Annotated in this window: 249 protein-coding genes, 1 tRNA gene, 2 pseudogenes, 1 riboswitch and 3 other annotated features (2 of these 256 only partly in view); of the genes and pseudogenes, 191 read left to right on the top strand and 61 right to left on the bottom strand. The window is 41.8% G+C overall.

Features of this window, described 5'->3' with window-relative positions:
* The 3 genes from M3593_RS02910 to M3593_RS02900 form a co-directional block, all read left to right on the top strand.
* Positions 1 to 388, top strand: the 3' portion of a protein-coding gene (locus M3593_RS02910) for a thymidylate synthase (RefSeq protein ID WP_251540614.1). It extends 407 nt beyond the left edge of the window; 388 of the gene's 795 nt are visible here — the last part of the coding sequence; its start codon lies off the left edge, out of view; it ends in the stop codon at positions 386 to 388.
* Positions 385 to 870 carry a dihydrofolate reductase gene (locus M3593_RS02905; RefSeq protein WP_144479915.1) on the top strand — a complete coding sequence of 162 codons (486 nt, stop codon included), beginning with the start codon at positions 385 to 387 and terminating at the stop codon, positions 868 to 870. The genes M3593_RS02910 and M3593_RS02905 overlap by 4 nt, the downstream gene beginning before the upstream one ends.
* A gap of 184 nt (positions 871 to 1054) precedes the next feature.
* Complete coding sequence (locus tag M3593_RS02900; RefSeq protein ID WP_251540613.1) at positions 1055 to 1786, top strand: lysophospholipid acyltransferase family protein; 732 nt, start codon at positions 1055 to 1057, stop codon at positions 1784 to 1786.
* Between the two features lie 93 nt (positions 1787 to 1879).
* Here the strand turns inward: M3593_RS02900 and M3593_RS02895 are convergent, their stop codons facing one another.
* On the bottom strand, positions 1880 to 2101 hold the full coding sequence (locus tag M3593_RS02895; RefSeq protein ID WP_144479911.1) for a hypothetical protein: 222 nt from the start codon (positions 2099 to 2101) through the stop codon (positions 1880 to 1882).
* Positions 2102 to 2266: 165 nt separating this feature from the next.
* Between M3593_RS02895 and ilvA the strand changes: the two genes are divergently transcribed.
* From ilvA to M3593_RS02845, 10 genes are all read left to right on the top strand, one after another.
* Positions 2267 to 3535, top strand: a complete 1269-nt coding sequence (gene ilvA, locus M3593_RS02890) for a threonine ammonia-lyase IlvA (protein ID WP_251540611.1) — start codon at positions 2267 to 2269, stop codon at positions 3533 to 3535.
* A gap of 172 nt (positions 3536 to 3707) precedes the next feature.
* Positions 3708 to 3911, top strand: coding sequence for a twin-arginine translocase TatA/TatE family subunit (locus tag M3593_RS02885; RefSeq protein ID WP_079509461.1), 204 nt, complete (start codon positions 3708 to 3710; stop codon positions 3909 to 3911).
* A gap of 105 nt (positions 3912 to 4016) precedes the next feature.
* Positions 4017 to 4781, top strand: coding sequence for a twin-arginine translocase subunit TatC (gene tatC, locus M3593_RS02880; RefSeq protein ID WP_144479907.1), 765 nt, complete (start codon positions 4017 to 4019; stop codon positions 4779 to 4781).
* 238 nt (positions 4782 to 5019) lie between these two features.
* Positions 5020 to 5271 carry a DUF2535 family protein gene (locus M3593_RS02875; RefSeq protein ID WP_144479905.1) on the top strand — a complete coding sequence of 84 codons (252 nt, stop codon included), beginning with the start codon at positions 5020 to 5022 and terminating at the stop codon, positions 5269 to 5271.
* Positions 5272 to 5475: 204 nt separating this feature from the next.
* Complete coding sequence (locus M3593_RS02870) at positions 5476 to 6318, top strand: DegV family protein (RefSeq protein WP_144479903.1); 843 nt, start codon at positions 5476 to 5478, stop codon at positions 6316 to 6318.
* A gap of 257 nt (positions 6319 to 6575) precedes the next feature.
* On the top strand, positions 6576 to 8144 hold the full coding sequence (locus M3593_RS02865) for a sensor histidine kinase (RefSeq protein ID WP_251540609.1): 1569 nt from the start codon (positions 6576 to 6578) through the stop codon (positions 8142 to 8144).
* A 73-nt stretch (positions 8145 to 8217) separates the two neighbouring features.
* The gene (locus M3593_RS02860; RefSeq protein ID WP_144479899.1) at positions 8218 to 9192 is read left to right on the top strand and encodes a nucleoside hydrolase; all 975 of its coding nucleotides are present in this window, start codon (positions 8218 to 8220) and stop codon (positions 9190 to 9192) included.
* A 96-nt stretch (positions 9193 to 9288) separates the two neighbouring features.
* Complete coding sequence (locus M3593_RS02855) at positions 9289 to 9873, top strand: SCO family protein (protein WP_483308909.1); 585 nt, start codon at positions 9289 to 9291, stop codon at positions 9871 to 9873.
* Positions 9874 to 10032: 159 nt separating this feature from the next.
* Positions 10033 to 10839, top strand: coding sequence for an SGNH/GDSL hydrolase family protein (locus M3593_RS02850; RefSeq protein WP_251540607.1), 807 nt, complete (start codon positions 10033 to 10035; stop codon positions 10837 to 10839).
* Positions 10840 to 10866: 27 nt separating this feature from the next.
* Positions 10867 to 11451 (top strand): YpmS family protein, encoded by a 585-nt coding sequence (locus M3593_RS02845; protein ID WP_144479897.1) that lies wholly within the window; start codon positions 10867 to 10869, stop codon positions 11449 to 11451.
* Positions 11452 to 11542: 91 nt separating this feature from the next.
* Here M3593_RS02845 and M3593_RS02840 read toward each other — a convergent pair whose 3' ends face one another.
* Positions 11543 to 12304 (bottom strand): DUF4397 domain-containing protein, encoded by a 762-nt coding sequence (locus M3593_RS02840; RefSeq protein WP_251540605.1) that lies wholly within the window; start codon positions 12302 to 12304, stop codon positions 11543 to 11545.
* A gap of 330 nt (positions 12305 to 12634) precedes the next feature.
* Between M3593_RS02840 and rsgA the strand changes: the two genes are divergently transcribed.
* The 4 genes from rsgA (at position 12635) to M3593_RS02820 (ending at position 15340) form a co-directional block, all read left to right on the top strand.
* The gene (gene rsgA / locus M3593_RS02835; protein ID WP_144479893.1) at positions 12635 to 13702 is read left to right on the top strand and encodes a ribosome small subunit-dependent GTPase A; all 1068 of its coding nucleotides are present in this window, start codon (positions 12635 to 12637) and stop codon (positions 13700 to 13702) included.
* A gap of 135 nt (positions 13703 to 13837) precedes the next feature.
* Positions 13838 to 14377, top strand: coding sequence for a peptide-methionine (S)-S-oxide reductase MsrA (gene msrA / locus M3593_RS02830; protein ID WP_144479891.1), 540 nt, complete (start codon positions 13838 to 13840; stop codon positions 14375 to 14377).
* Complete coding sequence (gene msrB, locus M3593_RS02825) at positions 14374 to 14808, top strand: peptide-methionine (R)-S-oxide reductase MsrB (RefSeq protein WP_144479889.1); 435 nt, start codon at positions 14374 to 14376, stop codon at positions 14806 to 14808. The genes msrA and msrB overlap by 4 nt, the downstream gene beginning before the upstream one ends.
* Before the next feature lie 31 nt (positions 14809 to 14839).
* On the top strand, positions 14840 to 15340 hold the full coding sequence (locus M3593_RS02820; RefSeq protein ID WP_144479887.1) for a PTS sugar transporter subunit IIA: 501 nt from the start codon (positions 14840 to 14842) through the stop codon (positions 15338 to 15340).
* 20 nt (positions 15341 to 15360) lie between these two features.
* On the opposite strand, the gene M3593_RS02815 is transcribed toward M3593_RS02820, so the two are convergent.
* On the bottom strand, positions 15361 to 15966 hold the full coding sequence (locus M3593_RS02815; protein WP_251540603.1) for a DUF502 domain-containing protein: 606 nt from the start codon (positions 15964 to 15966) through the stop codon (positions 15361 to 15363).
* A 126-nt stretch (positions 15967 to 16092) separates the two neighbouring features.
* Positions 16093 to 17187 carry an SGNH/GDSL hydrolase family protein gene (locus tag M3593_RS02810; RefSeq protein WP_144479884.1) on the bottom strand — a complete coding sequence of 365 codons (1095 nt, stop codon included), beginning with the start codon at positions 17185 to 17187 and terminating at the stop codon, positions 16093 to 16095.
* 237 nt (positions 17188 to 17424) lie between these two features.
* Between M3593_RS02810 and M3593_RS02805 the strand changes: the two genes are divergently transcribed.
* The 16 genes from M3593_RS02805 (at position 17425) to M3593_RS02730 (ending at position 33468) form a co-directional block, all read left to right on the top strand.
* Positions 17425 to 17586 (top strand): YjcZ family sporulation protein, encoded by a 162-nt coding sequence (locus tag M3593_RS02805; RefSeq protein ID WP_144480049.1) that lies wholly within the window; start codon positions 17425 to 17427, stop codon positions 17584 to 17586.
* 201 nt (positions 17587 to 17787) lie between these two features.
* Positions 17788 to 19254 (top strand): NAD(P)/FAD-dependent oxidoreductase, encoded by a 1467-nt coding sequence (locus tag M3593_RS02800; RefSeq protein WP_251540602.1) that lies wholly within the window; start codon positions 17788 to 17790, stop codon positions 19252 to 19254.
* A gap of 91 nt (positions 19255 to 19345) precedes the next feature.
* Positions 19346 to 20326, top strand: coding sequence for a S66 family peptidase (locus tag M3593_RS02795; RefSeq protein WP_251540601.1), 981 nt, complete (start codon positions 19346 to 19348; stop codon positions 20324 to 20326).
* Between the two features lie 513 nt (positions 20327 to 20839).
* The gene (locus M3593_RS02790) at positions 20840 to 22201 is read left to right on the top strand and encodes an aspartate aminotransferase family protein (protein ID WP_251540600.1); all 1362 of its coding nucleotides are present in this window, start codon (positions 20840 to 20842) and stop codon (positions 22199 to 22201) included.
* Positions 22202 to 22894, top strand: coding sequence for a CoA transferase subunit A (locus tag M3593_RS02785; protein WP_251540599.1), 693 nt, complete (start codon positions 22202 to 22204; stop codon positions 22892 to 22894).
* Entirely contained in the window at positions 22879 to 23544 is a 666-nt protein-coding gene (locus tag M3593_RS02780) for a 3-oxoacid CoA-transferase subunit B (RefSeq protein ID WP_144479874.1), read from the top strand. Before M3593_RS02785 ends, M3593_RS02780 begins: the two co-directional genes overlap by 16 nt.
* A 13-nt stretch (positions 23545 to 23557) precedes the next feature.
* On the top strand, positions 23558 to 24826 hold the full coding sequence (locus M3593_RS02775) for a peptidase (protein ID WP_144479872.1): 1269 nt from the start codon (positions 23558 to 23560) through the stop codon (positions 24824 to 24826).
* A 130-nt stretch (positions 24827 to 24956) separates the two neighbouring features.
* Positions 24957 to 26294 (top strand): 4-aminobutyrate--2-oxoglutarate transaminase, encoded by a 1338-nt coding sequence (gene gabT, locus M3593_RS02770; protein ID WP_251540598.1) that lies wholly within the window; start codon positions 24957 to 24959, stop codon positions 26292 to 26294.
* Between the two features lies 1 nt (position 26295).
* Positions 26296 to 27717, top strand: coding sequence for an aldehyde dehydrogenase family protein (locus M3593_RS02765; protein ID WP_251540597.1), 1422 nt, complete (start codon positions 26296 to 26298; stop codon positions 27715 to 27717).
* 68 nt (positions 27718 to 27785) lie between these two features.
* Positions 27786 to 28652, top strand: a complete 867-nt coding sequence (gene ablB / locus M3593_RS02760; RefSeq protein WP_251540596.1) for a putative beta-lysine N-acetyltransferase — start codon at positions 27786 to 27788, stop codon at positions 28650 to 28652.
* Positions 28653 to 28698: 46 nt separating this feature from the next.
* On the top strand, positions 28699 to 30096 hold the full coding sequence (locus tag M3593_RS02755; RefSeq protein WP_144479864.1) for a sigma-54 interaction domain-containing protein: 1398 nt from the start codon (positions 28699 to 28701) through the stop codon (positions 30094 to 30096).
* Positions 30097 to 30251: 155 nt separating this feature from the next.
* Complete coding sequence (gene kamA / locus M3593_RS02750; RefSeq protein ID WP_144479862.1) at positions 30252 to 31688, top strand: lysine 2,3-aminomutase; 1437 nt, start codon at positions 30252 to 30254, stop codon at positions 31686 to 31688.
* A complete protein-coding gene (locus M3593_RS02745; RefSeq protein ID WP_251540594.1) occupies positions 31688 to 31969 on the top strand; it encodes a YokU family protein in 282 nt (93 codons plus the stop codon). Before kamA ends, M3593_RS02745 begins: the two co-directional genes overlap by 1 nt.
* Positions 31970 to 32099: 130 nt before the next feature.
* Positions 32100 to 32291: a hypothetical protein gene (locus tag M3593_RS02740; RefSeq protein WP_144479858.1), complete on the top strand. Its 192-nt coding sequence runs from the start codon at positions 32100 to 32102 to the stop codon at positions 32289 to 32291.
* Positions 32292 to 32408: 117 nt separating this feature from the next.
* Complete coding sequence (locus tag M3593_RS02735; RefSeq protein WP_144479856.1) at positions 32409 to 32630, top strand: YozE family protein; 222 nt, start codon at positions 32409 to 32411, stop codon at positions 32628 to 32630.
* Positions 32631 to 32769: 139 nt separating this feature from the next.
* Positions 32770 to 33468 carry a hypothetical protein gene (locus M3593_RS02730; RefSeq protein WP_251540591.1) on the top strand — a complete coding sequence of 233 codons (699 nt, stop codon included), beginning with the start codon at positions 32770 to 32772 and terminating at the stop codon, positions 33466 to 33468.
* On the opposite strand, the gene M3593_RS02725 is transcribed toward M3593_RS02730, so the two are convergent.
* The gene (locus tag M3593_RS02725) at positions 33465 to 33635 is read right to left on the bottom strand and encodes a hypothetical protein (RefSeq protein WP_186326834.1); all 171 of its coding nucleotides are present in this window, start codon (positions 33633 to 33635) and stop codon (positions 33465 to 33467) included. The two genes, M3593_RS02730 and M3593_RS02725, sit on opposite strands and share 4 nt — an antisense overlap.
* Before the next feature lie 136 nt (positions 33636 to 33771).
* Between M3593_RS02725 and M3593_RS02720 the strand changes: the two genes are divergently transcribed.
* Both M3593_RS02720 and M3593_RS02715 read left to right on the top strand, forming a co-directional pair.
* On the top strand, positions 33772 to 33945 hold the full coding sequence (locus M3593_RS02720) for a YozD family protein (RefSeq protein ID WP_144479852.1): 174 nt from the start codon (positions 33772 to 33774) through the stop codon (positions 33943 to 33945).
* Positions 33946 to 34114: 169 nt separating this feature from the next.
* Positions 34115 to 34885: a sporulation protein gene (locus tag M3593_RS02715; protein WP_251540589.1), complete on the top strand. Its 771-nt coding sequence runs from the start codon at positions 34115 to 34117 to the stop codon at positions 34883 to 34885.
* A gap of 41 nt (positions 34886 to 34926) precedes the next feature.
* On the opposite strand, the gene M3593_RS23960 is transcribed toward M3593_RS02715, so the two are convergent.
* The gene (locus M3593_RS23960) at positions 34927 to 35058 is read right to left on the bottom strand and encodes a hypothetical protein (RefSeq protein WP_260983645.1); all 132 of its coding nucleotides are present in this window, start codon (positions 35056 to 35058) and stop codon (positions 34927 to 34929) included.
* A gap of 185 nt (positions 35059 to 35243) precedes the next feature.
* Here M3593_RS23960 and deoD point away from each other — a divergent pair, with 185 nt between their 5' ends.
* The 7 genes from deoD to M3593_RS02680 all read left to right on the top strand — a co-directional run bounded on the left by deoD (position 35244) and on the right by M3593_RS02680 (position 44136).
* Positions 35244 to 35948 (top strand): purine-nucleoside phosphorylase, encoded by a 705-nt coding sequence (gene deoD / locus M3593_RS02710; RefSeq protein ID WP_144479849.1) that lies wholly within the window; start codon positions 35244 to 35246, stop codon positions 35946 to 35948.
* A 737-nt stretch (positions 35949 to 36685) separates the two neighbouring features.
* Positions 36686 to 37558 (top strand): M15 family metallopeptidase, encoded by an 873-nt coding sequence (locus M3593_RS02705; protein WP_481825283.1) that lies wholly within the window; start codon positions 36686 to 36688, stop codon positions 37556 to 37558.
* Positions 37559 to 37777: 219 nt separating this feature from the next.
* Positions 37778 to 40174, top strand: a complete 2397-nt coding sequence (locus M3593_RS02700; protein WP_251540587.1) for a heavy metal translocating P-type ATPase — start codon at positions 37778 to 37780, stop codon at positions 40172 to 40174.
* Positions 40175 to 40201: 27 nt separating this feature from the next.
* Positions 40202 to 40408, top strand: coding sequence for a copper chaperone CopZ (gene copZ, locus M3593_RS02695; protein WP_144479845.1), 207 nt, complete (start codon positions 40202 to 40204; stop codon positions 40406 to 40408).
* Between the two features lie 208 nt (positions 40409 to 40616).
* Entirely contained in the window at positions 40617 to 42119 is a 1503-nt protein-coding gene (locus M3593_RS02690; RefSeq protein WP_285847897.1) for a lmo1851 family serine protease, read from the top strand.
* A gap of 111 nt (positions 42120 to 42230) precedes the next feature.
* Positions 42231 to 43145: a CobW family GTP-binding protein gene (locus M3593_RS02685; RefSeq protein ID WP_251540585.1), complete on the top strand. Its 915-nt coding sequence runs from the start codon at positions 42231 to 42233 to the stop codon at positions 43143 to 43145.
* A gap of 160 nt (positions 43146 to 43305) precedes the next feature.
* Positions 43306 to 44136 (top strand): hypothetical protein, encoded by an 831-nt coding sequence (locus M3593_RS02680; protein ID WP_251540583.1) that lies wholly within the window; start codon positions 43306 to 43308, stop codon positions 44134 to 44136.
* A 77-nt stretch (positions 44137 to 44213) separates the two neighbouring features.
* Here the strand turns inward: M3593_RS02680 and M3593_RS02675 are convergent, their stop codons facing one another.
* Positions 44214 to 44453: a DNA alkylation repair protein gene (locus M3593_RS02675; protein ID WP_144479840.1), complete on the bottom strand. Its 240-nt coding sequence runs from the start codon at positions 44451 to 44453 to the stop codon at positions 44214 to 44216.
* Positions 44454 to 44566: 113 nt separating this feature from the next.
* Between M3593_RS02675 and M3593_RS02670 the strand changes: the two genes are divergently transcribed.
* From M3593_RS02670 to M3593_RS02625, 10 genes are all read left to right on the top strand, one after another.
* Entirely contained in the window at positions 44567 to 44851 is a 285-nt protein-coding gene (locus tag M3593_RS02670; RefSeq protein ID WP_251540582.1) for a hypothetical protein, read from the top strand.
* A gap of 217 nt (positions 44852 to 45068) precedes the next feature.
* The gene (locus M3593_RS02665; protein ID WP_144479838.1) at positions 45069 to 45395 is read left to right on the top strand and encodes a rhodanese-like domain-containing protein; all 327 of its coding nucleotides are present in this window, start codon (positions 45069 to 45071) and stop codon (positions 45393 to 45395) included.
* A gap of 12 nt (positions 45396 to 45407) precedes the next feature.
* Positions 45408 to 45671, top strand: coding sequence for a metal-sensitive transcriptional regulator (locus M3593_RS02660; protein WP_144479836.1), 264 nt, complete (start codon positions 45408 to 45410; stop codon positions 45669 to 45671).
* 121 nt (positions 45672 to 45792) lie between these two features.
* Positions 45793 to 46158: a rhodanese-like domain-containing protein gene (locus M3593_RS02655; protein WP_144479834.1), complete on the top strand. Its 366-nt coding sequence runs from the start codon at positions 45793 to 45795 to the stop codon at positions 46156 to 46158.
* A 20-nt stretch (positions 46159 to 46178) separates the two neighbouring features.
* Positions 46179 to 46472 (top strand): rhodanese-like domain-containing protein, encoded by a 294-nt coding sequence (locus M3593_RS02650; RefSeq protein ID WP_144479832.1) that lies wholly within the window; start codon positions 46179 to 46181, stop codon positions 46470 to 46472.
* A gap of 274 nt (positions 46473 to 46746) precedes the next feature.
* A complete protein-coding gene (locus M3593_RS02645; RefSeq protein WP_251540580.1) occupies positions 46747 to 47712 on the top strand; it encodes a YncE family protein in 966 nt (321 codons plus the stop codon).
* A 4-nt stretch (positions 47713 to 47716) separates the two neighbouring features.
* The gene (locus M3593_RS02640) at positions 47717 to 48397 is read left to right on the top strand and encodes a response regulator transcription factor (protein WP_144479828.1); all 681 of its coding nucleotides are present in this window, start codon (positions 47717 to 47719) and stop codon (positions 48395 to 48397) included.
* On the top strand, positions 48394 to 49794 hold the full coding sequence (locus M3593_RS02635) for a sensor histidine kinase (protein ID WP_251540579.1): 1401 nt from the start codon (positions 48394 to 48396) through the stop codon (positions 49792 to 49794). The genes M3593_RS02640 and M3593_RS02635 overlap by 4 nt, the downstream gene beginning before the upstream one ends.
* Before the next feature lie 103 nt (positions 49795 to 49897).
* Positions 49898 to 50365 (top strand): FixH family protein, encoded by a 468-nt coding sequence (locus M3593_RS02630; RefSeq protein ID WP_251540577.1) that lies wholly within the window; start codon positions 49898 to 49900, stop codon positions 50363 to 50365.
* 364 nt (positions 50366 to 50729) lie between these two features.
* On the top strand, positions 50730 to 51473 hold the full coding sequence (locus tag M3593_RS02625) for a CAP domain-containing protein (protein WP_251540575.1): 744 nt from the start codon (positions 50730 to 50732) through the stop codon (positions 51471 to 51473).
* A 227-nt stretch (positions 51474 to 51700) separates the two neighbouring features.
* On the opposite strand, the gene M3593_RS02620 is transcribed toward M3593_RS02625, so the two are convergent.
* Positions 51701 to 52174 carry an Hsp20/alpha crystallin family protein gene (locus M3593_RS02620; RefSeq protein WP_144479820.1) on the bottom strand — a complete coding sequence of 158 codons (474 nt, stop codon included), beginning with the start codon at positions 52172 to 52174 and terminating at the stop codon, positions 51701 to 51703.
* 171 nt (positions 52175 to 52345) lie between these two features.
* On the opposite strand from M3593_RS02620, the gene M3593_RS02615 reads away from it, so the two are divergent.
* From M3593_RS02615 to M3593_RS02605, 3 genes are all read left to right on the top strand, one after another.
* Complete coding sequence (locus tag M3593_RS02615; protein WP_144479818.1) at positions 52346 to 53119, top strand: SDR family oxidoreductase; 774 nt, start codon at positions 52346 to 52348, stop codon at positions 53117 to 53119.
* 175 nt (positions 53120 to 53294) lie between these two features.
* Complete coding sequence (locus M3593_RS02610) at positions 53295 to 53558, top strand: hypothetical protein (protein ID WP_251540574.1); 264 nt, start codon at positions 53295 to 53297, stop codon at positions 53556 to 53558.
* A gap of 22 nt (positions 53559 to 53580) precedes the next feature.
* Positions 53581 to 53745, top strand: a complete 165-nt coding sequence (locus M3593_RS02605; protein WP_251540573.1) for a hypothetical protein — start codon at positions 53581 to 53583, stop codon at positions 53743 to 53745.
* 140 nt (positions 53746 to 53885) lie between these two features.
* Here M3593_RS02605 and M3593_RS02600 read toward each other — a convergent pair whose 3' ends face one another.
* Positions 53886 to 54446, bottom strand: coding sequence for a GNAT family N-acetyltransferase (locus M3593_RS02600; protein ID WP_251540572.1), 561 nt, complete (start codon positions 54444 to 54446; stop codon positions 53886 to 53888).
* A 272-nt stretch (positions 54447 to 54718) separates the two neighbouring features.
* Positions 54719 to 55843: an amidohydrolase gene (locus M3593_RS02595; protein ID WP_251540571.1), complete on the bottom strand. Its 1125-nt coding sequence runs from the start codon at positions 55841 to 55843 to the stop codon at positions 54719 to 54721.
* Positions 55844 to 56209: 366 nt separating this feature from the next.
* On the opposite strand from M3593_RS02595, the gene M3593_RS02590 reads away from it, so the two are divergent.
* From M3593_RS02590 to dapF, 8 genes are all read left to right on the top strand, one after another.
* The gene (locus tag M3593_RS02590; RefSeq protein ID WP_251540569.1) at positions 56210 to 56530 is read left to right on the top strand and encodes a DUF4870 domain-containing protein; all 321 of its coding nucleotides are present in this window, start codon (positions 56210 to 56212) and stop codon (positions 56528 to 56530) included.
* Between the two features lie 111 nt (positions 56531 to 56641).
* Complete coding sequence (locus M3593_RS02585; RefSeq protein ID WP_144479810.1) at positions 56642 to 56842, top strand: PLD nuclease N-terminal domain-containing protein; 201 nt, start codon at positions 56642 to 56644, stop codon at positions 56840 to 56842.
* Positions 56842 to 57750 (top strand): ABC transporter ATP-binding protein, encoded by a 909-nt coding sequence (locus M3593_RS02580; RefSeq protein WP_251540567.1) that lies wholly within the window; start codon positions 56842 to 56844, stop codon positions 57748 to 57750. The genes M3593_RS02585 and M3593_RS02580 overlap by 1 nt, the downstream gene beginning before the upstream one ends.
* Positions 57747 to 58526 carry an ABC transporter permease gene (locus tag M3593_RS02575; protein ID WP_251540565.1) on the top strand — a complete coding sequence of 260 codons (780 nt, stop codon included), beginning with the start codon at positions 57747 to 57749 and terminating at the stop codon, positions 58524 to 58526. The genes M3593_RS02580 and M3593_RS02575 overlap by 4 nt, the downstream gene beginning before the upstream one ends.
* Positions 58527 to 58799: 273 nt before the next feature.
* On the top strand, positions 58800 to 60188 hold the full coding sequence (locus M3593_RS02570; RefSeq protein ID WP_251540563.1) for a S8 family peptidase: 1389 nt from the start codon (positions 58800 to 58802) through the stop codon (positions 60186 to 60188).
* 188 nt (positions 60189 to 60376) lie between these two features.
* Positions 60377 to 61168 (top strand): hypothetical protein, encoded by a 792-nt coding sequence (locus M3593_RS02565; RefSeq protein ID WP_251540561.1) that lies wholly within the window; start codon positions 60377 to 60379, stop codon positions 61166 to 61168.
* A gap of 87 nt (positions 61169 to 61255) precedes the next feature.
* Positions 61256 to 61585 (top strand): four-helix bundle copper-binding protein, encoded by a 330-nt coding sequence (locus tag M3593_RS02560; protein WP_251540560.1) that lies wholly within the window; start codon positions 61256 to 61258, stop codon positions 61583 to 61585.
* Between the two features lie 165 nt (positions 61586 to 61750).
* Positions 61751 to 62731 (top strand): diaminopimelate epimerase, encoded by a 981-nt coding sequence (gene dapF / locus M3593_RS02555; protein ID WP_251540558.1) that lies wholly within the window; start codon positions 61751 to 61753, stop codon positions 62729 to 62731.
* A 46-nt stretch (positions 62732 to 62777) separates the two neighbouring features.
* Here dapF and M3593_RS02550 read toward each other — a convergent pair whose 3' ends face one another.
* Entirely contained in the window at positions 62778 to 64610 is a 1833-nt protein-coding gene (locus M3593_RS02550) for a DNA ligase D (protein WP_483308911.1), read from the bottom strand.
* 138 nt (positions 64611 to 64748) lie between these two features.
* Here M3593_RS02550 and ku point away from each other — a divergent pair, with 138 nt between their 5' ends.
* The 6 genes from ku (at position 64749) to M3593_RS02520 (ending at position 68841) form a co-directional block, all read left to right on the top strand.
* Complete coding sequence (ku, locus tag M3593_RS02545; protein WP_251540556.1) at positions 64749 to 65603, top strand: non-homologous end joining protein Ku; 855 nt, start codon at positions 64749 to 64751, stop codon at positions 65601 to 65603.
* 126 nt (positions 65604 to 65729) lie between these two features.
* A complete protein-coding gene (locus M3593_RS02540) occupies positions 65730 to 66632 on the top strand; it encodes an NAD-dependent epimerase/dehydratase family protein (RefSeq protein WP_251540551.1) in 903 nt (300 codons plus the stop codon).
* Positions 66633 to 66659: 27 nt separating this feature from the next.
* Positions 66660 to 67157: a GreA/GreB family elongation factor gene (locus tag M3593_RS02535; RefSeq protein ID WP_251540550.1), complete on the top strand. Its 498-nt coding sequence runs from the start codon at positions 66660 to 66662 to the stop codon at positions 67155 to 67157.
* 186 nt (positions 67158 to 67343) lie between these two features.
* On the top strand, positions 67344 to 67865 hold the full coding sequence (locus M3593_RS02530) for a hypothetical protein (RefSeq protein ID WP_251540549.1): 522 nt from the start codon (positions 67344 to 67346) through the stop codon (positions 67863 to 67865).
* Positions 67866 to 67923: 58 nt separating this feature from the next.
* Positions 67924 to 68421 carry a metallophosphoesterase family protein gene (locus M3593_RS02525; protein WP_144479789.1) on the top strand — a complete coding sequence of 166 codons (498 nt, stop codon included), beginning with the start codon at positions 67924 to 67926 and terminating at the stop codon, positions 68419 to 68421.
* A 24-nt stretch (positions 68422 to 68445) separates the two neighbouring features.
* Complete coding sequence (locus tag M3593_RS02520) at positions 68446 to 68841, top strand: cytosolic protein (protein WP_251540548.1); 396 nt, start codon at positions 68446 to 68448, stop codon at positions 68839 to 68841.
* Positions 68842 to 68877: 36 nt separating this feature from the next.
* Here M3593_RS02520 and M3593_RS02515 read toward each other — a convergent pair whose 3' ends face one another.
* Both M3593_RS02515 and M3593_RS02510 read right to left on the bottom strand, forming a co-directional pair.
* A complete protein-coding gene (locus tag M3593_RS02515) occupies positions 68878 to 69189 on the bottom strand; it encodes a DUF6509 family protein (protein ID WP_144479785.1) in 312 nt (103 codons plus the stop codon).
* A 98-nt stretch (positions 69190 to 69287) separates the two neighbouring features.
* On the bottom strand, positions 69288 to 69908 hold the full coding sequence (locus M3593_RS02510) for a LysE family transporter (protein ID WP_144479783.1): 621 nt from the start codon (positions 69906 to 69908) through the stop codon (positions 69288 to 69290).
* A gap of 405 nt (positions 69909 to 70313) precedes the next feature.
* Here M3593_RS02510 and M3593_RS02505 point away from each other — a divergent pair, with 405 nt between their 5' ends.
* Positions 70314 to 70520: a cold-shock protein gene (locus M3593_RS02505; RefSeq protein WP_144479781.1), complete on the top strand. Its 207-nt coding sequence runs from the start codon at positions 70314 to 70316 to the stop codon at positions 70518 to 70520.
* 966 nt (positions 70521 to 71486) lie between these two features.
* Here the strand turns inward: M3593_RS02505 and M3593_RS02500 are convergent.
* Positions 71487 to 71570: transfer RNA gene (locus M3593_RS02500), tRNA-Leu, on the bottom strand.
* 199 nt (positions 71571 to 71769) lie between these two features.
* On the opposite strand from M3593_RS02500, the gene M3593_RS02495 reads away from it, so the two are divergent.
* The 7 genes from M3593_RS02495 to M3593_RS02470 all read left to right on the top strand — a co-directional run bounded on the left by M3593_RS02495 (position 71770) and on the right by M3593_RS02470 (position 77962).
* Complete coding sequence (locus tag M3593_RS02495; protein WP_353056071.1) at positions 71770 to 72051, top strand: LysE family transporter; 282 nt, start codon at positions 71770 to 71772, stop codon at positions 72049 to 72051.
* Positions 72052 to 72226: 175 nt separating this feature from the next.
* On the top strand, positions 72227 to 72979 hold the full coding sequence (locus M3593_RS02490) for a DeoR/GlpR family DNA-binding transcription regulator (RefSeq protein WP_251540547.1): 753 nt from the start codon (positions 72227 to 72229) through the stop codon (positions 72977 to 72979).
* Positions 72976 to 73890, top strand: a complete 915-nt coding sequence (pfkB, locus tag M3593_RS02485) for a 1-phosphofructokinase (protein ID WP_251540546.1) — start codon at positions 72976 to 72978, stop codon at positions 73888 to 73890. The genes M3593_RS02490 and pfkB overlap by 4 nt, the downstream gene beginning before the upstream one ends.
* An 11-nt stretch (positions 73891 to 73901) precedes the next feature.
* Positions 73902 to 75761: a PTS fructose transporter subunit IIABC gene (locus tag M3593_RS02480; RefSeq protein ID WP_251540545.1), complete on the top strand. Its 1860-nt coding sequence runs from the start codon at positions 73902 to 73904 to the stop codon at positions 75759 to 75761.
* A 126-nt stretch (positions 75762 to 75887) separates the two neighbouring features.
* On the top strand, positions 75888 to 76688 hold the full coding sequence (locus tag M3593_RS02475; RefSeq protein ID WP_144479771.1) for a DUF2935 domain-containing protein: 801 nt from the start codon (positions 75888 to 75890) through the stop codon (positions 76686 to 76688).
* A gap of 102 nt (positions 76689 to 76790) precedes the next feature.
* The gene (locus M3593_RS24355; RefSeq protein ID WP_395883524.1) at positions 76791 to 76946 is read left to right on the top strand and encodes a putative holin-like toxin; all 156 of its coding nucleotides are present in this window, start codon (positions 76791 to 76793) and stop codon (positions 76944 to 76946) included.
* A 245-nt stretch (positions 76947 to 77191) separates the two neighbouring features.
* Positions 77192 to 77962, top strand: a complete 771-nt coding sequence (locus M3593_RS02470) for an alpha/beta fold hydrolase (protein ID WP_251540543.1) — start codon at positions 77192 to 77194, stop codon at positions 77960 to 77962.
* A 32-nt stretch (positions 77963 to 77994) separates the two neighbouring features.
* Here M3593_RS02470 and bcbE read toward each other — a convergent pair whose 3' ends face one another.
* Positions 77995 to 79266, bottom strand: a complete 1272-nt coding sequence (bcbE, locus tag M3593_RS02465; protein WP_144479767.1) for a bacillibactin exporter BcbE — start codon at positions 79264 to 79266, stop codon at positions 77995 to 77997.
* 179 nt (positions 79267 to 79445) lie between these two features.
* On the opposite strand from bcbE, the gene M3593_RS02460 reads away from it, so the two are divergent.
* The 8 genes from M3593_RS02460 to trpA all read left to right on the top strand — a co-directional run bounded on the left by M3593_RS02460 (position 79446) and on the right by trpA (position 87152).
* The gene (locus M3593_RS02460) at positions 79446 to 80087 is read left to right on the top strand and encodes an MOSC domain-containing protein (RefSeq protein ID WP_251540541.1); all 642 of its coding nucleotides are present in this window, start codon (positions 79446 to 79448) and stop codon (positions 80085 to 80087) included.
* A gap of 60 nt (positions 80088 to 80147) precedes the next feature.
* Positions 80148 to 80395: a binding site (T-box leader), on the top strand.
* A gap of 75 nt (positions 80396 to 80470) precedes the next feature.
* Positions 80471 to 80725 (top strand) — a binding site (T-box leader).
* Positions 80726 to 80782: 57 nt separating this feature from the next.
* Positions 80783 to 82177 carry an anthranilate synthase component I gene (gene trpE, locus M3593_RS02455; RefSeq protein ID WP_251540532.1) on the top strand — a complete coding sequence of 465 codons (1395 nt, stop codon included), beginning with the start codon at positions 80783 to 80785 and terminating at the stop codon, positions 82175 to 82177.
* A complete protein-coding gene (locus M3593_RS02450; protein WP_251540530.1) occupies positions 82161 to 82763 on the top strand; it encodes an anthranilate synthase component II in 603 nt (200 codons plus the stop codon). Before trpE ends, M3593_RS02450 begins: the two co-directional genes overlap by 17 nt.
* Positions 82747 to 83772: an anthranilate phosphoribosyltransferase gene (trpD, locus tag M3593_RS02445; RefSeq protein ID WP_144479747.1), complete on the top strand. Its 1026-nt coding sequence runs from the start codon at positions 82747 to 82749 to the stop codon at positions 83770 to 83772. Before M3593_RS02450 ends, trpD begins: the two co-directional genes overlap by 17 nt.
* 1 nt (position 83773) lies before the next feature.
* Positions 83774 to 84568, top strand: coding sequence for an indole-3-glycerol phosphate synthase TrpC (gene trpC, locus M3593_RS02440; protein ID WP_251540528.1), 795 nt, complete (start codon positions 83774 to 83776; stop codon positions 84566 to 84568).
* Positions 84558 to 85187, top strand: coding sequence for a phosphoribosylanthranilate isomerase (locus tag M3593_RS02435; RefSeq protein ID WP_251540526.1), 630 nt, complete (start codon positions 84558 to 84560; stop codon positions 85185 to 85187). Before trpC ends, M3593_RS02435 begins: the two co-directional genes overlap by 11 nt.
* The gene (gene trpB, locus M3593_RS02430; protein ID WP_251540525.1) at positions 85177 to 86382 is read left to right on the top strand and encodes a tryptophan synthase subunit beta; all 1206 of its coding nucleotides are present in this window, start codon (positions 85177 to 85179) and stop codon (positions 86380 to 86382) included. Before M3593_RS02435 ends, trpB begins: the two co-directional genes overlap by 11 nt.
* Positions 86382 to 87152, top strand: a complete 771-nt coding sequence (trpA, locus tag M3593_RS02425) for a tryptophan synthase subunit alpha (RefSeq protein WP_251540523.1) — start codon at positions 86382 to 86384, stop codon at positions 87150 to 87152. Before trpB ends, trpA begins: the two co-directional genes overlap by 1 nt.
* Before the next feature lie 111 nt (positions 87153 to 87263).
* Here trpA and M3593_RS02420 read toward each other — a convergent pair whose 3' ends face one another.
* Positions 87264 to 87863: an SAM-dependent methyltransferase gene (locus tag M3593_RS02420; RefSeq protein WP_251540521.1), complete on the bottom strand. Its 600-nt coding sequence runs from the start codon at positions 87861 to 87863 to the stop codon at positions 87264 to 87266.
* A gap of 400 nt (positions 87864 to 88263) precedes the next feature.
* On the opposite strand from M3593_RS02420, the gene M3593_RS02415 reads away from it, so the two are divergent.
* From M3593_RS02415 to odhB, 5 genes are all read left to right on the top strand, one after another.
* Entirely contained in the window at positions 88264 to 88842 is a 579-nt protein-coding gene (locus tag M3593_RS02415) for a hypothetical protein (protein WP_251540519.1), read from the top strand.
* Between the two features lie 142 nt (positions 88843 to 88984).
* Complete coding sequence (mnmH, locus tag M3593_RS02410) at positions 88985 to 90052, top strand: tRNA 2-selenouridine(34) synthase MnmH (protein ID WP_251540517.1); 1068 nt, start codon at positions 88985 to 88987, stop codon at positions 90050 to 90052.
* A 125-nt stretch (positions 90053 to 90177) separates the two neighbouring features.
* Positions 90178 to 90414 carry a hypothetical protein gene (locus M3593_RS02405; RefSeq protein WP_144479731.1) on the top strand — a complete coding sequence of 79 codons (237 nt, stop codon included), beginning with the start codon at positions 90178 to 90180 and terminating at the stop codon, positions 90412 to 90414.
* 274 nt (positions 90415 to 90688) lie between these two features.
* Positions 90689 to 93544 (top strand): 2-oxoglutarate dehydrogenase E1 component, encoded by a 2856-nt coding sequence (sucA, locus tag M3593_RS02400; RefSeq protein ID WP_251541244.1) that lies wholly within the window; start codon positions 90689 to 90691, stop codon positions 93542 to 93544.
* The gene (gene odhB / locus M3593_RS02395; RefSeq protein ID WP_144479729.1) at positions 93531 to 94820 is read left to right on the top strand and encodes a 2-oxoglutarate dehydrogenase complex dihydrolipoyllysine-residue succinyltransferase; all 1290 of its coding nucleotides are present in this window, start codon (positions 93531 to 93533) and stop codon (positions 94818 to 94820) included. The genes sucA and odhB overlap by 14 nt, the downstream gene beginning before the upstream one ends.
* Before the next feature lie 774 nt (positions 94821 to 95594).
* On the opposite strand, the gene M3593_RS02390 is transcribed toward odhB, so the two are convergent.
* Positions 95595 to 96503: an NERD domain-containing protein gene (locus M3593_RS02390; protein ID WP_251540516.1), complete on the bottom strand. Its 909-nt coding sequence runs from the start codon at positions 96501 to 96503 to the stop codon at positions 95595 to 95597.
* A 506-nt stretch (positions 96504 to 97009) separates the two neighbouring features.
* Positions 97010 to 97144: a sporulation histidine kinase inhibitor Sda gene (sda, locus tag M3593_RS02385; protein WP_144479725.1), complete on the bottom strand. Its 135-nt coding sequence runs from the start codon at positions 97142 to 97144 to the stop codon at positions 97010 to 97012.
* Positions 97145 to 97442: 298 nt separating this feature from the next.
* Between sda and M3593_RS02380 the strand changes: the two genes are divergently transcribed.
* The 9 genes from M3593_RS02380 (at position 97443) to M3593_RS02340 (ending at position 105227) form a co-directional block, all read left to right on the top strand.
* A complete protein-coding gene (locus M3593_RS02380; RefSeq protein ID WP_251540514.1) occupies positions 97443 to 98576 on the top strand; it encodes an MBL fold metallo-hydrolase in 1134 nt (377 codons plus the stop codon).
* Between the two features lie 497 nt (positions 98577 to 99073).
* Positions 99074 to 99643 (top strand): FAD-dependent oxidoreductase, encoded by a 570-nt coding sequence (locus tag M3593_RS02375; RefSeq protein ID WP_144479721.1) that lies wholly within the window; start codon positions 99074 to 99076, stop codon positions 99641 to 99643.
* Between the two features lie 148 nt (positions 99644 to 99791).
* Positions 99792 to 101432, top strand: coding sequence for an AMP-binding protein (locus M3593_RS02370; protein ID WP_251541242.1), 1641 nt, complete (start codon positions 99792 to 99794; stop codon positions 101430 to 101432).
* Positions 101433 to 101670: 238 nt separating this feature from the next.
* Entirely contained in the window at positions 101671 to 102222 is a 552-nt protein-coding gene (locus M3593_RS02365; protein ID WP_251540512.1) for a GNAT family N-acetyltransferase, read from the top strand.
* 173 nt (positions 102223 to 102395) lie between these two features.
* Positions 102396 to 102665, top strand: a complete 270-nt coding sequence (locus M3593_RS02360; protein ID WP_144479717.1) for a hypothetical protein — start codon at positions 102396 to 102398, stop codon at positions 102663 to 102665.
* A 115-nt stretch (positions 102666 to 102780) separates the two neighbouring features.
* A complete protein-coding gene (locus M3593_RS02355) occupies positions 102781 to 103449 on the top strand; it encodes an SOS response-associated peptidase (protein ID WP_251540510.1) in 669 nt (222 codons plus the stop codon).
* Between the two features lie 553 nt (positions 103450 to 104002).
* On the top strand, positions 104003 to 104206 hold the full coding sequence (locus tag M3593_RS02350; RefSeq protein ID WP_144479713.1) for a hypothetical protein: 204 nt from the start codon (positions 104003 to 104005) through the stop codon (positions 104204 to 104206).
* A gap of 70 nt (positions 104207 to 104276) precedes the next feature.
* A complete protein-coding gene (locus tag M3593_RS02345; protein WP_251540508.1) occupies positions 104277 to 104483 on the top strand; it encodes a DUF6501 family protein in 207 nt (68 codons plus the stop codon).
* A gap of 165 nt (positions 104484 to 104648) precedes the next feature.
* Positions 104649 to 105227 carry a GNAT family N-acetyltransferase gene (locus tag M3593_RS02340; RefSeq protein WP_251540506.1) on the top strand — a complete coding sequence of 193 codons (579 nt, stop codon included), beginning with the start codon at positions 104649 to 104651 and terminating at the stop codon, positions 105225 to 105227.
* Between the two features lie 95 nt (positions 105228 to 105322).
* Here M3593_RS02340 and abc-f read toward each other — a convergent pair whose 3' ends face one another.
* From abc-f to M3593_RS02325, 3 genes are all read right to left on the bottom strand, one after another.
* Complete coding sequence (abc-f, locus tag M3593_RS02335; protein ID WP_251540505.1) at positions 105323 to 107041, bottom strand: ribosomal protection-like ABC-F family protein; 1719 nt, start codon at positions 107039 to 107041, stop codon at positions 105323 to 105325.
* Between the two features lie 413 nt (positions 107042 to 107454).
* The gene (gene yidC, locus M3593_RS02330) at positions 107455 to 108225 is read right to left on the bottom strand and encodes a membrane protein insertase YidC (protein ID WP_251540503.1); all 771 of its coding nucleotides are present in this window, start codon (positions 108223 to 108225) and stop codon (positions 107455 to 107457) included.
* A 26-nt stretch (positions 108226 to 108251) separates the two neighbouring features.
* Positions 108252 to 108530 (bottom strand): hypothetical protein, encoded by a 279-nt coding sequence (locus M3593_RS02325; RefSeq protein ID WP_144479703.1) that lies wholly within the window; start codon positions 108528 to 108530, stop codon positions 108252 to 108254.
* A 177-nt stretch (positions 108531 to 108707) separates the two neighbouring features.
* Here M3593_RS02325 and M3593_RS02320 point away from each other — a divergent pair, with 177 nt between their 5' ends.
* Positions 108708 to 109025, top strand: a complete 318-nt coding sequence (locus M3593_RS02320) for a hypothetical protein (RefSeq protein WP_144479701.1) — start codon at positions 108708 to 108710, stop codon at positions 109023 to 109025.
* A gap of 119 nt (positions 109026 to 109144) precedes the next feature.
* On the top strand, positions 109145 to 110728 hold the full coding sequence (locus tag M3593_RS02315) for a cation:proton antiporter (RefSeq protein WP_251541240.1): 1584 nt from the start codon (positions 109145 to 109147) through the stop codon (positions 110726 to 110728).
* A gap of 29 nt (positions 110729 to 110757) precedes the next feature.
* On the opposite strand, the gene M3593_RS02310 is transcribed toward M3593_RS02315, so the two are convergent.
* The 4 genes from M3593_RS02310 to M3593_RS02295 form a co-directional block, all read right to left on the bottom strand.
* On the bottom strand, positions 110758 to 111489 hold the full coding sequence (locus tag M3593_RS02310; protein WP_144479699.1) for an urease accessory protein UreH domain-containing protein: 732 nt from the start codon (positions 111487 to 111489) through the stop codon (positions 110758 to 110760).
* Positions 111490 to 111581: 92 nt separating this feature from the next.
* Complete coding sequence (gene pflA / locus M3593_RS02305; protein WP_251540501.1) at positions 111582 to 112322, bottom strand: pyruvate formate-lyase-activating protein; 741 nt, start codon at positions 112320 to 112322, stop codon at positions 111582 to 111584.
* Positions 112323 to 112398: 76 nt separating this feature from the next.
* The gene (gene pflB / locus M3593_RS02300) at positions 112399 to 114624 is read right to left on the bottom strand and encodes a formate C-acetyltransferase (protein WP_251540499.1); all 2226 of its coding nucleotides are present in this window, start codon (positions 114622 to 114624) and stop codon (positions 112399 to 112401) included.
* A 343-nt stretch (positions 114625 to 114967) separates the two neighbouring features.
* Entirely contained in the window at positions 114968 to 115417 is a 450-nt protein-coding gene (locus M3593_RS02295) for a cupredoxin domain-containing protein (RefSeq protein ID WP_251540497.1), read from the bottom strand.
* 162 nt (positions 115418 to 115579) lie between these two features.
* Between M3593_RS02295 and M3593_RS02290 the strand changes: the two genes are divergently transcribed.
* From M3593_RS02290 to M3593_RS02275, 4 genes are all read left to right on the top strand, one after another.
* Entirely contained in the window at positions 115580 to 116779 is a 1200-nt protein-coding gene (locus M3593_RS02290) for a DHH family phosphoesterase (protein WP_144479692.1), read from the top strand.
* A gap of 565 nt (positions 116780 to 117344) precedes the next feature.
* Complete coding sequence (locus M3593_RS02285) at positions 117345 to 118508, top strand: D-alanyl-D-alanine carboxypeptidase family protein (RefSeq protein WP_251540496.1); 1164 nt, start codon at positions 117345 to 117347, stop codon at positions 118506 to 118508.
* 156 nt (positions 118509 to 118664) lie between these two features.
* Complete coding sequence (locus M3593_RS02280; RefSeq protein ID WP_251540494.1) at positions 118665 to 120050, top strand: alkaline phosphatase; 1386 nt, start codon at positions 118665 to 118667, stop codon at positions 120048 to 120050.
* A 66-nt stretch (positions 120051 to 120116) separates the two neighbouring features.
* Entirely contained in the window at positions 120117 to 120770 is a 654-nt protein-coding gene (locus tag M3593_RS02275; RefSeq protein ID WP_251540492.1) for a DUF4352 domain-containing protein, read from the top strand.
* Between the two features lie 127 nt (positions 120771 to 120897).
* On the opposite strand, the gene modB is transcribed toward M3593_RS02275, so the two are convergent.
* The 3 genes from modB to M3593_RS02260 form a co-directional block, all read right to left on the bottom strand.
* Entirely contained in the window at positions 120898 to 121554 is a 657-nt protein-coding gene (gene modB / locus M3593_RS02270; protein WP_251540490.1) for a molybdate ABC transporter permease subunit, read from the bottom strand.
* A gap of 6 nt (positions 121555 to 121560) precedes the next feature.
* On the bottom strand, positions 121561 to 122334 hold the full coding sequence (modA, locus tag M3593_RS02265) for a molybdate ABC transporter substrate-binding protein (protein WP_251540482.1): 774 nt from the start codon (positions 122332 to 122334) through the stop codon (positions 121561 to 121563).
* Positions 122335 to 122511: 177 nt separating this feature from the next.
* Positions 122512 to 122763, bottom strand: a complete 252-nt coding sequence (locus M3593_RS02260; protein ID WP_251540479.1) for a YkuS family protein — start codon at positions 122761 to 122763, stop codon at positions 122512 to 122514.
* Between the two features lie 95 nt (positions 122764 to 122858).
* Between M3593_RS02260 and M3593_RS02255 the strand changes: the two genes are divergently transcribed.
* Entirely contained in the window at positions 122859 to 122993 is a 135-nt protein-coding gene (locus M3593_RS02255; protein WP_251541238.1) for a YuzL family protein, read from the top strand.
* Between the two features lie 46 nt (positions 122994 to 123039).
* Here M3593_RS02255 and M3593_RS02250 read toward each other — a convergent pair whose 3' ends face one another.
* On the bottom strand, positions 123040 to 124659 hold the full coding sequence (locus tag M3593_RS02250; RefSeq protein ID WP_144479678.1) for an ABC-F family ATP-binding cassette domain-containing protein: 1620 nt from the start codon (positions 124657 to 124659) through the stop codon (positions 123040 to 123042).
* A 325-nt stretch (positions 124660 to 124984) separates the two neighbouring features.
* Here M3593_RS02250 and M3593_RS02245 point away from each other — a divergent pair, with 325 nt between their 5' ends.
* Entirely contained in the window at positions 124985 to 125122 is a 138-nt protein-coding gene (locus M3593_RS02245; protein ID WP_023627787.1) for a hypothetical protein, read from the top strand.
* Positions 125123 to 125253: 131 nt separating this feature from the next.
* Here M3593_RS02245 and M3593_RS02240 read toward each other — a convergent pair whose 3' ends face one another.
* Positions 125254 to 125853 carry an SCO family protein gene (locus tag M3593_RS02240; RefSeq protein WP_144479676.1) on the bottom strand — a complete coding sequence of 200 codons (600 nt, stop codon included), beginning with the start codon at positions 125851 to 125853 and terminating at the stop codon, positions 125254 to 125256.
* A gap of 231 nt (positions 125854 to 126084) precedes the next feature.
* Between M3593_RS02240 and M3593_RS02235 the strand changes: the two are divergent.
* Positions 126085 to 126654, top strand: a pseudogene (locus tag M3593_RS02235) (LrgB family protein).
* 88 nt (positions 126655 to 126742) lie between these two features.
* Here the strand turns inward: M3593_RS02235 and M3593_RS02230 are convergent.
* Entirely contained in the window at positions 126743 to 127417 is a 675-nt protein-coding gene (locus tag M3593_RS02230; RefSeq protein WP_144480031.1) for a Crp/Fnr family transcriptional regulator, read from the bottom strand.
* 484 nt (positions 127418 to 127901) lie between these two features.
* Between M3593_RS02230 and M3593_RS02225 the strand changes: the two genes are divergently transcribed.
* Together M3593_RS02225 and M3593_RS02220 are read left to right on the top strand one after the other, a co-directional pair.
* Positions 127902 to 129821: an endonuclease MutS2 gene (locus tag M3593_RS02225; RefSeq protein ID WP_251540477.1), complete on the top strand. Its 1920-nt coding sequence runs from the start codon at positions 127902 to 127904 to the stop codon at positions 129819 to 129821.
* Between the two features lie 350 nt (positions 129822 to 130171).
* Positions 130172 to 131011, top strand: a complete 840-nt coding sequence (locus M3593_RS02220) for a formate/nitrite transporter family protein (protein WP_251540475.1) — start codon at positions 130172 to 130174, stop codon at positions 131009 to 131011.
* Between the two features lie 61 nt (positions 131012 to 131072).
* Here M3593_RS02220 and M3593_RS02215 read toward each other — a convergent pair whose 3' ends face one another.
* On the bottom strand, positions 131073 to 131243 hold the full coding sequence (locus M3593_RS02215; RefSeq protein WP_144479672.1) for a XapX domain-containing protein: 171 nt from the start codon (positions 131241 to 131243) through the stop codon (positions 131073 to 131075).
* A 205-nt stretch (positions 131244 to 131448) separates the two neighbouring features.
* Between M3593_RS02215 and M3593_RS02210 the strand changes: the two genes are divergently transcribed.
* The 3 genes from M3593_RS02210 (at position 131449) to M3593_RS02200 (ending at position 133151) form a co-directional block, all read left to right on the top strand.
* Positions 131449 to 132624, top strand: a complete 1176-nt coding sequence (locus M3593_RS02210) for an MFS transporter (protein WP_144479670.1) — start codon at positions 131449 to 131451, stop codon at positions 132622 to 132624.
* A 139-nt stretch (positions 132625 to 132763) separates the two neighbouring features.
* Complete coding sequence (locus M3593_RS02205) at positions 132764 to 132973, top strand: YozQ family protein (protein ID WP_313959736.1); 210 nt, start codon at positions 132764 to 132766, stop codon at positions 132971 to 132973.
* A gap of 19 nt (positions 132974 to 132992) precedes the next feature.
* The gene (locus M3593_RS02200; RefSeq protein ID WP_186326833.1) at positions 132993 to 133151 is read left to right on the top strand and encodes a hypothetical protein; all 159 of its coding nucleotides are present in this window, start codon (positions 132993 to 132995) and stop codon (positions 133149 to 133151) included.
* A 266-nt stretch (positions 133152 to 133417) separates the two neighbouring features.
* Here M3593_RS02200 and M3593_RS02195 read toward each other — a convergent pair whose 3' ends face one another.
* The 3 genes from M3593_RS02195 to yhfH form a co-directional block, all read right to left on the bottom strand.
* Positions 133418 to 133669, bottom strand: coding sequence for a transcriptional regulator SplA domain-containing protein (locus tag M3593_RS02195; protein ID WP_144479666.1), 252 nt, complete (start codon positions 133667 to 133669; stop codon positions 133418 to 133420).
* 56 nt (positions 133670 to 133725) lie between these two features.
* The gene (locus tag M3593_RS02190; RefSeq protein WP_186326832.1) at positions 133726 to 133890 is read right to left on the bottom strand and encodes a hypothetical protein; all 165 of its coding nucleotides are present in this window, start codon (positions 133888 to 133890) and stop codon (positions 133726 to 133728) included.
* 860 nt (positions 133891 to 134750) lie between these two features.
* Positions 134751 to 134882 (bottom strand): protein YhfH, encoded by a 132-nt coding sequence (yhfH, locus tag M3593_RS02185; protein ID WP_285847893.1) that lies wholly within the window; start codon positions 134880 to 134882, stop codon positions 134751 to 134753.
* A 324-nt stretch (positions 134883 to 135206) separates the two neighbouring features.
* Between yhfH and M3593_RS02180 the strand changes: the two genes are divergently transcribed.
* The 3 genes from M3593_RS02180 to M3593_RS02170 all read left to right on the top strand — a co-directional run bounded on the left by M3593_RS02180 (position 135207) and on the right by M3593_RS02170 (position 140803).
* Positions 135207 to 137366, top strand: a complete 2160-nt coding sequence (locus M3593_RS02180; protein ID WP_251540471.1) for a PAS domain S-box protein — start codon at positions 135207 to 135209, stop codon at positions 137364 to 137366.
* A gap of 214 nt (positions 137367 to 137580) precedes the next feature.
* A complete protein-coding gene (gene fdhF / locus M3593_RS02175) occupies positions 137581 to 139641 on the top strand; it encodes a formate dehydrogenase subunit alpha (protein ID WP_251540469.1) in 2061 nt (686 codons plus the stop codon).
* 397 nt (positions 139642 to 140038) lie between these two features.
* Positions 140039 to 140803, top strand: a complete 765-nt coding sequence (locus M3593_RS02170; protein WP_251540466.1) for a 3D domain-containing protein — start codon at positions 140039 to 140041, stop codon at positions 140801 to 140803.
* A gap of 42 nt (positions 140804 to 140845) precedes the next feature.
* Here M3593_RS02170 and M3593_RS02165 read toward each other — a convergent pair whose 3' ends face one another.
* A complete protein-coding gene (locus M3593_RS02165) occupies positions 140846 to 141625 on the bottom strand; it encodes a hypothetical protein (protein WP_251540464.1) in 780 nt (259 codons plus the stop codon).
* Between the two features lie 150 nt (positions 141626 to 141775).
* Here M3593_RS02165 and M3593_RS02160 point away from each other — a divergent pair, with 150 nt between their 5' ends.
* Together M3593_RS02160 and M3593_RS02155 are read left to right on the top strand one after the other, a co-directional pair.
* Positions 141776 to 142531, top strand: a complete 756-nt coding sequence (locus tag M3593_RS02160; RefSeq protein WP_251540462.1) for a TraR/DksA C4-type zinc finger protein — start codon at positions 141776 to 141778, stop codon at positions 142529 to 142531.
* 118 nt (positions 142532 to 142649) lie between these two features.
* Positions 142650 to 143513: a YihY/virulence factor BrkB family protein gene (locus M3593_RS02155; RefSeq protein WP_251540460.1), complete on the top strand. Its 864-nt coding sequence runs from the start codon at positions 142650 to 142652 to the stop codon at positions 143511 to 143513.
* Positions 143514 to 143570: 57 nt separating this feature from the next.
* Here M3593_RS02155 and M3593_RS02150 read toward each other — a convergent pair whose 3' ends face one another.
* A complete protein-coding gene (locus M3593_RS02150) occupies positions 143571 to 143822 on the bottom strand; it encodes a sigma-G-dependent sporulation-specific acid-soluble spore protein CsgA (RefSeq protein WP_251541236.1) in 252 nt (83 codons plus the stop codon).
* 3 nt (positions 143823 to 143825) lie between these two features.
* Entirely contained in the window at positions 143826 to 144026 is a 201-nt protein-coding gene (locus M3593_RS02145) for a hypothetical protein (protein ID WP_144479647.1), read from the bottom strand.
* 147 nt (positions 144027 to 144173) lie between these two features.
* Between M3593_RS02145 and M3593_RS02140 the strand changes: the two genes are divergently transcribed.
* The 4 genes from M3593_RS02140 (at position 144174) to M3593_RS02125 (ending at position 147629) form a co-directional block, all read left to right on the top strand.
* Positions 144174 to 145307, top strand: a complete 1134-nt coding sequence (locus M3593_RS02140) for a zinc-dependent alcohol dehydrogenase (protein ID WP_251540458.1) — start codon at positions 144174 to 144176, stop codon at positions 145305 to 145307.
* Positions 145308 to 145469: 162 nt separating this feature from the next.
* Positions 145470 to 146063, top strand: coding sequence for a class I SAM-dependent methyltransferase (locus tag M3593_RS02135; RefSeq protein WP_251540457.1), 594 nt, complete (start codon positions 145470 to 145472; stop codon positions 146061 to 146063).
* A gap of 61 nt (positions 146064 to 146124) precedes the next feature.
* Positions 146125 to 146553, top strand: coding sequence for a ferritin-like domain-containing protein (locus M3593_RS02130; RefSeq protein WP_144479641.1), 429 nt, complete (start codon positions 146125 to 146127; stop codon positions 146551 to 146553).
* Between the two features lie 143 nt (positions 146554 to 146696).
* Positions 146697 to 147629, top strand: coding sequence for a c-type cytochrome (locus M3593_RS02125; RefSeq protein ID WP_251540454.1), 933 nt, complete (start codon positions 146697 to 146699; stop codon positions 147627 to 147629).
* Between the two features lie 43 nt (positions 147630 to 147672).
* Here the strand turns inward: M3593_RS02125 and M3593_RS02120 are convergent, their stop codons facing one another.
* From M3593_RS02120 to M3593_RS02100, 5 genes are all read right to left on the bottom strand, one after another.
* Positions 147673 to 148449, bottom strand: coding sequence for an energy-coupling factor transporter transmembrane component T family protein (locus M3593_RS02120; protein ID WP_251540452.1), 777 nt, complete (start codon positions 148447 to 148449; stop codon positions 147673 to 147675).
* Complete coding sequence (locus M3593_RS02115) at positions 148439 to 150109, bottom strand: ABC transporter ATP-binding protein (RefSeq protein WP_251540450.1); 1671 nt, start codon at positions 150107 to 150109, stop codon at positions 148439 to 148441. The genes M3593_RS02120 and M3593_RS02115 overlap by 11 nt, the downstream gene beginning before the upstream one ends.
* Positions 150093 to 150689, bottom strand: coding sequence for an ECF transporter S component (locus M3593_RS02110; RefSeq protein ID WP_251540449.1), 597 nt, complete (start codon positions 150687 to 150689; stop codon positions 150093 to 150095). The genes M3593_RS02115 and M3593_RS02110 overlap by 17 nt, the downstream gene beginning before the upstream one ends.
* Positions 150689 to 151291 carry a YkoF family thiamine/hydroxymethylpyrimidine-binding protein gene (locus tag M3593_RS02105; RefSeq protein WP_144479631.1) on the bottom strand — a complete coding sequence of 201 codons (603 nt, stop codon included), beginning with the start codon at positions 151289 to 151291 and terminating at the stop codon, positions 150689 to 150691. The genes M3593_RS02110 and M3593_RS02105 overlap by 1 nt, the downstream gene beginning before the upstream one ends.
* A gap of 100 nt (positions 151292 to 151391) precedes the next feature.
* A riboswitch (TPP riboswitch) is annotated at positions 151392 to 151490 on the bottom strand.
* Between the two features lie 77 nt (positions 151491 to 151567).
* Positions 151568 to 151816: a hypothetical protein gene (locus M3593_RS02100; RefSeq protein ID WP_144479629.1), complete on the bottom strand. Its 249-nt coding sequence runs from the start codon at positions 151814 to 151816 to the stop codon at positions 151568 to 151570.
* Between the two features lie 220 nt (positions 151817 to 152036).
* On the opposite strand from M3593_RS02100, the gene M3593_RS02095 reads away from it, so the two are divergent.
* Positions 152037 to 152225, top strand: coding sequence for a hypothetical protein (locus M3593_RS02095; RefSeq protein WP_144479627.1), 189 nt, complete (start codon positions 152037 to 152039; stop codon positions 152223 to 152225).
* A gap of 122 nt (positions 152226 to 152347) precedes the next feature.
* The gene (locus tag M3593_RS02090; protein ID WP_144479625.1) at positions 152348 to 152590 is read left to right on the top strand and encodes a hypothetical protein; all 243 of its coding nucleotides are present in this window, start codon (positions 152348 to 152350) and stop codon (positions 152588 to 152590) included.
* Positions 152591 to 152632: 42 nt separating this feature from the next.
* Here M3593_RS02090 and M3593_RS02085 read toward each other — a convergent pair whose 3' ends face one another.
* The gene (locus tag M3593_RS02085; RefSeq protein WP_186326830.1) at positions 152633 to 152791 is read right to left on the bottom strand and encodes a hypothetical protein; all 159 of its coding nucleotides are present in this window, start codon (positions 152789 to 152791) and stop codon (positions 152633 to 152635) included.
* Between the two features lie 178 nt (positions 152792 to 152969).
* Here M3593_RS02085 and M3593_RS02080 point away from each other — a divergent pair, with 178 nt between their 5' ends.
* The 6 genes from M3593_RS02080 to mug all read left to right on the top strand — a co-directional run bounded on the left by M3593_RS02080 (position 152970) and on the right by mug (position 158961).
* The gene (locus tag M3593_RS02080; RefSeq protein WP_251540447.1) at positions 152970 to 153392 is read left to right on the top strand and encodes a hypothetical protein; all 423 of its coding nucleotides are present in this window, start codon (positions 152970 to 152972) and stop codon (positions 153390 to 153392) included.
* Positions 153393 to 153582: 190 nt separating this feature from the next.
* Positions 153583 to 156540, top strand: a complete 2958-nt coding sequence (gene fdhF, locus M3593_RS02075) for a formate dehydrogenase subunit alpha (protein WP_251540445.1) — start codon at positions 153583 to 153585, stop codon at positions 156538 to 156540.
* On the top strand, positions 156533 to 157087 hold the full coding sequence (locus tag M3593_RS02070; RefSeq protein WP_144479619.1) for a helical membrane plugin domain-containing protein: 555 nt from the start codon (positions 156533 to 156535) through the stop codon (positions 157085 to 157087). The genes fdhF (M3593_RS02075) and M3593_RS02070 overlap by 8 nt, the downstream gene beginning before the upstream one ends.
* A gap of 130 nt (positions 157088 to 157217) precedes the next feature.
* Entirely contained in the window at positions 157218 to 158042 is an 825-nt protein-coding gene (gene fdhD, locus M3593_RS02065; protein ID WP_251540443.1) for a formate dehydrogenase accessory sulfurtransferase FdhD, read from the top strand.
* 119 nt (positions 158043 to 158161) lie between these two features.
* A complete protein-coding gene (locus M3593_RS02060) occupies positions 158162 to 158404 on the top strand; it encodes a hypothetical protein (protein WP_144479614.1) in 243 nt (80 codons plus the stop codon).
* A 38-nt stretch (positions 158405 to 158442) separates the two neighbouring features.
* Positions 158443 to 158961, top strand: coding sequence for a G/U mismatch-specific DNA glycosylase (mug, locus tag M3593_RS02055; RefSeq protein ID WP_144479612.1), 519 nt, complete (start codon positions 158443 to 158445; stop codon positions 158959 to 158961).
* Between the two features lie 125 nt (positions 158962 to 159086).
* On the opposite strand, the gene M3593_RS02050 is transcribed toward mug, so the two are convergent.
* Positions 159087 to 159560 (bottom strand): GNAT family N-acetyltransferase, encoded by a 474-nt coding sequence (locus M3593_RS02050; RefSeq protein WP_251540441.1) that lies wholly within the window; start codon positions 159558 to 159560, stop codon positions 159087 to 159089.
* Positions 159550 to 160041, bottom strand: a complete 492-nt coding sequence (locus tag M3593_RS02045; RefSeq protein ID WP_251540439.1) for a VanZ family protein — start codon at positions 160039 to 160041, stop codon at positions 159550 to 159552. Before M3593_RS02045 ends, M3593_RS02050 begins: the two co-directional genes overlap by 11 nt.
* 272 nt (positions 160042 to 160313) lie before the next feature.
* Between M3593_RS02045 and M3593_RS02040 the strand changes: the two genes are divergently transcribed.
* The 4 genes from M3593_RS02040 to M3593_RS02025 all read left to right on the top strand — a co-directional run bounded on the left by M3593_RS02040 (position 160314) and on the right by M3593_RS02025 (position 164075).
* Positions 160314 to 160751 (top strand): peptidylprolyl isomerase, encoded by a 438-nt coding sequence (locus M3593_RS02040; RefSeq protein WP_144479606.1) that lies wholly within the window; start codon positions 160314 to 160316, stop codon positions 160749 to 160751.
* A 184-nt stretch (positions 160752 to 160935) separates the two neighbouring features.
* Entirely contained in the window at positions 160936 to 161670 is a 735-nt protein-coding gene (locus M3593_RS02035) for a helix-turn-helix domain-containing protein (protein WP_144479605.1), read from the top strand.
* Between the two features lie 23 nt (positions 161671 to 161693).
* Positions 161694 to 162563: a DUF3307 domain-containing protein gene (locus tag M3593_RS02030; RefSeq protein ID WP_144479602.1), complete on the top strand. Its 870-nt coding sequence runs from the start codon at positions 161694 to 161696 to the stop codon at positions 162561 to 162563.
* Between the two features lie 123 nt (positions 162564 to 162686).
* The gene (locus M3593_RS02025; RefSeq protein ID WP_251540437.1) at positions 162687 to 164075 is read left to right on the top strand and encodes an FAD-binding domain-containing protein; all 1389 of its coding nucleotides are present in this window, start codon (positions 162687 to 162689) and stop codon (positions 164073 to 164075) included.
* Here the strand turns inward: M3593_RS02025 and M3593_RS02020 are convergent.
* On the bottom strand, positions 164058 to 164960 hold the full coding sequence (locus M3593_RS02020) for a DMT family transporter (RefSeq protein WP_251541234.1): 903 nt from the start codon (positions 164958 to 164960) through the stop codon (positions 164058 to 164060). The genes M3593_RS02025 and M3593_RS02020 overlap by 18 nt on opposite strands.
* A gap of 127 nt (positions 164961 to 165087) precedes the next feature.
* Here M3593_RS02020 and pdxR point away from each other — a divergent pair, with 127 nt between their 5' ends.
* The 12 genes from pdxR to M3593_RS01960 all read left to right on the top strand — a co-directional run bounded on the left by pdxR (position 165088) and on the right by M3593_RS01960 (position 181139).
* On the top strand, positions 165088 to 166497 hold the full coding sequence (gene pdxR / locus M3593_RS02015; RefSeq protein WP_144479596.1) for a MocR-like pyridoxine biosynthesis transcription factor PdxR: 1410 nt from the start codon (positions 165088 to 165090) through the stop codon (positions 166495 to 166497).
* A gap of 57 nt (positions 166498 to 166554) precedes the next feature.
* On the top strand, positions 166555 to 167310 hold the full coding sequence (locus tag M3593_RS02010) for an exodeoxyribonuclease III (protein ID WP_144479594.1): 756 nt from the start codon (positions 166555 to 166557) through the stop codon (positions 167308 to 167310).
* 284 nt (positions 167311 to 167594) lie between these two features.
* A complete protein-coding gene (gene ccpN, locus M3593_RS02005; protein ID WP_144479592.1) occupies positions 167595 to 168242 on the top strand; it encodes a transcriptional regulator CcpN in 648 nt (215 codons plus the stop codon).
* 14 nt (positions 168243 to 168256) lie between these two features.
* Positions 168257 to 169069, top strand: a complete 813-nt coding sequence (locus M3593_RS02000; RefSeq protein ID WP_144479590.1) for a pyruvate, water dikinase regulatory protein — start codon at positions 168257 to 168259, stop codon at positions 169067 to 169069.
* Between the two features lie 4 nt (positions 169070 to 169073).
* The gene (gene ppdK, locus M3593_RS01995; protein ID WP_251540436.1) at positions 169074 to 171746 is read left to right on the top strand and encodes a pyruvate, phosphate dikinase; all 2673 of its coding nucleotides are present in this window, start codon (positions 169074 to 169076) and stop codon (positions 171744 to 171746) included.
* 228 nt (positions 171747 to 171974) lie between these two features.
* Positions 171975 to 172355 (top strand): hypothetical protein, encoded by a 381-nt coding sequence (locus M3593_RS01990; RefSeq protein ID WP_144479586.1) that lies wholly within the window; start codon positions 171975 to 171977, stop codon positions 172353 to 172355.
* 105 nt (positions 172356 to 172460) lie between these two features.
* Entirely contained in the window at positions 172461 to 175037 is a 2577-nt protein-coding gene (locus tag M3593_RS01985) for a DEAD/DEAH box helicase (RefSeq protein WP_251540435.1), read from the top strand.
* 117 nt (positions 175038 to 175154) lie between these two features.
* The gene (locus M3593_RS01980; RefSeq protein WP_251540434.1) at positions 175155 to 176414 is read left to right on the top strand and encodes a LysM peptidoglycan-binding domain-containing protein; all 1260 of its coding nucleotides are present in this window, start codon (positions 175155 to 175157) and stop codon (positions 176412 to 176414) included.
* A gap of 880 nt (positions 176415 to 177294) precedes the next feature.
* The gene (locus tag M3593_RS01975; protein ID WP_144479580.1) at positions 177295 to 177678 is read left to right on the top strand and encodes a phasin family protein; all 384 of its coding nucleotides are present in this window, start codon (positions 177295 to 177297) and stop codon (positions 177676 to 177678) included.
* Between the two features lie 14 nt (positions 177679 to 177692).
* Positions 177693 to 179369, top strand: a complete 1677-nt coding sequence (locus M3593_RS01970; protein ID WP_251540433.1) for an ABC1 kinase family protein — start codon at positions 177693 to 177695, stop codon at positions 179367 to 179369.
* An 80-nt stretch (positions 179370 to 179449) separates the two neighbouring features.
* Positions 179450 to 180376 carry a glutaminase A gene (gene glsA, locus M3593_RS01965; protein ID WP_144479576.1) on the top strand — a complete coding sequence of 309 codons (927 nt, stop codon included), beginning with the start codon at positions 179450 to 179452 and terminating at the stop codon, positions 180374 to 180376.
* 106 nt (positions 180377 to 180482) lie between these two features.
* Positions 180483 to 181139 carry a hypothetical protein gene (locus M3593_RS01960; RefSeq protein ID WP_251540432.1) on the top strand — a complete coding sequence of 219 codons (657 nt, stop codon included), beginning with the start codon at positions 180483 to 180485 and terminating at the stop codon, positions 181137 to 181139.
* Positions 181140 to 181265: 126 nt separating this feature from the next.
* On the opposite strand, the gene M3593_RS01955 is transcribed toward M3593_RS01960, so the two are convergent.
* Both M3593_RS01955 and M3593_RS01950 read right to left on the bottom strand, forming a co-directional pair.
* Positions 181266 to 181640 carry a hypothetical protein gene (locus M3593_RS01955; protein WP_144479572.1) on the bottom strand — a complete coding sequence of 125 codons (375 nt, stop codon included), beginning with the start codon at positions 181638 to 181640 and terminating at the stop codon, positions 181266 to 181268.
* A gap of 5 nt (positions 181641 to 181645) precedes the next feature.
* Complete coding sequence (locus tag M3593_RS01950; protein WP_251540431.1) at positions 181646 to 182836, bottom strand: ParM/StbA family protein; 1191 nt, start codon at positions 182834 to 182836, stop codon at positions 181646 to 181648.
* A 201-nt stretch (positions 182837 to 183037) separates the two neighbouring features.
* On the opposite strand from M3593_RS01950, the gene M3593_RS01945 reads away from it, so the two are divergent.
* From M3593_RS01945 to M3593_RS01935, 3 genes are all read left to right on the top strand, one after another.
* A complete protein-coding gene (locus M3593_RS01945; protein WP_144479569.1) occupies positions 183038 to 183808 on the top strand; it encodes a CsxC family protein in 771 nt (256 codons plus the stop codon).
* Between the two features lie 297 nt (positions 183809 to 184105).
* Positions 184106 to 184885 (top strand): CsxC family protein, encoded by a 780-nt coding sequence (locus M3593_RS01940; RefSeq protein WP_144479567.1) that lies wholly within the window; start codon positions 184106 to 184108, stop codon positions 184883 to 184885.
* Between the two features lie 145 nt (positions 184886 to 185030).
* Positions 185031 to 186071 (top strand): hypothetical protein, encoded by a 1041-nt coding sequence (locus M3593_RS01935; protein ID WP_144479565.1) that lies wholly within the window; start codon positions 185031 to 185033, stop codon positions 186069 to 186071.
* Between the two features lie 122 nt (positions 186072 to 186193).
* On the opposite strand, the gene M3593_RS01930 is transcribed toward M3593_RS01935, so the two are convergent.
* Both M3593_RS01930 and M3593_RS01925 read right to left on the bottom strand, forming a co-directional pair.
* Positions 186194 to 186928: a CsxC family protein gene (locus M3593_RS01930; RefSeq protein ID WP_144479563.1), complete on the bottom strand. Its 735-nt coding sequence runs from the start codon at positions 186926 to 186928 to the stop codon at positions 186194 to 186196.
* A 228-nt stretch (positions 186929 to 187156) separates the two neighbouring features.
* A complete protein-coding gene (locus tag M3593_RS01925) occupies positions 187157 to 188197 on the bottom strand; it encodes a CotY/CotZ family spore coat protein (protein WP_251540430.1) in 1041 nt (346 codons plus the stop codon).
* A 193-nt stretch (positions 188198 to 188390) separates the two neighbouring features.
* On the opposite strand from M3593_RS01925, the gene M3593_RS01920 reads away from it, so the two are divergent.
* The 7 genes from M3593_RS01920 to selB all read left to right on the top strand — a co-directional run bounded on the left by M3593_RS01920 (position 188391) and on the right by selB (position 197326).
* A complete protein-coding gene (locus M3593_RS01920; RefSeq protein WP_144479559.1) occupies positions 188391 to 188966 on the top strand; it encodes a branched-chain amino acid aminotransferase in 576 nt (191 codons plus the stop codon).
* 163 nt (positions 188967 to 189129) lie between these two features.
* Positions 189130 to 189564, top strand: coding sequence for a histidine utilization transcription antiterminator HutP (hutP, locus tag M3593_RS01915; protein ID WP_144479557.1), 435 nt, complete (start codon positions 189130 to 189132; stop codon positions 189562 to 189564).
* Positions 189565 to 189665: 101 nt separating this feature from the next.
* Positions 189666 to 191186, top strand: coding sequence for a histidine ammonia-lyase (gene hutH / locus M3593_RS01910; protein ID WP_144479555.1), 1521 nt, complete (start codon positions 189666 to 189668; stop codon positions 191184 to 191186).
* Positions 191187 to 191216: 30 nt separating this feature from the next.
* Complete coding sequence (hutU, locus tag M3593_RS01905; RefSeq protein WP_144480023.1) at positions 191217 to 192878, top strand: urocanate hydratase; 1662 nt, start codon at positions 191217 to 191219, stop codon at positions 192876 to 192878.
* Positions 192879 to 193081: 203 nt separating this feature from the next.
* Complete coding sequence (gene hutI / locus M3593_RS01900; RefSeq protein WP_222125082.1) at positions 193082 to 194281, top strand: imidazolonepropionase; 1200 nt, start codon at positions 193082 to 193084, stop codon at positions 194279 to 194281.
* Complete coding sequence (gene hutG, locus M3593_RS01895; RefSeq protein ID WP_313959732.1) at positions 194253 to 195194, top strand: formimidoylglutamase; 942 nt, start codon at positions 194253 to 194255, stop codon at positions 195192 to 195194. Before hutI ends, hutG begins: the two co-directional genes overlap by 29 nt.
* Before the next feature lie 245 nt (positions 195195 to 195439).
* Positions 195440 to 197326 carry a selenocysteine-specific translation elongation factor gene (gene selB, locus M3593_RS01890; RefSeq protein WP_285847885.1) on the top strand — a complete coding sequence of 629 codons (1887 nt, stop codon included), beginning with the start codon at positions 195440 to 195442 and terminating at the stop codon, positions 197324 to 197326.
* Between the two features lie 74 nt (positions 197327 to 197400).
* Here selB and M3593_RS01885 read toward each other — a convergent pair whose 3' ends face one another.
* Both M3593_RS01885 and M3593_RS01880 read right to left on the bottom strand, forming a co-directional pair.
* On the bottom strand, positions 197401 to 197907 hold the full coding sequence (locus M3593_RS01885; RefSeq protein WP_144480019.1) for a DUF3231 family protein: 507 nt from the start codon (positions 197905 to 197907) through the stop codon (positions 197401 to 197403).
* 614 nt (positions 197908 to 198521) lie between these two features.
* A complete protein-coding gene (locus tag M3593_RS01880; protein ID WP_144479549.1) occupies positions 198522 to 198725 on the bottom strand; it encodes a thioredoxin in 204 nt (67 codons plus the stop codon).
* Between the two features lie 238 nt (positions 198726 to 198963).
* Between M3593_RS01880 and M3593_RS01875 the strand changes: the two genes are divergently transcribed.
* The 6 genes from M3593_RS01875 to M3593_RS01850 all read left to right on the top strand — a co-directional run bounded on the left by M3593_RS01875 (position 198964) and on the right by M3593_RS01850 (position 203078).
* Positions 198964 to 199569 carry a class I SAM-dependent methyltransferase gene (locus tag M3593_RS01875; RefSeq protein WP_251540429.1) on the top strand — a complete coding sequence of 202 codons (606 nt, stop codon included), beginning with the start codon at positions 198964 to 198966 and terminating at the stop codon, positions 199567 to 199569.
* A 105-nt stretch (positions 199570 to 199674) separates the two neighbouring features.
* The gene (gene dnaN, locus M3593_RS01870; RefSeq protein ID WP_144479545.1) at positions 199675 to 200784 is read left to right on the top strand and encodes a DNA polymerase III subunit beta; all 1110 of its coding nucleotides are present in this window, start codon (positions 199675 to 199677) and stop codon (positions 200782 to 200784) included.
* A gap of 21 nt (positions 200785 to 200805) precedes the next feature.
* Positions 200806 to 201519 (top strand): class I SAM-dependent methyltransferase, encoded by a 714-nt coding sequence (locus M3593_RS01865; RefSeq protein ID WP_251541229.1) that lies wholly within the window; start codon positions 200806 to 200808, stop codon positions 201517 to 201519.
* Between the two features lie 196 nt (positions 201520 to 201715).
* The gene (locus M3593_RS01860; RefSeq protein WP_251540428.1) at positions 201716 to 202171 is read left to right on the top strand and encodes an NUDIX hydrolase; all 456 of its coding nucleotides are present in this window, start codon (positions 201716 to 201718) and stop codon (positions 202169 to 202171) included.
* A 63-nt stretch (positions 202172 to 202234) separates the two neighbouring features.
* The gene (locus tag M3593_RS01855; RefSeq protein ID WP_251540427.1) at positions 202235 to 202615 is read left to right on the top strand and encodes an HIT family protein; all 381 of its coding nucleotides are present in this window, start codon (positions 202235 to 202237) and stop codon (positions 202613 to 202615) included.
* Positions 202596 to 203078, top strand: coding sequence for an NUDIX domain-containing protein (locus M3593_RS01850; RefSeq protein ID WP_251540425.1), 483 nt, complete (start codon positions 202596 to 202598; stop codon positions 203076 to 203078). Before M3593_RS01855 ends, M3593_RS01850 begins: the two co-directional genes overlap by 20 nt.
* A 217-nt stretch (positions 203079 to 203295) precedes the next feature.
* Here M3593_RS01850 and M3593_RS01845 read toward each other — a convergent pair.
* From M3593_RS01845 to M3593_RS01835, 3 genes and pseudogenes are all read right to left on the bottom strand, one after another.
* Positions 203296 to 204052 (bottom strand): annotated as a pseudogene (locus tag M3593_RS01845) (class I SAM-dependent methyltransferase).
* Between the two features lie 114 nt (positions 204053 to 204166).
* Positions 204167 to 204592 carry a hypothetical protein gene (locus tag M3593_RS01840; protein ID WP_251540423.1) on the bottom strand — a complete coding sequence of 142 codons (426 nt, stop codon included), beginning with the start codon at positions 204590 to 204592 and terminating at the stop codon, positions 204167 to 204169.
* Between the two features lie 97 nt (positions 204593 to 204689).
* Positions 204690 to 204827, bottom strand: coding sequence for a hypothetical protein (locus tag M3593_RS01835; protein WP_251540422.1), 138 nt, complete (start codon positions 204825 to 204827; stop codon positions 204690 to 204692).
* Positions 204828 to 205026: 199 nt separating this feature from the next.
* On the opposite strand from M3593_RS01835, the gene M3593_RS01830 reads away from it, so the two are divergent.
* The 7 genes from M3593_RS01830 to argS all read left to right on the top strand — a co-directional run bounded on the left by M3593_RS01830 (position 205027) and on the right by argS (position 209611).
* Positions 205027 to 205227, top strand: a complete 201-nt coding sequence (locus M3593_RS01830) for a hypothetical protein (protein WP_186326826.1) — start codon at positions 205027 to 205029, stop codon at positions 205225 to 205227.
* Positions 205228 to 205497, top strand: a complete 270-nt coding sequence (locus M3593_RS01825) for an OsmC family protein (RefSeq protein ID WP_144479536.1) — start codon at positions 205228 to 205230, stop codon at positions 205495 to 205497.
* A 115-nt stretch (positions 205498 to 205612) separates the two neighbouring features.
* The gene (locus tag M3593_RS01820) at positions 205613 to 206164 is read left to right on the top strand and encodes an RNA polymerase sigma factor (protein ID WP_251540421.1); all 552 of its coding nucleotides are present in this window, start codon (positions 205613 to 205615) and stop codon (positions 206162 to 206164) included.
* Positions 206148 to 206690, top strand: coding sequence for a hypothetical protein (locus M3593_RS01815; RefSeq protein WP_251665099.1), 543 nt, complete (start codon positions 206148 to 206150; stop codon positions 206688 to 206690). The genes M3593_RS01820 and M3593_RS01815 overlap by 17 nt, the downstream gene beginning before the upstream one ends.
* Positions 206626 to 207057, top strand: a complete 432-nt coding sequence (locus M3593_RS01810) for a hypothetical protein (protein WP_251665098.1) — start codon at positions 206626 to 206628, stop codon at positions 207055 to 207057. Before M3593_RS01815 ends, M3593_RS01810 begins: the two co-directional genes overlap by 65 nt.
* A gap of 86 nt (positions 207058 to 207143) precedes the next feature.
* Positions 207144 to 207620, top strand: a complete 477-nt coding sequence (locus M3593_RS01805; protein WP_144479530.1) for a GNAT family N-acetyltransferase — start codon at positions 207144 to 207146, stop codon at positions 207618 to 207620.
* Positions 207621 to 207659: 39 nt separating this feature from the next.
* Positions 207660 to 207873 (top strand) — a binding site (T-box leader).
* 40 nt (positions 207874 to 207913) lie between these two features.
* Positions 207914 to 209611: an arginine--tRNA ligase gene (gene argS / locus M3593_RS01800; RefSeq protein ID WP_251540419.1), complete on the top strand. Its 1698-nt coding sequence runs from the start codon at positions 207914 to 207916 to the stop codon at positions 209609 to 209611.
* Positions 209612 to 209682: 71 nt separating this feature from the next.
* Here the strand turns inward: argS and M3593_RS01795 are convergent, their stop codons facing one another.
* Positions 209683 to 209979: a HesB/YadR/YfhF family protein gene (locus M3593_RS01795; RefSeq protein WP_144479526.1), complete on the bottom strand. Its 297-nt coding sequence runs from the start codon at positions 209977 to 209979 to the stop codon at positions 209683 to 209685.
* Between the two features lie 208 nt (positions 209980 to 210187).
* Complete coding sequence (locus M3593_RS01790) at positions 210188 to 211354, bottom strand: TIGR04053 family radical SAM/SPASM domain-containing protein (protein ID WP_144479524.1); 1167 nt, start codon at positions 211352 to 211354, stop codon at positions 210188 to 210190.
* Between the two features lie 212 nt (positions 211355 to 211566).
* Here M3593_RS01790 and M3593_RS01785 point away from each other — a divergent pair, with 212 nt between their 5' ends.
* The 9 genes from M3593_RS01785 to gloA2 all read left to right on the top strand — a co-directional run bounded on the left by M3593_RS01785 (position 211567) and on the right by gloA2 (position 216825).
* Entirely contained in the window at positions 211567 to 212028 is a 462-nt protein-coding gene (locus M3593_RS01785) for a hypothetical protein (RefSeq protein ID WP_144479522.1), read from the top strand.
* A 150-nt stretch (positions 212029 to 212178) separates the two neighbouring features.
* Complete coding sequence (locus tag M3593_RS01780; protein ID WP_144479520.1) at positions 212179 to 212382, top strand: DUF1657 domain-containing protein; 204 nt, start codon at positions 212179 to 212181, stop codon at positions 212380 to 212382.
* A 57-nt stretch (positions 212383 to 212439) separates the two neighbouring features.
* A complete protein-coding gene (locus tag M3593_RS01775; RefSeq protein WP_144479518.1) occupies positions 212440 to 212643 on the top strand; it encodes a DUF1657 domain-containing protein in 204 nt (67 codons plus the stop codon).
* An 11-nt stretch (positions 212644 to 212654) separates the two neighbouring features.
* The gene (locus M3593_RS01770; protein ID WP_251540417.1) at positions 212655 to 213515 is read left to right on the top strand and encodes a DUF421 domain-containing protein; all 861 of its coding nucleotides are present in this window, start codon (positions 212655 to 212657) and stop codon (positions 213513 to 213515) included.
* 104 nt (positions 213516 to 213619) lie between these two features.
* Complete coding sequence (locus M3593_RS01765) at positions 213620 to 214054, top strand: hypothetical protein (RefSeq protein ID WP_144479514.1); 435 nt, start codon at positions 213620 to 213622, stop codon at positions 214052 to 214054.
* Between the two features lie 393 nt (positions 214055 to 214447).
* Entirely contained in the window at positions 214448 to 215458 is a 1011-nt protein-coding gene (locus tag M3593_RS01760) for a C40 family peptidase (protein WP_251540415.1), read from the top strand.
* A 205-nt stretch (positions 215459 to 215663) separates the two neighbouring features.
* Entirely contained in the window at positions 215664 to 216020 is a 357-nt protein-coding gene (locus M3593_RS01755) for an STAS domain-containing protein (protein ID WP_251540414.1), read from the top strand.
* A 4-nt stretch (positions 216021 to 216024) separates the two neighbouring features.
* A complete protein-coding gene (locus M3593_RS01750) occupies positions 216025 to 216426 on the top strand; it encodes an anti-sigma regulatory factor (protein ID WP_144479508.1) in 402 nt (133 codons plus the stop codon).
* Between the two features lie 12 nt (positions 216427 to 216438).
* Positions 216439 to 216825 (top strand): SMU1112c/YaeR family gloxylase I-like metalloprotein, encoded by a 387-nt coding sequence (gloA2, locus tag M3593_RS01745; RefSeq protein ID WP_144479506.1) that lies wholly within the window; start codon positions 216439 to 216441, stop codon positions 216823 to 216825.
* A 240-nt stretch (positions 216826 to 217065) separates the two neighbouring features.
* Here gloA2 and M3593_RS01740 read toward each other — a convergent pair whose 3' ends face one another.
* Entirely contained in the window at positions 217066 to 217206 is a 141-nt protein-coding gene (locus M3593_RS01740) for a BA3454 family stress response protein (RefSeq protein ID WP_144479504.1), read from the bottom strand.
* 270 nt (positions 217207 to 217476) lie between these two features.
* Between M3593_RS01740 and M3593_RS01735 the strand changes: the two genes are divergently transcribed.
* The 4 genes from M3593_RS01735 to M3593_RS01720 all read left to right on the top strand — a co-directional run bounded on the left by M3593_RS01735 (position 217477) and on the right by M3593_RS01720 (position 219927).
* Positions 217477 to 217626 (top strand): hypothetical protein, encoded by a 150-nt coding sequence (locus M3593_RS01735; RefSeq protein ID WP_186326825.1) that lies wholly within the window; start codon positions 217477 to 217479, stop codon positions 217624 to 217626.
* Between the two features lie 309 nt (positions 217627 to 217935).
* Positions 217936 to 218541 (top strand): hypothetical protein, encoded by a 606-nt coding sequence (locus tag M3593_RS01730; protein ID WP_251540412.1) that lies wholly within the window; start codon positions 217936 to 217938, stop codon positions 218539 to 218541.
* A gap of 645 nt (positions 218542 to 219186) precedes the next feature.
* Positions 219187 to 219324 (top strand): hypothetical protein, encoded by a 138-nt coding sequence (locus M3593_RS01725; protein ID WP_186326824.1) that lies wholly within the window; start codon positions 219187 to 219189, stop codon positions 219322 to 219324.
* Positions 219325 to 219444: 120 nt separating this feature from the next.
* On the top strand, positions 219445 to 219927 hold the full coding sequence (locus M3593_RS01720) for an STAS domain-containing protein (protein WP_144479500.1): 483 nt from the start codon (positions 219445 to 219447) through the stop codon (positions 219925 to 219927).
* A gap of 18 nt (positions 219928 to 219945) precedes the next feature.
* Here M3593_RS01720 and M3593_RS01715 read toward each other — a convergent pair whose 3' ends face one another.
* Positions 219946 to 220371 carry a CBS domain-containing protein gene (locus M3593_RS01715; protein ID WP_251540411.1) on the bottom strand — a complete coding sequence of 142 codons (426 nt, stop codon included), beginning with the start codon at positions 220369 to 220371 and terminating at the stop codon, positions 219946 to 219948.
* Positions 220372 to 220626: 255 nt separating this feature from the next.
* On the opposite strand from M3593_RS01715, the gene ltaE reads away from it, so the two are divergent.
* Positions 220627 to 221652, top strand: a complete 1026-nt coding sequence (gene ltaE / locus M3593_RS01710) for a low-specificity L-threonine aldolase (RefSeq protein WP_251540409.1) — start codon at positions 220627 to 220629, stop codon at positions 221650 to 221652.
* A gap of 36 nt (positions 221653 to 221688) precedes the next feature.
* Here ltaE and M3593_RS01705 read toward each other — a convergent pair whose 3' ends face one another.
* Entirely contained in the window at positions 221689 to 222471 is a 783-nt protein-coding gene (locus M3593_RS01705; RefSeq protein ID WP_251540407.1) for a GNAT family N-acetyltransferase, read from the bottom strand.
* Positions 222472 to 222636: 165 nt separating this feature from the next.
* On the opposite strand from M3593_RS01705, the gene M3593_RS01700 reads away from it, so the two are divergent.
* From M3593_RS01700 to M3593_RS01670, 8 genes are all read left to right on the top strand, one after another.
* Positions 222637 to 222942, top strand: coding sequence for an antibiotic biosynthesis monooxygenase family protein (locus tag M3593_RS01700; protein ID WP_144480509.1), 306 nt, complete (start codon positions 222637 to 222639; stop codon positions 222940 to 222942).
* Complete coding sequence (locus tag M3593_RS01695; protein WP_144480511.1) at positions 222939 to 223292, top strand: hypothetical protein; 354 nt, start codon at positions 222939 to 222941, stop codon at positions 223290 to 223292. The genes M3593_RS01700 and M3593_RS01695 overlap by 4 nt, the downstream gene beginning before the upstream one ends.
* 22 nt (positions 223293 to 223314) lie before the next feature.
* Positions 223315 to 223974 carry a cobalamin B12-binding domain-containing protein gene (locus tag M3593_RS01690; protein WP_251540405.1) on the top strand — a complete coding sequence of 220 codons (660 nt, stop codon included), beginning with the start codon at positions 223315 to 223317 and terminating at the stop codon, positions 223972 to 223974.
* Positions 223961 to 224707, top strand: a complete 747-nt coding sequence (locus M3593_RS01685) for an STAS domain-containing protein (protein ID WP_251540403.1) — start codon at positions 223961 to 223963, stop codon at positions 224705 to 224707. Before M3593_RS01690 ends, M3593_RS01685 begins: the two co-directional genes overlap by 14 nt.
* Positions 224708 to 225095: 388 nt before the next feature.
* Positions 225096 to 226370: a S8 family peptidase gene (locus tag M3593_RS01680; protein WP_251540401.1), complete on the top strand. Its 1275-nt coding sequence runs from the start codon at positions 225096 to 225098 to the stop codon at positions 226368 to 226370.
* A gap of 197 nt (positions 226371 to 226567) precedes the next feature.
* The gene (locus tag M3593_RS01675; RefSeq protein WP_144480518.1) at positions 226568 to 227788 is read left to right on the top strand and encodes a tetratricopeptide repeat protein; all 1221 of its coding nucleotides are present in this window, start codon (positions 226568 to 226570) and stop codon (positions 227786 to 227788) included.
* A 348-nt stretch (positions 227789 to 228136) separates the two neighbouring features.
* On the top strand, positions 228137 to 228265 hold the full coding sequence (locus M3593_RS23955) for a hypothetical protein (RefSeq protein ID WP_260983664.1): 129 nt from the start codon (positions 228137 to 228139) through the stop codon (positions 228263 to 228265).
* Positions 228266 to 228374: 109 nt separating this feature from the next.
* A protein-coding gene (locus M3593_RS01670) for an ATP-dependent DNA helicase (protein ID WP_251540399.1) crosses the window boundary here: on the top strand, positions 228375 to 229238 show its start. The gene runs 1425 nt beyond the window's last position; 864 of the gene's 2289 nt are visible here — the first part of the coding sequence; the start codon lies at positions 228375 to 228377; its stop codon lies off the right edge, out of view.

Here is a 229238-nt window from a genome sequence, read left to right as displayed (position 1 = left end):
GGAAATCAAGAATATGGCATTGCCGCCTTGCCACTGTATGTTCCAGTTTTATGTAGCTGATGGCAAGCTATCTTGCCAGCTGTACCAAAGATCGGCGGATGTATTCCTGGGGGTGCCATTTAATATTGCTTCATATGCGCTCCTGACAATGATGGTTGCTCATGTTTGCGATTTAGAGCCCGGAGATTTCGTGCATACCTTTGGTGATACGCATATTTACTCCAACCATGTTGAACAGGTTAAACTCCAGCTGACAAGGGATCCAAAACCTTTGCCGCAAATGAAACTGAATCCTGATGTCAAATCGATCTTTGATTTTAGATATGAAGATTTTGAATTAGTTAATTATGAAGCACATCCTCATATTAAAGGGGTTGTCAGTGTATGATTTCATTAATTTGGGCAATGGATGAAAATAGAGTAATTGGTTACCATAATCAGCTTCCTTGGAGGCTTCCCGAGGATTTAAAGTTCTTCAAGCGCGTAACGATGGGACATCCGATCATGATGGGAAGAAAAACATTTGAATCTATAGGGAAGCCGCTTCCTGGCAGAGAAAATATTGTCATAACACGGGACGAAAACTACAGGCCTGACGGCTGTACGGTCATGAACTCCATTGAAGAATTTAGGGAATATGCAAACCAAAAGGAACAGGAAATATTCGTCATCGGCGGTGCAGAGATTTTTAAGGAAGTTTTGCCGGAAGCGGACAGGCTTTATTTGACGTTGATCCATCATCAGTTTGAAGGAGATACCTTCTTCCCGGTCTTTGACATAGAAAAGTGGAACCTCCAGACAAGGGAAGTCGGTCCAAAGAATGAAAAGAATCCATACGATTATGAATTCTTAATTTTTAAACACAAATAGCATGTACGTTGAAGCAATCCTCAAAAAGGATTGCTTTTTTCCTTTTGAGAGCAATGGAGGGGATTGCAAATGATCATAATCAGTTAAAAAAGTTAAAACACTTTTCTCATTAATTTGTTTAATCATATAGTCTTGATAAAACAAATCCATTATAATGGCAAAAGAATGTACTTAGGAGGAAACAATGCTTCGTTTAATTGCGTGTTTTTTATATATGGGTGGCTATCTTGTCTGGAGCTTGCCAAAACTGTCAGGATTAAAAAGGTTGCCGGATGATATGGAGTTTGAGCAAAAGAAGCGGAGAATCCATGAAACGCCGAAAAACTGGTCAAAAACGTTCATGGCATTGACGGGTTCCCAGATTAAAGTACAGGGGCTGAACAATATTCCGTCAGGGCCTGTTCTGTTCGCCAGCAACCATGAAGGTAATTTCGATATACCGGTCCTGATTGGGGCCATTGATAAACCATTTGGCTTCATTTCCAAGATTGAAGTCAAGAAAGTTCCGATACTGTCTGCCTGGATGGAAGCGATTGATTGTGTGTTCATTGACAGGAAAAATCGCGAACGGGCGGCAGATTCCATTTTAACAGGAGTGGATTTGTTAAAGAAAGGTCATTCTCTTGTGATTTTTCCGGAAGGAACTAGAAGCAAGGGGGGACCGGTAGGCCGATTTAAAGCGGGTGGCTTCCGTCTTGCCAAAGATTCTGGTGTCCCAATCGTCCCGATTTCCATTACGGGTACGGCTGATGTCTTTGAAAAGAATGGCCGTCTAGTCAAACCCGCAAAAATAAATGTTATCATCAGTCAGCCAATTTACAGTCGGCAATACAAGGATAAGGATTTAATCGCAATTGCTGATGATGTTCGAGACAAAATCATACGGTCTAGAGATGAAAAAAGAATTGCTTCCTGATCTAATTCAAATTTCCACCAAGAAAGCCCCTGCTTTTCGCAGGGGCTTTGTCTTTTTATCTCGAAATCTGGCTGGACGAAGCAATGGATTTTATTATTCGAATTGTGAAAGGCTATTCATCATCCTGGTGAATTCTGAGGGAATGCAAAAATCCTCAGGCTTCAAATTATCGCGGATCCATTTCACCATTTCCATAGGACTGTTGAAAAACTCTCCACTAGTATCACTTTTGCGAATCATATAACGCCCGTTGTCTTCATCGAGAGTCACCTCTACTGGCAAAGCCCCGTCAAAACTGTTCAAAGAAAATTCCATTTTATAATTCCCTCCAGCGTATTTTCGTTATTATATGTTATTTTACTCTCATTTTATTCAATGTAAAGCCCGGAATTTCAAATATTTTAAAAATTCAATCGACAAATAATTTTTCTGTGATATAATGAACAAATTAATTATTTTGCAAAGTGAGGGTGACATGATATGGAACAGAAAACATTAAAAGGAAAATGGGTAAGTGTAGAGGATATTCTTATTGCCTATAGGCATCTTAAAGAGATTGTTGCCCATACTCCGCTGCAATTGAACCAACGATTATCAGAAAAATATGGAGCCGATATCTATCTGAAAAGAGAAGACCTTCAGCATGTACGTTCTTTCAAACTAAGAGGAGCGTATTATGCAGTCAGGTTGCTGTGGGAAGATGGATTGGAAAATGGAGTTGTCTGTGCAAGTGCAGGAAATCACGCCCAGGGTGTGGCGTACGCCTGCAGACAACTAGGTGTTAACGGGAAAATCTTCATGCCTGCGACCACACCGGGGCAAAAAATCAGCCAGGTGGAAATGTTCGGCCGTGAATTTATTGAAATCGTCCTCGTCGGGGACACTTTTGATGATTCATATCGGGAGGCACGGGAATGTGCCGAGAAAGAAGGCAGGGAGTTTATCCATCCATTTGATGATGAAAATGTAATTGCCGGACAGGGAACCGTTGCCGTGGAAATCCTTAATGACTGCCAGGATTCTGTGGATTATGTCCTGGCAAGTATTGGCGGCGGAGGCTTGATGGCTGGATTGAGCACATACATAAAAAGCGTGTCCCCTGCTACAAAATTGATTGGTGTTGAGCCAAGCGGTGCTGCGTCCATGAGTGCAGCGTTTGACAGGAATGGTGCAATTCCCCTTGATAATATTGATACATTTGTTGATGGTGCCGCTGTCAAATGTGTGGGCAGCAAAACCTATGAAATTTGCAAAGAGCATGTAGACGGGCTGGTCGCGGTTCCTGAAGGGAAGGTCTGCACTTCTATCTTGGAATTATATAATGAGCATGCCATTGTTACTGAGCCGGCAGGTGCTCTGCCAATTGCCGCCCTTGACCTTCTGAAGGAAGAAATCAAAGGCAAATCGGTCGTTTGTGTAGTGAGTGGCGGTAATAATGACATCGGCAGGATGCAGGAGATCAAAGAAAGGTCTTTGCTCCATGAAGGACTGCTTCATTATTTCATAGTCAATTTTCCTCAACGGGCTGGGGCGCTGCGTGAATTCCTTGATGATGTTCTTGGACCAGGAGATGACATTACGAGGTTCGAATATACGAAGAAAAATAATAAAGAAAGCGGGCCGGCGCTTGTCGGTATTGAATTGAAAAATAAACATGAATACAATAGGCTTATTTCCAGCATGGAGAAAAAGGGCTTTGCCTTCATGGAATTGAACAAGGAACATCAATTGTTTAATTTACTGGTATAACATTAATAATAGATAATTGAGGACAAATGTTATAGAATAGGAAATGTCACAATTAGTTGGCACACTGTGCCCTTTGTGAATTTCTTATGAACTTTCGCAGCATTCCTCCACTTTGTGGATGAAAAGTACTATAATCATAGTAGATTTACAATATGAAAAAGGAGATGTTGATATGTTATCAAACATCGGAGTTCCTGGATTGATTTTAATCCTTGTCTTAGCCCTCATTATCTTTGGACCAAAGAAACTTCCTGAGATTGGACGTGCATTTGGCCAGACACTTCGTGAATTCAAGAAATCAACTCGCGAATTGACAAGTGATGTTATGGAAGAATTCGAAGATGAAAAAAAGGAAATTACTAAAGTCACTAAATAGGGTGTAAGATGCTTTTGTCTTACCCCTTTTTCTTTCGGAGGCTGAAGTTTATAGTCTTAATTATGAAATTGGAAATGCAGCAAATGGAATTGGCAGGGGATTGGTATGGAAGATAAAGAATTAAATCTGGTGGATCATCTTGATGAGCTGAGGAACAGGCTGATTGTTTCTGCTGTTGCCTTCATTATTTTCTTTGGCTTAGGCTTTTATTTTGTCAAAGACATATATCATTTCTTTGTCCGGGATTTGGACGTAAAGTTAATAGTCCTGGGGCCCAGCGATATAATCTGGATTTATTTCATGATCGCTACGATCATCGCTATTGCTGGTACGATACCGGTACTGGCTGTACAAATATGGCTGTTCGTCAAACCGGCTCTCAGACCAATTGAACGGAAACTTTCCCTTTCGTACATCCCGGCGTTGTTCATCTTATTTATCGTTGGTCTTGCTTTTGGCTATTTCGTGATTTTTCCTACAGTACTTAGTTTCCTGGTCGAATTGAGCGGGGACATGCTGGTCACAAATTTTACAGCGGAAAAGTATTTCAAGTTCATCATGAATATGACAATCCCGTTCGGAGTGCTGTTCGAGCTGCCAGTTGTCGTAATGTTCCTGACCTCACTTGGGGTCATAAATCCCTATGTTTTAGTGAAAGTCAGAAAGTATGCATACTTTATATTAGTTGTCATCTCAGTAGTTATTTCACCTCCGGATTTCATGTCAGATATACTGGTGACGATTCCGCTGCTGTTATTGTATGAGGTCAGCATCAACTTGTCTAAAGTGGTATACAGACGGAAGCTTAAGAAGGAAAAAGAGTGGCAGGAGAAATATGGAGATATGGATGATGAGGAAACCTCCTTTTAACATATGAGCTAATAAGGATCAATAGAAAAATAGTCTTAAAAACGTGTGGGCATCCCCATACGTTTTTTTGTCTTTTGTATATGTGCTGCCTAACATGCCGGAAATATAACGGCTTTTAAGGTTGTGAATATTTAAAGGGAAATGTGTTAATTTTTTTTGAATTCAGCGCAAACAGACACATTTCGACCAGTATTTAAGGTATAATATAAACAAACGGGGATAAAAGAGGATTGATATTTTGTTATTCAAAAGCCTGGAGTTCAAAAATGTTGTTGGACAGAAGGTTAAAGTCGTGGAAATTCCTGTGTTGGAAGAAGAGAGTTCTTTTTATTTTATGATCCAAGTCCGTTTGCAAACTTTTATTACAGCAATCTATCAGGAAAGAAACGCAAAAAAGTTTTATTCGTTCAAAGAGTATTTAAAGAGAGTCATGAAATGGCCGGATTATGAGCAGCTGTTCAAATCTGCCGAATTGAAAAATAACGCCTGAAGATTTATTTTTGAAGCGCCTCCTCGAAGGGCGCTTTTGTTCTTTTTGCAGTTCTGCCTGCCGGTATGGGTGGAATACGAGAAATTTCACTCGGGGTGAACATATAAAAAGGGTGCAGAGTCATAGGAGAGCAAGCAAATATTTTAAATTGTTATGACGAATAGGTATAATAGTAATAGTGTTTTTTGATAGGGATGTGATATTATGGCTAAAATTAAAATAGTAACGGATTCTACTTGTGATTTGAATGATGAGACCATTAAGAAATGGGATATCATCGTAGTCCCGTTATCCATTTCAATTGATGGAGAAAATTATCTGGACCGGGTGGACATCAGTCCAGGTGAATTCATGGAGAAGATGAAGGCTTCTTCTGAGCTGCCAAAAAGTTCGCAGCCTCCTGCTGGCGAATTCCTCAAGTTGTATGACGAGCTTGCTGCGGATGGATATGAAATTATCTCGATCCATATGACAGGCGGGATGAGCGGTACAGTACGCTCGGCAGAAAGCGCTGCCCAGATGTCCAGTGCGAAAGTGAATGTGGTGGACTCCCGGTTCATTTCGAAAGGATTGGCTTTTCAGGTACTTGAGGCAGCTCGAATGGCAGCCGCCGGGAAGTCAGTAGATGAGATTTTGACAAGACTGGATACAGTAAGAAAACAGACTCGCTTATTTGTTGTCGTTGATACACTTGAAAACCTTGTAAAGGGCGGAAGGATCGGTAAAGGAAAAGCGATGATTGGGTCATTGTTGAATATAAAGCCGATTGCCTCACTGGAAGGTGGAGAATACACTCCTGTATCTAAAGCAAGAAGTCATTCCCAAGTCGTTAAATATCTAAAAAAACAATTTACTGAAGATACTGAAGGGAAAATCATAAAAGGGGTAGGGTTGGTCCATGCGGAGGGGTTAAGCCTCGCTGAAAAGATTAAGGAAGCTGTCTTCGAAAGTTCAGGCTATGACCATTTTACCATTGAAGACACAACGCCCATCGTCAGCACCCATACTGGCCCCGGCGCAATCGGCTTCATGTATTACTTCGAGTGAATTACATAAAGAATGTGATACGGCCTGGGACCCTGAATCACAGGCCTTTTTGCATTCCAGCTAAAACCAAACTCGACAAAGGCAGTTTTAATATTATAAATTCGGTCAGTAAAGTTATTGAAGCATACAGGAAATCATAAAAAAATGTCGAATGTTTTTAACTATTCACTCTTGATGGAACGGAAAGTGACCATGAAAATATGAAATTCAATCTAAAAAACCTTTCAATATTCAATAAAGTATGGATGTTTTCTTATATGATTACAACAGTTGTAGTCGTTTCGATTATGGGGACAAGTTTTTACCTCCAGTCTAAACAGTTGAAAGACCAAATGGCTGACAAGGTTGAGGGGGTTGCGGGGCTTTGGTCATCGACAATTGACCCGGATGATATAAAAAATGCAGAACCTCTCAGGAATGAGACAAACCAATCAAGCGAGCGGATTGAGAAAATATTGACCATGGTCGGAGAGAAAAGTGCTTCTTTCCTCGGAGCGTATGTCATACTGCCTGATGAATACCAGAACCAAAAAGTATACATCCTCGCCGCATCTGACATTTATCGCGATTATTCCTTTGGGTCTCAGATGTTTTACGACGCAGGTGATCAATTTCTAAGTGCTTTTCGCGCCAGCCGGGATCAGCATAAGGTGACAAGTACAGATATTTTCTCGGACCAGTATGGATCATGGGTTTCATCCTTTGCCCCTATCATGGATAATAGCGGGAAAGTAGTCGCGATTCTGGGGATAGATGCAGAGGCAACGATCATCAGGCAAAATCAGATGGAAATCCTTTTCCTGTTAATAGTCCAGATGTCCGCCATTTTAGTTGCGGTTTATATCATTTTGAATTGGGGCCTCAAAAAGGTGATGAAACCTGTAGATGACTTGTTTTATGGCATAAAGGAAATCAGTTCCGGCAATTTTACTGTACAGCTGCCTGTCCGCGACCAGTCTGAATTGAGTATATTGAGTGAACAGTTTAATGAGATGGCTTCCCAGCTTTCTCAGCTATTCAAAAGTGTATCAGCTGCATCAAGAGAACTGGGACAGTCTTCTCTCGAAGAGAATGAATCGATTTTGCTTGAGGAAGCAATTAACACAATAGAGGATATTTTTGAACGGACCAAGCTGCAGCAAGAGCTCCAGCGTGCTGAAAAGATGAACGCAATCGGCCAGCTTGCTGCTTCTGTTGCCCATGAAATCAGGAACCCCATGACGGTAGTGAAAGGATTCCTGCAAATTTTCCTCGCTAAGGACATGAGTGAAGAAGAGCATACATATTTAAAACTGATGATTGAAGAATTGAACAGGGCGGAAACGATCATCAATGATTATTTAAGCCTGGCAAAACCTGATGTAGGGAAGCTGGAAACCATCGAAGGAAAAGACTTGGCTGAGCAGGTAATGGATCTAATGAGCTCTTATGCGATGATGTCCAAGAATATATCCCTGCACACCGATATAAAGGAGCCCGTGAAAATCAAAGGTAACAAGAGCGAATTAAAACAGGTGCTGATCAATATCCTGAAAAATGGAATCGAGGCAATGGATGACGGAGGAAAGCTCAGTTTGACCGTTGAAAAACAGGGCGATTATGGTGTCTTCATAATCAAGGATACAGGGGTTGGGATGACGGCTGAGGAGCTCTCAAGGCTGGGAACGGCTTTTTATTCATTAAAGGAGCGGGGAACTGGCATGGGATTGATGGTATGTTACCAGATTGTAGAACGGATGAAAGGTCAAATTAAAGTGTCCAGTATCAAAGGAGAGGGAACCACTTTTGAGATATTGGTCCCGATCCTAACAGAAGGTCCTGAGTAAAATTCAGGGCTTTTTACTTTTTTGCCATTATTTTCAACCCTTTCAATATAATTTTACAAGGGGGTGCTTCGTTTTGGCGAAAAAGGTGCTGTTCTTTAGCGATTTTGGAGTTGATGATAATATTGCTGTATTATATGCTTTTTTCAACAAGGAAATTGATATGCTGGGCGTAGTGGCGGATTACGGGAATGTATCAAAACAGGATGCGCTCCGGAATGCCGCCTATTTGCAGGAGCTGACAGGAAGACATGATATTCCTGCCTTCGCTGGCGCAGAATTGCCATTAACAGGAGAGCCGCCTGAATATGTACCAGATGTGCATGGCGTTGAAGGGCTTGGCCCTATCATTCCTGATTTTGAAGTGGATGCTACACTTGAAAACTTTCATGGCATCCAGGAAATCATCGAAAAAAATCCAGATGAAATCGTGATTGTGAACGTCGGCAGGCTTTCATCACTGGCTGCTGCGTTCATCCTTTATCCTGAGACCATGAAAAAAGTAAAGGATTTTTACATCATGGGTGGTGCTTTCAATGAACCAGGGAATGTCACACCAGTCGCAGAAGCAAACTTCTATGGTGATCCTTACGCTGCAAATATTGTCCTGGCACAAGCAAAAAAACCAGTCAAAATCATCCCTCTCAATGTCACCAGCGGCGCCATTGTGACACCTGCGCTTATTGATGAGCTGGATGCATATTATCAATCAATCGGTAGTAAAGTAGGAAGCCTTGTAAAGCCCATGTACGATTACTACTATAAATTTTATAAGAAGCGGAATCCAGATTTGACAGGTGCGCCTCTCCACGATGTTCTTACTTTATGGGCATTATTGAATGAGGAGATGGTCGTTTACCGTAAAATCCCTGTCAAGATTGTCGTGAATCGCGGAGAGGCATTTGGACAGAGTATTGGAGATTTCAGGGACACGGTCAGCAAGGCTGAATTTAATGTCCATCAAGTCGCTGTTAACTTTAATTATACTGACTTCATCAAAGACTTTTTCACTACAATGAAAAATTCCCAAAGCCAAAATGGAACAAATTGAGTTTCGTCCTTTTCACAGTTTCCTCATATCTTTTTCTTTCTTCTCTCAAACTCGTCTGCTAGAATTGGATATGGACATTATAAGAAAATGCAGGTGATGAACGTGAAGAAGGGACTTTTGCTGATCATGATGGCTGCTGTTGCGGTTTTTGCAGCTGCCTGTGGAAACAGCGGATTAAAGGATGAGGTAAATTATCCGATTGAGGATTTTACATTTACGAATCAAGATGGTGAACAGCTTAGCAAAAAAGATTTAAAAGGGAAAGTATGGGTTGCGGATTTCGTTTTCACGAACTGTGCGGATGTTTGTCCGCCGATGACTGCTAATATGGCCAAACTTCAGGATATGATCAAGGAAGAAAAGCTGGAGAATGTAGAAATTGTATCATTCAGTGTCGATCCAACTGTCGATAAGCCCGAAGTTCTTAAAGAATATGGCCAGAAGTTCAATGTGGATTTCAGCAATTGGTCATTCCTGACTGGTTACAGCCAGGAAGAAATAGAAAAATTTGCGCTTGAAAGCTTTAAAGCCCTTGTTAAGAAACCTGAAGAAGGAGACCAGGTCATTCATGGAACTGACTTCTATCTGATTGACCAAGAAGGAGTAATGAGGAAGTATTATACAGGTCTGAAAGAAGTACCTTTTGATCAGATCATCGAAGATATTAAAACACTTCAATAGGCCGCTTATGTGGCCTGTTTTTTTGCGGTCGGGACTGCCACACCGGCTGATTGCACAGATTAAAATAAAAGGTTGGGCCTAATGCATGCTTCAGCAAATGAACAAACAAAGCTATTAAATGTTATAATGATTATACTTTTCATAGGTAGGTGATAAAAATTGCTCAAAAAATTCACCTTACTTAATGTCCTGATGATTTTCTTTTTAGGTGCCTGCAATCCGTTTGAAAACCTGCAAAAAGGGAATTTCAATAACGTGAAGAAAACAGGGATGGAAATAAAGGAAGCCTTGCCGGATTCTTTTTTTCCAAGGGAGCTGCATATTGTTGCTGCCGGGGACTCTCTGACACAGGGGGTCGGTGACAGTACGAATTCCGGTGGATATATACCATATCTTGCAGATGACCTTGAAAGCGAAAAATCAATCAGGAATGCTAATTTTGAGAATTTTGGAGTTCGTGGCAACAGGACGGACCAGCTGTTAAAAAGGCTGGAGAATAAAAACTTGCAATCATCTGTAGAGGAAGCCGACTTAATCATTTTAACCATCGGCGGTAATGATTTAATGAAGGTAGTCAAAGAGAATTTTTCCAATCTAAGACTTGATCAATTCCAAAACGGACAGAAGATGTTCGCTGAACAGCTACAGGAAATATTCGCATCAATCCGCGATTTAAATCCCAAAGCCCCTATTGTGTTGGTGGGACTTTATAATCCATTTTACAATTGGTTTGCAGATGTGGATGAAATGAATCTAATAGTGGATGAGTGGAATGGGGAAAGCACTTCTATAGTGGAGAGGGACGGGAATGCGTTCTTTGTGGACATCCATGATATTTTCCTGAACAATGAAGAGAATCTTTTGTACACAGATTATTTTCACCCTAATGACCGGGGTTACCAATTAATTGCCGATCGGATATATGGACTGCTGGATGAACAGGTCCTTGATTCGCTGAATGAATAGAATTGAACAGAGGAGTTATAAAGACTGATGGTGAAAAATAAGTGGAAGATAGGATTCTTTATCCTGCTGGGTCTCATTGCAGCTTCGATTTTACTCTTTTGGATTCTGATCTCAATGCCTGCTGAGGAATCGAAGATAGAGCCTGACAGAAATAATGCGGCAATGGATGATGTTGCCTTTCATGTATCGACGAACAAACGGGACTTGAACAGGGTCATCAATCATTATTTAGAAGAAGAAATGAAAAATAGCCAGTTTGAATATCAAGTATTGCTAACAGATGAAGTTGAATTATATGGGACAATCCCAATCTTCAGTCAGGAGTTGGAATTGAAGCTGACCTTCGAACCGCAGGCTTTGGAAAATGGAGATTTAATCCTGAAACAAAGGTCAATATCAGTTGGAAGATTGAACCTTCCCGTTTCAACTGTGTTAAAGTTCGTTCGGGACAGCTACCATTTGCCGGAAGCTGTTGAAATCCAGCCCAAGGAAGAAAGGGTATACGTATCGATGCAGCGGCTTAAGCTGAAAAGTGATATAAAGGTACGTGTCAATGAATTTGATTTAAAGAAAGACAATATTAAATTTACACTGCTGGTTCCTGCAGATTAGAAAGGTGCTCTTTATGAGCGCCTTTTTGCATGACTTTTGCTGAATTGCAGTATTCATAAGCAAATAAGAATGGCCGGTCTCCCGGCCAGGATCATCCCTGCAATAAAAGTACTTCAAGCGGTGGCTCTCCCTTTGCTGTCCCAACAGCAATAATTGTATAGGCGTTATTTGGCAGTAGTTTGACATCCGGGATTGTCAATACGGTGTTTTTGGTGCCTGCAATTTTTGCTTCCAGTGTGATGGTCATTGGGGTCAGTGCCAGGTATGTGGTAGCTTGCTTAAAGGATACATTCGGGAAAATGATATCCCCATTCATTCCGGCTATGTCTACTGCCGGGGCGTCTGGTGAAAGATGGATAAATCTTGCTTTCGTTTCTCCGACAGGTGTTTGCGGGTGATCCTCAAATGTCAGCAGCTGAAGTTTATTGGCAGGTCCGGCGATTGCGGCAGTGTAAATCCTTCCTGGTTCGACAGTTATTTTTTTGCTGATGACGGTGGAAACGCTATCTCCTGCAGGATAGATGTCAACCTGATACTTTCCAGGCTGCAGCTGCATATGGCTGCTATTGTTTTTATACTCAAAGTCACGCAGTACCCGGCTGCCATTTAAATAAATATCTACAGCCTTTAGCCCGGGGGAAGCGTGCAAGAAGCGCAGCATTGACGGTAAAGTGTTTGGTGTACTAACTGGTGCACTATAGGAACGCATCAACTGTACTGCTTTGTTCAGGTTACGCAAATGTTTATGGTAGTACTTGACATGCATATTCGGGTCAATATATTTATAGTAATTCGCCAATAAATCATACATGGAAGCTTTATGCAGGTACTCATTCTGATTTCTGGTGGACATACCCCTCACTCCTAAATAGAATACTCAAATGTAAAATATGCAAATTGGGCATGATCGGTGCGGAACTGTCGCTATGAACAGGGGGATTTATAAAAAAGGGTTTACATAGAGAAAATTTTTCCATATACTGAAGATAATTATACGAGAGGCAGGTGGAGTGCAATGAGCAGAATGTTAAATGTTTTTAAGATGGCCGTTACTTATTGCACGTCCCACTAACCTAAGCGGAACAATCGACTATTCGTCTTTTTTTCTACATGCTTATCAAACTGCGGGACTGTGCATTCCTGTGGTTTTTTTATTAATTAAGCATGATGGAGGAAAAATTGAATGAATAAACTTGAAAATATCGGAATGACTGCTGAAATAAAAAAGTTTTTCGAGGAAGGTCAATTCCAAGGTTACAAGCCTGGCAGGGTGGCGTTGGAGCACAAGCATAGTTACAGGGTATGGCTCGAAGATGGTGAATATCTCTGTACTCTTTCAGGCAAATTGACATATGAAGCAAATGGCAGGGATGAATTGCCGGCGGTTGGTGACTGGGTGGCCGTCAAGACCTCACCAGGTGAAATGCGAGGAACAATCCGGGGAATCCTGCCACGAAAAAGCAAGTTTTCCAGGAAGGCTGCAGGTCAGGTCACCGAGGAGCAGATTGTCGCTGCTAATATTGATACGGTGTTCATCGTAAATTCACTTAATGATGATCTGAATTTAAGGCGGATTGAAAGGTATCTTTTGCTTGCCTGGGAGAGCGGTTCGAATCCGGTCATCATATTGAGCAAAGCAGATTTGGAAAATGACCTTGAAACAAAGATGGAACTGGTGAGAGGGGTGGCCATTGGGGTTCCTGTCATACCAGTGAGTGTACTTTTAGGAACCGGCATGGAGGAAGTACAAAGATATCTAGGCCCGGGACGGACGGTCGCTTTAATCGGATCGTCAGGGGTCGGAAAATCAAGCCTGGTCAATTATTTCTCCGGATACGAAAAACAGCTGGTACAGGAAATTCGTGAAAGCGATGATAAGGGCAAGCATACGACAACACACCGGGAAATGGTCTTGCTGCCTTGTGGTGCAGTACTCATTGACACACCGGGTATGAGAGAGATTCAGCTATGGACAGGTGAAGAGGGTATCAGCGAAAGCTTTGCAGATGTCGATCAGTTCGCTGAAGAATGTAAATTTCGTGATTGTACCCATGGTAACGAGCCGGGTTGTGCAGTTCGTTCGGCGATTGATGAAGGTCTCCTGGATGTAAGCAGGCTGGCCAGCTATAAAAAGCTGCAAAAAGAACTGGCTTATATTGACCGGAAGGTGGATAAGAAAGCACAAGCTGAAGAAAAAAGGCACTGGAAAAATATCAATAAAGAAATTCGCAAAAAAACAAAATTCAAATAATCAAAAGCAAAAAGCCTCTTCTCCGGAAGGGGCTTTTACTGTTGAGTGTAATGAATGGGTTTTTTGCTTTAAAAGTTATACAATAGGGAATAAGTATTTAAGTGGAGTTATTTAGAAATTGGAAGAGGTGGAATCATGAATAAAGGAAATCGGGCGCTTGCGACATTTGCCGGAGGCTGTTTCTGGTGTATGGTGAAGCCATTTGATGAGCAGCCGGGAATCTACAGTGTTGTGTCGGGCTATACAGGAGGCACGAAGGAAAACCCTACATATGAAGAGGTCTGCAGTGAGACTACCGGCCATTATGAAGCTGTGCAAATTACATTTGATCCGGAGGTATTTCCTTACGAGGAGATTCTGAATTTATACTGGCAGCAAATCGATCCGACCGACCCGGGCGGACAGTTTTATGACAGGGGCCAATCATACCAGACCGCCATCTTCTATCATGATGAAGAACAGAGGCAGCTTGCTGAAGAGTCGAAAAGGAAGCTTGGTGAGAGCGGACAGTTCTCGAAGCCAATTGCGACAAAAATTCTGCCGGCGAAGACCTTCTATCCTGCTGAGACCTATCATCAGGGTTATTATAAAAAAAATCCGGAACGATATAATGCTTATCATAAAGGTTCAGGACGTGAAGCTTATATCCGGGAACATTGGGGGAGTAGAAAATGAAAAAGAATCAAGAAGATTTACAGAAAAGGCTGACGCCGATGCAATATGAAGTGACACAAAACAATGGGACAGAACCACCATTCCGGAATGAATATTGGAATGACCTGAGGGAAGGGATTTATGTAGATATCGTCTCAGGAAAACCGTTATTCAGCTCCCGGGATAAATATGATGCGGGCTGCGGCTGGCCGAGCTTTACAAAACCAATCCAAGAGGAAGAAATCATCGAAAAACAGGATTTGAGCCATTTCATGGTCAGGACCGAGGTGCGGAGCAAAAGTGCGGATTCCCATCTAGGACACGTATTCGATGATGGTCCGGGTGAAAATGGACTGAGGTATTGCATCAATTCAGCAGCGTTGAGGTTTGTTCCGAAAGAAAAGCTGGAAGAAGAAGGTTATGGTGAGTTACTAAAACTGTTCCAGGATTGAACATAAAAATACGCAGGAAGGAATGGTACCTATGTTTAAAAAGTTGTTTGGAAAAAAGGAGGAACCAATTAAAACAATCAAGCTTCTGGCACCAATTACCGGGAAAGCAGTCGATCTGAATGAAGTTCCTGATCCTGTTTTTTCTGAAAAAATGATGGGTGACGGTTTGGCGATTAAACCGGAAGATGGCATAGTTGTTGCGCCGGTAGACGGTGAAGTCATCCAAGTTTTCCCTACAAAACATGCGGTAGGGATCAGGGCTAAAAACGGGGCAGAGATTCTCATCCACATTGGGCTGGAGACGGTTTCCTTAAATGGTGAAGGCTTCGAAACACATGTGAAGCAAGGTGATCAGGTAAAGGCAGGGGATAAACTTGTATCCTTTGATATAGGGATCATCAGTGAAAAAGCGAAGAGTACTATAACCCCAATTATCATCACTAACACCGACCAGGCATCCTCATTAGAGAAATTGACTGAAAGCAATGTTGAGAAAGGATCCACTCCAATTCTTGAAGTGACCTTTGAATAGAAAACAGCCGCTGATTTATGTCAGCGGCTGTTTTGTTTCACATGTTTCTCTCCGTTTGAGGAAGTCATTCCTCCTGAAAGGATGAATTTCATTGCATCCTCAGGTTTTACATCGAGAATTTCGATGTCTTCTTTTGGAATCAAGAACGTAAAACCGGCAACTTGAAAAGTTTGAGGTACATAAACGGCAATATGACCTGATAATGGTTCATGAAACGCCTGAAGGTTCTCAGAAGTAATGAAACCGAGACTTTTCATGTTTGTTCCTGGGATCGTAACCAAAGCCACTTTTGAAAAGGACTTTTTATCCCCGAGAAAAGAATGGACAGTATCTTTGATGACAGAATAAATCGTTTTGACCAAAGGGATTTTTTCCAGAAGTCTGTCAACCAGCCTAATGATGCTGCCTGTAATGAACCGGGTCGACAGCCAGCCGAGGAATGTTATCAAAACCAATGTTGTCAACAGGCCGATACCTGGAATATAGCTTTCTTTTAAATGGGGCTTCAGCAAATTTCCAAGCAAACTGTCCAAAAACATAAAGGTTTTATAAATCACATAGATCACGAGTATGATCGGGACAATGGTAAGGATGCCGTTAATGAAATTTTTGAATATACTTCTCATAGTATCTCCTTCAGGAATTATTGCTGCCCTGCAAAAAGCTTCCCAAGTCACGGGACATTCATACAATTTGCTGTTAAGGTGGGCATATAGAAAGTATCATACACTTTCCTTTAGGAAATTTCTATATTATTTTTCTTCATCGACAGCGACGATGATCGAAGAAATCTGGATCATCGATATGTCACTTTTGTTATGCAAGGATGCCTCTTTTAGCGTTTCAAAACGGACCGTATGATGACCGTTCTCAAGGCCGCTTGCTATATATAAGAACCGCTCCCGTGAGAACGGCCACCAGGTAGAAAGGGTACTTACATAATTACCGTCTATATAAACTTTGACCATTCCACCGTCCTGGCTTCTTATTGCTGTCACCCCGAGAATGGAGCCCTCAAACTCATATTCCAGAAAATCCCCGGGACGCTTGCTTATATTTATACCATTTTGCCTTCGGAACCCTTTACGGGCAGAGAAATGTTTTTTTTCAGACAGAGAGATTGCTTGATTCCTGGTCAAGGGTTTAGGATATCCGGCAATATCCCTTTCCTTTTGGATATTATCTTTGATCAACTCCAGAATAGAGTACGCATAAAGTTGATATCCTTTTCCATTCGGATGCACCATATCAGTCGTCAGCTGTTCTGTCAGCATGCCAGATTCCTTGAAAGGAATTCGCATGTCTAATGGCTTAGCGCCGTAATGGTCAGAAACTCTGTTAATTGCGTCAGCAAATTCCTCCTGCTTTAAAGGATTCTCGATGATCGTGATCACTTCAGAGTTGGGATATCGCTCTTTTGCTTTTCTGATCAGTCTCTCATAGAAAAAAGTGAATTGCTCAGCGTCCATATATTTACGATCATTTTCGCCAAAAACAATAAAAATGAGGTCGACATCACTGAATTTTGGGGCTTTTTGCAGTTTGTATAATCCTTCAAAAGCAGTCGCTCCACTCTGGACAATACTATTTCGGCGTGCCCGGGATCCGCTGAAATCTTTTAGAAGCACCTCGAACTGGCTGTACCACCTAAGGTCTTTGCTTTCTGCTCCAGCACCCCGCCCAATACTGTCACCGATAATCAGGTAATTGATCGACGAACCGGCGGAGATTTTTTCATAAACATTTAAATCCTCGGACAAGTAATGTTCTGATTGAATCGCTAAAAAGGAAATCACTGCGGCCGTAAGGAAAAATAAGGTTAAAATTTTTTTAGCGTTAGATTTCATACTTGGCTGTACCCTCCGGACATTGGTTGCTATTATTCCATTTTAACCTTTACCCGCCATGAATGAATTGAAAAGTCGGCATGGCTGTGAAAAATGATAAATTAAAAAAAATAGGCTAATGCACAAACGGGTCAAGTACCCATATCATACCGTAAAGGGAAAGCAATTCAAAAACAAACGAGGAGTGGTTTTTAAATGTACGGATATGATAATGCCCCAATGCCTGTAACTGCCCCAATGGCAACAGCTCCAACTTATGGCACTTTCTGTGGCGGAGGTTACCCATATGCAGGAGTCGCAGGTGCTGGCTGTGGTTACGGATACGGCGGTTTTGCATTGATCGTTGTTCTGTTTATCTTGTTAATCATCATTGGTGCTTGCTGCAGCTATAACTGGTAAAAATATAGCAATTTAAAACGCTTTTTAAATAGTTTGCGAGGCTGTCTGCTAACAGACAGCCTCTTAATATGCCCCCGGTTTAACACGAACATTTATTTTGCTTTTATTATTTATAGTTCGTGTTTTGGTTGACTGCGTGGGTGTTATTTGTTATATTTACCATTGGTTAAGCAAAAAACTGATAATGGCGGGGGATGCAGAATGAAAACAAACTATGATGTGATTGTCGTTGGAGCAGGTCCAGCAGGGATTTTCACTTGCTATGAATTATCGTTAAAGATGCCTGAAGCTAATGTTCTGTTAGTGGATAAGGGACATGATATTTATCGAAGGAACTGCCCGATTTTACAAAAGAAAATTGAAAAATGCCCGCCGCCAGCTGGGAAAAAGGATTTTGCAGGATGCCTGCCGGCGTGTTCGATCACCAATGGTTTCGGCGGTGCAGGTGCCTATTCAGATGGGAAATTCAATATAACAAGTGAATTCGGCGGCTGGATGACGGATTACCTGCCTGATTCAAAAGTTGTCGAACTGATAAAATATGTAGATGAGATCAATCTCAAGCATGGTGCAACGGAAAGTATAACTGATCCAATGACAGATAAAGTCCGTGAAATCGAACGAAGAGGTTATGCCGCTGGCTTGAAGTTGCTCAGAGCCCAGGTTCGCCACCTTGGTACAGAACAGAATCTTGAGATTTTAAAGGATATCTTTGAATACTTAAAAGAAAAGGTGGATATGGCGTTCAAGACAGAAATCGAGGATTTGATTACTGAAAAAACGCATGACGGCCATAAAGTCACAGGTGTTGAGCTTAGGAACGGGGAAAAAATTTATGCTGATAAAGTAGTAGTTGCCCCGGGCCGTGACGGCTCCAAATGGCTGACACAGCTTTTGAAAAAAAGAAGGCTTAAGATGATCAATAACCAGGTCGATATTGGCGTCCGCGTCGAAACATCCAATGTCGTCATGGAGGAAATAAATGAACATCTATACGAAGGAAAGTTCATTTTCAATACCTCAGTAGGGACCAGCGTTAGGACATTCTGCAGCAATCCATCGGGACATGTAGTTGTCGAGAACCATTCCGGAATCATGCTTGCAAACGGCCACGCCTATAAGGATCCAAAGCTTGGAAGCAACAACACGAATTTTGCCTTGCTCGTGTCCCATACATTCTCTGATCCGTTCGATAAACCGAATGAATACGCGCATGAAATATCCCGTTTGGCGAACAGCCTTTCCAACGGCGGGCTGATTGTGCAAAAATACGGAGATATTTTAAAGGGCCGCAGGTCAACGGAAAAAAGAATCAAAGAGGGATTCCTTGAACCTACCTTAAAGGAAGCAGTACCTGGAGATTTAGGTTTGGTCCTTCCGTATAACACCCTTAAGAGTCTTGTGGAAATGACGGAAGCATTGAACCAGGTTACGCCTGGACTTGCTTCTGAACATACGCTGTTCTATGGAGTTGAAGCGAAGTTCTATTCAGCACGGCCGAAGCTGAATGACAAGTTTGAAACAGAAATAAGCGGCCTGTATGTTGGCGGAGACGGTGCCGGCATCACTCGCGGACTTGCACAGGCAAGTGCCTGCGGAGTCTGGATTGCAACAGACATTATCGAGAAGTCAAAAACGGGACGAAAAACTGAGCCTGCACTTGTATAGATCCTGAGAACAAATTGAAAGACCAGAACATGCTTACACCCTGCCTTTTCTTTGATAAAATAGAAGATATCATTGAAGAGGCGGGGAGAATATGTTTGCACCCAAGTTAGTGCCTGGGGATGAGATTCGGATCATCGCACCAGCGACAAGCATGATCATTCTGAAGGGAGCTCAACTAGACCTGGCTGTTGAGAGATTGACGCAGCTGGGCTTTAAGGTGACGTTTGGAAAGTATGCAGATGCTCATGATGAGTTTTTCAGTTCTTCGATTGAGGAACGGATCGAGGACTTGCATGAAGCATTTACCGACCCGAATGTAAAAGGGATTTTAACGGCCATAGGCGGATACAATTCCAACCAGCTGCTGAAATACATAGACTATGATTTGATCGCTTCCAATCCGAAGGTTTTTTGCGGCTACAGCGATATTACGGCGTTGCAGCTGGCAATCTATAAGAAAACCGGGCTTGTAACATACTCAGGCCCACATTTTTCAACCTTTGGCGTGAAACATGGGTTGGAATATACATTGAATTCTTTTTTGGATGCAGTTACAAATGATGCACCATATGAAATTTCTCCTTCTGAAACTTGGTCAGATGACGCCTGGTATCTCGAACAGGAAAATCGGACGTTCCACGAAAACGATGGCTATATGGTCATCCGGGAAGGAGAAGCAAGCGGGAAGTTGATCGGCGGCAATCTTAGCACAATGAACCTGCTTCAGGGTACAGAATTCATGCCATCCCTGAAAGACAGCATCCTGTTCATTGAAGATGATGAAGAAAGCCATTCAAGAAGTTTTGACCGGGATCTCCAGTCACTTCTTCACCTACCAGACGCAGCCTCAATAAAAGCTCTATTGATTGGCCGTTTCCAAAAGAATTCCAATGTCACAGAAGAGGCATTAAGAAAAATCATCTTGAGTAAAGTAGAATTAAGGAATATACCGATCATCGCAAATGTCAATTTCGGACATGTCCAGCCATTTGCCACCCTGCCGATCGGGTCATTCGCTACCGTTAAGGCAGCCAGTGACAAAACTGAAATCTTTATCGAACAAGACGAATAGTTCATGATGGAGGCACCTTTTATAATGGTGTCTTTTTTTGTTATTTTTCTGTTGTACTATGGAGCACTTTGAACGGCATTTTATGAAAATTGAAACCGGAGCGGTCCGAAGTTCAGACCGCTTTTTGTGCATTAGGACCAAAGTTGTCCGAAGCAGCCCTGAGTTCGGCCAGCTTTTCGTGTATTGCCGCCAAAGCTGTCCGAAGCAACCCTGGTTTCGGCCAGCTTTTTGTGCATTACCCCCAATGCTGTCCGAAGCAAGCCCAAGTTCGGCCAGCTTTACGAGTAGTACCCCCAAAGCTGTCCAAAGCAAGCCCGCGGTCGCATTTCAAATAGTATAACCGCAGACTCCCTAAATGCAGGCTAGTACCGGACTCCATAAAAAATCCCCCTCACGTTAACGCCCTAGGCTGTATGGCGTAATTTTTTCATATATAAGAAAGATTCCCGTTTTGTTTTCATACAATTTACAGAATGTCCATTTGATTTTAATTGCGGTGAATGGAGTGAAATTATGAGGTCGTCCTATTTAATCAAACCTGCCCTGGATGAGAGCTATCCTGAGATTGACTATGGTAAAGGCATCTACCTTTTTGACAAAGACGGGAAGAAGTATCTTGATGCTGCATCCGGGGCTGTAACGGCAAACATCGGTCATGGAGTTCCGGAAATCATTCTTGCGATGTATGAACAGTCCAAGCGAGTTTCATTTGTCTATCGCTCTCAGTTCACCAGTGAGCCGGCAGAAAAGCTGGCTGAAAAAATTTCTGATTCATTGCCTGCTGACCTGAACTGGAGTTTCTTTGTAAATAGTGGGTCAGAAGCGACCGAAACCGCTTTGAAAATTGCAATTCAGTACTGGCAAGAGAAAGGGATGAAGTCAAAAATCAAAATACTTTCTAGATGGGTCAGCTACCATGGTATCACGCTTGGTGCACTCTCGATGTCAGGACATCCCGGAAGAAGAGCGAGGTTTGTGCCATTGCTCGAGGAATTCCCGACGATTTCGCCTCCCTACTGTTATCGCTGTCCATACCAAAAATCAGCGCCGGAATGCGGTTATTTATGCGCCATGGAGCTGGAGGGGGCAATAAAAAGGATTGGAGCTGACCATATTGCCGCATTTATTGCAGAACCTGTGATTGGTGCAGCCGGCGGAGCGATTTCGCCACCGGAAGGGTACTACGAAACAATTAAAAAGATTTGTGATGAGAACAATATATTATTTATCGCAGATGAAGTAATGACAGGGTTTGGCAGGACTGGGTCGATGCTGGCAATGGAGCATTGGAATATCATTCCCGATATTGTCGCCCTTGGCAAGGGGATGGGGGCTGGTTATGCACCAATAGCAGCGACCGTTGTAAGTGACCATGTGATGGAACCGATCCTGAAGGGTTCCAAAGTGATCATGAGCGGTCACACTCTAAGCGCAAACCCTCAATCATGTGCAGCAGCTTTGGCTGTTTTGGAATACCTTGAAAACAATCATATTTTGAAAGATGTAGAATCGAGGTCTGTTTATCTCAAAAATAAGCTCGATCGCCTTAAAACACAATTCACTTTTATCGGGGATGTGCGGGGAAAAGGGTTGCTTCTTGGTTTGGAGTTTGTCAAATTACCTGCAGCGAAAATTCCGTTCGACCAGAGTGTAAAACTGACGGAGCTGGTTGTCAGAACTGGCAGGGACCACGGGATATTGCTGTATCCTGCGGCGGCAGGCCTTGATGGGCTTTCAGGTGACGCGGTTATCATCGCACCCCCGCTTACAATCACGAAGCGTGAAATTGACGAACTGATTGCCCTTTTGAAAACAACATTCGTTGAAGTATATAAAACACTGGGATTTCCTTTTGAAAATGGAGTTGAAGAGTAGATGGAAAATCCATTTGGAAAAATTGCTGCGCTTGAGCAGGCAATGGAATATTTCTATGACGGAATGACCTTGATGTTTGGCGGGTTTGGAGGAGTCGGTTCTCCTCCAGCCCTGATAGATGGCATTCTGGAAAAGAACATCAAAAATCTTATGTTGATAGGAAATGATACAGGCTTTCCGGAAATCGGCATCGGTAAAATTGTCAGCCGCAGGAGGGCCAGGAAAGTGATTGCCTCTCATATCGGCTCGAATCCTGTTGCAGGCGACCTGATGACCAGAGGGGAAATGGAGGTCGAGTTCTCGCCGCAGGGCACACTTACGGAACGTATAAGGGCAGGTGGAATGGGGATTGGCGCTATTTTAACAGATGTTGGGGTCGATCATGATTTCGTTGCAAAGGGCAAACAAAAGCTGACCCTTAACGGCAAAGAGTATTTAATTGAAACAGCGCTGACGGCAGATGTGGCAATTGTCTATGCCAAAAAAGCCGATCCATACGGAAACCTGGTTTTCGATAAAAGCGCGAGGAATACGAATCCGCTTGTGGCGATGGCGGGGAAGTTCACAATTGCCGAGGCTGAAGAAATTGTTCCGCTTGGCAGTCTGGACCCCGAGGAAATAGTGACGCCCGGTGTGTTCGTGGATATGGTGATTCCATCTTGTGGGGTGAATTGGAAATGGGCATGGGAATAGATGTCAGGAATAGAATGGCGAAGCGGGCTGCCGAGGAGATTACATCCGGGATGGTAGTCAATCTGGGCATTGGAATTCCTTCTCTTGTTCCTAACCACCTGCCACGGGAAACACAGGTAATGTTCCATGCCGAAAATGGGATAGTCGGAATGGGCGCATCCCCTGAAAAGGGATGGGAAGATGAAAATTTATGCAACGCGGGCGGGTTCCCGGTTACGGTCGTTGCAGGTTCTTCTTATTGTGACAGTGCGGTGGCATTCGGAATGATCCGACGCGGGCGGGTTGACCTTACCATACTGGGTTCTTTGCAGGTAAGCCAAAAGGGAGACCTTGCGAACTGGATTGTCCCGGGCAAAAAAGTGCCGGGAATGGGTGGGGCGATGGAACTGGCACAAAAGGCCAGGAAAGTTGCCGTGCTGATGAACCACACAGATAAGAACGGGGTGTCCAAATTGGTGAAGTCATGCTCCTTGCCATTGACTGCGGCAAACTGTGTCGACTTGGTGATCACCGACCTGGCAGTTTTTAAAATAAATGAAGGCTCCATGATTCTCTCTGAGCTTTTTGCGCCATATACCATTGCTGAGATTACTGCTAAAACAGCCTGTGATTTCTCGATCGCGGAGGATCTTCGGGTTATTGATTATTAAAGGGGTTGATATCGTGCAATCTGCTGAGGAAAAGGTGCGGAAATATATTAAGGAAAACAGAATCAAGGGAACACGCCTATTGCAAAAAATGGTACAGGAGCCAAGTACGAGGGGAGAAGAAAGTGGAGCACAGGCTGTAGTGATTGAAAAATGCCGTGAATTAGGCTTTGAAATGGATATTTGGGAAATCGGAGGTGACGGATTGTCTGGCCACCCGGCGTTTTGCTCTGATCGCAGCAACTTCAAAGGCAACCCTAATGCGGTAGGAATCATGAGGGGGACGGGCGGAGGAAAGTCGATGATCCTGAATGGCCATATCGACGTTGTACCCGCTGGTGACACCAAGGATTGGGATCGGGACCCTTTCAGCGGATATATTGAAAGCGGCAAGCTTTTCGGCCGGGGGTCGACGGATATGAAGGGCGGAACTGCTTCCTTGCTGATGGCGATGGAAGCTATAAAGAATTCAGGGATCAAGTTAAAAGGAGATGTCATTTTCCAGAGCGTAATCGAAGAAGAAAGCGGCGGTGCCGGGTCGCTTGCTGCAGTCTTGAGAGGTTATAAGGCGGATGCCGCAATCATTCCGGAACCAACAAACATGAAGCTTTTTCCTAAGCAGCAGGGGTCCATGTGGTTCAGGATTTTAGTTAAAGGCAAAGGTGCCCATGGCGGCACAAGGTATGAGGGAGTCAATGCGATTGAGAAGGCGATGCAGGTGATTGATGGACTGAGAAAACTGGAGACGGAAAGAAACGAGAGAATAACAGATCCGTTTTTTAAAAGTATTCCAATACCAATTCCAATCAATATCGGCAAAATTCAGGCTGGCGACTGGCCATCCTCTGTTCCAGACCTGGCGATCATTGAAGGCAGGATGGGGGTTGCGCCGAACGAAACCCAGGAGGAAGCAAAACGGGAAATGGCTGCAGCCTTATCGCAAGTAAGCAATGCTGATACATGGCTTGAAGAAAACAACCCTGTGCTAGAATGGTTCGGCGCAAGCTGGCTGCCGGGCGACCTGGATCCAGAGCATGAACTGATTCGAGACTTATCCGAAAGCTATAAAGGTGTCAAAGAACAGGAGCCTTTAATTGAAGCCTCCCCTTGGGCGACAGATGGCGGAATCCTTTCAAAAGTCGGCGGAATACCGGTTGTGGTTTTTGGGCCTGGGGTAACTGAAACGGCACATCAGGCAAACGAATATATCAGGCTTGAAGATGTATTTGAAACCGCCGAAATCATTGCCCTCACTTTGCTTAAATGGTGTGAAATCAGTGAATAACAGCTTTTTACTGGCATTGGGGTGAAGCAAGTATTATAAAGCTTTTAAACAATGAAGTTAGAAATGAAAGCAGACTTGTAAAACCTGTGTCAACCAAACTGCCATCATTTCAATTAGGAGGAGTCAAAAAGTGGGAGATATTAAGATCAAAACAGCCATTCCCGGTCCCAAGGCGAAGGCTTTGCTGGAAAGAAAAGAGAAGAATATTCCTGTTGGTCCATTTAATACGATCAAATCTTTTGCCGAAAGTGGCGAAGGTGCCCTGTTGACCGATGTAGACGGGAACACATTCATTGACTTTGCAGGTGCAATCGGCACCCTCAATGTTGGACATTGTCCGCCAGAGGTTGTAAATGCGCTCCATGAACAGATTGACCGTTATCTTCACCCATGTTTTCATGTGATGATGTATGAACCTTATATTGAACTGGCTGAAGTGCTGAACAACATCACGCCTGGAGACCATGATAAAAAGACCTTTTTTCTCAGCACGGGTGCAGAAGCAGTTGAGAACGCGATAAAGATCGCCAGGAAATTTTCCGGCAGAAAAGGGATCATTTCCTTTGAACGGGCATTTCATGGCAGGACGTATATGGCAATGTCACTGACAAGCAAGGTCAAACCGTACAAGTACCAGTTCGGCCCATTTGCACCAGAAACCTATAAATGGCCTTACCCTGTATATTCACAGGAGAAAAGCATGTCCCCCGATCAACTGGATGCTTATATCCTGAAGAAGTTTGAGACATTTTTCCAGAGTGAGGTGCCAGGCACGGAAATTGCCGCGGTCATCATGGAACCCATCCAGGGTGAAGGTGGATTTAACATACCATCAAAGCCCTTTGTGCAAGGTGTGAAAAAGATATGTGAAAAGTATGGAATCCTCTTTATTGCAGATGAAATCCAGACAGGTTTTGGCAGGACAGGGAAGATGTTCGCAATGGAACATTACGGAGTGATACCTGATCTGATGACCATGTCAAAATCGATCGCAGCCGGACTTCCAATCAGCGCGGTGACTGGACGGGCCGAAATTATGGATTCAGCCGGCATTGGAGAAATTGGCGGAACATATGGAGGAAGTCCTCTCGGTTGTGTTGCAGCGATCGAAGTCGTTAAAATGATAGAAGAGCAAAAACTTCTCGAGAAAGCAAACTTTTTTGGAGATAAGTTTCAGGAGAGATTCGGAGGGCTGGCAAAACAGTTTTCGGAGATTGGTGATATCCGGTCATTAGGAGCAATGTGCGCAATCGAATTTTTCGATGAAAATGGGCTGCCGAATGGACAGATTGTTAAGGAGGTGCTTGCGAAGGCTCATCAGCGCGGATTGATTTTAATGAGCGCTGGCCTTTATGGTAACGTCATCAGGCTTCTCGCTCCGCTTGTCATAACAGACGGGCAGATGGAGGAAGGGTTTGATGTCCTTGAATCCGTGATTTTTGAATGCTGCAAGCAGCAGGAGGGATAAGATGAAACAGAATTTATGGATAAATGGAGAAAGTGTGGAAACAGAAAATTACCGTCCACTGTTAAATCCGTATACAGGTGGACAAATAGCCGAAGTAGCAGAGGCTGCCAAAGAAGATGTAATAAGAGCGATTGACTCTGCAGCTGAAGCTGCGAGGGGCATGGCGGAAATGGATGCCCATAAACGTGCCGATATCCTTCGGAAAGTGGCCGATTATATCCAGGAAGACCGTGAAGAATGTGCAAGACTGATCGCTGAGGAATCCTCCAAACCATTGAAAGCGGCCCGGGCAGAGGTCGACCGGACTGTTATGACCTATACATTCGCCTCGGAAGAAGCCAGAAGGATCCAGGGAGAAACCATCCCGATGGATGCTGCTCCCGGAGGAGAGGGACGGATCGCCTATACTGTAAAGGAGCCGCTTGGCGTCATCGCTGCGATTACACCATTCAATTTTCCAATGAACCTTGTAGCCCACAAGGTGGGGCCTGCGATAGCAGCAGGAAATACAGTCGTCCTGAAGCCCGCGAGCCAGACGCCGTTATCAGCTTATAAAATCGCCTCATACTTCCATAGGGCAGGATTGCCGGCAGGTGCTCTTAATGTAGTGACAGGCAGCGGGAAAAATGTGGGCGACGCCCTGATTGCCGATGATCGGGTAAAAAAAGTGACCTTTACCGGAAGTCCTGCAGTCGGTAAGTATATTCGTGAAAATGCTGGATTGAAAAGGGTAACGCTTGAACTGGGCTCAAATTCGGCATTGATAGTCGACGAAGGAACGGACCTTAGTAAGGTAATACCAAGAATCGTGACGGGTGCCTTCTCAAATCAGGGGCAGGTATGCATTTCGATTCAACGCATTTACGTGCATGAAACTATTGCCGAGGATTTTGTTTCACAATTCGTTGAAGAAGCGGGCCGTCTTAAAGTGGGAGACCCTCTGGATGAAGAAACAGATGTAGCTGCAATGATCAGTGCGGAGGATGTGGAAAGGGCCCAGTCCTGGATCAGTGATGCGGTGGGAAATGGAGCCGAACTGGTCCTTGGAGGAGAAAGTGAACAGCAGGTATTAAAGCCGACTGTGCTCCTCAATGCAAAACCGACTGATAAAATTTCCTGTGAGGAAGTCTTTGCGCCAGTTGTCCATATCAACACGTTCATGGACTTTGATGAAGCAATCACTGAGGTCAATGAGTCGCAGTTCGGCCTTCAGGCAGGTGTTTATACAAATGATCTTCAAAAAGCCTTCAGAGCAGCCAGTAATCTGCACGTCGGCGGCGTGATGATCAATGATATTCCTACTTTCCGGGTTGACCATATGCCATATGGCGGTGTCAAACAAAGCGGGACTGGAAGAGAAGGGATCAAGTATGCTGTCGAAGAAATGACTGAACTGAAGCTTGTTTCATTCAAATTGGATTGAACCGTCAGCCTGGCCTAAAGCCAGGCTTTTGATTCGACAGAAGATCTTAGGGGATGGGGGAGAGGAAAATGCATTTAGGGAAAACAATCGTCTTAGCAGACAAAAATGGCAAGATGACTGTTTATCTTGACAAACAAAATAAACGGGTGAGAGTGGAGGATTATTTAGGCAGTTTATCGAATGCATTGAAATGCGCTGAAGAGCTGGCAGAGAGCGAAAAGGCAGATAAATTGATCATTAAAGGAAGAAGAGAACATTTCACACAGCTGCTTGAACACGGGTACAGTTTCGAGGCAAGCATTGACGGTTTTTTCCTTGGCTCCGATTGCGTGTTCTTTTCAAAGTTTCTAAGCGATGACAGAAAAGCAACGCCGCACTGGACCGAGGAGGACGGAATCATAAAAAGTGTCTATCATTTGGCAGAGCCCGCCCAGAAGATCACTCCGCCTGGCGATTATGTGATGAAGAAAATGGACAAATCGGATGCCCACGGCTTATCTGACTTATACAAAGAAGTCTTTCAAATCTATCCGACCCCGCTGAACGACCCGGAGTATATTGTCAAAACGATGACCGAAGGCACGATTTACTATGGATTTGTCCATGATGGCCAAATTGTAAGTGCTGCTTCCGCTGAGGTCGATCTTTTTTACAAAAACGCGGAAATGACTGATTGTGCGACGTTAAAAGAGCACCGGAAGCATGGCTTGATGAAAGTCCTCCTGGCTCGTTTAGAGGCCGAACTGATTGAGAACGGCATTTTTTGCGCCTATTCAATTGCGAGGTCATTATCTTTTGGCATGAATGCAGCATTGTATCAATTGGGCTATGCCTATCGCGGCAGGCTGGTGAATAATGTATATATTTATGATAAAATTGAGAACATGAACGTCTGGGTAAAAAATTTGGCAAAACCGCCAAATATTGGGCAGTAAAAGACAGTTTTTCGGCACGCTGTCATATACTTAATATGGGAGTGTGATGGGATTGAATTCAGTATCCAATGTTACCGAAGAAATCTTGAGCGCAATACTGAAGTGCATCGATGAGGCAATCCATGTCGTCAATACAGAAGGCATTACGATCTTTTACAATCAAGTTGCCGCCAGGCATGATGGATTGGAAATCAGTGAAGTCATTGGGAAGCCGCTCTTGAGTGTTTTTCCTTCACTGAATGATCAATCCAGCACCTTGCTGAAAGTGATAGAAACGAAAAAGCCAATCTATAATGAAACCCAATCCTTTGTTAACTTGCACGGAAGGAAAATTGAAACCGTCAATACAACTCTGCCAATATTTGTCCAGGGGCAACTGATAGGCGCTGTTGAAATCGCCAAGGATTATTCGCGGATCAAGCAGCTTTCTGAACGTCTGGTCGAAATCCAAAAGGGGTTGAGACTCAGTAATGGCAAGGCTGTAAAACAGCAGGCAGGCTATACGTTCAGTGATGTATTGACAACGAATAAGCATTTTATGTTGGTAAAAAAGAAGGCTGAAAAACTGGCAAAATCCGATTCTCCCATTCTTGTTTATGGGGAAAGCGGCACCGGAAAAGAACTCTTCGTCCAATCCATCCATAATGCATCAAAGCGGGCTGCTGGTCCGTTCATAGCCCAGAATTGTGCAGCGATACCTGAAAATCTGCTCGAAAGTATCCTGTTTGGAACCTCTAAGGGAAGTTATACCGGAGCGGTGGACAGGCCAGGTCTTTTCGAACTTGCAAACGGAGGGACGCTTTTCCTTGATGAGCTCAACTCGATGCCATTCGACCTCCAGGCTAAATTACTGCGTGTACTTGAGGATGGCGCTGTCCGAAGGGTCGGAAGCACGAATGTTACCTCAGTGAATGTCAGGGTGATTTCTGCGATGAATGTCTACCCGGGAAAGGCGATGGAAGAGAACCAGCTGCGGACCGATCTCTTTTACCGACTGAATGTCCTGACATTCGAATTGATCCCTTTAAGACAAAGAAAGGAAGATATTCTTTATCTGAGCGATCTTTTTATAAGCCAGTACAATCATGAGCTGAGGAAGCATGTAACCGGGCTCGATGAAAAGGCCAAGTCTGTTTTTCTTACCCATCAATGGCCTGGAAATGTACGCGAGCTGAAGCATACGATTGAGTACATGATGAATGTCTGTGAAGGTGAAAAGCTGACTGCCCATGATCTTCCAATGATGTTGAAAAACATTGCCCCAGAGCCAGTGAGCAGTGCTCCTTCACTGGTATTGAGAGAAAATCTGAAGGAGCTTGAAGTACAGTTGATTAAAGATGCGCTGGAAGCTTCAGGCGGAAATATCCAGCAGGCAGCCATCCTTCTGGATATACCAAGGCAGACACTTCAATATAAAATTAAAAAATTGAATATCCAGCCTTGAAACATAATCTGCCGAAATTTCAGCAGGTTATTTTTTTACCTAGGATTGTCCTGTTCTCCAATAACTCCTATTGCAAGCAATCTTCAGAATAATTCGCCAACTTGGCACGGAACTTGCATTGTAAATAGGTATAAAAATAGCTAGGGGGAAATTGGATGAAACAAACTTTATATAAGCCATCAAGACATTGGAAAGATATCGAACTCTGGAAAGATGTGACCGAAGAGCAATGGAATGACTGGCTCTGGCAGCTTACAAACACAATCAGGACGCTCGATGATCTGAAAAAAGTCATCAATCTGACTCCTGAGGAGGAAGAGGGGGTCCGGATCTCAACGAAAACAATCCCACTCAATATCACACCATATTATGCTTCATTAATGAATCCAGATGATCCTCGCTGCCCGGTAAGGATGCAGTCCGTCCCAATATCAAAGGAAATCCACAAAACAAAATACGATTTGGAAGATCCGCTGCACGAAGATGAGGATTCACCTGTGCCAGGCTTGACTCATCGATATCCTGACAGGGTGCTGTTCCTTGTTACCAACCAATGCTCGATGTACTGCCGCTACTGTACACGCCGCAGATTTTCCGGACAAATCGGCATGGGGGTAGCCAAAAAGCAGCTGGATGCGGCTATCAACTATATCAGGAACACTCCAGAAGTACGCGATGTGCTGATTTCGGGAGGGGATGGCCTGCTGATCAATGACAATATCCTCGAGTATATCCTGAAAAACCTGCGCGAAATTGATCATGTGGAAATTATTCGCATTGGCACCCGGGCACCTGTAGTATTTCCGCAGCGAATTACAGAGAATCTTTGTTCCATCCTCAAAAAATACCATCCAATCTGGTTGAATACACACTTCAATACATCAATCGAAATTACTGAGGATTCAAAACGGGCATGTGAAATGCTTGCGAATGCAGGTGTTCCGGTTGGGAATCAATCGGTCATCCTCGCTGGCATAAATGACAGTGTTCCAATCATGAAAAAGCTGATGCATGACCTTGTAAAAATCCGGGTCCGACCTTATTATATCTACCAGTGCGATCTGTCTGAAGGCATTGGTCATTTCCGAGCTCCTGTGACGAAGGGACTTGAAATCATCGAGGGCTTGAGGGGCCATACGTCTGGCTATGCTGTCCCGACATTTGTAGTTGATGCACCTGGTGGAGGAGGGAAAATCTCCTTGCAGCCAAACTACCTGATTTCGCAAAGTCCTGAAAAAGTCGTGCTGCGGAATTTCGAAGGTGTCATCACCTCTTATCCAGAACCTGAAAATTATGTTCCTGGCAGAGCGGAAGGATACTTCAAGCAGGTCTATCCTGATTATGAAAAGAAAAAATCCAATACCGGAATTGCAGCCATCATGAATGACAGTGAATTCAACTTAATTCCAGAAGGACTTGGCAGGATTGACCGCCGTGAAAAGTATGAGGAAGATCCAGCTCATGCATCACTCAAGGATAAGCGGGAAAAGCGGGATGAACTGAAAGAAAAGAAATTCATGGCTCAACAGAAAAAAACAACACATGCCCCTGATAGCCAGGAGACGATCCCCACAGCAAAGGGGAGTGAATAATGACTATTTGTGAATGGTGCAGCAGTGAAAATATCAAAGCAGTCACAGACAAAGTTTATTGGGAACTCCCTGATGGGACTAAAGCGATCCAAATTGATGATACACCAGCAGTCCATTGTCTCGACTGCCAAATGACCTATCAGACAGAGTTGATCACAAAGGAAATCGAAGACCAGCTGTTTTTAATCGATACGAAAAAACTCTCCAAAGTCATCACCTTCGAAGAATTGATGGAACAGCCAAGACTGCTGAAGCGAAATTACTTTGATTTTTCATCTTGAAATGAGGAGTGACAAAAATAACCTGAAACAGAAAGCTGTTCACAAAAAATTCAAATCTCCTTTTTATCCAGTTACTCCCTACTCTTTATAATAGAGTGGGGAGTATTCATATTGGAAGTGAGGAGATCTTGTGTATATCGCTTTATCAATCATGCTGATGGCGGCAATGTTGGTGTTGTTCCTGTGCGGATACTATGTGAGGATGATCAAAGAGAAATTCGGGATGAACTGGCTTCATGCTGTTCCCATTACTGTGGCCATTTTAATGGTGAATATTATATGGGCATTGCTGGAGATGGCGAAATCAGCCAGATGGCAATAACGGCGGGCACCTTTCCTGGTAGGGAAGGTGCTCGATACTTTCTAATATGTGGACGGACAGTAAACTTTTCGTTATAGTATGGACAGACAAATTCTAAATTTAGGCAGGCGTTCATATATGTATAAAAGTTTTTACCACTTTCTCATGAAATACCGGTCCACGAAACCAAAGGATGCGATCAGCAGGTTCGCGAACTCTGCATACGACGATCTTTCCTTCCCTAAAAACTCGGAAGACTATGACGAAATAAGCTCCTATCTGGAAGTCAACGGACAGTATCCTGAAAGCATGGCTGTCTTTGATGAGGCATGGGAAGAATATTTGATAGCTGAAAGCTGAAAAGGCTGCTGCGCTCACACGCAGGAGCCTTTTGTTTTAATAATATAATTCATCCTTCATCTGGGCGTGGCGATTTTCAGAATAGTGCATATACTGTGGTAATCACAATTCACGACTCATCGTTGAGGAGATGGAGGAAATGGAAAAACGGAAGAAACCTAAGTTTAACATCGGTGATACAGTCGTGATCACTATTTATGGTACCGTGGGGAAAGTGACAGATATAAAGTGGCTTGACGGCCTTCATGTATATGAGATAAATAAGAGCGAGGGCTTGTATTTAGAAACAAGTTTGCAGATGCTCTCTGAATATGATGGAAAGCTGATGGAAAAGGAACAAATCGATATCGAGTATAAATATTTCTTCGGGGATTTAGTCCAGGTAAAGGGATATGGTTCGGATCTGTTTAAAGTTGTTGGTTTCAGGACTGAAATCTGGCGTTATAAGGAAGATGCCTGGGAGGATGTCATATATGAACTCTCGAGGATTAAAGATGGAGAATGGCTTGAAGCCGGGGAAGAAGAGCTGACACTTGTGGCGGATTCAGAAAGCGCGGATACTTTCATCCAGAAGCTCGGACTTCTGTTTTCTGCCAATAAAGAAGTAAGGCCCTCTGTGAACCTCGATAAAAAATCCCTTCAGCCCTGTGCAGGCGAAAAGGAAGAGTTGCGGAAGATCAACCAGAGAAGGATGACCATCGATCATTTGCTCGATATATACAATGACTATCGAATTTTATATAAATGGTTCAATGATGATGAATATGCACATGTTATGAGGGTTATCATTCGGAAGCTGTCATTGCTTGTTAACAATGATGGAAAAAGCCATGTTTAAAGCCAGCCTGAAAACTCCAGCAGCACATAAACAAGAAAAGGAATTCCTGCCACTTGAATAACCTTAAATAATGAATTCACAATGCTGCCAAAAAACTCTACGATTACACTGTTTTCTTTATTGACATCAGCAACGAACATCTCTGCAAGCGTACTTATTGTCTTCATTAAGAATCACCCCGCCATTGATTTATTCCATTCTATGCTTGTCCAAAAGAGATAGAACGATTTTTCTGAAAAATCAATATGCTTGGCATGAAACAAGCACATATATCATACATTTGGAATAAAGGGGGGCGAATCTGTGAAAGAGATTGAGGTTATAATCGATACAGAGGAGATTGCTGAATTTTTCTTTCATGAACTTGTTAAAAGGGGATACGTTCCCACGGAGGAAGAACTTGAAGAGATGGCGGATATCACGTTTGAATATCTGATTGAAAAATGCATCATCGATGAGGAAGAAGACATAGATTAAGGCGATCTACCGATGGGAGGGCCGATTCGGACGAATCAGCCTTTTTATTTTGGAGTCATGCTCACTAATAAAGGTGAAAAAAAAATAATGTATTTTTATGAAACCCTGTTAACTTATAATCGTATACATAGTCGTAAAAGAAAATTGTGATTTCTGGGAGGCAATGAGGATGTCATTTTTTAATAAGGTGTTTGCAAGTGTTGGAATCGGAGCAGCTAAAGTCGACACGAAGCTTGAAAAGGACCGGGTTATGCCAGGAGAAGAGATACGCGGAATCGTTGAAATTCGCGGAGGCAGTGTTGAGCAGAATATTGATGACATCTATTTGAGTTTACATACCACTTATATAAAAGAGAGCGACGAGAGAAAGTATACAGCGACTGCCCAAATCGACCGCTTCAGGCTTACGCAGTCGTTTCTGATCAAAGAAAATGAAACAAAGGAAATCCCTTTTACCTTCAGGCTGCCATTGGAAATTCCGTTAACTATGGGAAGAACGAAGGTTTGGGTAACGACAGGACTTGATATCAAGAATGCGGTCGACCCCGGAGATAAAGATTATTTGACAGTAGTACCGAACCCATTGATGCAAGGGATCTTTAATGCCGTAAGCAATCTGGGCTTCCGGTTAAGGGAGGCTGAGTGTGAGCAGGCACCAAGGCATCTTCGCCGGAACCTGCCATTCGTCCAGGAGTTCGAATTCGTGGCTGCATCAGGTCCATTTAGAGGACGTCTGGATGAACTGGAGTTGGTTCTCTATCCAAACAGCGAAAACGAAGCGGAAGTATTGATGCAAGTTGACCGAAGAGCGAGAGGAATCGGCGGTTTCTTATCAGAAGCGATGGGCATGGATGAAACATATGTAAGAATGAATATCCATGTATCTGATTTGCCCTCCATACAGCAAAAGCTTCAGGATACAATTGCACGGTACTGCTGAAAATTTTGATGACGATGAAGCAAAAGCTTCATCGTCATTTTTTATCCTTGCTTCTTTCTTCCGTTAGCTGAGAACTCCTTGCCGTGTGCTTCTTGCTCGGCAACGATTGCATCAGGAGGGATATGATTGTTTTTCTTAGGCGAATTGATGCGATTGCGATGCTTTTTACCCATTAGCTCATTCTCCTTTATGTCAGTTTTTCTTTTACACCCAGGTAGAGAATTTTTTAATTCAGCTTCGGTAAAGCTATTTCTAGCTTGCCCGTTAACAAAATTGTCATGAAACTGAAGATTTTCCTGCTTAACTATATTGTGGTATAGTTTTGAGGTAGCAACCTATAGGATGGAGGATTATTTGAATGAGTGTACATATTGGTGCTAAAGAAAATGAAATCGCAGAAACGGTATTGCTTCCAGGGGATCCGTTAAGGGCAAAATACATTGCTGAAACATTCCTTGAAGATGCAAAGTTATATAATGAAGTCAGAAATATGTTTGGGTACACAGGTACATACAAAGGCAAGAGGGTTTCTGTCCAGGGCACTGGCATGGGCGTGCCGTCCATTTCAATTTATATCAATGAGTTGATGAATAGCTACAATGTCCAAAACCTGATTCGCGTGGGCACTTGCGGAGCAATCCAAAAGGATGTCAAAGTCCGTGACGTAATCCTGGCAATGAGCTCATCAACTGATTCCCAAATGAACCGCCTTACTTTCGGCGGAGTGGACTTTGCTCCAACAGCAAACTTTGATTTATTGTACAAAGCCTACAATACAGGTCTTGAAAAAGGCTTAAATCTTAAAGTAGGGAATGTGTTCACGGCTGACCAGTTCTACAATGATAATGCAGAATTGGAAAAATGGGCCCAATATCAAATCTTAGCGGTCGAAATGGAAACAACAGCCCTCTATACCCTGGCTGCCAAATACGATCGAAAAGCTCTATCTATCCTGACAGTCAGCGACCACATCCTGACAGGTGAAGAAACGACATCAGAAGAGCGCCAAACAACATTCAACGACATGATCGAAGTAGCGCTCGAAGCAGCAATCAAAGAATAATGAGTTGAAAACCCTTTCCCCTTGAGGAAAGGGTTTTATTATGTACACCCTTAATTAGGATCCCTCAGAATTCAAGGAAAGCCACAATGACTTAAAACCGAGTTTAAAGGATATTTTGAAGAAAGTGTAATCGAAATGACAAAGGAACTTTTTGTTTTATTAATAGTTCGAGAGCAGAGCGTCATTCAAATGTCAGGAAATTGTGTTTAATGGACATTTCGAGGTATTAAGAAGCCAAAATGTCTAGGAACCTGCGCTTAATGGACATTTTGAGAGTAAAGAGAAGCCAAAATGTCTAAGAACCTGTGTTTAAAGGACATTTTGAGGGTAAAGGGAAGCCGAAATGTCTAAGAAGCAGTGTTTAAAGGACATTTTGAGGGTAAAGGGAAGCCGAAATGTCTAAGAAGCAGTGTTTAAAGGACATTTTGAGGGTAAAGGGAAGCCAAAATGTCTAAGAAGCAGTGTTTAATGGACATTTTTGAGGCAGAGATTAGCCGAAATGTCTAAGAACCTGAGTTTAGTGGACATTTTACATTCCAAACCCGATAACTGTCTCTGCCGATTATACTCTTTACTTTGAACAATGCTCCAAATCACTTCATCCAATTGGGGAAGTTTGCAATTTCCAAAACCAGGCATAATGATGAACAGGGATAATGGGAAAAAAGGCCATTCGAAAGTTTGTTGAAAAATGATAGAATGGTGTTATTGCCTTAAAATGTTGAAGATTGGTGGACATGATGAAAAAAATATTACCAGTAATCGCCTTGCCTATTTTATTGACAGGGTGTGCACCTGTTGAGCCTTATCTTGAGAAGATTCCTTACCTTGAGAAAATTCCTTATTTGGGAGAAAAACTTGTTGGACAAGATAAACAGGATGACCAGCCAGCGGAAGTAGCAGAATCAGATCAGAACAATATGGATAACGAGGATCCACAAGGGGACAAGCCTGAAGATGAAGCATTGACACTTGAAGCGGCTTATTTCAATGTGGTCCAGAATGCAGACGGAAAGAATGTCATCCAGAATCCGCAGAACACTTTGGCGCTTGTCAATAAGGTTTTTGGATTGCCAGGCAATTATATTCCCGGCGATCTGGTTCGGCCTAACGTTCCATTCTCTTTTGGAGATGCAAAGCTTGAGAAGAGCCTTATGAGGAAAGAAGCTGCGGATGCTATGGAAAAAATGTTTGCAGGTGCCAGGAATGACGGAATAGAACTAGCAGCTGTATCCGGCTACAGGTCATATGGCCGACAGGAAACATTGTTCAAAGCCGAGGTCAATAAGGTAGGCGAAGAAAAGGCCCTGGAGGCAGTTGCCAGACCTGGAAGCAGTGAGCATCAAACAGGCTTGACGATGGATATTTCAAGCAAGAACAATAATTTTAATCTGAATGAACAATTCGGTTCAACAAAAGAAGGAGTCTGGCTGGCCCACAACGCTCATAAGTACGGCTTTATCCTGAGGTACCCAAAAGGTAAAGAAGAACTGACAGGCTATATGTATGAACCGTGGCATTTTCGGTACGTTGGCATTAAAGCGGCTACCGAAATATATGAAAATGACTGGACACTTGAAGAGTATTTTGAAAATGTGAAGAAAATTTAGTGAGGAGCCTGGCCGCTAGCCGGGCTTTTTGTTTTAAAAATGTCATAACTTTCATGTCCATTCCCGGAAGATTAGTGATATTTTTAACAGTATATATTGTCAAACAGGGTAAAATAAAAAAAAACACAAACATTTCGGTTGATTAATATACTATACAGGGGTATAGTAAATATTGTAGATAAGATAAAATTAATCTTCGATCGAAACGGGGTGTAATAGATGAAAGAACAAATAACTGTCGATATTACAGGCATGACTTGTGCTTCCTGTTCCACAAGGATCGAAAAAGTCCTAAATAAAATGGATGGAGTCGAAGCAACCGTAAACCTGGCTATGGAAAATGCCTCAGTACAATACGATAAAGAGAAAATCAAACCTGATGATATATTCAACAAAATAAATGACTTGGGGTACGGCGTCAGAAATGAAAAGATGGATTTGGATGTTTTCGGCATGACCTGCGCTGCCTGTTCCACCAGGATTGAAAAGGTCCTGAACAAAATGGATGGTATGGAGTCAGCGACCGTCAATCTGGCGACTGAATCAGCATCAGTTGAGTTCAACAGTGCGTTCCTGTCAGTTGGTCAAATCATCGCTAAAATACAGGATCTTGGCTATGATGCCAAGGAAAAAGTCCAGCGGGAAGCAAAGGCCCAGCAAAAAGAAGAGGAAATTAACGCAAAGAAAAGAAAGTTATTAATATCCATTCTTTTGTCCCTTCCGCTTTTGTACACCATGATTGGCCATGCGCCTTGGGATACGGGCTTGCCGATGCCGCATCTGCTGATGAATCCATGGTTCCAGCTGTTGTTGGCGACACCAGTCCAATTCTGGATTGGCGGCCAATTTTATATTGGTGCCTATAAGTCGTTAAAAAACAAAAGTGCGAATATGGATGTCCTAGTTGCCCTTGGAACATCTGCTGCCTATTTTTACAGTCTTGCAGAAGCAATAAAAACAATTGGAAACCCGGACTATATGCCGCATTTGTATTTTGAAACGAGTGCGGTACTGATCACTCTGATTCTTGTTGGAAAACTGTTCGAAGCGCTTGCTAAAGGACGGACAACTGAAGCAATCTCCAAGCTTCTAAGCCTCCAGGCAAAGGAAGCAACCGTCATCAGGGATGGCGAAGAGGTTAAAATCCCAATCGAGGATGTCAAAGTCAACGATACCATCCTTGTAAAACCTGGCGAGAAGATTCCGGTCGATGGCAATGTGTTAACTGGACAGTCCGCTGTCGATGAGGCCATGATAACAGGTGAATCCATTCCTGTTGAAAAATCTGCAGGCGACTCACTGATTGGCGCGACAATCAATAAAAATGGCACTCTGACAATGACTGCGACCAAGGTCGGAAAAGATACAGCCCTTGCAGGCATTATCAAGGTCGTCGAAGATGCTCAGGGAAGCAAGGCGCCAATCCAGCGTGTTGCTGACCAGATTTCTGGTATCTTTGTGCCGATCGTTGTTGCGATTGCTATTGTTACCTTTATTGTCTGGTACTTCTTGATCACTCCTGGAGATTTTGCATCATCCCTGGAAACAGCGATCGCTGTACTCGTCATCGCCTGCCCTTGCGCACTAGGGCTGGCAACTCCTACCTCCATTATGGTGGGTACGGGAAAAGGCGCAGAAAACGGAATTCTGTTCAAGGGCGGAGAGCATTTAGAAGCTACCCATAAAATTAATGCTATTGTTCTTGATAAAACGGGTACAATTACTAAAGGGAAACCAAGTGTAACCGATATAGAAATATTTGGTGAAGAAGAAAAAGTCCTTAAGTATCTGGTATCAGCCGAGAAATCCTCAGAACACCCACTTGCCGAGGCGGTAGTAGAATATGGCAGCGCAAATAACGTTGAGGTCCTTCCGGTGGATCAGTTTTCAGCGATACCAGGCCACGGAATAGAGGCAGTCATCAATGGCGAAAAAGTATTGATAGGAACCAGAAAGCTGATGAAGCAGACGGGAGTCGTATTTGACATTCACGAAAATCAGCTTGAGAAGCTGGAGACTGAAGGAAAAACAGCCATGCTGATTGCCATTGATAATAAGGTGAACGGCATAGTCGCAGTGGCTGATACTGTGAAAGAAACAGCCAAAAAGGCTATTGAAGAGCTTAAATCCATGGGCATTGAAGTATATATGCTTACCGGTGATAATAAGCGTACTGCCCATGCTATTGCCTCACAGGTAGGCGTCGAAAATGTTATAGCGGAAGTATTGCCGGAAGAAAAGGCAAACCATGTAAAAGAACTACAGCTTAAAGGCAAGAAAGTTGCAATGGTCGGCGACGGAATCAATGATGCACCGGCACTTGCCCTTGCCGATATCGGGATTGCGATTGGTACAGGGACAGATGTTGCAATTGAAGCAGCTGATGTCACTATTCTTGGTGGGGAATTAACATTGATTCCTAAAGCAATCTCATTAAGTAAAAAGACAATGCAAAACATCCGCCAAAACTTGTTCTGGGCACTGGCATACAACTCAGCGGGTATCCCAATCGCTGCCATGGGACTACTTGCGCCATGGGTAGCAGGAGCGGCAATGGCATTCAGTTCAGTTTCTGTAGTGACTAATTCCCTTCGTTTGAAGCGGATTAAGTTATAAATTTTTTATAAGAGAGGAAGATTTGAAATGGAAAAAACAACTTTAAATGTATCAGGAATGACCTGCGGACACTGCGAAAAGGCAGTCAAAAACGCTTTGATGGGTGTAGACGGAGTTGCCAGCGTAGTCGTTTCATTATCAGAGGGAAAAGCTGAAGTAGAATACGATGCTTCGAAAGCAGAAGTCAGCAAAATGAAGGCTGCTGTTGAAGATCAAGGCTACGATGTAGAATAAGATTCAAAGAGGCTGATATAGGTCATGTTTTTGACCTATGTCAGCCTCTTTTTATTACATAATCAATTTTTGCATGAGTAAACCTCTGTGTGCAGGGAAGGATACATCACATTTATTGTGCAATGCCTATTTTTCTGTTAATTTCACAGTAAAAATGTTATTCTAATCATTAAGGATTTTAAGCTTGATTGGAAAGTGGTGAAAAGGGTTGGATCAGCAAAATATAAATGAAGAAAACAAGGAAGAGCTTGAAGGCCAAAATAAGGCAGAAGAAACAGAGACCAAGAATAGTTTTCTTCGGATCAAAAAGTTCCACTTTGCAATGCTGTTGTTTTTTCTTGTCTTTTTAACAGCAGGAATCACTACCTTTGCGCTTGCTTTCGGTGAGGACAAGCCAGCAGTGCAGGTTATAAGGGATAGGGAAGAATTTGCAAAGCTATACGACGCATATGACACTTTGAAAAATGAATATTACCAGGATCTTGACCAGGAAAAACTAATCAATGGGGCGATAGATGGAATGCTTTCTTCTTTGGACGATCCTTATTCGGATTATATGAGCCAGGAAGATGCGAAAAATTTCCATCAGAGTCTGTCGTCATCATTTGAGGGGATTGGGGCAGAAATCCAGGAGAGAGATGGTTACATTTCCATCGTCACTCCGCTAAAAGGTTCTCCAGCCGAAAAAGCTGGACTCCAACCTGAGGATAAAATCATGTCGGTTGACGGCAAAAGTCTTCAAGGCATGAGTACGACTGAAGCCGTAGCTCTCATTAGGGGTGAAAAAGGGACTGATGTAAAGTTGTCCATACTTCGCCAGGGGGCCGAAAAGCCTGTCGATGTTACCATCACACGTGATACAATTCCGATTGAAACAGTTTATGGTGAGATGCTTGAAGATGGAATTGCTAAAGTCCAGATTACGAATTTCTCACAAAATACGGCTAATGAATTAGTAAATGTTTTAAATGACCTGCAAAAGCAGGGGATGAAAGGTCTTGTCCTTGATCTTCGCCAAAATCCAGGCGGACTTCTTGACCAGGCAATCAAAATATCAAGTCTTTTTGTTCCTGAAGGAGAGATCTTGTTCCAGGTTGAAGACCGCAATGGCAATGTGAAAAAATATCCTTCTGAAAATAAAAATGGCAACAAGCTGCCTTTAGTAGTAGTCATCGATAAAGGAAGCGCCAGTGCATCAGAAATCCTCGCGGGAGCTGTCAGTGAGTCTGCCGGCGTTCCATTGGTGGGTGAAAAGTCATTCGGCAAAGGCACTGTCCAGCGTGCGGAGGATTTTTCAGATGGCTCGAATATGAAATTCACAACAGATAAATGGTTGACACCAAAAGGGAATTGGATCCATAAGAAAGGCATCAAACCGGACTATGAAGTGGCTATGCCGGAATACGCTTCACTGCCATTTATCGATCCGGAAACTGAACTGAAAGTGTCAACAGCCTCTGAGCAGGTGAAATCTGCTCAAAAGATGCTGAAGGCGCTTGGATTTGACCCTGGAAGGGAAGATGGTTTCTTTGATGAAAAAACGAAAGAAGCAGTCAGCGAATTCCAGGAATCCAAAAAGATCGAACAAACGGGTATCCTGAAAGGAAGCACAACAATCGAGCTGATGAATGGATTGCGTGAACAGCTTAAGAAAGATGATCCGCAAGTCCAGAAAGCCCTAGAAGTGTTAAAGCAGGAGATGGCGAAATAACGGTTGGTGCACAGGAAAGCACCTTAAAATGCAAAGATGCAGTAACTTGAAAATCTCCAGCTTTGGCTGGAGATTTTCTATATTACTTAGGAAAGATGGGCGAATGTGAAAATGAAAAAAGCAGAAGTTTATGTTTTGTCAGGATTTCTGGGAACAGGAAAAACGACTTTATTGAAGCGTCTTTTACAGCATGAAAAAGACGCTGAACGGAATATCGCTGTGATGATGAATGAGCTTGGCAGTGTATCGATTGATTCGGATGCCGTCGATTCGGATGTCCCGTTGAAAGAGTTATTGGGAGGATGCATTTGCTGTACAATCCAGGATAAACTTGAATCCCAGCTACAAGGATTGCTTTTCGATCATGACCTGGATGCGATCTATATTGAAACAACGGGTGCTGCACATCCGGTAGAAGTTTTGGATGCAGTTCTGTCACCGCTGTTTGCGGACAAACTGATGATCAAAGGAATTATCACGACTGTGGATGGGCAGCAATGGCTTAATAGAACAAGTCTCGATCCGCAGGTCCATCAGCTTTTACTTGAACAGGTCAAGCATGCTGACCTGGTCATTATCAATAAATCAGATTTGCTCAGTGAATCGCAACAGGCCAAAATCAGTATGGATCTTCAAGGCCTTAATCCTAAAGCGAAATGTATTTTGAGTTCTTATTCCAAGATGCCAATGAAGCTTTTGGAAGGATTGGCCTATTCAAAAAAAGCCGAAAGTACAGATTCACATGTGTTGACGGATTTAAGACTGAGTACCTTTGTTTACCGGTTCCAGACTGCGATAAACCAAAGGGCATTTGAAGATTTTTTAAGGGCACTTCCGGATTCCATTTATCGCATTAAAGGATATGTATTGTTTGACCATTCCCCATATCCCGACTTATTCCAGTATTCATATGGCATGCCGTTCTATATGAAGGAATACATGAAGATGCCACTGAACCTCGTTTTCATTGGCCAGGTTACAGATTGGAACAACATAGAACAGCAGCTAAGGAAACTTGAAGAATAATAATGATTGACCCTGCCCAGCTTGTCTGGGCTTTTTATTTTCAATTATTTCCCTGAATAGTAAAGGGTGTAAAAGCAAAAACTTTCATGTAGCAAATGAACTGAATGGTTCTCAGAATAAATCCAGATAAAAATACGCCAGGTTAAGAAGAGATGATCATATGAAAGTAATTAAAATTTTTATATTGGCCATGGTACTCCTAACATTTACAGACATAAGCGTAATGGCAAAGAAACAGCCGGACAAGGTTAAAATGCCACAGTGGGAAGAAGTAAATGAACTCCTGCCGAGGTACAGTAAGTTCACTGTCATGGACCTGGAAACAGGTCTCCGATTCCGGGTCCAAAGAAGAGCCGGAAGCAACCATGCGGATGTCCAGCCCCTTACATCGGAAGATACAGCGATCATGAAGAAAATATACAGTGGCAAATGGAGCTGGAAGCGCAGGGCGATAATCGTCATCTCGGAAAAGGGGAAAATCGCCGCTTCGATGCACGGAATGCCTCATGGAGGCGGAGCTTTGAAAAATAACTTTCCTGGCCATTTTTGCATCCACTTTTATGGAAGTACAACTCACCGTACAAATTTTATGGATTTATCCCATAAACTGATGATATTAAAGTCGGCAGGAAAGCTTGAGAAGTATCTGGAACAAACAGATCCATATGATTTGGTTAATGCGTATATCGCAGGAATCAAACAGCAGGATCCTTACATCGTTTCATTTATCTCTCTCCAGGATCTTAAATGGAAAAAACTGCTGCCGCTAATTGAGAATATCAGCATAAACCGTATGGAGGTCTTGCCAGCTGAGGATGTGGGAGATCAATTGACTTTGACGGTACCTGTGGAAATAAATTGGCAGATAAAAGGAAGAGGCGGACGGAATTTCACAGGAGAGATTGTACTTGTCAGATTCTTGGGAAATGAACAATGGAAGGTTGATTCAACCCGTTTTCTTGAAGATAATAAAATAACGATACCTAAATGAAAAGCTTGAGAACTTGTCTCAAGCTTTTCATTGTTGTTCCTGAAGGGCAAGTCAAGGCTCGCCATATCCCTTTCCCGTTAACTTTCACCGAATTTGGCAAAGGTTTTTTCATCTTCAACAAGACCGCAGGCTGCACATTGGATTTTCATTTCCGGACCTTTATAAGGAAGGTGGAAGGGATCCAATTGGTCATTAGAATACTGTTCCACAATCTCTCCTGATTGGGGGTTTAATTTTACAGGCTGAGGAACCTGGGAAATCATATTGAATCTGGTCCGATTGGTTTTGCAATTAGGACAACGATACGGTTTGCTCATAATATAGTCTCCTTTAAAGTCATTTATCTTTATTTTTTGCATTGTCGTGCTGAATTATGTAAATATACAAAGTAAGGACCTGAAACAGTCATTTTTGTACAGGAGGCAGTAAAGTGCAGACAGAAGAATATGAGAAATTACTTGATGAATACAGGATGATTTGGAACAATCGCCGGCTGGAGTCAGCGCAAGCGCCAGAAAAGATTCTTAGAGAGGCCATTCTCAGGGATCTAAGAGATGAGAATTCCCATCCGAGGGCCAGAAAATCACTAAAAGATAAATACTATCTTGCCACAAAGAGGATTATGGAATCATCATTGTCAACTGAAAGCAAAATCACTTTAATTCGATTGCATCTGGAATTGACGGATGTTATTCAGCAGAATGACTCGAATTAGGGGACGAAATATGGGGATGAGGGCATATTGCTGGACTTCAGTTCTGAATGCAGTTGATGTGTTCCTGTTCTATAAAAGGAAGTGTGTGCTTCCTTTTTTTTATATGAGAAAAATGTCAAAAAATATCATCACAAGACTTGCTTTTATACCCCTTATGGTATAAAATTTATATTGTAAGTTCAGTGATGAACAAGAATTTATAAGAGGTGAAGTGTAGTTGCTTACTGGTTTTATCATCATTCTCCTTTTGGTCACCTTGATTTTCAACCGATATGTACCTGTGAGGAATCTTCGGGCGGTAAACGGCTATGAACATGAAGCGGTATTTGTCGACCTGAGGGATTATCAGGATTCAGCTAAAAATCCCGTCAATGGAGCAATTAATATCCCATGTGGATATTTAAAAAGATATATAAAGGAAATTCCGAACGAACAAATTGTGATTATTGCATCCAATGAAGTAGAAAAGAATTTTGGAGCAAGATTGCTTAAGAAGTATGGTTATGATATTAAGGGTTATACCATTACTGGACCATCACAATAGGAGGTGGCTAAAGTGGAGTACAATAAAGAAATAGTCAATCGCTTGAAAAGGATCGAGGGGCAGGTTCGGGGCAGCATACGCTTATTGGATGAACAGGAAGAATGCAAGTCGGTAGTGACTCAGCTGTCAGCAATCCGTTCTGCAGTCGATCGTACCATTGCCTTGATCGTCAGCAAGAATCTAGAACAATGCTTGATCAGTGATTTACAGGAAGGCCGGGAAACATCGCAGGCAGTAAATGATGCAGTAGAACTGCTTGTCAAGAGCAGGAAATAAATCGATTTCTGTTCTTGACAAGGCGATTTTTGTCACTTAAAATACCCTTATGGGTATATGGGTGTGTGAATCCAATCCTTCTCTATGATGATCTACCAAAAAGATAACGAGGTGTATATGGATGGATGTAATAATTAATGTGTTAATTGTTGTTTTAGCTGTAGCTTTCTTATGGAGCCGCTTAGCACCAACCAAAGGTGTGAATCAGATTACGACAGCACAGCTGCGTGAGATGGTGAAAACAAAGCCGGCAGGTACACAATTTGTTGACGTCAGAACTCCTGGCGAATATAAAGGAAACCATATTAAAGGGTTCAAAAATATTCCGCTTCAACAGCTGGCAAACCGCACAGGAGAACTATCTCAGGAAAAAGATGTAGTCGTCATTTGCCAAAGTGGCATGCGCAGCAGCCAGGCAAGCAAGTTATTGAAAAAAGCTGGATTTAAAAATGTTACAAATGTAAAGGGCGGCATGAGCGCCTGGTAATTAATAAGGGGGAAAAGAGAATGCGTCAAATGACACCAACAGAAGTGCAAAATAAATTAGGTACCAATGAATTTGAAGTTGTGGATGTTCGTGAGGTAAGTGAGGTTGCACAAGGAAAGATTCCAGGTGCGATCCACATTCCACTGGGACTTCTTGAGTTCAGGATGAATGAACTGGACAAGAACAAAACATATGTAATGGTTTGCCGTTCTGGCGGCCGCAGTTCTAGAGCATCGCAATTCCTTGATTATTACGGATATAATGTGATCAATATGCAGGGCGGTATGATGGCATGGGAAGGTCCAACTGAATAATACAGCAATAGAGACGGCGATGGCTGTCTCTATTTTTTATTCTATAGGAAATTATAAAAGCATTTTTATGTGGATAACTACATATGGGTGTCTTAGTCTAGCTCCAGCGCCTAGCCCCTCGAGACGCTTGTCGGGGCTGAACAAGGCGCTTGCGCTTTTTGTTCTGTAATCAAGACCATGACGTAAATAGGATTAGATACGTTCGATTTCATAGATTTATCACAAATTAGAGATATAATAATGTGAGATACTAGTGGAAGAAAAGGAGTTAATTATGAAGCGGACCTATTTGTTGGCAGCGGTGGTTTTCACTGCTTTGTTATCTGCCTGTTCTTTCGAATCATATGAACCAATCCCAAAAGATTCTTCTATTATATCTACAGTGAACATAAAAGAAATGACCATTTCTTATTATGATATGGATAAAGAGGAAAAATTGCCTGATTGGAGGGTTGACCGTCCATATATAGGCGGAATGATCCTGCCTGATGGGGACACTCTCCTGCTTTACGGAAAAACCTTGGAAACGGTCGATCTCTATTCATTAAGCAAAGGGGAAAAAATCGATTCCTGGGAAACAGGTGAAGGGATCGTAAATTCTTTATTAGTTAGTGACGGAACGGAAATAGCCTTTGCTGATCAAAACAGGGAAAGCATCCGTTTTTTTGATATTAACGGGAAAGAAGTGAAAGAGGTCAGGGCGGAGAAAGACCCTTTGACACTCCTTGAAGCGGAAGACAAACTTTATGTGATCAGCTATAACCAGGATATGCTTACTGTTATCGATTTGATGAATAAAGAAAGGCTCCCTGGATTTAAAGTTCATCCTGCAGCAGCAGGGGCAATCATGAGCACAGGAAAAGATGAGCTATGGATTGGCGGGCATGGCAAAGGAACCCAAATTGAAGAGCGAATACACATTTATGATCTAAAAAACGGGACGTTAAAAAAAGAAATACCAGCTCCTGTAATGCCAGTGGATTTTACCAAGAATGAAGACAATATTTTTGTTTTGAGCCATGGATCCAATACGCTGTATAAATTGTCAGGGGAAGGGACAAAGAAGGATTCGATCAAGGTAGGTGCCAATCCTTTTGAAATTGAGGTTTTTGAAGATAAGCTGATTGTTGCCGGTTATGATAGCAACGAGGTGTATATCATCAACCCCGAAAGCTTATCGATTGAAAAAACGCTGAAAGTCGGCGATGGCCCCTTTCAAATAGTTACGAGGGAGAGATAACAGGATGAATCCCGTAAATGTTCTGATCATTGATGACGAAGAGGATATGCGTAACCTCGTTCAAATGTATCTGGAAAACTCAGGTTTTACATGTGTTCATGCAGCTGATGGTGTGGAAGGATTGAGGAAGCTGAAAGAACAGAAATTCGACCTGGTGATTCTCGATATCATGATGCCATTTGAGGATGGCTTTGCGGTATGCGGAAAAATACGCGCTTTTTCACAAGTGCCGATTATATTTTTATCAGCAAAAGGAGAAGAATGGGATAAAGTGAAGGGCCTACAGCTTGGAGGGGATGATTATATCGTCAAGCCATTCAGTCCAGGTGAGCTGGTAGCAAGAATCAATGCGCTGTTAAGAAGGACATCTTTCGTTAAGAATGAAGATGAGACCGTTATTCTGGGTAAAATCACCATCGATAAAAAGGGAAGAAGAGTTAGTGTAGACAGTGAGATTGTTCCACTGACGCTCAAGGAATTCGAGCTGCTCGTCTTTCTCGTCAAACACCAGGGCCAGGCCCTGAGCAGGGAACAACTGCTTGAATATGTATGGGGGATGGATTACCATGGCAGTTTAAGAACGGTGGATACACATATTAAGACACTGCGAATGAAACTGGGTACAGGTGACTATATACAAACTATATGGGGTGTCGGGTATAAGTTCGAGGTGCCGGCAGGATGATTTCTTTTTCAGACAGCCTATTTAAAAAGCTATGGCTGACGGTTACAGCGACAATCTTGATTACCGTATTATATTCGTTTTTCTTATCTTACCTATTTTACGAGAAACTTTATGTCGATATTGTCGAAGAATCGTTAATGGCTGAAGGTAACCGGCTTGCGAGCGACTATAAGGGCGGACCACTGACAGATGAAATGAGGCAGCAAGTGGAATGGTACAATGAAAAATCAGAATCAGAGGTTTTTCTTGTCAGCAATCCCAAGGAGTTAAGTGCCTGCCTGCCCTATTCAATCGATTATGAGACGCTTATCGGACAAGAAGAACGGGAGCAGCTTTTGGAAGGTGAGCCTGTACTGAAATCTGGTTTTGAAGAGAGATTCGGCCGGAAAATACTTGCTGTTGCCATTCCTCTTCTTGATAACAGCAGACTTGAAGGGATTATATACCTATACGTCCCGCTAGCCAAAATTTCCGAACTAACCGTTGATTTTTCATTTCTCTGGCTAATTGGTGGAGTAGTGTTCATTGTCATAGCTGCCTACCTTGGTTTTAAAATGCTTCACCGGCTTACGAGGCCTCTCGCAGCCATGAAGCAGGCAGCCGAAAAGGTATCTGATGGAGATTATTCGGCGCGTGTGGATATTCAATCGAATGATGAGATTGGCGAGCTTGCAAAGGCCTTTAACCATATGTCTGAGTCTGTCCAAAAAGAGGATGAAAAAAAGAGGGAGTTCCTGGCTGATGTATCCCATGAACTCAGGACTCCTATCAGCTATATAAAAGGTTATAGTGAAGCGTTGGAAGCTGGAATAATCAAAAATCCTGAAGAAAGAAATAAATACCTAAAACTCATCAACCGGGAATCAGGCAGGATGGTTAAAATTGTTGAGGACCTGCTTGATCTTTCAAGGCTGGATGCGGGAGAATACAATTTGGTCAAAAGGCCTTTTTCGCTGGCGCAGCTTATCGATGATTTTATCATTAAGTATGAGCCGGCAATGAATGAAAAAAATATCAGCCTGTCACTTGATCTGGATCCGGATATTATCATCAACGGTGATGAAGGCAGGCTGGAACAAATCTTCCAGAACATCATTGACAACTCAATTCGCTATACTGAAAAAGATGGAATGATATCAATCAGGCTGAACAAACATTCATTTGGCTGCAAAGTTGAAATCCAAGACACCGGTATTGGGATACCAGCTGAAGATATTGCCAAGCTTACTGATCGCTTTTACAGGGTGAACAAGGCAAGGTCTCGAGCAGATGGCGGAACAGGCCTAGGTCTTGCCATCGTTGATAAATTAGTGAAGCTCCATGATGGAAAGATGGAAATTGCGAGCGAGCTTGGAAAAGGCACAACCATCAAGCTCTATTTTCCGGTAATAAAATGATCATCGTCCAAAATGACATATCTTGATTATAATTAGCTCATACTTTCAACACATTTTAAGGCTAGGATATCACTGTATTAATCTTAATTAAGGGGTAAAAAGAATGAAACGATTATGGATAACAATAATGGTGGTTCTGCTGGGACTGTTTGCAACGGCTTGTACGCAAGATCAAGCTGAAGAAGAGCCGCAATTTTTAGAAGTCGATCTCACTGCCAATCCTGAAAAAGCGGAGAAAGGTGAAGAGATTACATTTGAGGCCAAAGTTTCTTACGGACCGGAAGAAGTAGAAGATGCGGAAGAGGTTAAATTTGAAATCTGGCGTTCTCAGTCAGAGGACCATGAAAAGATTGTAGTAGACCATGCTGAAAATGGAGTATATCGATTGAAGAAGTCTTTTGAAGAAGAAGGGACCTACTATATTATTTCTCATGTCACGGCACGACGTATGCATAACATGCCAAAAATCGAATTTGTAGTCGGCAATCCAAGTGAGCCGGAAGAGGGCAACTCTGCTGACATGAAAATGGATGACAAGGATGAACATAATAAAGAAGAGAGCGGACACTGATTTTAAGCGGCAGTTGCCGCTTTTTTTTTTAGCCAAAATCCAATGATATCAGTGTAACACTTTTAACGTTTGTAATATGGTTGAAAAAAAAGTAAAGAATGAGGCTTTATAAAAAAAGTGTCAATAACTTTGTTTTTCCTTTTTGAGGTGAGGATGGTTATTAAATAAAAATATGGTTAATTGTGCCTAGATGAAAATTCCTAAAAAACCTTTTTAAAATGCGGTGCAGGAATATATTTCAAATTATATTTTGATAGAATAGTAATATTTCCATTTAAGACCAGATTTATTACAAAAAAGCCATGATATGATGAGTTTGTAAGCGAGAGATAAAAAAATTCATTATTTCGGGAGGAATTGGGGAATGAAAAAGAAATTGATCTTTTCAGTAGCAGCAGCTGCAGCATTATTCGCTGCTAATCCAGTTATGAATAAAGCAGATGCATCAACTATACAGACAAAGGTTTACTATTACCAAAGCGGGAATCTCAACGATCTGAATGTAGATTCTATTATGCAAAAGTATTTCAAGAATTATCAATTCTCTTGGAAACAAGCAGCGCCAGCTCAAAAGCAAGCAGCACCAGTTCAAAAGAATGACCAGAAGCAAACAGAAGCTCCTCAACCTGCAAAAGTTCAGCAGCCTGCGAAAGCACCGGCTCCTGCGCCAGTCAAGGAACCTGCAAAGTCTCCTTCACAGGTAGCCGCTAAAGCACCAGCTTCCTCAGCTGTAAGTGCTAATGAACAAAAAGTAGTAGAGCTGACAAACCAGGAGAGAGCTAAGAACGGTTTAAAACCACTTGCACTTGATACGGAATTGAGCAAAGTTGCCAGGGAAAAATCCCGTGATATGCAAAGCAAGGGCTACTTCAGCCATACAAGCCCAACTTATGGTTCACCATTTGATATGATGAAGAAGTTTGGCATCACATATCGCTCAGCTGGTGAGAATATCGCTATGGGCCAGCCAACACCTGAAGAGGTAGTGAAAGCATGGATGAACAGTTCAGGCCACCGTGCCAACATTCTTAACTCAAGCTACACTCACATCGGTGTAGGTCATGTAGCAAACGGCAATTACTGGACTCAAATGTTCATCGGCAAGTAATTCAATATACAAAAGGAGAACAGCCTGAAATGTCTGTTCTTTTTTTGTTTTTTAGTAAATTATAAATTTGTTTAGTTGAGTATTACTACATGTGGGATTCTTAATCCAGCTCCAGCGCCTAGCCCCTCGAGTCGCTTCGGTCCGCCCAATGAAGTCAAAGAACGACTTCACCGGTCAGCCCTCCAGCGCTTGTCGGGGCTGAACGAGGCGCTTACGCTTTTTATTCGTTAAGTCGAAATATCGATTTCGGAAAACTGGAGATCGACAATCTTGGGCAGCCGAAGCTCTAATACTCCATCCCGGTGGGTGGCGGATGCACCCTTGCGCTTCACTGTCGCTGGCAACACAATTGTGTGTTTATCAGAGAAGTCAGGTATGTGTTCAATGATTACCTGATTTGAAGTATAAAACATTTTCATTTGATTCAGCCATGTGTCATTTTTTAGAGGCACCCTTACATATACAAAGTCATGGGTTTCGAAAATTTCCGCGTTCAATTTATTTGTCGGTTTGTCTGATGGTGAAGCGTCTTGTTGCTGCATTCCTTTTAACCACTCTTCAGGCTTAAACATCCCTTTCATATCTGGCTGGAGCATTTTACCCATCATTTGCTGAACATAGTTTTCGATTTCTTCAGGTTTCATCTCCAGAAACTTTCTTTGTGAATTTTTATCGAACGGCAACATATTCCATGGAAACAATTATATCCCGCCTTTCAAACAGCCCATCATCGATATGTATAATATATGCAGGCAGATGCCCAGCGGTTAAAAGGTGTGATTTATTTCTCCTTAAAAGTTAAAAGTTGCAAAACAGCCATCTTCTTTTTAGTATAGTGATAAGTAGTCTAATGAAGATGAGGAGTACAGGTTGTGGAAAATAAAACTGCTTTGATTACCGGTGGTGCGGCCGGAATAGGAAGGCGGACAGCCCAGCAGCTTGCTGCCGAAGGGGTCAACACGATCATAAATTATCGGAACAGCAAAAATGAAGCAGAAGAACTTGCTGCCTATTTGACAGAAATGTACAAAACAAGGAATATTTGCATTCAAGGTGATATTACGGAATATGAGGCTTGTGGACAAATTGTTTCCCAAGCATTAAAGGAATTTCCCGCCATCGATATAGTCGTTCATAATGCAGGTCCATATGTTTCTGAAAGGAAAAAAATGGGGGAGTATAACATTGATGAGTGGAATTATATCATAAATGGAAATTTGAACGCTGTTTTTTATTTATCTAATCTTATTATCCCCTCAATGAGAAAGCGGAAATGGGGGAGAATTATAACGGTTGGTTTTGACAGGGTCGAATCTGCTCCCGGATGGATTTACAGGTCTGCGTTCGCAGCTGCTAAATCCGGTTTGGCATCATTGACAAAAACCATTGCTTTAGAAGAAGCGGAGAATGGAATTACCGCAAATATGGTTTGTCCTGGAGACATCGTTGGTGAATGGAAGGAGAAAGCAATCGAAGATTCCCTTCATAATGTCGATCCAACTGTCCCTGTAGGAAGACCTGGTACGGGAGAGGATGTTTCCAGAGTGATCAGTTTCCTGGCAAACGAACAATCCAGTTTCATTACCGGGAGCATCATTCCGATAACAGGCGGTAAAGATGTCCTGGGGAAAATCTTTCGGGAATAATCTTAGACAGAAAAGGCTCTGGGCAAACCAGGGCTTTTGCTGTTTTATGAATAGTCTCAGTTAAAGCTGAAAGTTGATTTTTAAACCCTGTTGATTGTAGTGGAAGGCGCGTAGACTCCTTGAAAATGCTAACGCATTTCCTTCGTGCGTGGGCAGGTTCAAGGAAGCCAAATCAATGTCCTGCGGGCGCAGCTGGTCAGGTGAGACCCCGCAGGAGCAAAGCGACGAGGAGGCTCAGCGCCAGCCCCAAGGAAGAATTGCTTATGAAAAAGACGGCCTTTGGTCTTTTTCATATTCTTCCAGCGGAAAGCGAAGCGCCTGGAACGAAAATCAACAGCCATGTTTAACAGTCCCTATGAATAAGGAAATGATTGATGGGAAAGCTAATAACAAACAAATTCAAGTCGGTTTAAATTATCTAATTATTATTGCGATTTAGTTTATTTATTGAGGTGAACGAGATGGGAATAGGTTTCAATATGAATAGGATCAACCCGAATCAGACACAAATCTTTTTTGATGATGGACGTTATGAGACACTGACAGATGCAGAATTGGAGGCGTTCTTATCAGAAGCCTCACTACATGAACATGAAGAATCGCAAATTCAGGATCCGTTTAATTGACGGAAGGAGTCCTTAAAACAGTGCAAGATGAAAAAAGGCAATCCTTTTCCCGCTTATCAGTAATCTAAAGATCATTGCATACTGCCATCCAGAATAGAATTCCAGGACAAAATAAAAACGCCCTAAAAGGGCGTTTTCTGTTATGCTTCCAGCAATTGTACGGCTTCCTCTTCCTGTGGAACAGTCCTCTTCAGGTAAAGGGTATATTGATCTTTAGGAATTTCATAAAGATCATAAACCTCTCCGGCAGCATTAAGTTGTTCGTATATATTTCTTCGAGTATCGTTTGCTTTCACAATATAATGCAGTTTTTCTGCCGCTTTGAGGGAGCGGATATTCACTTTCCTGATTCGCATGAAAATAGTTTCAATCCCCAGTTCATAAAATAATTCCTGGAAAAAGGCATCCTTTGCCAAGTTATTATAGCCCTTTCCATGGTATGGCTTGCCCAGCCAAGTACCTAAGAATCCTGCGCCTTCCTGAATGTCGTACAGATTGATTGTGCCGATTGGAGCACCCCATTCGTCAAGAATGGTACGGGATATCAGTTCACCCTGTTCTTCAGCTTCAATCGTTTGTTTTGTAATGAAGACGAATTCTTCATATGAATTGGCCTTTTGACGCACAAAAGGGAAGACATCCGGATGCGCCATCAGCTCAAATAATTCGTGGCAATCATGAAGATCGCGTTTCTTGAGCATTTGTATCCCTCCACACAGGGCAGTCCTGTCCCGTACGAATGTACTGTACGGCCACCCTCGAAATTTTTTGTAAGTTGCTAAAAAATTTCGGGGTGGGAATCGAACCCACTAGAACCAGGATACTGGTGGCGCACCATTTGCCTTCCCTAATCACTTTGCTTTATTAAATTTTATTTCCAAGAAGTATATTACATGATAATCGCAAAAAAGCAAATAGGTTTTTTATCTTTTTTTTCTGCGTATTTTTGCCAAAAATCTACACTGTTTTTCGACTATTTTTGATAAACAATTTTGCCATTTATCATAGTCCATACTGGTTTGGCGCTATAGTGGAACGGATGCTGATTCCATAAGACCAAATCTGCGTCTTTCCCGCTTTCAATACTGCCGACAAGGTGGTCAACCCGTAAATTACGCGCAGGCAAAATCGTGATGCCCTCAAGTGCTTTTTGTTCGGACAAACCTTCACGGACTGCGATAGAGGCACACAGATTCAAGTACTGGATTGGTGTATATGGGTGGTCGGTCGTTACAGATACTTCAACACCCTGATTGGTCAATTCCTGATAAGTTTTCCAGCTCTTATTCTTGAGTTCGACCTTTGACCGGCGGGTAAGGGTGGGTCCGACAGAAACTTTTAAATTAAGTCCTGCCAGCTCTTCAGCTATCAAGTGTCCTTCTGTACAGTGCTCAATCCGCAAATCAAGGTTGAATTCATCGGCAAATCTGATTGCTGACATGATATCATCAGCTCGATGGGCGTGAACCCTCACTGGAATCTCCCTTTTCAAAGCTTGAATGATGGGCTTGATTCTCAAGGAATCTGGATTGTCGGCATGCATCGCTTCATAAAATGCTTCCCTCAGCATCCCCATGATTCCCATCCGGGTGATTGAATCTTTATTGCCCATACTGTGGATGCGCTTGGGGTTTTCACCAAGTGCGATTTTTAAGCCAGCCGTTTCCTGGATAATCATGTTTTTGATGTTTTTTCCAGCAGTTTTGATGACAGATGTAGTACCGCCAATCACATTTGCGCTTCCCGGCATAACATGCACAGTGGTAATCCCATATTTGAGGGCATCACTGAAAGCAGGATCGAGCGGATAAACACCATCTATCGCCCGTACATGAGGACTCATCGGCTCAATTGTTTCGTTGGCGTCATTACCTGCCCACCCCGTTCCCTCATCGTAGAGACCAAGATGGGTATGGACATCAATGAAGCCTGGAAGCAGGCAGTTCCCGGAGCAGTCTATAATCGCATCCCCTGATGCGATGGGGATATCTTCTTCGATCCTGTATATTTTCCCTTTTTCTATCAAAACATCACAATTTGATCTTTGTTCAGAAGTGATTGGGATTACATTGGCATTTTTCAATAAAATCCTGTTCATATTCCATCCTATCCTGTTTTTATTTTCTTGCATCTTTTAAAAATAAGGCTCTGTTAAACAAGGCTGTTGATTTTCGTTCCTGGCGCTTCGTTTTCCGCTGGAAGAATTGAAAAAGACCAACTGCCGTCTTTTTCATAAGCAATTCTTCCTTGAACCTGCCCACACACGAAGTAAATGCGTTAGCATTTTCGAAGAGTCTTCGCGCCTTCCACTACAATCAACAGGGTGTAAAAGTCACATTTGGCTTTATCAGAAACAAAAATAAAGACCTTTAACATTCATTATAATGAAAAAGTTCGGCAATCATGAAACTTTTTTACGGCCATTTCGTACAGTTAACTATAAGAGTATCAGGAGGAATAGACTATGCCAAAAAATGATGAACGGCTCTTAGCTGCTGGAATATATTTGATCAGTTTTTTCACCGCGTTTTTGGGACCGCTGATTATCTGGCTTGTGAAGAAAGATGATTCAAGCTATGTTGATTACCATGGACGGGAATATATGAACTTTTTCATTTCTTATACAGTATATGGAATTATCAGCGGAATTCTCGTCATCCTGCTGATAGGGATCTTTATGTTGTGGATCATCGGGATAATGGCCATGGTATTCACGATTGTAGGTGCAATAAAGGCTTACGAAGGGCAGGAATATCGAATTCCATTCATTTTCAGGATTTTGTAGTATAAAGATTTTAATGGATCCGGCAGAAATACTGCCGGATTATTTTTTTTTTTTGAACGAATTTTCTTCTCATCCGTCTTATGAATGTAAAACAAATGAGGGGGTTTCAGAATGGAATTTTTAGCTGATGTGAACTGGGCACTAATTGCACCTATACTGGTCATTCAGGTTATTTTATTGATTGTTGCGCTGGTTGACTTGATAAGAATAGAAAAAACAAATGGACCAAAATGGCTATGGGCAGTGATCATATTGTTGATTAATATAATCGGGCCAATCTTGTACTTCGTGATTGGAAGGAGAAATCAGTAATGGCCTTAGTCCGTGTTGAAAATCTTGAAAAAAGCTTCAAGGATTTATTAGTGATAAAGGGGCTGAATTTTGAACTGGAAACCGGAAAATGTGTAGCTTTGATCGGAGCTAACGGAGCAGGGAAAACAACTACATTAAAGATGATTTCCGGATTACTTGAACCGACAAAAGGAAGGATTGTATTCGAGGGAGAAAAGCATGGAGATGATCATCGCCGGCTGATTGGTTATCTCCCGCAGCATCCTGTTTTCCATGACTGGATGACCGCCAGGGAATTCCTGGAATATGTCGGAAAGTTATCAGGATTGGAAGCGAAGGAAGCTAAGGCAAGGTCAGCAGAACTTCTCGAGCTTGTGGGTTTAACCGATGCAAAAAACAGGAGAATCGGCAAGTTTTCAGGCGGGATGAAACAGAGGCTAGGAATCGCCCAGGCAATCATCCACCGGCCAAAGCTGATCATGCTTGATGAACCAGTATCAGCGCTTGATCCTTTCGGGAGAAGAGAAGTGCTTGAGCTGCTGGATCGGCTGAAGAGGGATGCAACCGTATTATTCTCCACCCATATCCTTAATGATGCGGAAGAGGTTTGTGAAAGCATTTTGTTCCTGCATAATGGTGAACTGATCGAATCGGGGACAATGGAGGAATTCAGGGAGAAATATCATCAGTCCAAAATTGACCTTGTATTTAATCGGGAAGCAAAAGGGTTCCTGGATTCCTTTTCCGGCCAGGAGAAAATCACTTCCATTCAAACAGATGGATATAAAGCAAGTATATTTACGGAAGATCTGGAAGCCGTTAAGAATATGATCCTTAACCAGGCAGGCAAAGACAACTGGCCGCTCATTAAATATGAAATAGGATCCATCAGCCTGGAAGATGTGTTCATGAAGGTGGTGCAAAAATGAAGCAGTGGTTCACGCTTTTAAACAAAGAATTCCTGGAAATGGCCAGAAACTACAAATGGATCTGGATGCCGCTTGCATTTATTCTGCTTGGGGTACTGGATCCGGTGACCACCTATTATTTACCTGAAATCATCAGTTCGTCAGGCGGCCTTCCCGAGGGAGCGGTTTTTGAAATGCCAGTGCCGTCTCCTGAAGAGGTATTCATCATGAGCCTTGGAGAGTATCAAATGCTCGGAGTATTATTTATTGTACTCTCATTTATGGGAACGGTTTCCAGCGAGCGAAAAAGCGGCGTTGCCCAGTTGATCCTTGTCAAACCTGTTTCGTATGTCGCCTATATCACTTCCAAATGGACAGCAGCCCTTATCTTAATCATTCTATCTTTCTTCCTAGGGATGTTGGCAAGCTGGTATTATACTGGTGTTCTATTCGAGTTTCTGCCTTTCAGCAGCCTGATGGAGGTAGTTGGTTTATACTCCCTTTGGCTCGTTCTTGTACTGTCTTTCTTAATTTTATGCAGTGCTGCGTTTATCCATCCTGGGGCTGCTGCGGTGACAGTCCTTGTAACGGTATTTGTTACTACGATGATCGGAGGATCTTTCCAGCATCTGATAGAATGGAGCCCTACGCAGCTCTTTTCTTATGCGTCCGAGAGATTGATTGCTGATTCTTGGTCAGAACATGTTTGGCCGGCTGCAGGCTTAACCATTACAATGATCATTTTATTCTTAAGCCTGGCAATCTACATTTTTAAGAAAAAGGAACTAGCGAATTAGGACTTGGTCACTGGCCAGGTCTTTTTTTAGTTGATTTAATTCTAGTACAGAAGAACTGTTTTTTATTTCGCGTTGTCGAAAAATATCATTCAGCCTTTGAAATAAATAATTCTTTCAACACATTTCTATGATTTTTTTATATAATAATTGGAAAAATATAGAGATAAAGACCTAAAATACCCCGTGAAGTCCTCCTTTCCTTGTCGAAATCATTAGATTGCTAAAGTTAAGTGATTGAATATAATGAAAATTAAGATAAAAAGGAGGGGTAATATGTCGACAAGAAAAAAGCTTTATGCAGGAACATTGGCAGTGCTCTTAGGGGCAGCAACCATTTTTAATGCAGGTGTTGGAAAAGGAGAAGCAGAAGGGAATACAGAAAATACATACCTTGTCGTTTTTAAAGATGAACAGGGACTTCCTGCAGGCTATGCAGATGCAATCAAAAAAGCTGGCGGAAAAGTGGAAGATAAGCTGGACAAGCTTGGAGCGGTTGAGGTCACTTCGAAAAATACTAACTTCCTGAACGATGTGAAAAAATCATCCCTTGTACTGGAGGCGGGAGTCGAGAATACCGTTTATCCAGAACAAACGATTGATGGTGAAACATTAACGGCGGAAGATTTTGCTGAAGGAGCAGACATTTATAACAATTATATGTGGGATATCAAGCAGGTGACGAATGATGGCGAGTCCTGGAAGCTTTCAGGCGGAACTGGCTTATCTGCAGACGGGGAAGATATTGTTGTTGGTGTAATCGACACCGGAATTGATTACAATCACCCGGATCTGAAAGACAATTATGCCGGAGGAAAGTCATTCGTTCCTGGCTATGATGATCCAATCGACCAGAATAGCCATGGTACCCACGTTGCTGGTTCAATTGCCGCTAAAGGAAGAGCACTTGGCGTGGGTCCAGATCTTAAAGTGGCTTCTTATCGGGTGTTCGGGCCAACAGGCGGAGCAGCAACCTCTCATATTGCCGAGGCGCTGATGACAGCCGCGGACGATAATGTTGACGTAGTTAACATGTCCCTGGGAGGATATGACTGGTTCCAGGATCCTGCTTATGCAACAAAAGACATTGTAGCAGATGTGCAATTGTTCAATCGTGCGATTCAGTACGCGATCAAAAACGGAGTGACGGTTGTCGGTTCAGCGGGGAACAATGCTGTCGATCTAAGCAGTCCGGGGAAATTGTCAGGTGATGACAACGGGGCGACCCACAGAAGTCCTAGCAGCCAGACAATGATCAGGGTTTCTGCCGGCGGTGCTTTGAAGAATCTTGCCTTCTACTCTAACTATGGAGTTGGTAAAATCGATGTGATGGCTCCAGGGGGAGACCTTGGACCAAACTATGATCCTGCCACTGGATCTGGAAGGGATAATAGTTACCTTGCATATAGCACAGTGCCAGTATTTGATGCTGATAAAAATGTCGTTGGCCACGCATACGGCGGTAAGGGCGGAACTTCAATGGCTGCACCGAAAACTGCGGCTCTTGCAGGTGTAGTAATCGCAAAGCACGGCAAGGACCAGCTTACTCCTGCACAAGTAAAAGCAATCATCCAAAATTCTGCTGAAGATATCTTCAAGCCAGGATACGATGAAAATGCAGGACATGGTTTAATTAATGCAGTAAATGCTTTGAAATTGAAATAAGAGATTTGGGCAGACAGGGATTCCTGTCTGTTTTTTTATTCACCCGAGATATCACGTCCATTTTCTAGCTTTGAACAGCACGGCTCTTGCATAACAAATTGACTCATCAGAAAAACCTAGCATGATTGTCCTCCTTGATTAATAGACATAGAATGACGAAGTAGATTTTCTTCAAGGAGATAATAGATATGAGTATCCGGGAGTTTTACCAACAAAAAGCTTATATTAATTTAAACGGTTCTATCATATCAGCAGGGATCCTTTTGGTAACTTTAACGATCAGTCTGGTTTTTTCCTGGGATTTGCCTCTATTTCTTGTTTCGATTCCATTTCTGGCTGTAAGCCTTATCCATTATATCGGTTTTGTATTGTATAAAAATAAGACGGACGTGACACCAATACCTGTTCCCTTCTATGACGATAAGCAACTTTTCGAGCATAATAGCCTTCTTTTGGCGTTTGCCCCGGCACCCGCTTTAAAGATGTTTTTTTTTACTCCTGATGGCATGCTTGCTGGAGAAATGAGAGAAATCAAAGTTAGGAAATACAGGTGGTTTATCCCTGATTTTGCTGATAAAAAAATAAGGAAACGGATCGGAATTTATGACTCCCATGGAAGGATGCAAGGAAGCCTGGTCGAAGAGGGAAAAAGGATGAAATTACGGGATCAAAAAGGGGAAATCACCGGCTTATTTTATCCGGGAAAAAAGCAACCGGGAGCTGCTGGCATAGCGTTTGTTAAGAACGGAAAAAAGTTGAGAGTAAAAGAATCCTCCGGTCTGTATAATGATATTAAGTTGGTACGGGAAGAAGGGGAGGTCGCGGCAAGGCTTCAAAAAGGCTGGATGCCCCTTGAGTGGACCCAATATTTTAAAGAGGCAAATACACCAGTACTTGCCTTCGATTATAGTTTGAGCCAGGAAGAGCGGCTGACAGTATTTGCTGCCCTTGCTATTCGCTATATGTATTACGATCACTAGTTTGAAAATTATTCCACTTCTTTTTTTTTCGTTTATCCAACCTTCTATCAGGTTACAGATAGATAGGAAACAAAAGGAGGTTGGAATATGGTAAACCAGCAATATCAGGATTGTATTCAGGCTTGTATTGAATGTATCGAAGCTTGTAATGTATGTTTTGATTCCTGCCTGAAGGAAGAGAATGTAAAAATGATGGCCGAGTGCATCAGGATGGACAGAGAATGTGCAGAAATCTGCGGCATGGCAGTGACAGCGATGCAGACCAACAGCCACTTCGTCAACCAGATCTGCGGTTTATGTGCGGATATTTGCGAAGCCTGCGGCAATGAATGTAAAAAGCATGATCATGAACATTGCCAAAAATGTGCGGAAGCATGCTTTAAATGCGAAGAAGAATGCAGAAAAATGGCGTCATAATAACAAGAATGATCAGCTGCTATGCTGGTCATTTTTTTTTTTGCTTAGGACTGCCTAAAAGGGCAGGAGCAGGATTGATAAAGTGCTGCAAGATAGCATGTCTATTGAACAATTCGGATATTTATGGCATCTTGTAATATAACGAAGGATTTTGGGGGCGTAAACATGTTAATTGATTTAATTAAGTGCCATGGATCGAATAATGATTTCTTACTGATAGATGAAAGTGACCGCAACTATAAATTTGATGATTTTAAAAGGCGTGATTTGGCGTTGGCGCTATGTGACCGGGAAAACTCATTGGGGGCAGATGGAATCCTGTTCATCCGTCCCAGCAAGGTCGCAGATGCGCAATATCGCATCTTTAATTCGGACGGCACTGAAGCATCCATGTGCGGAAATGGACTTCGCTGTGCAGGCCGGTATGTATGCGAGAAGCTGGGAGTGGATGAAGCGGTCATTGAAACGATGAAGGCTAATCTGAAGGTCAGGAAGCATGAAGAAGTCTTCAGTGGAATTCCTACCTATCAAGTGGAAATTTCTCCGGTCACCTTTGACTTGAACGATTTGCCATTAAATTTGGATCAGGATACCCTCATCCAGGAGAGGATCCCCGCATTGTCAGAAGAATTAACATTTACCGCGTTGGCTGTACCTAATCCGCACCTAACAGCCGTTGTCAGCAAAGACCAGTTGGATTCTGATCTGCAGACTGAGCTAAGTGAAAAATTAAACCAGCCAAACGATTTATTTCCTGATGGTGTTAATGTCAGCTTCATCAGACTGCTGGAAAAGGGAAGCATTTTTGTCAGGACTTTTGAAAGGGGAGTAGGCTACACAAACGCCTGTGGCACAGCTATGTCAGCCTCAACTCTTGTTACATGCCTGATGAATGAAAATGAGTATGAACAGCCAATAGATGTGTACAACAATGGAGGAATGGTACAGTGTGCAGTCCATAAAGAAGGTGAAAGCTTCACCATTGATTTGATTGGCAATGCCACGTTTGTGTACTCCGCCCAGATCGATATTGATTTTAATGCCGATGGAATCCTTACAGAGATTCTTGAACAGGAAGACTTCAATGAAGATTTGCAATATGAAAAGCTGCAGGAGCATGCCAAAAAGTATCTCAGCAGATTTTAAGAGGGATATGTATATCCATAAACCTGAAAAATCCTGAAGACCACCTTCAGGATTTTTTCTTTTTTAATACGTCTAAAACTGGTTCAAAGTCCTGTTCGGCTTTTGCAGCAAAGTAAGTCCGGAATGGGCAGCCTAATCTCTTTACACGCTCGATGATCGCCCCCAGATGGAAATCTTCAATCTTCAAATCCTCAGTCACTTCTTCCCAAAAGAGCGGTGTCGCCACTCCTGCATGAGATTTTCCGCGGGCGGAATAGGGGCTGACAATCGTTTTACCCTCAGCATGCTGTATATAATCCACATACAGCCTATTTCCCCTGTTTTTTTTCAGCCTCTCAATCGTAAAAGAATCAGGATCCTTTGAGACGAGATAGTTCGCGATAAATGCGGTGAACAATCTTGTATCATGATAGCTGTATACATTTGTAGGAAGCGGAACGTAAATCTGCAGCCCCTTGTTGCCAGATGTTTTTATAAAACTGATCAGCTTCAATTCATCAAGAACTTCCTTAATATCAATCGCAGCTTTAATTGCCAGATGAAAATATTCCCTGGATGGAGGGTCAAGGTCAAAGACTATTTCCTCTGGTCCTTTGCTATTGATTGTCTCAAAAGGAATGTGAAATTCAACTGCAATTTGGTTCCCCAGCCATAAAAGGGTCTTCATATTATTGCAGACAATATATTCAATGCCTTCCCATTTTGAGGTTTGAACAAATTCCGGTGCATAGTCAGGAACGTTTTTTTGGTAAAAGGCTTCTCCAAACATGCCATGCGGAAAACGGATCACCGTCAAATGCCTGTCTTGAAGGAAAGGGAGCATATAGGGCGAGATTTCCCTCAAATAATGGATATAGTCAATCTTTTGGATTCGCGGATCTTCCCAAAGCGGCTTGTCAGGATGCGTGATTTCGATATCCGGGGGCAAGTTCTTTTGCTGGAGAACGAATTTATCATACGTACAGGCAGATGGAGTTAAATCAAACCTGAATTGATGGAAATGAGGCTCACGAAGCTGATCCTCATAAACTTCAAGGTATTTTACCTCCAGACAAATCGCGGGCTCTACATAGATGAATTGGTGGTCTTCTCCGCTTTTGTTCTGCTTGATGATCTGATGAAGGGCATATTTTTCCTCAGGCTTAAATCCAAAGATCACCAGGCCTATTTGGTATAATTCCCCTCCTTTATAAACAGAGATATAAAAATAACCATTCGATTTTTCATATGCAGTCACAAAACAGGATACATATTTCCAGTTTTTTGTTTTTATCCATGTCTCTGTACGCTTTCCTTCCTCCCATTTGCTATTGGCTTGCTTCGCAATGATTCCCTCTCCATCATAAATGACAACTTTTTCCCATACGCTATCCAGATTTTTTTCACTGCCGACAAGCTGTAAAAGGTCCGGATATTTAGGGTTTGGGGATTGAGGCAACTCAAGTTCAGTGAATAAAGTGCTGAGCTGATTGCGCCTGTCTTGGTAACTTTCAGCCTCCAAACTTTTGCCTTTTATTTTAAGAAGGTCAAAAACCATCAGCCTGCAAGGATTCCTCGCTGATTCTGTCCTGATTCTGTCCTGGGATCTCATTCTCCCCCTGATTTGGATGGCTCCGAAGTTCGCCTTGAACGGGTTTTCCAGGTAAACTAGTTCAGCGTCAAAAGTCAGCGGTAAATAGGGCGCGAACTTCTCCTTATTACCCAGCAGAAAGTCAGCGATTTCCGGAAACAAAGGCAGCAGCGCCTTTCCATTCCTGCTTGTCAATTCCAATTCATGATCCCATGTCAACAGCGCACGAAAACCATCATATTTGACTTCGTAACGCCATCCATCTCCCCGGGGTGCTTCAAATGCAAGTGTTGGGAGCATCGGTTTCAGCATTTTTCCCATCCTTTCCTCGGTCATATTTATAGTGTTCCTGATTGAGTGCAAACTAGTACGCTGGCAAATGTTTTAAGGAATGATTCATTGAATTCTAAAGCAAATTAGTAATAAAACGATAAGGTGGAGAACGCCATGCATACTATTTGGAAAGGGAGCATCAGCTTCGGTCTCGTTAATATCCCAATCAAGCTTCATGCTGCAACAGAAGATAAGGACATCAAGCTTCGGACACTTCATAAAGAATGCCACTCGCCGATTAAATACGAAAAAACATGTCCGGTTTGTGATAAAGAAGTAAAGAATGAAGACATTGTCAAAGCATATGAGTACACGAAAGGGAAGTTTGTCATCCTTGAAGAGGAAGATTTGGAAGCATTGAGGAAAGAAAACGAAGACAAGGTCGTCGAAATTATTGATTTTGTGAAAATGTCCGAAATCGATCCGATTTACTATCAGCGAAGCTATTTTATCTCGCCAAATGAAAGCGGCGGAAAAGCCTATTCCTTGTTAAGAAAGGCACTTGAGGAATCACAGAAGGTGGGCATTGCCAAAATCATGATCCGCGCCAAAGAGCAATTGGCTGTAATAAGGGTCTATGATAACACACTGGTCATGGAAACGATCCATTTTCCCGATGAAGTCAGGAAAACCGTTGACGTACCAAACGTCCCTGCAGATGACAAGGTGACCGAAAAAGAGCTGGAAACAGCCATTATGCTCATTGATCAGTTGACCACCGAATTTGAACCAGATAAATATAAAGACGATTATCGGACAGCATTATTAGAATTGATCGAAGCAAAGCGCACAGGCAAAGAGCTGGTTACACCAACAGAAAAAGAGCCAGTATCCAATGTGACAGATCTTATGGCAGCGCTGCAGGCTTCTATTGACCGGACGAAGCCTGAGAAAAAGAAAGAACCTGCAGCCGCAAAGAAAAAGAAGACAGCTGCAAAACCAAAAGCAAAGGAAAAGAAACAAGCCTGATAGAACTTGGAATCAACTTATGCCGGCCACCTTTTATGATGGCCGGTTTTTATCTTGTATTTAAATGAAAAAGGAAAATCCCCGATAAAAGAAGAATAAAAAGAATAAAGAAGAGGGGGGTTTATAATGAATAAGGTACTTGTCCTGGGAGGAACCCAGTATTTTGGGAAAAAGCTGGTCGAAATGCTGATTGACCATGGTAATGAAGTTACCATCGCCACGAGAGGAACTAAAGCAGATCCTTTTGGTGATAAAGTGAACCGGCTTAGGATTGATCGGGAAAAGAAAGAGACACTGGCAGAAGCCTTCAAAGGAAAGGAGTGGGATCTTGTCTATGACCAATCGTGTTTTTCGCCAACAGAAGCAAGAGATACTTCAGAATTGTTATGTGGACGTGTGGGTCGATATATTTTCACTTCTTCCCAGGCTGTCTATGAATTCGGCACGCTCCATAAGGAAGAGGATTTCAATCCATTTACATATCCGATCAAATACAAAGGGCGCAGGGAGTACCCTGGTTATGAAGGTTACAAAGAGGCGAAGCGTGCCTCTGAAGCTGTGTTCCACCAGCTAGGCCAATTTGAGACCGGCTCTTCCCGGTTCCCGATTGTCGTTTCTGAAGATGATTACACAGAGCGTTTGAAGTTCCATGTCGATAAAATACTTTCAGGCCAGGCGATTGGTATTCCGCAACCTGAAATGCGCTACAGTTTTATCGAGGCAGCTGAAGCTGCAAATTTCCTGGTGAACATCGGAAAGTCAGATTATACCGGTCCAATCAACCCAGGTTCTGCAGGGGACATCAGTCTGCAAGAACTGATCGATAAAATAGAATTGCTGACTGGAAAAGAAGCAATCGTTGATAAAAATCCTCCTTCGGACATTATGTCACCATATGCTTTACCTGGGTCATGGTCGATCGACACTTCTCGTGCGGCAGCACTGGGTTACGGATTTATGGATCTCCATCGTCTTCTGGATACATTAATCAAGCAATATATCATGGCATATGGTAAGATTAGCGAATAAAAATTTTGCAGTTAAAAGGAGAGTAACATGGCAGTTAAGATCACCCCATCGGGAGAGCAATTGATTTTGCAGCAAATAGCAAGGCTGGAACAAGAATTAAAGCAAGTACGTATGGATAAAAATATTGCCTTCAATGCTTGCGGGGATGATAAACTGGCTAATCCCAATTTTCATAAGTTAGAACAAGATGAGCGGATATTAATGGACCGTTTGAACGAAATACAACAAACGTACAAGACGGCTGAATTAATTGAGTTTAAGGAGAGAAATACAAAGGAAGTTGCGATCGGTTCAATCGTAAAGTGTTTATTTGAGTATCCGGCTGATTCAGAAGAAGAAACCTATGAAATCGTCGGTTATGGAGAATCAAATATTGATGAAAATAAAATTTACTATGATGCCCCCGTTGCCCAAAAACTAATCAGTTTAAAAGTAGGAGAAGAAACGATTCTCTCACTTCCCTCTGGCAAAATCAAGTGCAGGGTTATAGGGCTTTATAGCACTTGGGATGAAGCAGCAAAGTAATACAATGAGTTTGTTCTCCTATTCATAGAAATATCCCGGAGCTAAGTATGCCGGGATATTTTTTTTGCGCACGCCTGCTGGTCGTTACATGGTGTTTTCTTGCAGGGAATCAGCTGACTGCTGTCTAATTATATATGAAGGGCGGATTCAGTTTGAGTTGAAATAGGGGACATAGGGGGCTGACAGATGGAAAAGAAAAAAAATAGATGGAAACTCATGATCTTACCTGCCAGTCTGTTCTTGCTGGCTTTCGGATTGTATGCTGGCTATTCAATATGGGAAAACGGCAGCGGCAATCTTATCATGAACAGCAGCAATACAAGCGATCAGGGGAAGGGACAGACTGTTGCGGTGTTCCAGGAAGGATCAGATAACACTGGCTACTCATCTGTCGGGAGGTTTATTTCTGATTTTCACAAAAAATATAATGATACCCTTGGCTGGGGAAGGATCGACAAAGTTGACTGGGAAGAACAAAGGAAGATCGCAGGGGAAATTATATCGGTGATATCCACAGTAGAAACTGAAAATGCTTCGCTTCAGTCTGATTTTGAAACGATCGCCAACTATTCAAAAACGATCCAGGACGGCAGCAAAGATAAGAAGGTCCTGGTTCATCTTCACCGTTTTTTCCACGACCTTGATATTGAGGTCAATCAGTATAACAAAACAAATGATTATTTTAATGTAACCAAGTATAAAGGTTAAACCGGTTCACACAGGGTAACATAACAGGGAAAAGCAGGCGGGAGGGGTTTGTTACACCATGAAAGTTGTTGTCGTTTCCGACACTCATATGCCGAGGAAGGCGAAGCATCTGCCGACAATACTGAAGCGTGACCTGGAAGATTGTAGTTTCATCATCCATGCCGGAGACTGGCAAACGATCGAACTTTATCATGAACTGAAACAATATGCACCGGCCATCGGGGTAACCGGCAATGTGGATGGTCCGGAACTTAAAAGCCTTCTCAAATCAAAAGAACTGTTCATTGCGGGGGATTTCCGTATAGGGATTGTCCATGGACACGGCACAGGGAAAACGACAGAAAAAAGGGCAATAGATGCATTTGCCGATGATGCCGTTGATTGCATCATTTATGGCCATTCACATATTCCCGTCTTAAAGGAAAATAACGGAGTGATCATCTTTAATCCCGGATCTCCAACAGATAAAAGAAGACAGAAGGAATTTTCCTATGGTATCCTGACAATCGGGGAAAAAATCGAAGCAAAGCATATCTTTTTTGAAGATAAGCAATAAAATCAGAATGGAGTGTAATTTCTCTTGAAAATATTTGAAGTCAAATTTCATGCAGAAGATCAGGTAGAAACGATGAAGGTCCAAAAATTGAGCAGTGAAGATTACGACCAAGCGACTGAAGGGGGCACACGTCACCTTTTTGATTTGGACACAAATATAGGTTTCTTTGTTTTCTTTGATGCAGAAGATAAGGATGGCGAGGAATCCTATCTAATGCTCCAATATGAGGATGGCAGTGAAGAGCCTTCAAATTGCTATGGATTTGACCTCAAGGATTTCTATGAATTTTCTGCATTGTACCTGAATGACCTAGAATTCACGGAAGAACTGAACGAAGAAGAGGGAGAACTTGGCCCTGTTCAGCACCTTGCCCATCTTCTTTTTCATATACTTGAGGAAGGCAAGTCAGTAGAGGTATAAAAAAGAAGAGCAGGGTTTTCCTGCTCTTCTTTTCGTTTATTCCTGTTCGGTTTCGGTTTCTTCATCAGCCTGTAAGTGTTGTTCACAATACGCTTTTACCAGCTCTGCTTCATCATCCTCAAGTTCAAAATCGAGAACCGTTTCAGTTTCCTGTTCAATGAAGTAGCTTTGGAGAATTCGGCTGTTGTTCTCGTCCACGAGAAACAGGACCTTCAAAAGCAGCCCTTTATCAGTATAAAGCTCATCGTCTTCATCCACTTCAATATTTAAAAAATACTCATATCTATCTCCTGTCAGAAGTCCGAATGGATCTTCGAGGAGTTCGACGGTATGTCCGGTAATCTTCATGTACGTCTCATCCTTTTGGTTTTGTCCTTTCTATTATATATCGAAATCCCCATAAACAATCAAGGAAAAACCTCACTTAGAACAACCAATCAAAAAAATCACAGAAACAGCTTCAGCGCTTGATATCCAAAATAAAATGCAAATCCAATCAGAGAAACCCCTGATATAAGGGAAATGAAGGTCAATAGTCTTGATGTGAGCAGCTTGCGGAAGCTGCTAGAAATAGCGGCCATCACAATATCCCACATAAGGAGTCCGAGAATGATGCCGAAGCTGTATATAACAAGTTCACCGGTTCCATAGGAGGAAGCAGTTTTTGCAAGGACAGAGCCGTAAATTCCTAACCAGAATAACATGGTCAGCGGATTAGAAATTGACATTATGAAACCGGAGAAAAAAGACTTTATAATTGAGTCTCCTTCTCGATGATCCATCATGATTTTTCCAGAATTGATAATTGTCTCGATACCTGTGTACAACAAGACAAAGAATCCGAACAGCCAGAGGAAAGACTGCATGAATGGAGTTTCAAGATACTTAACAACCCCAAGATAGACAGTAAGCATATAGATAATATCGGCTGTCAAGGCACCAAGGCCAAAAAGCCATGCCTGTATGAAGCCGCTCTTGATCCCTTTGTCCATTTGTGCCGCATTGACAGGGCCAATAGGCGCGGCAAGTGACAGACCAAGGAAAATGTAACCCAGGAAGACACTCAATTTTAAGAAACCCCCAATAGCCAAGGCATGATTTGCTTGTACTATTTCTATTCAGGCAAAGGATGGTGTACAACCCTTTTTGTTAAAAAACAAATAAAATTTTGCCTTTCTAAATAAAAAATGAGGAAATGAATATACTATTTATTGTTGTTCGGGAACATCAGGGTGTCACTTTTGGTAAAAATAAGAAAGTGTGGTAAAATGGAATAGATATCAACTTTCGGACCATTCATTTATTATAAAAAGTATCAATTGCCGGCTTTTTATAATAAATGAATTTTTTTATCAATCGAACGATGATGAGGTTTTTCTCGAATGGAGTTGGTTCCAGGATGAATTTCGGGATCCTGCAAACAGGCATCTAAGAGAAAAAACCGTGACTAAAACGATAGGAGCGTGAGGAAATTGGCATTTGGAAGAAAACCGCCTGAAGAAATCGTCACAGCAGAAACGAAAATATGGGTATGTACTTCTGATGATTGCAATTGCTGGGTTCGTGACAACTTTAAAAGCAGCAATGTCCCCGCTTGCCCGATTTGCAAAAGTGATATGGAGGAAACGACCAAAGTACTCGAAGTGGTCAATAACCATAGTCAAAATCTGATCGGTTAACCAATGGTACAAACAGCCTGGGTTTCATCCAGGCTGTTTTTTTTATTCTGGAAGATGAAGCGAACTCAATAATATAGTTGATTCAGAAGGATTTTGAGATGTAGTGGCCCAGGCTGCCAGAAAAACGCTTTTAATTTGACAGTTTTATAGGTGGAGAAGGTGAAGCTGTCAAGAAAGGGTTAGTATTTTGACAGGTTTGCAGGCAGAGGATCTAAAGCTGTCAAAAAAGCACCATAATTTTGACAGGTTTGCAGGCAGAGGATCTAAAGCTGTCAAAAAAGCACCATAATTTTGACAGGTTTGCAGGCAGAGGGGCTAAAGCTGTCAAGAAAGTCCCATGATTTTGACAGGTTTGAAGGTAGAGAAGCCATAGCTGTCAAAAATGCCCCATGATTTTGACAGGTTTGCAGGCAGAGTGGCTAAAGTTGTCAAGAAAGCCCCATGATTTTGACAGGTTTGCAGGCAGAGGAGCTAAAGCTGTCAAGAAAGTGCCATGATTTAGACAGGTTTGCAGGCAGAGGAGCCAAAGCTGTCAAGAAAGCATCATAATTTTGACAGGTTTACAGATAGAGGAGCCAAAACTGTCAAGAAAGTCCCATGATTTTGACAGGTTTGCAGAAAGAGGAGCCAAACCTGTCAAAAAAGCCCCATAATTTTGACAGGTTTGCAGAAAGAGAAGCCAAAGCTGTCAAGAAGGCCCCATGATTTTGACAGGTTTACAGATAGAGGAGCTAAAGCTGTCAAGAAAGCCCCATGATTTTGACAGGTTTGCAGGCAGAGGGGCTAAAGTTGTCAAGAAGGCCCCATGATTTTGACAGGTTTGAAGGTTTAGGAGCCAAGGCAGTCAAGATCCCTCTTCCGCAGGATGGTCAATCAAATCTTTATCATATACCACACAAACGAGCTTTACTTAAAACTGGTTGAAAACACAAAAAAAGTGCCCTCTTAAAAGGCACCTTTTCTGTATGCGGATGAGAGGACTTGAACCTCCACGGTGTTGCCACCACTAGAACCTGAATCTAGCGCGTCTGCCGATTCCGCCACACCCGCGAATTAGTTATAAAAGAATTATATCATAAAAATAATTGATTTCAATTTATATTTTTAGGAAATCTGGTGCAATTTGTATTATTTTTCAACCTGCGCATATAATATTTGCATAATTTATTTGTGGTGGAAGACGACAACTTGGGCATTGGCCCGGTGAATTCAGCCAGGCTGGATAAGGTAATCAAAATTGGGTTCTGGCATGCATGGATTTGTTGGTACAGGATCGATGATTGCTGATGCCATTTTAATTCTTCTTATCTTTCTTGGGCTTGTGAATTTTTTGGAAATGCCTCTCATCCAAATATTTCTGTGGTTTTTTGGCGGTTTCGTACTCATTTATTCGGGCATTGAATGCTTGCTGAAGGCAAATGATATCCATCTTGCCTTCAGCAGCGGGAGAGAGTCTTTATTTAAATGCTTCCTCACGGGATTCAACATATCGATCAGCAGTGCTTACCAGGGCATCGAAGCTTTATTTTAATAAAATAAGATGTTTATAACCTCTTTAAAAAGGGGTTATTTTTATGAAAACATTCAAAACCAATCAATAATCTTGAGAAACTGCTCAATTATGATTGGTTTTGAAAGAAAATGATTGATTTTTGAAATCGATTACATTATGATGGACTTACGAAGCAATTTAGGAGGAATGGCTCATGTTAACACCTGAGCGCCACCAGCTCATCTTACAGCTCATAAAAGAAAAACCAATTGTGAAAATTCAAGAACTTGTTGATATAACAGAAGCTTCCGAGTCCACTATACGTCGGGACCTGACAGTCCTTGAAGAGGGTGAATTCCTGAAGAGGGTACATGGAGGTGCTGCAAGGCTGAGGGGGAAACTTCAGGAACCAAGCATGAATGAGAAATCCTCCAAAAACCTTCATGAAAAAAGGCAAATCGCCCAGTATGCTGCAAGTCTGGTAGAAGAAGGTGACAGTATTTATCTGGATGCAGGCTCGACAATCAAGGAAATGATCCCTTTCCTGCCTGTGAAGGATATAGTAGTTGTTACCAACGGATTCATGCATTTGCCGGCCCTCATGGAAAGGAATATTGAAACCTATGTCATCGGAGGTTATGCGAAGCCAAAGACAAATGCAGTGATTGGAAGAGGAGCATTGGCCAGTCTGGAACAATACCGTTTTGATAAATGTTTCCTTGGGGTTAATGGCATTCATCCTCATTCTGGCTTTACAACACCTGACCAGGAGGAAGCGATGATCAAATCCAAAGCGATTTCATTATCGCGTGAAGCATATGTACTGGCAGATGACAGTAAATTCTCGGAAATCACTTTTGCTAAAATAGCCGATTTGCATGAAGCTGCAATTATTACCAATATTCTTGAAGAAGAGACAAAAGGACAATATACCAGCAAAACTTCAATAAAGGTTGTGACACCATGATCTACACGCTGACACTTAATCCATCTGTCGATTATATCGTCGAAGCAGGTGAGATTGTAATTGGAACTTTAAATAGAACTTCCCATGAAACAAAACTTCCTGGCGGAAAAGGCATCAATGTTTCAAGGGTCCTGCGCTCACTAGGAGTGGAGAGCAAAGCAACTGGCTTTTTGGGAGGCTTTACAGGCAAATACGTTGAAGAGTTCCTCAATAGGGAGGGCATTTATACGGGTTTTGTCAAAGTCGAGGGGGATACAAGGATCAATATCAAACTGAAGGCCGGAAAAGAAACCGAAATCAATGCAAGGGGCCCGGAAATATCCTCTCTTGCAATCGGATTATTGAAAGAAAAAATCCAACAGCTTGGAAAAGATGATTATCTGATCCTTGCTGGAAGTATTCCATCAAGCATGCCTCAAACGATTTATCAGGATATCGTCCGGATCTGTAAAAAAAACGGGGCAGAAGTAGTCATTGATGCAGAAGGTGATTTGCTTAAAACTGTGCTCGAATATAAGCCTTTTCTGATTAAACCAAACCATCACGAATTGGGACAGTTTTTCGACAGAGAGATATCAGGAGCGGAGGATGCCATTGTATATGGAAAAAAACTCGTAGAGGCAGGAGCAAAAAACGTCATTGTTTCTCTTGCTGAAAAGGGTGCTGTCTATATCAGTGAAACAGAAGCCTTTTATGCGATCGTTCCACAAGGGGAAGTCAAAAGCTCTGTGGGAGCAGGCGATTCGATGGTGGCAGGCTTCATGGCACAGTTCTTAAAAAGTAGTGACTGCAAAGAGGCTTTCCGTTTCAGTGTGGCATCAGGCAGCGCAACAGCCTTTTCAATCGGGCTATGTACACCTGGAAAAATAGAGACACTTCTTCCAGAAGTGGAAATTCACGAATACCAGTGAGGGGGAGAACAATGAGAATCACAGAATTGTTGACAAGAGAAACTATTCTTTTATCCATGACTGCCAAATCAAAGCACGATGCTGTCAATGAACTTGTCGGGGTACTTGATGCAGCCGGTAAAATCTCAGACCAGGAGATATTCATGGAAGCTATTTTGAATCGCGAAAAACAAAGCACAACAGGTGTTGGGGATGGGATCGCTATACCACATGCAAAAACTCGAGTTGTGAAAGACGCTGCCATCGTATTTGGCCGCTCAGAGTCAGGGATCGACTATGAATCTCTTGATGGGCAGCCGGCACATCTATTTTTCATGATTGCAGCCCCGGAAGGTGCAAATAACACACATCTGGAGGCACTGGCACGACTATCGACCATCTTAATGAAGGCAGATGCACGTGAGAAGCTGATGGCTGCACAGTCATCCGATGAAGTCATTGGTATCATTGACAGTTATGACCAGGAAGAAAAAGAAGAGGAATCTGTAGAGGGAAATAAAAAATACATCGTCGCAGTTACTGCTTGCCCAACGGGGATTGCCCACACGTACATGGCAGCGGATTCGTTAAAAGCGAAAGCGGCTGAAATGGGCGTAGACATCAAGGTAGAAACGAATGGGTCAGGAGGCGCCAAAAATGTCTTGACGCCGGAAGACATTGAAAGAGCAGAGGCTGTCATTATCGCTGCCGATACAAAAGTTGATATGGAAAGGTTCGCAGGCAAGCCATTGATCGATGTACCAGTTGCCGACGGAATCCGCAGACCAAAAGATCTGATTGAAAAAGCGGTTAAGAAGGATGCGCCACTTTATAAGTCGACAGGCAATGCGCCGGCAGAAAAGAAAGAAAGCCGAGGCGGAATCTATAAGCATTTGATGAATGGTGTTTCAAATATGCTTCCATTTGTTGTCGGAGGCGGTATCCTGATCGCGATCTCCTTCATGTTTGGCTATAATGCCTTCAATCCTGAGGATCCATCCTATCATCCAATTGCCAAGGCCCTGATGGATATTGGCGGAGGAGCAGGAGCATTTGGATTGCTGGTACCTATTCTTGCTGGTTTCATTGCTCTAAGTATTGCTGACAGACCTGGATTTGCTCCTGGTATGGTTGGCGGTGTGCTTGCAGCAACAGGGGGCGGCGGCTTCCTTGGCGGTTTGGTAGCTGGATTCCTCGCAGGATATCTCGTTCTCGGTCTGAAGAAATTATTCGCTGGGCTTCCAGCATCACTGGAAGGGATTAAAACAATCCTATTGTATCCATTGTTCGGAATTGCCCTTACAGGATTCATTATGTTATTCCTGGTAAATAAACCGGTTGGTGCCTTGAACCAGGCTATTACAGACTGGCTGTCAGGGTTAGGGACAGGCAATGCTGTATTGCTTGGAATTGTCCTTGGCCTAATGATGGCATTCGACATGGGCGGACCAGTGAATAAGGCAGCCTATGTTTTTGGAACAGGCTTGCTTGCGAACGGGGTATATGAGCCAATGGCTGCCATTATGGCTGCTGGCATGGTCCCGCCATTAGGAATTGCATTAGCGACTACAATCTTTAGGAACAAATTCTCAAAAGAAGATCAAGATGCTGGAAAAGCGAATTATATCATGGGACTTTCCTTCATCACAGAAGGTGCAATCCCATTTGCTGCCGCTGATCCGCTTCGTGTGATTCCATCCGCGATGGCTGGAGCTGCAGTAGCCGGCGGATTGTCAATGATGTTCAATATCGGACTTAGAGCTCCTCATGGCGGTTTGTTCGTAGTTCCGCTTGTGGACGGCGGATGGTTGTTATACCTGGCCGCGATTTTAATTGGCTCAGCAATCACAGCAATCTTGCTTGGGTTATTGAAAAAGCCCGTAACAAAATAATAGTTGGCCTGCAGATTTTAGTATCTGCAGGCCTTTTATTTGTGATTTGTTTAGGGTAGTTGAATGAATAATTTACATGGGACACAGATATGCTTTTATGAAACCATTTTTGAGGAGGGGACTGGAATGGATCGGGATTTCAAGGAGGCGGCTGTTTTTGAGCATCGGTTTTGGCTTCAGGTTCTTGGGGATCATGGAAGATTCATGTTCGAGGCACTTGCTCCCATTGAACAGGAAGAAATTGATTCCTCGAAGTATTTCATCAATACTTTTGATAGGCTGCTGCAGAGAGTGGATACAACAGACTTAATCCATTTGAGTATGAGAGCGGATGAAGAAGCGAAGAAAATCAGGAAATTTAAATTAGAGCTCATTGAAAAAATGCTGACCGGAAAGGTAAAAATCCATTTAGGTCCTACTTTTGTCAATCACATGGTAAATGAGGTCGAAGAATATCTAAGGGTTCTTGAGTATCTGAAAAGGGGAGAGGTACCGCCCGTATTTCATGAGCTGCATCACCATACGGTCTGGCTGCTTGATGCAGCTGGTCATGCTGGTGCGATCCAAAGTAATATTGACCAGGTTGAAAAACGTTTGAAAGCTACAAGTGAGAAATTTGTAAAGCAATTTGAAGATTTTTACCTGAAAGCTGTGGAGCTGACTGGTTATCTGCGTACAAATTTAGCCTCTTTTCCAGCCCTGGAAAGAATGAACCATGAGGTTTCTATGGAAATTAAGGTGTTCATGAGATTTCTTGATGAATTAAAAGAACTTAGGTTGTCTGAACAGGCTTTAGGCAGTTTTGCGCCACTTATGGCTGACCATATGTTTAGGGAAGAGTGTTACTACTTATCGAAAGTGGCGGAAGCAACGGCAATGAAACAGCCTGGCTGTGATCCTGGCAAACCGAGGCTTATAACAGATTAATAAAAGGGTGGATACTGGATGGATGTCATTCCTGATCATCTAGTATCTTAGCCCTAATTTTTGGTTAACGACAGAACATGTGTTCTAGTTTTGGACGAGGGTATGTTATACTTGAGAAGCAATAGTCAAATCTATTGGATGGTCGGCGAACCCCGGAGGAAGGGGGTGATGCCTTTGACAGTATTCGAGACCTTTATGGCAATGTTTTCATTTGCCAGCCTCATCCTCGCAGTGCTGACGTTCAGCCAAAAAAAATAGACCTCCCTTAACCGAAATTGAGTGAGAGGTCCAGCAGATCCATGTCCGATCCTCAATGGGAACGGCTATTGCAATGGCTGCCGGTGGGCCAACACCGGCGGCCTTTTTATACATTTTTACAATACAAGAATACCATACAAGGCTGGCAATGTCACGGTTATATGATCCTTTATGCATGAGCAGATTTGCAAAATGGCTATACTATGAAAGTTATCTCAATCCGTGTATGAAGGAGTGAATTGGCGATGCCAGTATGCAAATTAGACTATGGTGATATTTTTTACGAAGAAGCGGGCGAAGGAGTCCCAATCATCTTCCTCCATCCGCCGGGTATGGGGAGAAAGGTATTCCATTATCAGAGGCCATTAAGCGAACGATTCAGACTGATCTTCCCTGACTTAAGCGGTCACGGAGAATCCACAGCCGTGCCGGAAAGAGTCACAATCCAGAAGTACGCGGAAGAAGTACTGAAGCTCGCAGACTGGATTGGCTTGGAGGAAGTAATATTGTGCGGATACTCCTCTGGCGGCAGCATCGCCCAGGAATTCGCGCTGACTTATCCAGAACGTACTAAAGGCCTGATTTTGTCTGGTGGCTTTGCGGAAGTAAAGTCCCCTGCGTTAAGGTATGAACATTTGCTTGGAATGTACTTTGTGAAACACTCTCCAAAAACGCTGGCAAAAACGATTGCAACTGCCCATACCTTCGATCCGGAATACAGGTCGGAACTTATTGAGCATATGTTGAAAACAGACATGAATACCTGGTTTCACTTTTATTACGAGTCATTAAACTATTCTTGTGTCGAAAGGCTTAAATCGCTGTCAGTTCCTTTACTGCTGATCTATGGTTCAAAAGATTTAATTAACCAGCATCTTAGGACCTATGAGAAAGAGCTTGAACATTTCGAAACAGCCATTATCCCAAAGGTCTCACATCAGGTTCCTGTAAAAAGGTGGCAGGATTTTAACAAGGAAATAACTAGTTTTTTGCTGAAAGAGGCTGCCAGGCTGTAAAAAAACGCATTGACACTGATCAATGCGTTTCTCTATGCCTTTTTATCCGGTTTGATTGCCAGAAAAGTGGCAAGAGCTGCTGCTATACTTAATGATGCAAGTGTGATGAAAATGAGTTTGTTCGAATTCTTCATCATCAAAGCGATGATGGGAGGTCCTGCTGCGACGCCAATAAACCTCATCGAACTATAAATTGAGGTAATCGTACCCCTTTCTTCCTTCTCGATACTTTCAGTGATTAGCGCATCAAGAGGAGGAAGGCTTGCACCGATTCCAATCCCGGCAAAAAGGAACATCGATATTAGAAACCACAATTCTTTAGAAAAGCTCAGCAGGATAACTGCGATCCCAAGGATCAACAAACTGGTAAAAGTTATCCATTTCATCAGCACCATATTTTTCTTAATGATTTTACCTGTAATAAAAGATGAAAGGCAAAGTGCCCCTAATGGCAAAGCAAGCAATAGCCCTTTCTTAAGATCCTTTATTCCATACTTGTTCTCAAGGATATCGGAAAGGTAAAACAATACTCCAAAAAGCACAAACATAACAATTGTACCAATAAAAAAGATGGCATACAGCCAACGTCCATTCTCAGTAAAAATCAGTTTTACTTTTTTGATGAAATCCTTAAAAGGCAATGGTTTATTCTTCTTTTTGGGACTTTTAACGAGAAAGATCATCAATATAATTGAAATTGCACAGAAGACCGGGATTGAGAAAAAAGGAATAAACCATATGAAACCTGCCAGGAATGAACCCAGCACTGGGCTAAGGACCTTCCCAAGTGTATTGGCTGTTTCAATTTCCCCAAGCACACCACTTACTTCATCATCGCTTTTGAACATATCCCCGACAAGTGGCAATACGATGGGGAAGGCTCCAGCTGCTCCCACACCCTGCAGAGCCCTGCCGATTAAAACAATCCAATATCCGTCGGTCATTTGCCATGAGGCCCATCCCGAGATGATTCCCCCGATACCAGTAATGATCAGGCTCGGAATGATGACTTTTTTTCGGCCGATATGGTCAGATAAATACCCGGCAATTGGGATTAAAAAGATTGCCACTATTGAATATACAGTAATGATCAGGCTTGATTGGAATGCAGAAATGCCCATTCGCTTTTCAATAACAGGCAATACAGGAATCAGCATTGAATTGCCAAGAGTCATCACAAGTGGTATGGATGCAATCGATACGATCGCCCATTTTTGATTTTTGACAGGATCATCATTGGTATCCTTATCTTTCTTACCCGAAAGACTCCCGGATTTTGGAAACAAGTTCTCAATATGATTCATTTTCGAAACCTGCCTTTAATTCATACTATTTCTAGTGTGTTCGAAAACGGTTGAAAAAATGGTGTCTTTTTATGGTAATGTCCGTACATTTGATTTTTATGGCTGAATTATAAATCTATATGGCATTTTTTTTGTGGAAAGGATAAAATAGTTGGAAAAGTCCGGAAGGGTGGAGGAACATGGCGAAGATCCTGTATTTAAATGTAGGGAAGCCAGAACTGAAGAACTGGAAGGGAAGGGAAGAACAATCTGCAATCTCGAAAAAGAGTGTGAAACAAGCCTATCTTACAAAGAATTCGTTCGAGGGTGATGGAGTAGCTGCAACAGAGTATCATGGTGGGCCTGACAGAGCGGTATGCTTTTACCCTTTCGAACATTATCAAAAATGGTCAGATGAATTTAATAAAAATATAGAAGCACCCACTTTTGGTGAAAATATTTCCGCATTAGGAATGAATGAGGATATGGTATACATAGGAGATGTCTACCGATTGGGGGAAACGAAAATACAGGTGACGCAGGGCAGAATCCCATGTTCAAAAATTTCCAAAAATAATGATCTTGATCTGTTATTGAAAAGAGTAGTCCAGACTGGTTATACAGGTTATTTTTTCAGGGTGCTGGAGGAAGGTATCGTCAATGAAGATGCTGAAATCGTATTACTGGAGCGGAAACAAGAGGATTTTTCCATTCTGATGGCCAATGAGATTCTTTTTCATCGCAGGAATGATATGAAAGCAATTGAATCACTCATAGGTACGGAAGGACTGGCAGAGGCCTGGAAAGAAGAACTAAATAAACTTTTAATCCAGAAAAATTAAAATTTTACATTTTTTTATTGACTTTTATATTTAATGCGCTTATTATTTTAAACAATATAACGCAAAGTGTTGACGAAGAGTAGTAACTGAAACGGGTACTCAAGAGAGCTGATGGTTGGTGAGAATCAGTGTAACTGTTGCAGCGAATGGACTTCCGAGCTTCCAAACCGAACCCATCAGGCAGTAGTCTTTGGCGAACAGGCCTTATCGTTACAAAAGGCAGGTATTAAGCAAATGTTGCTTGATGCTTTAAAGTGAGCTGTTTTTACAGCTAATTAAGGTGGCACCACGGGTCTCTCGTCCTTATTTTCATATAAGGAGAGGGCCCTTTTTTATTTGTCTAAAAAGGGAACCAGTAGTGAAATAAATAATAAAATTATTATGTTAACTCGTTGATCAAGAAGAGTAAACAGGATATTTTCGTTTCAGAGAGCCGGGTATGGTGCGAACCGGTACGTAAATGCCTGTTGAATGGCCTTGTGAGAGGCGGCCTGAAATGACAGTAGGGCTGCCCGGAATCCTCCGTTAAAGGGATAGGGTATACCGAAATCGTTTTTAGGTTTCCTGTACCTGAAGAGAGGGAACTTTTGAGTTCCAACCAGAGGTGGCACCGCGGTCCAATCGTAATCGTCCTCTATACAGCACAATTTCTGTGCATGTATAGGGGACTTTTTTATTTTCTAAGGAGGGTTTATATGAAAGTAGACACACCTGATGTTTATATTGAGGAAATTGAGGGAGATACATTAACCCCTATATCCGTGTATCAAATGATTTCCGGTAAGAAGAAATTCCTTCTCGAAAGTTCCCATAAACAACATGATTCCGGCCGTTTTTCTTTTATTGGCTGTGATCCCGTTTATGAACTTGTGAATGAGAAGGGCGAGACCTATTTGGTGAGAGAGGGGTGCAGGGAGCAAGTAGCAGGTTCATTTTCGAAGGTGTTGAAAGAGTTGCTTCCTAAAATAAAGTCTGGACATGATATTCCTTTCATAGGAGGCGGAGTCGGTTTTGTAAGCTATGATTTCATTCGCGAGTTTGAAGAAATTGGTCCTCTTAAGGAAGACCCTCTCACAATGCCAGAAGCGCACTTAATGTTCTTCAATGAAGTCATCGTATTTGACCACCTTAAACAAAAAATCAATCTGATCGGCATTCCTTTTCCAGGATATAGCAATGAGGATCTTTCTGAAAAAATAAAGAGACGTAAAAAGGAACTTGATTCGCCAGTTACAAAACAGCCTGTCAATCCATTTTCACTATCAGGGTTTAAATCATCGCAAGAAAGGGAGGAATTTGAAGAGTCAGTCAGGAAAGCAAAGAGTTTGATTGAAGAAGGAGAAATTTTTCAGGTTGTGTTATCAAGAAGGCTTACGGCAAATGCAAAAGGAGATCCATTTTCTTTTTACAGGAAACTGCGGATTGATAATCCCTCCCCTTATATGTACTTCATTGACTTTGAAAACTATATTGTAGCTGGTACATCACCTGAAAGCCTGGTGAAATACCGGGATGGAACGATGGTTACCAACCCAATTGCGGGAACCAGGCCGAGGGGAATTTCCGCTGAGGAAGATGTAAAACTTGAATTGGAATTGAAACAGGATGAAAAGGAATTAGCAGAACACAAAATGCTCGTCGATCTTTCAAGGAATGATTTAGGGAAGATATGTGAAATCGGCAGTGTCAAAATTGATAAATTCCTGGCTGTTGAGAGGTACCAGTTTGTTATGCATCTAGTATCAGAGGTGAGCGGGAGACTCTTGGCAGGTGCCCATCCGATTGACGGATTGGCGGCATGCCTGCCTGCAGGAACAGTGTCAGGGGCCCCGAAAATTCGGGCGATGCAAATCATCAACGATCTTGAGGCTGAAAAAAGAGGCGTTTATTCCGGTGCAGTCGGTTACTTTTCTGCTTGTGGAAGCATGGATTTTGCGCTCGCGATCAGAACATTGGTTATCAAGGATGGCAAAGGATATCTTCAAGCTGGTGCTGGAATTGTATATGACTCGAATCCTGCAAAAGAGTTCGATGAAACGAACCATAAATTAAAAGCGTTGATGGAGGCGGCCAATGATACTACTGATTGATAATTACGATTCATTTACCTATAACCTTTACCAGTATCTCAGTGAACTTGGGGCTGAAGTGAGAACGGTCCGGAACGATAAAATTACGGTTCGGGAAATCGCACGAATGGAACCGGAAGCCATCGTCCTATCTCCTGGCCCGGGCAGGCCGGAACAAGCAGGGATTTGCGTTGAAGCTGTTAAACAACTGGCGTCAGACATCCCGATCCTGGGAATATGTCTTGGCCATCAGGCAATCGCACATGCATTTGGCAGTTCAATAATCAAGGCAAAAAAAATCAGACATGGAAAGGAATCCACGCTCCGCCATAACGGAACTTCACTCATGAAGGATCTGGAGGAGCATCCAGACGTAATGAGATATCACTCTTTAGTGATCGATCCCCTGACCCTGAATCAGGTTTTTGAGGTGCTTGCCCAAGCAGCTGATGACGATGAAATCATGGCAATCAAGCATAAAGATTATCATTTATACGGACTTCAATTCCATCCAGAATCAATCGGAACAAAGAGTGGAATGCAGATTTTAGCCAATTTTCTTAGCGAAATCAGAAAGGAGATTTTAACTTATGAAACATTATCTTGAAAAGCTGGTCGAAGGAAAATCGCTTTTGGAACATGAAATGGAGGAAGCTGTCCGGGGAATTTTCACACAGGACACGACTGACTCTGAGATTGCTTCTTTTTTAACCGGCCTTAAATCCAAAGGTGAAACAGCAGAGGAGGTTTCGGGATTAGTTAAAGCAATCAGGACTCATGCCCTGAATTTTACAAAGAAAATACCGAATGTTCTTGATAATTGCGGAACAGGAGGGGATGGATCCAAAAGCTTCAACATCAGCACTACTTCGGCATTCGTTATTGCCGGAGCTGGAATAACAGTAGCAAAGCATGGGAACAGAAGCGTTTCGAGCAAGACTGGAAGCGCAGATGTGTTGGAGGCTCTTGGTGTCAGCCTTGACTTCTCTCCAGAAGCAACAGAAGAAATCCTTGAACAGAATGGAATTGCCTTCCTTTTTGCACCCCATGTCCATCCAAAATTGAAACAAATCATGAAGGTAAGAAGGGATCTGAAAATCCCGACGATCTTTAATTTAATTGGGCCATTGACGAATCCAGTACATCTTGATTACCAACTGCTTGGAATTTATCGCAGGGATATGCTCGATAAGTTTGCCCATGTGCTATCTAATCTCAACAGGAAACGGGCCATTGTCATTAATGGAGCTGGAGGAATGGATGAAGCATCTCTTGCTGGTGAAAACGAATTGGTCATCGTTTCAGAAGGAGAAATCGATCGTTTCAAACTCCAGCCTGAAGAAGTGAATTTGCCAGTATATGATAACAGCAGGATCAGGGGTGGTGATGCACGGGATAATGCGGAAATCCTGCTGCAGGTTCTTAAAAGTAAAGAAGGGGCACATCGGGATACCGTGCTGTTGAACGCGGGCCTCGGAATTTATACAGCCGGGAAGGCGGAAACGATACTGGACGGAGTGAACCTTGCGGCTGAAAGCATCGATTCAGGCAAGGCACTGGCCAAACTGGAGAATTTAATCAGCATCAGCAATCGAAACAAAAAGGCGGTAGGTTGAGATGGGAACAATACTTGATTCAATCATAGAACGAAAAAGAGTGGAAGTAGAAGAGTTGAAGAACGCTGAAATGGATATTAAGGAATCATCATTGCCGCCTAGGTCCTTAATCCAGGTTTTAAGGGAAGCCCAAAATATTGCCATTATTTCTGAATTTAAGAGAGCGTCACCCTCCAAAGGAGACATCAATCTTTCATTGGATCCTGCCCGGCAAGCTAAACTTTATGCCCGGGCTGGTGCATCTGCTATATCGGTGTTAACAGATGAAAAAGGTTTTAAGGGATCTTTCAGCGACTTGAGAAAAGTAAGGGAAGCAGTGGACCTGCCAATTCTTTGTAAAGATTTTATCGTTGATAAAATTCAAATAGATCTGGCCCGTTTCGCAGGAGCAGATGTCATTTTGCTTATCGCCTCAGCATTATCCCTTGAAGAGCTTACAGAGCTATACAAATATGCCTCTGAAAAAGGATTGGAGTGCATTGTTGAGATCCATGACGAAAAAGACCTGGAAAAGGCTATTAATATAAAAGCTCAAGTCATCGGAATCAACAATCGTGATTTAAAATCTTTCGAGGTCTATCTTGAAAATACCGAGAAGCTTGGACCGCTTGTTAAAAAAGCAGGAGCATTGCTGATCAGTGAAAGCGGCATGAAAACTAGGGGCGATATCGTCCGTGCAGCAGCGGCTGGTGCAAACGGAGTACTCGTTGGGGAGACATTCATGACTTCAGCCGATCTTAAGGAAACCTTCACTAAATTCACTGTTCCAGTCGTGAGGAATTATCATGAAAGTTAAGATATGCGGAATAAGAACGGTGGAAGCAGCACTGCACGCGGTTGAATGCGGAACTGACGCTCTTGGTTTTGTTTTTGCAAGGAGCAAAAGGCAAACTACGGCTTTAGAGGCAAAAAAGATTATTGAAACTATACCGGAACATGTCTGGAAGGTAGGAGTATTTGTCAACGAGGATGCTGGAGAAATAGAGCGAATTGCTGAGTTTGTAGGACTCACCCATATACAGCTTCACGGAGATGAAGTTCCAGCTGACTATCAGTCAATTGGCCTGCCAATAATTAAGGCTGTCTCCGTTAAATCATTGGAAGACCTTGAGAGAATTGATGCACTCGAAGCTGACTATATCCTTCTTGACAGTCCTCCAACGGAATATCGAGGAGGAAACGGCTCGAGTTTTGAGTGGAATCTGGTTAAAGCAATCGGCAAGTCAATGAAGAATATAATTTTAGCGGGTGGATTGGACCCTGGGAATATCAGCAAAGCGATCTCAAAGGTCAATCCCATGATGGTTGATGTAAGCAGCGGTGTTGAAACAAACGGGGAAAAGGACTTTGCAAAGATACAAGAATTTATAAAAAACGCAAAAAATGCAGGGGAGGAAGAGAAGTATGTCAACTAATACTTATAATTTGCCGGATGAAAAGGGGCATTTTGGGAATTATGGAGGAAGGTTCGTTCCAGAAACACTGATGGAGGCTGTACTGGAATTGGAGAAAGAATATAACCGTGCATTGGTGGATAAGGATTTTCACGAAGAACTGCAAAAGTTAATGAAGGATTATGTAGGGAGGGAAACACCCTTATACCTGGCAGGCAATCTCACCGAGCATGCCGGCGGGGCCAAAATTTATCTGAAGCGTGAGGACCTGAATCATACAGGAGCCCACAAAATCAACAATACAGTCGGTCAAGCCCTGCTTGCGGTCAGGATGGGCAAGCGAAAGATCGTCGCCGAGACCGGAGCAGGACAGCACGGGGTTGCCACAGCCACAGTCTGTGCCTTGCTGAATCTGGAATGTGTCATCTTCATGGGAAAAGAGGATATCAGGCGCCAGCAATTAAATGTCTTCAGAATGGAACTGCTTGGGGCAAAAGTGGTCAGTGTCGATGCCGGGAGCGGAACGCTGAAGGATGCAGTCAATGAAGCACTGAGATACTGGGTGACAAACGTCAGAGACACCCATTATATTCTGGGATCCGTGATGGGGCCACATCCGTTTCCTAAAATGGTCCGCGATTTTCAAAGTGTGATCGGCAGGGAAACGAAGCAGCAGTTTGTCGAAAAAGAAGGTAAGCTGCCTGATGCCCTTGTTGCCTGCATTGGCGGAGGCAGCAACTCAATTGGCCTGTTTTATCCGTTCATTGAAGATGAAAGCGTATCGATCTACGGGGTTGAAGCGGCAGGAATGGGGTTGGCAACTGACAAGCATGCAGCATCATTAACAAAAGGGAAGCCAGGAGTCCTGCATGGTGCAATGATGTACCTTCTTCAGGATGATGACGGGCAGATACAAGAGGCTCACTCGATCTCAGCTGGCCTGGATTATCCTGGTATTGGACCGGAGCATAGTCATCTTCATGATATCAACAGAGTCAATTACGAATCCGTTACAGACGAAGAAGCGGTGGATGCATTCCAGCTGCTGTCAAAGCTTGAAGGCATTATCCCGGCACTTGAAAGCGCGCATGCGATCGCGTATGCGGTCAAGCTCGCTGCCGGAATGAGCAAAGATGAAAACATCGTTGTTTGCTTATCTGGACGTGGTGATAAAGATGTACAGACGATTAAAGATCTAATGGGAGGAATGGAGTAATGGAAAGGATCGAAAAAGCCCTGACTGAAAAAAGAAAAAAGGTTTTCGTACCTTATATAATGGCAGGAGACGGAGGATTGGAAGCACTCAAGGAGAGATTGCTCTACCTTCAGGACTCCGGAGCAGACGCGATTGAAATCGGCATTCCATTTTCCGATCCCGTTGCTGATGGTCCAACCATCCAAAAAGCTGGCATCCGGGCGCTTGCTCGGGGTATCACTGTTAAAAAGGTGCTGAAAGATATTAAATCATATAAAACGGAGATCAAAATACCATTGATATTAATGACCTATGCAAATCCAGTAGTAGCGTACGGAATCAAAGCTTTTGCGGTTGATGCTGCAAATGCCGGGATTTCTGGCTGCATCATTCCGGATCTCCCGCTTGAGGAAGAAGAGTTGGTCCTTGCCCCTTTTAAACAGAATGATATATCCCTGATCAGGCTGGTCACTTTAACGACGCCAAAGGAAAGAATAAAGAAGATTGCTGAAAGTGCGGCAGGGTTCATCTATGCTGTAACAGTTACTGGAATCACAGGGTCACGAAACAAGTTCAGTGAAGATCTTGCTGAATTCTTGTCCTTTGTTAAAAGTGAGAGCCCCGTCCCAGTTTTAGCCGGATTCGGTGTCTCAACTGAAGAACAAGTCGAGGAAGTTTGCAGGCACTGTGATGGCGTGATTGTAGGCAGTAAGATCATTGATTTATTTGAACAAAATGATTTGGAAAAAATTAGGAATTTAGTTCTTTCTGCTGAAAAAATTAGTGTTTGATTTCAAGTGGATGTCTGTAATGCTACCCAAAGCGTACCAAGGAATGAAAAATAGAAAGCAAATTCGGCATTGATTGACAGAAAAAACCGCTGCTTGATTTTAGAGCAGCGGTTACTTTTTTTCTGCCGTGACGCATACTGTCAACCCAGGTCTCACTTTTAAAAAAGAGATTTCCGGATTTGCGAAACCAGTGCTAAGTAAATCTTCTTTCATTTGTTCACCTAGTTGTTTTGCTGTATCGTCGGTGGATCCTTCTTCACGCGGCTGGACAGTGAGGACGATCCTTCCTCGGCTTTCGAGTAATTTATATAATCTCTTCAACGAAATTAACGGTTTTTCCCACAGGGGATAGTTATTGACAGAGATTATTTTACTGTAACAATGATCCGGTTGGTAATCGGCTACATCACCGGTGGTAAGGTGGACTTTACCAGTTTCAATCCATGCTTTATTTCTCCTTGTGGCTTCATCCCTCATCTTATCCGATAAGTCAATTCCATCCACTAAAATGGATCCGTAGCTTGACATCAATGTCTTAATTCCATATCCAGGTCCGTATCCAATCTCGAGAATACGGTCATTTTTTTCGACATGAAGCTTCCTGATACTCCACTTATTTATTTTTCTGTTTTCAAAATACATGACAGTCCCTGCGAGTTTTCCAAGGACTCCTTTAGGCTTCTCAAATTGCTTTGCAATTGAATCAATCATTCTATCTCACCTCTGAAGTACTTCTTCCTCTCTTTAATACCAGTTTTCGTTTCCTTTTAAACTCACCCTTCTCATTCCAATCAGTTTGAGAAGTTAGGATTACAGTCATTAATAGATGAAATCGCACCGAAAAATATATAAATTGCCGGTGTTTTCAATTTATTCTGAAAATTATTTCTCGGGAAAGCGCAGGATTTGACAATAAACTACCAAGATAAGTCGAGCATGGTAATAATATGACTATTTTTGTCACGGCTGACCATCGTTATTTTTTACAAAAACGTGCGATTTGTTACAGTACTTTATCATTATATTTATATATACTTTATTTAAAGTAGTGTTGCACACATGGGAAGATAAAAGACGAAATATTTAGTTATTACAAAGGAAGTTGACCTATATGAAAATATACGAGGCGATTCTCACAATACTCCAGGAAAAGGGAAACGCAACGATCCCAGTCATATGTGAGGAAATGAATGAGCAGGCACCAAACCTGCCCCGCGACAGAAATCCGATTCTTGAACCTTCTTATATTAAAACATTGATCAGCAGGAATACTGAATGGTTCGTTCTAAATGACGACACTGTATCCATCAGGCCTGACAAAGAACCAATGCTGCTGACCGTAGTACTGCATGGTTATCCTGGGCCTGAGATGAGAGTAAGAATAGATTTTAAAAGAAATATCTTCACGTATTTTGAATGGCATCTTGATTCAAAAGCGCCTGGGCCCCTAAGGACGGGAAACTATGGCAGTTTGCTAGAATTCAAAAAACTGCTGTATTCGTTTAAGTTGTGGGATTGGCAGGATGATTACCACACAGAGGGAATTGTCGTCGATGGTACCAGCTGGTCAGTTACTCTTAATACAAAAGGAAAGACCTATGAAAGTAAAGGCCTTGAATCTTTTCCAAGGGAATGGGTGGAATTTTGCAAGGCCCTCAGCAAACTCGTTGGAATTGAGTTTTCGTGTTGACCGCAGACGCACTGCGGTTTTTTTCTTTCCCAAAATATGATACGATGGAGTTTATTAAAAAAGATTTAAGAGTAAAACTAGAACTATTTTTCAAATAATAGAAGCAGTTTTACTTTATGGACCATGGAGGTCAATTGGAAAAATGAAAGACATATCTGTACAAGAATTAATCAGCTCAAGTAAATATATCCCTGTTGATGTTAGAGCGCCAATTGAGCATAAGGAATCAGCGATACCCGGTTCTGTGAATATACCGTTGTTTACCGATGACGAAAGACAGGAAATTGGCACTCTATACAAAAAATCAGGAGAGGAAGCAGCTAAATGGCGGGCGATGGAAATTGTATCCCCGAAGCTGCCACGTCTTCTTGGTGAAATAAAAGAACTGAAAAAGACCGGTGCTGAGCCTATCATTCATTGCTGGAGAGGCGGGATGAGAAGCCGGTCCGTTGCTTCGTTCCTCGAATATGCAGGAATACCATCCTATCGGCTTGAGGGCGGATATCGCGCCTACCGGGAGTATATTTTGGAAAGAATCCCCGAAATATTACCTCAAAAGGCAGTTGTTTTGCACGGGATGACAGGGACAGGAAAGACAGATCTTTTGAAAGCTTTGCAGGAAAAAGGCTATCCTGTTGTCGATCTTGAACAAATGGCCAACCATAGGGGATCGATTTTTGGAATGATTGGGATGGGTGAAGCCCACAACCAAAAAACCTTCGATGCACTGCTATTTGATCGACTGAATGAAATAAAAGGAGCGAATTACTTTATCATTGAGGCAGAAAGCAAGAGAATTGGACGGGCTGCCCAACCTGATGAAATGATTGCCAAAAAGTCCGAGGGGATTCATTTCCTTGTCAAAAGTTCAATTCCCAAGAGGGTTCAGCGTATATATGATGAGTATGTACATCCTTTTAAAGAAGAAGCCTGGTTTGAAGAAGAAGTAAAAGAAAAAGTCACCAAGCTTCTTAGGCGGATTTCCCAGGATGCGGCAACATCACTTCAAGTTGCCTTGAAAGAAAAAAATTATCTGGATCTGATTGAAATCCTGTTAATTCATTATTATGACCCACGTTATGGACATGCACTTCAGGAGTATTCAGGTCCCTTTCATGAAATCGATGCTGATGCGCCTGATGTATTGGAGCAACTTGAGAAAAAAATCACACACGCTATTACTAATTCCAATAGTGGTTTAAAAATTTGATGGAATGGTAATTAAGTAAGGAGAGCAATTATTTTGCTTTCCTTTTCTTTATGAGTTTTATCACTGAATATTTAGATAATTTGATATATAATATAGTAAGGGACTATTTCGTGGGAGGCTGGAATATGAGCGAATCAAAAACTTGTCATCATCGTTTTTCAATGCATGAAGAAGGCGTTGGATTCACCAATAATGATGGAGTCGACATATTCAATGCAGGTTCAAGGTTCCAAAAAAGCATTACCTGTGGTCACAGTGAATTGCCTGTTGAACATAATGAAATGATTGAGGCAAATCAAATAGAAAAAAGAAATAACCTTTTTGCGCCGAAGAACATGTATGTCACCATGATGAATCTTTAAGAATATGAATGTCTTTATATATTTTTAACCTATAACCGGTAACCACCGGTTTTTTTTATTGTGTACATTTTTATGAAATAATAAAATCCGGGAAATTATTTAACACTATAGTGATAGTCAAAACCTTTGGTTAAAAGAAAATATCATGTTAAAATATCAATGTAACCGTTTGATATCTGAATTATATTATTATTCTTTGATTTTACCGTTAAAAAAGAATACGACAGGGTAACAAATAATTAGCATACTTTACGAAAAGCAAGGGGGTTATATGATGAAAAAGCCTGTTACGGAACGTACAGAATGGCCGGGATTTTATGGGGCCAATCAAGGATATGTGGAAGAATTGTATGAATTGTACCTGCAAGACCCAAATGCGGTAGATCCTGAGATGAAGGCATATTTTGAACAGAACTCTAAGAAGAGAATGTCAGCAAATCAAGATGTCAATTTTCCGAAGTCAACGGCAGCATATACGTCTGGAAATCCTGCCAAAATCGCCGCCGTACTGAGATATGCAGATTATATTCGTTCGAACGGCCATTTATCTGCAAATATCTACCCTTTACAGTCAGGAAGTTTAGACACTGTGCTGGAAGGCCTGGAAAAGTGGGGACTGGCCGAAGAAGACTTAAACATGGTCCCTGTAGATCTCATATGTCCAAGTGCTCCTCCTGCTGTAAAAACTGGAAAAGAAGCCTTTGAATATCTGAAAAAAGTATATTCCAGTACAATAGCGTACGAATTTGAGCATGTAAATCAATTGGATGAAAAAGAGTGGCTAAGGAACAAAGTAGAATCAGGAGCACTGATTCCACAGGTGGAAGATGAAAGGAAGATTGGCTTATTTGAGCGCCTGGCAGAGGTCGAAAACTTCGAGAAATACCTGCACAGGACGTTTGTTGGGCAAAAACGTTTCTCAATCGAAGGCCTTGATGCAATGGTGCCGCTTTTGGATGAAGTTATAGCCGGAGCGGTAAATAATGGTGTTGAGACTATTAATATCGGAATGGCTCACCGGGGAAGGCTTAATGTCCTTGCCCATGTTTTAGGTAAGCCGTATGAGATGATTTTTGCCGAATTCCAGCATGCGCCAAACAAGGAATTGGTGCCTTCTGAAGGCTCGATTGGAATCAATTTTGGATGGACTGGAGATGTAAAGTACCATCTGGGAATTGACCGTAAAATCAAATCAGGTACTACCGCCAATGCAAGATTGACACTTGCCAATAATCCAAGTCACCTTGAATTCGCCGGCGCGGTTGTTGAAGGCTTTACACGTGCAGCGCAGGATGACCGAAATCTCCCCGGATATGCAAAATATGATCCTGTTAAGGCGATGGCTATCCTGATTCATGGTGATGCGGCTTTTCCAGGACAGGGGATTGTGGCGGAAACCTTGAATTTAAGCCGCTTGCACGGATTCAAGACCGGCGGAACTGTTCATGTCATAGCAAACAATACGATTGGCTTTACAACAGAATCCATGGATTCCAGATCAACAAGGTATGCCAGTGACCTTGCAAAGGGATATGAAATACCAATCATCCATGTGAACGCCGATGATCCCGAAGCCTGTTTGATGGCAGCAAGGCTGGCCTTTGAATACAGGAAGACATTCGGCAAAGATTTCTTGATTGACTTGATTGGGTACCGACGATTCGGCCATAACGAAATGGATGAACCAATGACAACCAATCCGGAAATGTATAAGCTTGTCCACAATCACCCAACAGTCAAGGAGCTTTACGGGAAAAAGCTCGTATCTCAGGGTGTGTTCACTGAAGAAAAACGGGCAGAAATAGAAGATAAAATAAACTCAACCCTGAAAGCGGCCAATGAAAAAGTTCCAAAAGCAGAGAAAGAGGTTAAAAGAGAGCCTGATATTCCAGAAGTAGTTGAAATGGGCATTCCGAGGATCAATACAGGGGTACCGGCAGAGATTTTGAAGAAAATTAATAGTGACCTTCTTAAATGGCCGGAAGGCTTCAATGTTTTCAATAAATTGGCGAAAATCCTGCAAAGAAGGCAGGATGCATTCGCTGAAGACGGAAAAATCGATTGGGGCCTCGCCGAGACTCTGGCCTTTGCTTCCATTTTACAAGAAGGGACGCCAGTAAGATTGACAGGTCAGGATTCAGAGCGCGGAACGTTTGCCCAAAGAAATCTTGTGCTGCATGACAGTAATAGCGGGGAACAATTCTCGCCGCTCCATACTTTGGCGGATGCCAGGGCTTCTTTCTCCATCCATAATAGCCCTTTATCTGAGGCGGCAGTTGTGGGATTTGAATATGGCTATAATGTTTTTGCTCCCGAAACCCTGGTTCTCTGGGAAGCTCAATATGGAGATTTCGCGAATGCTGCTCAGGTCCTGTTTGATCAGTTCGTCGCAGCTGGAAGGGCAAAGTGGGGACAGAAATCAGGTCTAGTGATGCTTTTGCCGCACGGATATGAAGGACAGGGACCAGAACATTCGAGTGGCAGGGTTGAGAGATTTCTAACTTTAGCCGCAGAAAATAACTGGACTGTTGCCAATCTTTCCTCTGCGGCCCAATACTTCCATATCCTCAGGAGGCAGGCAAAGATTTTAAAACAGGAATCGGTTCGCCCTCTCGTGTTGATGACACCTAAAAGTCTGTTAAGGAACCCGCTGGTAGCGGCAGACCCAACACAACTGACTGAAGGAAGCTTCGAGCCAATTTTCGAACAGCCTGGACTTGGGTCTAAACCTGAGCAAGTGGAAAGGGTCGTGTTATGTTCCGGAAAAGTGAGCATCGATATTGCAGAGCAACTAAGTGGTGAGGACAATGACTGGCTGCATGTGCTAAGAGTTGAAGAAATCTATCCTTTCCCGCTGAATGAGCTAAAAGAAATATTAGGCCGTTATCCAAACTTAAAAGAAGTCGTTTGGGTCCAGGAAGAACCTAAAAATATGGGAGCCTGGACATTTGTTGAACCGCGGATCAATGAAGCGGCTCCAAAAGAAATCAAAGTAGCCTATATCGGACGCAGAAGAAGGTCCAGTCCGGCTGAAGGAGATCCTAATACCCATAAGTTGGAACAAGCAAGGATCGTTCGCGATGCACTGACTAAGACAAATAGAGGAGGAAACGACAATGGCAGAAATTAAAGTTCCTGAACTCGCTGAATCAATTACCGAAGGAACGATTGCCCAGTGGCTGAAACAAAAGGGTGACCAAGTCCAAAAAGGTGAATATATCGTTGAACTGGAAACGGATAAAGTCAATGTGGAAATTATTTCTGATTATGATGGAGTTTTGACAGAACTGCTTGCGGAAGAAGGCGATACTGTTAAAGTTGGGGAAGCCATAGCAGTTGTAGGTGAACAAGCTGGCGGAGAACAGATCAAAGCTGAGGAACAGGGCAAGGAAGCTGAATCCCCAGATGAACCTGCTGAAAATCAACAAACTCAGAGCGCACAACCTGAGAACCAAGCTGGCAGGGAAGAACATTCTGCAGATGATGACAGTCAGGGCCGGGTTATTGCTTCTCCTGCAGCACGAAAACTCGCGAGGGAAAAGGGGATCAACCTGAACCAGGTGTCTTCTCAGGATCCACTTGGAAGAGTCAGGAAGCAGGATGTTGAATCGTATACCCCTAACCAGCAAAAGCCAGAAGACAACAAGCCTGCAAATAACAGGCCGGAAAAAGCGGCACCCGCAGCTGCTGCCAATGAGGATAATACTCGCTTTGAACGCATCAAGATGTCAAGAAGACGGCAGACCATCGCCAATAGGCTGGTAGAGGTACAACAAACAGCAGCCATGCTAACAACCTTCAATGAAGTCGACATGACAGCCGTCATGGAATTGAGAAAGAAGTGGAAGGACCGCTTCTTTGAAGAAAACGATGTCCGCCTAGGCTTCATGTCTTTCTTTACAAAAGCGGTTGTCGCAGCATTGAAGAAGACACCGTATCTGAATGCAGAAATCCAGGGTGACGAGTTTGTCCTGAAGAAATTTTACGACATCGGTGTCGCAGTTGCTGCAGATGAAGGACTGGTTGTCCCAGTAATCAGGGATGCCGACAGGAAAAACTTTGCTGAGATCGAACGCGACATCAATGATCTCGCCGAAAAAGCGAGATCGAACAAGTTATCCTTGAAAGACCTTCAGGGTGGAAGCTTCACGATCACAAATGGAGGCGTGTTCGGATCATTGCTATCAACGCCAATCCTCAACGGCCCGCAGGTAGGAATCCTTGGCATGCACACCATCCAGCTTCGTCCAGTAGCAATCGATAGGGACCGCATGGAAAACAGGCCAATGATGTACATCGCCCTATCCTACGACCACAGGATCGTTGACGGAAAAGAAGCAGTTACCTTCTTGAAACACATTAAACAGCTCATGGAAGACCCAGAATCATTGTTGTTGCAGGGATAAGTATTGGAAAAGCACTGCCGAGATTGGCAGTGCTTTTCGTCTTATTTGAGAATTGAGCGGTGGCTAGCGATCGAACTCTGGAGCTGTGAAGTTTGTCAAGAAATCGATGTTATTTTGACAGGTTTGTAGGATGAAGCCGCTAAGCTGTCAAAAAACCGATATTATTTTGACAGGTTTGGAGGATGAAGCGCCAAAGCTGTCAAAAAACCGATATTATTATGACAGGTTTGGAGGATGAAGCGCCAAACCTGTCAAAAAACCGATATTATTTTGACAGGTTTGAAGGAAAGAGCGCCAAAGCTGTCAAGAAAGTGATGTTATTTTGACAGGTTTGGAGGAGGAAGCGCCAAAGCTGTCAAGAAAGTGTTGTTATTTTGACAGGTTTGAAGGAAAGAGCGCCAAAGCTGTCAAGAAAGTGATGTTATTTTGACAGGTTTGGAGGAGGAAGCCGCTAAGCTGTCAAAAAACCGATATTATTTTGACAGGTATGAAGGATGAAGCGCCAAAGCTGTCAAGAAAGTGATGTTATTGTGACAGGTTTGAAGGTTGAAGCCGCTAAGCTGTCCAAAAAACGATGTTATTTTGACAGGTTTGGAGGATGAAGCGCCAAAGCTGTCAAGAAAGTGATGTTATTGTGACAGGTTTGAAGGTTGAAGCCGCTAAGCTGTCAAGAAAGTGATGTTATTTTGACAGGTTTGAGGTTGAAACCGCTAAGCTGTCATGAACCGTGTCTAACCTTAGGATTTAAACCCCAGATAGTCACCAACTCAGCAATCATTCAAAATATACGTCTTTTGTCTTGCCAACTGTTTTATAGTTCTTCTTCAAAACTCTCAAGAATGTCCTCTTACTAACCTTCCCATTACACCAATCATAAATATTTTGTGTGGTGATTTTTATTTCAGGAAAAAGTACCTTGATTTCCTCTATATGTCGCAGGATCGCCTTTTCGATTCTTTCATGTGTTCCGCACTTTCCGCAAACGAGGTCGTAATGATCTACCTCAGTATTCAATGACCCACATTCCCGGCAATGCATTCCTTTTTCCAGCTGTTCATATTTGTAATTTGGAAAAGTGGAATATGGATTTTTAGTTTGATGCATTGAAAGCAGGGTTTGAGCTAGTTTCTGATGGCTCTTGTCCAATGCAGAGGGTGTGTTGTTTAGCTCTTTAATAAATCTTTTTACTTGTGTTGGTAGAATGATTGGCTGATCTATAGGGGCCTGGTAAAGGGTGAATTCAGGGTTGACGAAGACGGCGGAGGCACGGACGAGGTGGTCCATGTTAAGGTTTTGGAGCAGCTGACGGAATAGGGTTTCACTTCGTTTTAATTGGATGACAGGGTTTTTTTGCTCTCTTCCGCTATTGACGGATAACAATTTTTCTCCATCGATATAATAATCTCCTTCGTGATATTTCACATCGTTAAGATAAACCGCATCCTTGGAAATGATCACTTTATCAAGCTGGAAATATGAATTATTCACCTGGAGGAGCAGGTCGTCAATGATATACCTTTCTTCCGATAGGCTTTCGGTCATCCTGTCGAATATCAATTCGCCTGTATAACCTTTTTCCATAGACTTCAACCTGAATTTTTCATTTGAGGGCAAATCCATTCGTTTGTTCAAATACCTTAATGTTAATAATTCCAATGGCTCGGTGCGTACTTTAAGTAACATGGTCCACTTCCTTTCTATATTTTTATTGTAAGCTAATTGCTCACAGACATTTGTGAATTTTTTGTTAACAACATCCGACAAAAAAAACCGCTCCACTGCCAATCAGGCAGCAAAGCGGCGATTTTCTTAAGGTACTTTTCGTTATTTCAGTTTTCAATTCCAAATCACAAGCGACAATGTCAATAAGGTACTTTTCTTTTTGTCAGTTTTCAATTCCAAATCACAAGCGACAATGTCAATAAGGTACTTTTCTTTTTGTCAGTTTTCAATTCCAAATCACAAGCGACGATGTCAATAAGGTACTTTCCATTTTTTCAGTTTTCTAATCCAATTCACAAACAGCGCTGTCACTAAGTTTCTTTTCAAGATTTCAGTTTTCAATTCCAAATCACAAGCGGCAATGGTCATTAGGCTTTTCAATTTTTTAGTTTTCCACCATAAATCAAAGCTGCGTTGTCACTAGACATTCTTTCACAGGTCTTCTTTTGCCATTTTTCCAAATCTGTTTAACGGTTCTTAAATGGCTTGAGTCCTCTTTTGGATATTTCTGTTTTTAATACCTTTGCCCATTCTTTATCACTTTCCGACTTTAATGCATCACGATACGAGACCACCAATTGTTCATTGCTCATAATTTTCATTTGCATTCCTCCTCGGTAAGAATGGATTGAATTTTCAAACTATATTGTATAGTTTCATTCATTGTAAAGGTTTATTAAGTATTTGAAAACCCATTATGAAGATTTTTTTTTAGCAATTTTTTCTTGTTACAGAAGACAATCGATTGATTGCCTGATCTAATAGGTAAAACACCATTCGCACATTAGTAAACAAAAAAAGCTTGCAATTTTATTATCAACCATTTATTATATACCCATAAGGGTATTGGATGGGGATCTGGTACCATGACATATCTTTTATACAGGGAGGAATTTTAAAATGGGTATGCAAGCGATCACTGCTGAAAAATTAAATGAATGGGTAGTTAGCAAGAAGGATTTTTTCATTTTTGATGTAAGAAATGTTAAAGACTTTGAAGACTGGAAGGTTGAGGGTGAGAATATTGATTACCTCAATATCCCTTACTTTGAATTGATTGACGGCGTGGAAGAGGTTGTTGACCAGCTTCCTAAGGATAAGGATATCGTCGTTATCTGCGCTAAGGAAGGCTCTTCAGTCATGGTAGCTGAAATGCTTTCTGATGTTGGTTTCGAAGTATCATACCTTTCCGGCGGAATGAAGTCATGGAGCGAATATCTATATCCGGTTGAAGTGTATAAGGATGACGAAATCAAAGTTCTTCAGTTCATCCGTGTTGGAAAAGGCTGCCTGTCATACATGGTCCTTTCTGAAAACGAGGCACTTGTTGTTGACCCTTCAAGGTTCACAAACCGTTATACAGACGTTGCTGAAAAAGAAAATGTGAAAATCACTCACATCGTCGATTCACATCTTCATGCTGACCATTTGTCTGGCGGCAAGGAACTGGCTGATATAACTGGAGCAAAATATTATTTAATGAAGAGTGAAGGCGCAGTATTTGACTTTGAAGCGCTGGAACAGCATGATAAAATTGAATTTGAGAATATCATACTCGAAGTATTAGCCGTCAAAACGCCTGGGCATACCCCTGGCAGTGTTTCGTTTTTCGTGAATAATAAACTTTTATTCTCCGGAGATACCATCTTCGTAAACGGTCTTGGCCGTCCAGATCTTGGCGGTAAAGCTGCAGAGTGGGCAAAAGACCTGTATGATACTGTGTATAGCAAGGTATCGCAAATTGCAGATGACGTGATTGTTTTGCCAGGACACTATGCTGCTTTTGACGACGAGGTGAATGCGGAAGGTTTCATTGGAAGCCAGTTAGGTTTGATCCGCAAGCAAAATGAAATCATGGCAGGCAAGACAATCGAGGAGTTTGTCGACCATGTAGCACAATCCGCATCAAGCGAGACACCGCCAAATTTTGAAGATATTGTTGCAATCAACCGCGGTGTGAAAGAAGTGACAGCAGAAGAAGCAATGGAGCTGGAGATCGGTCCTAACCGTTGCGCTGTCCACCACACTCATTAAAAAAGGCTGTTTTCGTAAAGATTGTTGTTAAAATCTTAAAGCCGATTTTAACGTGCTATAAGCAATTTTGCAGTTCGTTTTTAAGTGTGCAAGCTCTTTTCTCATAATAAGCTTGATTTTATAAAGAAAAATAGGTCATTCAATCCAATTTAGTAGTCAATAGCAACAAAGTTTGAGAAAAGAGCCTTAAAAAATAAAAGAGGAGAGCACTGCTTTCCTCTTTTTATTGGTTTATACCATAAAGCATGTGAGGTGAGAATTTTTGGAAGAAGAAAAAAATAAAACAAATCATTGTGCTGGCGGTTCCTGAGGAATCGGACCAAAGCGTACAGGTGATGAAGGACAGGGGAAGTTTTCAGGCTTTCCTCCTATATGACCAGCCACGTACGTATGGCTCCTGGCAGGAGTCATTTATTTGATTTCTAAATTATTTTAAGCCTTCCTGTCAGGTTAGGGAGGATACATAAAGATGTAAACGAAATTCGGGAGGTATATCTATGTTGGATGTTTTAGTGGTTGGCGGCGGGATTTCAGGTGGTTCTGCGGCCATTTATACTGCCCAGGGAGGATTGGACACCGCGGTCATCGATTCTGGAAAATCCCAGATTAAGCAGGTTTCAAAGGTGTTTAATTATCCTGGAATTAAAGAAATTACTGGACCAGAGCTGCTCGGAAACATCAAGGAACAAGCTGTTGCTGCTGGGGCTGAATGGTTTGAGGGAACAGTACAATCTGTTGAACAGAAGGAAAGTGCCTTTGAAGTATCCTTGGCGGACGGAAGAAAGCTGGAAACGAAGTATCTTGTGGTTGCTACAAATATTCAGACTTCCATTCTCGAGAGCATTGGCTTTGAACTGGCTGTTAATGAGAAAGTGCCCAGCGGAAAAATAAAAAAGGTGCTCGGTATCGATCCGGACGGAAAAACCCATATTCCGAATCTATATATCACGAGCTTGCTTGCAGGCTTGTCAAGTCAGTCCGTCATCGCATCCGGGCACGGTGCCTCTGTAGGCATTTCAATTGTGTCTGCAGAGACAGGTAAATCCTATATGTGGCATGACAAATGATAAAGCAGGGAAATCTCCCTGTTTTTTTATTTTTTTTAGGAAAAAGGAAGGAATACATTTCAAAAAAATTGAATATTCAAACTTAGGTGATATAGTTAGTGGTAAACGCTTACATAATTAAACTTAAGGAGGTTAAAGGATGGGGAATTTGCTGCCATATACTGTAGGGGAGTTACTGGAGGTACAAGCAAAAAGATATCCTGAACATGACGCTGTTGTTTATGCAGACAGGAATCTCAGGTTGAATTACAAGGAATTCAATGAGCTTTGCAGGAAAGCTGCAAGGGGACTGATGAAGCTGGGAGTTAGAAAAGGAGAGCATATTGCCGCCTGGTCTTCCAATACTCCAGAATGGGTGGTATCACAGTTTGCTTCAGGGAAAATGGGAGCGGTCCTGGTTACCGTCAATACGAACTACCGGACGGCTGAATTGGAATATTTGCTAAAGCAGTCAGATTCGACAACAATCATCCTGATGGAGCAGTTTAAGGATACTTCATACATTGATATGGTTTATGAAATTGTTCCTGAACTAAAAACGAGTGAACCTGGAAAGCTTGAAAGCGCCCGACTGCCATTTTTAAAAAATGTCATTGTCATGGGTGAAAAACGCTTCCCTGGTACATACAGCTGGCAGGATATTCTGGACATGGCGGATGGTGTTTCTGAAGATGAGCTGGACCAGCAGATGGCTACGTTAAAGCAGAGTGAAGTCATCAACATGCAATACACTTCGGGCACAACAGGTTTTCCGAAGGGTGTCATGCTCACCCACAGCAATATTGTGAACAATGCATATAATGTGGCTTCAGCTATGAAGCTGACTGATGAGGACAGGCTGTGCATCCCGGTACCGTTTTTTCATTGCTTCGGCTGCGTGATGGGTACACTTGCCTGCGCGACTGTAGGGGCAACAATGGTTCCTATACAGGAATTCAGCCCAAAAGCCGTCCTGGAAACGGTCGAAAAAGAAAAGTGTACTGCACTTCACGGGGTTCCTACGATGTTCATTGCCGAATTAAATGATCCAGAATTTGAAAAATATGATTTGTCATCTTTGAGGACGGGGATCATGGCAGGTTCGAATTGTCCGATAGAAGTGATGAAAGCTGTGAATGAGAAAATGGGAGCTTCTGAAATAACGATTGCCTATGGGCAGACTGAATCTTCCCCGGTCATCACACAGACAAGAACGAATGATCCGTTAGAATTAAGGGTAGAAACAGTCGGAAAAGCACTTCCGGAGGTTGAAGTGAAGATTGTCAAACCTGGCACGATGGAGGAGGTTCCACGCGGAGTACAGGGTGAATTATGCACACGAGGCTATCATGTCATGGATGGATATTACAAAAATCCTGATGCAACCAGGGAGGCGATCGATGAAGAAGGATGGCTGCACACGGGTGATCTTGCAGTAATGGATGAAAATGGATATTGCCGCGTGACCGGGCGATTAAAGGATATGATCATCAGAGGCGGGGAAAATATCTACCCGCGTGAAATAGAAGAATTTTTATACAGCCATCCGAAGGTTCTTGATGTCCAGGTGGTTGGAATACCGGATAGTGTTTATGGCGAGGAAGTGATGGCATGGATCATCATGAAAGAGGGTGAGAAGGCTACAGCAGGTGAAATCCAAGAATACTTCAAAGGGAAAATCTCAAAACACAAAATCCCGAGATATATTGAATTCACTGAAAGCTACCCTATGACGGCTTCGGGGAAAATCCAGAAATTCAAGCTAAGAGAACAAGCTATGGAAGCGGTGGAACAATTTAAAAGAGTATAAATGAGAAGGGATGGAATCAATAGATTCCGTCCTTTTCTATTGATTATTTTTTCCTAACTAACCTTAAGGAAAACCGGAGTCCTGGTTTATGGAATCTTGCCGGGCCCTCTTCATGGATTACCTGGCATTTATAATTCGATAACCAATCAATTTATGCGGAAATAAAAAATTTAAAATGATGTACAATTCAGCATGAAAAGATTAAAATCGTAAAGCAGGAAATTTTTGGAGGTAAACGATGCTGATAACCGAAAAAATTAAGAGTGTTAAAAACCTGACTTATACGATTAGATCGGCTGTTGAGGCAGATGGGGAGGCATTATCTGAATTAAGGCTGCAAATTGATGGGGAAACCGAAAATCTAGACCGTGAACCTGGTGAAGCTTATATTGATCCAAAAGGCTTTCAATCATTAATTAAAGCGGATTCAGATAGTGAGAGAAATCTATTTTTAGTGGCGGAAATGGATGGAAAGCTTGTTGGTTTTTCGAGGTGTGAAGGGACGGATTTGAAGAGATTCAACCATAAGGTTGAGTTTGGTGTAGGAGTCTTAAAGGAGTTCTGGGGCTTTGGGATTGGAAAAAGTCTGTTGCAGGAATCGATATCATGGGCTGATGAAAGTGGTATACATAAAATGACTTTGAATGTAATGGAAACAAATGAAGGTGCAAGGAAGCTATATGAAAGTCTTGGATTCGAAGTCGAAGGAATCCTAAAGAATGATAAAAAGCTCTCCGATGGAAAATATTATAATATGCTTATAATGGGGCGCTTGAACTTTCAAAAATAAGAAAGTGTAAATTAGCAAATTATATACACGTAATTACGAAATTTACAACATCTTTTTGAACTTTTTGTTACAACTCCAATGGTAGTATATTATTTAATACCATTACTCCCTATAATATAGTGTAAATACTTGTACCTGTAGCTGCAGGAATGAGAAAATGGGGGTCTGGTCGCATGAAATGGCTATTGGTTTTATTACTGACAACCATAAGTGTTTTATTTTTATTTAAAGGGCTCGAACTGTGGTCGGTCATTAACCATGTGGATGGAAATGGGATAAGGGTAAGCTTTTTGGGATTGGATATAAATGATCATGTATTGAATGAAAGTATATCAGGTTATGCCCTTGGGTTTACAATAGCATCGCTCATTCCTTTCCTGGTTGCGGCAAATATCGCGCTCAAAGCGAAAATCAAAAAGAATATAGATCCAAAGAACGTTTAAAGTAGCCTGGCTTAAAATAGAAGCTGGGCTTATTTTTTTCTATATGAAGGAATACGTTACTTTCTGAAAAGCAAAGGGAATGATATGAACAGTATAAAGATTGGAGGAAGACAGAATGTGTGGACGGTTTTCTTTGTTTGAAGACATAAACTCACTGAAGGGACAATTTCAATTCGAATTCCCTGAGGACATAGATGCCCGATACAACATTGCTCCCGGTCAGGACATTCTGACAGTGGTTGATCAGGGGGAAGGCAGGGGTGGAGCGAGGATGAGATGGGGGCTGATCCCTTTCTGGGCAGATGATGAAAAAATCGGTTACAGGATGATTAATGCTCGCGCTGAGACAGTCGATGAAAAAGCGAGCTTCAAGCAGGCGCTGAAACAAAGGCGGTGTCTGATACTGGCTGATGGATTTTACGAATGGAAAAAAGAAGGGAAACAAAAACACCCTTTTCGTTTTGGCTTGAAAAACAAGAAGCCCTTTGCTTTTGCAGGACTGTGGGAAAGCTGGAATAAAGGTGGAAGGAGCATTACTTCCTGTACAATCATTACGACAAAACCGAATGAAGTCACCGAAAAGGTACATGACAGAATGCCTGTCATTCTCCCGGAAAACAGGATTGGAATGTGGCTTGACCATTCAATAGATAACACTGATGAACTAAAAAAACTTTTGGTTCCCTATGAGGCAGGGGAGATGGAATCCTACGCGGTATCCACTGAAATTAACTCTGCAAAAAATGAGGGTAAAGAACTTATTGCACCATTAAACAGTCTATAATAAATGCTTTTGCGTACTTAATCGATGATATTTAAAGTGTCGGTTGATGTGTGTCTCAATTGTAATGCCAAAAGACCATGGGTATGAAAGATTCTAATTTTAAGGATCTGTTAAAGCTGAATGTTGTTTTTTAAACCCTGTTGATTGTAGTGGAAGGCGCGAAGACTCCTCCGAAAATGCTAACGCATTTCCATCGTGCGTGGGCAGATTCGAGGAAGCCATTCAATGTCCTGCGGGCGCAGCTGATCAGTTGAGACCCCGCAGGAGCAAAGCGACGAGGAGGCTCAGCGCCAGCCCCAAGGAAGAATTGCTTATGAAAAAGACGGCAATTGGTCTTTTTCATACTCTTCCAGCGGAAAGCGAAGCGCCTGGAACAAAAATCAACAGCCTTGTTAAACAGAGCCAATTTTTAAAAAAGAGCCTGTACAAAAACAAGTGCAAATCTTAAGAAAAATTTACCTTTTTCGCCGGATGTTTAATACAAGTCTTGATGGTGGTATAGATACTCACAGCCAAACACCAAGATGAAAACATCCTGGAAAGAGGGGTTAACATGAAGGGATTTTCCAAAACAGATTTTTATGAGCTGATTTATAAGAATGAACGGCTATCTTTCTTACAATATATTCGAAAAGATATCATTTGTGATGTTTGTTATATAACGCTGAAAAATGTGATTACAGGTGAAACCATGACATTTGATAAATCAGAAATCCGCGGGTTGCGCGTTGCTGGTGATGCAGCGAATGCCAGCTGAGTATTGCCTTTTCGATCACCTTATCCTTATACTATATAGTATGAAATTCAATTAAGGGAAGTGGCATAGGATGATCCATACAAACTGGCATGAACGTGAAACGATAAAGAAACTTAAATGCGTTCATACGAATGCAAAAAAATACATCGTCGATCAAAAGCTGACAACAGGAAAAATGTATGACGTGAAAAATGAAACGGAAGAGTTTTACTTCATTGTCGACAATTCCGGTAAAGTTGGCGGATATTATAAAGAGTATTTTGAAGAAGTGAAGTAAGACAATGGCTGCCCAGTTTACTGGGCAGTTTCTGTTTGTAAATAAGATATGCAAAGTGCTTGTTTCACGAATACAAGATTTAATAGAAAACTTTGAAAAAACCCTCCTGGAACATATTATTCAATGATATGATTATGAAATACAGATCGCTAGGGAGTGGGGAAGATGGACGATAGGCTCACGCTTGAAGGAGAAACAGTAAGACTGATCCTTATGAAACCCGACCAGCTGGATGACTTATGGGAAGCGGGCAAGAATCAGTCAATCTGGGAATTTACAGCATCAAAAATCCAAAGCAAGGAAGATATGAAAAAAGTTATCGAGGCCGCGATGATAGCAAAGGGTGAAGGGACACAAATTCCATTCACGGTAGTAGAGAAACAAACAGATAAAATCATTGGCAGCTCAAGGTATCTTGATCTTTCCAAGGTAAATAAATCATTGGAAATAGGCTGGACCTGGTACAATCCAGATTACTGGAGAACAAGAGTGAATACAGAAACAAAATTCCTGATGCTTCAGTATGCGTTTGAAAATCTCGATGTAAACAGGGTGCAATTTTGCACTGATTCAAGGAATGTACGTTCCCAAGCTGCAATTGCCCGTCTCGGTGCCAATAAAGAAGGTGTACTTCGGAAACATCGTATCATCGCCGATGGCTTTGTAAGGGATACCGTTGTCTTCAGTATCATCAAAGATGAGTGGTTAAAGTTGAAACCTATGCTGCTGGACAAGATGAAATAGATGGCGCTGGCAGTTCTGATTCTCTGAAGGCTTATTCATAGGGAGTGTGCACAAGCAAAAAAGCACCAAATGGTGCTTTTTTGTCATTTAATGGTTTACGCCAATTCCCTTTTCTTCCTAAATAGCTCTGCAAGCTTCTGGTCGAGTTCTTCGTAACCGGGCTCATCTTTAGTCATGTAGGAAAGCCTGCCGATAATAGCATTGATTTCATTCTGGAGGACCATCAGTTGTTCTGCTTTTTCCTTATCGTTATCCTTGCGTGTGTTTGCCTCATTATACTCCCGCATGCCAAATTCCTTTCTGGTTATTTTCCCATTTTCAATCACCAATAGTTTTTCGGTGATCTTCTCTAGGAAATAAACATCATGTGAAACAACCAGAAGCGACCCTTGAAAATCCAATAAAGTTTTTTCGAGGCTCTCCCTGCTCGCAAGGTCGAGATGATTAGTCGGTTCGTCCAGGAGAAGCAAATCGAGTTCTTCAAGAAGCATCATGACAAGCTTCACTCTTGTCCTCTCTCCAAGACTTAATTGACCGATTGGAACGTTAAGCTTTTCTTCGTGGAGACCGATATTAGCAAAAATCGTTCTCGCTCTGCCGATTGCTTCGCGGTCTGTAAGTCCTGTGTATTCCATTGCCGTTTTTTCAGCAGGGAGGTCAGAAACATCCTGGCTTAGATAGCCAATTTTCAGAGATTCACTGAGCCAAACATCACCTGAAGATGCGTTTTCTTGACCAAGCAATATTTTCATCATGGTGGTTTTGCCGCTACCGTTTTGGCCGACCAATCCCATTTTTTCACCATGATTCACATAAAAATAGCTTTTATCAAACAAACAGCGATGGCCAAAATACTTTGACAGGGCAGCGGCTTCAATAATCCGTTTCCCGCGTTTTCGTCTGTCCTGGAATTCAAACTGTACCCTGGATTCCTCTTTAGGCTGTTTTACTTCCCCCTTTTCAAGTTCCTGGTTCAGGCGCTTCATCTTGGATTTTATTTGATTATCCATCTTCTTTGCCTTCATCCGATGGTATTCCTTATAGCCAATCTGCCTTCTTTCCGAAGCTGTACCTTGTTTCGTCGAATCCCGATGCGCTTTTTCAGACCAGCCCTTGAGGTTGGCAATTTGCTGCTGGATCTGCTGTTTGTGTTTTTGCTGCAATTCGTATTGATGCAGCTGAACTTGATACAATCTTTCCTTTTCCTGACGGTAAGCTGAATAATTGCCAGTGAATGATTTGGTTATGCCATCTTCCATTTCAATGATTTCTGAAACGGTTCTGTCCAGGAAATATCGATCGTGAGAAATAATTACAATGGCTCCTTTGAAAGCTCTTAGTTCCTCAATCAGCCATTCAACGCCCTGAAGGTCAAGGTGATTAGTCGGCTCATCCAGTATGAGCATTTCTGGCCTGCTGGCCCAGACACCAGCAAGCGAAAGTTTCAGCTTTTCACCGCCGCTTAAATTGCTCCAATTTCGATTGAACACATCAACTTCCTTTGTGAGTCCTAATTGGCTTGAATGATGGAAGAGGCCATTTTCCGCCAGGGGATATGCATCTTCTGTTTCAAGGAATGCTTGCTCTGTAGATTGTTTTAAATAGCCGATTTTTAGAGCGCCGTTAAACGTTTCGATGCTCCCTTTATCAGCGGGGAATTCACCATTGATTAGATTGGCCAATGTTGTTTTGCCGGCCCCATTGCTGCCTACCAGGCCGATCCGGCTGTCTTGTTTTATATCAAACTCCGCTTTTTGGATCACTATTCTTTCATTAAAGCTTTTCTGAATTCCTCTTATTTTCATGATTGCCATAATAATATTCCACCTTTCATTTTGTGATTAATGATTGAAGGTGAGTATGATATCCATTAAAAAAACCCCCCAGGTGTCCTGGAAGGTTCTGCTTGGCATTCAGACAGATTCAACGCCGAAATAGACATGGATGCCCCTGTTGGGCTTCATGCTTGTTTGGACGTATAAATCGACGAGGAATGGCAAATTGGGCAGACTAATCCTATCTCCAGGCACGCGTTTTTCGTATTAGAAAAATCGGGCAGAAAATAAGATTAGTATTTCATCGGCTCTTTACCATTCCCTTCGGTTTTTATTAAGTAAAAGTATAACTCCATAAATCCGCAGGTGTCAACCATATTATTCCACTTCTCAGAAAAGGGTATATGGGCATAAGAAAAGCCCAGGAAAGTCAATCCCGGGCCATTCAGATTTTAAAGCTGGTGTTCAACTTTAATGGTATTTTCTTTCTTGCCATAAATCTTTCTCCCAAGGAGTGTTTGTGCAATAAGGAAAATCCCGCCTACCGTCCAGTAAAGGGGAAGTGCGGATGGTGCATTTAATGAAAACATTACGATCATAACTGGTGACATGAGCCCCATTAGTTTCATTTGCTTTTTTTGATCCTCTGTAACATTTGACATCGATACCTTAAACTGCAGGTAATAGATGATTCCGGCTGCTGCTGTGATCCATATATCAGAATGCCCGAGATTGAACCAGAGGAAAGAGTGGCTGGCTATTTCAGCAGATCCGCGGATAGCATAGTATAACCCCATCAGGATTGGCATCTGAATGAGCATTGGCAGACAGCCGACAGATAGTGGGTTCACCCCGTGTTTTTGGTAAAGGCCCATCATTTCCTGCTGTAGCTTCCTTTGTTCGGCAGGATCCTTTGTTTGTTTAAGTTTCTTTTGTATTTCGTCCATTTCAGGCTTCAGTATTTCCATTTTTTCTTTCATATTCTGCTGGTTCTTATACTGTCTAAGCATAAGAGGCATGAGCGCGAGTCTAATGAGCATTGTAATCAAGATAATCGCAAGGCCATAACTTCCTCCTGTAATGCTTGCAAAAAAGTGGATCAGCCAAGCGAATGGATTGATAAATGTTGTCTGGAAAAAAGATCCCTCGCTTGTCATAGCCTGGCAACCAGTTAATAGTGTCGATAATAGAAGTACTATCGTTATGGTGAATCGATTTTTCATTTTTCTCCTCCTAATTTTCAAGTTGTTCACATAAGGAGAAAAATGCTGTCTTCATCACCTGGATCTATCTTTATTTTAATCCGCTTAAGGATCAGAAGCTGAAATCTCGTTCCGAGTTCAGCTTTATTTTTAAACGCTTTTTCAGAAACGGATGGCTTAAGTTTGATCTGCAAATAACAAGATTCGATATAAGAGGTGTCACCTAATGCCCATAAGACGGACATTGACATGCTGATGAGCAGTGTTAAATAAACACTATACATTGCCGTTGCTTCGATCGACTGAGCGTAAATTTCCATAAGCATGCCATCACCTCTTCTCTTTCATTAATCAAGTATATTTTAAAATCCTGTTTTTAACAATCAGTATATATACGAAATAAAATGGAAAAAGTTCCGATTTCCATATACTGGAGGTTTCAAGAGTGAAAGGAGGGGCTAATTATATAGAACAAACTTCCCAAATCGAAAGGGGCAGCAAATATGAAAATAGTATACGGATTAATGGTTAATGCAGGTGACGCTGACGAAATGCTCTGGGACCATGGTGTATGGGAAACAGAAGAAGCAGCGAATGAATATATTGAAAATGAAATGTCGACAATCAGTGGTGTCTGGGTAGGTGAACTGAAGGTGAATGACGCAATCCCGGAAGCGGCTGAAGATTCAGAGGGAGAAATGGTAGAGTGCGACTTATGTGGAATCGAGTATAACCCTGAAGATGTCAATACTGAGGATTACGAAGATGCCGTGTGCCTGTATTGTGAGCCAGGGTATAAGGAAAATATGAATATTGCATAGATTACAACCATGGGAAAACCCCATGGTTTTTTTGATTTTTTTTGGAATTTCTATAAAAGTTTTTATAAGGATAGAAATAGGGGAAATTAGAAGTAGTGGAAGAGATTGGAGTGATTGTATTGGAAGAAGTGAATTTGCATGAAATATTTCAGACTGGATTCTTTTTAATCTTAATTGCAGCGGGAATCACAGCGATAGCCAAGAAAGTTAAACAGCCTTATCCTATTGCCCTGGTTATCGTTGGTGCAATAATTGGATTGTTGAATATACCTTTACTTGAACCATTGAAGATGTTCATTACAGAAGGGGAAATTTTTAATTTCGTCATCATTACATTATTTCTTCCTGCACTGCTTGGGGAAGCAGCATTAAAACTGCCATCTTCTCATTTGAAGGAAAACAAAGAACCGATCCTTGCATTGGCATTTGGAGGTACACTACTTTCATTTCTGCTGATAGGATTTACAGCACACTATTTTCTTGGGCTTTCGCTGCCTGCTGCATTTGTTTTTGGAGCATTGATGAGTGCAACGGACCCAGTAAGTGTCCTTTCCATTTTTAAAAGCGTGGGCGTGAAAAAGCGGCTTGCAGTCGTCATTGAAGGAGAAAGCTTGTTCAATGATGGGCTGGCAGTAGTACTTTTCAAAATATCTGCCTTATCATTGATTACATATCTGGACGCCGGGTGGTCTGGACTTGGCATGGGACTATGGGATTTTATCAGGGTCGTTTCACTCGGGCTGATCATCGGTGGTGCACTGGGATATGGTTTTTCCCTTTTGACGAAGTATTTTGATGATTATCCATTAGAAATTATTTTCAGCATCCTCTTATTTTATGGATCTTTTTTGATAGCAGAAAGCGTACATGCTTCTGGTGTTATAGCGGTTGTGGTTGCAGCGTTAATCTTCGGGAATTTCGGTTCTAGCATAGGAATGACACCGACTACAAAATTGAATATTAACAATTTTTGGGATGTTGCTGCCCTTTTGGCGAATTCGATTGTGTTCTTGATGATCGGGCTGGAGATAACAAGAATCGATATGCAGGATAAGTGGGAAATAATTTTCATTGCCATTATCCTTGTTCTTATTGCCCGTAGTGTAGCTGTGTATGCCAGCATGTCTGTCATCAGGGATTTCAGCATGAATTGGAAACATATTTTAAATTGGGGAGGGCTAAAGGGTTCATTATCAATCGCCCTTGTTTTGAGTCTGCCGAGGGACTTCCAGGGGAGAGAGGAACTATTGATCCTGGCCTTCAGTGTTGTACTCTTTTCACTTGTCGTTCAAGGCTTGACCATTAAACCTCTCATTTCTTTCCTTGGGATCAACAAAAAAGAAGAAGTATATTTTGAATATGAACAGCTGCTTTCAAAAATTCACAGATATGAAACGGCGATGAAAGAAATGATGGAAGCAAAAGGAAGATACTATCTGACAAAGACAATTACGGATGAGTATGTCCAAAAGTATCAACAGAAGCTGGAAATTGCAATTGCCGAAATGGAAGAATTGTACCGAAGGAAGCCTGAACTGAAAGAGAAGCAAACCGAAACATTGCGTAGAGTTGTTTTCTATGCAGAACATGAGGCTGTTGATAAACTGTCAATGGAAGAGATCATTTCTTCGGAAACAGCGGAAAAAGAACGAAAAGAGCTGACTGAGGCTTTAGTGAATTTGTCTCATGAAAAAGAAGGCTGACTTGAACGTCGGCCTTTTTGCTGTGAATTTTATACCCAATAAGTCAAAGTATCCATGATTCCGACCAAGATTAAAATATATCCTGCAGAAGTTTGCACCATAGCTCCTATTTTGCGGCTTTTTTTCATTAATGAACCATCAAGTCCCATGAAGGAGATGATTGCGGCAAATATAATCAGCGGGATTGAGGTGCCTGCTCCAAAAACGGCCGGCAGTACTGCGCCATATGATGAACTGAGCACAATGGGCATGAGAGTGAAGAAGAATAGTGAAAACATGGTTGGGCAGAATGCGATGGAAAAGCTTACCCCCATTAAAAACGAACCTGTCTTGCCTCTGCCTCCCCATTCAGGCAGGAAAGATGTTAAGCGGCTGATCCAATTGAATGCGAAGAGGCCTATAAGAGATAGGCCAATTAGAATGAATAGAGGGCCCATCAATTTGCGGAACCAGGAAAAGAATTCTGGAAGCATTTGCTGAAAACCATTTCCAACTAGCCAAACGGCAAGCCCCAGCAAAGAAAAGACCGTGATTTTGCCGAGTATGAAAAAGGACATTTCCGTCCAATGGCTCTTCGCCTGCAAGCTGCGATTGCCATAGTACGTGATGGCACCTATATTGGCTGAGAGCTGACATGGAGCAAGAGCACCTACAAGTCCCAGCAGGAAGCTTGCGAGTATGGGGATTTGTTCTGTCTGATTCACCAGAGTAAAAAAAGGTCCGCTTAAATAGTTGCTGATTTCCGAAAGCAATTGATACATCAATAAATCCTCCAATAAATGTATTAACATAATGATACTAGAGAAATATCAAGAACCTATGCAGAAAAAACAGCAGGAAAGAATTCCTGCTGTCATTTTAAGGCTGTCTTGGCTGTTAGTAGTCTATAAGCACGCTCGACCTCATCATCTGATGGAGGTTCCACATCATTTAGCGGATATTCAAGTCCCAGTGCCTCCCATTTGTACACCCCAAGTTTGTGGTAAGGCAGTACTTCCAGTTTGCGTACGTTTTCCAAAGTGCCTATGAACGCCCCCAGCTCGGTGAGGTCATCAATTTCATTGGTCACCCCGGGTACAAGTACGTGCCGGATCCAGATAGGGACGTTGTGCTGTGATAAGTAGCGGGCGAAATCGAGAATATGTTCATTCGCCATGCCTGTCAGCTTAATATGTTTCTTTCTGTTAATATGTTTTAAGTCCAGAAGGACTAAATCAGTATAGCGCAAAAGTTCGGCAAGCTGTTCCTGGAAAAGGGGAGCGCTTGAGTAACACCCGCCTGAAGAATCAATGGCAGTATGCAGTCCGAGTTTTTTGCACTCCTTGAAAAGCTCAGTGATGAAGGGGATTTGCAACAGAGGCTCTCCTCCGCTCACTGTGATTCCGCCACCAGAGGCTTCAATGAAAGGCAGATAAGACTTCAAATCATCAATGATTTCGGAAACAGACATTTGTTTGCCTGTGCCAATTTCCCACGTATCTGCGTTATGGCAGAACTGGCAGCGCAGCAGGCACCCCTGCGTGAAGATGACATAGCGGATTCCGGGTCCGTCTACAGTTCCGAAGGTTTCGATAGAATGAATGTTTCCGTTCATGATGATTTCTCCTTTCAATAAAACAGGAGGACCCGCCACCAGGGAGGGCAGCTCCTGTTCAGTTCACGATTGATGTCTACATTGTTTCATGGAAAGTACGGTTAATGACATCCATCTGCTGCTCACGTGTCAGCTTGATGAAGTTCACTGCGTATCCAGAAACACGGATTGTCAACTGAGGGTACTCCTCAGGATGTTCCATTGCGTTTAAAAGTGTTTCCCTGTTGAATACGTTGACGTTTAAGTGATGTCCATCCTTAATTGCATATCCGTCAAGGATGGATACAAGATTGTTCGTTCTGCTTTCTTCATCTTTACCAAGTGCTTTTGGTACGATGGAGAAAGTATTGGAAATGCCGTCCATTGCATAGCTGTATGGAAGCTTAGCCACTGATGAGAGGGAAGCAAGCGTACCTTTAGTATCGCGGCCGTGCATTGGATTGGCACCTGGTGCAAATGGTTCGCCTGCGCGGCGGCCATCTGGTGTATTGCCAGTCTTCTTGCCATATACAACGTTTGAAGTAATGGTAAGAATCGACATAGTATGGACAGAGTTGCGATATGTCGGGTGCTTGCGCAGTTTTGTCATGAAGCTCTTGACAAGCCCTACAGCAATGCTGTCGACACGGTCATCGTTGTTGCCGTATTTAGGGAAATCGCCTTCTGTTTCAAAGTCAACTGCAATGCCCTTCTCGTCACGGATAACTTTTACCTTTGCATGCTTGATTGCGCTCAATGAATCCGCTACGACACTTAACCCTGCAATCCCGGTTGCCATTGTACGGAGGACTTCTGTATCATGAAGAGCCATTTCAATCCGTTCATAGCTGTATTTGTCATGCATGTAGTGGATAACATTGAGAGTGTTGATGTAAAGGCCAGCAAGCCATTCCATAACATTATCGAATTTTTCCATTACTTCTTTATAGTCCAGTACATCAGAAGTAATCGGGCCGAAGGCTGGTGCAACCTGGATCTTAAGCTTTTCATCGACACCGCCGTTGATTGCGTAAAGCAAAGCTTTTGCCAGATTGGCACGGGCACCGAAGAATTGCATCTGCTTGCCGATTTCCATCGCGGATACACAGCAGGCGATCCCATAGTCATCACCATATTCACAGCGCATCAAATCGTCGTTTTCATACTGAATTGAACTTGTTTTAATGGACATTTCAGCACAATATTTCTTGAAGTTCTCTGGCAGGGCAGGGGACCATAAAACAGTCAGGTTAGGCTCCGGTGCGGGGCCAAGATTATCAAGAGTATGAAGGAAACGGAAAGAGTTCTTTGTCACAAGTGACTGCCCGGTATGGGCCATACCGCCAATTGACTCTGTTACCCAGGTAGGGTCCCCGCTGAATAACTCGTTGTAATCTGGCGTGCGCGCAAATTTCACGAGACGAAGCTTCATGACGAAATGGTCGACAAGTTCCTGTGCCTCTTGTTCAGTCAGGATTCCATTTTGGAGGTCGCGTTCAATATAGATATCCAGGAAGGTCGCGACACGTCCAAGGCTCATTGCTGCACCGTTCTGTTCTTTGATTGCTGCAAGGTATGCAAAGTAGACCCATTGAAAAGCTTCCGCTGCATTGGTTGCTGGCTTGGAAATATCATATCCATAGCTCTTAGCAAGCTGCTTCAATTCATTCAATGAACGGTATTGCTCAGAGATTTCTTCTCTCAGGCGCATTGTGTCTTCAGTCATGACACTGCTCGTCATTCCATGGTCTTTCTTCTTTTGCTCCATCAGGAAGTCGACGCCATAAAGAGCTACACGACGGTAGTCACCAATGATCCGTCCGCGGCCATAGGCATCTGGCAAGCCGGTAATGATGCCGGCTTTTCGGGCCTGGAGCATTTCTTTTGTATAAACATCGAAGACGCCCTGGTTATGTGTTTTACGGAAGTCAGTAAATATCTTCTCAACTTCCTTATCCAATTCGTATCCATACGCCTCGCATGCGGCCTTTGCCATGCGGATGCCTCCAAATGGCTGCATAGAGCGCTTGAATGGCTGATCTGTCTGGAAACCGACAACTTTTTCTTTTGTTTTATCAAGATAGCCTGGGCCATGTGAAGTGATGGTGGAAACCACTTCAGTATCCATATCAAGTATTCCGCCGTTTTCGCGCTCCTGTTTTGTCAATTCCATTACTTGCTGCCATAATTGGAGTGTTTCTTCTGTGGCACCTTCCAGGAAACTTGAGTCCCCGGTATATTCAGAGAAGTTCTTCAGGATAAAATCGCGAACATTGATTTCTTCTTGCCAAGCACCATTTTTAAAACCTTTCCATTGTTCCATTTTGGTTCACCTCTAAAGTGGATGTTTGTATAACAGTTATCACACTATTATCATACTACGAATATAACAGAATGAGTGTGACGTATTTGTGAAATTATGAACAAAACTATTAAAACAAGTTTTTAACGAAGTTTCTCTGTGAAGTGAAGTGAACTGTACTATAATTAAATGAAGTTTAAAAGAGTCTGTTATATAAAAATGTTTATGTATTTATGCTATCAGGAAATGTTTGCACTGTGTTTATAGTGATTTGTATGTTTTGTGTCAATTTTAAATTTTAATGAGAAAACAACCTTCAATTAAAAGAAAAAACAGGAATCGGATTCCTGTTCTCGGATGGATTTCAATCCACTACAATATAAGCAATCATCGGCCCGTTGTGTTCAGCTGAAGGGTGGGTAAGGCAGATCAGTCTGTATGTTCCTTCCTTGTCAAATTGCAAAGGGACAAGGGTTTCTTGGCCTTTTTTTACAACTCCCTTGATTTCTGTTCCCTCAATGATGAAAGGATGCTCCTTGCCGTTCACGCCAAGAATTTTCAGGCTTACCTTTTCGCCTTTTTCAACGAAGATTGTACCTGGGTCCCAGCGGTATGCTTCAATTTCTTTACCATCGTCGGTATTCGATTTGAATTCTCCTGTCACGAGGTGTATTTCCCTGATTTGTTCATTCTGTCCGCCTATAGCTGGAGTGGATTCAGGTTTTAAATTCATCCAAATTGAGCCGATGATGGCAATGAAGACAATTAGGCCAATAAAATATAAAGTCCTTCTTTTAAATACAAAGAAATGCATGTTTTCACCTCCTTATAATCCTCTTTAAATATCTATGCTCGTCCCCTTGTTGAACTTGTCTAATTTTTTGGATTTTCTTTTGTATAGATTATCTTGCCAACAATAGACTATAAATTAGGCTCTTATAGAGTAAACAGCTTGGGAAAGTGAAGGTGGAAAACGATGTACCGTTTATTTACACATAATGATTTGGATGGAGTGGCATGTGGGATTCTATTCCGGCTTGCATTCGGTGAGCAAGCGGATATCCGCTATAATTCTGTATCTGGGTTGAATTTTCAGGTGGAGAAATATTTTGAGAGAATGAATGAGCGCTTGAAAAAGGAAGACCATCTATACATAACCGACCTTTCCGTCAACCACGAAGTAACGGAAAGAATCAATCGTTTCGTATCAGAAGGAGGGAAGGCTTACCTGATCGACCATCATAAAACGGCTTTGCATTTCAATGACTATAGCTGGGGATATGTAAAAGTGGAAGATGAATCTGGTACACTTACAAGCGCGTCTTCATTAGTTTATGAATACTTGAAAGACAAACGCCAATTGGCTGATAACGGTACACTTAATGAGTTTGTTGAGCTGGTCCGCCAGTATGATACATGGGATTGGGATATTCACCAGAATTTCAAGGCGAAAAATCTGAATGATTTATTTTTCATGGTTTCTATAGAAGAATTTGAAGAACGTATGATATCCAGGCTTCAAACAGATAATGGATTCGAATTCGATGAATTTGAGCAAAAGTTATTGGAAATGGAAGAGGGTAAAATCGAACGTTATATAAGGAGGAAGAAAAGGGAAATCATTCAAATGGAGCATGATGGACTCTATGGAGGAGTCGTCCATGCCGAATCCTATCATTCTGAGCTGGGTAATGAACTTGGGAAGGAGTTTCCACACCTGGATTATATAGCGATCCTAAATGTAGGTGGCAAGAAAATCAGTTTCAGGACAATTCATGATCATGTGGACGTTTCTGCTGTCGCAGGAGAATTTGGAGGCGGTGGACATGCGAAGGCTTCTGGATGTACGATAAATGGAGAGGCTTATAAACGTTATATTGATCAAGTGTTTCCCCTTGAAACGATCAAACATGACGCATTCAAAAATACTTATAATATAAAGGATTCTAAAAATGGCTGTCTCTATGAGAATAGGGATAGGGACTTGTTTTTCATCTTTAAGGATGGAACACGCTATATTATAAAGCTAAAGCATGAAGAAAGCCTGGGGCCATTTAATGATTTCCCAGAAGCCGAACGCTTCTTGAAGAGGAGGTATGGAGCAGCACTTGCGAGGGATGAAGTGTATGTTGGATACCTTGAAAGCATAGTCTATAATAAAGTTCTTCTTTCGTGAAGGTGTCATTAAGCAAAAAAAGAAGCCTCGCCACTGATTTCAAAGTAAATAACAAGAGGATGTCTCAAAAAATATAAACTTTTGGGCACCCTCTTTTTTTAGACTAGCTTCTAAATTTGGTCCGTTGATTTCCGTTTCAGGAGCTTCGATCCTGCGGGGTCTCACCTGACCTGCTGATCCCTCAGGACACTGAATAGCTTCAACGAATGTGCCCACGCACGATGGAAATGCATTAGCATTTTCGGAGGAGTCTACGCACCTTCCACTCCAATCAACTCAAGTTTCTATATTCATTTTTCCTCACAAATATAAATACAAGAAAACCCCTTTTTCTAATTCTATACGGAAAAGTATCTTATTGTGGTTGCTATTCTGATTTTCTGTGCGTGGAGTCGATTTTACACATAAGTGTACAAGTCGTTGTCTGCGCATAAATCGAGGCTTCCTTTTTTGTCCTGCCAATGTTTCCTTTTGTTCCATTTGGGTTAAAAATTAATAACACTGGACCATTATAAGCCGGTTTCTGGTAAAATAATTGCAGAATTTTAAAATGGATGTGTTATGGATGAGAAAACTTTTGGCATTGTCAATGGCGGTTCTGATAAGCATGTACTCTTTCGCGCAATTTGTACATGCGGAGGAAGATGATCCTGTATTAACCTCTGAAGCCGCTGTCTTGATGGACACGCAGTCAGGTGCCATTCTGTTTGGGAAAAACGAAGAAAAACGAATGTATCCTGCCAGTCTTACAAAGATTGCCACAGCTATTTATGCGATTGAAAGTGCAAATTTGAATGACCAGGTAGTCGTTAGTGAAAAAATCAAGGAGATCGAAGGTACGAGAGTGTATTTAAATCCTGGAGAACGGGTGACTTTAAAGAAACTGATCCAGGGTATGCTGATCAATTCGGGAAACGATGCCGCATTGGCGATTGCTATTCATCTTGATGGGACAATGGAGAACTACTCCCAAAGCATTAATGAATACCTGGAAAATGAAATCGGAGTAAAAAACACCCATTTTGTCAATCCCCACGGCTTATTTGACGAGAATCACTATACGACTGCAAAGGATCTGGCTTTAATTCTGAACTATGCGATGAAAAACGAGGATTTCCGGGAGATCTTCGGGACCAAGGAATTGAAGTGGGAAGGTGAGTCATGGAATACACAGATTTTTTCCCACCATCGAATGTTAAAAGGTGAAATTCCATATGAAGGAGTAACCGGCGGTAAAACAGGTTTTGTTGACCAATCCAAACAAACGCTGGCTACGACGGCAGAGAATGGCCGAATGCAATTGACTGCAGTATTACTGAAATCTGAATTCAAAAGAGAGATTTATAAGGATACGATCAAGTTATTTGATTACGGTTTTGCTTCCTATAAATCGGCACAAATCAAAAAGGGTGAAACCTTCACAAGTGGAGAGCTCGAGTTCAAAGCAGGTGAGGATCTCTTTGTGACTGAACCAATCGAAAATGGGAAGAGAGTAGTCGATGATGACGGAGTTTTGAATATAGAGAGTGAAAATGGCAGGACCATTCAATCGGTTGAATTGAAACCATTGATTGAAAAAAAACCTGAAGTAAAAAAAACCACTCAGGAGCCGAAGCAAAGTGGACTGCTTTCTGCCAATGCTATCATTGGGGCATTTTTGGCTGCAGTCGCTATTCTATGGATCATGAATCGAAAGCAAAAGAAAAATAGAAGATTTAGAAGCAGGTAATCTTGCCTGCTTTTTTTATGGATTTTATTTGGAAAAATAAGGATTGTAAATAGATTTTACAAGGACTTAAAACAAATTTACATTTTGTTAATAAGAGATTAATAGACAGGCATTATAGTAGGAAGCGTGGTAAATATCTTATCTGGAGGTCTTGAAATGAATAAAGCTAACTTTAAAAAGAAGATTCTTCCGCTCGCTGTCCTTTCAACTGTGGCGTTTGGCAGCTTAGTAGGAACTTTCAATGCAGAGGCAAAAAATGACCAGAACAATAATCGTGCAGAAATTAAGAATGTAATCTTCCTGGTTGGTGATGGAATGGGAGGCTCTTATACATCAGCATACCGCTACTTGAAGGATAATCCTGATACACCTGAGGCAGAGAGAACAGAACTGGATAAGTACCTTGTAGGTAACCAAATGACTTATCCTGAAGATCCTGAACAAAATGTAACTGACTCTGCTTCAGCAGCAACTGCCATGTCTGCAGGGATCAAGACTTATAACAATGCGATTGCAGTCGATAATGATGGTTCTGAAGTAAAAACAGTCCTTGAAACTGCCAAGGAAAACGGAAAGGCAACTGGCCTTGTTGCAACTTCAGAAATTACTCACGCAACACCAGCTTCCTTTGGCGCGCATGATGAAAGCCGCAAGAACATGAATGCAATTGCAGATGATTATTATGATGAATTGGTAAATGGCGACCATAAAATAGATGTTATGCTAGGCGGCGGATTGAGCAACTTTGTGCGCAATGACAGAAACCTTACTGAAGAATTCCAGAAAGATGGCTATAGCTTTGTAAACAACAAAGAAGATATGCTTAATGATACGAATGATAAGGTTCTTGGCCTTTTTGCGGAAGGCGGAATGGACAAAATGATCGACAGAAGAGAAGAAACTCCTTCTCTTGAAGAAATGACCAACTCGGCAATCAATCGTTTAAATAAAGATAAAGATGGTTTCTTCCTGATGGTAGAGGGTAGCCAGATCGACTGGGCCGGCCATGACAATGATATTGTTGCGGCAATGAGTGAAATGGAAGATTTCGAGAAAGCATATAAAGCAGCTATCGAATTCGCGAAAAAGGACAAGCATACCTTAGTCGTTGCGACTGCTGACCACTCAACTGGCGGATATTCAATTGGTGCCAATGGTATCTATAACTGGTTTGGAGCCCCAATCAGAGCTGCGAAACGTACGCCTGATTTCATGGCGGCTGAAATATCAAAAGGCGCTGATGCAGAAGCAACCCTGAAGAAATATATCGACTTTACATCTGTAGGACTGCCTGAGCTGACAACTGAAGAAATTGAATCTGTAAAAGCTGCAGCAGCTAAAAAACCTGTGGATATTGACAATGCTATTGAAAAGATTTTTGACAAGCGTTCAAACACTGGCTGGACAACCGGCGGACATACTGGGGAAGATGTACCTGTTTATGCATTCGGTCCTGGAAAAGAGCGTTTCTACGGCCATATCGAAAATACGGATAATGCGAAAAACATTTTTGATATACTATCAAACGGCAAAAGAAAATAATTAATTTTAAAATCTCCCGCCGGAACCTTGGACCAGCGGGAGATTTCTTGAAAAGGGGTTTTTGACATGAGGAAATATCTGCAATTATTGCTGGCTGCTACTTTACTGACAGGCTGTTCTTTTGCAGAGGCTGAGTCAAAAAAAGAGACGAAATCCTCAGAGGCGGCTATTGAGAAACCATTAAAGAAAAATACCGATGTGTATGTTCCTAACCCACAAGTTACGGAGGATATAAATCTTAAAAAAGCTGGCGATTCTTTGACTGACAACAAAGGTGAGTTAACCCTGAAAACAGTGAAAGAAGTCAATAAGACCTTTAATGTAAATGGTATTGAATATATTGTAAAAGATGTGAGGTTATTACATTTTGTACCTGCTTACAGCCTGATTGATTTCTTCCATGCCTATACACATGATGAAGAATTTGATTTTGTGAAGATAAATGTTGAAGTAAAGAATAATTCAAAAGAAAATTATCACTTTGGACCTGTGGCGATGGTGAATATCAATGATTCGATCCATAAGACATGGGAAGATGATTTTTATTTAGAAAACCTTAATGGCGAAATTTCAGCCGGACAAACGAAACGCGGAAATCTTGGTTTTATTGTTGAGGATATGGACAGCCTTAAGAAAGTAGAAATCCTGTCAGGTGATCTTGTTGATGAGAGCAAGAAGAAGGTCGCTGATCCTGTTAAGCTAGTTGTGAATGTTAACTAGGAAAATAGATATTTTACTGATTGTCGGTAAAATCAGCCATCTGGAGAATTCGAATCGTAAATGAACAAAAGGGGAAGCCAATTGAATTGGCTTCCCCTTTTGTTCCGGATAAATAAGGCAATCGGACTCACTGTTTTAAGAATGATGTTGAAAGCAACATAAGGAATGAGATGCCCACCATGGCAATAACCCAAAGCCAGGCAGCATCCAGATTCCCGGATTCAATCGCCATATAGATAGCCGTCGGAGCTGTCTGTGTTCTTCCGGGCAGATTGCCGGCAAACATGAGTGTTGCGCCGAATTCGCCGAGAGCTCTTGCAAAGCTGAGAATCAACCCTGTAACAATTGTTCTTGATGACAGGGGCAGCGTGACATACCAAAATACTTTCCATTCATTTGCTCCATCTACTCTTGCAGCTTCTTCTGCTCCTGGATCTACTTGAAGGAACCCAGTTTTAGCTGATTGATACATCAAAGGAAATGCCACGACTGATGCAGCGATTACAGCAGCCCACCAGGTAAACATGATGGTGCTGCCGAATAGATTTTCCACTGTTCTGCCTATCGGGCTGTTGATGCCAAAGATGATGATCAATATAAACCCGACTACCGTTGGCGGGAGTACTAAAGGCAATGTAAGGAGTGTTTCTGCTGCTGTTTTGCCAAAGAATTGCTTTTTCGCCATGAACCTGGCAGACAATAGGCCGAAAATAAAAACAAACACCACCGACATTGATGCAATCTCCACCGATAGTCTGATCGGGGTCCAAAAATCACTGCTCATAAATAATCATTCCAATGCTGCTTTAAAGCCATATTTTTCAAAAATTTCCATCGCTTCTTTTCCTTTCAGGAAATTGAGAAACCTGCTTGATTCTTCCTTGTGCCTGGTTCCTGCAATGACCCCGGCAGGGTAAATGATTGGATCATGCAGAGCTTCTTTCTGAAAGGGTATAATTCTTACTTGATCAGAAACCATGGCGTCGGTTTTATAAACAATGCCGGCTTCCACATTCCTGGTTTCAACATAGGACAGAACCTGGCGGACGTCCTTTGTGGGGATGAGTTTTTGTTCAATCTCTTCCCATAAGCCTAAAGAAAGTAAAGCTTGTTTTGCATACATCCCTGCAGGGACAGTTTCCGGTGTTCCGATTGCAATCCTTGAAATCTCAGCTTCTGCAAGTGATTTTACAGAATGAAGGTTTTCGTTATCTTTCTGGGTAATCAAAACAAGCTCGTTTTTTAATAGTTTTACACTATGGTTTTGATCTATAAGTTGTTTTGACCTCAATACATTGAATTGGTCCTGTGCTGCAGAAACAAATAAATCTACTGGTGCACCCTGGGAAATCTGCTGCTGTAGGGAACCGGACCCCCCAAAGTTATAAACAATCTTAATGTCTGGATTCTGGTTCGAGTAGGTTTTTCCTGCTTCCTCCAACGCCTCCTGAAGGCTTGCAGCAGCAGATACGGTAAGCTCAGTTCCTTTCGTATCGCTGTTGGCTCCGCAACTCGTCAGAACGGTAAGCAAAGCAGCGAAAAGGAATATATGTAATATTCTCAAACAAAGACATCCCCTTACAAAACTTTTAATCATATGCAATGGTTATAACTGATTATATCGGATATAGAAGGAAGCTACATAATGAAAATATCACAAGTTGGTGAAAATATCATGGATAGTGGAGCAGAAGGACTTGCGGGGAAAAGAAAAACTGCCTATCGGCAGTTTCGGTGATTCTTATTGGATTTGCCCTGACTTTTGATCAATCTGTCTTAGAATATCTTCAGCAGAAAGGCCGTTGGCTTCAATGACCGAACCCTGGGTCACAACATCCTGCATACCCATGATGTTTGAATCAATCCCGCTGATGACACAGAAATCGCAGCCCTGTGCATCTGCTTCCTGGCGAAGTTCAACAACGTCATAGCCTTTTTGGCGCAATGCTTCAGAGATATTAGATAAAGATTGTTCTACACCTACTCTTGCCATTCTCTACACCTCCTCACTCATTTAACTTGTCCGCGGCAAGAATAATTTATTCCCTGAGCTTCACAATATTAAATGCAGGTAAAGGAGGTGCAATGATGTCAAATAAGCGAAAAAAGGATCCATCAACCATCGGACTCAATTCAAGCCAGGTGGAGGGGCAGGGCACTACGGCAAGTGAAACCGGTAGCAAGTCTGCAGATTCCTCAAGAAGAAAGCAGAAAAGAGGCTGATATGTTCAAAGTAAAAACCCCCGGAGGAAATCCGGGGGTTTTTAGCTTACACATACATCTCAGCAATTTGCTTTTGAAGCTCTTCGTTTTCAAGATATTCGTCATAGGTCATCTGCTTATCGACCAATCCTGTTGGAGTGATTTCCATGATCCTGTTTGCAACAGTTTGAACAAACTGATGGTCATGGGACGAGAAGATCATGGAACCCTTGAAGTTGATCATTCCATTGTTCAAAGCTGTGATGGATTCAAGGTCCAAGTGGTTCGTTGGTTCATCCAACAAGAGCACATTCGCACCAGAAAGCATCATCTTTGATAACATGCAGCGGACTTTTTCGCCTCCAGAAAGAACGCTTGCTTTCTTCAATACTTCTTCACCAGAGAATAGCATACGGCCAAGGAATCCTCGCAGGAAGCTCTCGCTGTCATCCTTTGGCGAGAACTGGCGCAGCCAGTCAACAAGAGTAAGGTCGCAGCCGTCAAAGTACTCGGAATTGTCCTTAGGGAAATATGCCTGGGAAGTGGTCACTCCCCACTTAAATGTACCGCTGTCTGGTTCCATTTCACCTGTCAGGATTTTGAACAGAGTCGTAATGGCAATTTCATTTTTCCCAACTAATGCGATTTTATCATCTTTATTCATGATGAAGCTGATATTATCAAGTACTTTTATGCCGTCAACCGTTTTGGTAATACCATCAACCCTTAATAAGTCATTACCGATTTCACGGTCAGGAGTGAATCCTACATATGGATATTTACGGGAAGATGGTCTGATATCATCCAGAGAGATTTTATCAAGCAGTTTTTTACGTGAAGTTGCTTGCTTTGACTTAGATGCGTTGGCGCTGAATCTAGCAATGAACGCCTGCAATTCCTTGATTTTCTCTTCTTTCTTTTTGTTTGTATCCTGCTGCATTTTCATTGCAAGCTGGCTGGACTCATACCAGAAATCGTAGTTCCCTACATAAAGCTGGATTTTGCCAAAGTCAAGGTCAGCAATATGTGTACATACTTTATTCAGGAAGTGACGGTCGTGGGATACCACGATAACCGTATTCTCAAAGTTGATCAGGAACTCTTCCAGCCATTGAATCGCAGCGATGTCAAGATGGTTCGTAGGCTCGTCAAGAAGGAGTACATCCGGTTTGCCGAATAATGCCTGGGCAAGAAGGACCTTTACCTTTTCTCCGCCACTGATATCCGCCATTTTCTTCGTGTGGAGGTCTTCGCCGATTCCAAGACCTTTAAGCAGGATGGCAGCTTCAGATTCTGCTTCCCAACCATTCAATTCAGCGAACTCTCCTTCGAGTTCCGCGGCTTTCATGCCGTCTTCATCGGAAAAATCTTCTTTCATGTAAATTGCATCTTTTTCCTGCATTACTTCATACAAACGCGCATGGCCCATTATGACGACTTTCAAAACTTCAACATCTTCATATTCAAAGTGGTTTTGCTTTAGTACTGCCATACGCTCGCCAGGAGTCATGGAAACATTGCCTGTCTGAGCTTCGATTTCACCTGATAATATTTTAAGGAAAGTGGACTTACCGGCTCCATTAGCACCAATCAAACCATAGCAATTTCCAGGTGTGAATTTAATATTAACATCTTCAAAAAGCTTGCGGTCACCATATCTCAGGCCAACATTTTGAACTGTAATCATTTATTTAGTAGCCTCCATTAATATATATCCCAAAGATTATAACATGTTTGAACCTTGTGAGCGAATTCTTTTACATTCAAATTGCGCAGGAAGGAAACATTTTTTCATAAAGGTGTTTCCACTGGAGGGAAAATGGGAAAAAGCAAGAGTAGTTTAGAAGGGATTTTGTCCATCTGGCTAACATAATATGGGGAAGAAGTATATTGGGAAAATAATGAAAAAATTTTTTGTCTGGATGTCAATTTTTTTGCTCATTTTCACACATTTTTCATATTTTTCATGTAGAATAATAATAGACAAAGATGGATAAAAAGGAGTTTTTGAAATGGCTAAAAAGCAGCTGGTTGATTTTGTGAACCGCCTAAAGGAATCAGGGATAAAAGTCAGCTTTACTAAGCCAAAATCAGAATTTTTCTCCCTGCAAAAAACAGAGAAACATCCCACCACTGTTAATTCACATTAAGAGATAGACTGGCTTTTTCCTCTTCGCGGTAAACTGCATCCAGCTACTTCACTCAGTAATGAAGTAAAAGCCAATCTATTACGGTTAATAAAAATAAAAGAAAGCGGTGCAGCCACCGCTTTCTTTTATTTTTAAAGCTCATCCATAATGGCTTCGAAAACTTTATCTTTTTTAAAATCCTCACCCATAGGGAATTTCTTGATGAATTTATTATTTTCATCAATCAGGTAAGTAAAAGTACTGTGCACGTAAAAACCGTTTCCTGGGTCTCGGTACTGGAATTTAAATGTATCGGCAACCTTCTTGATTTTTTGTTGTTCTTCTAGGGTATTGGCTGGGTCCCCGGTAAGGAATATCCAATTCCCGTCATTTTCAAGCCCGAAATTCTCCATGTACTTCCTTAAAACCTCTGGGCTGTCACGGTACGGGTCAATCGTAATCGTTAAAAATTGGACTTTATCTCCATAAACGTTTTCTTTTATTAAATCATTGCGCAGAAGGTTCATCTCCTGGGTTGTCGTAGGGCAGATATCCGGGCAATTTGTATAAATAAACTCCACCAGCTTGATTGTGTCCGTATCTTCTCCGAATGTATATTTCTCTTCATCCATGGTTAACAGGGTAATGCCTTCTGGTATTTGTGCATTGGCATCCCTGACTAAAAAGTATGAGATTCCGGATGCAATACCAATTAAAACAATAAGTGAGCTAATAATATAGATTTTTTTCATAACGCAAGCCTCCCCCTTTATAAGATATAAGAAACACGAGGAAAATCATATGGACATTGTGTGAACTATGTTTATTCTTTTTGCCTTTTCAAAAGGGACGATCAATGAAAAAAGTAAACATTCTTGCAATAAAGTAAACGGAATCTATAATTATAGTAATAATGTTTGGAACGAAAAAGGAGCCATTTTCTTGAAAGCGGATAAGTTCGTTATATACATATTGCAAATTTCTTGAGTACGGTCATCGTGATCTGCGTTTTGCTGGTCCTGAACATCCCTTATAAGGAGTACGAAGCAGCGAGCGAAATAATAACCTATTTTCTGGGACAGGCTACAGTAGCTCTGGAAGTGCCTTTATACAAACAAAGAAAAATAATTGCGTTCAACCTGCTTTGGCATGGCTTTTAACGGGAACTGTCTCGACTATTCTTTCAGCTGTCATGATAGGCTATTTACTGAACTTGACTAATATTATCCTGGTTTCTTGACATCAAATTCATAACGATACCAGTAGCTTCCGAGGTTGCCAGGATTATAGATGCTGATCCGATTTTGGTGGCAGCCTTTGTCATGATTACCGGAATGACAGGAGCGATGCTGGGACCTTGGCTGATGAATGTCATGAAAATCCATGATCCTTTTTTAAGAGGACTGGCGATCGGCACCATCGCCCATGGGATCGGTACTGCCCAAGCTGCCAGAGAAGGGGAGCTTCAGGGGGCGGTATCAGGAGCAGCGATTGGATTGGCGGCGATCCTTACATCACTCCTGCTGCCCGTTATTATCCCCTTCTTTTTATAAGGGGAAATATTGGCGGAAATCTCGAAGCGTTTTATGGAAAAATATAGAAAGGAAGCTGACGATTTATAAGCTTCCTTTTTTTAATGCTTCAATCCATGTTACAGAACTCAATGGGGCAATTTTCACACTGGATTTCACGTTTGAGGAAAGCAAGGTCATGTATGATAATCCTTTTTCTATTAATCGAAATAATTCCTTCGTCCCGCAATTCCCCGAGCATTCGGCTTACACTTTCCCTTGCAGTGCCACAATAGTTAGCAAGATCCTGGTTTGTAATTGGTACATTGATATGGATGCCATCTTCCTTTTTAATACCGTAGCTGTTACTAAGGCGGATCAAAGTGGAATACAAAGCGCCTTTCTTTCCATGCAGGACGAGATCCCTGAATTTAGTGATGGTCCGACGGATATGATCGTTCATCCACTTAAGGAACTGGTATGCCAATTGGCTATTGTTGAATAAGATGTTTTCCAGATTCTCGATATTGATTGCGGCTGCTTCACCGTCCTCAACAACTTTTGCATTGAACAGATACCTTGGCCCAACTGTAAAAAGAGTAAGCTCACCGACGATATCCTTTTTCTTGCACAGCCTTAAAAACAATTCTTTGCCCTCGGCGTTCATCTTGGAAACCTGCACTTTTCCTGAAAGGATGATATACATTTCTTTAGCTTCCTGGCCCTCGCGGAATAAAAAGGTCCCTTTTTTAAACTTTATGATCTTTTCCGATGCCTTGATCAGTTCACTTATCTCATAATTCATACTACTGACATTTTCCTGGCTGGCCACAAAATCTCCACCTTTTTCGACCTTTGGTTAACCCTAATTAAAATGAAATATAAACAACAGGTCAATAGAGAAAATGTGAACATTCTTTTTACAAATCATTTTTCAAAAAAATGGATGAATTTGGTTGACAAAAGAGGCAAAAACGACGTATCCTATTGAGGAGATTATTGATATGTAAGGAGTATGTTCTATGTTAGGTGTCGTTCTTAACTAACCGTTAATTTCATACGGTCAATCCAGTTTGAAATGAAGCCTTTTTTAGGTTTATTTCGTTATGGCCTGGATTGGATGTTAAGAACAATGAACATAGAAGCATGCTTGATATTTGTGAGCAGAAGCTGTGTGCATATACACAGCTTTTTTTCGTAAATATATTGCTCACAGCCCAGCTGTAAGCATTTTAAGCCGCTTTGGACTTGTCCATTGCGGCTTTTTTATTTTTAAGGAGGAATAAACATTGAACGAACAAACTTACACTGTTCTTGGTTATGACAAAATCAAAGAAGCCATTTCGGGATTCGCTTTAACAGAATCAGGCAGAAAGAAAGCTATGGAAATGGAACCATCCACAAACCTAAAGCAGATTGACGCATGGCATAAGGAAATTTCAGAAGCCATTGAAATTCTAAAAATCAGCTCAAGCGTTCCTATCCATGGTCTTGAAGGCATGGAAGCGGTAATGAATGGTTTTAACAAAGGAATCCCGTTGCGAGTAGATCAACTTGTACAGTTGAACTCATTCATTGACAGCTGCAGCAAGCTCCGCCGATTTATGAGGGATAAAGAGTATTGCGCACCTAGAGTATCCGCCTATGTCTATAGTATTGAGGAACTGCCTGAACTAGCGGCGGAAATCCAAAGGTGTATTCGCAATGGACAAATTGATGATTACGCATCAAAAGAGCTGTTAAAGGTCCGCAAACAAATTGGTATCCAGGAGGAGCGTTTGAAGGAAAAGCTTACACAATTATTGAAGTCAGCAAAACTCAAACCATTTCTTCAGGAAGCAGTCGTCAGCCAGAGAAATGGAAGGTATGTTATACCTGTAAAAAAGGAATATCGAGGGAAGGTAAGGGGGGCTGTGCTCGATACATCGGCTTCAGGTTCAACTCTTTTTGTCGAACCAGAAGAAATCGGCGTCTTTCAGGATCAAATGGAGTGGCTTTTCTTCGAGGAGCAGGCAGAGGTGGAGAAAATCTTATTTGCCCTTACCGGTCTGGCAGAAGGTAAAGAAAAAGAAATTAAGCTTGCGATCGAGACGATGGTCCATTTTGATTTTTTATTTTCAAAAGCAAAGTATTGTCGATCGATTGATGCAAAAAAAGTCGATATCGTGGATGATCAAGTGATTGATTATAAAAAGGCACGTCATCCGCTTCTTGGCAGGAATGCGGTTCCATTAACGCTCGAGATCGGAACGAACTACCATGCACTTGTGATTACTGGACCAAATACCGGGGGGAAAACGGTTTCTATTAAAACAGCTGGTCTGCTGGTGTTGATGTCCCAAAGTGGATTGCTCCTGCCGGTTGGAGAGGGCAGCAAATCAGGTATTTTTCATAAGATCCTTGTGGATATAGGGGATGGGCAAAGTATTGAGCAAAACCTAAGTACCTTCAGTTCTAGGATTGTGAATATCATTGAGATTCTAGAAAAAGCAAATGACAGGACCCTTGTCCTCCTGGATGAGCTCGGCTCTGGAACCGATCCTGGAGAGGGGATGGGATTGGCAACAGCCATACTTGAGAACCTGAACAATAAGGGAGCGACCATATTTGCTACAACACACTATAGCGAAATCAAAGAATTTGCGGATACACATGAAGATTTTATGAATGGCTCAATGGAATTCGATCTGGAGACATTGATGCCCACCTACCGGCTGCGCATCGGAACGGGAGGCGATAGCCAAGCATTTGCGATTGCCCTGAAGTTAGGAGTGCATCCAAAATTAATAGAACGGGCCCATATGATCACTTATAAATCTGAAAAGAATTATAGTGCTCTGTTTCAAGATAGCAATGAATTAAAAAGGCGGGAAAAGCAGCTGATTGTCAATAAGCATAAAAGAAAAAAAACGGCCGATGCCAGCAAAACAATAAATCGCTTCGAAATGGGTGATAGTGTTTATGTAACAAGTTCAGGAGAGCTTGGCGTCATTTACAAAGGGCCTGACAGTAATGGGAATTATATTGTGCAGATGAGAGATGAAAAAATAGAAGTAAATCATAAACGTCTGAAATTGAACATCCCTGCGGCAGAACTTTATCCAGAAGATTACGATTTCAATATTTTATTTGAAACCAAAGAACACCGTAAGCTGCTGAACCAAATGGAGCGAAAGCATATTGAAGGAAGTATTATCAGGCAAGATTGATGGATTTTCAAAGGCTTAAGGATGATGGGCCCCAAGGCGGAGCGGCTTTGGGCCCCAGATAGTGCAGATCCAGAGAAGAATGGAGTATAGATACATTCATTGCTATTACAGAAGGCTTTTCCTGAATCGCCCTGCTTTTTTAGAAATTGGACGCTTAGGGGAAAGCCCCTATGAATTTTAAGAAAGTGACGGTGAAAACCGTCTAGTAGCATTGATAATGCTATGGAAGCGCTTAATAAATGGTCATAAACATGTCATGTGTTTTTGTCTTAACAAACAGATAAATCAAGTATAAGATTAAATCAACATAAAAATGTGATTTATTTCACAAACTAAGTGAGGTCTTAAACTTGAGCAGACATCCTATCGACATTGCCATTGGTATTGCTTTGAAAAAGAAAAATTACTTAAGAGAATCGAAGTTGAAGTATTTAATAAGAGCTGCACTTGCAGGTGTATACATCGGTTTTGGGATTATGGTCTCATATCGCCTGGGGGAGTATTTTTTTGATGCGCATTCTCCAGCGACTCCAATCGTAAGCTCGATCTTTTTTGGATTGGCTCTGGTACTGATTTTATACGGCGGCGGGGAGCTTTTTACTAGTAACACGATGCTGATGACCATCAGTTCTCTTAAAAAGGCGACATCATGGAGGGATACCGCTGAAAACTGGATTGCTTGCTATGCAGGAAACATCGCAGGAGCTATATTTTTTGGGACGGTCATTATGTTGTCGGGGATTTTCCCAACGCCTGAAAAAACACAATATATGATGGAAACCGTAAGCATGAAGATGAATACCCCCGCAATCCAATTATTTTTCCGTGCGATTCTGTGTAACTGGCTTGTATGCCTGGCGGTCTGGGTACCTTACAATATTAAGGGAGATGGAGCAAAAATCGGGGTAATGATGCTGCTGGTGTTCGCTTTCGTAGTATCGGGTTTTGAGCATAGTGTCGCAAACATGGTTTTATTTTCGATTGCTCTTCTTGTTGAACATCCAGAGACCATTAGTTTTGGTTTAGGTATTCATAATCTCCTGACAGTTACGATAGGGAATATCATTGGCGGGGCAGTTTTCGTTGGATCAATTTATGTTTACCTGGATGCCACAAAGAATGCCGCAACAAAAAAGCAAGTGGAATCATCCGCTTTCTATGGACAAAACACCTTTAAACAATACTTTTAATATAAGAAAAAATCCGCGGTGACCCCGTGGATTTTTTTGCTAATCCTATTGATGAACGCCTTTATCCTTTAAAGCTGTTCAAAATCCACTCTCCAACAACTCCGCCTAAATAAACGCCGACAATTCCCAGTACACCTGCCAGCACTGGTGGTGCAGGGAGCGGAAGCTTGAGGAATTTAAATAAAATCCCAACGATCAAACCAGCAACCAGGCTCAATATTATTTCTCTCATGATTTCACCGCCTCTTATGGCATGATAGATTAAATCAATAGGTGAGCAGACGTCTGATCACTTAAAACAATATTATTTTAACATGACATAACTTAAATGAAAACGCTTTATTCTTTCTTTATTTTGAATAAAACGATTTTTTCTATTCTTATACTAAAATAGTGGTAAAATATAACTCTACATATTGACATCACGGAGGATTCAGATGGAAAAGCGAATAAAGCAGAATATCCTTACATTACAAGGATTTTATCTTTTTGTATTTTTCGGGATAGGAAGTCTCTTCCCCTTATTAAGTATATATTTAACCGAAGTGGAAAAATTGAATGGCTATCAGATCGGATTAATCTTGTCTGTTGGTCCTGTGATCATGATTTTTTTTCAGCCATTCTGGGGAATGCTTGCCGATATGAAAAATTATCATAATCGACTGTTAACACTTACGACACTAGTAACCGGGATTGCTGCTTTTGGTTATCTCGTGTTTGACAAATTTTTATTATTCTTAATTGCTGCCACAATACTTGCCATTTTCCAAAGTGCAATAATTCCTTTATCAGATAGTATCTCCTTAAAATATACTAGCAAAGTTGGTGTGAATTATGGAAATGTCAGGTTATTCGGATCATTGGGATTTGGCCTGGCGGTTTTCGTAATGGGGAGATTGTCTGAATGGAACCCAGAGATTATTTTTTATGCGTTCTTCCTGACATTAGTGATAGCCGCGGCTTTTTCAGTGAAAATGCCAAAAGAATCCTCTGACAGGTCCAGAAGTCTCTTTTCCGGTATGAAGGATTTATTGCGGATGAAGAAGTTTTTAGTTTTCCTGGGTGTAACGTTCATGATTTTTGGACCAAATCTAGCGAATAATTTTTATTTCAGTCTGTTTGTTGAGGATAGAGGTGGGACATATACAGGGATTGGCATTGCATTTCTTATCGCGGTGCTATCCGAGATTCCATTCATGAGGGTTGCAGGCAGCTGGATCCGCAAATTGGGGCTTCTTCAGGTTGCTTTAATCGCATCTCTTGTATCATTGATCAGATGGATGTTTTATTTTACCGAGCCTGCATTGGGTCTTGTCTATGCATCCGCTGTCATACAGGGATTTTCACTTGGGTTATTCATTCCGGCAGGATTGCAATATATACGCGACATTACACCTCCATATGTCACAGCCACGGCAGTGACGATTTACTCAGCTGTCGGCAATGGGCTGGGTAACTGGTTCTTTACATTTATTGGAGGTATCCTTTTCGAGGAATTTAGCATTTATGTTGTATATTTGTTTTTTGCTGCTTTAACTTTAATTGGCGTTTTGCTGACAGTCTGGCTTTTACAAGAGCATAAAAAAACGTCAATGGAAACAGGCATTCAGTAATTTTTCACCCCTTCTTATATGAAGGGGTGTTTTGGTTTTTTAAACGAATGTCGGGGGTTATGCGCCGCAAGACAAGTGAATTGTGGAGTATGGTTTATGAATTAATGTCAAAAAATAACCTGAGAAAACGAAAGGAGGGATTACCCTGAAAAAAGATAAAAATAAAAGTACAGAAGTAGCTGGCCGTATGTACGAGACCGCGGATTACCAAAGGAATGATGAACTTTCAAATGGGCTTGCCATGACCCACGAACAAGCTAGCGACAGTTATGCAGAGGGAGAAGTAGGCGGGGACATTGAACGCACATCAGCTGCAACTGACGAGTTGAATAGAAGAGGCTACCAATAGGAAGACAGGGGGGATAAGAATGTCCGAAAAAGGTAAATTCCAATCGAACGATCTACAGTATAAAATGCCAGATGCATTAAAGAAAAAGAAAGACTTCGTGTATCGCGTAGGCTATACATCAAGTACGGGGAATCAGACGAATAACGAAAAGGAACCAATTAAAAGGTCTGACCTCTAAAAAACGTAATTGCTCAAAGATAAAAGCACATCCTTATCGGATGTGCTTTTATTGAAAGAGGATTTGTGCATTTAAAGTTTTCCGCGTCGTATCACTTTGTTGGGGGTAAGGGTGCCTTTCTTTAGATAAACAAATCCTCCTTCGAGTGCAGAGCCAATGACAAGTTTAGAAGATGCTGAAAGAACTTTCATGTTCGGACCCTCCTAATAGAAATTGGCTTGCATTTGTAAAATACCCTTTAAAAAGAGGATAAAACCCCGTTTGGGTCACAACGCATCGTAGGGATCTACGGCCTCGCTGCAAGCTTTTTCCGCTGCGGCCTGTGTAGCGAAAAGAGCATCATCATCTTCAATAACATGCAAGGTCTCGTTCAGGAAAAGAGCCAGGGCATTGGGGTCTTTGGGATGTTGAACGATCTCACCGGCCTTGATATTTGAAACAGAAGGTACATGGGGGTTACGGTAAATAACAAAAACTTCATCACCATTTTTCAAATTTTTCGGGTCGATTAAATCCAAGCAGATTCCCTCTTTTCATTTTTGTGGTAACAGATTCCTTTTTCCAAACATCCGAACTAGAGATTTTCATTCTGTTGTTTTATTTCATCTCCAGTAAAAAAAATATTCGCAGCTTCGATATCCCGATGCTCATCTACAGATCCTCCAGGCACAAACCTTTGATTCGGAGTATATGTGGCTTTAAGATTCTTTTTGCTGCTATCCTCTTTTTTATAGTCCATGATCTCACCCCCTGGTATATATAGTTTCTGTAATCGAATTTAGGTTATACCGAAAAAATGAACTTCAAGTTAGAATGAAAAAGTCACCAAATCGTCACGGATGTAAGGGTTTACATTTTATTCAGGGTGGTATACTAAGAGTGTAAGAAGAAAGCCATTAACATCTTAGGAGGCTCAACCAATTGTGTTCGTTCCGTAGTGAACGAAAAAAAGGTTTATTCCTAAAGTTAAGTTAGCTATCATCAGATTGCCAGCATCACCAGCTACAAGAGTTCAACCTTAATCTAGTTAGCCAATAATTGTTTTGATCTTTAATCAGTACAACCAACAGGGAAAGAGCAGAAATTCAGCCTATTCAATTCTGATACGCCGAAAAGAAGCTTTTTACCAAAAGAGGATCCGTTAAGTTGTAAGGATGCTTGGGGAATAACAGATTAAAGACAGATCAAGCAAGGAAAGGGCGAAACGTTAATTAAGTTCTGAATTCTTGAATGCAGCGAACCAGTGTAATGGTGAGTAGGGATGCATGTCTAAATGATGATTATAGCTAAAAACTTCTAAGGGAATAATGAGTCTCTCGGTGATTATACCGAATCATGTGTTTGTTAAGGGTCAATCATAAAAGCTGGGTAAACCCTTTTATGATAGTAGAATCCTTAAATGCGGAACAAACACACATCGGCTATAGTAAGAGGATTTTACAACTCAATAGTTCCAAAAAAGTTTTGGGCTGATGCTGGTTGGGTCTCCTAAGATGTTAAAAAAGAAGCTCGTTTACGGGCTTCTTTTTTCTTTTGACCTGATATTATTCAATTCGCCAACCAAAAAGGCACCTTATAAACAAAAGGTGCCTTTGCTTCTTATTCCTCCTTTTTTGATAAGCAGCGATCACATTCCATCATGTAGGATTCTGCTTGCTCATGCATTCCTTCACCACATTCTGGACAAACCTTCTTTGGCAAGTTGCGAAAAAATTCAACCGGACTCATCATTAGTATTTCCTCCTTTTATAGTACAATTTATATTTTAATTAACCTGTTATAGTACAGTATAAACATAATTTCTGAATTTGTGTAGGCTTTTTTTAAAAAATTTTCAAAATTAGGTGTTTATACCTGTCTTTTCGAGGCAATAGCATAGGAAACTAACTGCAGAAGAATTTATGAAGTTGAAAAATATAGCTGTTATATTACAATGTTCGTTTAAGTCAATAGATAAAAGTGACAGGTTTATTACAAATTATTTAATAACCCCTTTTATTCTTACCATTTTTAACATACAATCGATATGAAACTTTAAGTGAGGAATGATGCTAAATGGATAATCTAGAATTATCCTTCAATCCAATTTTATTGCTGGTTGCGATTTTATTGACAATCATGTCATCATATACAGCACTGGACTTATTCAGTCTAATTAAATCTTCTGATCGGAATAAAAGGTTTTTGTTTCTGGGTGGGACTTTTTCACTTGGAATCGGAATCTGGGTAATGAATTTCTTTGGAATGCTTGCATTGAATCTCAATGTCAATATTTCTTATCGTATTCCGATTACCATCTTATCTATCATTCTGGTTATTTCTTTTACTGCGATGGCATTTTACACAATGACTGGAAAGAATGTTAAAAAGGGCGATCTACTGGTCGGCAGTTTATTCATGGTCCTGGCAGTTATGTCTGTCCACCTTCTGGGAATGTATTCAATGAGGCTGCACTTTACTTATCAGCCTGCGATTCTCCTTGTAGGATTAGCACTCGTATTCGTTTCATTTTACTTTTCATTCTGGATGCTTTTCTTCTCTAAAAATTTCACTCAGGGTTCGCATGGCTGGATTAAGCCTTTAAGTGCCCTGTTCGTGACAGCTGCTATTGTTGAGGGTCACTTTCTTTTAACCAGAGCTTCTATGATCAATCTGAATAATGGTTTAATTGAACAAAGTGGCATACCAGAGTCCTTGATCAGTTACCTGATAGCGTTTATTTCCATCGTTATTCTTGCAGGCTTAATTGGCTCCAGTGCATTGATCAGTAAAAGGCTTGCCGTTACTGACACAAATTTAAAGGATATTACGGACGCCCTTAATATTTCAGCGATTGTTGCCATTACAGATCCTAAAGGCAATATAACTTATGTAAACGAAAAGTTTGTTGAGATATCTGGATACAGTGAAGCCGAGTTGTTGGGGCAAAACCACTCTCTACTTAATTCTGGCCTTCATTCTAAAGACTTTTTCAAAGAAATGTGGAGAACAATAGGGGCAGGTAAAGTGTGGAAGGCTGAAATCCGCAATAAAGCGAAAGATGGTTCTTATTATTGGGTTGATACGACGATTGTTCCGTTCTTGAACAGTAAAGCAAGACCTTATCAATATGTCTCGATACGTTCAGACATAACACAGAGAAAGCAGGCGGAAGCCAGCCTCAAAGAAACTTTGAAAGAAGTCAGTGATATAAATTTTGCCTTGGATCAATCTTCGATTGTTGCTTTTACAGATGAAAAAGGGATCATAAAAAATGTAAATGACAAGTTTTGTGAAATCTCCAAGTATAGCAGAGAAGAATTGATTGGAAACGACCACAGAATTTTGAATTCTGGATTGCATTCTAAAGAGTTTTTTAAAAATCTTTGGAGAACGATTGGTTCAGGACAGGTGTGGAAAGGTGAAATTCGTAATCGGGCGAAGGATGGCTCCTTTTATTGGGTTGATACGACGATTGTTCCGTTTTTGAATGAAAACGGTAAGCCGTATCAATACCTTGCCATCAGGAATGATATTACTGAGAAGAAAAAATCAGAGGAAATGCTGCACCGTCAGGATAAGCTTGCCGCGGTCGGGCAGCTTGCCGCTGGTGTGGCCCATGAAATCAGGAATCCGCTTACTTCAATGAAAGGGTATGCCGAATTCCTCCAGCTCGACGAAACAGACCCACAGCGTGAGGAGTTTATCGAAATCATCCTTGATGAGATTGATCGAGTCAATAATATTGTAGAAGAGTTCATGGTCCTTGCTAAACCGAAGGCGGTTGAACTTGAGGAAAAGAACATCATCCCTATTGTCAATAATGTCGTTTCAATGCTTAAATTTGAAGCGAGAAAGAGAAATGTTAAATTGGAATTTGATGCTCCCGAAGAAATTATCCAGATTGAGTGTGATGAAAATCGGCTCAAGCAAGTCTTCCTGAATTTCATTAAAAATGGAATCGAAGCCATGCCCGAGGGTGGAGATTTAAAAGTTAAAACTGAAATTCAGGATGACAATGTTTTGATATCCATCAAGGATACAGGGGTAGGAATTACGCCGGATACACTCAAGAAGATTGGTGAACCTTTCTATACTACCAAGAAAAACGGAAATGGGCTTGGCCTTATGGTAAGCTTTAAAATTATAGAGAGCCATAATGGCAGGGTATATATTGAAAGCGAGCAGAACAAAGGAACAACCTTCAAGATTGTCCTGCCCGCTAAAATTGCATAAGAATGGAACAAAGGCAGGAATTATCCTGCCTTTTTCTATTGTCTAAATCGAATATAACTCGAACTTGTATTCCATGCTGCAAGTCAGGGTCAATTTTTGTCGAGAAAATGTTGGTAATATGACAAAAAAATCTCTTTGAATTATCACATCGTCACAAAAATTTAGACTAATATGAATATAGGGGTTTGTATAAAAAGATAACGGAGGGGATACCATGTCATCGATAAGCCAGGTGAAAACTGTTTGTGGTTATTGTGGAACAGGCTGTGGGCTGATTTTGGAAGTGGAAGATAATAAGATTGTAAAAATCAGAGGGGATAAGGAAGCTCCTGTTAATAAAGGGCAGACATGTGTGAAAGGGGCCTTTGCCTATCAATATGTCCATGCGCCGAAAAGATTGAATACTCCATTGATCAGAAAGGCGGGCAAGCTTGTTAAAGCAACATGGGATGAAGCCTATGAGTATATTGCTAGCCATTTAACTTCTATTAAGAAAGATTTTGGGCCAGAAGCAATTTCAATGTTTGCTTGTGCCAGGACTACAAATGAGTCCAATTATGTTACCCAAAAGTTTATGAGAACAGCCATTGGCAGCAATAATATTGATGGCTGCAACCGAACCTGACACGCTCCTAGTGTCGCCGGTCTGGCGACTGTTTTTGGAAGCGGTTTCCCAACCAATACTTTAGAAGATATCGATGATGCCGAGGTTTTATTGCTGATGGGTTCAAATACGACCGAAGCTCATCCGATCATTGGAAATAGAATGAAGAAGGCGGCCAAGAGTGGACTTAAAATCGTGGTTATTGACCCGAGAAGGATTGATATGGTCAAATCCGCGCATAAACATTTGCAAATTAATCTGGGCACAGACATCGCACTGATCAATGCCATGATCAGAATCATCATAACCGAGAAATTATATGACCCGGGATTCATCGGCAAGAATACCGAAGACTTTGATTCCCTGCTGGCAAAGGTTGACCGATACACCCCGGAATATTCAGCAGAAATCACGGGACTGGCCGCAGAAGACATCATCGAGGTGGCACGCCTGTATGCAGCGTCAAATCGTTCGATGATTGCCTATACACTGGGTATCACTGAGCATCACTGTGGCGTGAACAATGTATTCGACATCGCTAACCTTGCCTTGCTCACTGGACACATTGGAAAGAAGGGGTCAGGCATTATGCCGTTGCGGGGACAAAATAACGTCCAGGGTGCCGGAGATATGGGGTGCCTGCCTAACCAGCTTACAGGTGCAATCAGTTTACTCGATCATGACTACCGTTCACGATTCGAGAAAGCATGGAATACGGAAATCAGTCAAAAAGTTGGTGATACCCAAACAAGGACTTTTGACAAAATTGAGACTGGTGAGATTAAAGCTTTATATTGCATTGGGGAGAATCCATTGGTGGCAGATGTCCACATGAACCATACCAGGAAGTTATTGGAGAATCTCGATTTATTGATTGTTCAGGATATCTTCATGACAGAAACGGCTGAAATGGCTGATGTTGTGCTTCCTGCGAAATCATGGGGAGAGGTTGATGGCACTTATACGAACACTGATCGCAGGATTCAGCGGGTTCGCACCGCTGTCACCGCACAGCCTGGCGTGAAAGAGGATTGGGAAATCCTATGTGAGCTGTCTTCTAAGATGGGCTATCAGATGAGTTATAACTCCAGTAAGGAGATATGGGACGAAGTCAGGGAACTTGCCTGGGAGATGTACGGTGGAATTTCATACGAACGTCTGGAAAAGGAATATGGGATACACTATCCGTGCCCAGACGATGATCATCCGGGTACAAAAATCATGCATGAGAGGTTCCATGCTGAAAAGGAAAACACCAGGCGCTCCAGCTTCGTGCCTGTCGAATTCACGCCGCCGCTTGAAAGTCCGGATGAGCATTATCCCTTCACACTGACAACCGGCAGACGATATGAATCGTATAATACCCATACTCAAACTCGCCATTACGCGCCAGGTGTCAAAATAAAGCAAACAGAAGAAACTTTGGATATACACCCTGAAGATGCTATGCGGTTAAAAATAACTGATGGTGAACTTGTCAGAGTAAGTTCCCGACGTGGTACACTCGATGTTAAAGTGAAAATAACGGAACAAGTGGTTCCTGGACTTGTGTTCATGAGCTTCCACTGGTCGGAGGTGCCGACGAACGTCCTTACTCTGAATGAATTTGATCCAATTTCCGGGACAGCAGAATTCAAAGCATGTGCAGTTAAGATTGAAAGAATCGCTTAAAAGAGCAAAAATCCCATTTCTGTGGGATTTTTGCTTTTTTTAATAGAAAGGTTAATTGTTTTATCGCCAATGGTCAGATTTTTAGCTTAAATACTTCAAAATCATTCTTTTTTTTCAAAAGTTTAATGTCATGAACAGCGGTTATCTGCTCAAAAAATAAAAACAAACTTCAAGGGCAAATATGGTTATATAGGAAAAAGATAGAATAATTTACAAAATAACTAGAAAACCTTGATAAAAAGGAATCATATTATTTGAATATTCAGATAATATGACATGTTCTCGTTATAATTCTGTTATTCTCGTAATTCAATTTAAATGTGCTTGTTCTTTTTCTCCGGAAATTCTATGTTACGATAATTCACGTGATAAAAATTAGCCGATGGGAGGCAAACAAATGAAAAAGTCATTATTATCTTTGGTTGCAGCAGCGGCAATTTCTGGAGCTGCCGGCACACAAGCACAGGCAGAGGAAATCGTCGTACATAAGGGGGATACACTTTGGGGTCTTTCTAAAGAATACGGCGTGTCAGTAGATTCATTAAAAAAATGGAATAAGCTTTCAAATGATGTAATCCACCCAAATGATTTATTAGAAGTATCTCCTATTAAATATGCACAGGTGAGAAAAGGGGATACACTTTGGAAAATTTCCAAAGCATATGGAGTTACCGTAGATGAACTGAAAAATTGGAATAAATTATCTTCTGACTTGATCCATCCAGGAATGAAGCTGGCAGTTTATACGGATATGCCTGCTGGAATGAAAGCAGAAAAAACTTCTGCCAAAAAGGAGGCAGCTACACCGGTGGCTACACCTGTATCTGCACCAGCAGAAAAAACAACAACTGCAGCCAAGCCTGCAGCTGCAACGAACCAAATAACTGTTGAATCGACAGCTTATACAGCAAATTGCACTGGATGTTCAGGGATTACTAAGACAGGAGTCAACCTGAAGACAAATCCTGATGCAAAAGTGATTGCTGTTGATCCTTCTGTCATCCCGCTGGGCTCTAAAGTTTATGTTGAAGGCTATGGATATGCCACAGCCGAAGATACCGGCGGTGCGATCAAGGGAAACCGGATTGATGTATTTATCCCTACACAAGAGGGAGCGCTTGAGTGGGGCAGAAAACAAGTAAATGTGACAATTCTTGATTAATATATAGTACAGATGAGCATTGGAATTGCCAATGCTCTTTTTTTATTTTTCCTGATTATTTTCTTTTTTAAACATTTTACCTCTGATTATTTTCTTTTGGGTGATATTTGGCACAATAAGGCTTAAAAGAAAATGTGTGAACTTTGAATACTGGTTTTCAAGCTTTTCAATAATTTCATTAGCTTTGGTTGACAATGAAGATTTTATTTCACCTAATTGATCTGAAATTCCTTCGCCCACAGCATCCTGTTTGCCAAGTTGTTCCATGACCGTTTCGTGGAAAATCCCTTGCAAATCAATGTGTTTTGCAATCATATCCTGCAGTTCTTCCTGCTTTTGTGCTTGAATGACAAGAGCTTTGGTGACATCCTCATACTCGAGCAGTTTTCTGTTTAAATCGATAATCATTGATTGCTGGCAGGCAAGCTGGTCCAATATGGCCTGACTTGTCAGTTCCTTGTTTAAAAGTGTTTTTGAAAACTGTTCATGCATTTCTTCAAGTTTAATCAATTTATCGTCCAGGTCAGAAGTCGATTCCTTTTGTTCGTATATATTCTCGATAACTTTCTCAGATAGGTTTTCCTGCTTTGCCAGTGAGGAAACCAGTGCATTAAAGTGTTTAATTTGTTCCTGTCTGTTCTGTTCAAGGGAGTTGTCAAATTTCATGACACTTCCAGACAACGCATGGTTTAATTTTTGTTGTTCATTCAACACCTCATTCAGGTAATTTAAGCGGAACTTTTCCTGATTTTCTGGATTTTCAACCTCCTGATTTTTGCTGAAAACCTGTGGGGAGACAAATCCATTGACAAATAAAGGCATAGGCATCACTCCAATGAATAAGTTTTCCTACATACTATGAGTTAAGCCATAAAATTGGTACTTGCGGGAGATAACACTAATTACCGTTAATGAAATAAAGCCAAATGCAGCAAGCTAATAAAAACCGTTACTAGGAAAGGGGCAGCAAATATGCTAACAAACGGGCAATTGAGGGAATTCCAGGCAGATCTACTCAAAAACAAAAATGATCTTGAAGCCCATCTGGATGCTAACGATCATTTCGATTTAAGGAGTGGCCATGCCCACGAATCAACTGGAGAGCTTTCAAGCTACGATAACCATCCGGGTGATGAGGGAACAGAGTTATATGAACGCGAGAAAGATATTGCACTTAACGAGCATGTTGAATATCAACTCAAGAATATCGATCTTGCATTGCAGTCAATCGAAAGAGGAAGCTATGGAAAATGTGAGGTATGTGGAAAGGACATTCCATATGACCGTCTAAAAGCGGTGCCTGAAACGAGGTTTTGCATTGAACACACTCCAGACAGGACCGTATCACATAACCGCCCAATTGAAGAGGGGGTATTGATGCCGCCATTCGGTAAGTTCGATCTGGATAATAAAGATGAAAATGTTGCATTTGATGCAGAGGATTCTTGGCAGGCAGTAGCAAGTTGGGGAACTTCAGAAAGTCCCTCGGATTTTGTTAAACCACAGGATCATTATAACGACACGTATATTGAATCCGAAGAGAATATTGGATATGTCGAGGATTTCGAAAACTTTGTCGGCAACGATATTACCGGTAAAGAAATAACTATTTATCCAAATAAACAGCACGAAAAGTATGAAGAGGAGCTGGACAGAGAAGGGATTATGACATCCTTTGGAGACTTGCCTGCATTCGAACATGACCCGTATGTTGAAGATGATAAGTAGATTTTAAAAAAAGACCAGGGATGGTCTTTTTTATTTTACCGTTATTTTAATCAGGATTAAAACTACTGAAGTCGGGGAAAAGACAAGCATATTGTAATGGAGAAATGAGGTGCGTTTAGTGAAAGATAAATTTAAGCATTATGGGAAAAGTTTGCTGGGAGAGCTGAAAAAAGACCGGGCAACTGGCCTTGCTGCCCAGCAAGCATATTATTATATGCTTGCATTGTTTCCGATGATGATTTTGTTGATTGCCATCGTCCCTTACTTGAATATCGATCCACAAAAGGCAATCAATGTTGTCAATCAGTTATTGCCCGAAGAGTCTGCGCAATTATTAAGAGATAATGTGGTGAAACTTGTAAGTGAGCGAAATGGCGGACTTTTGACCTTCGGGATCATCGGGACAATCTGGTCAGCTTCAAACGGTATGAACGCCTTTATGAAAGCAATGAATATTGCCTATGATGTAAAGGAAACAAGATCCTTCATCAAAGCGAGGCTTGTCTCAATCTTTCTTACGATTGGTTTGATTCTGGCTTTTGTCATTGCGTTATTGCTCCCGGTATTCGGCAATGTCATCCTGGAAACGATACAAACAATCATCCCAATTCCTGAACCATATGATATTATCTTCAATGTGATCAGGTGGGTCATCGGGATTGTGGTCATGGTGGCAGTATTGACTGGTTTGTACCGAATCGCCCCAAACAAGCATTATCCTTTCAAACACGTCCTGCCTGGGGCAATTTTTGCCACTATTGTCTGGCAGTTGATTTCGCTGGGATTTTCATTTTATGTCAGCAATTTCGGCAATTACTCAGCCACATACGGAAGTCTTGGCGGCGTAATTGTGTTGATGCTATGGTTGTTCCTGACAGGGTTGGCGCTTGTGCTCGGCGGTGAAATCAATGCAATTTACCATCGGGAAAAGACGGGCGAAGAAGCAATTGATGAGGAACATACAGCTTCAGCCAACGGTTAAAAACAGCAGGATTCATTCCTGCTGTTTTTTCGTTTTCGGGAGAAGATTTCCAGATTTTCAATATAGAAGCTCATATACTTCGTTTAGCTGATAGGCGCGTTTTTCATCCTGTTCATTATTCGCATACTCAATCGCTTCCGGTAAGATCTTATTCAAAAATTCTATTTCCTCAGCTGTCAGGACTTTGACAAAATCACCTTCAGAAGCGTAATTTCCGCTTTCTAACCTTTGATAGATTTTCTTGCTGAGTGGATATGTCTCTGTATAATTGGATACAATTTCACGAAGATAGGCCTGTGTTTTTTCCATCATCTACTCCTTGAAGTAATTTCTGAATTCTTCCGGATCAGTTGGTTGATCAGATTGGACATAAGGATTTTCCTCTGTGACTTCACTGGGATCCAGGCTGGTCTTTATGACCAGTTGCGGGCCTGTTCCCGGATTTGCATGCACCCTGTCTGTCATCTCCTTGAAGTCAGGAAGACTGTTACTGCCAGGCTGTTTCGGTTCCATTTCATAAACACCTCCATTCAATAAGTTGCATTATTGCCAGATCAATTATGTATTGAGCTAATTATTGGAAAAACTTCCAAACGTGTTTTTTACGAATAACGATAGGGAAATCTTTAAATGTAATAAATAGGAATGGGGTGGCGAATATTGAAAGCAGTTACGTACCAGGGTTCTAAAGATGTCCAAGTCAAAAATGTAGAGGCGCCGAAAATTGAGCATGAAAAAGACATGATCGTGAGAATCACTTCGACGGCGATTTGTGGGTCCGACCTTCACCTCTACCAGGGCAATATGCCGCTGCGGCCAGGCTACATCATAGGCCACGAGCCAATGGGGATCGTTGAAGAAGTAGGACCAGGTGTCGAGAACTTGAAAAAGGGAGACAGGGTTGTCATTCCATTTAACGTTTCATGCGGTGAATGTTTTTATTGTCAAAACCAAATGGAAAGTCAATGTGATAATACAAACGAGTACAAAGATACCGGTGCTTATTTTGGTTACACCGAGCAATACGGTAATCATCCAGGCGGACAGGCAGAATATTTGAAGGTGCCGTATGCTGATTTTACTTCTTTCGTTGTACCTGAATCTTGTGAGCTTGAAGATGAATCTTTATTATTTTTATCGGACGTTATACCAACAGCCTGGTGGAGTGTCGAACATGCAGGTGTGAAAAAAGGGGATACTGTCATTGTCCTGGGAAGCGGACCTGTTGGACTAATGACTCAGAAATTTGCCTGGATGAAAGGGGCAAAACGAGTTATTGCAGTTGACCATCTTGATTACAGGCTTATGCATGCCAGGAAAACAAACAATGTAGAAATTTTTGATTTCACTCAGGAGGATGATCCAGGGAAATTCCTGCAGGATCTTACGAATGGCGGGGCGGATGTCGTCATCGATTGTGTAGGGATGGATGGGAAAAAATCAGTGGTGGAAAAAGTTGAACAAAAATTGAAGCTGCAGGGCGGAACGCTTTCTGCGCTGGAAATTGCGCATACAGCTGTGCGCAAATTTGGTACAGTCCAGCTTACCGGTGTATATGGATTAAGATATAATATGTTCCCGCTTGGCCGATTTTTCGAACGTAATATTACGATGAAAATGGGACAGGCTCCGGTCATTCATTACATGCCAAAGCTTTTTGATATGGTTGTGAATGGAGAATTCGACCCAACTGATATCATTACCCACAAAATCCCGCTCGAAGATGCAGCGAAAGGGTATGATATATTTAACGACCGAAAAGATGATTGCATAAAAGTAGTTTTAAAACCATGATAAGACTTACTAAGGCAGCCTGATAACGGCTGTCTTTCTTCATGTCCAAGATCGTATTCGCGTTATCAATTGTTTCTTTAAAGGATATACCTGGCCTGGCATTAGCTATCAGGGGCCATTTTTTATATAATGAGGGAAATAAAACAGCGAGGAGCTTTTATTGTGGCAAAATTATTTGCTTCTTTTTATGACACGCTAATGAGTCCGCTTGAAAAAAGATGGATTGCGCATGTGAGGAAAAATATCATTTCTGGTCTAGAGGGGAAAATACTTGAGATTGGTGCAGGTACAGGGGCTAATTATCCATATTATTCAAAAGGAAAAGTGGATAGGCTTGTTTCCATTGAACCAAATCCGTATATGCTTGAGCAGGCACAAGAACAAGCTGAAAAGAATGGTTTGCAAGTTGAATTCCATAAGGGGATGGCCGAGTCGCTTCCATTTAGTGATGGAGAGTTCGATACAGTGGTCGCTACTCTAGTTTTATGTTCCGTCGAGGAACCCCGCCAAGTATTTAAAGAAATGAAAAGAGTATGCAAAAAGGGAGGCAGGATTGTCCTATTCGAACATGTAAGGGCGGAATCCAAATCCCTTGCCGCCCTGCAGGATTTCCTCACGCCTGCTTGGAAGAGACTGTGTGACGGCTGTCATTTGAATCGGGATACCGGCCGTTACATGAGAGAATCCGGAATAGAGATGACAAGAGAAAAGAAATACTTCAAGGGTATCTTCGTTGAATACGAGGGAAAAGCATGATACAGGCACATCAGTCAGATCCTCTCCATACACTGTTATAAATAACTTGGGGAGGATTGAGATGTATCCTTATTATGATCATTATAGGCAAAATCAAAAATTAATCAATGACATAACCAAAGCCATCAATGGAGAATATACTGCTACGAAGTGTTACGCTGAGCTAGCAGCAATGGCACCGAATGAAGAACAGAAAAAGCGAATCAATGAAATATTGAATGATGAAAAAAAACATTTGCAACAGTTTTCTCAAATTTATTCCGCTCTTACGGGAAAGCAGCCTCAGCTTAAGATGACTGAAGAGTGCGCGAGGACTTACATCCAGGGACTTGAAGCATCCTTTAATGATGAACAAGTGACGGTAGATTTTTATCATGAAATTGGTGATGAAGCTGCCGACCCGGTCATAAAAGAGGTTTTCAGACGTGCGGCATATGATGAGCAAAACCACGCTGTATGGTTCCTTTATTTTTACGGGAAAGAGAAGTAGGAGCTGGAGAATTCCAGTTCCTATTTTTATAGTTTTCACTATTTTTACATATTTAATATATAAATAATGAAGCGTTTTATACTAGAATGGGTATAGGGAAAATGAAATGCAGATTTGGAAATGTTACATAGGGAGGAATAATTATGAAGAACAGTCTAGCAATTATTATTGGTTTTTTAATCTTTGGATCTTTATTTGTCGGCTGGAAAATCAGTCAGGATCTCGGACCTGCTGAAACAGCAACTGCTCCTCAGCAGTCAGAAGGGACAGCAAGCAATACCATTGAATTCAATCCGCCAAGCATGGAGGATGTTCCAGATGGGCCGCTGGGTGAAAGCATCAAATATGGATATGACTTAATGATGGAAACAAATACCCTCGCCGATGAGTATGTAGGCAATAATTTATCCTGTGCAAGCTGCCACGCAAACGGAGGCACAGTCAAGGATGAGGCGCCAATGATTGGGCTCACTGCTGTCTATCCAGAGTACAGGCCTCGTGAAGGAGAAGTATATACACTTGAAGATCGAATTAATGGCTGTATGATCCGCAGCATGAATGGAAAGATGATTCCTGAAGACAGTAAAGAAATGAGAGCGATGATTGCTTATTTGCATTATATGTCTGAAGGAGTACCTTCAGGGGCGGATATTCCCTGGAGAGCTGCAAAAGAGCCAAAACAATTTCCTGTTCCAAGCATAGAGGATGGAGAAAAGGTTTATGCACAATCATGTGCGGCTTGCCATGCAGCAGATGGAGGAGGAACTGGTACAAATACTGGGCCGGCTGTCTGGGGTGAACATTCCTTCAATGATGGAGCGGGAATGTCACGACTGACTAAAATGGCAGGATATGTCCAGAAGAATATGCCTAAGGGACAGGGAGACACTTTGACTGACCAGCAGGCAATCGATGTAGCGGCGTATATCCTTTCACATGACAGACCAGAATTCACTGGGCATGAAGGAGACTGGCCAAAAGGCGGCAGACCAGCGGATATCATGAATAAAGAAAAACGTGAGCAGATTAAGAACGGAACAATCGACTGGGAAGCACTGGTTAGTGTAAAGAAATAAAGACGGGACAAACCCAGCACCTTTAATTAGGTGCTGGGTTTGTTCATAGCTGACCATTATAGAAATTCAGATAGCCGAACAGAAAAGAAACAGTTATGCTGATAAATACAATGCTGACGAGCACACAGGAAAGCAGCCAGTCTTTTTTTGAAATAGTGATGATATGATAATACTCTCTGTTTTTATCCCCTGTAAAACCTTTTGACTCCATCGCAATCGCTGTTCTCTCTGCTTTTCTGATCCCGTTTGCAAGCAAAGGGATGGTATATTTCTTGATTTGCCTGATTTTATCCATTATGGTTCTTGATCTCCCTGCTCCCCGCACAAGGTGAGCATTCCTGATAATCTCAAACTCTTCCTTTATCAAAGGAAGGAATTGATACCCAGCCATGATGGAATAGGCCAATTTGGGTGATAGCCTGCATTGCTGCATCAAACTGTGAAGAAAGCGGATGGGATTTGTCGTCAGGACAAATAAAAGTGAGAGAGAGGCGAAACTCAATATTCTTAATCCCAGTGCCAAACTTCGCAGGAGACCCTCTGAAGTGATCGAAATGAACTGCCATTGCCAGATGATATTGTCTCCAGGATATGTCCGTGGAAACAAAAGGGATGACCAGACATAGACAATACTCATAAAAATGAAAGGTGAGAATAGCAGAATCCATCTCTTTAAGCTGACTTTGCCCAAAACAAAAGTGATTGCTACCGTTAATATAAGACTAATCAATGGAGTGATGGGATCAAAAAACACAGAAAGCATGATGATGCCGATCAGGACACTAAAAGCCTTCAAACTGGGATTCATGTTATTTAGCAAGATAACTTCCCTCCAGATACATTTCCAGTTCCTTGACGAACGGCAGCCTGAGGTTAGCCCTGGCCAATAGATCTGATTGGCTCCAAAGGAGATGGGGAGTATCGTAAAATAGCATTTTTCCTCCGTCCATCACCAACACTTTATCTGCATGCTGCTCGATGATATCCATATCATGGGTGATCATGATGATACAGCCTGTTTCGGGTAAAGACTTTTTTATGAGATCAATCAGTTCTTTCGCTGTATTGGCATCCTGGCCGAATGTTGGTTCGTCCAGGAGAATGACTTCCTGACCATTGACGAGCATCGTCGCTACACTTAATCTCCTCTTTTGACCCTGGCTTAATGAAAAGGGGTGGCTGTATTCCTTATCCTCCATCCGCAGGAGTTTCAAAATTTCTTTTAATCTATCGTTTTGCTCATGTTTGTTTTGCCCCTTCAAGCTATAAAAGATTTCCTCTTTTACTGAATCCGTGATGAATTGATGTTCCGGGTTTTGGAAAACATAGCCCATTTTTCTCCATTTAGATGTTTCAAGCCAATCATCTAACCATTTTCCATAAAATTTTATTTCTCCTTCAAATTCGAGAAGGCCTGACAGACATCTTGAAAAGGTCGTCTTGCCCGAGCCGTTGGATCCTGCTATTGCTATAAATTCCCCTTCCTTTATAGACAAACTGATGTTTTCAATGATTGCTTTGTTGGTTTTTACATAGCTGACACCATTGGTTTCGAAAATGAATGCAGAGTGATCGTCTCTTTTCCTGTGCTCTTTACCTGAGAGGAGCTGGAGACATTTTTGGAAATCGTCTGTCTTCCTGATGATTTCAGCGATTGTAATGGGCAGGGAAGAGGTTGTGAGCAACCCGGCATTTCGCAATCTTAAACCAGCATCTACAGCCCTGGGGAGCCAGATTCCTTCCTTCGCCAGCATTTCTGCATAATCGGAAAAACAAATCCCTTCAGGTCCATCAAATATCAATTCACCCTCAGTGTTTAAAATCAGGCAGCGATCCATAAAATCCTGCCAATAATCAAGATTATGTTCGATGACAAGGATACTGAATGGGCGTTGCTTTTTCAAGCTTTTTAGCGTCCTGACAAGTTCAAAACTGGAGGCGGGATCAAGGTTTGCAGTTGGCTCATCAAGGATTAGCATCTCTGGCTCCATAGCCAGTGCACAGGCAATCGCGAGCTTTTGTTTTTGTCCTCCTGAAAGGCTTTGTATCACACGCTTCTTCATGGGAAGCATATCCACCAGTCCAAGAGCATTACGTATCCTTTGTTCAAATTCGGTTCTCGGAAGCCTGATGTTCTCAAGTATAAAGATTAATTCTTCTTCAACTGTCTGCATGCAGAATTGAGAATCTGGATCCTGCATGACCAAACCGATTTTTTGATTGATCTCTCCAGGAGCGAACGAGGAGATCTCAAGGCCTTTATATTGGATGCTTCCAGTTTTGATTCCGCCGATAGAGTCTGGATAAAGATTATTTAGACAATAAGCGAGGGTGCTTTTCCCGGAACCGCTTGGACCAAGTATAAAAATGTTCTCATTTTCATTAATATTAAAAGAGATATTTTCAAGTATGGAATCGTCCTCAAACTTGAAGTTTAAATTGGAGACTTCAAGCAAGGGAGTCTTATGCTGGCCGCTCATCGGCAAGCTTTTCCTTTCTTGCTTCTTTTCCAAGAGGGAAGCTATTCAGTGCCCCGGTCCTGGCAAGGCTGTCACTTATGTATTTGCCTGATAGTCCGGCTAGCAGTGCCCCGCTTAATAATCTTACAAAAAACATTGCTGCCACATAGCCTGGGGATAAAGCAGAAAATCCTCCCAAAAAATATCCCCAGACAAAACTGGTGATGGAAGATCCCATACCTGCAGTAATCAGTACCCATGTTGAGTAGTTTTTCCATTTTGTTGCGGCGAAGACTGCTTCAGCTCCCAGTCCCTGAATAAGACCTGCAAGGATCAGTCTTGGTCCTACGGCATTTCCAAGCATAACTTCTATTATGGCCGCTATGGTCTCTGACAGTACAGCTGCTCCAGGCTTTCTGATGATATAGGCAGCGATGATTGAAACAATGAACCAAATACCAAAAATCAAATCATAGCCTATCATACCGAATAACCCGACCAGAACATTTCCCACCTGTAAAAAAAGCAGGTACACGACACCGAAAACGACTGCAAGGACGGATAACACAATCACTTCACGAAGTTTCCAATTTTCGATCATTATTTTGCCTCCTTTCTTGAAGGACTATTTGCTGACATGGTTACAGTCATTACAATATGGGAAGAATCACTGGACCTCGCTCCGTCAAATGCTTTTTCTAAACCAGTGAATACCTGGTTCGCATCCCCATCAAGCCTGGAGGCATAATGCACTCCGCCACCGAACACACCTTGTTCCTCAACGGTCTTAATTTGATCCATGATTACCTCCATATAATTCGCTATTCCCAGTGGATAGAGTGCGAACTGGCAGGCAACTTCCTGGCTGATGCTGTTTGAGAGTTTTTCATTTAGCAATATGGAGTCTTCTGCCATCAAGGTATCGCCTGCAGAATCGCCAGGGCATCCATTTGAAAAGGTAGCATTCAGGACTACATGGTCTCCGCCTTTTGAAGCATTTAAAAAGATTGCTTTAACAACATCAAATACATGTTCAGACCGCCCGCGTGCACAGGTGCTAATATCATCTGTCTTCATCCATACTTTTGTTGTGTCTACTTCTTTCAGTGCTGACAGGATTATTTCCACGAATCTGTCTGACATGGGGTAAATCGAAAATCTTGCCCCAGTAATCTCGCTTGTACCGCACAAATTCTTTTCCATTTTCTCAACGACTCCCTTTTTTTAAGTCTCGGAAAAACAAAAACTGCATCCAGCGTGATGGATGCAGTCGAATACTATCGCTTATAAAAAAGGGGAACGATGAGTTTCTCCCGCACTTCCCCACGCTGGTATTATCCAGATCGAGTAATAAGGGTCAGAACAAAGTTCTTCTCAGCAAAAAGCTCCCCTAGTGCAAAAATCTATGCAGTTGTTGTTTCCAAAATTATCTTAAAGCAATTGTCCGGAATTGTAAATGGTTAATTATTTAAAAATAAATCATTCATAATCCTGGTGAAAAACCTTTCTAAGGCGGTATTCATCCAGAGTACCAAGTTCACTGTTGAGAAGCAATTCCATTTCCTCTAATGCACTTTTCGTAACCAAAGGATCACTTATGGCCCAGTTAACAGTATAAACGAAGTAATAATCTTTGATTTGGCGGAAAATAACTACGGAGTTAGGATACTTGTCAAATTGAGCTTTAATATTATATCTTTTTGTGTATGACCATATTGTCAGTTTCATAGATTATCTCCATCTTTTATCTTCTAAAAGGCATATATTTATAAGATACCCCTTGCGGATGGGGCGGAAACTGGTTCCGGGAACAACATAGTGTTTTATACTGAAGGAATATGCTAAAATAGAGGTCGTTGCAGTATAGTTAGCGACATATATCTACATAATATCAGATTGCTAGCAGATAGATAGAAGTTTTTGAAGGAGTTGGAGGGAAGTCAGCATTATGAATGAAGCCCAAAGGATTCAGTTAAACGTCAGGGTATCCAAAGAGACCTCGGACAAGCTTGATGAAATTGTAGAATACTATCAGGAAAATACGAAAATTGGCAGGATCTACAAAGGTGATGTTTTGACAGATATTATCGAAAAATCATATGAAATCATGCTCAAACAGAAGAGGCTGAATAGATAAAAACAGTGTGACAAATTGTCAATGAGTAAATGTGGCAAAATATTGAACAAAATAGTTGCGCTAATCAATAATTAGTCGTATTATTTAAATAATCTGAATAAACGATAAGGTGGTTATTGATTATGATGCGTATGGCAATTGCAGGTGTAGCCGGCTTTGTCCTTGTGTTCATTGAATCATATATTGTCATGGTCCTAAAAAATTATGAAGCGATCGATTTTGGGGGGATCGCCCCGTTTGTCAGTGTCTGGACAATGAATTTTTTCCTTGTTTTCTCAATTTTGACCCATATTAAATTTTGGTATGAAGACCGTGAAGCTCAGCGTGAAGAAGAAGCTGCAGAAAGAGATAGGTTCATCAGTTAATTAAGACGGAGAAAGGCAAAATCGCCTTTCTCTTTTTTTTTATTATGCATTTTCCCCATTTTCAATTCGGTCACGTTCTGCTTCTTCAGCCGCAATCCTTAATTCCTGAAAGAATAGCTGATCATTGCACACCATGCTGTGCTGCTGATCATGTTCAAGTTCCTGTTCAGATTTAATAATGTTGTTTTGCTCTCTTTTCACTTGATTCATCCTCCTTACTTTATACTTCTCAGTGTTTAATTTCCCTTACCTGCAAAAATCATGCAAACATATTTCTATTTTCAAAGTATTTTCCCAATACCAATATTTATACAAACCTTTAATCAAGCTTGGCCGGATGAGGAAGACTATATCAAAAATAGTAAAGGAGTTAGCCCAAATGGAAGCCATTTATTATTATGATGATCAAGTTCATTATCTTAAAATTGAGATTTTAGCAACTTCTAAAGAATCATCTTGGCAGGCTTACGTTTTTGACGATAATTGGAATGATATCCTTAGCAGTGCTTCATCTATATCCGAGAGGTTCACAGAGACAATCGAGTTTGCTAAGGAAGCATTTGGCATCCGAGGAAGGCTATCTATAGTGGAAGATCTTCCTCTTGATAACTCGCTTAAGGAGGCATTGGAGATAATGTTATTCCATTTGCAGGCATTGCTATTTTCGTCAGCTATCTTAGTAGAAAACGACTGCGAAGCATTGGAACGTTATGGTTTTACAAAGGAAATCACAGCTGAGGGAAGAACTTTTTATCTCCTCGTCTCTGATGAAGCGGAACAGGACTCATGCAGGTTTTTATAAGCCAACACGAGCAAGTTGATTTATAAGAATGAAGCCTTTTCTTTTCTAAATGAAAAGGCTTTTTGTATGCAAGAGCAAAGATTATTGCCATGGCAGTGTTTTAAAAAACACCAATAAAAATGGTTAATGTTTATTCCTGAAAGGGTAGGAGAAAGGGGAGTGATTTATATACAGAAAGGAAGATGAGGCTTTGTCTGGCAAAATTAATGTAACTATCAACGGTGCCGAAGTGACGGCTGACGGAAATCAAACAATCCTTCAATACCTTTCAGACAGCTCGATTGAGGTACCAAATGTATGTTTTCATCCAAGCCTTGGACCTATCGAGACATGTGATACCTGTATTGTAGAAGTGAACGGGGAAATGGTCAGATCGTGTTCGACCGTCCTTAAAAATGGCGATATCATCGACACAGTTGCGCCTGATGTCAAGAAGGCACAAACAATGGCAATGGATAAAATCCTTTATAACCATGAACTGTACTGTACAGTCTGTGACTACAATAATGGGACTTGTGAGGTACATAACACAGTCAAAGAAATGAAAATCAATCACCAGAGCATCCCTTTTGACCAGAAACCCTATGAAAGGGATGAATCCAACCCTTTCTATCGTTATGATCCGGATCAGTGCATTTTATGCGGCAGATGCGTTGAAGCCTGCCAGGACGTACAGGTAACCGAAACCTTGAGGATTGACTGGGAGCGTGACCGTCCTAGAGTCATTTGGGACAACGATGTGCCAATCAATGAATCATCGTGCGTGTCTTGCGGCCATTGTTCAACGGTTTGCCCTTGTAATGCAATGATGGAAAAAGGAATGGAAGGTGAAGCGGGCTTCTTGACAGGGATTGCGAAAGAAACATTGCGCCCGATGATTGAGATTACCAAGGGAGTGGAAACGGGATATGGATCCATTCTCGCGATTTCAGATATGGAATCGGAGATGCGTGACTCAAGAATCAAGAAGACGAAGACTGTTTGCACCTACTGTGGAGTTGGATGCAGCTTCGATGTATGGACGAAAGGACGTGAAATCCTGAAGGTTGAACCACAGGTTGAGGCCCCTGCAAATGGTATTTCTACTTGTATAAAAGGTAAATTCGGCTGGGATTTTGTCAATAGTGAGGAACGCCTGACTAAGCCGCTCATCCGTGAAGGCGACAGCTTCAGGGAGGCCGAGTGGGAAGAGGCATTGAACCTGATGGCAAAGAAATTCACTGAAATCAAGAATGAATTTGGCCCCGATTCCCTGGGCTTCATTACTTCATCCAAATGTACAAATGAAGAGTCTTATTTAATGCAGAAGCTTGCCAGGTCAGTAATCGGTACAAATAACGTCGATAATTGTTCAAGATATTGCCAAACCCCTGCTACAGTAGGACTGTTCAGGACAGTCGGTCACGGAGGGGATGCAGGGTCCATCAAGGATATCGCGATGGCTGATTTAGTCATCATTATCGGATCGAATACTGCCGAGGCTCATCCAGTCCTGGCAACAAGGGTAAAACGTGCCCAAAAACTTAATGGTCAAAAGCTGATTGTGGCTGATCTTCGCGAGCATGAAATGGCGGACCGTGCGGATATGTTCGTTAGACCTAAAGCAGGAAGCGACCTGGTCTGGATTTCGGCGGTAACAAAATATATCATCGACCAGGGCTGGGCAGATGAAGAATTCCTGAATAATAAAGTAAACGGTCTTTCCGAGTATGTTGACAGCCTGGAAGGATTTACGCTGGAATATGCGGAAAAAACATCAGGACTATCAAAAGAAACACTCATCGAGATCGCTAAAAGTATCCATGAAGCAAAAAGTGTTTGCGCATTATGGGCCATGGGAGTTACACAGCATCTTGGCGGAAGTGACACTAGTACTGCAATATCAAATTTGTTGCTGATTACCGGAAATTATGGTCGTCCTGGAACTGGTGCGTACCCACTGCGCGGGCACAATAACGTGCAGGGTGCAGGCGATTTTGGCAGCGCCCCCGATTCACTGCCAGGATATCAAAAGGTATTTGATGATGCTGCTCGTCAGAAATTCGAACAGGCATGGGGCACTAAGCTTCCGGCAGAGCCAGGCATCAATAATCATGACATGGTTGAAGGAATGCATGATGGAACGCTCAAAGCGCTTTACGTTAAGGGCGAAGAAATGGGACTTGTGGATTCCAACATCAACCATGTCCAAGCGGGCTATGAAAAGCTGGATTTCTTTGTTGTCCAGGATGTGTTCTTCTCAAGGACTGCACAGTTCGCTGACGTAGTACTGCCAGCAAGTCCTAGCTTTGAAAAAGAAGGTACGTTCACGAATACGGAGCGCAGGATTCAGCGCTTATACCAGGTGTTTGAGTCAATGGGTGAATCCAAGCCGGATTGGCAGATCTTGATTGAAGTGGCAAACCGCCTTGGCGCTGGATGGACTTATGAGCACCCAAGTGAAATTATGGCAGAGGCGGCCAGTATGATGCCGATCTATTCCGGTGTCACTTATGAACGCCTGGAGGGATACAACAGTCTTCAATGGCCGGTTCAGCCGGATGGCACTGACAGTCCTGTCCTGTATTTGGATGGATTTCCGTTCCCTGATGGAAAAGCAAGGCTTCATCCGGTTAAATGGTCCATTCCGGTTCAGTTTGGTGAAGAATATGACATCCACGTCAACAATGGCCGTTTGCTGGAGCATTTCCATGAAGGGAATCTTACCTATAAATCAGAAGGTATTTCATCAAAAACTCCAGAAACCTTCCTTGAAGTATCACCTGAGCTTGCCGAAGACAGAGGCCTGAAAGATGGAACACTGGTAAGATTAACCTCACCATATGGCAATGTTAAGGTCAGATGTGTGGTAACTGACAGAGTTCAGGGGAAGGAAGTCTATCTGCCAATGAATGACCAGGGTGATGCGGCAATCAATCTCCTGACAAGCAGCTTTGCAGATAAGGACACGGACACTCCTGCATATAAGGAGACGAAGGCAAAAATGGAAATCCTTCAATATGAAGGCGTCAATCCATTGCCAAGGAACAATTTCAGATATGGAAATCCACAGCCGCAAATCGGTGTACAAGTCCAGAAGAAGTGGGAGCGTCCAGATTATATCTTCCCTGGAGATCTTGTGAAAAAGGAGCGGACCCAGCATGGCTAAAGCAATCACAAATATTAAACGGATCGAGCTGACTGAGGAACAGAAAAGAAAGATGGATCTGGAAGAAATCGAGACTGCATTGCTAGATAACAAGGATTCGATTTTACAGTCACTAGACATCATCAAGCATATGAATGAGCGCGGCGTTTTGTCGCTTCTTGACGGATTGTTCAGCGAGGGGGATAAAGTCCTTAACGTCCTTGTTAAAGCGGCAGACAACACTGAAGCTACGAATACATTAAAGAACCTGCTGCTGATGGTAGGTGTTCTTGGAACCATAAATGTCCAGCAGCTCGAGCCGCTATTGTTGAAATTGAATTCCGGTATTGCCAGAGTGGCAGAATACCGTGATAGTGATGATGACAAGCTTGGTTATTTCGATATTGTCCGTTCACTGAAGGATCCGGAAATCAACCGTGCTTTGTCACTGCTCTTTGAATTCCTCAAAGGCATGGGTGAAAAAACGGAAGGACTGGAAAGGACGACCCAGCTTCCAGAAGATCAGGACATTCACCAGAGCAAGGATGGCCGGTTGGAGAATCGGTAAAAAAAATAATGCAGGGGGCATTCTGATATCATTTGATGTCAATGCTCCCTGCTTTTTTAGGTTTGATTTTTCTTTTATAGGTTAAAAGTAAAAGACTGTAAGGCGAACCCAAATAGAGAGGATGACAGCTGTGGAACCTGTCGAAGTTAAAAGGGAAATCCTTCGTTTCGGGAATGGCCAGGCTGAAAGACTGGAAGACAGCATTGTAACAGAATTCACTGTCACAGTGAAAGTGAATGGGGAAGAACTTGTAACGATGGTCTGCACGCCAGATTATATTGAAGAAATGGTCATAGGGTATCTCGCTTCCGAAGGAATCATCAAAAAATATACGGATATAGAAGATTTATGGATTCAGGAGAAAGAGGGATTTGTCCATGTGAAAATAACCTCGCGATCCAACTCTATTTATAGGAATCTGCAGGGGAAACGTTATTTAACATCCTGCTGTGGAGCGAGCAGGTCTGGATTTGTATTCGCTACTGATGCAATGACAGCCAAAAAACTTCACCAGATTGGAACTGAGCTCGAAGTTGAGGATTGCTTCAGGCTAATGGAAGAAATGCAGGAATCCGCTGAACTTTTTCAGAATACAGGGGGAGTCCATAATGCATCTCTTTGCAGTCTGTTTGGCCCTGTCGTTTCTCGAATGGATATAGGCCGCCACAATGCCCTCGATAAAATATATGGACATTGTCTGAAGAATGATATCTCGATACATGATAAAGTGATTGTTTTCAGCGGCAGAATTTCCTCAGAGATTTTATTGAAGGTAGCTAAAATCGGCTGTCCAATCGTACTGTCCAAGTCTGCCCCAACAGAACTTGCCCTAAAACTTGCTGATGAATTGGGGATCACCACTATTGGTTTTATCAGGAATCGATCGCTGAATGTTTATACGCACCCTGAACGTATTGCAGAAGCAAAATACGGAGTCAAAGAAAGTCAGGTATAAACCCCTGGCTTTTCTTTATTCCTTAGCTCATTAACATTCATAAGCTTCTCTGTATCAGCTTTGGTATAAGGGATGTAAAAGTATGGGAAAATGGAGGTGAAAGCTGAAGGAGTGATAGAATGGGTGAAAAAGAAATGCGAGAGATGTTCGAATGGGCAGGCCTCTCCACCATTTATGACCAACATGGCTACAAAATGTGGCTCAGCGGCCTTGAAGACAGCATTGATGCCGAACTGTTAGATCACTTTGCAGATGCATATTCATTTGAGAATGCCGAAATGTACTATGATGAATTCCTCTTCCATTTAAGGATTTTTAAGAACATCATAAAAAATAATGAGTTGCCACCCCGATATTGGTGAGCTCTACAGGTAGATATATATTGAGAGAGGAGAAAGGTATGCAGCCAATATCAGATCATTTAAAGAAAAAGCTGGATGTTGTCTTTGTCGGTTTCAATCCAAGCATACGATCATCCGAAACAGGGCATCATTACGCCAATCCAAATAACCGGTTTTGGAAAATTCTTTATGAATCTGGGATTACTCCTAGAAAATATGATTCATCCGAGGATTACAAGCTTTTGGAGCTCGGATACGGCATGACGAATATTGTCGCGAGACCGACCAAAGCAGCAGATGAAATTACGAAAGACGAATATCAGCAGGGAAAACTGGAGCTGAGGAAAAAAATTGAGGAATACCGTCCGAGAATTGTCTGCTTCGTTGGCAAGGGAGTTTATCAGCAATACAGCGGAAAAAAAGTTATACCATGGGGAAAGCAAGATGAATGCGTAGTGGCAGGAACAATCGATTTCGTCGCACCATCGTCAAGTGGCCTGGTCAGAATGAAAATAGATGAAATCGTCGAGATTTATAAACAATTGCCGGAGTGGATTGAGATATTAAATACAGATTAAAAGACTTTGGTTCGGGTAGAATGTCGTCCATCAAATCCGGAAAAGAGAAAAAGAGGTCACCAACAGGCTTAATTGGTGACCAACAAGAATTGCCTATGTGATAATGTAAGTCTTAATCCTAATATTTATCCTTTGTTTTCATTACTCAAACACATGGTCAATCTGATCATATCCCTGCAATGGATCCCGTTCTCGTATATGGGTTCAGGGTAATTACTCAAGAAAAAGTCCTGGATGATGCTGGTGATCCTGAAGCCAGCTTTCTGGTAAAGAGCAAGCTGGTTAATGCTCGAATTTCCTGTACCAATTTCGATGGTCTTATACCCCGTTTTTCTGGCCAATTGAATTCCATGTGCAATTAGGCTTTTTCCGATGCCTTTGCCTTGAGCAGGTTCAGCGACTGCCAGGTTTTTTATTTCTATGCTGTGTCCTCCTGCCGGCAGCAGCACGATTACTCCCAGGGTCTCACTGGCATCCGATTCAGCGACATAACACAATCCTTCTTCTAGATATTGAGATGCCATGTCCTGTGAAGGATCGGCAAGAAGCAGCAGATCCCAGGGAGGCTGTTCGCCTTGTTTGAGCCTCCTAATTTCCATCTTGAACCCCCCTCATAAAAAGCTGGTAAGTAATTCTGATTAGCACGTAGCCTATTGCTCCGCCCAGTGTGTTAAGAATTATATCATCAATATCAAAACTGCCGACCCTGGTAAAAAACTGGAGGATCTCGACCAGTGCAGTTGCGAGGAGAACAGTTCCGGTTGTCCTCCAAAATCCGATGAATCGCTCAAACAACCATGGGAGGAAGATGCCCAATGGCAGGAATGCCAGGATATTTCCAAACAGGTTGGAAATCCATATGCTTTGATTGATATGGGATGATGCTTTGATATAGTCTGTAATCGTTTTGAATGGAATGATGTTATAGGGGTTTGAGCCAGCAGTGTTCAGCTCGTATGCTGCCTGTCTGTAAGGACTGAGGAATAACAAAACGGCAGCAATGATGATATATAGCGTAAAGAGACTGTAAGAGGTGGCTGTTATCCATTTTTTGTATTTGGAATCTATTTGATTAATCATGTATTCTCCTAAAATCTTAATCTATATTTTGGTCATAAAATAAAAAACCTTACCATGGCAAGGCTTAGCAGATTATAACTATGAGCCTGCAAAGCAGGGCCTCTGCCGTCCGTACAGTGGTTAAGTGTCCCGCAACAAGCGAATGTCCGGCAGAGGCAGTTTTATTTTAACACATACATAAAGGAAAAATACACTTTGAAAGGTGGATACTTTTATTTTTAAATCGAATAGTGGTATGATAACAGTGATTTTACATTAAGGAGATGATTTTCATGGCGAAAAAAGGATACATAGAAATGCAAAATGGAGAAAAAATCGAATTCGAACTATATCCAAACGAAGCACCTGGAACAGTTGCGAACTTTGAAAAGCTTGCAAACGAAGGCTTTTATAATGGATTGACTTTCCACCGTGTCATTCCTGGATTTGTTAGCCAGGGGGGATGCCCAAATGGAACAGGTACTGGCGGACCAGGATATACCATCAAATGTGAAACAGAAGGCAATCCGCACAAGCACGAACCGGGTTCACTTTCAATGGCGCATGCAGGTAAAGATACAGGCGGAAGCCAGTTCTTCATCGTACATGAATCACAGCCGCACTTAAACGGTGTCCATACTGTTTTTGGAAAAGTGACTTCCAACCTGGAAGCTGCCAAAGGGATGAGCAATGGCGATGTTATGGAAAAAGTCGTTGTAACAGAAGAATAATTGAGTATGAAAAAGAGCCCGTGGGCTCTTTTTTTTATACTCAATTACCTATTGAATCGAACATACGCTCTTGTTAAGATGGAGAGGATAAATCTTACAGGCTAATATTCAATATATTTGACTATATTATCTAATATTGATTAAATTAGATTATAGAATCTAATTTATGATAGGTGGTCTGGCAATGATACCGGCTTCAGTTTTTATTATGGATGTATCAAACTCTTCTTCTGCTGATAATGGAGAAACATTGAGCCGCTATTTAAGTAAGCTTGAATCAACGGTCAAGTCTTGGTCTGGGAGGGTTCAGGTAAATCACAGGGCAGGCGATGAATTGATTGTACTGGCAGAAGGATATTCATCTGCTTTTATCATCGCCTTTTATATTAGCAGAATTTGGGGTTATCGTCTGAATGCTCCCTATTTTGGACTATCCTTTGGCGGCATAGAGAAGAACATCGATACAATTGATATCGAAAAATGGATCCACCCTCTGGTGAAACAGGCAAGAGACGCAAATGAATACCTGAAAAAACAAAAGGACAGGGAATCATTCCATTTTCAAAGTATTGATATTGAGCCCGAACTTCTGGATATGATGAATGGCGTGCTGAGCCTTCAGCATGTATTAAGCGCACAGCAGACTGAAATACAGCGTTTGGTTTGTTCACTGTATTTAATTTATGGCAAGCAGAATGCGGTAGCAGACCTCCTTGGCCGATCAGCACCTACTGTTTACAGTCATTTCAAGAAGGGGCATAGCGAACAAATTTTTCAAAGTTTCCGAGAAATTGTCGGTGTTTTGGAGTCCATTGAGGCTAAATCATTCCCGGACTTGAAGCTCCATAGGGAGAATGTCATACAAACTAATATTAAAAACGACATCAAAGGCCAGGTGCGGGAAGTTTTTAGACTCTAGGTTCAGGGGAAAGGAGAGGGAGCATGCTTTTATTAAGTCTTATCATCGCGCATTTAATAGCGGACTTTTACCTGCAGACAGATCGTATGGTAGAGGCCAAACTAAGGAGTTTGAAAAAGCATATACTTCATCATTTAATGGTGAACACTCTGGTCCTGGGAGCAGGCTGGTCCCTTTTTAATCAGGAAAATGATCCAGTAATGGCTGTAATATGGCCAGTCCTGTTCATTACATTCACCCATTTGATTATTGATCTATTAAAAATCAAACTCATTGATCAATATACAGCAAGCGGTCATCTCAATAAATTATGGTTCTTTGTCCTGGATCAGCTTCTTCATCTCACCATGCTGTTGGCTGCACTGCAATTGTTTTACAAAATTCCACTAGTTATGTATATAAAGAGATTTATAGGGCTTCTTTTCACAGAAGGCCGGCAATTGGATCCAGCCTCCATCTTGCTGGTTATTTTGGTCATTTTGATTCTGGGTACAACGGTAAGCGGCCATATTATCAAAATCCTGCTTGGCACACTGCCTGGCCAGCTTTTGACCTTTGAAGGGAAATATACTTTCAAAAACGAAATGACCGGCCCTTCATACCCAAAAAATAAGGGAGATAGCGGACTCTCTGAGCAATACAGCTACATGATCTTCAACAAACACGACCTTTCCCGCGGAAAACTGATTGGCTACATCGAAAGGCTGCTTGTCATCCTTCTTACTTATTATAGCTCATATCCGGCAATCGCCTTCATTGTGACTGCGAAATCAATCGCCCGCTTCAAGCAAATGGACGACAGGGACTGGGCGGAATATTTCTTGCTCGGCACACTGACCTCCATGTTCCTTGGCATCATGTTCGGGATTCTACTTAGAGAATTAATCAATTAACAAGAACTTGCCGTGCAAGTTTCGGCTTAAAATGAGGATTTATTTAATAATAGATTTTGATAACTGTTTACTGTGCTTGTTTTCAGTTTAGCCTGGAATAACTAGATTAACGGAGTGATCGGAATGAATATCATCCTTTTCGATAGAGACCTGCGCATATTTGACCATCAACCGATTGCAGAAGCAGCAAAGATTGGCGAAGTCTTGCCTCTTTATATAATTGAGCCATCACAATGGGAGGATGCTGCCTATTCAGTTCGTCATTTCCAATTTGTAGTTGAAAGTCTTGAAGACCTTTCTCATCAGATTGAAAAGCGGGGCGGCAAACTCTTTTTTTCCATCAATAAAATGGGTGATGTTTTCGAGAAACTGATGGAAGCTTATGAATCTATCAATGTCTTTATCCATCGGAATTCAAGGATTTTAAAAAAGGTTATCGAATGGATGGGGAAGAATCAGCAACGACTGTTTATTTATGGAGCAGAAATTGATCAGGTATCAGCCAGGGGTGTTAAAAAGCAGGTTCAGTCATATTTGGATGAGCCACTTATCCAAGCGCCAGACGAGATTCAGGTTCCTGAAGAAACGCCGTCAATTCTGTTCACAGATATGAAAAAAATCCATCATTTCCACGTAAAAGGCCAGAGAATTCGTTTTGGCCAACAAGGGGGCGAATCCCGGGCAATCGAGACGCTGGAATCCTTCCTTGAGGAAAGATGTGCGAATTATATTGTTAACCAGCATAAACCGCTTCCATCATCGTTTTCTTCTTCCAGGCTTTCCGCTTATATTTCCTGGGGGAATATCTCGGTGAGGACAATTTTACAGAAAACATCCGAAAAACTTCAATTATGCGAAAATGATGATGAAAAACTTCAGCTAGAAGCATTTTTATCAAAATTAACTTCCATGATGAGAACCGTCTGCCATCCACCGGAAGACAAGCAGATCGAAGAGGTATCAAGAATCAAGAAGGACTGGAATGAAGAGTGGTTCCAGCGCTGGATCGAGGGAATGACAGGAGTTCCTGTCATCGACGCTGCAATGAGAAGCCTGGTTAAAACAGGCTGGTTGAACTACACGTTAAGGGAAATGGTGACCTCATTTATTGCCAATACTTTATTGCTGGATGGGCAGAAACCCTCTGCAGTGCTTGCACAATTGTATTTGGATTACGACCCTGCATTACATGATTTTTATGTTCAGCAAATAACTGGCTTGAGGACAAAAAAGGTAAAAATCGCAAATCCAGTAAAAATCAGCAAGCAAATCGATCCGGAAGGAGGATTCATTCGCCGTTATATAAGTGAATTGGAAACAATTCCAGTAGAGTATGTTCATGAACCATGGCTTTATCCTGCTTTTTATCAACTAGGCTATCCACCTCCGATGATTGATGTCGTAAAAGCGAATAAGCTGGCGCGGCAAAGGTTTGATAGTCTAACGAAACAAAATAAACCCTCTGGAAAAAACGGTGAGGGCGAAACAGGCCAGCTATCCTTTGATATCTGAAAAGGGTTCTGGCACATTGCCCCATCCTTTCAGGTAAGTCAGGGAAACTCCTAAAAGAGTGATTATGCCGCCTGCAATGGTCAGGAAGCTTGGTACTTCTCCCAACCAAACCCAGGCTACCAGGAAAGAGGCGGCCGGAGTAAGGTATAAAGAACTGGCCGCTTCTGATGCACCTGATTTCGCGGTTATATAAGCTAAAGCGAAATAGGCTATTACGGTCGGAAAAACTCCAAGATAGACGGCGCTAATCGTTGCTCCGGAGGATGCTGAAGAAATTTGAGCTGAGAGATCGGAAGCAAAGAATCCCATGAAGATGGTAGCACTCCATATCGTGTAGGCAGTAAATGGGAGTGGTCCGTATTTATCCAGATATTTTTTTTGGAACACGAAATATATGGATTCTGAAAATGAAGCAAGCAAGATCAACATCACGCCAATTCCTAAATCTAGACCTTTGCCGGAGCCAATTGAAATAAGGACGATTCCTGCCATGCTGATGGCAGCGCCAGTCCAGTACCTTTTTCCTGCACGTTCCTGAAAGAAAATCCTTCCTAATAATCCAATGAAAACAGGTGATGTAGATACAAGCAAACTTGCTGCCCCTGCACTGACTGTTTGTTCCCCGAAATTCAGGGCTGTTTGGTAGACCGCAAACCCCAGGAATCCAAACAGGAAGATGACAGGCAAATCTCTGACCTCCGGCATCTTCATCTTTGTAATGGCGGCATAGCAGACAAGAGTAATCGATCCCACCAAAAGCCGAAGAAAGGATAAGTGCTCTGCAGAATATCCCTCCAGTCCGTGTCTTATACCGGCGAATGCCGAACCCCATAAAAGGATGACGAGCAAGTGTGCTGTTATCAATTTAATATTCAAATTCTCCACCTCAATAAAAACCATCCAATTTAATCCTTATTAACCTTATGTCTTTTAAATATAATCGGGACTTGGTAAAATGTATCCAACCAATAGGGGTATATTGAAACCAACCAATTTTGAATGGAGCCTGTGAATGAAAGCACCGAAGTACAAGATGATTAAAGATTATATAAAAGAACAGATTACGAATGGTACTTGGCCGGTTGGCAGCAGGCTGCCGAGCCAGCGCGCTCTTGCCAGTCAATTCGGAGTAAACAGGAGCACGATTGTGACAGCGTTGGATGAAATGGCCGCCGATGGCCTGATCGAAGGGAAAACAGGGATGGGAACAATTGTTGTCAACAACACATGGACACTTATGCGATCAGAACCTCCATTGAACTGGAATGAACAGGTAGGACTGGGTACTCATCAGGCAAGCATGCCAACAGTCCAGGCAATAAACCAGGCAGAATCCAATGAAGGCTTGATTCAGCTAAGCAAGGGAGAGCTTTCAAAAGACTTATTCCCTCTTGAGGAGATGAGGGCTGTTATAACGAAAGTAGGACAAAATCTTGAACCTTTTGGCTACGAGGAACCGAAGGGGAATCCACAGTTGAGGGATGAGATTGCCAAATACCTTAGTCAAAAAGGGATCAATACTTCTTCGTCCTCAATCCTTATTGTTTCTGGTGCTTTGCAAGCACTACACCTTATTTCGATTGGGCTGCTGGAAAGAGGATCAACAGTGTTACTGGAAACTCCATCCTATGTGAATTCTTTATCGACCTTCCAATCCGCAGGAATGCAGCTTCAGGGAGTTCCGATTGACCATGAGGGCATCATTCCCGGGAAGATAGAAAAGATCCACCCAAGCAAGAACTCAGTGCTTTATTGTCATCCCACCTTCCATAATCCAACAGGGGCATTGATGGGGGAAAAAAGAAGACGGGAATTGTTGAGTTTGGCGGAAAATGCCCAGATCCCAATAATTGAAGATGATGTGTACGGTGATTTATGGCTCGACAGTCCTCCCCCTATGCCAATCAAATCCCACGATAGGCATGGCAATGTTTTATACTTAGGCAGCCTGTCAAAGAGCCTGAATCCGGGATTGAGAATTGGGTGGCTAGTAGGCCCTGAAGCTGTCATTGACCGCCTGGCAGACCTGAAAATGCAAACAGACTATGGCACAAGTTCCCTTTCCCAAAGAGCAGCGGCAGAATGGCTTTCAAGCGGACTTTACGAGAAGCATGTCACAGAGGTCAGGAAGCATCTGAAAATACGGAGGAATGCAGTGCTGCAAGCACTGGAACAGCACTTGAGCCGATATGCTGAGTGGGAACATCCTGCAGGCGGTTTTTTCATATGGGTTAAAATAAAGCAGGAAATCTCTTTGGCTGACTTATACCGCAAGGCACTTGCGAATGGGGTGCTGATCAATCCCGGCAGGATTTACACGAACCAAAGAAGCCTGCACTTCCGGCTTTCATTTGCCAACGCTCGGGTTAAAGATATTGTTAAGGGAATCGCAGTATTAGAATCGCTGATCGAAGACTGTTAGAATAGGAGAATACAAGTTTTCTGCAAGGCAGAATAATAATCGAGGAGAAAGTGGTTTATGAAATTAGTATCATGGAACGTGAACGGCATAAGGGCTTGTGCCCGGAAAGGGTTTTTGGATTTCTTCCGGGATGCGGGGGCGGATGTATTTTGCATTCAGGAAACCAAACTGCAGGAAGGCCAGATAAGCCTTGAAATGGAAGGGTATCACCAGTACTGGAACTATGCTGAAAAGAAAGGGTATTCTGGTACCGCTGTTTTCACCAGACAAAAGCCTATATCAGTAAAATACGGCATCGGATCAGCCGAACATGATCATGAGGGCAGGGCAATTACCGTTGAGTTTGATCAGTTTTATCTTATCAATGTTTATACGCCGAACTCTCAGCGTGATCTTGCCCGCCTCGGCTATCGTTTATCCTGGGAAGACAAGCTTAGGGATTACATGCTCGAATTGGAAAAGGAAAAGCCAGTTGTCCTGACCGGAGACCTGAATGTCGCCCACCATGACCACGACCTGAAAAACCCTAAATCGAATCGAGGGAATTCCGGGTTTACCGACGAAGAACGCGGGAAGATGACTCAACTCCTGAACAGTGGTTTTGTTGATTCTTTCCGATACCTTTATCCTGATGCCAAGGATGTATACACCTGGTGGTCTTATATGAGTAAAGTGAGAGAAAGGAATATAGGCTGGCGCATTGATTACTTCATTGTTTCAGAAAAACTGGCGCCTGCCATTCATCAAGCAGGAGCAGAATGTTTAATAATGGGCAGCGACCACTGTCCTGTGACACTCGAATTGAATGTATAAGGCCTATAGCTAGAATCCCCTGGGTAGTGTTACAGGGGATTTTTTGTATTATACAGACATCGAAGTGTTTAAGAGGATGCGGAAATTTAAACAGTATGACCTAATTCCAAACCTAATAACAGTGATAAACCATTTAAAGGCAGCATTTTTAAAAGAAAACTATAAAAATTAAAACCTTTTCTTTTGATTTTTCATTAAATGTTATATACTATAAATTAATAAGGATAACACATTTAAAAAATCCTTGATAATGTTACATAATTATTATTGGGGGTACGTTGGTGGTGAGTTCTATTAAACTAACAAAACGGCAGGAAGAAATCGTTCAAATTGTAAAAGAGGATGGCCCGATTACCGGGGAGCAGATTGCCGAAAAACTGAAGCTGACACGGGCAACCCTTCGTCCCGATCTGGCAATCCTTACAATGGCAGGAAGTCTTGAAGCGAGGCCAAGAGTCGGCTATTTTTTCAATAAGGATAAAGAGAGATTATTCGAACCGACAGAGGTACTGAATTTGAAGGTGAAGGATTATAAAGGCCATCCAATTGTGGTGCAAAAATCTTCCTCTGTATATGATGCGATCGTCCAGATGTTCCTTGAGGATGTCGGGACTTTGTATGCTGTTGATTCAGAGGGTTGCCTGGCTGGAGTCATTTCGAGAAAGGATTTACTGAGGGCTGCGATTGGAAACAAGAACCTCGAAGATCTTCCTGTAAGCGTCATCATGACGAGGATGCCTAACATCATAACGGTAAAACCTGAAGAAACGCTGCTGCAGGCTGCCAGGAAACTGGTGACGAATAGAATCGATTCTCTCCCTGTTGTACGTGAACTCAGCAGCAACCCCGATTCATATGAGGTTATCGGGCGAATAACCAAAACAACGATAACCAAGGTATATTTAGAAATCGCAGAGCAAAAATCTGTCTAGGAAGTGAGCGCACTTTGGATATGAAGGAAGTTGTCTATGTGGTATCCGACTCAGTCGGGGAAACAGCAGAATTTGTAGTTAAAGCTGTGGCAACACAGTTTAACGGCGGGCAGGTTGATATAAGAAGGAATTCATATGTTGAGGATGAGGAAGACATTGAGGACATTTTGATGATGGCCAGGCAAGGACATTCAATCATCGCATATACCATTGTCGTACCCGCCCTAAAAGCCTATCTGGACCGGAGAGCAAAAGAAGAGGGGATTTACGCAGTTGATTTGTTGAATCCACTTATGAACGCGTTTGAAAAGAAGTTCAACAAAGAGCCTAACCATCGTCCCGGCATGATGCGTAAATTGGACGATGAATATTTCCGCAAGATCGAAGCCATCGAATTTGCCGTAAAGTATGATGATGGCCGTGATCCGCGCGGGATATTGAGGGCAGACATTGTTTTGGTCGGTGTTTCCAGAACATCGAAAACCCCATTGTCAATGTACCTGGCACATAAGCGCTACAAAGTAGCCAATGTACCGATCGTACCGGAGGTCAAACCGCCGGATGAATTATTCCAGATTCCAAGAAGCAAATGTGTAGGTTTGATCATTTCACCGGATAAGCTGAACGAAATCAGGACGGAAAGGCTGAAGGCGCTCGGACTTGGAGCCAGGGCGAATTATGCCAGCTATGAGCGAATTCTCGAAGAGCTGGATTATGCTGAAAAAATCATGAAACGTGTTGGCTGCCCGGTCATCAATGTTTCCAATAAGGCCATTGAAGAAACAGCAGGACTGATACTTGATATTCTAAAAAGTGAGAGGAGTTAAGCGAATGTCTAAATTTGTGTATCTTTTTAATGAAGGAAACAGCGGAATGAAAGAAAAACTGGGTGGGAAGGGTGCAAACCTGGCGGAAATGACACGTATCGGTCTTCCGGTACCTTTCGGATTCACGATTTCGACAGAAGCGTGCAACTCCTATTACGATGAGGGGAAGACTATCCCGGCAGAAGTTCAGGCACAGGTTCTCGAAGCACTCGGTGAGCTTGAAAAGAAAACTGGAAAGGAACTTGGTAATCCGGAGAATCCCCTGCTAGTCTCTGTACGCTCTGGCGCAGTATTCTCAATGCCGGGAATGATGGATACAATCCTGAACCTTGGCATGAATGATGAGACAGTTGAAGGAATGGCGAAGCTTACAAACAACCCGCGGTTTGCGTACGATTCCTATCGCCGCTTCATTCAGATGTTCAGTGATGTTGTCCTCGATGTTGATGTTTTCTTCTTCGAGCGATTACTGGAAGAAACAAGAGAAGCGAAAGGCTATAATTCAGACCCTGAGATGACTGCAGAAGATTGGAAGGAAGTAATCGAAGGATATAAGAATATCGTGACAAAGCATACGAGGAAGCCGTTTCCGCAGGATCCAAAAGAGCAGCTATTCCTGTCGATCAACGCAGTTTTTGACTCATGGAACAATCAACGGGCGATTGTTTACCGCCGTTTGAACAAAATTCCATCACATTTAGGCACAGCGGTAAATATCCAGAGCATGGTATTCGGGAACATGGGAGACGATTCAGGAACTGGTGTTGCTTTTACTAGGGACCCATCCACAGGCGAAAGCATTCTGTATGGAGAATACTTGATCAACGCTCAGGGAGAAGATGTTGTGGCAGGCATACGGACTCCTCAGCCAATCCAGACATTAAAAGATGAAATGCCTGCTGTTTATCAGCAATTCGTTGACACTTGCAATCGACTTGAACAGCATTACGAGGACATGCAGGATATTGAATTTACTGTTGAACGCGGTGAGCTTTTCATCCTTCAGACACGTACAGGGAAACGCACCGCGCAGGCTGCTATCCGTATTGCAACAGAACTTGTGAAAGAAGGAATCATTGATAAAAAGACTGCCCTGCTCCGTGTTGATCCTGAACAGCTTGACCAGCTACTTCACCGCAGGATTGACGAGAATTATGAACGCAACCAGCTGGCTAAAGGCCTTCCTGCATCACCTGGTGCAGCAACTGGCAAGGTTGTTTTTGATGCAGATGAAGCAGAGCTGCTGGCAAATGAAGGCCAAAAGGTCATCCTGGTGCGTCCCGAAACCACTCCTGATGATATCCATGGCATCATTTCCGCCCAGGCTGTCGTAACCAGCCGTGGCGGTATGACTAGTCACGCTGCAGTAGTTGCTCGCGGAATGGGTAAAGCATGTATTTGCGGATGCGAAGCGATGAAAATCGATTTACACGAAAAGCAGTTCCGAGTCGGTGAAATTACCGTGAACCATGGGGATATCATCACGATTGATGGGGGAACAGGAGAAATCATGCTCGGCGAAATCCCGATGATAGAACCTGAGTTATCTGCGGAGTTCCAATTATTACTGTCATGGGCAGATGAGGAGCGTAAAATTGGCGTCCGCGCGAATGCAGATAATCCTGAGGATTCCGCGAAAGCTCTGGAATTTGGAGCTGGCGGCATTGGTCTTTGCCGTACAGAGCATATGTTCATGGACGCTGCAAGGGTGCCGATTGTTCAGAAGATGATCCTGGCAGAAACATTTGAAGAGCGGAACGCTGCTTTGGATGAACTCCTGCCGATGCAGCAGGGAGATTTTGAAGGAATTCTGGAAGTGATGCAGGGACTGCCTGTAACGATTCGCTTGCTTGACCCTCCATTGCATGAGTTCCTTCCTGATAAAGAAGAACTTTTGGTGGAGATTACAAAACTTCAAATCTTAGACCCGGAATCAAAGGAACTTAAGGAAAAAGAAGCATTGCTGAAGAAAGTGCGCCAGCTTGATGAGTTTAATCCGATGCTTGGCCATCGCGGCTGCCGACTTGGAATGATCCATCCTGAAATATATGAAATGCAGGCTAGAGCAATCTTTTATGCAGTAGCGAAACTGGCTGATAAAGGAATCGAGGCGAAGCCTGAAATCATGATTCCGCTAGTCGGCCATGTGAATGAACTGAAAGAAATGCGTGAACTTGTAAATGCAGCAGCACTTAGTATAAAAGAAGAAACAGGCAAGGAGTTCGAATATACAGTGGGAACGATGATTGAAATCCCGCGTGCAGCCCTGACTGCTGATCAGATTGCTGAGGAAGCAGACTTCTTCTCATTTGGGACGAATGACCTGACACAGACGACTTTCGGATACAGCCGTGACGATGCAGAGGGCAAATTCCTTCAGGCATATATCGAGCAAAAAGTCCTTCCTGAAAATCCATTTGCTGTCCTTGATCGCGAGGGAGTGGGCAAATTGGTGGAGACAGGTGTGGAACTGGGCCGAAAATCAAAGCCTGGTTTGAAGACTGGAATTTGCGGGGAGCATGGCGGAGAGAAGAGTTCGATTGAATTCTGCTATAATGCTGGACTTGACTACGTCAGCTGCTCTCCTTACCGGGTGCCGCTTGCAAGACTTGCAGCTGCACAGGCAACAATCCGTCACGAAAAAATTAATGAAAAAGAAGTTGTAACAGCTAAATAGTGAGTTATGGGAGCGTGTGTCAAAACCACGCTCCTTTATTTTTTAATTTTGGCTGACCGACAGAAGTTATTTATAGTCACTATAGAAGTTTATTGAATGCTTATTTCCTTATTAATAGGTAACTGATGGGAAAAAGGGTATACTAGAATTATATGTAATTCCTCGGGTCTTCTGGTGTTTCGACTTACCATGAGAAGGCGTGAGACCAAACCAGAGAGGATGAGGAAGATGTTAATCAAACTATATCAGGCAAAAGCTGGAGATGGCAGCAAAAAGAAGGGGCTTAGGAGGACGAAATCCTATTTTTCGACACCTGAGGATGCATTGTCAGAGGCTTTTGCATTAAAGGAAAAGATGGATTCGAGATATGAAAATGAAATAGAATGGGACTATCAAGGTGATTTTACAGGGACTCCGGAGAAAATGAAAATCCTCAGGGGATATTTAAATGGCAATCGGGAGAGTACAGCATTTTACCTTGAAATTCTAAGTATTGAAAATAACGATGGGATTAAACCTGTATCGCCTTATAAACCGAAGTCTGTTACGAAGGATGATAAGAAAATTTCTACTAGGGTAATGAAGAAGTTAAAGGTAAAGCAGGCATAGTAACACCCCATTCCTCTGATTTTACAGAGTATAGGATATGGAAGGGACGCACATTCCAATTGTGCGGCCTTTTATTTATATTAGGCAATCTTGAGGGGATCAGATATGAAACAAATTGAAACAATTTATCAGCAAGCAGTTGAGAATACGAAAAATAAGGTCATGGAAGACATTGCGAAATTCCTTGGCGAACAAGAGAGTCTTCCTGAATTGGAAGAATACCTGAAAACAAGAGCCACATATATTAACCAGATTTGGCTGAATGTTTGGCTGACGAAATCGACAAATGACTTTTCAAAGCGTGATAAAAAGGAATTTTTAAGTGAGCGGGATTATATTGTTGAAGGTGTCGACCGTAAACTCATCAATAAGCTCTTCAGGATTGAAATAAGAAGCTATCAGCCTTTTGACCCGAAAGATTGGATTGCTTCGGCCATCAGTGAGGACAACTGGCCTGATTTGTACGAGCAATCAAGAAAGAAGTTCCTGAAGAAAAAGGAAGAAGATCGCTTGCTTGAAAAAAAGGCCAAAATCATTGAAACGATCTATCAACATGCCCAGACAGTTTTAAATGATTTCCAGGAACTTGCCTATTTAAGAATCAGACATAGTATGGCTGTCGAGCTTAAAAGAATTTTTCAGGAAGAATCAAAATACAAGGATATAGACACATTCATGCTCGAGGAAAAATTGACGGTGATTGGTTCGTTCAACACAGAAGACTACAGGACAATGGCCGATTTTTTTGATGAGCTGACAGGGCAAATTCATCAGACCTCTCACTGGGGCCGGTATTATTTTGAGTATGAAACCTACCAGTATCATTTCGAAAAAGCGGTACTGGAATATTTTTCAGGCATAGCAGCAGAGAAGGTGCTGGAATGTCTTGACCAGGAATTAATCAACGGTTATCAAGTTGCATTCGACGATTCATTATCTATTCCTGAGATCTGGAGAAGCATCAGTGATTTGGCCGAAATTTATATTGACGGTTTCATGTATAAGCTTCAGGAAGAGTATATCAGTGATCTTTTAAGGTTGCAGGATATTACATTTGATTATGAAACTCATCAGGAAATTTATGAAAAGGACCTGGCAGAAAGAAAGCGCAGGAGGGTGGAAGAACAGGCAGAACTTGAAAGGAAAAGAGAAGAAGAAGCCCGAATGATGGAAGATATTTTCGGCAGGGAATACAACCCTTCACTCAGGCGCAATGTCCGGTACATTTTGCATATCGGTGAAACCAATACCGGCAAAACCCACCAGGCACTTGAACGGATGAAACAAGCAAAAAGCGGCCTTTATCTCGCTCCTCTGCGGTTGCTTGCACTTGAGGTATACGAAAAATTAAATGCTGAGGGCGTTCCATGCTCATTAAAGACAGGGGAAGAAGAGAAACCAGTTTCAGGTGCAAACCATATTTCCTGTACAGTTGAAATGTTCCATGAAAAAGACTTTTACCATGTAGTGGTCATTGATGAATCCCAGATGATTGCTGATAAGGACCGTGGCTTCTCCTGGTTTAAAGCAATTACAAAAGCAAATGCGGAGGAAGTTCATATCATAGGCAGCAAAAATATCAAGGCAATGATGATGGATCTTCTCGATGATGGGGTGGCAGAAATATATGAATACACCCGGGAAATTCCTCTCCAGGTCGAAAACAAGGAATTCAGCCTTAAGAATACCAAGAAGGGCGATGCACTGGTTTGTTTCTCACGGAAACAGGTGCTTGAAAATGCAGCTAAATTGCAAAACAGCGGCCGCCAGGTCAGCATGATCTATGGCAGCATGCCGCCGGAAACGAGGAAAAAGCAAATAGATCGATTCATCAACGGAGAAACAAGTGTCGTTGTAGCTACTGATGCTATTGGCATGGGATTGAATTTGCCGATCAGGAGAATCGTCTTCCTTGAAAATGAAAAGTTTGATGGAACGAGGAGAAGGAGGCTGACTTCCCAGGAAATCAAGCAAATCGCTGGCCGTGCAGGAAGAAAGGGAATTTACAATGTAGGCAGAGTGGCTTTCACTTCAGAAATTGACTTGATGTCCAGGCTGCTTGAAAAAGAGGATAAACTTGTAGAGACCTTTTCTATCGCACCTACTTCAGCCATTTTTGAAAGGTTCCAGAAGTATCATCGAACGCTGGCTGTATTCTTCGAATTATGGGATCAGTTCGAGAGCCCAAAGGGCACAAACAAAGCTTCTCTGTCTGAAGAAAGAGAACTTTATGAATACGTGAGGGACACCGAAATCGAGGCAAGGCTGCCAATGATGGAGCTATACGGATTCCTGCATCTTCCTTTTTCATCGAGAGAGCCAGCGCTTATCGAACAGTGGCTGGAAACGATCAAGGCGATTGTTGCTGGTGATGAGCTGCCTGAACCTCCTGTAAAAACGGCCAGTCTTGAAGAGCTTGAGCTTTCTTATAAAGCAATCGGACTCCACCTTTTGTTTTTATATAAACTGGGAAGAAAAACAGAGGCTATTTATTGGGAAAGGGTCCGTACAGAGTTAAGTGATGAAGTACACGAGTTCTTAAAGTCAGAGGTGAAGAATTATAAAAAGAAATGCAGGCACTGCGGGAAGGGAATCCACACTGACTCTCCTTACCAGATATGTGATGCCTGTCATGCTGCAAGATACAGGAAACGCAGTGCTCCAAAGGACCGGTGGAGATGATTAATTATCAGCAGGGCTTAGTTGTTTAAGCCCTGCTTCTTTGGAAAACGAAAGTAATATATAACAGAACAACAGCCATATGATAAAAGAAGGATAAAATAAAAAAGGTGTGATTAAATGGCTGTCCACATCGTGAAATCAGGAGAAAACCTCTGGTCCATTTCCAAAACGCATGGGGTAACGATTCAAAATATAGTGGAAGTTAATGGTCTTCCTTCGGCAAATTTTATCGTTCCAGGACTTGCCCTTTACATACCAGACAAGCAACCGATCATCAGGTTTTATAAAATTAAAGCCGGTGACACATTGTGGAAACTTTCGCTGCAATTCAATACAAGTATAAACAATATACTAAATGCCAATCCCGGTCTGGATCCAAACAGATTATATATTGGCCAGAACATCAACATACCTTCTCCTATCAAACCACAGTTCTCCACTTTAGGATTTATCGTCCCTGGTTCTTCTCCAACATTCCTGAACGATTTAGCAGAAATTGCACCTCACCTTACTTACCTGGCAGTTGCAGCATTTTCCTTCACAGAAGAAGGATATGCGTATGTAACAGGTGATGATGTCCCTATCGTCATTAAAAGCAATGAATTGAGTATCATTCCGTTGTTAATGGTTCAAAATACAACATCCGCAGGTTTTAGTAAAGAACTTGCAGGAAGAGTTCTGTCATCGCCAGCATATCGAAGGAATCTTGTGGCAAGCCTGGTCAATCTTGCTTTAAAAAGAGGATACCGGGGAATCAGTGTAGACCTGGAATTTATTCCGCCTCCTCAGCGAGAGGATTTCAATAAATTCCTCAAGGAACTGAAAACAGCAATGGGCAGTCTTATCCTGCATGTGAATGTCCATGCAAAGACTGAAGATATACCTTCCAATCCAATCATAGGAGCTTATGATTATAAGACAATCGGTGAGATTGCTGATATCGTCGCTGTTATGACGATTGATTATGGGTATCCGAGCGGTCCGCCGGATCCAGTTTCGCCGCTTTGGTGGATCGCACTCGTTGTCAGATATTCATTGACCCTTATCCCTCGGGAAAAGTTACAGATTGGCCTTCCGCTATATGGACATGACAAAATAGTATCCTCTACTCAGTTTCGTGCCCTTTCCGTGCTGGATGCGCAAAATCTTGCCATCTCAACAGGTTCAGTCATTCAATATGATTCAGCAGCAAAGTCACCCTGGTTCAGGTACTGGAGAGGAACGGAGGAACACATCGTCTGGTTTGAAGATATCCGCAGCTATATCGAGAAATACAGGCTGATTGATTTATATGGATTGAATGGAGCAACCTACTGGCAACTAAGCTTCCGGGCTCCCCAAAACTGGGCTTATCTTGATAAGGCCGATATAGTTTAGATAGTGTTGGAGAGGTGTGTTTGTTTTAAAGTGGATAGAAGTTTTGTCAAAACACCTGGCTGTCACTGGAGCAGGTACAGGTTCGGGCAAAACGTCGGCAGATCATGAAGAAAATGTCCGAAGCAGGTGGAAGTTCGGACAAAGCGCCCGTAGACCATGGAGGAATTGTCCGAAGCAGGTGTAAGTTCGGACAAAGCGCCCGTAGACCATGGAGGAATTGTCCGAAGCAGGTGTAAGTTCGGACAAAATGCTTGCAAATCATGAAGAAAATGTCCGAAGCAGGTGTAGGTTCAGACAAAACGTAGTCAGATCATGAAGAAAATGTCTGAAGTAGGTGGAAGTTCGGACAAAACACCGGGAGATCATGAAGAAAATGTCTGAAGTAGGTGGAAGTTCGGACAAAACGCCGGCAGATCATGAAGAAAATGTCCGAAGTAGGTGGAAGTTCGGACAAAGCGCCGGGAGATCATGAAGAAAATGTCCAAAGTAGGTGCAAGTTCGGACAAAACTGCTGCAGATCATGAAGAAAATGTCCGAAGAAGGGGTAGGTTCAGACAAAACGCCGGCAGATCATGAAGAAAATGTCCGAAGAAGAGGTAGGTTCAGACAAAGCGTAGGCAGATCATGAAGAAAATGTCCGAAGTAGGTGGCAGTTCGGACAAAACGTCGGCTGACCATGAAGAAAATGTCCGAAGTAGGTGCAGGTTCGGACACAACACCGCCAGAATAGAGTTAGTTCCCTTAAAAAATATGTACCAATCCAAAGTATCCAAGCACCTGGTTTTATCGAGCCAGCTGCTTTTTTTATGTAAAAGGGTAATTGTCCCTGGTTTTTGGGTATTAAATAAGTAAATATATTTTATATTGGAGGGCCTTATCAATGAATAATTTTCTAAAAAGTGGTTTTTTACTTGGGCTTGGAGCCGCGGTTGCAGGAAAGGAAAAAATTGATGAAACAATCATGAAGCTGGTCGAAAAAGGAAGTATGACACAGACAGAGGCTGATACGATTTTTGATGAACTTTTTAAAAAAGGTGAAAATAAAAGTGAGGAATGGAATGATGAATTTAAAAAGATGGCAAGAAGCCAGCTGAGCGAATGGGGATTTGTGACAAAAGAAGAATTAGATGTTGTCCAGGCCCAGCTTGCATTATTGAAGGAAGAAGTTTCATTGATTCGCAAAAATAAAATGAATACAGAATTCGACCAGGCGGAGAATGGGATGGAGAATGTCCCACCTGGTTTTTCAAAAGACATTGAATAGCAGCAGGTGATGGAATGTTGACGGACCGTTTGAGACGTTTAAATAGATACAAGGAGATTGGTTCCTTATTTGTGAAATATGGATTTGGCTATGTTTTGGAAGAAGTCGGCCTTTTCCATATTCTATCGCTAAAAGATAAAGTAAAAGCAGAAGTGAAAGATGGTAATACACAGGAAATGGGTTATCGCATCCGCTGTATGCTGGAGGAATTGGGCCCGGCCTTTATCAAGCTTGGACAGCTTCTCAGCATTAGGAGTGACCTGTTGCCCGATGAAATTGTAAAGGAATTGGAACTGCTCCAGGATCAGGTACCACCCGTCCAGGTAGAAGAAATAAAAAAGAAGATCCAGCATGAATTTGGCAGGCCTGTTACTGAAATCTTTCATTTTTTCAATGAAGATTATGTCGCCGCAGCTTCTATCGGACAGGTTCATGAAGCCGTTTTACACAGTGGAGAATCAGTCATGGTCAAAGTCCAGCGTCCGGGGATCAAGAATACTGTGCTTACTGACCTGGAGATTTTAAGGGATTTTGCAAAACTAATCGAACAGCGATACGACTGGGCGCAGTATTATAACATAACGGATATGGTTGAGGAACTTTCTGAATCAATCAGAAGGGAACTGGATTATTCTGAAGAGGCACGGAATACAGATATGGTTCAACTGCAATTTGAGGATTGTGACTCAATTAAAGTTCCGCTAATCTTCCATGATTACTCCACAACCCAAATTCTCACCATGGAAAAGGCTGAAGGAATCAAACTGAATGAGTTAAACGCAATGGTTGCAGGAAAAGAAGAAAAACGAAAAATTGCAGATTTACTGGTAAGTGCATTTATAACTCAAATTCTTAAAGAAGGATTTTTTCATGGGGACCCGCATCCGGGTAATATCCTCTATAGCCTGGAAAAACAGCAGCTGGTGTTTATTGACTTTGGCCAGGTAGGAAGGCTTTCGGCAAGTATGAGATACCATTCCGCTTCGATGATGATGGGGATCATGCAGCAGGATACCCATCGCATTGTCAAGGCGATATTCCGGATGGCATATGTTCCATCCGACATAGATGAACAGCACTTTTATGACCACGTGGATGGCATCAGGAAAACAGTAGAACTCTCATCCAAAGATGGCCTGAGTCTAGGATTGACGGTCAAGGAGCTATTTGCGGCTGCCCAGGAACACCGGATTATCCTCCCAAAGGAAATGACGATGATGGGTAAAGCCCTGATCACAATAGAAGGGATCATTTCTGAGCTGGATCCAACCCTGGATATGATCGAGATTGCAAAACCTTATGGAGAACAGCTTATGAGGGAACGCTATGATCCGATCAAGATGGGGAAAAGGCTCTTGAATCAAGCAGAAGACTTATCAGATACATTTGTTAATATCCCAAATCAAGTTGAAAATGTCCTGGACAAGGCATCCAAAGGCGATTTAAAATTTGAAATCAGCCTTTCGGAAATCAATCGGATCCTCAATAAATTCGATCGGATCAGCAACCAGGTTTCTTTTAGCCTTACGCTGCTCGCCTTCAGTATTGTAGTCCTAGGTTTGATAGTAGGAGCGACTTTTGGGAATAATACGATATTGACTAGCGTACCTGCTATAGAAATAGGATTCTTCATAGCGTTCGGTATGTTTTTATTGATTATTTATTCGATTTTAAGATCGGGAAGATTTTAAGGCGATTCAGGCAATGGTCCTTTCATTGCCTTTTTCTATTACTAAGATTAATAATGCGTTAAGATTCGGAGGAGTAGAGTATGCCATGCAGAACAACTGATGAATTGAATGAACTCGTTCAAAAAGCAAAACATTACACATTTGGCGGCAAGGTTGCAGATTATATTCCTGCACTGGCAAAAGCCAATCGTGAGGAACTATCAGTCGCTATTTTCCATGATGACGGAACCTGTGTATCCGCTGGTGATATCCAGCAAAAGCTCTCATTGCAAAGTGTCTCCAAAGTTCTGACACTTGCACTGGCGCTGATGGATTATGGGGAAGAAGCAGTGTTTGATAAAGTGGGGTATGAACCAACAGGTGACCCATTCAATTCAATCGTCAAGCTGGAATTCAGTCCATCCAAACCTCTGAATCCGATGATTAATGCTGGAGCCCTTGCGGTGACACATATGATAAAAGGGGAGGATGCGGATGACAGGTTCAATCGAATCCTGACTTTTATCCAGGATCTTGCCGGCAATTCCTCAATCGGATATTCCAAGGAAATCGCCGATTCCGAATTCGAAACTTCCGACTTGAACAGAGCCTTAAGTTATTTTTTGAAGCAGCATGGCGTCATCGATGAAGATGTAGAAGAACTGCTGATGGTGTATACAAAGCAATGTGCGATTGAAATGGATTGTCTTGATCTTGCACGTATTGGCTGTGTCTTTGCAATGGACGGTTTGGAGCCTGTCACCAACCGCAGGCTGATTCCTGCACATGTGGCTCGCCTATGCAAGACCTTTATGGTCACTTGTGGAATGTATAATGCATCTGGAGAGTTCGCAGTCAGGGTTGGGATTCCTGCGAAGAGCGGAGTATCTGGCGGTATCATGGGCTCAGTACCGAACAGGTTTGGAATTGGCATTCTAGGGCCGGCACTTGATGAAAAGGGCAACAGCATTGGCGGTATCAAGCTATTGGAAATGATGTCTGCTAAATACGATATGAGCATGTTCTAGCAGGCTGAGATTTGTAAAAATTCAGACAAATATTACCCGTGCGAGTATTTTTTTGCATGGTAAGATAAGGGGGTGGTTTATATTAACTGAAAGGAGAGTTATATGTATGGTCACGGATCAAAAAGTAATTTCCATACAGGAACGATTAAAAGATCAGGCATATGAGGAAATAGAGGAATTGTTTTATTTCGCCAATGAATATTATGGTGAATATTTACTTCATTTAGTTGATGATTTCATTGAAACAGAACAAATACCTGAAAAAATAGCCTCTTCATTAATTCCTCATTTTATTTCCTGGGCAGTGTTTTGCCATCACCTCCCTGACACAAAGAAGACAATCTTAGAGCAATATCTAAATTCACCTGAATACAAAAGCAGAAGGAATCCCAGAATCCACAGAATCATCAGTGAATGGAAATACGCATCACCGGGATTTTACATAATTAATGAATTTTATGGTGACCGTTTGCTCGTTGTCCATGATGTATTGCGCATGAAGGAGAGGCTGGTTGCCATCTATAATGAAATATACCATCATCCTGGGGACCATGACTTACTTTTGGGGTATCTGCTTCCAGCGGGGGATGGTACTTATTCACCAATTATCGATTTTTTCCACATACCAGTTCATCACAAAAAAGAAGCGGTCCACAGAATCATTGATTTCTATAATAAAAAAGCCGATGCCTCTGATCTTGAATTCTACGTCCATCATTATCCTAAACTGCTTTCCATCGTTTCCGGCGCTCTTCAACAATGAATTTCCAGAATGACAATAGGTGGGGTTTGAAGCGGCTGCTAAAAAAACCTGTTGAGTATAAAACAAATACCTACTACTTCAAACAGTGAAGGACGAGTACATAAGTACCGTCCTTTCTTTGTATATTTACCCCCCGAATGCATCAAGGATGTCCTCAACTTCCTTCATATCGAGCAATTTAGCTGCCTCAGTTTGCTCTTTTGTACCCCTTGATTTTACAGAGGGCTGAATGAAAAAAGAGCCATTATCAAGTATCGACCGGATGTCAGCGAGCTGCTGGAGGATTTCAGCAGAACCCCCATTCACCGCAGGCTTAGGAGTAAGGTAATGATGGAGCGCAGCAAGGACGAGATGGCTCAAAGAATTGTTTTCTGCATGGTATTCAATTTGTTCAATTACCTTTGGTGATATTGAATAAGATTCGCCGGTTTTGACGTCAATATATCGATCAGGAACTGTTATCGCAACTTTATTAACATAATCCGTATAGGTGTTTGACATACCGATCACCCTTCAATGGGAATTAGTTCCTCGGTATTCTCATGTTGTTTCTTAATTTGATTCATTTTGGCTAGAATCATGAGTCCGAAGACATTCAGTTTTTCCAGGTTCTCAGGAAAAGTCAGTTCAATCGGTCGCCCTTTGTCAGCCCATCTTACCGCTGCTTCCTGTATTTGCTTTTGTGCAAGTTTAGCTGCACCGCCCACTGCAATATAGCGGGACGCCCCCTTGATTTCGCTGGAACTGCTCCTTGCACGGTCAAAATGCTCAAGGTATTTGATTGCCATGATTCTGAGTTGAGGGATAACGTACTTGCTTATATCTTTCCTGACACCTGCAAAAGGTTCAACATACCACTCTGATTGTCCTGCTGAAAGTTTCTCCTCGAGTTCAGACCTGGAATCGAAGGTATAGAGTTCATTCTTGCTTACCTTCTTTATGACTGTATCCAGGAACAGATTAATGCCAAAATGGTCACCTTCAACCGACGCCACAGGCTTGCTGTTTTTGATGCCGACAAAGTCCACCGAATCACCGCCCAGGTCACCAATGATGACTCCTTTCCTGGAATCTTTCACGAGACCGTCATCCTTAATGGCGAGTGTGTCAATGTCACGTATTAACCCTAGATATGCACATGCTCCTTCTGCACCGACAATCACATCTTTTATCTCAAGCTTGACGATCAGTTCTTTAGGTTCGGAAATGCCGGGTACCTTATGAAGGGTGATGGTATGGCTGCCAATTAAACGCTGTTTAAGTAATTCCTTTTTTTCCTTATATTGAGTTGTAGGAAGTGATACAGCTAATTGGTCCACACAGTAGCTTATTTCAATGTCCTCCGGATTTAAGTTGGAAGCATGATAGGCTGCAGCGGCGAATAAAAGGATATAGGTCCGGTCTTCGTCTGCTTTTTGATTATTGCTTGAGGTCAGGCTCACATTCCTCTGTCTTGCGGCAGCCTTTCCTGCGTAAAAGATTTCCCTTTTGTTTGTGACCGCCGGGCTTTTTATCTCTACGATCAAATTTTCTTCGAGTTCAATATCCTCTTCGTCATAGGGCTTTTCATAAAACTCATCATCGTATAGCGCGATTGCGTTTGGCATTTGGTATTCGCTCAACTGCCCATCATCAGAGGCCAGAACCTTATACCAGCTGTTGCCTATGTCGACTGCAAGATAATTATAATTGTTCATTTCATCCTCCTCCTTTTGAATCCTATGCAAAAGGTATGTTCCATTGTGCAAGTACCCAATAGAAATAGAAAAAGGAAGAAATAAAGAAAAAGCATGATAAAACCAAAAAAATCCGCGTTTGTTCTGATTGATTCATCTAGTCCAAAAAATCTAGAAAGAATAGGATAAATTGTACAAGAAATTTTAAAAGGAGGAACAAAAATGACTAATGACCATAAAGGTAAGCATGGATGTGTAAATGTAAATCAGTCTGCATCCAGAAGTGAGTGTGTCAACGTACCTACACCGGGTTTAGTGCCTTCTGCCAATGTTCCAGTAACTTTAGCAGATATTACAGTTTCAGATCATCTGGTTGCCGATATCCATTTTCCGGATCCGGTCTTGGAAATCAAGGACATTAAGAAGAGAGTAAAAATCGTACAGTGCAGATTGCTTATAGGACCTACTTCAGACGCTGCAACAGGAATTCCATTATTCATCAAAGGGTTCATTCGCAAGAATATTCAGTACGCAACACCATGTCCTCATTCATCAAGTGACTGTGTAGCGTCAGAAATGCGATCTCTTACTGTAGACGTACCGTTTGAGTGTGTAACGGTTATCACTGATTTCCTGACTCCCCCAGTAAATCCAGTTGTTAATACTCGTGCAGAATTCGATTTCTTCAGGGCACAGAACCTGGGACATGGATTTCCAGAAAAGGATCAGTTGCTATCAAGCGACTTATCACAATTCCATCAAGTGAGTACTCAAAACTACAATCAGATTCCATTCTGCGAACTGGTATCCAGCAGCATCGTTCAATGGGACGAAGCTATCGACCGTCAACCTTTAACACCACATCATGCACCATTTGAAGAAGGCACCTTCCACAATATTGTGGAAAAAACTTTCCTTCAATTCCGTGTGAGAGTTTTACAGAACCAGCAAGTTGCCTTGAATGGAAATGGCGACGACAATGGTAATGGCTAACTACCACTACTATTAATTAGAAACAAAATGGCGAAGGCTATTGTCTTCGCCATTTTTTATGGACTCTTCTATACATATGCCGATTTTCTTCAGGCTGCTCGTATTCCTGACGTATAAAAAGTATCAAAAAAAATTTTTAGTTCTTTCCTGGCCAGTACATCGCTATGAAAATAAATGATTTAAAAAGGTCCATGCCCTTTTTTAACTCACATAGGGGGGGCATACGCCTAGACCCAATAAATCAGGATGCATAGGATAGAACATCTTCACTCTAAGGAGTTTAAGGAGGAGCCATGTATGTTTGAATTAGATAAAAATAAAAAGCCCGATTATGAGTGTAAGCCTTCAAAAGACCATTTTGAATGCACACCAAAGCATCATCACCCACATGTAAGCTTAGGGAAGGTCGTAACGAAAGTTCCTGTTGTCCTTGCAGAGCTGACGCTGCACGTGAATTTGGATACGTTAATTAAATTTCCAGAACCAGTGCTTGAAATTAAGGATATAAAAAAGAGAATTAAATTGACTCAATGCCGATTGCTATTGCCGACCAATAAGCTGTTTATCAAAGGTTTTGTAAGGAAGAACATCCAATATGCCAGCCCTAGCCAGGAGATTGAAGCTTCATCATCCTCATCAGTAGCTTCTGACTTGCATTCCTATACAGTAGATATTCCGTTCCAAGTTGTGACAGAAGTCAAGAACTTCCTTTCACACCCTGTAATGCCGCAGGTGAATAATCGTAAGGAATTTGATTTCTTTGTATCCAAACCATTGTCAACAGGGTTTCCGGAAAAAGATGAGTTATTGACCAGCGACCTGAGCCAATTCCATCAGGAAAGCTCACAGCACTATAATGAACTGCCGTTCTGTGAATTAGTTTCCAGCCAAATTATTGAATGGGATGAGGCAATTGACCGTCAGCCGCTTCCAACCTCTTCACCGATCGACGAAGGATTTTTCCAGACAATTGAAGAAAAAATGGTCATCGATTTTACCGTACGCGTTCTTCAAAACCAGCAAATCCGGGTATCTTCTGCAACGAATGATCCTGATTGCTATGACGAATCAGAATAAATAACAGTAAAAGACGGGGTATTATACTAGGCAACTATAGTATATGCCCTTTTGCCTTTATATAGGAAGGAGGGCATGGATCGGTTTCAATTTGGAGGAGAACCATCCAGTTAAGATGGATAACACCAATAGAATGTTTCAAGAAATGAATTTTTTTACCGGAAGTTTGAGAAATCTCTCTGGAGGACGTAATAGAGGTTCGGAAAGTCTTGAGAATGATAGAAATAATACCAATTTAAGCAATAACCGAACAAGCAGGGATTCAAAGGGTTCGGGAAAACCTTTGATACTTTCTCCGCCGGTAATTAAAAGTGTTGAAGAAAAGACATCCCAGAAAAATACACTACAGATGGATGAAATAGAGGTCGAGTCAAGTGACAACAGGGATATTTCAGTTGTTGCCGAATCGGATGATATCGATCAGGAAGAAGTCAAGGAAAGTCCTGATGAAGAGATTAATGAAATATTAGAGGAATCCAGCGAATTCAATCATGATCAAGAATCTTACAATCAACCCAGAATGAACGAAGAGTCTCAGGAAGATGCAGATTTTGAACCTGATTTTCAGGATTCGAATGAATCCTATGAAGAGTCATCATCAGAGCCTATCCAATTAGCAACGGCTGCATACCGTGGAATTAATAAAACGTATGAAAGGACTAAGGTGAGGCTTCCTTTACAGTTGGCAGATGTCGATCTCGAAATAGACATATTTGATACATTCAAGCTCTCAAGACCCATCTCTTCTATATCAAATGTTCGATGCTCTTTGCAATCACTTGATGCAGAAGTATTGCTGCCATCGGCAAAGTTATTTACGAAGGGAATCCTTCTTTTGACTATGGATTATGTAAATAACGACGATCTAGGGACCTTGCATTCACTAAAAATCCACTTGCCATGGAAAAAAATCATCCCGGTTAATTGGATTCATCAGCCCGAACTTTCCTCAAAACACAGCAAAGAATATATGTTCACTTCCCCGCTGGGAATGGAAGCAGGATTTACGCGTGAATATAAAGAGAGTTTAGTGGAAAAGGTGGACTTCACTTTAGCGAATCTGCACTGTGTTTGGAATGAACAATTTGTTGACCAAGACAAAATCATGTTCCAGGGTACTGCACGGATGAAGATCGATCTTTTTCAGAAACAATGCCTGGACTTGCAAAAGCTACTTTCACAATAAATTTAAAAAGGGTGCCTCAGACGAGACACCCTTGCCTGTTTGCTATTCTTGATTCCGAATCTTTAAACCTTTCATCTGTCCTTCATGCTTCCAGGTTGTAATACCATATAGAAGTCTTAGTCTTAGGAAGAAGATTCGTCATATTCTGGTTCTGGAGCATTGCAATAATCCAGGTTAACCTGCTGCTTTTGCAGTAATTTAATCTTTAAACCGACTTCCATCTTTTCGGTGATGCGGCTGAATCTTCCCCAGTTGTCAAAGTCCTTGAAAAGATCAATGTCATTGACGAAAGAATAGAGCAGTTTGCATTTAATTGGCTCATTGAAATATTCTTCCGTAAAGGCACCCGAAGTGCAACGATCGGCACCAAGACCTTTTTTGTCGATGAACCTTCTTTCACTAATAGAATTCTTATTGCTCAAAATTTCTTCAGTAGGCTGATTGAAGACTTCAACTGCCTGAATACATGTAAACGGCACATCGACACTATGGTCCCGCATAAATCCGCTGCATTGATCTATATACTGGATATTTTTGTGAACAATACCGGAGACATAGAGTTTGACAGTTCCGCTATTCATTGAAGAAATGATTGCCTTACACTGGGTTAAGGAAACATTCCTTTTCATGTTCTTGATTTCTCGGGCTGGTGTTGGGAGATGAATATCACTTTCAACATCTACCTGAAGATCTACTACCGCAAGAGAAACATCGATATCAGCAACCGGGTATGTGAGGTCTACCCCAGTAGGTGGATTAGATACACTGTCGCAATCAACACGAAGCGTTTTTGCCTTATCGCATGAAGTCTGTGGCGGGCAGCCATGGGAAGTGTTGCAGCCTGTATTTTTTCTCATTTCTTTCACTCCTTATTTTTTTATATCAAAAGCTTCAAGGAACAGTCTGACTCTGCTCCTTTCTTTTGACTTACTATTGTATATGCCAGTACACCAATGATTGAATAGACGAATGATAGGGGGCATTCACATATTTTTACCGAAAAGTACAGATAAGAGAAATTGATAGGTATTTATGAACTAACAGTAAATAAACCCCACATAAGTGGGGCATTCAATCTATTGGGATCACCCGCGTCCAGAGCATAAGAGCTTATGTGGGTCCATTTTTTTGGCTTTGACTGGGGGAAAGCAGGTAATGCCTACGAAATCTTTTAAATCGACTTCAAAGCAAGCTCCTGTTCTGATAAAGCCTTCAATGCCATGATGCTTTCCTTCACATCTCTCAGGACAAAGCAGTTCGAGAATCGCGCAGCAGCTAGATCCTTTTACAAAATCAACAACGCGGAAAAAGGTAGATTTTATATCATAAAAACAGCCATCGATCTTCACTACTCCGGTACCTACAAATGTCTCACAGTTACCTTTGCTGCAACCGCATAATAATTTAAAGGGAATGGTATCAAAGTTTGGATGCTTGCCTTGCTGCAGCAGTTCCTGAATCGAACGCTCGCAGCTGACATCACAGCCGTTTTTCCTTTTTGATACCTTATGCTGAGCTTCATTTATATCCCTTACCTTTTTGCAAACGCAATTATGGGAATGTTTTTCATGGTGATGGTCTTTTTCACAGCCGCAATCATGGAAATCATCGTCCCAGTCCTTGTGTTTATCTTTTCCCCTCCATTTTTTACGATCCTTGTGGTCAAACCAGTCATCCGATTCGTTATGGTGGTCATGGTCCCAGTCCTTGTGTTTATCCTTATCCTTGCATTTTTTACGGTCCTTGCGGTCATCCCAGTCATCCGATTCATAATGGAAATCATGGTCCCAGTCCTTGTGTTTATCCTTATCCTTGCATTTTTTACGGTCCTTGCGGTCATCCCAGTCATCCGATTCATAATGGAAATCATGGTCCCAACCCTTATGTTTATCCTTATCCTTGCATTTTTTGGAATCCCTATGGTCGTCCCAGTCATCCGATTCGTAATGGTGATTATGGTCCCAGTCCTTGTGTTTATCCTTATCCTTGCGTTTTTTGAGGTCCTTGTGGTCATCCCAGTTATCCCATTGTTCATGCTGATCATGTTTCCGTTGTTTATTTTTGTCTTTGGAATGCCAGAGGTCATTGTCGTCTGGCCGATGGTCATCCTTGTAATAATAATTCATGAATTCGCCTCTCCTTTCATTCGAATGGTGGTGTAATAACAGGATATGGGGAAAAGCAGTGGAATGTATGGGGATGTGACTATACTTCCGTAAAACTTTAGTAAATTTGGGGAATAATGATCAAGAATATTTGCTATTTCCAAAATAACCATTCAATATAAATAACAGTTAACCAATTATGGAGGGTAATGAAATGCTGAAAAACCAGGTGGAGAATTATCTCACAACACAAGATGGGCCTGTCGAATTACATAATGTCGTAAAAGAATATGCGGAACGCCAAGGACTTCTCGAGGGAACAGAGGCAAAAGTTTTAGATTCGGGTACCCTTTTTGATCGTGCATATATTGAAAGAGGGGACAAAGAAACGGAGGAATTCCTTGGTGAGGAATCATTCGACTTCCTCGAGAAGCCAATCTCCTATTTTAAAGACCGGAAAAATGAATTCATGTACATGGAATCGAAATGGTTTGATTTGATCGGTGTCGATGCAGTAAGTTTTGAAAATGATGATGTATTTGGGACCTACGATGTCATGCTTGGCCTTAAACTGCAAAAAAAGATGGGGCCTGCCATCAAAAACTATCTGGAGCAGAGCCTTCAAGATGCAGGATACGATTTAATGTTCGACGGCAATGAAGGATTATGGAGCCTCAATTTCGCATTGAATGGCCTGGAAGGATACAAGGAGAGCCTATCTATAAAAGATGCTTTTATTCTAATTTATGATTTTCTTTTCAAATTGGCGGAATCTATAGAAGATAAGTAATGTAAAGCGCCTTTGCGGTGCTTTTTTAATCGCTTTAACAGGGTATCATACTACTATATTAGAATACTAAAATTTTCCAAAGTGGTTGACACCAGCCATCAGGAAACATAAAATTAACGTAAGTTATTAGTCAATAGTTAAAATTCAGAAAATGGAGTTAGTGATGAGTAAAATTGCGATTGGGAAAACAGCGGTACTGCTGGCATCTTTCACAGAAGAAGAGATGGTGTTTTTTCAGGATAGGTTGAGTGATGTAAGCTATTGTCTTGGCAAGGTAGGATCAATGAATTTACAAAAGGTAATTTCCGCAGTGGAAACAGCTGCCAAACGCCATGGACTCATTCATCCTCATTTATACCGTGAAACACATGCTCTGTACCATGCAATAATGGAAGGGATGGAAGGTGTTACACGCGGCCATCTATCTATTGGTGAAATGAGCAGGACAGTCGGTCTGAGATTTGCTGTCGTAAGGGGAACACCCTTCGAGGATCGTGCAGAAGGTGAATGGATTGCTGTTGCGTTCTATGGAACGATTGGCGCTCCAGTAAAAGGTTCTGAACACGAAACGGTTGGGTTGGGAATCAATCATATATGAAGTTGCATTGCCTATAGTCCACTAGTCATAAGGAGGCGATGATGGTTTAAGTATGCCATTATCGTCTCCTTTTTATTTTATCCGATCAGGGGGTAGCGTGAATGGTTGTATTAACGGGTGAATCATTAACCTTGGAACAAATCAGGCAGGTTTGTTATCAGGATGAAATCGTAGCGATCAGTCCGGAAAGTATGGAAAAGGTTGAAAAAAGCAGGGAAGCAGTAGAAAAAATCGTAGCGGAAAAGCGTACGATTTACGGAATAAACACAGGTTTTGGCAAATTCAGTGATGTCATCATCGATGAACGGGATGTTAACTCACTGCAATTGAATTTGATTCGTTCGCATGCCTGCGGCGTGGGGGATCCTTTTCCGGAAGTGGTTTCACGGGCAATGATTTTGCTGCGGCTTAACGCCTTAATCAAAGGATATTCCGGGATCAGGCCAGTGATTGTAGAACGATTAAAGGAATTGCTTAACCTGCAGATCCATCCAGTTGTGCCGCAGCAAGGTTCGCTTGGTGCTTCCGGAGATTTAGCTCCGCTTTCACATTTGGCACTTGTTCTGCTCGGAGAAGGGAAAGTTTATTATCAGGGCAAGGTATGCTCCACTTCCGAAGCGTATGAAAAAGAAGGACTCGAAGCGATCGAGTTAAAAGCTAAAGAGGGTCTTGCACTAATTAATGGTACACAGGCAATGACGGCGATGGGAGTTGTCAACTGGCTGGAGGCAAACGATCTGGCATATCAGTCAGAGTGGATTGCTTCCCTTACTATGGAAGGACTGGAGGGCGTCATTGATGCATTCCATCCTGCTGTCCATTCGGCGAGAGGTTACCAGCAGCAAATGGACGTAGCTGAACGTATGAGAGACCTGCTTGCAGGGAGCAAGCTGACGACACACCAGGGAGAAAAACGGGTGCAGGACGCATATTCGCTAAGATGCATACCACAGGTGCATGGTGCTTCCTGGCAGGCACTTGATTATGTGAAAGAAAAGCTTGAAATCGAAATGAATGCTGCTACGGATAATCCTCTTATTTTTGACAGTGGTGAGACCGTAATATCGGGAGGCAACTTCCATGGCCAGCCGATTGCCATTGCGATGGACTTCATGAAAATTGCTGTCGCAGAATTTGCGAGTATTTCTGAAAGACGTATTGAGCGGCTGGTCAATCCTCAATTAAATGACCTTCCTCCATTTTTGAGTCCACAGCCTGGACTTCAGTCTGGTGCGATGATCATGCAATACAGCGCGGCCTCTCTTGTTTCCGAAAATAAGACGCTCGCACATCCGGCAAGTGTAGATTCTATTCCATCCTCAGCCAACCAGGAGGACCATGTGAGCATGGGGACCATTGCAGCCCGCCATGCCTACAGCATTATTCAGAATGTCAGGCGTGTGCTGGCCATAGAATGTATTTGTGCACTCCAGGCAGTCCAATACCGGGGAATCGAAAAAATGGCGCCAAAAACAAGAAGCTTTTACGAGGATGCCAGAAAGATTGTTCCTTCAATCACAGAAGATCGCGTTTTCTCTGAGGATATTGAGAGACTGGCAGAGTGGCTAAAAAAAAATAACTGGCAGTGGACAGCTATAAAAAAGCATGGGAGCTTAGTTTGATAATCTAATTTATTAAGAGGAGTGGAAATGATGACAATAAAAGCGAAACGCAATATTAAAGCGAAAAAGGGCCTGGAACTCGAATGTAAAGGCTGGGAACAGGAAGCGGCATTAAGAATGCTTTATAACAATCTAGACCCCGAGGTCGCAGAAAAACCGCAAGACCTAGTCGTTTATGGAGGAATTGGCAAAGCCGCGCGTAACTGGGAGGCGTTCGATGCAATTGTTGAAACGCTAAGAAGGCTCGAAAATGATGAAACAATGCTTGTCCAATCTGGTAAACCTGTTGCGGTATTCAAAACACACCAAGCAGCTCCCCGCGTCTTGATTTCGAATTCAGTATTGGTCCCTAAATGGGCAAATTGGGATCATTTCCATGAACTTGATAAAAAAGGTTTGATGATGTATGGGCAGATGACTGCGGGAAGCTGGATTTATATTGGTTCACAAGGGATTCTGCAGGGCACATATGAAACCTTCGCCGAGGTTGCGAGACAGCATTTTGGCGGTACGCTAAAACATACAATTACACTGACCGCGGGTCTCGGAGGCATGGGAGGAGCCCAGCCGCTGGCCGTCACGATGAACGGAGGTGTTTGCATTGCGGTGGAAATCGACCCGCAGCGTATCCAAAAACGTCTGGATACGCGTTATTGCGACAGGATGACCCATTCAATCGATGAAGCGATTCAATGGGCAAAGGAAGCGAAGCATAAGGGTACAGCACTTTCGATTGGTCTTGTAGGCAATGCAGCAGAAGTCCATCTTGAACTTTTGTCAAGAAACTTTCAAGTCGAAATCGTAACGGACCAGACTTCGGCTCACGATCCATTGAATGGCTATATACCTGTCGGGGTGAATCTGGAGGAGGCAGCACAACTGCGGGAAAATAACCCGGAGGAATATGTTAAGCAATCATCATTCTCAATGGCTAAGCATGTTGCATCCATGCTTGAGTTCCAGCGCCGAGGAGCGGTTACTTTCGATTACGGAAACAATATTCGCCAGGTGGCCAAGGACCATGGAGAAGAGCAAGCTTTTGACTTTCCTGGATTTGTCCCTGCTTATATCCGTCCGCTGTTCTGTGAAGGAAAAGGCCCTTTCCGCTGGGCAGCTTTGTCAGGTGACCCTGCTGACATCCATCGCACAGATGAACTAATCAAAGAACTTTTCCCTGAAAATGAAGCCCTCCAGCGCTGGATTGACATGGCTCAGGAAAAGGTTGAATTCCAGGGTCTGCCATCGCGGATTTGCTGGCTTGGCTATGGTGAGCGAGTGAAAATGGGATTGGCAATCAATGAGCTGGTACGAAATGGTGAATTGAAAGCTCCGATTGTAATCGGCAGAGACCATTTGGACAGCGGGTCCGTTGCTTCGCCAAACCGGGAAACTGAAGCGATGAAAGATGGCAGCGATGCAGTCGGCGATTGGGCAATCCTTAATGCACTAATCAATGTCGCTGCCGGCGGCTCGTGGATTTCTGTCCACCATGGAGGGGGAGTAGGGATGGGCTATTCTCTTCACGCAGGTATGGTTGCAGTTGCTGATGGAACGGACCTGGCGGAGGAAAGACTGAGAAGAGTCCTGACCACGGACCCTGGAATGGGCGTTGCCCGCCATGCAGATGCAGGTTACGAAAAAGCGATTGAAACAGCGAAAGAAAAAGGCGTAGATATTCCAATGCTTCCGTAATGTAGAAAAGAACGGGGAATTCGAACGAGTTCAGATTCTAACGTGTTTAATGGCTCTTTTCGAAGTTGCTTCCTAATTCGATATAGAGCCTTTTGAGTGTATATAGAAAGGGTGGGAGACCATTGACATATGATTTGATTCTATACAATATAGGGCAGCTCATTTTGCCGCTATTCAAAAATCGACCCTTAAAAGGGGAGGAAATGAAAGAACTGCATATAAGAGAGAATGCCGCAATGGGAATCATCGAAGGAAAAGTGGCCTGGCTCGGCTCAAGCGTGGAGGCTGAATCATTAAAAGCCTCTGAGCGAATCGATGTCCAGGGAAAAGTTGTTTCCCCCGGTCTTGTTGATCCACATACTCATTTGGTTTTTGGTGGCTCGCGTGAGCATGAGCTTTCGTTAAAGCAGGCCGGTGTTCCTTATTTGGAAATATTGGCTAAGGGCGGGGGAATTTTGTCAACTGTCTCAGCTACTAAAAAAGCATCCGAAGCGGAATTGCTCAAAAAGGCATCCTTCCACCTTGAAAGGATGATTTCTTATGGTGTGACAACCATGGAAGCCAAAAGCGGATATGGCCTGGATGCAGAGACAGAGCTCAAGCAATTGCAGGTGGTCAAGAGGTTAAAAGAAAAATATCCGGTTTCGATTGTATCAACATTCCTGGGAGCACATGCTGTTCCTCCTGAATTTAAGGGGAAAGAAGCTCAGTTCCTGGACCTAATGTCTGGTTTATTCGACGAAATCAAAGAAACTGGGCTGGCGGAATTCATCGATATTTTTTGTGAAACAGGGGTTTTTACGATTGAACAATCTAGGGAGTACTTACAGCTTGCAAAAGACAAGGGTTTTGGATTGAAGATCCATGCTGATGAAATCGATCCGCTAGGTGGTACTGAGCTGGCGGTGTCATTGGGAGCTGCAAGTGCGGACCATCTGGTTGCCGCTTCAGATGAGGGAATCAAACGGCTCGCTGAAGGCAGCACAGTAGCGGTTTTACTGCCAGGTACAACATTTTATCTCGGTAAAGACCAGTATGCTCGTGCAAGGAAAATGATTGATGAGGGTGCAGCAGTCGCCCTGGCAACAGATTTTAATCCAGGCAGCTGTGTGACTGAAAACCTGCAAATGATCATGTCACTCGCAGCTTTAAAACTGAAAATGGCAGCGGAAGAAATCTGGAATGCAGTTACGATCAATGCCGCCCATGCAATCGGTAAGCCCCAAGAGGCAGGGACACTTGAAATAGGACGCCCCGCAGATTTCGTGATCTGGGATGTGCCTAATTATCAATACATTCCGTACCATTATGGTGTGAATCATGCTCAAAGCGTTTTCCGTTCTGGCAAAAAACTTTGGGAAAGGATGGCTTATAGTGGAGTTCAGCTATCTTCAGCCAGGTAGGCAGGCAGTATTCAAGGACAATTTTGTCACCAAGGTCAATGAGTGTCTTGCATCCTATACAGACGGAGCTATAGGGGAGATTGGGTTGATCGGTCTTCCGTTCTCAAAAACTTCTATTTCTTTGTCACAGGCATCGGATGCGCCTAAATCTATAAGGGCATGCCTTAGTACATTCTCTACTTTTTCAGGGGAAAGAGACCAAGATTATAAGAATATTAAGGTCCTTGACTTTGGTGATGTGCAGGTGCATCCAACTGACATGGAGGAATCCATTGAAAGACTCCGTATAAGCGTCGGAGAAATGCTTGCAAGGAATGCCTGTAACAGGTATATCTTGCTCGGTGGGGACCATGGAGTCAGCTACCCTTCGATCCGTGCATTCAGTGAGCAATATGGTGAGATAGGTGTCCTCCAATGGGATGCACACCATGATGTCAGAAATCTGGAGGATGGCGGACGGACAAATGGCACTCCATTCCGCAGTCTCATTGAAGGAGGTCACCTTAAAGGTGAGAATCTTGTCCAGATAGGAATCCGTGATTATGCGAATGCCAAAGTCTATCATGATTATGCGAAGGATAAAGGGATTACCGTTTATACAATGGAAGATGTTGAGATTTCAGGCATAGTACCTATTATAAAAAAGGAACTGGACAGATTATCTAAAATAGTAGATATAATCTATTTATCGGTCGATATGGATGTCGTGGACCAGGCATTTGCACCAGGATGCCCGGCAATCGGTCCGGGAGGCATAACCAGCAGGGAACTGCTTACCAGCATTTCCGCTGCAGCCACTCATCCAAAAGTGAAAGCAATGGATATCGTAGAAATAGATCCTTCTAAAGATTTCCGTGATATCACAAGCCGACTTGCGGCTGCCGCCATGCTTCGTTTTATGTTTAATCAATGATTTATAGTAAAAATAGACCTGCAGACAAGCAAGAAAGTGTCTGCAGTTTTTTTATAACGAGAGTAAGAAGAGTTTAATTGACAAAAGACCCTGCCTGGATATGTAGTGACCAAGGTTCGGGAAGCAGATGTATCTTCACTTACAATTTATGTGAGAACCAGGATACTTGTCCCATTTCGTCGCTTGAACTATTTTCGATTTAAAGTTAGAGTTACTTTATACATAGTAAAAGAAGGTGTCAGCATTTGAGCAAGAGGTATTTTACCATCGGGATGGCAGGTCATATTGATCACGGGAAAACGTCGTTGACCAAGGCGTTGACGAATGTGGACACTGACCGCCTGAAAGAAGAAAAAGAACGGCAAATTTCGATTGAACTGGGCTTTGCGCCACTATATGAAGATGAAGAACTGCAAATTTCGGTGGTGGACGTACCGGGACATGAGCGTTTTATCCGCCAGATGATCGCCGGTGTAGCTGGGATTGATCTTGTCGTTCTCGTTGTCGCTGCCGATGAAGGGGTCATGCCGCAAACTCGTGAGCATCTGGACATTCTTGGATTTCTGGGGATTCGTTCAGGAATTATTGCAATCACAAAGATTGACAGGGTGGAAGAGGATTTCATCGAACTTGTGAAAGACGACATTCTTGGCGAGCTTAAAGGGACCGTTTTTGAAAATGCACCTTTTATGATGGTCGATAGCCTATCTAAAAAAGGAATCATTGAACTGAAAGAACTGATTATTGGTACGCTGCAAGAACAGGAAATGCGTGATGTAAAGGGAGCTTTCCGTCTGCCCATCGACCAGGTATTTTCGGTAAAAGGCCAGGGCACCGTTGTCAGAGGCACTGTTTACGAGGGGACGGTTGAAGAAGGGCAGCAATTAAAAGTCTTGCCATCAGGGCATGAAGTAAGGGCCCGCCAGCTTCAGGTACATCATCAGCCTGCCAAAAAAGCGTTCGCGGGTCAGCGGGCTGCCATTAATCTTTCAGGGGTATCGAGGGACGAACTCGAACGGGGTGAAGTGCTGGTTTCATCTGAACATTTTATCGTTACCAATACAATTGATGTCGCCATTAGAGTCGTTGAGGACCTTGACCACCTGGTAAAACAAAGGACGCCCATAAAATGCCATATCGGTACTGCCGAAGTAATGGGACGGATTGTCTTTTTTGACCGAAACGAACTTAAAGAAGAGAATGGGGAGATTCTTTGCCAGCTGCGCCTTGATGAAAAAATCGTCACTAAACGAGGAGACCGGTTCATTGTCCGCAGGCCAAGTCCGCAGGAGACAATTGGTGGCGGTTGGGTAATCGACCCACGTGGAAACAAGTATCGATTTGGACAGCAGACAATTGAGGAGTTGGAAAAAAAGAAAGCTGGAACACCGATTGAAAGAATGAACGCTGCCTTATACGAAGCAAAAAGTCTGACGGTCGAAGAGCTGATTAAGCGGACAGCACTTGATGAGGGATCTATTTTATCCAATCTAAAAGATGACCAGTTTGTCAAAGTATCAAATAAAGAATATGCCCTGACATCAATCATTGACCTTATCGAAGAAGATATCATGGATCGATTGGAAGATTATCACGAGGAAAGCCCAATGCGTCCTGGCATGAATAAAGCTGAATTGTTGCAAACACTGCAAAAATCTTTTCCTAAAACGTTGCTGGAATTCATAATCGAAAATGGAATCAGCAAGGGCTTATTCACGAGAAAAGAACAATATATCTCACTTGCAGCATTTGTTCCGCATGTCCCGAAAAACTGGGAAAAACGGACAGAGAATCTGATCAACGAGCTTAAGAAAGACGGCTTAAAGGTTGCTTATTTGCATGACTATATTAAAAATGCAGGCATACCTGACTCTATCTCCTTTGAACTAAAACGCTTCCTCGAAGACCAGGAAGTTATTGTTATGCTGGATGACCAATACGCCTGGTATGGAGAACATTTTGCTGATGCAGTGAGTAAGCTGAAAGAGCAAACGGGAGATGAATTTGAAGTCTCACAGGCAAAAGAAGCAGTGGAGTTATCACGTAAGTATATGATTCCATTCCTTGAACGTCTCGATGCACTTGGATACACGAGAAGGATCGAGAACAAAAGGGTTTGGAGAAAAAGTTAAACAAAAAACAGCAGAGCCATGGGTTCTGCTGTTTTTGTCTGGTTTTAAAAATTGTTTACATAATATGATTATTTTTACTCGGTAGATTTTACCTGTAGTGGAGGAGGAATCAGCCAGCCTTTTGTTTTGTTTAACTTTAGCATTTTAGCGCCAAATTGTGCCTTTGCCATATGGAATTGGCCGTACATCATCGCGATATCTTCTCTGATGGACTGGCCGATCATAGTACTCGCGGCAATCAGACCTTCTGCAACATCCTTTGAGACTGCCGCCGAAATTTCAGGGTCACTGAATCTTGCTCCAGGAGGAATATCTTCCAGATGGGCAACAGGACGTTCAGGTGAAGATGGAGGGAGCCCGATGCCATTCGTTTTTAGCAGTTCTTCAACCTGCTTATTTTCTTCCTGCATCGCCTCAATTGCTTCTTGGACAAGCTTTTTAAGATCCTCATCACCAATGTGATTGATAAAGGTCTGGTATGCAGCGATCAGACCATGATTGACTGATAAATGAGTCCAGGCCCCATATACCTCACCATAATGCATAGGTTCATCTTTTGGATTTCCGCTTAAAATTCCCATAACCGCACTCCTTATTGTGTTTATATTCATTTTGTTTCTCCTTAGGAAAGGAAATTGTCAACAGGGCTTATTTTGTTTAAAAGAGAACAATTCATGCATTAACCTAAGATTAATATTTAGAGGAGTTAGAAGGGAATATCGGATTGGGAGTGAGAAGATTAAAACACAGAATTTATCGAAATCGGTATCGTGTTCAGACAAATTGTAGGTATCGGTGCAAGATTTCCTCCCAAGTTGAAATATAAAGTTATTATATTTCATAATTGATGGATCTTAACGAAAAATACCCTTAATATAAGGCTCTGTTAAAGCTCAATGTTGTTTTTACACCTGTTGATTGTAGGGGAAGGCGCGAAGACTCATGCGGGCGCAGCTGGACAGGTGAGACCTAGGTGAAATGATTCACGTGAGGAATCATTTGCACCCCACAGGAGCAAAGCGACGAGGAGGCTCAGCGCCAGCCCCAAGGAAGAATTGCTTATGAAAAAGACGGCAGTTGGTTTTTTAATATTCTTCCAGCGGAAAGCGAAGCGCCTGGAACGAAAATCAACAGTCTTGTTTAACAGAGCCAATATAAAAGAAAAACGAGAGCTTGGATTAACCAAGCCCCCCAATTATTCTCCAAAGAATCCTTCATAAATCCTGGAGACGTCTTCCCTGAGTTTCTCAACCTGGACGATTCTTGCCTCTCTTAAATACTCTCGTCCATCTGCATACAAGACTAAAACGGGTACTGTAAACGCCATAAGGAATCCCGCTATTTCTTCGACCTTCCCGGCATTGACCAGCCCAGTCTCGATTTTAGGGAAATCTTTCAAAACTTCCTCGACCTGAGGAAGCAATCCGTGACAGACACTTCAACCATCGGTCAAGACATAAATAAAACTTAATTCGTTATCATTGATTAAACTTTTTACTTCATCAATTGATGTTAATTCTTTCATTTAATTCAGCTCCTTTCGTTACTGATACCCACTTAAAAATAGAATAGCCACCTGAACTTTTATCATACTAAAAAAAGGGTAATGGGTATAATGATTAGGAAGGAGTGATCGTATGGGAAATTCGTGGCATGAACGTTTTGGTACCGAACAGTATGTATATGGTGAAGAACCAAATCAATTCATAAAAGAACAAGCACACAGATTAGGAAAAGGAAGTAAAATCGTGGCGTTTGCTGAAGGAGAAGGCCGGAATGCGGTTTATCTTGCACTGCAGGGGCATATAGTTACGGCTTATGATTATGCAGAAAATGGTTTGAATAAGACGAATGCATTGGCGGAGCGGCATAAAGTGAAAATCTCAACGGAACTAAAGAATTTAATACATGATGGGGTACCTGCTGAAGAATTCGATGCAGCCTTTATGGTATTTGGTCATTTTAGTAAAGATGATCAAAAAACCGTGATGGATAAATTGATTTCAACTGTCAAGCCGGGGGGCACCATCATGTTCGAGGTATATTCAGAAGACCAGGTCAAATACGGAACAGGCGGACCTAAGACGGTTGAGATGCTTTACGATCCATCTGATGTTTTAGAATGGATTAAAGGCTACAAAGTACTTCATTTCTTTTATGGAGAACAGGAAAGAGTGGAAGGTGAATTGCACACAGGCACCGGTCATGTTATTCAGGTTATCATCAAAAAAAATGCAAATTGAACAAAAGTGATTCTTCTTAAAGAGGGGTCACTTTTTTAATTTTTACAAGGATTTTCCAAAAATTTGTCGAATTTATAGTATATAGAAAGAGGAAAGGAAAGAAGCATGAAATTTATCATTAAGAGTGGCTTGTTTTATGAAGCACTATCGAATTTAAGCAGGAGTGTTTTGGCCAATCCTATTCCGCAAATTTTATGCGGCATTAAAGTAGTTGCCCATTCTGAAGGTTTGACTCTTATTGTCAGCAATCATAACTTTTTTCTGAAAAAAGAGCTGTTTGGTAATGAGGGAAACCTTGAAATCATTGAAAAGGGCAGCTTTGTTGCACCTGCTAAATATTTAGCAGAGTTAATTAAAAAATTGCCTGGTGAAATCACGGTGGAAACAGGGGATAATAATAAACTTATTATAAAGGCTGATGAGATAAAGATTCAGCTAAATGGTCTCAATGTTGATGAATACCCATCATTGCCAAAAGTGAATAGCGATGAAACCGTCCAGCTGCAGGCAAACCACCTCCACGAAATGGTTAAACAGACTGTATTCGCAGCTTCAGTAAATGATTCTCGCCAGGTCCTTACAGGGATATCGATTTCGTTCCTGAACAACAAACTAAGATGTGCAGCCACAAATTCTCATCGATTGTCAATGAGTGAACTTGATTTTGAATCCCCTATTGCCGGTTCATACATAATTCCACTGAATTCAATAAGGGAATTCATAAGATTTTTCAATGATAGTACCGTTACAATCCATGTATCAGAAAATTACTTTGTCTTCGAGTCACAAGATTTATCCTTGTACTCAAGATTAATTGAGGGGAACTATCCTGACCTTTCAAGCATTATCCCATCAGAATCAAAAACATCAATGATCCTTTCTACCAGGAAGTTATTGAATGCTATTGACCGTGCCAGCCTGTTTACTCGCGACACAAGCAGAAACAAGGTGAAATTGAGTGTTTCGGAAGGGAGACTAATGGTTGCTTCCTATTCTTCAGATTTAGGGGGAACAGAGGAGACTATCCCTATCAGGGAACTCGAAGGAAATCCGGAGATTTTGATTTCATTGAATAATAGTTTTCTAATTGATGCTCTTAAATCAATTTCCGACGAAGAAATTGTGATGAGTTTCTCTGGGTCCATGAGACCAGTTGTAATTAAGCCAAACAGCGATAAACAACATTTGCAGATGATATCTCCAGTGATGGGATAAGGGAATTAAAGGAGGAAAATGATGAAAGAAAGTATATACAGCTATGATGATTTATTGGAGATGCTTGATCAGCTTTTGAGTGAGGAAAGGCAATTCAATTGGGACGTTTTTTATTCCGACAGAGACAGAGGAGTCCCTTTTTTTAAAAACTACCCTGATGAGAATCTGGCAGAGTATGTGGAAACAAGGAAATTAACTACTGGTAAAGTCCTGGAGTTGGGATGCGGTCCAGGAAGAAATGCTATTTATTTAGCTGGAAAAGGTTTTTCTGTGGATGCGGTGGATCAATCTGAAGAGGGGTTGAACTGGGGAAAAGAAAGGGCGCTTGATGAAAATGTGAAAGTGAACTTTCTAAAGCAAAATATTTTTGAATTGGATATAGAAGAGGGTTCATACGATCTAGTCTATGACTCAGGGTGCTTTCATCATATCCCTCCACACCGGAGAATGGATTATATTGACCTAGTAACTCGTGCTTTAAAGCCCGGAGGCCATTTCGCCCTTACCTGCTTTGTTGTGGGTGGAAAACTTGGCGGGTCGGACATTTCTGATTGGGAAGTGTACAGAGGGAGAAGCATGAAAGGCGGATTAGGTTTTACATTTGAAAAAATAACTAGAATCTTCAGGGATTTTGAAGTAGTGGAAATCAGGGAAATGAATGACAGGTCACCTGAAGAAGGCCTTTTTGGAACAAGTGAACTGTTGGCTGGATTATTTAAAAAGGCAGTTTCGTAAAGATTGTTGTTAAAATCTTAAAGCCGATTTTAACGTGCTATAAGCAATTTTGAAGTTCGTTTTTAAGTGTGCAAGCTCTTTTCTCAGAATAAGCTTGAATTTTATAAAGAAAACTAGGTCATTCAATCCAAATTAGTAGTCAATAGCAAGAAAGTTTGAGAAAAGGGCCTTTAAAAAATAGCATGGAGTGAAACCATTGGAATATATTGCTGAGCTAAGAAAGTTGGTTGGCCATCGGCCACTGATTTTACCCGGGGCAGTTGTCATGATTTTTAATGAGAAAGATGAATTGCTTCTGCAGCTTCGGAGTGATGGTGGCTGGGGCCTGCCAGGTGGATTGATGGAGTTAGGGGAGAGTCTTGAGGAAACAGCAAGAAGGGAAGTAAAGGAAGAAACAGGGCTTATTATAGGCGACCTCAATCTCGAAGGCGTGTACTCAGGCGCTGACTTCTATTTAAAAGTGGCGAACGGAGACGAACTTTATTCTGTCACAACTGTTTATTCAACAAGGGAATATAAAGGGATTTTGGAAAAAGATGAACATGAATCAGTCGATCTTAAGTTCTTTCATTTGTACTTTTTGCCGAAAGATTTGCAGTCAGGTTATTTAAAATATATTCAAGGTTATCTTGATAAAAGTAATGAACCTTAATAGAACGGCAACAGGGATAAATAAACAGAAAAAACTAGATGGATGAAGAGGGGTGTTTGAAACGTGGCTAACAATCAATGGGAAGATTTTTATTGTTATGAGGTGCTTTCTGGCAAAACGGTTGTAAAGACCATCAAAGAAACGGAACATAGTCTCGCCTTTTACCATACCCGCCCTTATTATGAAGTACATATCATTGTCATTCCAAAAAAACATATACATTCTTTCTTGACTGTTACAGCCGAAGAAAAGGATTTATTGGAGGATGTGCTCCAGGTTGTCAGGGAAGTAGCAGCGAGGCTTGAAAAAGAATATGGAGCCTGTACCATTTCTACCAATGCAGGTAACTATCAAAGCAATAAACATATGCATTGGCATGTTCATTTTGGTGCAAGGGTAAGAGACGAAAAGGGAAGGCTTCTTAATGGCATCACCTCAGAATAATGGTTTTGAATTGATTGAATGCATCAGGATGAGTGAACGGGAAATGGAGTGTGTTCATCCACTTGCTGGGTCTTTTGCGATTGTTGAAATAGAGGGGAATTATCTTCTAGGATACAACAGCTTGAGACAGCAATGGGAGTTGCCGGCTGGCAAAAGAGAAGAAAATGAAACACCATTGGAGTGTGCAAAAAGGGAATTGGTTGAAGAAACGGGACAGATTGTAGAAAGTATGCAATTAATCGGGGTAGCCAGGGTAAAAAATCACGTGACAAAGGCTGATAAGTTCAATCCTCTATACTTCTCTACGATCTATTCACTTATGCCTTTTATTCAAAACGAGGAGACTTCTGAAATAAAACTATGGGATTTAAAAGAAGATATCCAAATTGACCAGGTAGATTTGGGAATAATACGATTTATAGTTTCGTTCAGATTGGAGTTAGAGGATGAAAACCAAATTTAATCTTGACCAGGTCCTGTTCACAGGTTTTTTTGCTGCTACCATTCTGACGTTCGCCCGCGGATACGTATGGGAGAACAGAATATACTTTGGTATTATTGCCTTCATAGTCTATCTTTTAATAGCTTTTATTTCACAAAAACTCTTTAGAGATTGATTGAAAAAAGGACCTAGTCAAAAGTCCTTTTTTTATATTATCGTTGAAGTCTCGCTTTAATTACTATACTTTCGTGCATTTAAAAATAACGGTCGTCGGAACGGCCTTAACTTTCTCCCAGTTATACCACCTGTTAGAATCTCTGGACAATAGTTCTTCGGAAACCCTGATTTCCTCGATTATTTTTTCGATCTTAAAGCCAGCTTCGACTAGTGAATTGAGATAGGTGCTGATTTTATGCAGCTGCATGATGGCGGGATGGTTCCATGCTTCATGGTCATAGGGTCCTTCCTCATGATAAGACTTTGTGAGTAAAAGTCCATGTTCAGTATTTCGCACCCGGCTAAACAGAGGATGTTCCCAACTGAAAATAAACGCTCCGCCCGGCTTTAAATATTGATTGATGTTAATCAGCGTCTGTTCCAGATTGGTTGTCCAGCCTAAAGCAAAAATGGAGTATACAATATCAAAGTGGCTTTCGGGAATTCCAGGGTTCACTTCCATAGGAGATTGAAACAATTTGACATTCGTTCCTTTTAATAATTCTGTGGCTGCCTGAATTTGTGTGCTGGAAAGATCGAGGCCCCACAGCTCATCGGCCTTTTTTTCTTGCATGTATTTTCAGGGAGTGCCCGCTTCCGCATCCGATATCCAATACTTTTTTATGGTTTAAATCCCCGAATAGGTTCAGTTCCTTTTCGTCAGGAGCAAAGGGACCATATTCCGGCAAAGCCGTTCTCCCAAAAAAGTTTTGGGCCACATCATCCCAGCTTGTTTTATTGATTGTCAAAGTGTCAGTATTCAAAATCAAAACCTCCATGCCATGATATGACCTTATTCTCCAAAAGTCTGCCAAATCCTTCTCGGCGATCCTAAACAATAGAAAGAAACGAAAAAAGAGTTCTTCATATCTGGATGAAGGACTCTCAGTTTTTTACCGTCTCTTGCGGTGTTTAAGAGATTTTACTTCTGATTCCAGCGCAGTCAAACGCTGGTTCCTCTCTGCTAACTCGGTTTTCACCTGTTTCAATTCCTCTTTTAAAGCATTCATGCTGGAGGTAAGCTCATCAACCGCCTGCCTGGAAATCTCTGATTTGTTACTTTGCTGCTTCAATGCATTTGAGAGAAGTGATAGAGTAGCAGGGTTGATGATACTTTGTGCTGTTGTCAACAATGATTGAATACTATCTTGGTTGAAAGTGGTTGTTTCAGCTGGTTTTGAATTTATCGGTTTCTCATCGTTTGTTTCTTGTGGCAGCTTTTTAAAAATGGCCTGGGTTAAATTAAGTACCTCATTCAAGGAGGGATCTTTTTTCAAACGGTCAATGTCAATGTCCAGATTTAGGTCATTCTCTTTCATCTTCACCGATCCTTTCGATATTTTGGGTCTCCCCGGCCAATACCGGTATAGCCAGGGAGCCAGTCACAAGGTCCAGGTTCTACATCATTTGAAGAGATTAAGCAACACCATTATCAACAGCAATAACTTCGCCGATGCATCTGTAGAGGACGTCAGCAAGTGCATCCTGATTCAACAAGATAGCAACGACCAAAGCCAGAGCCAACAATAGTACCACGATAGCAGTGATTAACATCTCCCCACCCCCTTCCTTTAAAGAAGATAGGTAAGATCCGAACCTTACAACAACATCATATGTAAAATTATCGGACGAGCATCAGCTTGTATCATAGGAATCAAAATAAGGGCTGCCTTTTTTATGCAAAGGACTTTATTTGAAAAATACTAATCTTTCTATTATGGTTGTAATAACTAAAAAAGGAGGGATCGTTTCATTGTCTGACCCAATTGCCTTAACAAAAATAACGGTAATTCAAAAAGATACTCCCAACAAAATTAGAGAAGCCTACATTGATGGTTTCCAGGAACCTTTGTTGTTCGGTGTACACGGCGGTGTAAAACAATTCTACGGTGTCAATCCTAAAGTGGAATACCCTTCAACCCTGGATCACATCGTTGCTGCTGCAGGGGGCTGACTGGTCGGCACCCTATCAGGCGCGCTGGAGGCGCGTAAAATACCGACTTCACCCGATAAAGTAAAGGCACAGGTACAAGGTACAATTGAAGCACCTGAAGGAGTATTGAAAATAACGAAAATCAGTTGTCACTATATACTTAAGATTCCAACTGGCAAAAGGGAAGCAGCCGAAAGGGCGTTGAATGTTTTCGAAAGAGGATGTCCGGTTGCACAAACATTAAAAGGCTGTATACAATTCGAACATACATGGGAAATAGAAGAAGATTAAAAAATGGGCCGTTATCTTAACAAGGTAACGGCCCATTTTATTTTATAATGGAAAAAAGAGGAGAAAAAGTGTCACATTATTGAATTTTCTTCGACCTATCGTATAGATAAAGGAAATGAGGTGGGCAACAATTAGCGATAACTTAAAAGAACAAAAAGTAATGGAATGGTATGAATTGTATTATAAAGATCTTTACCGTTTTATCTATTATATGCTGGGTGATCGCCAATCCTGTGAGGACCTCGTTCATGATACATTTCTGCGTGCTTATACGTCCTTCGAGAAATTTGAAAAGAGGGCGAGTGTGAAGACCTGGCTTTTTAGTATTGCAAAGCACCTCGTATTCGATGAAATACGCAGGCGGAAAAGAAGAAGGAGTATCACGTTATTTTCTGAGGGGAAAGACATTGCATCACCTTTAAATATCGAAAAATATATAGAAAACCGAGATACGGTAGAAAGGAGCCTTAAAGCAATTCAACAGCTTAAACCTGACCACCGGCTTGTGATCACGCTGAAAAAAATCGAGGATTGTTCCACTAAAGAAATTGTCGAAATCCTAGGCTGGTCTGAATCAAAAATAAGGAAAACACTATCCAGGGGACTTGCGGAACTAAGGAAAAAGGACATAGCGGAAGGAGGCGGACACAATGAACAAATTTTCTGATGAACAATGGGAATTGCTGAAAAAGCTGACACCAGGTGAATGCGAAAGGGATAGAATGAGGTTGAAAATAAGGTCATCCATTCGAACTATTAAAGCACAAAAAAAGAAGGAAAGAACATTCGATTTGAAAAACGTTGTATTTACGTCGCTATTTCTGCTTTTATCTGCTGGCTTGTTGTTTCAAGTTCAAAATTATGATCAACATGAAGACAGATCAGGTCAATCACATGCTGTAAATGAGTTCAGTCTGAAATGGGATTTAGAAACTATATATAGTGAAAGAAGTCCAGATGGTTATGAATTTTACAAAAAAGGAGAATCTGAAAAGGTTGGTTTTGCCGAATTCGTGAATGACCGTAAAAAGAAGGAAATCATCAGTTCCAAAGCGATGAATGTTGAAAAAGAACTGCAGAATTTTCCCTATCCTACAACATTATATATCGAACATGTAAAAATGATGGATGTCAGCCTCCGTTACCACTTTTTTTGTGGAAGCGGGCAAGAATATTTTATATTTCAGCTTTGATTATCCAAAGCTTGAATATGCTGAAATATTTCAGATTATTGGGTCACTTGATCTTAAAAATCCAGCCCCTTATCAACACGAACAGCTGCTATATGTTGTGCATGGCTATGGGAAGCTCCCTTATCCAGTAGGGTTACGGCCGGCAGAAATCGATGGGGGCACAGAAAAATATACTTGGGACCGAGGTACCGATCAAAACATGAAAGATTATCTTGATAAGATCCAGGCAACAGGTGTTTGGAAGCATACTGGAGGTGAGGGACCATCCTATATTTTTGAATCTGCTGATGGGATGGAAATAGTTGAGATAACAAAAGATGAGAAAGAACTTACCTACCAATATTCATATCCTGACAGAGAGGAATAAAAATGAAAGCGGGTTAAAAGAGGATTTTCCTTTATTATCAACGAATAATTAAAATAAAAAATTCAGTTTCAAAAAGGGGAATCCTTGTGATCGATTTGGTACGTGTGAAACAGGAGGATGAAGCAGTCCTTCAGAATCTGATTCAATTCTATATCTACGAGTTTACGTTGTTTCAGGAAATCAGGCTTGAGGAGAACGGAAGTTACGCACCGTTTGATTTGAAACCATATTGGACTGATATGAATCTTCATGCTTTCTTCATCATACATGAAGGTGAATATGCTGGGTTTGCCATGGTTGAAAGCGGGGAACCCAATGTCATCCTCGAATTTTTTATCCTTAGGAAATTTTACAGAAGAGGGTTCGGCAGAATTGTCGCTACCAGGCTGTTTGATCAATTTCCTGGCGGATGGAGTGTCATCCAGGTCGAGAAAAACGAACCAGCGAGAAGTTTTTGGCGGAAGGTAATAGGAGATTATACAGGTGGAAATTATATTGAAACCTTTGATGATAACAATTGTTCAACCCAGGAATTTGATACAGTTTTGGCTGTGAAAAAATGATTGCAATCGATCATAGTTGTTGTTTATAACGGTAAAAATATCTAATCGATGAGAAAGAGAGTAGTTATCCTTTTTTGAGTTAGCGAGCCGGGGACGGTGAAAGCCTGGTGCAAATAGGGTAATGAAGCGCACTTTTGAGATGCCTTCCTGAAAACCATTAGGGATGGCCGGAATGAACTCCGTTATCAATGAAAGCAGGTTCCTTTCAGGAACAATTAGAGTGGTACCGCGGGATAAAACTCTCGTCTCTTTTTAGAGGCGGGGGTTTTTTATTTTTTAAAGGGAGGTCTACAATGAAATACCGTAAAAAATATTCTGGATTACTCGCTCAAGAACTAAAAGGAATACTATCTGATGAGAATATTGAACGTTTAATCGAAAAACCAAAATTTCTGAAACACGGAGATTTGGCCTTTCCTTGCTTCCAGATGGCAAAAGCCCTGAGAAAGTCACCTGTGGAAATTGCCAAAGACATTAGCCAAAAATTACAGTCCAAAAATGAATCTGACTTTGATCGTTTTGAAGCAATTGGCGGGTATGTGAATGCTTTTTTGGATAAATCAAAAGCAGCAGCTTATATCCTCAATGAAATTACAGAAAAGAAAAACCATTACGGGGACTATAATCGAGGACGTCAACATACGGTGACAATTGATCTTTCCTCCCCTAATATTGCCAAACCTTTTTCTATGGGGCATCTACGTTCTACCGTTATAGGAAATTCTCTTTCACTAATTTATGAAAAGTGTGGATTCAAGACGTTTAAAATAAACCATCTTGGAGACTGGGGGACTCAGTTTGGCAAACTAATTACGGCCTATAAGCTTTGGGGCAGTGAACAGAAAGTGAAAGAGAGTCCGATAAAGGAGCTTCTGGCCCTTTATATAAAGTTTCATGAAGCCGCAGAAACCAATCCTGAACTCGAGCAGGAAGGCCGAAATTGGTTCAGGCGTCTTGAAAACGGAGATGTAGAGGCACTCGGATTGTGGAAATGGTTCAAGGAAGAATCATTGAAAGAGTTCAAGAAGGTTTATGAGCTGCTGGGGATTGAATTTGATTCATATGCTGGAGAAGCATTCTATAATGATAAAATGGAGCCTATTGTTGAAATGCTAAGGAACAAAGAGCTTCTTGACGAATCAGATGGGGCTCTGGTCGTTCAATTGGAAGATATCGGCCTGCCACCCTGCCTGATTAAAAAATCAGACGGTGCCACATTGTATGCGACCCGGGATTTGGCCGCGGCCAAGTATCGATATGATCAGCATTCTTTTATTACATCTTTATACGTTGTGGGAAATGAGCAAAGTCTTCATTTTAAACAGTTAAAAGCGGTTCTTGCAAAAATGGATTTTGAATGGGCGGATGGAATCATCCATGTTCCTTTTGGAATGATGCTGAAAGATGGCAAGAAAATGTCAACGCGCAAAGGGAAAGTTGTTTTACTGGAGGATGTCCTTAAAGACTCGATTGAGCTGGCTAAAAAGAATATCGAGGAAAAAAATCCTTTACTCCCGAATCAGCAAGAAACAGCTGCTATGGTGGGTACAGGAGCAATCATTTTTCATGACCTGAAGAATTTTAGAATGAATGATATTGATTTTTCCCTGGAGGAAATGTTGAGGGTCGAAGGAGAATCAGGTCCATATGTACAATATACAAATGCCCGGGCTAAAACCATTTTAAGACAGGCAGCAAGTCCAGTAACTGGTGTGGAAATCAAGCTTGAAGGTGCGGCTGAATGGCCAGTTGTCACAGAGCTTATGGATTTCCCTGAAACTGTCATAAGAGCCTGCCACAATAATGATCCATCTCAAATCGCAAAATATGTATTGAATCTCGCCCAGGCTTTCAATAGATATTATGGAGAGGTAAGGATCCTGAAAGAAAATGAGGAGAAAGATGCACGGCTGGCTTTGGTGAATGCAGTCAGCATCGTTCTCGAAGAAGGCCTGAGACTTTTGGGAATCAAGGCTCCAGAGGAAATGTAAGAAGAGCTCCTGGTTCTGCCAGGAGCCCCGCTTCATTTTAATGCAATGATTGTTGTTATATATATTGATGATCAATGATGCTCATTGTATTTGGTGAATATTTCACCGGCAGTATCACTGTACTTGATTTCTACATCTGTCTCATTAAAGAACCAGGTGTCATTTGACTCTACATAAAAGGTAATACCGTCAATTATCTGCTGTTCGGCGGCAATGGCAGGAGTTTCTAGCGAAAATGCCAGGCTATAGCCCTTATTCTTGTCGCCAAACCCGGCATATTGAGGATAAAGGCGGATGTGAAACGGTTTTGGTGTGTCGAATTCTCTTTCAAACCATTTAAATGCTTCTTGATCAATCTTGATTGTCATCTTTGCACCATCCTTTCGTTAACTTTATTGTAAAACTTGGTTGGTGGTGTTTTCCGTGCTTTATGTCACAGAAAAAAGGAAGTCATAAAAGTGTCAATATTGATCAAATAAGAATGTTGTGTTGCTATTCGACTCTCTTTAATGTTGTGGCTTGGGATTAGAACAGCATTCCAAATAAAAATAGCTCCTTTATCAGGAGCTATCGGCATTAGATTGGCGATTTCGTTTTGCGCATTGTCTCGGGGATATAGACACAGAATGGCTCGCTGCCCATGTAGTCTCCTGTGACCGCATAGGTTCTTGAACGGGAACCCCCGCAGACATAGCGGAATTCGCAAACACCGCATTTTCCTTTGTATTGATCAGGATTACGCAGGTCCTTAAAGATTTGGGAATCGCGGTAAATGTCCGCTAAAGGCTTATCCCGAACGTTTCCGCCAACTAAAGGAAGCAATCCGGATGGCATCACATCTCCCGTATGCGAAATGAAAACAAAGCCGTTGCCATCATTGACCCCTTTTGGAGCACGTTTCAGGCCATCGATGACAGAAGCCATATCTTTCGTTAATGTGTCTTCATACCGGATTTCATCCTTGTTAACGCTATGTTCCCTGGTTTTTTGTTGGAAAACAACCCGGCGGTAATGCTGGGCTGCCGTCGTTTTAATATCATATGGAGCAGTCTTGCTTAATTCATACAGCCAACGGAAAACTTTTTCATGTTCTGCAGGTGTCAAACAGGCATCCAGCTGGCCTCGGCCTGTAGGAACCAAAAGGAATATGTACCACATCACAACTTTAAGTTCTTTCATCAGTTCAGCCATTTGTTCAAGGTACTCATAATTATACCGTGAAATGACCGTGTTAAGCTGCAAAGGCATTTTTAATTCATTTAGGTATTTAACTTTTTCGATTGTCAGATTGAATGAACCGGGAGTTCCACGAAAATGATCATGGATTTCAGGAGTGGGACCATCCAAGCTGAAAGCCCATCTTGAAAGTCCAGCTTCCTTGGCTCTTTCCATTTTTTCTTTTGTAACATTATCTGTAGCGCTTGGTGTCATTGACACGCGCATGCCTTTCTTCACCGCATATTCAGCAAGTTCAAAAAGATCCTCTCGCATCATACAGTCTCCGCCTGTAAACACAAGCATTGGGTTACCCATCTCATAAATGTGATCGATCAGCTTCAGTCCTTCCTCCGGGCTTAATTCCATTGGGTCAGGCCTGTTTTGTGCATCAGCCCGGCAATGGATACATTTTAACTGACAAGCCCTTGTCACTTCCCAAATAACAATATAAGGATTCATGTTGAAATCAATTGCACCCGGATGGCTGCCAGTGGAATGAGCATGTCCAATTCCATGCACTTTCATCACCAACTTTTCATTATTTATTCATTCATTATAGTTTAGCCGGGAGAGTTTGCATGTAAGGAATGTTACACAATAATGACAAATGGTTTTTGAATATGAAGTACATTAAACAATCAGACACGCGAAATACTGGAAATATGAAACTTACTACCCAGCGGAACCGTCTAAATAATAAGATGTGATATTTTTGATTTTTTGAAAGGAGGAGTTTGGTGAAAACAATATTTTGGGGAATCTCGGCTTTATTATTGTTCGCCATTATCATCGGCTGGAATACATATAAAAGCTATAAACCAACTCCTCCTGAATTAGAAATGACTGTAGACAGTCAAAAGGTGGAGGTAAAAGCTACGACCTACTCCTTGAGAAAATGGGGGAGGGCAACAGCGGCAGATTCCAATACCGATCCTGCTGTATTTGTAAGAGAATTTCCTCCCATTATGGTCAATCGCAATGACAGCATCAACATGCAATTTGAGCATTCACCAATTTCTGTTACTTGCTATTTATGGGATATGAATACAGGAGGACTCGCATATAAAAGCCTGGATGGATTACCATTAAATCTTGCCCAAGCAAAAGTCTCTTCGGGAGATTATGCAATGGAAATCCGGGCCAAATGGGAAGTTGGCTACGCACTTTACAACATCAGGATACAAGTGAATGAAGATTAATCCTAAAATCATAACGGCCGCAATGGCTTTTTTTTTTGGATATAATGGTTTCAATTGGGAAATCGGAAAAAGATAAAAGCAGGGAATATTTCAAGGGAATGTAGCAATAATAAAACAGTACCATATTTATTTCAGAAAGCAGGGGATACGATGACAGTTGGTGCTCAGGTAAAACAAACATTGGCGGGTTTGAAAAGTGCCCAGGCTAGTTTGGAAACTTTTGCGCTCGGGACAGAAAATCAGCAGGCAAAGCAGCTTTACCAAACTGCTGCACAGCAGACACAAGCGGTTATTGACAGTCTTCAGCCTCGTCTGCAAGAAATTGAACAAGAGGAACCACAATATAATCAGTAGGCTGGACAGGGAGGGCAGGGCAACCCGCCCTCTTCTACATTATAGAGGTGATGATAAATGACAGTAGGTTCAAATGTGAATCAAGTTTTATCAACGATAAAAGGGATAGAAGCGCAACTGTCTGCAATGGCATTAAACTCAACGATTCCAGAAGCAAGCAGGGTTTTCCATGAAACCATGCTGGTCATCACGGAAATCAAAACAGATTTAGAAGAACGAAAAATCAAGGTGGAAATTGAAGAGCCCCAATATAAAAGCTAGAAGGTGAAGCAATGAATGATTACACACATATTTTCGTCTCATCTATATTGTTTGCAATCACATTGTACGCAATCACAAAGATAGGCGGAAAAAAACAGCTTTCAGAGTTGTCTTTTTTTGAATATATATCAGGCATAACAATCGGGAGTATTGCGGGCGAAGTTATCATGGGACTGGATGGTAATTTTTTTCATGGTGTTTTAGCGATTATGGTATTTGGTGCATTTACATATTTCCATGACCTTATTGGAATTAAGAGCAAAAAGTTCCGTGATATATTCGAGGGAAAAGCAACAGTTTTAATTAAAGACGGGAAAGTCCTTGAAGAAAATCTTAAGAAAGAAAAATATACGATCGATGAATTGAATTCTTTATTGCGTCAGAAGAATGTATTTAAAACAGCAGATGTTGAATTCGCAGTTCTTGAACCAAAAGGAGACTTAAGTGTCCTTTTAAAAAAAGAATTACAGCCTTTAACCGCTAAAGATTTGAATCTGACAGTAGCTCCAGAGAAAGAACCCTATACTGTAATCATGGACGGGAATATTCTGAACGATTCGTTAACTTCGGCGGGCAAGAACAGAGGGTGGCTGGATATAGAATTAGCAAACTTAGGTGTAACGATTGATAATGTCTTTTTGGGACAGGTGGATTCATTCGGAAAGCTTACCATTGATACTTATGATGATCAGTTTGAGATTCCTTCTCCACAGCCAAGGAAGCTATTGCTCGCTATGATGAATAAATGCCAGGCAGATTTAGAATTATTTGCTCTCGGAACAGAGTCTTCTATAGTAAAACAAATGTATAGTAAAAACGCTGAAAAGTTGCAGCAGGCTATACACAAATTGAAACCCTACCTTAATGAGTAAACTGACTTCACTGTAAAACTTTTACCGGTATATTGAATGACCAGAACCTAATACTAAAGGGTGGAGGGGATATTTCCCCTCTAATTCATAAAGGGGTGCTGCCGATGAATAGATCCGCTTGGATGTCTGCGTTAATGAATTCGAATATACCTCAAAATCTGATGAAGATGTTCGGGTATAAACGCAAGAAATCTCGCTCCATGACGTATTCAGTAATGGGTGTTGTAGCAAGTGCTGCTGCTGCATTTGCTTTCCGTAATCGAATGGGAAATGGAATGAGGCAGCTTTTTCAGAATACAAACACGGGGAATTCACTAAATCGGGCCATTTCTCCGGGTTTAACGGAATTCGCAAAAGAAATTACTTCAGGCATGACTGATTCCAAAACAACAAATACTAATTCCGGTTATCATGCTTCAAGTTCCACTAACCCGGAAAGCAGCCAGTTAATCAGTCAAATTGCCTCAGCCGCTAAGCAGGAAGGAAACAGCCAGCAGGTTGACCAGGCTGCTGAACAGTTGATTAAACGAAATCTCTAACATGAAATGAAATAAAGTAAAGCCCACTGTGTGATTCTACAGTGGGCTTTACTCATTGCTAAACGATGAATTGTAATGAGAAAATTTCACCTTATTGACATGTTATTAGTTCTTTGTTCCCTTGTAATACAATCTTATAGGAACTGTTACATAGAGTAATTAAATTACAAAACAGTTAAGCTTATATTGCATTTTTGTTACAAATAATACAATACCAGTGGAAAAAACAGGCTGTTATCCCTGATATTTAAAGGATTAGTAGTATTTCTGGAAATAAAACCGAATATTTCACAGAGGAAAACATTTCCTTTGAAACCAAAATTTATAGATTCAAAACTAGTTTGGGAAACTCTACTATTAATTTGTAATCGAAATCAAAGGGAGTTGCTCAACATGAAAAAACAAATTCTGACGGTGGCTGCAACAGCCGGATTTTTATTTACATCGTTCAATGGTTCTGCAAGTGCTCATGAAAAATTACACACAGTTCAATCTGGTGATTCTTTATGGAAGCTTTCTAACACATATAATGTTGCAATTAAAGATATACAAAAATGGAATAACCTATCAAGTTCTATAATCTATGTAAATCAAAAACTTTCAGTCCTGGCTCCTCATAGTCACTCAACCACTGCTGCAACAAGCACGACTGTCGATGGTTATATCGTGAAGTCCGGCGATACTTTATGGGGAATTTCAAAATTATACGGAATGTCTATCAGTGGACTAAAATCACTGAATGGACTAACTTCTGATGTCATTTTTCCTGGCCAAAAATTGAAGGTTTCAGGATCTGCGGCTGCACCAGCTTCTGTTGCACCTGCAAGTACATCAAGCACATACACAGTCCGTAGCGGTGATAATTTATCATCTATTGCAACTCGCCATAATGTATCGCTCTCGCAGTTGATGTCTATTAATAATCTTAAATCTGACCTTATTTTCCCTGGGCAGGTATTAAAATTATCAGGGGCGGCTGCAACTATTGTTGCTACAAAGGTCTCCACAGCATCTGCACCTGTAGTTGCATCATATAACTCAACTTCACAGGTGAATTCATTGATTGCTGAAGCAAAAAAATACATTGGAGTTCCATATGTTTGGGCTGGCAGCACTCCATCTGGATTTGACTGTTCTGGTTATCTGAACTATGTCTATAATATGGCGGGAATCTCCATTCCAAGAACAGTGGCCTCCATTTGGGATGCGACCAAGTCTGTTTCTTCACCACGTGTAGGGGACCTAGTATTCTTTGAAACATATAAAGCCGGTCCATCCCATGCTGGTATTTATCTCGGCAATGGCCAATTTATTCATGCAGGATCTTCCAGAGGAGTCGAAATCAGTGATATGAATAACTCTTACTGGAAACCTCGTTATCTTGGTGCAAAAACTGCTTTTTAACACATACCCGTTTTTTTGTGATTGAAACCTCCTTTTTGGGAGGTTTTTTAATTTTTTTATTCTTATTGGTCAAACCGCATTTAGTCATATAAATACTGCTTTTAATTTGTAATGCACTTATTACATAGCGTATAATCCAATTAAATTCTTCTTTGTAAATGCAAAAGTGGATTTCTGTGAGTTTAATGATTTGGAGGCAAATAAAGTGAGGATTCCTATATTAAAATTAAAAGATTACCTGCTGGTTTCTGTACAAGTGGAATTGGATGACCAGACCGTACTGACGTTCCAGGAGGACTTGTTGAATAAAATAAAAGACACAGGAGCCAAAGGTGTTGTGATCGACCTGACTTCTGTAGATATGATTGATTCATTTATTGCAAAGGTTTTGGGTGATGTCATTGTCATGACAAGCTTGATGGGTACAAAAGCGGTCCTGACAGGCATACAGCCAGCGGTCGCCATTACTTTGATCGAGTTGGGCATCACATTGGAAAATGTCCACACTGCTCTGGATCTTGAACAAGGAATTTCGATATTAAGCCATTTGTTAGAGGTTTAGCCATATGACAGAATCGTTTGTAATAAACATAAATAATGAATTTGATATAGTACTTGCCCGACAAAAAGGGAGAGAAGTTTCAAAAGAGCTTCAATTTGGAGGGGTTGATCAGGCAAGGATCACGACTGCGATTTCCGAGCTTGCCAGGAACATATACCTTTATGCAGGCAGCGGCCAGATTACGATACAGGTCTTGAATGAAAATGGCCGAAAAGGAATCCAGATAACTGCGGCGGATAATGGACCAGGAATAAACGACATCAGGATGGTTCTGCAGGATGGTTTTTCGACGTCTGGGGGACTTGGTGCAGGCCTTCCGGGAGTAAAAAGGTTAATGGATAGTTTTGATATTGATTCAATGCCAGGATCTGGTACGAAAATCACCATTACTAAATGGGCAAGGTAAAAGGAGATTGCGATGAAGTTAGAAAAAATTCATCACGTCGCCATTATTTGTGCTGACTATGAAAAATCCAAGGAGTTTTATACAAAGATCCTGGGCTTTAAGGTCATCTCGGAAGTATATAGGGAAGAACGTGAGTCATATAAATTGGATTTAGGTGTAGGTGACTATTTCCAGATTGAATTATTCTCTTTCCCGGAAGTGCCTGCGAGGGCGAGTTATCCAGAATCAGCAGGACTCAGGCATCTAGCTTTTGCTGTGAAGGACCTTTCTGCACATGTTGATTATCTTGCAAGTCAAGGGTTAAAAGTGGAGAAAATCAGGATTGACCCTCTGACTGAAAAACGATTTACATTCTTTGCCGATCCCGATGGATTGCCTATTGAACTGTATGAAGAGTAAAATACTGTCTCGAATTTTATTCCCCTTCTTCCACAAGGTATTTTTAAAATGCCATCTCCTTTTGTACATCCCCAGTTTATGAAAAACTAAAAAAGTACTTTAAATCAGCAATTTGAAAAAAGCCATTAAAGAAGGAGGTTCAGTCCTTGTAAACTGAACCTCCTTTTCGATTGTATAAATCTAATTAAGACCCATCAATGCTTGTTTGAATTCGAGTAAGCTACTGATTTGTGTGAATATTTAGGAGTAAAACAACCACTGTTCTTTAACTTGCTTTCTTGCCATCTCCATGATTTCTTCTTCGGATGTATCACGATCGGCAATAACATTCGTTAAATAATTTTTCCCCTGAAAGTCTACAGTTACTGTTATTTCTCTCATAAAACATTTTCCTTTCTAAATGTAGTGCAAATTGATAGATTACCTCTGTGTTATTTTTAATTACCATATAAACAGGGGAAGTAAACATAGTTCATATATAAATCCCCTTGAAGAACTTGATATCATATAAAATTTTAAAAAGGCCATGAAAGTGATGGCAGTTATGAAATGGATAATTCCCTTTGAAGATCTGGCAACAATCACAAGAGTCGTGTTTGGTCCCTTTTTGTAAGGGAATAGAATATTAACAATAACAAGGAGGGAAATGCCGTGGAAAACTCGCAAAAAAACCAGCAGAGCCTTGTCGAATATGAACGTGAAAAATTAGGTGAAGAAAAAAAGATTGATGAGTTCAAAGATCAAGGCAGGGTTCCCGACCAGCAAAACAGAATGAAGGACAAGGAAAATTTAAGAAAATAAATTGAAAAAACCAAGCCGGCAATGATTCCGGCTTGGTTTTTTTACATACTGAGACATTCAACTGAAATTTAGATGGTATTTTCATTTGGTAGGAAGTCTTTCTGCAGATCATGGGGAGTATCTTCCTTTACGTGGTAATTTTGTTGTGCATCAACAAAAATAGGGATATGTCCATAAATTCCTGCTGTCTCCACTTGGCTTCCTTGTTTTGGAATAATTTTAAGAAATAGTTGTTTCAGAGAAGGAAAATTTTTACTAATATTGAATATATATTATGGAGATATAGAAATAGAAAAGGGGAATAATGATTTGAGCGCACATAACGCTGATCGTGCAGGGAGTCTATTGATTACAGCAGCCGTAATCCTGCTCTTCGCATCTGTACCAATTGGAATCTTTATCGTTTCTTTTGTACATCAATCAATGTATTTGGAAAGGTCATATTGGTTTTTTGACAGCCCGATGTCTTCCTATGTAACAATAGTAGCCGTATTATTGATCATTCCGATCTTTCTGATCATTATCGCTATCTATCTTTTCAGGACAGATGAATCGAGGAAGAGAAATGTTAATGTTTTCATTGCATCTTTAGTAACATTGCTCGTAATGATTTCAGGCATCTACATGAGTCTTGACAATTATTATTATATCGATAAGAATGGATTGCATTATGACGAGCTTTGGAAGCTGGAGAAAAGCTTTTATTCATGGGATGACATAACCGCCATGAAGCAAATAAACAAAAATGATGGCGGGACGCTGACACCTGAAAAATTGGTTTTTACATACGGGATCGAAACCATTGAGTTACCATTGACTCCGAAACTAAGGAATGAAATCGACCCTGTCATTGACTTTGTTGAAAATGTCGAAGGAGTCGAGCTGGTCATGGAGAATATAACCACAGAAAATTAAAAAGGACCTTCCATTCTTTGTAGTGGAAGGTCTTTTACATTATCTCCTGGTGCTTCTAAAAAAATATTGGAAGCCATATGCCAGGATGGCAAAGGAATAAATAGTGCTGAAGAAATATAAAGGTTTGAACCTCTCCAATTGGTAAATATTCAGTTTCTTAAAGAGACTGCTAACCGGGTATGCTAATAAATAATCCATCACTAAATTAATGCCTAAGTATTGCCAGATGCTGCCGTAGGCGAGTCGGAACACCCAAAGATTAGCCACAAAGAAGGGTCCGAGAGTGAAGCTTAAATCATTGAAGATTTTTGACCGTAACCCTCCAGATACTCTCCATAATCTATAGGGATTCGATAAAATCAACAAAATAAATACCAGGCCTGTGACGAATACAGTTACAGGCAAAAATCGTTTAACTTCCCTTCTGGGATAAAGCAACAAAGTAGACCAGGATACTAAAAGCATAATTAACCTGAATATATTATGTACCATATCTGCTCCTTTAAAATTCGGTGTCATTAGGTATAGTTTCTCCAGAATTACAAAATATAATAATGTGCAATTGAAATTTTCTATTTTGTTCTGGAAATATTTATGTTAACTTAAACAACACATGACCTTTGTCCTGTTAAGGAGAATTTTGCCATGATAAACGAAGAAGAAAAATTAATCTTTTTAAAAGAACTTGGACGTTTGATCGATGACTATAAAAGATGCTGTGATGATGAATATCAAGAGCAGATTTATGAAGATATCATGCAATTAATTAATGTGATTAATTAGATGTTTATAACTGCTTCCTTTAAGATGAGGTTTACTGGCTATACAAAGCTTTGGTATAAATGTATGATAGAAAGGTAGAAAAACAGAGATTACTGCGCTTTTTGGGAGGTTTAATACAGCTTGGAAACAAATAGGCTGAAAGAGCTCGAGGAAAAAATTCGAGAGTATGAAACAATTATTTCTGAAATGTCCGCGCCAATTATACCTTCTATCGTACCTCAAACGATCCTTGTACCATTAACTGGATTAATTCGAGCGGAGCGGTTCGATAAAATACGTGTAAAGTTGCTTGACTTTTGTCACAATAAAGATATTGAAACAGCAATTATTGATTTGACTGATATCAGTGGTGATAGGGTAGCCGGTCTTTGTCTTGAAGAGATTGGGCGAGAACTGCATGAAATGGCTTCATCTATGTCTTTGATGGGTGTAAGGACTGTATTTGTGGGTCTTAACCCGGGGCTTGTCAAGAAAATGGTACTCGATGGGATTCGATTGGAAGCGCAAACCTTCGCAACTTTTCAATCAGCATTATCTCATTTAATGAAGGAAAAAGGGTTGGAATTCAGAAAAATATCAGACTCAAAAAACCCCGTTATGTAACGGGGTTTTTTGAGTTTTTTATTTTTCAGGTTCTGAAGGAGTCGAGATATCCTCCAAGGCATTTCCTGCATCATCTTCTAGATTAGCGGTAACTGCAAGGTCTCCTAATGATACAATTCCGATCATTTTTCCATCTTCTACGATTGGCAGTCTGCGTATTTGAACATCTGCCATCAAATCTGCTGCTTCTTCTGCCGACATATGGATAGTGCCTCGGACAGGATCGGTTGTCATTACCTCTGATATCGGGGAATCCAATGAAGTATTTACTGCAACAGCCTTTAAAACTATATCTCTGTCAGTAGCCAGGCCTGCTAATTGCTCGCCCTCACAAATTGGCATGACTCCAACATCCAGTTCTTTCATTTTCGCGGCAACCTGATGAATCGGTGTATCAGGACTGCAATACTCTACATCTCTCGTCATAACTTTTTCTATATTCATAATAATAATCTTCCTCCTTGATAAATGTATAAAGGCTCTTTTTAACCTTGTTGCCCTCTTAAACGGATAAGATCCGGTGACCGATAAGAGAAGCCCAAAGTCTGTTAAATAAAATGGAAACAATCAATTTAAGAAGAATCAGCCTTTGTTAAGGAATTACCCGAAGGCAGTTGAAAAGAAACTGTTAGTTTTTTGCAGGTTGGGTTGTTAAAATAAATATAATAGTAAACTTTACATAGAAATGAGGGGTAAGGAATGATTGATTTAAGAAGTGATACAGTTACAAAACCGACTGATGAAATGCGCAGAGCAATGTATGCCGCAGAAGTGGGTGATGATGTATATCAGGAAGATCCCACAGTAAATGAATTAGAAGAAATTGCAGCTGAAATACTTGGAAAAGAAAAAGCGTTATTTGTTACAAGTGGTACCCAGGGAAATCAAATAGCTGTGCTCTCTCATTGCCGGCCAGGTCAGGAATTGCTGCTTGAAGAAGAATCCCATATTTTTTATTATGAATCAGGTGCAGTAGCTGCACTTGCCGGAGTCCAGACGCGTACCATCGCGGGCAAAAAAGGGGCTATGGATCCAAAAGATGTTCTTAGTGCCATACGTACTGAAGATATCCATTTCCCCGAAACAGGATTAATTTGCCTCGAAAATACTCATAACAGGGCAGGAGGAGCAGTAATTCCAGTCGAAAACATGGAAGCTATTTACAACGTAGCAAAAGCGAATAAAGTTCCTGTTCATCTCGATGGCGCGAGATTATTCAATGCTGCGGCAGCAGCTGGAGTCGATGTAAAGGAATTTGCTAAGTACACGGATACTGTTCAAATATGTCTTTCAAAGGGATTAGGAGCCCCAGTGGGTTCTATCATTGCGGGCAGTTCCGATTTTATAAAATCAGCAAGAAAATGGAGAAAACGTTTAGGTGGGGGAATGAGGCAGGCAGGTATCATCGCTGCACCGGGTTTAATCGCTTTGACGAAAATGAAAGATCGTCTTGGAGAAGATCAGTGGAATGCCAGGATTCTTGCAGAGGGAATCGAATCGATTCCAGGAATGAAACTTGCAAGACAGCCGGAAACAAATATTGTAGTTGCTGATGTTACAGATTTAAATATCACCTCTGAAGCATTTGTTGAGAAACTGCGATCAGAAGGAGTGATTTCAGGAACCTTTGGTCCAACATTCGTGCGTTTTGTTACGCATTACGATGTAAATGAGGATCAGATCCAGAAGGCAATTGAAGCAATTGCAAAGGTTGCCAAAAATTAAAGTCAGGGCTGGATGTTCAGCATCCAGCCCTGATTCTTATCTATACATTGTCCACATGCCGATATCTGTAAAGCCCAGCCGCTTATAAATCCTGCCAGCCTCAGGATTATCATAGAATAGGCATAGAAGCTTTCCTTCGTCCATAACATCTTTGAAAAGCTTTTGCATCACAGCTGTTGCAAGCCCTTTTCTCCTGTATTCTTTATGTGTACAAACACCAACGATCATCGCTGATTTTGAATTTTCAGCAGCAGTTGCTGCTGAAGCGGCCATTTTTCCATCCATTTCAATATAGTAAGTTCTCCCAGTGCCTGCTTCCAGCGACTGTAAAAAAATTTCTCGTGCATTCGGATTAGGAAAAAATTCGTCAATACTGGCCCTTAACTCAATAATACGATCAACATCTACAGGACCTGCTGTGAAAATATCAAGTTCAGTCTCTTCTAAGTAGGAATCCGTAGTGCATTCCGCGAAATAGGTGACCTGCTTTTTACCAAGGTCTAATCCATATATTTCCTCGAATTTTTCAACAAGTTCACTTTTTCCTGATAAAAAGATTTTTCCTGAGTATTTCTTGATAATTTCTGAGAATTCCTTCACAGGGAGCCTATCATTTTTTGCGTAAGGAATGAAAGAGTTATGGAATCGGAGCAGTACCGCTGATAGTTCATCATCCTCGAAGAAGCCCCATAATTCCTGGAAATCAGAATCGTATCCAAATGCTTCAATATCTCCAATGATAAAGAGGTTGAGGGCCGCATCTTCCATTAAAAAGTTCATTGCTATTTCATTATCTTTGTCAGTAAGTTGTCTGATCATACCAAAATCTCCCTTTAAATAGCTTTTTAGTATGATAGTCTAAATGGAGAAAAATAACAAGTTTTTTTTCAGTTGGGTATTCTGTAATATGCTTAATTTGATAGGCGGATAAAGGAAATGTATAATTGGACTATGTTTGCAAAAAAGAACAGGAGGAGATCGAACATGTATATCGTTCATTCAACAGTGGTTATTCCTGAAGATAAAGTTGATGAAGTGATTGGCATCTATCAAAAAAGATCAAGATTGGTAGATGAGTATGAGGGGTTCGTTTCCTTCCAATTGTTACAGAACGAAAATAACCCGACAGAACTGACCGTTCAGATATCATGGGATTCAAAAGAAAATTATATAAAATATATTACAAGTGATGCATACAAGAAAGTACATGAACTAGAGAAAAATTATCCTGACCAGGAACTTGCAGCAATCCGTCCCTCGGTAGGCCGGTATAAGGTGGTAGCAAAATGAATGAGGCTGTCATATCGTCGATCATTGAGGAAGTTACTGAGGGGATATACAATGATTTCCCTTTCCTGCTTGAAAAATACGGGGAGAGGGGACGCCAAAAGTGCAGAGAAGACAATGGACATCACATAAAATATATGCAGACTGCAGCAGATATGGATGATGACAAATATTTTATTGATTATGCACACTGGCTAAATGGAATTTTGACCTCCAGAGGAATGAAGACGGAACATCTGGTTGATAATTTTATGAGATTGAAGAAGGCATTTGAAAAAACAGATGAAGAGCTTAATGTAGTATTTATCAACATGCTTGAAAGTGCGATTAATTCATTAAGGGGTGTGAAATAACACCGGGATGAGGTGAGTGCCAATGGAAAAAGCAATCGAATTAGCCCAGCTTTTGCTCGAGGGCAATCAGGATGATTCATGGGCACTAATTGAACAAGAGTGCAAGGGATCAAAAGAAAGTTTATATATCTTTGAAAAAATAATCACCCCTGCAATGAGACAGATCGGTCATATGTGGGAAACAAACAAAATCACTGTTGCTGATGAGCATTTGGCGACATCAACATGTGATTTTTTGCTTGCCCGTTACAATTGGGAAAAAAGAAGAACACTGCAAATTTCTCCTAATGGGAGAAGAGCGATGTTTCTTTGCGTTGAAAATGAACAGCACTACCTCGGACTGAAAATGGCCAGCCAGCTATTCAATGAGTATGGTTGGGAAACAAAGTTCCATGGTCCCAATCTTCCGCTAGAGTATGTGGTGAAAGCTGCACAAGAATGGAAAGCAAATGTAATATGCCTCTCTTTTTCAATCCTGTATCATGCTGAGCATCTTAGCCCATATATCCAAGCATTGGAAAAGCTTCCAAACCAGCCGGTTGTAATCGTTGGGGGCAGGCTGCTGGATCAATATGAATTTCATCGCTACGGATCAGACCGTACTATTTTCCATAAAAATATGGATGATGTGAAAAATTGGCTTGGCCATCAGCATGGAGTGAAAATGAATGTCGGATCTTAAACATTTGCCATTACCATATTTTTTAATTGATATCGAATACAATATTCTTGCCTATTCTGCTGCAAGTGAAGATGTTTTTTCTGTTGGGAAAAAATTTCTGGAGCTAGTGGATTGGGAAAGCCATAAAAAGATTAAGACCCTTTTTGAACACAAAGAAAGCAAGGCAGAAGGCGAACTGATCATGAAAACAAAATTTTCCCCTTATGCCTTGTTTGACATTAGTGTAAATTGGCATGAAGATAGAGGACATGTCATTTGTATAGAAAAAGATCATCGATTATCTGAATTGGAAAATATTGTTGAAAAACATAGGGTTAGACTGGCAGAAACAGATTTGGAGCTGCTTGAAAAAAAAGAGCAGGTAGAAAAATCACTTCTTGAAATTAAAAGCCTTTCTTGTCCATTTATAAAATTAACGAAGACCTCAGCATTGGTTCCTTTATTTGGAAATTTAGATGAAAAATTGATTGGGCAAAACGAAGATAGAGTACTGAATCAATCACAGGAAGGTGGATATCAAGAGATCCTGTTTGATTTAAATGGGGTAGGAGAGCTGACCATTGAGGGAGTAGAAGCATTCATCTCCTTAGTTAAGGAGCTGCAAGTTATGGGTTTGCAACCGTCTATAATCGGTGTTAAACCCCACCATGCCTTTTTCCTGAACCATTCAACGGCCGTGCCAGATGTTCCGTATCTGAATAGTCTCAGCAAGGCCTTTAAAATATCGCATTAAAGATGAACACTTCGATGGAAATCGAGGTGTTTTTTCTTGCTCTTTTTTTACTGGACGAAAGGATAGGCAAGCGTTTTCCCAATAAGTTAAGCTTCGTTTTTTACCATTTTTTTGATTTTGTTTTTCAACTCTATTTTGACATTTTCACATTATATATATTGAAAAGGATAAGTTCAAGTTGAGGATTACTTAGTGGGAAAAATGGAAGATGAATTGGTAAATAACACCGGAAAGTTATGGTAAAAATGCATTGTTTTATCCTTCTTCCTTCTCGTTTTTCCCAATCATTTATGCCTATTTATTCGTTGATAAACACAGAAAATTTGCAATATACTTAATCCTGCAGCCGACAAGCTGCAAATTTCTTAAAGGTGAGAGGAGCAAAAGGATGAAGAAGAAAAGAGTTTTCGGATCCGCTGTACTTAGTTTGGCAATGGGTGTTTCCATGTTCGCGACTGGCGCTTTTGGTGCCGGTGCACAGGAAAGCCAGGATACTTATCGTGTGTTAATTCAGGGTCCGAGTGCAGAAAAAGCTAAAGTTAAAGAACAATATGGGAAACGCTGGGATTTTGGAGGCCAAGGTTTTACAACTGAAGTGAACAGCAAGCAATATCAAGCATTGTTGAAAAACAAGAATATTGAGGTGTCCCAGGTTGGCACGCATACAATCGATGCCCGAGTAGAAGCAAATGGAAAAGGCAAAGGTGACTATTCGACCATGGCATCTTATCCGTCAGACCAGACACCATGGGGCATTCAAGCAATTTATAACGATAACTACATCCAAGCGACAAGCGGTGGGGATGGAATCAAGGTAGCTGTCCTAGACACAGGCATTAACCGAAACCATATTGATTTGACAGACAATGTTGAACAATGTAAGGATTTCACCCAAACTTCTTCATCGATGGTTAATGGGACTTGTACTGACCGCCAGGGCCATGGTACACATGTTGCCGGAACTGCTGTAGCAAATGGGGGTTATGATGGAGCAGGTATCTATGGAGTTGCTCCTCAAGCAGAACTCTGGGGCTATAAAGTCCTCGGGGACAATGGATCCGGATATTCTGATGATATTGCTGGTGCCATCCGCCATGCTGCCGATGAAGGTGTCCGTACAGGATCAAAGGTCGTCATCTCGATGTCACTTGGTTCAAGCGGCAAGGATTCAATGATTGCAAGTGCTGTTGACTATGCATACAGCAAAGGTGCATTAGTGGTAGCAGCAGCAGGGAACAGTGGTCCGAGTGCCAATACGATTGGTTATCCAGGCGCATTAACAAATGCAATCGCTGTAGCATCACTGGATAATACATTTGTCAATGGAACACACAAAGTATCTGATTTCTCTTCTCGTGGCAACCCAAATACTGACGGCGACTACTACATCCAGGAAAAGGACGTTGAAGTATCAGCACCTGGCGGCGGAATCTATTCAACAGCTGTCGATGGAAACTATACAACGATGAGCGGTACATCTATGGCAACGCCACACATTTCAGGCCTTGCAGCTAAACTGTGGTCTTCGAATAAATCATGGAGCAACTCTCAGCTTCGTACTGAAATCCAAAGACGAGCAAAACTTTATGACATCAAAGGCGGAACAGGAGCTGCAACTGGTGATGATTACGCATCAGGATTCGGTTTCCCTCGCGTAAAATAATTACCTAAAAAAATATAATGCACAAACTTGCAGGCCATCCGGATTAAATGATTGATTCGGGTGGCTTTATTATCTTATTTGAGGTAATATATGAAGAAACAATTTCTAATATATAGAATTTTATAAAAATAGTACTTTTGGACTGTTTAAATTGTTGGAAAAGATGGTAGATTAATAAGAAAACAGAAGGTGAACGTATGCAGTTTGGACCATTAATTAAATTTTACAGAATCCAGCAAGGTTTAACACAAAAGGAACTGGCAAATGGCATATGTTCAGTTCCCCACTTAAGCAAGATTGAAAGCAACTCTAAAGAAGCAAATGAAGAAACAATGGGCCTCCTGCTCGAAAGACTGGGAGTCAACCTTGCATCCATCACTGAAAATGAGGAACAGATTAAGCAGCTAATTAAAGAACTTAATGAAAAGATTGATTTTATTCAAGACGAAGAAGCAGATACAACAATGGAAATGCTAAAGGAATTTGAAGGAATTATTCCATTCACTACAAATCTACATACATATGAACTTACTAAATTCAGGTATTTAATCTTTAAACACAGATTTTCCGAGGCCCAAGAACAATACGAATTATTAAAGAAACAAAAGAAAATATTTTCCCAACCTCAAATGGCTTTATTTTCCTATCTGCATGCTGTAATGTTATTAAAAAAGAGAATTTATAAGAAAGCAGATCAGATCTTAGACACCATTGGCAGAGGATCTAAGTTCGACATACCCGATGGAGAAATACTTTATCATCGGGCTTTGGCTAAAACTTCTCCAGAAGATTTAGGATATGCCATTTACTATGGAAAGATGGCACTGCAAGAATTTATGGAACAACACAATTTTAAAAGAATTCTACATGTGTTGATGTTGCTTGGGATCAACTATACTAATTCCAAGATCTATGAAGAAGCCCAGGATTGCTATAAAAATCTCATCAGAAACGCAGAGATTTTACAGGAAAAAAATTTATTACCTGAAATATATCATAATATGGGTTACCTTCAAAAAAAGCTTAAGAACTATCGAGAGGCCATTTTCTTTTTTGAAAAAAGCCTATCTTTACAAACAAAAGGAACACAACACTATCTCATTACTCTTTATTCCATTGGAGAAATCCAATATGAGTTGCAAAATGAAGAAAAAGCAAGGGAAGCCTTTGAGGAAGTATACCAATTATCTAAGGATTCTGAAAACCGCAAGTATAGAATGTTAGCTAATTATTATTTAATGACTTTGGACTCTCCAGAAAAATCGCTAGATTACTCAGAAACTAAAGTAATACCATTTCTTGAAGAAAGCGATGGTAAAAGTGAAGAATTAATTTGGTTTTACAAAATGCTATCAAATCACTATCGGGAGATGGGAAGGTTTGATCAAGCAGTAAAATATATAGAAAAAATCAATTAAGGAGGAAATCCGTATGAAAAAGATGTTAACAGCCTTAATGACAGGTGCCATGGCTCTGGGTGTATTAGCAGCAAGCATGCCGCCAATTTTACCTCCAGCATGATTAACTACCAAAAAGGCCTTCTAATTAGGCCTTTTTGTTTTTTAAAAGGCATACTTCCATTTAAACTGATGCTTGTGTCTTCGAGTTTCATTTCTAAAAAGTTCTTAAATAATTGATTACTAATTAACAACTTGGGAAAATTTTCACTGCGTTAAATGACCCCCAGAACCCTCATATAATATACGAACTATTTTCACGAAGCCCGCATGGACAATGGATGGCTAAAATGAATGAGGAGGTTCGGTATGGGAAGAATTAGCATGGATATTGACGAGCTGTTGGAAGATACAATGGAAATTGCTGAAGATGATTTAAGTTTTTCGCTGAACCCAATTGAGATTGACAGTTTGCTTGAAAATACACGCCATTGGTAAAAAGATATAATCCGTTCCAGGTTTCCTGGGACGGTTTTTTATTTTATTGAATAAAAGAGAACGTATGTACTATAATGGGAGAAGGAAGTCAAACAGGGAGGTGAGCAGGATGGAGCATGTAATAAAAATCCCGGTGAGGATGCTGGCTGAATATGTATTTAAAACAGGAAGCATTGAATCGGGTTTTAAAACGGCCTCATCATTCTCTGAAGGCTCAAGAATCCATCGGGAAGTCCAGAATACTTATCAAGAGATGGATCAGAGTGAAGTCTTTTTAAAAACAGAAATTGAATTTGATAACCTTTTATTTATTATCGAAGGACGCTGTGATGGTTTGCTTTTTTCAGGGGAGAAAACAACGATTGATGAAATTAAATCGACTTCTTTGCCTTTGGAAAGTATCGAAGAGAACTCAAACCCTGCTCATTGGGCCCAAGCAGAATGCTATGGTTATATGTTTTTAAAGGAACATCAAAATGAAGAGATTGATATCCAGCTGACTTATGTTCATAAAACTTCTGGTGATAAGAAGTTTTTTAAAAGATCATTTACCAAAGAGGAGTTGGAAAACTCCGTTAAAGGAATGGTCGCAGATTTTGCACCATATGCCCGGTTGCAGGCGGAACATGGTTTGAAAAGGGATCAAAGCATTAAAAAGTTGAAGTTTCCTTTTCCTCGATACCGACATGGCCAGCGACAGCTTGCAGGGGCTGTCTATAAGACAATCGAGGAAGGAAGGACGTTATTTGCAAATGCACCAACTGGGATAGGCAAAACCATTTCAACTGTATTTCCTTCAGTTAAGGCAATTGGGGAGGAACAGATTAAGAAGTTATTTTATTTAACTGCCAAGACGACAACAAGACAGACCGCAGAGGAAGCGTTCAGTCTTATGATAAAAAAAGGCTTGGAGATTAGGACTGTTACAATAACCGCAAAGGATAAGGTATGTTTTACAGGTGAGGGAAAGTGC

The organism is Mesobacillus sp. MER 48 (assembly GCF_023714225.1).
Taxonomy (GTDB): domain Bacteria; phylum Bacillota; class Bacilli; order Bacillales; family Cytobacillaceae; genus Mesobacillus; species Mesobacillus oceanisediminis_A.
Note: the sequence above shows the minus strand (reverse complement) of the source record. Positions and strands in the feature narration are given on the sequence as shown.

What these genes read in the sequence shown, in the direction of transcription:
- M3593_RS02905 (WP_144479915.1), top strand. Translation starts at nt 385, where the DNA reads ATGATTTCATTAATTTGGGCAATGGATGAAAATAGAGTAATTGGTTAC.
- M3593_RS02900 (WP_251540613.1), top strand. Translation starts at nt 1,055, where the DNA reads ATGCTTCGTTTAATTGCGTGTTTTTTATATATGGGTGGCTATCTTGTC.
- M3593_RS02895 (WP_144479911.1), bottom strand. Translation starts at nt 2,101, where the DNA reads ATGGAATTTTCTTTGAACAGTTTTGACGGGGCTTTGCCAGTAGAGGTG.
- ilvA (WP_251540611.1), top strand. Translation starts at nt 2,267, where the DNA reads ATGGAACAGAAAACATTAAAAGGAAAATGGGTAAGTGTAGAGGATATT.
- M3593_RS02885 (WP_079509461.1), top strand. Translation starts at nt 3,708, where the DNA reads ATGTTATCAAACATCGGAGTTCCTGGATTGATTTTAATCCTTGTCTTA.
- tatC (WP_144479907.1), top strand. Translation starts at nt 4,017, where the DNA reads ATGGAAGATAAAGAATTAAATCTGGTGGATCATCTTGATGAGCTGAGG.
- M3593_RS02870 (WP_144479903.1), top strand. Translation starts at nt 5,476, where the DNA reads ATGGCTAAAATTAAAATAGTAACGGATTCTACTTGTGATTTGAATGAT.
- M3593_RS02865 (WP_251540609.1), top strand. Translation starts at nt 6,576, where the DNA reads ATGATTACAACAGTTGTAGTCGTTTCGATTATGGGGACAAGTTTTTAC.
- M3593_RS02855 (WP_483308909.1), top strand. Translation starts at nt 9,289, where the DNA reads ATGAACGTGAAGAAGGGACTTTTGCTGATCATGATGGCTGCTGTTGCG.
- M3593_RS02845 (WP_144479897.1), top strand. Translation starts at nt 10,867, where the DNA reads ATGGTGAAAAATAAGTGGAAGATAGGATTCTTTATCCTGCTGGGTCTC.
- M3593_RS02840 (WP_251540605.1), bottom strand. Translation starts at nt 12,304, where the DNA reads ATGTCCACCAGAAATCAGAATGAGTACCTGCATAAAGCTTCCATGTAT.
- rsgA (WP_144479893.1), top strand. Translation starts at nt 12,635, where the DNA reads ATGAATAAACTTGAAAATATCGGAATGACTGCTGAAATAAAAAAGTTT.
- msrA (WP_144479891.1), top strand. Translation starts at nt 13,838, where the DNA reads ATGAATAAAGGAAATCGGGCGCTTGCGACATTTGCCGGAGGCTGTTTC.
- msrB (WP_144479889.1), top strand. Translation starts at nt 14,374, where the DNA reads ATGAAAAAGAATCAAGAAGATTTACAGAAAAGGCTGACGCCGATGCAA.
- M3593_RS02820 (WP_144479887.1), top strand. Translation starts at nt 14,840, where the DNA reads ATGTTTAAAAAGTTGTTTGGAAAAAAGGAGGAACCAATTAAAACAATC.
- M3593_RS02815 (WP_251540603.1), bottom strand. Translation starts at nt 15,966, where the DNA reads ATGAGAAGTATATTCAAAAATTTCATTAACGGCATCCTTACCATTGTC.
- M3593_RS02810 (WP_144479884.1), bottom strand. Translation starts at nt 17,187, where the DNA reads ATGAAATCTAACGCTAAAAAAATTTTAACCTTATTTTTCCTTACGGCC.
- M3593_RS02805 (WP_144480049.1), top strand. Translation starts at nt 17,425, where the DNA reads ATGGCAACAGCTCCAACTTATGGCACTTTCTGTGGCGGAGGTTACCCA.
- M3593_RS02800 (WP_251540602.1), top strand. Translation starts at nt 17,788, where the DNA reads ATGAAAACAAACTATGATGTGATTGTCGTTGGAGCAGGTCCAGCAGGG.
- M3593_RS02795 (WP_251540601.1), top strand. Translation starts at nt 19,346, where the DNA reads ATGTTTGCACCCAAGTTAGTGCCTGGGGATGAGATTCGGATCATCGCA.
- M3593_RS02790 (WP_251540600.1), top strand. Translation starts at nt 20,840, where the DNA reads ATGAGGTCGTCCTATTTAATCAAACCTGCCCTGGATGAGAGCTATCCT.
- M3593_RS02785 (WP_251540599.1), top strand. Translation starts at nt 22,202, where the DNA reads ATGGAAAATCCATTTGGAAAAATTGCTGCGCTTGAGCAGGCAATGGAA.
- M3593_RS02780 (WP_144479874.1), top strand. Translation starts at nt 22,879, where the DNA reads ATGGGCATGGGAATAGATGTCAGGAATAGAATGGCGAAGCGGGCTGCC.
- M3593_RS02765 (WP_251540597.1), top strand. Translation starts at nt 26,296, where the DNA reads ATGAAACAGAATTTATGGATAAATGGAGAAAGTGTGGAAACAGAAAAT.
- ablB (WP_251540596.1), top strand. Translation starts at nt 27,786, where the DNA reads ATGCATTTAGGGAAAACAATCGTCTTAGCAGACAAAAATGGCAAGATG.
- M3593_RS02755 (WP_144479864.1), top strand. Translation starts at nt 28,699, where the DNA reads ATGGGATTGAATTCAGTATCCAATGTTACCGAAGAAATCTTGAGCGCA.
- kamA (WP_144479862.1), top strand. Translation starts at nt 30,252, where the DNA reads ATGAAACAAACTTTATATAAGCCATCAAGACATTGGAAAGATATCGAA.
- M3593_RS02745 (WP_251540594.1), top strand. Translation starts at nt 31,688, where the DNA reads ATGACTATTTGTGAATGGTGCAGCAGTGAAAATATCAAAGCAGTCACA.
- M3593_RS02735 (WP_144479856.1), top strand. Translation starts at nt 32,409, where the DNA reads ATGTATAAAAGTTTTTACCACTTTCTCATGAAATACCGGTCCACGAAA.
- M3593_RS02730 (WP_251540591.1), top strand. Translation starts at nt 32,770, where the DNA reads ATGGAAAAACGGAAGAAACCTAAGTTTAACATCGGTGATACAGTCGTG.
- M3593_RS02725 (WP_186326834.1), bottom strand. Translation starts at nt 33,635, where the DNA reads ATGAAGACAATAAGTACGCTTGCAGAGATGTTCGTTGCTGATGTCAAT.
- M3593_RS02715 (WP_251540589.1), top strand. Translation starts at nt 34,115, where the DNA reads ATGTCATTTTTTAATAAGGTGTTTGCAAGTGTTGGAATCGGAGCAGCT.
- M3593_RS23960 (WP_260983645.1), bottom strand. Translation starts at nt 35,058, where the DNA reads ATGGGTAAAAAGCATCGCAATCGCATCAATTCGCCTAAGAAAAACAAT.
- deoD (WP_144479849.1), top strand. Translation starts at nt 35,244, where the DNA reads ATGAGTGTACATATTGGTGCTAAAGAAAATGAAATCGCAGAAACGGTA.
- M3593_RS02705 (WP_481825283.1), top strand. Translation starts at nt 36,686, where the DNA reads ATGATGAAAAAAATATTACCAGTAATCGCCTTGCCTATTTTATTGACA.
- M3593_RS02700 (WP_251540587.1), top strand. Translation starts at nt 37,778, where the DNA reads ATGAAAGAACAAATAACTGTCGATATTACAGGCATGACTTGTGCTTCC.
- copZ (WP_144479845.1), top strand. Translation starts at nt 40,202, where the DNA reads ATGGAAAAAACAACTTTAAATGTATCAGGAATGACCTGCGGACACTGC.
- M3593_RS02685 (WP_251540585.1), top strand. Translation starts at nt 42,231, where the DNA reads ATGAAAAAAGCAGAAGTTTATGTTTTGTCAGGATTTCTGGGAACAGGA.
- M3593_RS02680 (WP_251540583.1), top strand. Translation starts at nt 43,306, where the DNA reads ATGAAAGTAATTAAAATTTTTATATTGGCCATGGTACTCCTAACATTT.
- M3593_RS02675 (WP_144479840.1), bottom strand. Translation starts at nt 44,453, where the DNA reads ATGAGCAAACCGTATCGTTGTCCTAATTGCAAAACCAATCGGACCAGA.
- M3593_RS02655 (WP_144479834.1), top strand. Translation starts at nt 45,793, where the DNA reads ATGGATGTAATAATTAATGTGTTAATTGTTGTTTTAGCTGTAGCTTTC.
- M3593_RS02650 (WP_144479832.1), top strand. Translation starts at nt 46,179, where the DNA reads ATGCGTCAAATGACACCAACAGAAGTGCAAAATAAATTAGGTACCAAT.
- M3593_RS02645 (WP_251540580.1), top strand. Translation starts at nt 46,747, where the DNA reads ATGAAGCGGACCTATTTGTTGGCAGCGGTGGTTTTCACTGCTTTGTTA.
- M3593_RS02640 (WP_144479828.1), top strand. Translation starts at nt 47,717, where the DNA reads ATGAATCCCGTAAATGTTCTGATCATTGATGACGAAGAGGATATGCGT.
- M3593_RS02635 (WP_251540579.1), top strand. Translation starts at nt 48,394, where the DNA reads ATGATTTCTTTTTCAGACAGCCTATTTAAAAAGCTATGGCTGACGGTT.
- M3593_RS02630 (WP_251540577.1), top strand. Translation starts at nt 49,898, where the DNA reads ATGAAACGATTATGGATAACAATAATGGTGGTTCTGCTGGGACTGTTT.
- M3593_RS02625 (WP_251540575.1), top strand. Translation starts at nt 50,730, where the DNA reads ATGAAAAAGAAATTGATCTTTTCAGTAGCAGCAGCTGCAGCATTATTC.
- M3593_RS02610 (WP_251540574.1), top strand. Translation starts at nt 53,295, where the DNA reads ATGTCCTGCGGGCGCAGCTGGTCAGGTGAGACCCCGCAGGAGCAAAGC.
- M3593_RS02605 (WP_251540573.1), top strand. Translation starts at nt 53,581, where the DNA reads ATGGGAATAGGTTTCAATATGAATAGGATCAACCCGAATCAGACACAA.
- M3593_RS02600 (WP_251540572.1), bottom strand. Translation starts at nt 54,446, where the DNA reads ATGCTCAAGAAACGCGATCTTCATGATTGCCACGAATTATTTGAGCTG.
- M3593_RS02595 (WP_251540571.1), bottom strand. Translation starts at nt 55,843, where the DNA reads ATGAACAGGATTTTATTGAAAAATGCCAATGTAATCCCAATCACTTCT.
- M3593_RS02590 (WP_251540569.1), top strand. Translation starts at nt 56,210, where the DNA reads ATGCCAAAAAATGATGAACGGCTCTTAGCTGCTGGAATATATTTGATC.
- M3593_RS02585 (WP_144479810.1), top strand. Translation starts at nt 56,642, where the DNA reads ATGGAATTTTTAGCTGATGTGAACTGGGCACTAATTGCACCTATACTG.
- M3593_RS02580 (WP_251540567.1), top strand. Translation starts at nt 56,842, where the DNA reads ATGGCCTTAGTCCGTGTTGAAAATCTTGAAAAAAGCTTCAAGGATTTA.
- M3593_RS02575 (WP_251540565.1), top strand. Translation starts at nt 57,747, where the DNA reads ATGAAGCAGTGGTTCACGCTTTTAAACAAAGAATTCCTGGAAATGGCC.
- M3593_RS02570 (WP_251540563.1), top strand. Translation starts at nt 58,800, where the DNA reads ATGTCGACAAGAAAAAAGCTTTATGCAGGAACATTGGCAGTGCTCTTA.
- M3593_RS02565 (WP_251540561.1), top strand. Translation starts at nt 60,377, where the DNA reads ATGAGTATCCGGGAGTTTTACCAACAAAAAGCTTATATTAATTTAAAC.
- M3593_RS02560 (WP_251540560.1), top strand. Translation starts at nt 61,256, where the DNA reads ATGGTAAACCAGCAATATCAGGATTGTATTCAGGCTTGTATTGAATGT.
- dapF (WP_251540558.1), top strand. Translation starts at nt 61,751, where the DNA reads ATGTTAATTGATTTAATTAAGTGCCATGGATCGAATAATGATTTCTTA.
- ku (WP_251540556.1), top strand. Translation starts at nt 64,749, where the DNA reads ATGCATACTATTTGGAAAGGGAGCATCAGCTTCGGTCTCGTTAATATC.
- M3593_RS02540 (WP_251540551.1), top strand. Translation starts at nt 65,730, where the DNA reads ATGAATAAGGTACTTGTCCTGGGAGGAACCCAGTATTTTGGGAAAAAG.
- M3593_RS02535 (WP_251540550.1), top strand. Translation starts at nt 66,660, where the DNA reads ATGGCAGTTAAGATCACCCCATCGGGAGAGCAATTGATTTTGCAGCAA.
- M3593_RS02530 (WP_251540549.1), top strand. Translation starts at nt 67,344, where the DNA reads ATGGAAAAGAAAAAAAATAGATGGAAACTCATGATCTTACCTGCCAGT.
- M3593_RS02525 (WP_144479789.1), top strand. Translation starts at nt 67,924, where the DNA reads ATGAAAGTTGTTGTCGTTTCCGACACTCATATGCCGAGGAAGGCGAAG.
- M3593_RS02515 (WP_144479785.1), bottom strand. Translation starts at nt 69,189, where the DNA reads ATGAAGATTACCGGACATACCGTCGAACTCCTCGAAGATCCATTCGGA.
- M3593_RS02495 (WP_353056071.1), top strand. Translation starts at nt 71,770, where the DNA reads ATGCATGGATTTGTTGGTACAGGATCGATGATTGCTGATGCCATTTTA.
- M3593_RS02490 (WP_251540547.1), top strand. Translation starts at nt 72,227, where the DNA reads ATGTTAACACCTGAGCGCCACCAGCTCATCTTACAGCTCATAAAAGAA.
- pfkB (WP_251540546.1), top strand. Translation starts at nt 72,976, where the DNA reads ATGATCTACACGCTGACACTTAATCCATCTGTCGATTATATCGTCGAA.
- M3593_RS02480 (WP_251540545.1), top strand. Translation starts at nt 73,902, where the DNA reads ATGAGAATCACAGAATTGTTGACAAGAGAAACTATTCTTTTATCCATG.
- M3593_RS02475 (WP_144479771.1), top strand. Translation starts at nt 75,888, where the DNA reads ATGGATCGGGATTTCAAGGAGGCGGCTGTTTTTGAGCATCGGTTTTGG.
- M3593_RS24355 (WP_395883524.1), top strand. Translation starts at nt 76,791, where the DNA reads ATGTTATACTTGAGAAGCAATAGTCAAATCTATTGGATGGTCGGCGAA.
- M3593_RS02470 (WP_251540543.1), top strand. Translation starts at nt 77,192, where the DNA reads ATGCCAGTATGCAAATTAGACTATGGTGATATTTTTTACGAAGAAGCG.
- bcbE (WP_144479767.1), bottom strand. Translation starts at nt 79,266, where the DNA reads ATGAATCATATTGAGAACTTGTTTCCAAAATCCGGGAGTCTTTCGGGT.
- M3593_RS02460 (WP_251540541.1), top strand. Translation starts at nt 79,446, where the DNA reads ATGGCGAAGATCCTGTATTTAAATGTAGGGAAGCCAGAACTGAAGAAC.
- trpE (WP_251540532.1), top strand. Translation starts at nt 80,783, where the DNA reads ATGAAAGTAGACACACCTGATGTTTATATTGAGGAAATTGAGGGAGAT.
- M3593_RS02450 (WP_251540530.1), top strand. Translation starts at nt 82,161, where the DNA reads ATGATACTACTGATTGATAATTACGATTCATTTACCTATAACCTTTAC.
- trpD (WP_144479747.1), top strand. Translation starts at nt 82,747, where the DNA reads ATGAAACATTATCTTGAAAAGCTGGTCGAAGGAAAATCGCTTTTGGAA.
- trpC (WP_251540528.1), top strand. Translation starts at nt 83,774, where the DNA reads ATGGGAACAATACTTGATTCAATCATAGAACGAAAAAGAGTGGAAGTA.
- M3593_RS02435 (WP_251540526.1), top strand. Translation starts at nt 84,558, where the DNA reads ATGAAAGTTAAGATATGCGGAATAAGAACGGTGGAAGCAGCACTGCAC.
- trpB (WP_251540525.1), top strand. Translation starts at nt 85,177, where the DNA reads ATGTCAACTAATACTTATAATTTGCCGGATGAAAAGGGGCATTTTGGG.
- trpA (WP_251540523.1), top strand. Translation starts at nt 86,382, where the DNA reads ATGGAAAGGATCGAAAAAGCCCTGACTGAAAAAAGAAAAAAGGTTTTC.
- M3593_RS02420 (WP_251540521.1), bottom strand. Translation starts at nt 87,863, where the DNA reads ATGATTGATTCAATTGCAAAGCAATTTGAGAAGCCTAAAGGAGTCCTT.
- M3593_RS02415 (WP_251540519.1), top strand. Translation starts at nt 88,264, where the DNA reads ATGAAAATATACGAGGCGATTCTCACAATACTCCAGGAAAAGGGAAAC.
- mnmH (WP_251540517.1), top strand. Translation starts at nt 88,985, where the DNA reads ATGAAAGACATATCTGTACAAGAATTAATCAGCTCAAGTAAATATATC.
- M3593_RS02405 (WP_144479731.1), top strand. Translation starts at nt 90,178, where the DNA reads ATGAGCGAATCAAAAACTTGTCATCATCGTTTTTCAATGCATGAAGAA.
- sucA (WP_251541244.1), top strand. Translation starts at nt 90,689, where the DNA reads ATGAAAAAGCCTGTTACGGAACGTACAGAATGGCCGGGATTTTATGGG.
- odhB (WP_144479729.1), top strand. Translation starts at nt 93,531, where the DNA reads ATGGCAGAAATTAAAGTTCCTGAACTCGCTGAATCAATTACCGAAGGA.
- M3593_RS02390 (WP_251540516.1), bottom strand. Translation starts at nt 96,503, where the DNA reads ATGTTACTTAAAGTACGCACCGAGCCATTGGAATTATTAACATTAAGG.
- sda (WP_144479725.1), bottom strand. Translation starts at nt 97,144, where the DNA reads ATGAAAATTATGAGCAATGAACAATTGGTGGTCTCGTATCGTGATGCA.
- M3593_RS02380 (WP_251540514.1), top strand. Translation starts at nt 97,443, where the DNA reads ATGGGTATGCAAGCGATCACTGCTGAAAAATTAAATGAATGGGTAGTT.
- M3593_RS02375 (WP_144479721.1), top strand. Translation starts at nt 99,074, where the DNA reads ATGTTGGATGTTTTAGTGGTTGGCGGCGGGATTTCAGGTGGTTCTGCG.
- M3593_RS02365 (WP_251540512.1), top strand. Translation starts at nt 101,671, where the DNA reads ATGCTGATAACCGAAAAAATTAAGAGTGTTAAAAACCTGACTTATACG.
- M3593_RS02360 (WP_144479717.1), top strand. Translation starts at nt 102,396, where the DNA reads ATGAAATGGCTATTGGTTTTATTACTGACAACCATAAGTGTTTTATTT.
- M3593_RS02355 (WP_251540510.1), top strand. Translation starts at nt 102,781, where the DNA reads ATGTGTGGACGGTTTTCTTTGTTTGAAGACATAAACTCACTGAAGGGA.
- M3593_RS02350 (WP_144479713.1), top strand. Translation starts at nt 104,003, where the DNA reads ATGAAGGGATTTTCCAAAACAGATTTTTATGAGCTGATTTATAAGAAT.
- M3593_RS02345 (WP_251540508.1), top strand. Translation starts at nt 104,277, where the DNA reads ATGATCCATACAAACTGGCATGAACGTGAAACGATAAAGAAACTTAAA.
- M3593_RS02340 (WP_251540506.1), top strand. Translation starts at nt 104,649, where the DNA reads ATGGACGATAGGCTCACGCTTGAAGGAGAAACAGTAAGACTGATCCTT.
- abc-f (WP_251540505.1), bottom strand. Translation starts at nt 107,041, where the DNA reads ATGGCAATCATGAAAATAAGAGGAATTCAGAAAAGCTTTAATGAAAGA.
- yidC (WP_251540503.1), bottom strand. Translation starts at nt 108,225, where the DNA reads ATGAAAAATCGATTCACCATAACGATAGTACTTCTATTATCGACACTA.
- M3593_RS02325 (WP_144479703.1), bottom strand. Translation starts at nt 108,530, where the DNA reads ATGCTTATGGAAATTTACGCTCAGTCGATCGAAGCAACGGCAATGTAT.
- M3593_RS02320 (WP_144479701.1), top strand. Translation starts at nt 108,708, where the DNA reads ATGAAAATAGTATACGGATTAATGGTTAATGCAGGTGACGCTGACGAA.
- M3593_RS02310 (WP_144479699.1), bottom strand. Translation starts at nt 111,489, where the DNA reads ATGTATCAATTGCTTTCGGAAATCAGCAACTATTTAAGCGGACCTTTT.
- pflA (WP_251540501.1), bottom strand. Translation starts at nt 112,322, where the DNA reads ATGAACGGAAACATTCATTCTATCGAAACCTTCGGAACTGTAGACGGA.
- pflB (WP_251540499.1), bottom strand. Translation starts at nt 114,624, where the DNA reads ATGGAACAATGGAAAGGTTTTAAAAATGGTGCTTGGCAAGAAGAAATC.
- M3593_RS02295 (WP_251540497.1), bottom strand. Translation starts at nt 115,417, where the DNA reads ATGCATTTCTTTGTATTTAAAAGAAGGACTTTATATTTTATTGGCCTA.
- M3593_RS02290 (WP_144479692.1), top strand. Translation starts at nt 115,580, where the DNA reads ATGTACCGTTTATTTACACATAATGATTTGGATGGAGTGGCATGTGGG.
- M3593_RS02285 (WP_251540496.1), top strand. Translation starts at nt 117,345, where the DNA reads ATGAGAAAACTTTTGGCATTGTCAATGGCGGTTCTGATAAGCATGTAC.
- M3593_RS02280 (WP_251540494.1), top strand. Translation starts at nt 118,665, where the DNA reads ATGAATAAAGCTAACTTTAAAAAGAAGATTCTTCCGCTCGCTGTCCTT.
- M3593_RS02275 (WP_251540492.1), top strand. Translation starts at nt 120,117, where the DNA reads ATGAGGAAATATCTGCAATTATTGCTGGCTGCTACTTTACTGACAGGC.
- modB (WP_251540490.1), bottom strand. Translation starts at nt 121,554, where the DNA reads ATGAGCAGTGATTTTTGGACCCCGATCAGACTATCGGTGGAGATTGCA.
- M3593_RS02260 (WP_251540479.1), bottom strand. Translation starts at nt 122,763, where the DNA reads ATGGCAAGAGTAGGTGTAGAACAATCTTTATCTAATATCTCTGAAGCA.
- M3593_RS02255 (WP_251541238.1), top strand. Translation starts at nt 122,859, where the DNA reads ATGTCAAATAAGCGAAAAAAGGATCCATCAACCATCGGACTCAATTCA.
- M3593_RS02250 (WP_144479678.1), bottom strand. Translation starts at nt 124,659, where the DNA reads ATGATTACAGTTCAAAATGTTGGCCTGAGATATGGTGACCGCAAGCTT.
- M3593_RS02245 (WP_023627787.1), top strand. Translation starts at nt 124,985, where the DNA reads ATGGCTAAAAAGCAGCTGGTTGATTTTGTGAACCGCCTAAAGGAATCA.
- M3593_RS02240 (WP_144479676.1), bottom strand. Translation starts at nt 125,853, where the DNA reads ATGAAAAAAATCTATATTATTAGCTCACTTATTGTTTTAATTGGTATT.
- M3593_RS02230 (WP_144480031.1), bottom strand. Translation starts at nt 127,417, where the DNA reads ATGAATTATGAGATAAGTGAACTGATCAAGGCATCGGAAAAGATCATA.
- M3593_RS02215 (WP_144479672.1), bottom strand. Translation starts at nt 131,243, where the DNA reads ATGAGAGAAATAATATTGAGCCTGGTTGCTGGTTTGATCGTTGGGATT.
- M3593_RS02210 (WP_144479670.1), top strand. Translation starts at nt 131,449, where the DNA reads ATGGAAAAGCGAATAAAGCAGAATATCCTTACATTACAAGGATTTTAT.
- M3593_RS02200 (WP_186326833.1), top strand. Translation starts at nt 132,993, where the DNA reads ATGTCCGAAAAAGGTAAATTCCAATCGAACGATCTACAGTATAAAATG.
- M3593_RS02190 (WP_186326832.1), bottom strand. Translation starts at nt 133,890, where the DNA reads ATGGACTATAAAAAAGAGGATAGCAGCAAAAAGAATCTTAAAGCCACA.
- yhfH (WP_285847893.1), bottom strand. Translation starts at nt 134,882, where the DNA reads ATGATGAGTCCGGTTGAATTTTTTCGCAACTTGCCAAAGAAGGTTTGT.
- M3593_RS02180 (WP_251540471.1), top strand. Translation starts at nt 135,207, where the DNA reads ATGGATAATCTAGAATTATCCTTCAATCCAATTTTATTGCTGGTTGCG.
- M3593_RS02170 (WP_251540466.1), top strand. Translation starts at nt 140,039, where the DNA reads ATGAAAAAGTCATTATTATCTTTGGTTGCAGCAGCGGCAATTTCTGGA.
- M3593_RS02165 (WP_251540464.1), bottom strand. Translation starts at nt 141,625, where the DNA reads ATGCCTTTATTTGTCAATGGATTTGTCTCCCCACAGGTTTTCAGCAAA.
- M3593_RS02160 (WP_251540462.1), top strand. Translation starts at nt 141,776, where the DNA reads ATGCTAACAAACGGGCAATTGAGGGAATTCCAGGCAGATCTACTCAAA.
- M3593_RS02150 (WP_251541236.1), bottom strand. Translation starts at nt 143,822, where the DNA reads ATGGAAAAAACACAGGCCTATCTTCGTGAAATTGTATCCAATTATACA.
- M3593_RS02145 (WP_144479647.1), bottom strand. Translation starts at nt 144,026, where the DNA reads ATGGAACCGAAACAGCCTGGCAGTAACAGTCTTCCTGACTTCAAGGAG.
- M3593_RS02130 (WP_144479641.1), top strand. Translation starts at nt 146,125, where the DNA reads ATGTATCCTTATTATGATCATTATAGGCAAAATCAAAAATTAATCAAT.
- M3593_RS02125 (WP_251540454.1), top strand. Translation starts at nt 146,697, where the DNA reads ATGAAGAACAGTCTAGCAATTATTATTGGTTTTTTAATCTTTGGATCT.
- M3593_RS02115 (WP_251540450.1), bottom strand. Translation starts at nt 150,109, where the DNA reads ATGAGCGGCCAGCATAAGACTCCCTTGCTTGAAGTCTCCAATTTAAAC.
- M3593_RS02110 (WP_251540449.1), bottom strand. Translation starts at nt 150,689, where the DNA reads ATGATCGAAAATTGGAAACTTCGTGAAGTGATTGTGTTATCCGTCCTT.
- M3593_RS02105 (WP_144479631.1), bottom strand. Translation starts at nt 151,291, where the DNA reads ATGGAAAAGAATTTGTGCGGTACAAGCGAGATTACTGGGGCAAGATTT.
- M3593_RS02100 (WP_144479629.1), bottom strand. Translation starts at nt 151,816, where the DNA reads ATGAAACTGACAATATGGTCATACACAAAAAGATATAATATTAAAGCT.
- M3593_RS02095 (WP_144479627.1), top strand. Translation starts at nt 152,037, where the DNA reads ATGAATGAAGCCCAAAGGATTCAGTTAAACGTCAGGGTATCCAAAGAG.
- M3593_RS02090 (WP_144479625.1), top strand. Translation starts at nt 152,348, where the DNA reads ATGATGCGTATGGCAATTGCAGGTGTAGCCGGCTTTGTCCTTGTGTTC.
- M3593_RS02080 (WP_251540447.1), top strand. Translation starts at nt 152,970, where the DNA reads ATGGAAGCCATTTATTATTATGATGATCAAGTTCATTATCTTAAAATT.
- M3593_RS02070 (WP_144479619.1), top strand. Translation starts at nt 156,533, where the DNA reads ATGGCTAAAGCAATCACAAATATTAAACGGATCGAGCTGACTGAGGAA.
- M3593_RS02060 (WP_144479614.1), top strand. Translation starts at nt 158,162, where the DNA reads ATGGGTGAAAAAGAAATGCGAGAGATGTTCGAATGGGCAGGCCTCTCC.
- mug (WP_144479612.1), top strand. Translation starts at nt 158,443, where the DNA reads ATGCAGCCAATATCAGATCATTTAAAGAAAAAGCTGGATGTTGTCTTT.
- M3593_RS02050 (WP_251540441.1), bottom strand. Translation starts at nt 159,560, where the DNA reads ATGGAAATTAGGAGGCTCAAACAAGGCGAACAGCCTCCCTGGGATCTG.
- M3593_RS02045 (WP_251540439.1), bottom strand. Translation starts at nt 160,041, where the DNA reads ATGATTAATCAAATAGATTCCAAATACAAAAAATGGATAACAGCCACC.
- M3593_RS02040 (WP_144479606.1), top strand. Translation starts at nt 160,314, where the DNA reads ATGGCGAAAAAAGGATACATAGAAATGCAAAATGGAGAAAAAATCGAA.
- M3593_RS02035 (WP_144479605.1), top strand. Translation starts at nt 160,936, where the DNA reads ATGATACCGGCTTCAGTTTTTATTATGGATGTATCAAACTCTTCTTCT.
- M3593_RS02030 (WP_144479602.1), top strand. Translation starts at nt 161,694, where the DNA reads ATGCTTTTATTAAGTCTTATCATCGCGCATTTAATAGCGGACTTTTAC.
- M3593_RS02025 (WP_251540437.1), top strand. Translation starts at nt 162,687, where the DNA reads ATGAATATCATCCTTTTCGATAGAGACCTGCGCATATTTGACCATCAA.
- pdxR (WP_144479596.1), top strand. Translation starts at nt 165,088, where the DNA reads ATGAAAGCACCGAAGTACAAGATGATTAAAGATTATATAAAAGAACAG.
- M3593_RS02010 (WP_144479594.1), top strand. Translation starts at nt 166,555, where the DNA reads ATGAAATTAGTATCATGGAACGTGAACGGCATAAGGGCTTGTGCCCGG.
- ppdK (WP_251540436.1), top strand. Translation starts at nt 169,074, where the DNA reads ATGTCTAAATTTGTGTATCTTTTTAATGAAGGAAACAGCGGAATGAAA.
- M3593_RS01990 (WP_144479586.1), top strand. Translation starts at nt 171,975, where the DNA reads ATGTTAATCAAACTATATCAGGCAAAAGCTGGAGATGGCAGCAAAAAG.
- M3593_RS01985 (WP_251540435.1), top strand. Translation starts at nt 172,461, where the DNA reads ATGAAACAAATTGAAACAATTTATCAGCAAGCAGTTGAGAATACGAAA.
- M3593_RS01980 (WP_251540434.1), top strand. Translation starts at nt 175,155, where the DNA reads ATGGCTGTCCACATCGTGAAATCAGGAGAAAACCTCTGGTCCATTTCC.
- M3593_RS01975 (WP_144479580.1), top strand. Translation starts at nt 177,295, where the DNA reads ATGAATAATTTTCTAAAAAGTGGTTTTTTACTTGGGCTTGGAGCCGCG.
- M3593_RS01970 (WP_251540433.1), top strand. Translation starts at nt 177,693, where the DNA reads ATGTTGACGGACCGTTTGAGACGTTTAAATAGATACAAGGAGATTGGT.
- glsA (WP_144479576.1), top strand. Translation starts at nt 179,450, where the DNA reads ATGCCATGCAGAACAACTGATGAATTGAATGAACTCGTTCAAAAAGCA.
- M3593_RS01960 (WP_251540432.1), top strand. Translation starts at nt 180,483, where the DNA reads ATGGTCACGGATCAAAAAGTAATTTCCATACAGGAACGATTAAAAGAT.
- M3593_RS01955 (WP_144479572.1), bottom strand. Translation starts at nt 181,640, where the DNA reads ATGTCAAACACCTATACGGATTATGTTAATAAAGTTGCGATAACAGTT.
- M3593_RS01950 (WP_251540431.1), bottom strand. Translation starts at nt 182,836, where the DNA reads ATGAACAATTATAATTATCTTGCAGTCGACATAGGCAACAGCTGGTAT.
- M3593_RS01945 (WP_144479569.1), top strand. Translation starts at nt 183,038, where the DNA reads ATGACTAATGACCATAAAGGTAAGCATGGATGTGTAAATGTAAATCAG.
- M3593_RS01940 (WP_144479567.1), top strand. Translation starts at nt 184,106, where the DNA reads ATGTTTGAATTAGATAAAAATAAAAAGCCCGATTATGAGTGTAAGCCT.
- M3593_RS01935 (WP_144479565.1), top strand. Translation starts at nt 185,031, where the DNA reads ATGAATTTTTTTACCGGAAGTTTGAGAAATCTCTCTGGAGGACGTAAT.
- M3593_RS01930 (WP_144479563.1), bottom strand. Translation starts at nt 186,928, where the DNA reads ATGAGAAAAAATACAGGCTGCAACACTTCCCATGGCTGCCCGCCACAG.
- M3593_RS01925 (WP_251540430.1), bottom strand. Translation starts at nt 188,197, where the DNA reads ATGAATTATTATTACAAGGATGACCATCGGCCAGACGACAATGACCTC.
- M3593_RS01920 (WP_144479559.1), top strand. Translation starts at nt 188,391, where the DNA reads ATGCTGAAAAACCAGGTGGAGAATTATCTCACAACACAAGATGGGCCT.
- hutP (WP_144479557.1), top strand. Translation starts at nt 189,130, where the DNA reads ATGAGTAAAATTGCGATTGGGAAAACAGCGGTACTGCTGGCATCTTTC.
- hutH (WP_144479555.1), top strand. Translation starts at nt 189,666, where the DNA reads ATGGTTGTATTAACGGGTGAATCATTAACCTTGGAACAAATCAGGCAG.
- hutU (WP_144480023.1), top strand. Translation starts at nt 191,217, where the DNA reads ATGACAATAAAAGCGAAACGCAATATTAAAGCGAAAAAGGGCCTGGAA.
- hutI (WP_222125082.1), top strand. Translation starts at nt 193,082, where the DNA reads ATGAAAGAACTGCATATAAGAGAGAATGCCGCAATGGGAATCATCGAA.
- M3593_RS01885 (WP_144480019.1), bottom strand. Translation starts at nt 197,907, where the DNA reads ATGGGAATTTTAAGCGGAAATCCAAAAGATGAACCTATGCATTATGGT.
- M3593_RS01875 (WP_251540429.1), top strand. Translation starts at nt 198,964, where the DNA reads ATGGGAAATTCGTGGCATGAACGTTTTGGTACCGAACAGTATGTATAT.
- dnaN (WP_144479545.1), top strand. Translation starts at nt 199,675, where the DNA reads ATGAAATTTATCATTAAGAGTGGCTTGTTTTATGAAGCACTATCGAAT.
- M3593_RS01865 (WP_251541229.1), top strand. Translation starts at nt 200,806, where the DNA reads ATGAAAGAAAGTATATACAGCTATGATGATTTATTGGAGATGCTTGAT.
- M3593_RS01850 (WP_251540425.1), top strand. Translation starts at nt 202,596, where the DNA reads ATGGCATCACCTCAGAATAATGGTTTTGAATTGATTGAATGCATCAGG.
- M3593_RS01840 (WP_251540423.1), bottom strand. Translation starts at nt 204,592, where the DNA reads ATGAAAGAGAATGACCTAAATCTGGACATTGACATTGACCGTTTGAAA.
- M3593_RS01835 (WP_251540422.1), bottom strand. Translation starts at nt 204,827, where the DNA reads ATGTTAATCACTGCTATCGTGGTACTATTGTTGGCTCTGGCTTTGGTC.
- M3593_RS01820 (WP_251540421.1), top strand. Translation starts at nt 205,613, where the DNA reads ATGAGGTGGGCAACAATTAGCGATAACTTAAAAGAACAAAAAGTAATG.
- M3593_RS01815 (WP_251665099.1), top strand. Translation starts at nt 206,148, where the DNA reads ATGAACAAATTTTCTGATGAACAATGGGAATTGCTGAAAAAGCTGACA.
- M3593_RS01810 (WP_251665098.1), top strand. Translation starts at nt 206,626, where the DNA reads ATGTCAGCCTCCGTTACCACTTTTTTTGTGGAAGCGGGCAAGAATATT.
- argS (WP_251540419.1), top strand. Translation starts at nt 207,914, where the DNA reads ATGAAATACCGTAAAAAATATTCTGGATTACTCGCTCAAGAACTAAAA.
- M3593_RS01795 (WP_144479526.1), bottom strand. Translation starts at nt 209,979, where the DNA reads ATGACAATCAAGATTGATCAAGAAGCATTTAAATGGTTTGAAAGAGAA.
- M3593_RS01790 (WP_144479524.1), bottom strand. Translation starts at nt 211,354, where the DNA reads ATGAAAGTGCATGGAATTGGACATGCTCATTCCACTGGCAGCCATCCG.
- M3593_RS01780 (WP_144479520.1), top strand. Translation starts at nt 212,179, where the DNA reads ATGACAGTTGGTGCTCAGGTAAAACAAACATTGGCGGGTTTGAAAAGT.
- M3593_RS01775 (WP_144479518.1), top strand. Translation starts at nt 212,440, where the DNA reads ATGACAGTAGGTTCAAATGTGAATCAAGTTTTATCAACGATAAAAGGG.
- M3593_RS01770 (WP_251540417.1), top strand. Translation starts at nt 212,655, where the DNA reads ATGAATGATTACACACATATTTTCGTCTCATCTATATTGTTTGCAATC.
- M3593_RS01765 (WP_144479514.1), top strand. Translation starts at nt 213,620, where the DNA reads ATGAATAGATCCGCTTGGATGTCTGCGTTAATGAATTCGAATATACCT.
- M3593_RS01760 (WP_251540415.1), top strand. Translation starts at nt 214,448, where the DNA reads ATGAAAAAACAAATTCTGACGGTGGCTGCAACAGCCGGATTTTTATTT.
- M3593_RS01750 (WP_144479508.1), top strand. Translation starts at nt 216,025, where the DNA reads ATGACAGAATCGTTTGTAATAAACATAAATAATGAATTTGATATAGTA.
- gloA2 (WP_144479506.1), top strand. Translation starts at nt 216,439, where the DNA reads ATGAAGTTAGAAAAAATTCATCACGTCGCCATTATTTGTGCTGACTAT.
- M3593_RS01740 (WP_144479504.1), bottom strand. Translation starts at nt 217,206, where the DNA reads ATGAGAGAAATAACAGTAACTGTAGACTTTCAGGGGAAAAATTATTTA.
- M3593_RS01725 (WP_186326824.1), top strand. Translation starts at nt 219,187, where the DNA reads ATGATAAACGAAGAAGAAAAATTAATCTTTTTAAAAGAACTTGGACGT.
- M3593_RS01715 (WP_251540411.1), bottom strand. Translation starts at nt 220,371, where the DNA reads ATGAATATAGAAAAAGTTATGACGAGAGATGTAGAGTATTGCAGTCCT.
- ltaE (WP_251540409.1), top strand. Translation starts at nt 220,627, where the DNA reads ATGATTGATTTAAGAAGTGATACAGTTACAAAACCGACTGATGAAATG.
- M3593_RS01705 (WP_251540407.1), bottom strand. Translation starts at nt 222,471, where the DNA reads ATGATCAGACAACTTACTGACAAAGATAATGAAATAGCAATGAACTTT.
- M3593_RS01700 (WP_144480509.1), top strand. Translation starts at nt 222,637, where the DNA reads ATGTATATCGTTCATTCAACAGTGGTTATTCCTGAAGATAAAGTTGAT.
- M3593_RS01695 (WP_144480511.1), top strand. Translation starts at nt 222,939, where the DNA reads ATGAATGAGGCTGTCATATCGTCGATCATTGAGGAAGTTACTGAGGGG.
- M3593_RS01690 (WP_251540405.1), top strand. Translation starts at nt 223,315, where the DNA reads ATGGAAAAAGCAATCGAATTAGCCCAGCTTTTGCTCGAGGGCAATCAG.
- M3593_RS01685 (WP_251540403.1), top strand. Translation starts at nt 223,961, where the DNA reads ATGTCGGATCTTAAACATTTGCCATTACCATATTTTTTAATTGATATC.
- M3593_RS01680 (WP_251540401.1), top strand. Translation starts at nt 225,096, where the DNA reads ATGAAGAAGAAAAGAGTTTTCGGATCCGCTGTACTTAGTTTGGCAATG.
- M3593_RS01675 (WP_144480518.1), top strand. Translation starts at nt 226,568, where the DNA reads ATGCAGTTTGGACCATTAATTAAATTTTACAGAATCCAGCAAGGTTTA.
- M3593_RS23955 (WP_260983664.1), top strand. Translation starts at nt 228,137, where the DNA reads ATGGGAAGAATTAGCATGGATATTGACGAGCTGTTGGAAGATACAATG.